This is a genomic window from Bacillus sp. 5w2, from assembly GCF_054353775.1.
The window spans coordinates 1-201,559 of the sequence record NZ_JBTIWT010000008.1; the positions used below are offsets into that span (position 1 = coordinate 1).

At 34.8% G+C, this 201,559-nt stretch carries 206 protein-coding genes, 16 pseudogenes and 3 riboswitches; of the genes and pseudogenes, 73 read left to right on the forward strand and 149 right to left on the reverse strand.

Annotated features, from left to right (window positions below; genetic code table 11):
• The 8 genes from ACXY7N_RS15085 to ACXY7N_RS15120 all read right to left on the reverse strand — a co-directional run.
• The coding region (locus ACXY7N_RS15085; RefSeq protein ID WP_488592448.1) for a SpaA isopeptide-forming pilin-related protein at nt 1-4,256 on the reverse strand (4,256 nt) is incomplete at its 3' end.
• Between the two features lie 59 nt (nt 4,257-4,315).
• Nucleotides 4,316-4,408, reverse strand: a riboswitch (cyclic di-GMP riboswitch).
• 171 nt (nt 4,409-4,579) lie between these two features.
• Nucleotides 4,580-5,116: a TetR/AcrR family transcriptional regulator gene (locus ACXY7N_RS15090; RefSeq protein WP_016088996.1), complete on the reverse strand. Its 537-nt coding sequence runs from the start codon at nt 5,114-5,116 to the stop codon at nt 4,580-4,582.
• A 340-nt stretch (nt 5,117-5,456) separates the two neighbouring features.
• Nucleotides 5,457-5,726 carry a CPCC family cysteine-rich protein gene (locus ACXY7N_RS15095; RefSeq protein ID WP_088083417.1) on the reverse strand — a complete coding sequence of 90 codons (270 nt, stop codon included), beginning with the start codon at nt 5,724-5,726 and terminating at the stop codon, nt 5,457-5,459.
• Nucleotides 5,727-5,730: 4 nt separating this feature from the next.
• Nucleotides 5,731-6,156 (reverse strand): hypothetical protein, encoded by a 426-nt coding sequence (locus ACXY7N_RS15100; protein WP_016088998.1) that lies wholly within the window; start codon nt 6,154-6,156, stop codon nt 5,731-5,733.
• A 94-nt stretch (nt 6,157-6,250) separates the two neighbouring features.
• Nucleotides 6,251-7,690 carry a PH domain-containing protein gene (locus ACXY7N_RS15105; protein ID WP_016133850.1) on the reverse strand — a complete coding sequence of 480 codons (1,440 nt, stop codon included), beginning with the start codon at nt 7,688-7,690 and terminating at the stop codon, nt 6,251-6,253.
• Nucleotides 7,683-8,159 carry a PH domain-containing protein gene (locus tag ACXY7N_RS15110; RefSeq protein WP_000371356.1) on the reverse strand — a complete coding sequence of 159 codons (477 nt, stop codon included), beginning with the start codon at nt 8,157-8,159 and terminating at the stop codon, nt 7,683-7,685. Before ACXY7N_RS15110 ends, ACXY7N_RS15105 begins: the two co-directional genes overlap by 8 nt.
• A gap of 79 nt (nt 8,160-8,238) precedes the next feature.
• Nucleotides 8,239-8,406 carry a hypothetical protein gene (locus ACXY7N_RS15115; protein ID WP_000783815.1) on the reverse strand — a complete coding sequence of 56 codons (168 nt, stop codon included), beginning with the start codon at nt 8,404-8,406 and terminating at the stop codon, nt 8,239-8,241.
• Nucleotides 8,407-8,408: 2 nt separating this feature from the next.
• Nucleotides 8,409-8,990: a TetR/AcrR family transcriptional regulator gene (locus ACXY7N_RS15120; protein WP_016089000.1), complete on the reverse strand. Its 582-nt coding sequence runs from the start codon at nt 8,988-8,990 to the stop codon at nt 8,409-8,411.
• Nucleotides 8,991-9,086: 96 nt separating this feature from the next.
• Here ACXY7N_RS15120 and ACXY7N_RS15125 point away from each other — a divergent pair, with 96 nt between their 5' ends.
• Nucleotides 9,087-9,212, forward strand: coding sequence for a hypothetical protein (locus ACXY7N_RS15125; RefSeq protein ID WP_488592449.1), 126 nt, complete (start codon nt 9,087-9,089; stop codon nt 9,210-9,212).
• Between the two features lie 56 nt (nt 9,213-9,268).
• Here the strand turns inward: ACXY7N_RS15125 and ACXY7N_RS15130 are convergent, their stop codons facing one another.
• From ACXY7N_RS15130 to ecsA, 8 genes and pseudogenes are all read right to left on the reverse strand, one after another.
• Nucleotides 9,269-9,970 (reverse strand): LutC/YkgG family protein, encoded by a 702-nt coding sequence (locus tag ACXY7N_RS15130; protein WP_016133848.1) that lies wholly within the window; start codon nt 9,968-9,970, stop codon nt 9,269-9,271.
• Complete coding sequence (locus tag ACXY7N_RS15135) at nt 9,951-11,381, reverse strand: LutB/LldF family L-lactate oxidation iron-sulfur protein (RefSeq protein ID WP_016089003.1); 1,431 nt, start codon at nt 11,379-11,381, stop codon at nt 9,951-9,953. The genes ACXY7N_RS15130 and ACXY7N_RS15135 overlap by 20 nt, the downstream gene beginning before the upstream one ends.
• 15 nt (nt 11,382-11,396) lie before the next feature.
• Nucleotides 11,397-12,122, reverse strand: a complete 726-nt coding sequence (locus tag ACXY7N_RS15140) for a (Fe-S)-binding protein (RefSeq protein WP_016089004.1) — start codon at nt 12,120-12,122, stop codon at nt 11,397-11,399.
• Between the two features lie 290 nt (nt 12,123-12,412).
• Nucleotides 12,413-12,562: a hypothetical protein gene (locus ACXY7N_RS15145; RefSeq protein WP_016089005.1), complete on the reverse strand. Its 150-nt coding sequence runs from the start codon at nt 12,560-12,562 to the stop codon at nt 12,413-12,415.
• A 123-nt stretch (nt 12,563-12,685) separates the two neighbouring features.
• Nucleotides 12,686-13,737: pseudogene (locus tag ACXY7N_RS15150) on the reverse strand (FUSC family protein).
• A gap of 399 nt (nt 13,738-14,136) precedes the next feature.
• Entirely contained in the window at nt 14,137-14,844 is a 708-nt protein-coding gene (ecsC, locus tag ACXY7N_RS15155) for an ecs operon protein EcsC (RefSeq protein WP_000634133.1), read from the reverse strand.
• Nucleotides 14,845-14,857: 13 nt separating this feature from the next.
• Nucleotides 14,858-16,069, reverse strand: a complete 1,212-nt coding sequence (gene ecsB / locus ACXY7N_RS15160) for an ABC transporter permease EcsB (RefSeq protein ID WP_098405301.1) — start codon at nt 16,067-16,069, stop codon at nt 14,858-14,860.
• Nucleotides 16,062-16,805 (reverse strand): ABC transporter ATP-binding protein EcsA, encoded by a 744-nt coding sequence (gene ecsA / locus ACXY7N_RS15165; RefSeq protein ID WP_033659641.1) that lies wholly within the window; start codon nt 16,803-16,805, stop codon nt 16,062-16,064. Before ecsA ends, ecsB begins: the two co-directional genes overlap by 8 nt.
• Nucleotides 16,806-17,363: 558 nt before the next feature.
• On the opposite strand from ecsA, the gene ACXY7N_RS15170 reads away from it, so the two are divergent.
• The 3 genes from ACXY7N_RS15170 (at nt 17,364) to ACXY7N_RS15180 (ending at nt 19,202) form a co-directional block, all read left to right on the forward strand.
• A complete protein-coding gene (locus ACXY7N_RS15170; RefSeq protein WP_001016840.1) occupies nt 17,364-17,798 on the forward strand; it encodes an HIT family protein in 435 nt (144 codons plus the stop codon).
• A gap of 185 nt (nt 17,799-17,983) precedes the next feature.
• The gene (locus ACXY7N_RS15175; RefSeq protein WP_016089010.1) at nt 17,984-18,346 is read left to right on the forward strand and encodes a YtxH domain-containing protein; all 363 of its coding nucleotides are present in this window, start codon (nt 17,984-17,986) and stop codon (nt 18,344-18,346) included.
• Nucleotides 18,347-18,644: 298 nt separating this feature from the next.
• On the forward strand, nt 18,645-19,202 hold the full coding sequence (locus tag ACXY7N_RS15180) for an HTH-type transcriptional regulator Hpr (protein WP_000834918.1): 558 nt from the start codon (nt 18,645-18,647) through the stop codon (nt 19,200-19,202).
• Nucleotides 19,203-19,207: 5 nt separating this feature from the next.
• Here ACXY7N_RS15180 and ACXY7N_RS15185 read toward each other — a convergent pair whose 3' ends face one another.
• Nucleotides 19,208-19,543 carry a DUF1878 family protein gene (locus ACXY7N_RS15185; protein ID WP_000383651.1) on the reverse strand — a complete coding sequence of 112 codons (336 nt, stop codon included), beginning with the start codon at nt 19,541-19,543 and terminating at the stop codon, nt 19,208-19,210.
• Between the two features lie 118 nt (nt 19,544-19,661).
• Between ACXY7N_RS15185 and ACXY7N_RS15190 the strand changes: the two genes are divergently transcribed.
• Entirely contained in the window at nt 19,662-19,856 is a 195-nt protein-coding gene (locus ACXY7N_RS15190; RefSeq protein ID WP_000172690.1) for a hypothetical protein, read from the forward strand.
• Between the two features lie 31 nt (nt 19,857-19,887).
• On the opposite strand, the gene ACXY7N_RS15195 is transcribed toward ACXY7N_RS15190, so the two are convergent.
• Entirely contained in the window at nt 19,888-20,001 is a 114-nt protein-coding gene (locus tag ACXY7N_RS15195) for a hypothetical protein (RefSeq protein WP_002007073.1), read from the reverse strand.
• Between the two features lie 279 nt (nt 20,002-20,280).
• On the opposite strand from ACXY7N_RS15195, the gene prsA reads away from it, so the two are divergent.
• The 3 genes and pseudogenes from prsA to ACXY7N_RS15210 form a co-directional block, all read left to right on the forward strand.
• The gene (prsA, locus tag ACXY7N_RS15200) at nt 20,281-21,144 is read left to right on the forward strand and encodes a peptidylprolyl isomerase PrsA (protein WP_000710056.1); all 864 of its coding nucleotides are present in this window, start codon (nt 20,281-20,283) and stop codon (nt 21,142-21,144) included.
• A gap of 379 nt (nt 21,145-21,523) precedes the next feature.
• Nucleotides 21,524-23,854, forward strand: a complete 2,331-nt coding sequence (helD, locus tag ACXY7N_RS15205) for an RNA polymerase recycling motor HelD (RefSeq protein WP_088083415.1) — start codon at nt 21,524-21,526, stop codon at nt 23,852-23,854.
• Between the two features lie 129 nt (nt 23,855-23,983).
• Nucleotides 23,984-24,211: pseudogene (locus ACXY7N_RS15210) on the forward strand (MarR family winged helix-turn-helix transcriptional regulator); the annotation flags it as partial.
• A gap of 50 nt (nt 24,212-24,261) precedes the next feature.
• On the opposite strand, the gene ACXY7N_RS15215 reads toward ACXY7N_RS15210, so the two are convergent.
• From ACXY7N_RS15215 to ACXY7N_RS15225, 3 genes are read right to left on the reverse strand one after another with little or no spacing between them, the layout of a single operon-like run.
• Nucleotides 24,262-25,527 carry an FtsW/RodA/SpoVE family cell cycle protein gene (locus ACXY7N_RS15215; RefSeq protein WP_488592450.1) on the reverse strand — a complete coding sequence of 422 codons (1,266 nt, stop codon included), beginning with the start codon at nt 25,525-25,527 and terminating at the stop codon, nt 24,262-24,264.
• Nucleotides 25,528-25,534: 7 nt separating this feature from the next.
• Nucleotides 25,535-25,942 (reverse strand): PadR family transcriptional regulator, encoded by a 408-nt coding sequence (locus ACXY7N_RS15220; protein ID WP_098561151.1) that lies wholly within the window; start codon nt 25,940-25,942, stop codon nt 25,535-25,537.
• A 4-nt stretch (nt 25,943-25,946) separates the two neighbouring features.
• Nucleotides 25,947-26,480, reverse strand: a complete 534-nt coding sequence (locus tag ACXY7N_RS15225) for a sigma-70 family RNA polymerase sigma factor (RefSeq protein WP_098561152.1) — start codon at nt 26,478-26,480, stop codon at nt 25,947-25,949.
• A 357-nt stretch (nt 26,481-26,837) separates the two neighbouring features.
• On the opposite strand from ACXY7N_RS15225, the gene ACXY7N_RS15230 reads away from it, so the two are divergent.
• Nucleotides 26,838-27,203, forward strand: a complete 366-nt coding sequence (locus tag ACXY7N_RS15230; protein ID WP_488592451.1) for a DUF3221 domain-containing protein — start codon at nt 26,838-26,840, stop codon at nt 27,201-27,203.
• A 252-nt stretch (nt 27,204-27,455) separates the two neighbouring features.
• Here the strand turns inward: ACXY7N_RS15230 and ACXY7N_RS15235 are convergent, their stop codons facing one another.
• Complete coding sequence (locus ACXY7N_RS15235; RefSeq protein WP_016133841.1) at nt 27,456-27,866, reverse strand: DUF2283 domain-containing protein; 411 nt, start codon at nt 27,864-27,866, stop codon at nt 27,456-27,458.
• Between the two features lie 555 nt (nt 27,867-28,421).
• Between ACXY7N_RS15235 and ACXY7N_RS15240 the strand changes: the two genes are divergently transcribed.
• A complete protein-coding gene (locus ACXY7N_RS15240) occupies nt 28,422-28,586 on the forward strand; it encodes a hypothetical protein (RefSeq protein ID WP_000561154.1) in 165 nt (54 codons plus the stop codon).
• Nucleotides 28,587-28,785: 199 nt separating this feature from the next.
• Here the strand turns inward: ACXY7N_RS15240 and glpD are convergent, their stop codons facing one another.
• The 12 genes from glpD to ACXY7N_RS15300 all read right to left on the reverse strand — a co-directional run bounded on the left by glpD (nt 28,786) and on the right by ACXY7N_RS15300 (nt 40,737).
• Nucleotides 28,786-30,468, reverse strand: coding sequence for an aerobic glycerol-3-phosphate dehydrogenase (gene glpD, locus ACXY7N_RS15245; RefSeq protein WP_016089016.1), 1,683 nt, complete (start codon nt 30,466-30,468; stop codon nt 28,786-28,788).
• Between the two features lie 133 nt (nt 30,469-30,601).
• Entirely contained in the window at nt 30,602-32,092 is a 1,491-nt protein-coding gene (gene glpK, locus ACXY7N_RS15250) for a glycerol kinase GlpK (RefSeq protein WP_016089017.1), read from the reverse strand.
• 12 nt (nt 32,093-32,104) lie between these two features.
• Complete coding sequence (gene glpF / locus ACXY7N_RS15255; protein WP_488592452.1) at nt 32,105-32,926, reverse strand: glycerol uptake facilitator protein GlpF; 822 nt, start codon at nt 32,924-32,926, stop codon at nt 32,105-32,107.
• A 228-nt stretch (nt 32,927-33,154) separates the two neighbouring features.
• Nucleotides 33,155-33,715, reverse strand: coding sequence for a glycerol uptake operon antiterminator GlpP (gene glpP / locus ACXY7N_RS15260; protein ID WP_016089019.1), 561 nt, complete (start codon nt 33,713-33,715; stop codon nt 33,155-33,157).
• Between the two features lie 88 nt (nt 33,716-33,803).
• Complete coding sequence (locus ACXY7N_RS15265) at nt 33,804-34,253, reverse strand: helix-turn-helix domain-containing protein (RefSeq protein ID WP_016136591.1); 450 nt, start codon at nt 34,251-34,253, stop codon at nt 33,804-33,806.
• A gap of 357 nt (nt 34,254-34,610) precedes the next feature.
• A complete protein-coding gene (locus ACXY7N_RS15270) occupies nt 34,611-35,462 on the reverse strand; it encodes a DUF2935 domain-containing protein (protein WP_088083412.1) in 852 nt (283 codons plus the stop codon).
• A gap of 171 nt (nt 35,463-35,633) precedes the next feature.
• Entirely contained in the window at nt 35,634-35,834 is a 201-nt protein-coding gene (locus ACXY7N_RS15275; RefSeq protein ID WP_000449230.1) for a sporulation YhaL family protein, read from the reverse strand.
• 77 nt (nt 35,835-35,911) lie between these two features.
• Nucleotides 35,912-36,787, reverse strand: coding sequence for an alpha/beta fold hydrolase (locus ACXY7N_RS15280; protein WP_033659809.1), 876 nt, complete (start codon nt 36,785-36,787; stop codon nt 35,912-35,914).
• 241 nt (nt 36,788-37,028) lie between these two features.
• Nucleotides 37,029-37,409 (reverse strand): Phr family secreted Rap phosphatase inhibitor, encoded by a 381-nt coding sequence (locus tag ACXY7N_RS15285; protein WP_098986626.1) that lies wholly within the window; start codon nt 37,407-37,409, stop codon nt 37,029-37,031.
• Nucleotides 37,409-38,503, reverse strand: a complete 1,095-nt coding sequence (locus ACXY7N_RS15290; protein ID WP_098986625.1) for a response regulator aspartate phosphatase — start codon at nt 38,501-38,503, stop codon at nt 37,409-37,411. Before ACXY7N_RS15290 ends, ACXY7N_RS15285 begins: the two co-directional genes overlap by 1 nt.
• A 256-nt stretch (nt 38,504-38,759) precedes the next feature.
• Nucleotides 38,760-39,737, reverse strand: coding sequence for a ring-cleaving dioxygenase (locus ACXY7N_RS15295; RefSeq protein WP_001072550.1), 978 nt, complete (start codon nt 39,735-39,737; stop codon nt 38,760-38,762).
• A 55-nt stretch (nt 39,738-39,792) separates the two neighbouring features.
• The gene (locus tag ACXY7N_RS15300; RefSeq protein ID WP_016133836.1) at nt 39,793-40,737 is read right to left on the reverse strand and encodes a ring-cleaving dioxygenase; all 945 of its coding nucleotides are present in this window, start codon (nt 40,735-40,737) and stop codon (nt 39,793-39,795) included.
• 941 nt (nt 40,738-41,678) lie between these two features.
• Between ACXY7N_RS15300 and ACXY7N_RS15305 the strand changes: the two genes are divergently transcribed.
• The gene (locus tag ACXY7N_RS15305) at nt 41,679-42,305 is read left to right on the forward strand and encodes a LysE family translocator (protein ID WP_000432978.1); all 627 of its coding nucleotides are present in this window, start codon (nt 41,679-41,681) and stop codon (nt 42,303-42,305) included.
• Between the two features lie 217 nt (nt 42,306-42,522).
• A pseudogene (locus tag ACXY7N_RS15310) lies at nt 42,523-42,803 on the forward strand (Tn3 family transposase); the annotation flags it as partial.
• Between the two features lie 213 nt (nt 42,804-43,016).
• Here ACXY7N_RS15310 and ACXY7N_RS15315 read toward each other — a convergent pair.
• The gene (locus tag ACXY7N_RS15315; RefSeq protein WP_016089025.1) at nt 43,017-43,349 is read right to left on the reverse strand and encodes a DUF1904 family protein; all 333 of its coding nucleotides are present in this window, start codon (nt 43,347-43,349) and stop codon (nt 43,017-43,019) included.
• Nucleotides 43,350-44,002: 653 nt separating this feature from the next.
• Between ACXY7N_RS15315 and ACXY7N_RS15320 the strand changes: the two genes are divergently transcribed.
• Together ACXY7N_RS15320 and ACXY7N_RS15325 are read left to right on the forward strand one after the other, a co-directional pair.
• Nucleotides 44,003-44,230 (forward strand): hypothetical protein, encoded by a 228-nt coding sequence (locus tag ACXY7N_RS15320; protein ID WP_098405296.1) that lies wholly within the window; start codon nt 44,003-44,005, stop codon nt 44,228-44,230.
• A 178-nt stretch (nt 44,231-44,408) separates the two neighbouring features.
• Nucleotides 44,409-44,795: a PH domain-containing protein gene (locus ACXY7N_RS15325; RefSeq protein WP_088083409.1), complete on the forward strand. Its 387-nt coding sequence runs from the start codon at nt 44,409-44,411 to the stop codon at nt 44,793-44,795.
• Between the two features lie 412 nt (nt 44,796-45,207).
• Here ACXY7N_RS15325 and yhaM read toward each other — a convergent pair whose 3' ends face one another.
• From yhaM to ACXY7N_RS15340, 3 genes are read right to left on the reverse strand one after another with little or no spacing between them, the layout of a single operon-like run.
• On the reverse strand, nt 45,208-46,152 hold the full coding sequence (gene yhaM, locus ACXY7N_RS15330) for a 3'-5' exoribonuclease YhaM (protein WP_000726648.1): 945 nt from the start codon (nt 46,150-46,152) through the stop codon (nt 45,208-45,210).
• 41 nt (nt 46,153-46,193) lie between these two features.
• The gene (locus ACXY7N_RS15335) at nt 46,194-49,118 is read right to left on the reverse strand and encodes an ATP-binding protein (RefSeq protein WP_088083408.1); all 2,925 of its coding nucleotides are present in this window, start codon (nt 49,116-49,118) and stop codon (nt 46,194-46,196) included.
• On the reverse strand, nt 49,115-50,356 hold the full coding sequence (locus tag ACXY7N_RS15340) for a DNA repair exonuclease (RefSeq protein WP_142291967.1): 1,242 nt from the start codon (nt 50,354-50,356) through the stop codon (nt 49,115-49,117). Before ACXY7N_RS15340 ends, ACXY7N_RS15335 begins: the two co-directional genes overlap by 4 nt.
• A 168-nt stretch (nt 50,357-50,524) precedes the next feature.
• On the opposite strand from ACXY7N_RS15340, the gene ACXY7N_RS15345 reads away from it, so the two are divergent.
• Complete coding sequence (locus ACXY7N_RS15345; RefSeq protein ID WP_000539551.1) at nt 50,525-50,710, forward strand: YhzD family protein; 186 nt, start codon at nt 50,525-50,527, stop codon at nt 50,708-50,710.
• Between the two features lie 27 nt (nt 50,711-50,737).
• Here the strand turns inward: ACXY7N_RS15345 and ACXY7N_RS15350 are convergent, their stop codons facing one another.
• Nucleotides 50,738-51,100: a hypothetical protein gene (locus tag ACXY7N_RS15350; protein ID WP_000582797.1), complete on the reverse strand. Its 363-nt coding sequence runs from the start codon at nt 51,098-51,100 to the stop codon at nt 50,738-50,740.
• Nucleotides 51,101-51,254: 154 nt separating this feature from the next.
• Here ACXY7N_RS15350 and ACXY7N_RS15355 point away from each other — a divergent pair, with 154 nt between their 5' ends.
• Nucleotides 51,255-51,395 (forward strand): YflJ family protein, encoded by a 141-nt coding sequence (locus tag ACXY7N_RS15355; protein ID WP_000273536.1) that lies wholly within the window; start codon nt 51,255-51,257, stop codon nt 51,393-51,395.
• A gap of 66 nt (nt 51,396-51,461) precedes the next feature.
• Here the strand turns inward: ACXY7N_RS15355 and ACXY7N_RS15360 are convergent, their stop codons facing one another.
• The 4 genes from ACXY7N_RS15360 to ACXY7N_RS15375 all read right to left on the reverse strand — a co-directional run bounded on the left by ACXY7N_RS15360 (nt 51,462) and on the right by ACXY7N_RS15375 (nt 54,431).
• Complete coding sequence (locus ACXY7N_RS15360) at nt 51,462-51,860, reverse strand: hypothetical protein (protein WP_016133829.1); 399 nt, start codon at nt 51,858-51,860, stop codon at nt 51,462-51,464.
• A 121-nt stretch (nt 51,861-51,981) separates the two neighbouring features.
• Entirely contained in the window at nt 51,982-52,416 is a 435-nt protein-coding gene (locus tag ACXY7N_RS15365; RefSeq protein WP_016133828.1) for a hypothetical protein, read from the reverse strand.
• Between the two features lie 163 nt (nt 52,417-52,579).
• The gene (locus ACXY7N_RS15370; RefSeq protein WP_016133827.1) at nt 52,580-53,224 is read right to left on the reverse strand and encodes a response regulator; all 645 of its coding nucleotides are present in this window, start codon (nt 53,222-53,224) and stop codon (nt 52,580-52,582) included.
• Complete coding sequence (locus ACXY7N_RS15375; RefSeq protein WP_016133826.1) at nt 53,214-54,431, reverse strand: sensor histidine kinase; 1,218 nt, start codon at nt 54,429-54,431, stop codon at nt 53,214-53,216. Before ACXY7N_RS15375 ends, ACXY7N_RS15370 begins: the two co-directional genes overlap by 11 nt.
• 192 nt (nt 54,432-54,623) lie before the next feature.
• On the opposite strand from ACXY7N_RS15375, the pseudogene ACXY7N_RS15380 reads away from it, so the two are divergent.
• From ACXY7N_RS15380 to ACXY7N_RS15395, 4 genes and pseudogenes are all read left to right on the forward strand, one after another.
• Nucleotides 54,624-54,805 (forward strand): annotated as a pseudogene (locus ACXY7N_RS15380) (hypothetical protein).
• A 343-nt stretch (nt 54,806-55,148) separates the two neighbouring features.
• Entirely contained in the window at nt 55,149-55,829 is a 681-nt protein-coding gene (locus ACXY7N_RS15385; RefSeq protein ID WP_488592453.1) for a FadR/GntR family transcriptional regulator, read from the forward strand.
• A gap of 70 nt (nt 55,830-55,899) precedes the next feature.
• On the forward strand, nt 55,900-57,090 hold the full coding sequence (locus ACXY7N_RS15390) for an MFS transporter (protein ID WP_488592454.1): 1,191 nt from the start codon (nt 55,900-55,902) through the stop codon (nt 57,088-57,090).
• 55 nt (nt 57,091-57,145) lie between these two features.
• Nucleotides 57,146-57,451: a hypothetical protein gene (locus tag ACXY7N_RS15395; protein ID WP_016133823.1), complete on the forward strand. Its 306-nt coding sequence runs from the start codon at nt 57,146-57,148 to the stop codon at nt 57,449-57,451.
• Between the two features lie 773 nt (nt 57,452-58,224).
• Here the strand turns inward: ACXY7N_RS15395 and ACXY7N_RS15400 are convergent.
• The 4 genes from ACXY7N_RS15400 to ACXY7N_RS15415 all read right to left on the reverse strand — a co-directional run bounded on the left by ACXY7N_RS15400 (nt 58,225) and on the right by ACXY7N_RS15415 (nt 59,732).
• Nucleotides 58,225-58,536, reverse strand: coding sequence for a YbjQ family protein (locus tag ACXY7N_RS15400; protein WP_000637510.1), 312 nt, complete (start codon nt 58,534-58,536; stop codon nt 58,225-58,227).
• 136 nt (nt 58,537-58,672) lie between these two features.
• Nucleotides 58,673-58,876 (reverse strand): DUF4028 family protein, encoded by a 204-nt coding sequence (locus ACXY7N_RS15405; protein WP_016089036.1) that lies wholly within the window; start codon nt 58,874-58,876, stop codon nt 58,673-58,675.
• A 148-nt stretch (nt 58,877-59,024) separates the two neighbouring features.
• Nucleotides 59,025-59,555, reverse strand: coding sequence for a general stress protein (locus ACXY7N_RS15410; RefSeq protein ID WP_016089037.1), 531 nt, complete (start codon nt 59,553-59,555; stop codon nt 59,025-59,027).
• Nucleotides 59,556-59,591: 36 nt separating this feature from the next.
• Complete coding sequence (locus ACXY7N_RS15415; protein ID WP_016089038.1) at nt 59,592-59,732, reverse strand: hypothetical protein; 141 nt, start codon at nt 59,730-59,732, stop codon at nt 59,592-59,594.
• A gap of 222 nt (nt 59,733-59,954) precedes the next feature.
• Between ACXY7N_RS15415 and ACXY7N_RS15420 the strand changes: the two genes are divergently transcribed.
• From ACXY7N_RS15420 to ACXY7N_RS15430, 3 genes are all read left to right on the forward strand, one after another.
• Nucleotides 59,955-60,206: a hypothetical protein gene (locus tag ACXY7N_RS15420; protein WP_016089039.1), complete on the forward strand. Its 252-nt coding sequence runs from the start codon at nt 59,955-59,957 to the stop codon at nt 60,204-60,206.
• Between the two features lie 206 nt (nt 60,207-60,412).
• Entirely contained in the window at nt 60,413-63,103 is a 2,691-nt protein-coding gene (locus tag ACXY7N_RS15425; RefSeq protein WP_016133822.1) for an ATP-binding protein, read from the forward strand.
• Nucleotides 63,104-63,119: 16 nt separating this feature from the next.
• Entirely contained in the window at nt 63,120-63,977 is an 858-nt protein-coding gene (locus ACXY7N_RS15430; protein WP_016133821.1) for a CheR family methyltransferase, read from the forward strand.
• Nucleotides 63,978-64,015: 38 nt separating this feature from the next.
• On the opposite strand, the gene ACXY7N_RS15435 is transcribed toward ACXY7N_RS15430, so the two are convergent.
• The 5 genes from ACXY7N_RS15435 to rsbV all read right to left on the reverse strand — a co-directional run bounded on the left by ACXY7N_RS15435 (nt 64,016) and on the right by rsbV (nt 67,410).
• Nucleotides 64,016-65,158 (reverse strand): fused response regulator/phosphatase, encoded by a 1,143-nt coding sequence (locus ACXY7N_RS15435; protein WP_074651656.1) that lies wholly within the window; start codon nt 65,156-65,158, stop codon nt 64,016-64,018.
• Between the two features lie 175 nt (nt 65,159-65,333).
• Complete coding sequence (locus tag ACXY7N_RS15440; protein ID WP_000017756.1) at nt 65,334-65,774, reverse strand: ferritin-like domain-containing protein; 441 nt, start codon at nt 65,772-65,774, stop codon at nt 65,334-65,336.
• A gap of 69 nt (nt 65,775-65,843) precedes the next feature.
• Nucleotides 65,844-66,620, reverse strand: coding sequence for an RNA polymerase sigma factor SigB (gene sigB, locus ACXY7N_RS15445; protein WP_016089043.1), 777 nt, complete (start codon nt 66,618-66,620; stop codon nt 65,844-65,846).
• On the reverse strand, nt 66,583-67,065 hold the full coding sequence (gene rsbW / locus ACXY7N_RS15450; RefSeq protein ID WP_088083404.1) for an anti-sigma B factor RsbW: 483 nt from the start codon (nt 67,063-67,065) through the stop codon (nt 66,583-66,585). Before rsbW ends, sigB begins: the two co-directional genes overlap by 38 nt.
• A 6-nt stretch (nt 67,066-67,071) precedes the next feature.
• Nucleotides 67,072-67,410, reverse strand: coding sequence for an anti sigma b factor antagonist RsbV (rsbV, locus tag ACXY7N_RS15455; protein ID WP_488592455.1), 339 nt, complete (start codon nt 67,408-67,410; stop codon nt 67,072-67,074).
• A 196-nt stretch (nt 67,411-67,606) separates the two neighbouring features.
• On the opposite strand from rsbV, the gene ACXY7N_RS15460 reads away from it, so the two are divergent.
• Entirely contained in the window at nt 67,607-67,807 is a 201-nt protein-coding gene (locus ACXY7N_RS15460) for a methyltransferase (RefSeq protein ID WP_000390991.1), read from the forward strand.
• Between the two features lie 182 nt (nt 67,808-67,989).
• Here ACXY7N_RS15460 and ACXY7N_RS15465 read toward each other — a convergent pair whose 3' ends face one another.
• From ACXY7N_RS15465 to ACXY7N_RS15475, 3 genes are all read right to left on the reverse strand, one after another.
• Entirely contained in the window at nt 67,990-68,241 is a 252-nt protein-coding gene (locus ACXY7N_RS15465; protein ID WP_000522903.1) for a GlsB/YeaQ/YmgE family stress response membrane protein, read from the reverse strand.
• Nucleotides 68,242-68,315: 74 nt separating this feature from the next.
• Nucleotides 68,316-68,516, reverse strand: coding sequence for a CsbD family protein (locus ACXY7N_RS15470; protein WP_001293463.1), 201 nt, complete (start codon nt 68,514-68,516; stop codon nt 68,316-68,318).
• Between the two features lie 35 nt (nt 68,517-68,551).
• Nucleotides 68,552-68,941 (reverse strand): YflT domain-containing protein, encoded by a 390-nt coding sequence (locus tag ACXY7N_RS15475; protein ID WP_000448813.1) that lies wholly within the window; start codon nt 68,939-68,941, stop codon nt 68,552-68,554.
• A 213-nt stretch (nt 68,942-69,154) separates the two neighbouring features.
• Here ACXY7N_RS15475 and ACXY7N_RS15480 point away from each other — a divergent pair, with 213 nt between their 5' ends.
• Entirely contained in the window at nt 69,155-69,622 is a 468-nt protein-coding gene (locus tag ACXY7N_RS15480) for a hypothetical protein (RefSeq protein WP_016133817.1), read from the forward strand.
• 78 nt (nt 69,623-69,700) lie between these two features.
• On the opposite strand, the gene ACXY7N_RS15485 is transcribed toward ACXY7N_RS15480, so the two are convergent.
• Nucleotides 69,701-70,114, reverse strand: coding sequence for a hypothetical protein (locus tag ACXY7N_RS15485; RefSeq protein ID WP_016133816.1), 414 nt, complete (start codon nt 70,112-70,114; stop codon nt 69,701-69,703).
• A 307-nt stretch (nt 70,115-70,421) separates the two neighbouring features.
• On the opposite strand from ACXY7N_RS15485, the gene ACXY7N_RS15490 reads away from it, so the two are divergent.
• Nucleotides 70,422-70,529, forward strand: a complete 108-nt coding sequence (locus tag ACXY7N_RS15490; protein ID WP_000505670.1) for a YjcZ family sporulation protein — start codon at nt 70,422-70,424, stop codon at nt 70,527-70,529.
• A 318-nt stretch (nt 70,530-70,847) separates the two neighbouring features.
• On the opposite strand, the gene ACXY7N_RS15495 is transcribed toward ACXY7N_RS15490, so the two are convergent.
• Nucleotides 70,848-71,231, reverse strand: a complete 384-nt coding sequence (locus tag ACXY7N_RS15495; RefSeq protein ID WP_454497493.1) for a hypothetical protein — start codon at nt 71,229-71,231, stop codon at nt 70,848-70,850.
• A gap of 187 nt (nt 71,232-71,418) precedes the next feature.
• Nucleotides 71,419-71,991 carry a histidine phosphatase family protein gene (locus tag ACXY7N_RS15500; protein WP_016133814.1) on the reverse strand — a complete coding sequence of 191 codons (573 nt, stop codon included), beginning with the start codon at nt 71,989-71,991 and terminating at the stop codon, nt 71,419-71,421.
• 96 nt (nt 71,992-72,087) lie between these two features.
• Here ACXY7N_RS15500 and ACXY7N_RS15505 point away from each other — a divergent pair.
• Nucleotides 72,088-72,274 (forward strand): annotated as a pseudogene (locus tag ACXY7N_RS15505) (IS4 family transposase); the annotation flags it as partial.
• A 289-nt stretch (nt 72,275-72,563) separates the two neighbouring features.
• Here the strand turns inward: ACXY7N_RS15505 and ACXY7N_RS15510 are convergent.
• The 7 genes from ACXY7N_RS15510 to ACXY7N_RS15540 form a co-directional block, all read right to left on the reverse strand.
• On the reverse strand, nt 72,564-73,472 hold the full coding sequence (locus ACXY7N_RS15510; RefSeq protein ID WP_016089052.1) for an alpha/beta fold hydrolase: 909 nt from the start codon (nt 73,470-73,472) through the stop codon (nt 72,564-72,566).
• An 870-nt stretch (nt 73,473-74,342) separates the two neighbouring features.
• Nucleotides 74,343-75,482, reverse strand: a complete 1,140-nt coding sequence (locus ACXY7N_RS15515) for an S-layer homology domain-containing protein (RefSeq protein WP_488592456.1) — start codon at nt 75,480-75,482, stop codon at nt 74,343-74,345.
• Nucleotides 75,483-75,743: 261 nt separating this feature from the next.
• Nucleotides 75,744-76,355: a DUF2812 domain-containing protein gene (locus tag ACXY7N_RS15520; protein ID WP_002108737.1), complete on the reverse strand. Its 612-nt coding sequence runs from the start codon at nt 76,353-76,355 to the stop codon at nt 75,744-75,746.
• 13 nt (nt 76,356-76,368) lie between these two features.
• Nucleotides 76,369-76,683 (reverse strand): PadR family transcriptional regulator, encoded by a 315-nt coding sequence (locus ACXY7N_RS15525; protein WP_001078066.1) that lies wholly within the window; start codon nt 76,681-76,683, stop codon nt 76,369-76,371.
• A gap of 159 nt (nt 76,684-76,842) precedes the next feature.
• Entirely contained in the window at nt 76,843-77,478 is a 636-nt protein-coding gene (locus tag ACXY7N_RS15530; protein ID WP_454497463.1) for a hypothetical protein, read from the reverse strand.
• Between the two features lie 126 nt (nt 77,479-77,604).
• Nucleotides 77,605-79,341, reverse strand: a complete 1,737-nt coding sequence (locus ACXY7N_RS15535) for an S-layer homology domain-containing protein (protein ID WP_098485956.1) — start codon at nt 79,339-79,341, stop codon at nt 77,605-77,607.
• A gap of 408 nt (nt 79,342-79,749) precedes the next feature.
• Nucleotides 79,750-80,139: a hypothetical protein gene (locus tag ACXY7N_RS15540; RefSeq protein ID WP_098485957.1), complete on the reverse strand. Its 390-nt coding sequence runs from the start codon at nt 80,137-80,139 to the stop codon at nt 79,750-79,752.
• A gap of 292 nt (nt 80,140-80,431) precedes the next feature.
• On the opposite strand from ACXY7N_RS15540, the gene ACXY7N_RS15545 reads away from it, so the two are divergent.
• On the forward strand, nt 80,432-80,989 hold the full coding sequence (locus ACXY7N_RS15545; protein ID WP_098485958.1) for a DUF4352 domain-containing protein: 558 nt from the start codon (nt 80,432-80,434) through the stop codon (nt 80,987-80,989).
• 14 nt (nt 80,990-81,003) lie between these two features.
• Here ACXY7N_RS15545 and ACXY7N_RS15550 read toward each other — a convergent pair whose 3' ends face one another.
• Nucleotides 81,004-81,510, reverse strand: coding sequence for an RrF2 family transcriptional regulator (locus ACXY7N_RS15550; RefSeq protein ID WP_002140648.1), 507 nt, complete (start codon nt 81,508-81,510; stop codon nt 81,004-81,006).
• A 264-nt stretch (nt 81,511-81,774) separates the two neighbouring features.
• Between ACXY7N_RS15550 and ACXY7N_RS15555 the strand changes: the two genes are divergently transcribed.
• Nucleotides 81,775-82,416, forward strand: coding sequence for an FMN-dependent NADH-azoreductase (locus ACXY7N_RS15555; RefSeq protein WP_016133809.1), 642 nt, complete (start codon nt 81,775-81,777; stop codon nt 82,414-82,416).
• Between the two features lie 74 nt (nt 82,417-82,490).
• Here the strand turns inward: ACXY7N_RS15555 and ACXY7N_RS15560 are convergent.
• From ACXY7N_RS15560 to ACXY7N_RS15570, 3 genes and pseudogenes are all read right to left on the reverse strand, one after another.
• A pseudogene (locus ACXY7N_RS15560) lies at nt 82,491-82,760 on the reverse strand (DAK2 domain-containing protein); the annotation flags it as partial.
• A 61-nt stretch (nt 82,761-82,821) separates the two neighbouring features.
• Nucleotides 82,822-83,778, reverse strand: coding sequence for an ATP-grasp domain-containing protein (locus tag ACXY7N_RS15565; RefSeq protein WP_116363222.1), 957 nt, complete (start codon nt 83,776-83,778; stop codon nt 82,822-82,824).
• Nucleotides 83,771-84,829, reverse strand: coding sequence for an LLM class flavin-dependent oxidoreductase (locus ACXY7N_RS15570; RefSeq protein ID WP_116363223.1), 1,059 nt, complete (start codon nt 84,827-84,829; stop codon nt 83,771-83,773). The genes ACXY7N_RS15565 and ACXY7N_RS15570 overlap by 8 nt, the downstream gene beginning before the upstream one ends.
• An 82-nt stretch (nt 84,830-84,911) precedes the next feature.
• A riboswitch (SAM riboswitch) is annotated at nt 84,912-85,018 on the reverse strand.
• Nucleotides 85,019-85,259: 241 nt separating this feature from the next.
• Here ACXY7N_RS15570 and ACXY7N_RS15575 point away from each other — a divergent pair.
• Nucleotides 85,260-85,466: a hypothetical protein gene (locus tag ACXY7N_RS15575; protein WP_016133805.1), complete on the forward strand. Its 207-nt coding sequence runs from the start codon at nt 85,260-85,262 to the stop codon at nt 85,464-85,466.
• Between the two features lie 258 nt (nt 85,467-85,724).
• Here the strand turns inward: ACXY7N_RS15575 and ACXY7N_RS15580 are convergent, their stop codons facing one another.
• The 3 genes from ACXY7N_RS15580 to ACXY7N_RS15590 all read right to left on the reverse strand — a co-directional run bounded on the left by ACXY7N_RS15580 (nt 85,725) and on the right by ACXY7N_RS15590 (nt 88,023).
• The gene (locus ACXY7N_RS15580) at nt 85,725-85,862 is read right to left on the reverse strand and encodes a Phr family secreted Rap phosphatase inhibitor (protein ID WP_000821340.1); all 138 of its coding nucleotides are present in this window, start codon (nt 85,860-85,862) and stop codon (nt 85,725-85,727) included.
• Entirely contained in the window at nt 85,859-86,968 is a 1,110-nt protein-coding gene (locus tag ACXY7N_RS15585) for a response regulator aspartate phosphatase (RefSeq protein ID WP_016133804.1), read from the reverse strand. The genes ACXY7N_RS15580 and ACXY7N_RS15585 overlap by 4 nt, the downstream gene beginning before the upstream one ends.
• Before the next feature lie 773 nt (nt 86,969-87,741).
• Nucleotides 87,742-88,023 carry an LCI fold-containing protein gene (locus ACXY7N_RS15590; protein WP_016133803.1) on the reverse strand — a complete coding sequence of 94 codons (282 nt, stop codon included), beginning with the start codon at nt 88,021-88,023 and terminating at the stop codon, nt 87,742-87,744.
• 403 nt (nt 88,024-88,426) lie between these two features.
• On the opposite strand from ACXY7N_RS15590, the gene ACXY7N_RS15595 reads away from it, so the two are divergent.
• Nucleotides 88,427-88,537: a YjcZ family sporulation protein gene (locus ACXY7N_RS15595; RefSeq protein WP_000540371.1), complete on the forward strand. Its 111-nt coding sequence runs from the start codon at nt 88,427-88,429 to the stop codon at nt 88,535-88,537.
• 474 nt (nt 88,538-89,011) lie between these two features.
• Here ACXY7N_RS15595 and ACXY7N_RS15600 read toward each other — a convergent pair whose 3' ends face one another.
• Nucleotides 89,012-89,401, reverse strand: coding sequence for a hypothetical protein (locus tag ACXY7N_RS15600; protein WP_000940658.1), 390 nt, complete (start codon nt 89,399-89,401; stop codon nt 89,012-89,014).
• 292 nt (nt 89,402-89,693) lie between these two features.
• On the opposite strand from ACXY7N_RS15600, the gene ACXY7N_RS15605 reads away from it, so the two are divergent.
• On the forward strand, nt 89,694-90,245 hold the full coding sequence (locus ACXY7N_RS15605; protein WP_016133802.1) for a DUF4352 domain-containing protein: 552 nt from the start codon (nt 89,694-89,696) through the stop codon (nt 90,243-90,245).
• A gap of 193 nt (nt 90,246-90,438) precedes the next feature.
• On the opposite strand, the gene ACXY7N_RS15610 is transcribed toward ACXY7N_RS15605, so the two are convergent.
• The gene (locus ACXY7N_RS15610) at nt 90,439-90,789 is read right to left on the reverse strand and encodes an SH3 domain-containing protein (RefSeq protein WP_016133801.1); all 351 of its coding nucleotides are present in this window, start codon (nt 90,787-90,789) and stop codon (nt 90,439-90,441) included.
• Between the two features lie 230 nt (nt 90,790-91,019).
• Entirely contained in the window at nt 91,020-92,771 is a 1,752-nt protein-coding gene (gene dhaK / locus ACXY7N_RS15615) for a dihydroxyacetone kinase subunit DhaK (protein ID WP_098485962.1), read from the reverse strand.
• A 178-nt stretch (nt 92,772-92,949) separates the two neighbouring features.
• Between dhaK and dhaS the strand changes: the two genes are divergently transcribed.
• Both dhaS and dhaQ read left to right on the forward strand, forming a co-directional pair.
• Nucleotides 92,950-93,516, forward strand: coding sequence for a dihydroxyacetone kinase transcriptional activator DhaS (dhaS, locus tag ACXY7N_RS15620; RefSeq protein ID WP_000204220.1), 567 nt, complete (start codon nt 92,950-92,952; stop codon nt 93,514-93,516).
• A gap of 19 nt (nt 93,517-93,535) precedes the next feature.
• Nucleotides 93,536-94,534 (forward strand): DhaKLM operon coactivator DhaQ, encoded by a 999-nt coding sequence (gene dhaQ, locus ACXY7N_RS15625; RefSeq protein ID WP_098485963.1) that lies wholly within the window; start codon nt 93,536-93,538, stop codon nt 94,532-94,534.
• Between the two features lie 113 nt (nt 94,535-94,647).
• On the opposite strand, the gene ACXY7N_RS15630 is transcribed toward dhaQ, so the two are convergent.
• The 3 genes from ACXY7N_RS15630 to ACXY7N_RS15640 all read right to left on the reverse strand — a co-directional run bounded on the left by ACXY7N_RS15630 (nt 94,648) and on the right by ACXY7N_RS15640 (nt 96,933).
• Nucleotides 94,648-95,301 (reverse strand): DUF2306 domain-containing protein, encoded by a 654-nt coding sequence (locus ACXY7N_RS15630; RefSeq protein ID WP_098485964.1) that lies wholly within the window; start codon nt 95,299-95,301, stop codon nt 94,648-94,650.
• A gap of 241 nt (nt 95,302-95,542) precedes the next feature.
• The gene (locus ACXY7N_RS15635; protein WP_016089063.1) at nt 95,543-96,178 is read right to left on the reverse strand and encodes a hypothetical protein; all 636 of its coding nucleotides are present in this window, start codon (nt 96,176-96,178) and stop codon (nt 95,543-95,545) included.
• Between the two features lie 125 nt (nt 96,179-96,303).
• The gene (locus ACXY7N_RS15640; protein WP_098485965.1) at nt 96,304-96,933 is read right to left on the reverse strand and encodes a VanZ family protein; all 630 of its coding nucleotides are present in this window, start codon (nt 96,931-96,933) and stop codon (nt 96,304-96,306) included.
• Nucleotides 96,934-97,213: 280 nt separating this feature from the next.
• Between ACXY7N_RS15640 and ACXY7N_RS15645 the strand changes: the two are divergent.
• The 4 genes and pseudogenes from ACXY7N_RS15645 to ACXY7N_RS15660 all read left to right on the forward strand — a co-directional run.
• Nucleotides 97,214-97,288: pseudogene (locus ACXY7N_RS15645) on the forward strand (TetR family transcriptional regulator); the annotation flags it as partial.
• 194 nt (nt 97,289-97,482) lie between these two features.
• Complete coding sequence (locus tag ACXY7N_RS15650; RefSeq protein ID WP_000433539.1) at nt 97,483-97,794, forward strand: ArsR/SmtB family transcription factor; 312 nt, start codon at nt 97,483-97,485, stop codon at nt 97,792-97,794.
• Between the two features lie 286 nt (nt 97,795-98,080).
• Nucleotides 98,081-99,256, forward strand: a complete 1,176-nt coding sequence (locus ACXY7N_RS15655) for an MFS transporter (RefSeq protein ID WP_016133794.1) — start codon at nt 98,081-98,083, stop codon at nt 99,254-99,256.
• Nucleotides 99,257-99,970: 714 nt separating this feature from the next.
• On the forward strand, nt 99,971-100,075 hold the full coding sequence (locus ACXY7N_RS15660; RefSeq protein WP_000505689.1) for a YjcZ family sporulation protein: 105 nt from the start codon (nt 99,971-99,973) through the stop codon (nt 100,073-100,075).
• A 122-nt stretch (nt 100,076-100,197) separates the two neighbouring features.
• Here the strand turns inward: ACXY7N_RS15660 and ACXY7N_RS15665 are convergent, their stop codons facing one another.
• The 6 genes from ACXY7N_RS15665 to licT form a co-directional block, all read right to left on the reverse strand.
• A complete protein-coding gene (locus ACXY7N_RS15665) occupies nt 100,198-100,569 on the reverse strand; it encodes an ATP synthase subunit I (RefSeq protein ID WP_488592457.1) in 372 nt (123 codons plus the stop codon).
• Between the two features lie 22 nt (nt 100,570-100,591).
• Nucleotides 100,592-101,176 (reverse strand): CDP-diacylglycerol--serine O-phosphatidyltransferase, encoded by a 585-nt coding sequence (gene pssA / locus ACXY7N_RS15670; protein WP_016133792.1) that lies wholly within the window; start codon nt 101,174-101,176, stop codon nt 100,592-100,594.
• Nucleotides 101,169-101,627, reverse strand: coding sequence for a MarR family winged helix-turn-helix transcriptional regulator (locus tag ACXY7N_RS15675; protein WP_098413120.1), 459 nt, complete (start codon nt 101,625-101,627; stop codon nt 101,169-101,171). Before ACXY7N_RS15675 ends, pssA begins: the two co-directional genes overlap by 8 nt.
• A gap of 159 nt (nt 101,628-101,786) precedes the next feature.
• The gene (locus tag ACXY7N_RS15680) at nt 101,787-103,226 is read right to left on the reverse strand and encodes a 6-phospho-beta-glucosidase (protein WP_016133790.1); all 1,440 of its coding nucleotides are present in this window, start codon (nt 103,224-103,226) and stop codon (nt 101,787-101,789) included.
• 94 nt (nt 103,227-103,320) lie between these two features.
• Nucleotides 103,321-105,213 carry a beta-glucoside-specific PTS transporter subunit IIABC gene (locus ACXY7N_RS15685; protein WP_488592458.1) on the reverse strand — a complete coding sequence of 631 codons (1,893 nt, stop codon included), beginning with the start codon at nt 105,211-105,213 and terminating at the stop codon, nt 103,321-103,323.
• Between the two features lie 139 nt (nt 105,214-105,352).
• Nucleotides 105,353-106,201 (reverse strand): BglG family transcription antiterminator LicT, encoded by an 849-nt coding sequence (licT, locus tag ACXY7N_RS15690; protein ID WP_016089071.1) that lies wholly within the window; start codon nt 106,199-106,201, stop codon nt 105,353-105,355.
• 557 nt (nt 106,202-106,758) lie between these two features.
• On the opposite strand from licT, the gene ACXY7N_RS15695 reads away from it, so the two are divergent.
• Both ACXY7N_RS15695 and ACXY7N_RS15700 read left to right on the forward strand, forming a co-directional pair.
• Nucleotides 106,759-107,028 (forward strand): YmzC family protein, encoded by a 270-nt coding sequence (locus ACXY7N_RS15695; protein ID WP_016089072.1) that lies wholly within the window; start codon nt 106,759-106,761, stop codon nt 107,026-107,028.
• Nucleotides 107,029-107,177: 149 nt separating this feature from the next.
• Nucleotides 107,178-107,288 carry a YjcZ family sporulation protein gene (locus ACXY7N_RS15700; protein ID WP_000505686.1) on the forward strand — a complete coding sequence of 37 codons (111 nt, stop codon included), beginning with the start codon at nt 107,178-107,180 and terminating at the stop codon, nt 107,286-107,288.
• Nucleotides 107,289-107,355: 67 nt separating this feature from the next.
• On the opposite strand, the gene ACXY7N_RS15705 is transcribed toward ACXY7N_RS15700, so the two are convergent.
• Complete coding sequence (locus ACXY7N_RS15705; protein WP_016133788.1) at nt 107,356-107,733, reverse strand: hypothetical protein; 378 nt, start codon at nt 107,731-107,733, stop codon at nt 107,356-107,358.
• Between the two features lie 232 nt (nt 107,734-107,965).
• On the opposite strand from ACXY7N_RS15705, the pseudogene ACXY7N_RS15710 reads away from it, so the two are divergent.
• Nucleotides 107,966-108,148, forward strand: a pseudogene (locus ACXY7N_RS15710) (T7SS effector LXG polymorphic toxin); the annotation flags it as partial.
• A 21-nt stretch (nt 108,149-108,169) separates the two neighbouring features.
• Complete coding sequence (locus ACXY7N_RS15715; RefSeq protein ID WP_016089074.1) at nt 108,170-108,385, forward strand: bacteriocin immunity protein; 216 nt, start codon at nt 108,170-108,172, stop codon at nt 108,383-108,385.
• A 717-nt stretch (nt 108,386-109,102) separates the two neighbouring features.
• On the opposite strand, the gene ACXY7N_RS15720 is transcribed toward ACXY7N_RS15715, so the two are convergent.
• Nucleotides 109,103-109,348: a hypothetical protein gene (locus ACXY7N_RS15720; protein ID WP_016089075.1), complete on the reverse strand. Its 246-nt coding sequence runs from the start codon at nt 109,346-109,348 to the stop codon at nt 109,103-109,105.
• 199 nt (nt 109,349-109,547) lie between these two features.
• On the opposite strand from ACXY7N_RS15720, the gene ACXY7N_RS15725 reads away from it, so the two are divergent.
• Nucleotides 109,548-109,673, forward strand: coding sequence for a YjcZ family sporulation protein (locus ACXY7N_RS15725; protein ID WP_000540377.1), 126 nt, complete (start codon nt 109,548-109,550; stop codon nt 109,671-109,673).
• Nucleotides 109,674-109,896: 223 nt separating this feature from the next.
• On the forward strand, nt 109,897-110,370 hold the full coding sequence (locus ACXY7N_RS15730) for a hypothetical protein (RefSeq protein ID WP_016089076.1): 474 nt from the start codon (nt 109,897-109,899) through the stop codon (nt 110,368-110,370).
• 63 nt (nt 110,371-110,433) lie between these two features.
• On the opposite strand, the gene ACXY7N_RS15735 is transcribed toward ACXY7N_RS15730, so the two are convergent.
• A complete protein-coding gene (locus tag ACXY7N_RS15735; protein ID WP_016089077.1) occupies nt 110,434-110,601 on the reverse strand; it encodes a hypothetical protein in 168 nt (55 codons plus the stop codon).
• A 233-nt stretch (nt 110,602-110,834) separates the two neighbouring features.
• On the opposite strand from ACXY7N_RS15735, the gene ACXY7N_RS15740 reads away from it, so the two are divergent.
• Genes ACXY7N_RS15740 through ACXY7N_RS15750 form a run of 3 tightly spaced genes read left to right on the forward strand, consistent with a single transcriptional unit; the run spans nt 110,835 to nt 112,175 of the window.
• The gene (locus tag ACXY7N_RS15740; protein ID WP_098413117.1) at nt 110,835-111,176 is read left to right on the forward strand and encodes a PadR family transcriptional regulator; all 342 of its coding nucleotides are present in this window, start codon (nt 110,835-110,837) and stop codon (nt 111,174-111,176) included.
• Entirely contained in the window at nt 111,169-111,651 is a 483-nt protein-coding gene (locus ACXY7N_RS15745) for a hypothetical protein (RefSeq protein ID WP_353811458.1), read from the forward strand. The genes ACXY7N_RS15740 and ACXY7N_RS15745 overlap by 8 nt, the downstream gene beginning before the upstream one ends.
• Nucleotides 111,648-112,175 carry a permease gene (locus ACXY7N_RS15750; protein WP_016089079.1) on the forward strand — a complete coding sequence of 176 codons (528 nt, stop codon included), beginning with the start codon at nt 111,648-111,650 and terminating at the stop codon, nt 112,173-112,175. The genes ACXY7N_RS15745 and ACXY7N_RS15750 overlap by 4 nt, the downstream gene beginning before the upstream one ends.
• Before the next feature lie 148 nt (nt 112,176-112,323).
• On the opposite strand, the gene ACXY7N_RS15755 is transcribed toward ACXY7N_RS15750, so the two are convergent.
• On the reverse strand, nt 112,324-112,479 hold the full coding sequence (locus ACXY7N_RS15755) for a hypothetical protein (RefSeq protein ID WP_016136571.1): 156 nt from the start codon (nt 112,477-112,479) through the stop codon (nt 112,324-112,326).
• Nucleotides 112,480-112,778: 299 nt separating this feature from the next.
• On the opposite strand from ACXY7N_RS15755, the gene ACXY7N_RS15760 reads away from it, so the two are divergent.
• A complete protein-coding gene (locus ACXY7N_RS15760; protein ID WP_016133783.1) occupies nt 112,779-113,666 on the forward strand; it encodes a DMT family transporter in 888 nt (295 codons plus the stop codon).
• Between the two features lie 199 nt (nt 113,667-113,865).
• On the opposite strand, the gene ACXY7N_RS15765 is transcribed toward ACXY7N_RS15760, so the two are convergent.
• Nucleotides 113,866-114,633, reverse strand: a complete 768-nt coding sequence (locus tag ACXY7N_RS15765) for a TSUP family transporter (RefSeq protein ID WP_016133782.1) — start codon at nt 114,631-114,633, stop codon at nt 113,866-113,868.
• A gap of 263 nt (nt 114,634-114,896) precedes the next feature.
• On the opposite strand from ACXY7N_RS15765, the gene ACXY7N_RS15770 reads away from it, so the two are divergent.
• The gene (locus ACXY7N_RS15770) at nt 114,897-115,682 is read left to right on the forward strand and encodes a TrmB family transcriptional regulator (RefSeq protein ID WP_016089082.1); all 786 of its coding nucleotides are present in this window, start codon (nt 114,897-114,899) and stop codon (nt 115,680-115,682) included.
• Between the two features lie 96 nt (nt 115,683-115,778).
• On the opposite strand, the gene dnaB is transcribed toward ACXY7N_RS15770, so the two are convergent.
• From dnaB to dcm, 10 genes and pseudogenes are all read right to left on the reverse strand, one after another.
• Nucleotides 115,779-117,065: a replicative DNA helicase gene (gene dnaB / locus ACXY7N_RS15775; protein WP_016133781.1), complete on the reverse strand. Its 1,287-nt coding sequence runs from the start codon at nt 117,063-117,065 to the stop codon at nt 115,779-115,781.
• Nucleotides 117,062-117,922: a DnaD domain-containing protein gene (locus ACXY7N_RS15780; RefSeq protein ID WP_016133780.1), complete on the reverse strand. Its 861-nt coding sequence runs from the start codon at nt 117,920-117,922 to the stop codon at nt 117,062-117,064. Before ACXY7N_RS15780 ends, dnaB begins: the two co-directional genes overlap by 4 nt.
• 199 nt (nt 117,923-118,121) lie before the next feature.
• Nucleotides 118,122-118,262 (reverse strand): annotated as a pseudogene (locus ACXY7N_RS15785) (nucleoside triphosphate pyrophosphohydrolase); the annotation flags it as partial.
• A 53-nt stretch (nt 118,263-118,315) separates the two neighbouring features.
• Nucleotides 118,316-119,059 carry a MerR family transcriptional regulator gene (locus ACXY7N_RS15790; RefSeq protein WP_016133778.1) on the reverse strand — a complete coding sequence of 248 codons (744 nt, stop codon included), beginning with the start codon at nt 119,057-119,059 and terminating at the stop codon, nt 118,316-118,318.
• A gap of 8 nt (nt 119,060-119,067) precedes the next feature.
• Entirely contained in the window at nt 119,068-119,319 is a 252-nt protein-coding gene (locus tag ACXY7N_RS15795; protein ID WP_016133777.1) for a hypothetical protein, read from the reverse strand.
• A 3-nt stretch (nt 119,320-119,322) separates the two neighbouring features.
• Entirely contained in the window at nt 119,323-119,661 is a 339-nt protein-coding gene (locus ACXY7N_RS15800; protein ID WP_016133776.1) for a DUF4870 domain-containing protein, read from the reverse strand.
• A gap of 622 nt (nt 119,662-120,283) precedes the next feature.
• Nucleotides 120,284-125,350, reverse strand: a complete 5,067-nt coding sequence (gene dptH, locus ACXY7N_RS15805; protein ID WP_488592459.1) for a DNA phosphorothioation-dependent restriction protein DptH — start codon at nt 125,348-125,350, stop codon at nt 120,284-120,286.
• Nucleotides 125,331-126,719 (reverse strand): DNA phosphorothioation-dependent restriction protein DptG, encoded by a 1,389-nt coding sequence (dptG, locus tag ACXY7N_RS15810; RefSeq protein ID WP_016133773.1) that lies wholly within the window; start codon nt 126,717-126,719, stop codon nt 125,331-125,333. The genes dptH and dptG overlap by 20 nt, the downstream gene beginning before the upstream one ends.
• A 3-nt stretch (nt 126,720-126,722) precedes the next feature.
• Nucleotides 126,723-129,089, reverse strand: coding sequence for a DNA phosphorothioation-dependent restriction protein DptF (gene dptF / locus ACXY7N_RS15815; protein ID WP_016133772.1), 2,367 nt, complete (start codon nt 129,087-129,089; stop codon nt 126,723-126,725).
• Between the two features lie 252 nt (nt 129,090-129,341).
• Entirely contained in the window at nt 129,342-130,625 is a 1,284-nt protein-coding gene (gene dcm, locus ACXY7N_RS15820) for a DNA (cytosine-5-)-methyltransferase (RefSeq protein ID WP_016133771.1), read from the reverse strand.
• Nucleotides 130,626-130,965: 340 nt separating this feature from the next.
• On the opposite strand from dcm, the gene ACXY7N_RS15825 reads away from it, so the two are divergent.
• Nucleotides 130,966-132,357, forward strand: a complete 1,392-nt coding sequence (locus ACXY7N_RS15825; protein ID WP_016133770.1) for a Sau3AI family type II restriction endonuclease — start codon at nt 130,966-130,968, stop codon at nt 132,355-132,357.
• A 119-nt stretch (nt 132,358-132,476) separates the two neighbouring features.
• On the opposite strand, the gene ACXY7N_RS15830 is transcribed toward ACXY7N_RS15825, so the two are convergent.
• From ACXY7N_RS15830 to ACXY7N_RS15845, 4 genes are all read right to left on the reverse strand, one after another.
• Complete coding sequence (locus ACXY7N_RS15830) at nt 132,477-133,682, reverse strand: TerD family protein (RefSeq protein ID WP_016133769.1); 1,206 nt, start codon at nt 133,680-133,682, stop codon at nt 132,477-132,479.
• Nucleotides 133,683-133,904: 222 nt separating this feature from the next.
• Nucleotides 133,905-134,882, reverse strand: a complete 978-nt coding sequence (locus ACXY7N_RS15835) for a tripartite tricarboxylate transporter substrate binding protein (RefSeq protein WP_016133768.1) — start codon at nt 134,880-134,882, stop codon at nt 133,905-133,907.
• The gene (locus tag ACXY7N_RS15840; RefSeq protein ID WP_016133767.1) at nt 134,879-135,556 is read right to left on the reverse strand and encodes a response regulator; all 678 of its coding nucleotides are present in this window, start codon (nt 135,554-135,556) and stop codon (nt 134,879-134,881) included. The genes ACXY7N_RS15835 and ACXY7N_RS15840 overlap by 4 nt, the downstream gene beginning before the upstream one ends.
• Before the next feature lie 19 nt (nt 135,557-135,575).
• Entirely contained in the window at nt 135,576-137,165 is a 1,590-nt protein-coding gene (locus ACXY7N_RS15845) for an ATP-binding protein (RefSeq protein WP_016133766.1), read from the reverse strand.
• A 224-nt stretch (nt 137,166-137,389) separates the two neighbouring features.
• Here ACXY7N_RS15845 and ACXY7N_RS15850 point away from each other — a divergent pair, with 224 nt between their 5' ends.
• Together ACXY7N_RS15850 and blaIII are read left to right on the forward strand one after the other, a co-directional pair.
• On the forward strand, nt 137,390-138,712 hold the full coding sequence (locus tag ACXY7N_RS15850) for an MFS transporter (protein WP_016133765.1): 1,323 nt from the start codon (nt 137,390-137,392) through the stop codon (nt 138,710-138,712).
• A 536-nt stretch (nt 138,713-139,248) separates the two neighbouring features.
• Nucleotides 139,249-140,196 carry a class A beta-lactamase BlaIII gene (blaIII, locus tag ACXY7N_RS15855; protein WP_016133763.1) on the forward strand — a complete coding sequence of 316 codons (948 nt, stop codon included), beginning with the start codon at nt 139,249-139,251 and terminating at the stop codon, nt 140,194-140,196.
• Nucleotides 140,197-140,365: 169 nt separating this feature from the next.
• Here the strand turns inward: blaIII and ACXY7N_RS15860 are convergent, their stop codons facing one another.
• Nucleotides 140,366-140,524, reverse strand: a complete 159-nt coding sequence (locus ACXY7N_RS15860; RefSeq protein ID WP_000548946.1) for a hypothetical protein — start codon at nt 140,522-140,524, stop codon at nt 140,366-140,368.
• Nucleotides 140,525-141,123: 599 nt separating this feature from the next.
• The gene (locus tag ACXY7N_RS15865; protein ID WP_488592460.1) at nt 141,124-141,519 is read right to left on the reverse strand and encodes an alpha-ketoglutarate permease; all 396 of its coding nucleotides are present in this window, start codon (nt 141,517-141,519) and stop codon (nt 141,124-141,126) included.
• 434 nt (nt 141,520-141,953) lie between these two features.
• Between ACXY7N_RS15865 and ACXY7N_RS15870 the strand changes: the two genes are divergently transcribed.
• Nucleotides 141,954-142,526, forward strand: coding sequence for a tyrosine-type recombinase/integrase (locus ACXY7N_RS15870; RefSeq protein ID WP_016133761.1), 573 nt, complete (start codon nt 141,954-141,956; stop codon nt 142,524-142,526).
• Nucleotides 142,527-142,609: 83 nt separating this feature from the next.
• On the opposite strand, the gene ACXY7N_RS15875 is transcribed toward ACXY7N_RS15870, so the two are convergent.
• From ACXY7N_RS15875 to ACXY7N_RS15890, 4 genes are all read right to left on the reverse strand, one after another.
• Nucleotides 142,610-142,891 (reverse strand): hypothetical protein, encoded by a 282-nt coding sequence (locus ACXY7N_RS15875; RefSeq protein WP_000242739.1) that lies wholly within the window; start codon nt 142,889-142,891, stop codon nt 142,610-142,612.
• Nucleotides 142,892-142,912: 21 nt separating this feature from the next.
• On the reverse strand, nt 142,913-143,197 hold the full coding sequence (locus ACXY7N_RS15880) for a DUF4176 domain-containing protein (RefSeq protein WP_016133760.1): 285 nt from the start codon (nt 143,195-143,197) through the stop codon (nt 142,913-142,915).
• A gap of 28 nt (nt 143,198-143,225) precedes the next feature.
• Nucleotides 143,226-143,420, reverse strand: coding sequence for a hypothetical protein (locus tag ACXY7N_RS15885; RefSeq protein WP_016133759.1), 195 nt, complete (start codon nt 143,418-143,420; stop codon nt 143,226-143,228).
• Between the two features lie 139 nt (nt 143,421-143,559).
• Complete coding sequence (locus tag ACXY7N_RS15890; RefSeq protein WP_016133758.1) at nt 143,560-143,871, reverse strand: hypothetical protein; 312 nt, start codon at nt 143,869-143,871, stop codon at nt 143,560-143,562.
• A gap of 66 nt (nt 143,872-143,937) precedes the next feature.
• On the opposite strand from ACXY7N_RS15890, the gene ACXY7N_RS15895 reads away from it, so the two are divergent.
• The 3 genes from ACXY7N_RS15895 to ACXY7N_RS15905 all read left to right on the forward strand — a co-directional run bounded on the left by ACXY7N_RS15895 (nt 143,938) and on the right by ACXY7N_RS15905 (nt 145,130).
• Nucleotides 143,938-144,207 carry a hypothetical protein gene (locus ACXY7N_RS15895; protein WP_016133757.1) on the forward strand — a complete coding sequence of 90 codons (270 nt, stop codon included), beginning with the start codon at nt 143,938-143,940 and terminating at the stop codon, nt 144,205-144,207.
• A 307-nt stretch (nt 144,208-144,514) separates the two neighbouring features.
• Nucleotides 144,515-144,853: a hypothetical protein gene (locus ACXY7N_RS15900; protein ID WP_016133756.1), complete on the forward strand. Its 339-nt coding sequence runs from the start codon at nt 144,515-144,517 to the stop codon at nt 144,851-144,853.
• Between the two features lie 127 nt (nt 144,854-144,980).
• Nucleotides 144,981-145,130 carry a hypothetical protein gene (locus tag ACXY7N_RS15905; RefSeq protein ID WP_488592461.1) on the forward strand — a complete coding sequence of 50 codons (150 nt, stop codon included), beginning with the start codon at nt 144,981-144,983 and terminating at the stop codon, nt 145,128-145,130.
• A 34-nt stretch (nt 145,131-145,164) separates the two neighbouring features.
• On the opposite strand, the gene ACXY7N_RS15910 is transcribed toward ACXY7N_RS15905, so the two are convergent.
• From ACXY7N_RS15910 to ACXY7N_RS15930, 5 genes and pseudogenes are all read right to left on the reverse strand, one after another.
• Nucleotides 145,165-145,815: a Yip1 family protein gene (locus tag ACXY7N_RS15910; RefSeq protein ID WP_016133755.1), complete on the reverse strand. Its 651-nt coding sequence runs from the start codon at nt 145,813-145,815 to the stop codon at nt 145,165-145,167.
• Between the two features lie 412 nt (nt 145,816-146,227).
• Nucleotides 146,228-146,485 (reverse strand): annotated as a pseudogene (locus ACXY7N_RS15915) (hypothetical protein); the annotation flags it as partial.
• A 509-nt stretch (nt 146,486-146,994) separates the two neighbouring features.
• Entirely contained in the window at nt 146,995-147,471 is a 477-nt protein-coding gene (locus ACXY7N_RS15920) for a small multi-drug export protein (protein ID WP_000230643.1), read from the reverse strand.
• 18 nt (nt 147,472-147,489) lie between these two features.
• A complete protein-coding gene (locus ACXY7N_RS15925; RefSeq protein ID WP_016133754.1) occupies nt 147,490-147,924 on the reverse strand; it encodes a hypothetical protein in 435 nt (144 codons plus the stop codon).
• Entirely contained in the window at nt 147,921-148,133 is a 213-nt protein-coding gene (locus ACXY7N_RS15930; RefSeq protein WP_000599740.1) for a helix-turn-helix transcriptional regulator, read from the reverse strand. Before ACXY7N_RS15930 ends, ACXY7N_RS15925 begins: the two co-directional genes overlap by 4 nt.
• Nucleotides 148,134-148,361: 228 nt before the next feature.
• Between ACXY7N_RS15930 and ACXY7N_RS15935 the strand changes: the two genes are divergently transcribed.
• The 3 genes from ACXY7N_RS15935 (at nt 148,362) to mmuM (ending at nt 152,804) form a co-directional block, all read left to right on the forward strand.
• Complete coding sequence (locus ACXY7N_RS15935; protein WP_488592462.1) at nt 148,362-149,792, forward strand: IS4 family transposase; 1,431 nt, start codon at nt 148,362-148,364, stop codon at nt 149,790-149,792.
• 459 nt (nt 149,793-150,251) lie between these two features.
• Nucleotides 150,252-150,359: riboswitch (SAM riboswitch) on the forward strand.
• Between the two features lie 83 nt (nt 150,360-150,442).
• Nucleotides 150,443-151,852 carry an S-methylmethionine permease gene (gene mmuP, locus ACXY7N_RS15940; RefSeq protein ID WP_016133752.1) on the forward strand — a complete coding sequence of 470 codons (1,410 nt, stop codon included), beginning with the start codon at nt 150,443-150,445 and terminating at the stop codon, nt 151,850-151,852.
• A complete protein-coding gene (mmuM, locus tag ACXY7N_RS15945) occupies nt 151,827-152,804 on the forward strand; it encodes a homocysteine S-methyltransferase (protein WP_016089109.1) in 978 nt (325 codons plus the stop codon). Before mmuP ends, mmuM begins: the two co-directional genes overlap by 26 nt.
• Nucleotides 152,805-153,490: 686 nt before the next feature.
• Here mmuM and ACXY7N_RS15950 read toward each other — a convergent pair.
• Complete coding sequence (locus tag ACXY7N_RS15950) at nt 153,491-154,597, reverse strand: serine hydrolase domain-containing protein (RefSeq protein ID WP_016089110.1); 1,107 nt, start codon at nt 154,595-154,597, stop codon at nt 153,491-153,493.
• 802 nt (nt 154,598-155,399) lie between these two features.
• Between ACXY7N_RS15950 and ACXY7N_RS15955 the strand changes: the two are divergent.
• Nucleotides 155,400-155,660, forward strand: a pseudogene (locus ACXY7N_RS15955) (DUF2975 domain-containing protein); the annotation flags it as partial.
• Here the strand turns inward: ACXY7N_RS15955 and ACXY7N_RS15960 are convergent.
• The 3 genes from ACXY7N_RS15960 to ACXY7N_RS15970 all read right to left on the reverse strand — a co-directional run bounded on the left by ACXY7N_RS15960 (nt 155,587) and on the right by ACXY7N_RS15970 (nt 160,911).
• Nucleotides 155,587-156,072 carry a DUF2975 domain-containing protein gene (locus ACXY7N_RS15960; RefSeq protein ID WP_016089111.1) on the reverse strand — a complete coding sequence of 162 codons (486 nt, stop codon included), beginning with the start codon at nt 156,070-156,072 and terminating at the stop codon, nt 155,587-155,589. The pseudogene ACXY7N_RS15955 and the gene ACXY7N_RS15960 overlap by 74 nt on opposite strands.
• Before the next feature lie 553 nt (nt 156,073-156,625).
• Nucleotides 156,626-158,752 carry a family 10 glycosylhydrolase gene (locus tag ACXY7N_RS15965; protein ID WP_488592463.1) on the reverse strand — a complete coding sequence of 709 codons (2,127 nt, stop codon included), beginning with the start codon at nt 158,750-158,752 and terminating at the stop codon, nt 156,626-156,628.
• Between the two features lie 1,259 nt (nt 158,753-160,011).
• Nucleotides 160,012-160,911: an exosporium leader peptide-containing protein gene (locus ACXY7N_RS15970; RefSeq protein WP_016133749.1), complete on the reverse strand. Its 900-nt coding sequence runs from the start codon at nt 160,909-160,911 to the stop codon at nt 160,012-160,014.
• A 515-nt stretch (nt 160,912-161,426) separates the two neighbouring features.
• Here ACXY7N_RS15970 and ACXY7N_RS15975 point away from each other — a divergent pair.
• On the forward strand, nt 161,427-161,615 hold the full coding sequence (locus ACXY7N_RS15975) for a DUF4177 domain-containing protein (RefSeq protein WP_016133748.1): 189 nt from the start codon (nt 161,427-161,429) through the stop codon (nt 161,613-161,615).
• 336 nt (nt 161,616-161,951) lie between these two features.
• On the opposite strand, the gene ACXY7N_RS15980 is transcribed toward ACXY7N_RS15975, so the two are convergent.
• Nucleotides 161,952-162,281: a hypothetical protein gene (locus tag ACXY7N_RS15980; RefSeq protein WP_016089116.1), complete on the reverse strand. Its 330-nt coding sequence runs from the start codon at nt 162,279-162,281 to the stop codon at nt 161,952-161,954.
• Between the two features lie 139 nt (nt 162,282-162,420).
• Here ACXY7N_RS15980 and ACXY7N_RS15985 point away from each other — a divergent pair.
• Nucleotides 162,421-162,534 (forward strand): annotated as a pseudogene (locus ACXY7N_RS15985) (transposase); the annotation flags it as partial.
• 439 nt (nt 162,535-162,973) lie between these two features.
• Here the strand turns inward: ACXY7N_RS15985 and ACXY7N_RS15990 are convergent.
• A pseudogene (locus ACXY7N_RS15990) lies at nt 162,974-163,189 on the reverse strand (DUF6198 family protein); the annotation flags it as partial.
• 111 nt (nt 163,190-163,300) lie between these two features.
• Here ACXY7N_RS15990 and ACXY7N_RS15995 point away from each other — a divergent pair.
• Both ACXY7N_RS15995 and ACXY7N_RS16000 read left to right on the forward strand, forming a co-directional pair.
• A complete protein-coding gene (locus ACXY7N_RS15995) occupies nt 163,301-163,753 on the forward strand; it encodes a MarR family winged helix-turn-helix transcriptional regulator (RefSeq protein ID WP_016089118.1) in 453 nt (150 codons plus the stop codon).
• 122 nt (nt 163,754-163,875) lie between these two features.
• On the forward strand, nt 163,876-164,319 hold the full coding sequence (locus ACXY7N_RS16000) for a GNAT family N-acetyltransferase (protein ID WP_016089119.1): 444 nt from the start codon (nt 163,876-163,878) through the stop codon (nt 164,317-164,319).
• Between the two features lie 1,101 nt (nt 164,320-165,420).
• Here ACXY7N_RS16000 and ACXY7N_RS16005 read toward each other — a convergent pair.
• The 14 genes and pseudogenes from ACXY7N_RS16005 to ACXY7N_RS16070 all read right to left on the reverse strand — a co-directional run bounded on the left by ACXY7N_RS16005 (nt 165,421) and on the right by ACXY7N_RS16070 (nt 174,319).
• The gene (locus ACXY7N_RS16005; protein ID WP_082181347.1) at nt 165,421-165,606 is read right to left on the reverse strand and encodes a hypothetical protein; all 186 of its coding nucleotides are present in this window, start codon (nt 165,604-165,606) and stop codon (nt 165,421-165,423) included.
• 21 nt (nt 165,607-165,627) lie between these two features.
• Nucleotides 165,628-165,697: pseudogene (locus ACXY7N_RS16010) on the reverse strand (ornithine cyclodeaminase); the annotation flags it as partial.
• 118 nt (nt 165,698-165,815) lie between these two features.
• Nucleotides 165,816-166,484, reverse strand: coding sequence for a hypothetical protein (locus tag ACXY7N_RS16015; protein ID WP_016133745.1), 669 nt, complete (start codon nt 166,482-166,484; stop codon nt 165,816-165,818).
• A gap of 493 nt (nt 166,485-166,977) precedes the next feature.
• Entirely contained in the window at nt 166,978-167,226 is a 249-nt protein-coding gene (locus ACXY7N_RS16020; RefSeq protein ID WP_016133744.1) for a DUF4176 domain-containing protein, read from the reverse strand.
• A gap of 260 nt (nt 167,227-167,486) precedes the next feature.
• Nucleotides 167,487-167,705, reverse strand: a complete 219-nt coding sequence (locus tag ACXY7N_RS16025) for a hypothetical protein (RefSeq protein ID WP_000856866.1) — start codon at nt 167,703-167,705, stop codon at nt 167,487-167,489.
• Between the two features lies 1 nt (nt 167,706).
• Nucleotides 167,707-168,996 (reverse strand): T7SS effector LXG polymorphic toxin, encoded by a 1,290-nt coding sequence (locus ACXY7N_RS16030; protein ID WP_016133743.1) that lies wholly within the window; start codon nt 168,994-168,996, stop codon nt 167,707-167,709.
• Nucleotides 168,993-169,355, reverse strand: coding sequence for a DUF3958 family protein (locus tag ACXY7N_RS16035; protein WP_016133742.1), 363 nt, complete (start codon nt 169,353-169,355; stop codon nt 168,993-168,995). Before ACXY7N_RS16035 ends, ACXY7N_RS16030 begins: the two co-directional genes overlap by 4 nt.
• Nucleotides 169,356-169,395: 40 nt before the next feature.
• A complete protein-coding gene (locus ACXY7N_RS16040; protein WP_016133741.1) occupies nt 169,396-169,671 on the reverse strand; it encodes a TIGR04197 family type VII secretion effector in 276 nt (91 codons plus the stop codon).
• 157 nt (nt 169,672-169,828) lie between these two features.
• Entirely contained in the window at nt 169,829-170,125 is a 297-nt protein-coding gene (locus ACXY7N_RS16045; protein ID WP_016133740.1) for a WXG100 family type VII secretion target, read from the reverse strand.
• Between the two features lie 251 nt (nt 170,126-170,376).
• On the reverse strand, nt 170,377-171,006 hold the full coding sequence (locus ACXY7N_RS16050; protein ID WP_016133739.1) for a DUF4352 domain-containing protein: 630 nt from the start codon (nt 171,004-171,006) through the stop codon (nt 170,377-170,379).
• Nucleotides 171,007-171,176: 170 nt separating this feature from the next.
• Nucleotides 171,177-171,383: pseudogene (locus ACXY7N_RS16055) on the reverse strand (GIY-YIG nuclease family protein); the annotation flags it as partial.
• A 215-nt stretch (nt 171,384-171,598) separates the two neighbouring features.
• A complete protein-coding gene (locus ACXY7N_RS16060) occupies nt 171,599-172,576 on the reverse strand; it encodes an ornithine cyclodeaminase family protein (protein ID WP_016133737.1) in 978 nt (325 codons plus the stop codon).
• Nucleotides 172,577-172,594: 18 nt separating this feature from the next.
• The gene (locus ACXY7N_RS16065; protein WP_154214391.1) at nt 172,595-173,647 is read right to left on the reverse strand and encodes a proline racemase family protein; all 1,053 of its coding nucleotides are present in this window, start codon (nt 173,645-173,647) and stop codon (nt 172,595-172,597) included.
• Nucleotides 173,648-173,863: 216 nt separating this feature from the next.
• Nucleotides 173,864-174,319: a VOC family protein gene (locus tag ACXY7N_RS16070; protein ID WP_016089127.1), complete on the reverse strand. Its 456-nt coding sequence runs from the start codon at nt 174,317-174,319 to the stop codon at nt 173,864-173,866.
• A 131-nt stretch (nt 174,320-174,450) separates the two neighbouring features.
• On the opposite strand from ACXY7N_RS16070, the pseudogene ACXY7N_RS16075 reads away from it, so the two are divergent.
• Nucleotides 174,451-174,650, forward strand: a pseudogene (locus ACXY7N_RS16075) (YflJ family protein); the annotation flags it as partial.
• A 115-nt stretch (nt 174,651-174,765) separates the two neighbouring features.
• Here the strand turns inward: ACXY7N_RS16075 and ACXY7N_RS16080 are convergent.
• The 4 genes from ACXY7N_RS16080 to ACXY7N_RS16095 form a co-directional block, all read right to left on the reverse strand.
• Nucleotides 174,766-175,719: a TRM11 family SAM-dependent methyltransferase gene (locus tag ACXY7N_RS16080; RefSeq protein ID WP_016133735.1), complete on the reverse strand. Its 954-nt coding sequence runs from the start codon at nt 175,717-175,719 to the stop codon at nt 174,766-174,768.
• A 148-nt stretch (nt 175,720-175,867) separates the two neighbouring features.
• Complete coding sequence (locus ACXY7N_RS16085) at nt 175,868-177,490, reverse strand: N-acetylmuramoyl-L-alanine amidase (protein WP_016133734.1); 1,623 nt, start codon at nt 177,488-177,490, stop codon at nt 175,868-175,870.
• Between the two features lie 182 nt (nt 177,491-177,672).
• Nucleotides 177,673-177,867: a hypothetical protein gene (locus tag ACXY7N_RS16090; protein WP_016133733.1), complete on the reverse strand. Its 195-nt coding sequence runs from the start codon at nt 177,865-177,867 to the stop codon at nt 177,673-177,675.
• Between the two features lie 68 nt (nt 177,868-177,935).
• A complete protein-coding gene (locus tag ACXY7N_RS16095; protein ID WP_016133732.1) occupies nt 177,936-178,985 on the reverse strand; it encodes a M42 family metallopeptidase in 1,050 nt (349 codons plus the stop codon).
• A gap of 126 nt (nt 178,986-179,111) precedes the next feature.
• On the opposite strand from ACXY7N_RS16095, the gene ACXY7N_RS16100 reads away from it, so the two are divergent.
• Entirely contained in the window at nt 179,112-179,291 is a 180-nt protein-coding gene (locus ACXY7N_RS16100; RefSeq protein WP_016133731.1) for a hypothetical protein, read from the forward strand.
• Nucleotides 179,292-179,312: 21 nt separating this feature from the next.
• Here ACXY7N_RS16100 and ACXY7N_RS16105 read toward each other — a convergent pair whose 3' ends face one another.
• From ACXY7N_RS16105 to ACXY7N_RS16115, 3 genes are all read right to left on the reverse strand, one after another.
• Nucleotides 179,313-179,639: a nucleoside triphosphate pyrophosphohydrolase gene (locus tag ACXY7N_RS16105; RefSeq protein WP_016089133.1), complete on the reverse strand. Its 327-nt coding sequence runs from the start codon at nt 179,637-179,639 to the stop codon at nt 179,313-179,315.
• A 17-nt stretch (nt 179,640-179,656) separates the two neighbouring features.
• Nucleotides 179,657-179,974: a hypothetical protein gene (locus ACXY7N_RS16110; RefSeq protein ID WP_016133730.1), complete on the reverse strand. Its 318-nt coding sequence runs from the start codon at nt 179,972-179,974 to the stop codon at nt 179,657-179,659.
• A 112-nt stretch (nt 179,975-180,086) separates the two neighbouring features.
• Nucleotides 180,087-180,875: an enoyl-CoA hydratase gene (locus ACXY7N_RS16115; protein ID WP_016089135.1), complete on the reverse strand. Its 789-nt coding sequence runs from the start codon at nt 180,873-180,875 to the stop codon at nt 180,087-180,089.
• A 309-nt stretch (nt 180,876-181,184) separates the two neighbouring features.
• On the opposite strand from ACXY7N_RS16115, the gene ACXY7N_RS16120 reads away from it, so the two are divergent.
• A complete protein-coding gene (locus tag ACXY7N_RS16120) occupies nt 181,185-182,564 on the forward strand; it encodes an O-antigen ligase family protein (protein WP_016133729.1) in 1,380 nt (459 codons plus the stop codon).
• Nucleotides 182,565-182,744: 180 nt separating this feature from the next.
• Here ACXY7N_RS16120 and ACXY7N_RS16125 read toward each other — a convergent pair whose 3' ends face one another.
• Together ACXY7N_RS16125 and ACXY7N_RS16130 are read right to left on the reverse strand one after the other, a co-directional pair.
• Nucleotides 182,745-185,387, reverse strand: coding sequence for an S-layer homology domain-containing protein (locus ACXY7N_RS16125; protein WP_016133728.1), 2,643 nt, complete (start codon nt 185,385-185,387; stop codon nt 182,745-182,747).
• A 541-nt stretch (nt 185,388-185,928) separates the two neighbouring features.
• Entirely contained in the window at nt 185,929-187,779 is a 1,851-nt protein-coding gene (locus tag ACXY7N_RS16130) for an S-layer homology domain-containing protein (protein WP_016133727.1), read from the reverse strand.
• A 264-nt stretch (nt 187,780-188,043) separates the two neighbouring features.
• On the opposite strand from ACXY7N_RS16130, the gene ACXY7N_RS16135 reads away from it, so the two are divergent.
• Nucleotides 188,044-189,477: a glycosyltransferase family 39 protein gene (locus ACXY7N_RS16135; protein ID WP_016089139.1), complete on the forward strand. Its 1,434-nt coding sequence runs from the start codon at nt 188,044-188,046 to the stop codon at nt 189,475-189,477.
• Between the two features lie 12 nt (nt 189,478-189,489).
• Here the strand turns inward: ACXY7N_RS16135 and csaB are convergent, their stop codons facing one another.
• A complete protein-coding gene (gene csaB, locus ACXY7N_RS16140; protein WP_016133726.1) occupies nt 189,490-190,578 on the reverse strand; it encodes a polysaccharide pyruvyl transferase CsaB in 1,089 nt (362 codons plus the stop codon).
• A 130-nt stretch (nt 190,579-190,708) separates the two neighbouring features.
• The gene (locus tag ACXY7N_RS16145) at nt 190,709-192,229 is read right to left on the reverse strand and encodes a putative polysaccharide biosynthesis protein (RefSeq protein ID WP_016089141.1); all 1,521 of its coding nucleotides are present in this window, start codon (nt 192,227-192,229) and stop codon (nt 190,709-190,711) included.
• A gap of 250 nt (nt 192,230-192,479) precedes the next feature.
• Here ACXY7N_RS16145 and secA2 point away from each other — a divergent pair, with 250 nt between their 5' ends.
• Both secA2 and ACXY7N_RS16155 read left to right on the forward strand, forming a co-directional pair.
• Nucleotides 192,480-194,843 carry an accessory Sec system translocase SecA2 gene (gene secA2, locus ACXY7N_RS16150; RefSeq protein WP_016133725.1) on the forward strand — a complete coding sequence of 788 codons (2,364 nt, stop codon included), beginning with the start codon at nt 192,480-192,482 and terminating at the stop codon, nt 194,841-194,843.
• A gap of 13 nt (nt 194,844-194,856) precedes the next feature.
• Entirely contained in the window at nt 194,857-195,735 is an 879-nt protein-coding gene (locus ACXY7N_RS16155; protein ID WP_016089143.1) for an accessory Sec system S-layer assembly protein, read from the forward strand.
• A 92-nt stretch (nt 195,736-195,827) separates the two neighbouring features.
• Here ACXY7N_RS16155 and ACXY7N_RS16160 read toward each other — a convergent pair whose 3' ends face one another.
• Both ACXY7N_RS16160 and ACXY7N_RS16165 read right to left on the reverse strand, forming a co-directional pair.
• On the reverse strand, nt 195,828-196,187 hold the full coding sequence (locus ACXY7N_RS16160) for a hypothetical protein (protein ID WP_016133724.1): 360 nt from the start codon (nt 196,185-196,187) through the stop codon (nt 195,828-195,830).
• Between the two features lie 218 nt (nt 196,188-196,405).
• Complete coding sequence (locus tag ACXY7N_RS16165; RefSeq protein WP_016133723.1) at nt 196,406-197,884, reverse strand: SulP family inorganic anion transporter; 1,479 nt, start codon at nt 197,882-197,884, stop codon at nt 196,406-196,408.
• A 336-nt stretch (nt 197,885-198,220) separates the two neighbouring features.
• On the opposite strand from ACXY7N_RS16165, the gene ACXY7N_RS16170 reads away from it, so the two are divergent.
• Nucleotides 198,221-198,685 (forward strand): hypothetical protein, encoded by a 465-nt coding sequence (locus ACXY7N_RS16170; RefSeq protein WP_016089146.1) that lies wholly within the window; start codon nt 198,221-198,223, stop codon nt 198,683-198,685.
• A gap of 124 nt (nt 198,686-198,809) precedes the next feature.
• Here ACXY7N_RS16170 and ACXY7N_RS16175 read toward each other — a convergent pair whose 3' ends face one another.
• Nucleotides 198,810-199,628 (reverse strand): MerR family DNA-binding transcriptional regulator, encoded by an 819-nt coding sequence (locus ACXY7N_RS16175; RefSeq protein WP_033659800.1) that lies wholly within the window; start codon nt 199,626-199,628, stop codon nt 198,810-198,812.
• A 110-nt stretch (nt 199,629-199,738) separates the two neighbouring features.
• Between ACXY7N_RS16175 and ACXY7N_RS16180 the strand changes: the two genes are divergently transcribed.
• The gene (locus tag ACXY7N_RS16180) at nt 199,739-200,371 is read left to right on the forward strand and encodes a GNAT family N-acetyltransferase (RefSeq protein ID WP_016133721.1); all 633 of its coding nucleotides are present in this window, start codon (nt 199,739-199,741) and stop codon (nt 200,369-200,371) included.
• A 136-nt stretch (nt 200,372-200,507) separates the two neighbouring features.
• Nucleotides 200,508-201,113 (forward strand): DedA family protein, encoded by a 606-nt coding sequence (locus ACXY7N_RS16185; protein ID WP_016133720.1) that lies wholly within the window; start codon nt 200,508-200,510, stop codon nt 201,111-201,113.
• 103 nt (nt 201,114-201,216) lie between these two features.
• On the opposite strand, the gene ACXY7N_RS16190 is transcribed toward ACXY7N_RS16185, so the two are convergent.
• The coding region (locus ACXY7N_RS16190) for an LPXTG cell wall anchor domain-containing protein (RefSeq protein ID WP_488592464.1) at nt 201,217-201,559 on the reverse strand (343 nt) is incomplete at its 5' end.

Genomic DNA, 201,559 nt, shown 5'->3' on the forward strand with positions numbered 1-201,559 from the left:
CCACTTTCTTTGTCTACTTTTATAATTTCTACTGAACCTTTATCTACTAATTCGTTCTCTACTTTTAGTGATAAAATTTCTGTCATACCTTTTGTAATTTCAAACGATACTGATTTCGCTAGTTTTTTATATCCTGGTAAGCTCTCTACCTCTACTAGCTTATATTTCCCTACTGATAAATCTGAAACGTTTGCTTTTCCTTCTTTATCTGTCGTTACTTTTGTTACTACTTTATCCTTTTCATCTTGCACTTCGAATGTTACGCCCGCTAATACTGCGCCACTTTCTTTATCCACTTTTGTAATCTCTACTGTTCCTTTATCTAACAGTTCGTTCTCTACTTTTAGTGATAAAACTTTCGTCATACCTTTTTTGATTTCAAACGATACTGGTTCTGTTAATTGTTTGTAACCTGGTAAGCTTTCTTTCTCTACTAATTTGTATTTTCCTACAGATAAATCTGCAATTGTTGCTTTTCCTTCTTTATCTGTTGTTACTGTCGTTACTACTTTTCCTTGCTCATCTTGTACTTCGAAGACTACGCCTGCTAATGCTTTTTGACTGTCTTTATCTACTTTTGTAATTTCTACGTTACCCTTATCTAACATTTCATTTTCTACTGTTAAAGCAAGAGATTTTGTCATACCTTTTTCAATTTGGAAAGTAATCGGATCTACTAATTGCTTATATCCTTTTGGTGCTTTCACTTCTACTAGCTTGTATGTGCCAACTGATAAATTAGTGACTTGTGCTTGTCCTTTTTTATCTGTCGTTATTTTAGCGACTACTTGTCCTGCTTCATCTTGAACATCAAATACTGCATCAGCTAAAGCATCTTTATTTTCTTTGTCTACTTTTTTAATTTCTACATTTCCTGTATCTACTAATTCATTTTTGACTGTTAGCTTTAATGCTGTTACTCTGCCTTTTTCAATTTCGAATGAAATTGGCTTTTCAAGTGGTTTGTATCCTGCTGGTGTTCCTACTTCCACCAACTCATACTTTCCAATAGATAACTCTGAAACGTTTGCTTTTCCTTCTTTATCTGTCGTTACTTTTCTTACTACTTTTCCTTTTGAATCACGTACTTCAAATACAACATCTTTTAATGGTGCTTTACTATCTTTATCTATTTTTATTATCTCTACATTTCCAGTATCCATCATTTCATTTTCTACTTTTAATGATAGTATCTTGGTCATGCCCTTTGTAATTTCAAATGATACTGGTTTTTCTAGCTTTTTATAACCTGGTAAACTTTCTATCTCTACTAATTCATACTTACCTACAGGTAAATCTGCAACATTTGCTTTTCCTTCTTTATCTGTCGTTACTTTTTTAACTTCGTTACCTTTTTCATCTTGGACAACGAACGTTACTCCCGCTAGCGGTGCTTTATTATCTTTGTCTATCTTTGTTATCTCTACATTCCCCGTATCTACCATTTCATTTTCTATTTTTAATGATAAGATCTCGGTCATGCCTTTTGTAATTTCAAACGATACTGGCTCTGTTAATTTCTTATAGCCTGGTAAGCTTTCTTTTTCTACTAATTTGTACTTTCCTACTGATAAATCTGCAATTGTTGCTTTTCCATCTTTATCTGTTGTTACTTCTTTTACTACTTTATCTTTTTCATCTTGTACTTCGAAGACTACACCTTTTAATGCTTTCTGGCTGTCTTTATCTATTTTTGTAATTTCTACTGAACCTTTATCTAACTGTTCATTCTCTACTTTCAATGATAGGACTTCCGTCATACCTTTTGTAATTTCAAATGATACTGGTTCTTTTAGTTTCTTATAACCTGGTAAGCTTTTCGCCTCTACTAATTTGTACTTTCCTACTGAAAGATCTGAAACGTTTGCTTTTCCTTCTTTATCTGTTGTTACTTCTTTCACTACTTTATCTTTTTCATCTCGTACTTCGAAAACTACGCCTTTTAATGCTTTCTGGCTGTCTTTATCTACTTTTGTAATTTCTACTGAACCTTTATCTAACTGTTCATTCTCTACTTTCAATGATAGGACTTTCGTCATACCTTTTGTAATTTCAAACGATACTGGCTCTGTTAGTTTCTTGTAACCTGGTAAGCTTTTCGTCTCTACTAATTTGTACTTTCCTACTGAAAGATCTGAAACGTTTGCCATTCCTTCTTTATCCGTCGTTACTTTTTTTACTACTTCACCTTTCTCATCTTGAACTTCAAATTCGACACCCGCTAATACTGAACCGTTTTCTTTGTCCACCTTTGTAATTTCTACATTACCTTTGTCTGTCATTGCATTTTTTACTGTTATTGGGAATATGCCGTCCCCTGTTACATTTACTTCGAACTCTGTTTCTTTTAATTGGTATCCTTCAGGCGCTTTCGTTTCTTTTAACATATATTTCCCTGGCGCTAACGGTTTAGAGATTGCCTTACCATCTTTATCTGTAACAATATGCTCAACTACTACACTGTCTTTTACTATATCAAACTCTGCATTTGCTAATGGTTTTTCACCATTTTCCGAATCAATTTTCTTTAATTCAATTTGACCCTTTTGCAAAGTATTTTTGACTTCAATGGCTTTTGTTTCACCAGCTTGAAGTGTAACCTCTACTGGAATTGTTGATTTTTGATATCCTTCTGGCGCTACTGTTTCATAAATTTTATACGTCCCAGGAGCTAAAGTTTGAGGTACTGAAAAGCCGTTTTCGTCCGTTATCAGTTTTGCAACAACTTCATTTGCACTATTTCGAACTTCAAATTCGGCACCTTTTAACCCCTTGTTCGGATTCTCAGAATCTATTTTATGAATCGATACTGTACCGTCTTTTGGAGCTTCAGGCGGCGTAACAGTTACTTCTTTTGATGTTAATGTTTTATCATCAAAATGTAATTCCGCTTTATTAGGAATCTTCTTATCTACGTAAGAAGATAAATCTGTATTGGCTTTAATTTTCGCCTTAATATTCAAGTTAATTACCTGGTCTTCATATGACTTATAGTCAAAATTCTCACCAAACGTAAATGTTACTTCACTTCTTTGTTTATCTATATTTAACGTTCCTTTAGAAGTAATATCTTGGCCATTTTGATCATACACTTTTGCCTCTAATACTTCTAAAACATCTTCTAAATCATCACTAATTACCATAGATGTGTATTTAGGAGGATCGTTTGGTATATGTATACCAACTTGGTATTGAATAGCTTGATCGATTTGTGTTAACTGCTGATTCTCTACAAGTTTATCTTTCTCATCAACTATATTTTTTTCAATGCTAGGTGGATTATTGTCACCTGAACCTGTTCCTCCCCCACCACTTACGAATACTTCTCCAACTTTTTCTTCAGTTACAATATTTTTACCTTCTAATTTCACAGTATTTTTATGAGGCTTTGCAGCAGGATTAGTAATCTTTGTTTTATATCTTAAAATATAACCTTTTGAACTGTCTGGAAACTCAATTGTAAATCCAGTTTTCATTGCATTAATTTTAATTTTAGATAAATCTGCTGGCTTAATATTTGTTGCTGCATAGCCATCTTCAAACACAGCCTCTTCTAATACTAAGCTATCTGTAATTAATTCATGTCCAGGTCCTAATGTGTCTGTTAATTTAAGATCTTGCATTTCTGTTCCAGTTGCATTTACATATACCGTCCAGTCTGCAATTGAAGGATCTTCCTGATTATAAGAACCCCATTTCATTAGATTATCTGTATTGGGCTGTGGCTTCGGTCTCTCTGTCGTATTATTTACACTTACTTCTTTATTTACGATTTGACCATCAACGTTAAATTCTAATGGGATTTTTTTAATACCATCATATGCTTCTAGACCAAAATAAAATTCTACGAATAAAGAACCTTTAATGTTATTCTTTCCTTCTACGTAATCACCCATAGTACATGTCAATAGACCCTTTTTCATCTCACATGTACCAACTGTTTTTCCTTCAGCATCTTTTAAAGGAAAACTCATATTCATAAGATCTTTTCTAAATTCTTTTGGCATATCAATTGTGAATTGATCACCACTTTTTATTTTTTCTTTAGCTGACCACTTCACTTCTACTTTCATGCCATCTGAGGCTTGATATGGTTCAGACGTTGTACCATCAGTACGGGAGATATTAATCTCGTCCACTGGATTTTTTATCACAGCGGCTTGAATAACTGGAGCCCACACATTTAGCACTGAAAATAATACTAGAAAAACTAATGAAACCATTGAAATATGCCTTTTAGTACTTTTCATTTGCATAATTCCCTCCTATTTTTTATATTTATATAACAAAAAAAGACCGTCCGGTTGCATCAAAAATGTGCAACCAGACGATCTTAGTAACCAATATGTATTACCGTAGACTCTAAGCTTTGCGGCCTATCCTTTCGAATAGTGTGCTAAAAATATTTTTTATTCTTTTTTTGTTTCATTTTCCTCTTAAACCAAATATTACTATACCGTCTGGACGGTTATAATTCAATACTCTATAAAATTGTTCTATTTTTCTAATAAAAAAAATAATTCACCACTACATTAAATAAGTAATGGTGAATTATTTTACATTATATAGTTTGTATATTCTATTTATATGAATTATAGATAAGAGCTTGAATTACTTTTTCTCTTAATTCGGGGCTTAATCTTCCAACCCCTAAATATTCCGAATACCATAATCCATCTGCTGCTAATCTAATAATTGTGGCACAAACTGAATCTATCTCATCATTTTCTATTTTATGTTGCAGTTGCTGAAATGATTGTTGTAACGGTTCAAGTAATTCAGGTTTTAGCATTAATGCTGCCATCATACTACTACCCAGCTCTTCTACTCTTCTCTCATTACTTAATCTTTCCTCTACAAAAGAACGTACCCACCTTCCTTTCTTCTCTAAGTCTTCCGCTACTTTATTGTGAATAGCGTCTTGATACTCCTCGGTCCCTTTGAGTATCATGCCCTCTATTAAAGCCTCTTTGTTTGAAAAGTGATACAACAATCCACCTTTACTTATCCCCGCCTCTTTTGCTACCGCTTCTAAGGTTAATTTAGCAACCCCTTTACATTGCACAATTTGAGAAGCAGCTTCTAAAATCTTTTGCCGTGTTATACTTGTACTCATTCCTTTTTAAAACCCCATTTCTACTAAATTTATATAAATACGTATCTTATTTTTAATATCGCTGAGTAATAATAAATATTTTCTTTATACAACAAAAGCTTCATTGCCTTTGAATTGTTCGTTACTTCTTCTATTAAAAATTTCCATATCATTCAATATGATAACATTAAATACACAAAGCTGACTATACATCTATACTTTGTGTTTATTCCTAATATATCCATTAGTGAAATTTACTTCCTTCTTTTTACCTTATAAGACGGCGTTACTCCTTTCATCGTTGCATAAAAAAATGTTATTACTCTTGTTACATTGAGTAATAACATTTTTTTAAAGCTATTTAACAAATTTGCTTCCAACTAGCATCCTTCACATCTTCACTAGTCGGCTTTCTAACTGATCCAACAAAACATTCCTCGCAAGCACCAAATACAATGAAATTTTTCTGTGCTTGCCTTAACGAAACTTCATTCGCTCCGCCTTCAAAGTCATGATCGTTAAACTGAACCTCATCATCTTCCCAATAACATATATTACAAATTTCATATGTACCTGGTGGTGGTTCTTCTTCTATTGTTTTATATCCGCAGCATGGACATGTATGTTTCATTTTGTCACTCCATTATCAACTTTTTCTCCCATATATTCCGACTCACAAAGAATGTAACAGCGCAAATCACAGTTATCCCCATGAAAAAATTATTAGAATCTTCATATGTAGTTGGAATCCCTACCGTTACGAAAACGATACTAAAAGCTAAAAGTAGATATAATAATAAAGATATAATATAGCTCAATTTAAATCGTAAAATGATACCTCTAAACAATAGCTCACCAAGAAGACATCCACCTAAAATAATAGGTACTCCGAAATACAATGTAAGGACTCCCATTTGCGAAGTAGATTGAATTACCTTTCCAATTATGTTCGGCGACGTCCCCTCATTAAAATTTTCTATCCTATCATATAAATCAAGTGCCGTTACTGAAATAAAAAAACTTAATATAGAAAATGAATACGGAATTAAAAATTTGCTCACTCTCATTCACCTCACTTTTTCTCTTCCCCATATATTATTCATTATTTTCACATGAAAAAATAGCCCGTCTTCTGCAAAAGACGAGCCATTCCACTTAATTCTCACTTATTCTCTTCTTATACCAATCCTGCATTCTCTCCGCATCTTCTACTCTCGTATGCTCTAATTTATACTCCGATGATGCGTTAGAGAACTTATACGTACATAAATTTGCTCGGCGCTGGAAATATGATTGTGTCTTTTCCATTGATTGGACGTGTCTTCTTCTAACAAGTCCTGTATATTTTCCCACGCTACGATATACAAGCGTGATTTGCTCTCCATTTACACTGTAACCATTTGTTTTAAATGTTGCGTACCCAAGTGTAAAGATGAGGATTGCGAGCGGTAGTAATGCCCACATGATGTAGTGCTTTTCAAAGTATATACTTATCCCAGTAAGCGGGATTGCTAGCATTGCGAAAAAGATGAAACTATCAATGAGATAGCGGCGTAATGCTGTTTTTGGTAATGAAATAATATTTGTATTCAGTTCGTATGGTAATTGTAAATGCGCGAGTAACTGTTGTACGCGATCTTTTCGAATGATAGGATGCAGCGTAACTTTTTCTTTTTCGTCACCCATTCCCTTACTTTGAATCACTTCTACTTGCACAGCACAATAGCCGAATGGCTGACGTAACATACTTTCTTTTATCGTAATACCTTGAATACGATGTAATTTTAGTACAAGCTCTTTCTTTTCAAGCAAACCTTGCGAAATGCGGACTTCGTCATTCCTTCGATTCACTGTGAAATCTCCATGTTTTAGCGCATAACCGATTGTCGATATAATCCACGAAAGGACGATCAAAATGGCTACCATGAAAATCCAGCCATATATATCATGTTCCATTACATACGACTTTACGCCATTCTCTATCCATTTTGGAATGTACTCATCTACTTGGTGGTACACGAAAAAGATTAATGAGAATAATAGTCCAAACTGACCAGATGTAACAGATGCTAATAAAATTTCTTTCCAAGTTAATTTGTATTCTGTCGCTTGTTTTTCTTCTGTAACGATTTCTTTTTCGACTACTTTTTCTGATGTATCTTCTGCTTTCACTTCTGGAGTTGGCTCATTTAGCATTGCAATAAGCTCTGTTGCCTCTTCTACTGTAATACCAGCTAAGCTAACTTCTGCATCATCGCCTCCGCCAGCTGTTTCAATCTGAATTCTCTTTAAACCGAGCATTTGATATAACACGTTAGAACTTGTGTTAATCGTTTGAACACGTTCTTTATTTAAATAGCTCTCCTTCTTCACAAAGAGCCCTTGTTTCACATGCAATACGTTATTTTCAACCCAATATGTTGTGTAATACCATTTTTCAAACGCTGAAAAGACAGTGAGTAAACCGAATCCAGCGGGAATTAAATACCAAAATGGAAACTTTCCATTTAAACTAAACATGAAAATAATGAGTGGTATAAAGTCTGTTATTTTTAATTCTAATAACATCGTGATTGGATGCTGCCTCTTATACATCCTCATCACTCACTTTCGCTAATTCTGCGATTTTCGTTTTCAACATTTCAGCTTCATACATCGTTAAGCCTGGGATGCTGTGAGAAGTTGCCGCCGTTGAAATGTGTAATTCTGCTAAGCCATATTTTCTCATAATCGGCCCTTGTTCAATCGTCACGTGTTGTACACGAATCATCGGCACTAATACGCGCTTTACGACGAAAAGACCGTGCTGAATTTCAAGCTCTTCTTCATTTAATTGATAACTGTAATAACGTTGACGTAGTTTCGGGAATAAGAAGTACGAAAATGGTGCGAACGCAACTGTTAGCCCAATCATCACATACAAAATCCACGCCCACCAATCAAACTTTATCATGAGGAAAAGGTAAGCTAAAATAACGAGGATACCAATCCCTTCTTCAATGACAGCACGAACTTTCCACACCTTGACCATGTCAGGGTGAATTTCATTCTTCAATGGATCCATGTAACCACTCCAAATCTAGTAATCTAATATATGAATACTCTCAAATTATATTTTACATAACTTTACAGGGAATTGAAATTCAATCTTCTTTCTTCTCGGGAATAAAATATCCGAACCAAAGTAGCCAAATGAAACCGATTAGCTTCATCCAACTTCCATCCGCTTGAAAAGCTTCTATCATGCCTGGAATTTTATACACTCCAATGAACCCAAGAAAACCGAGCCACCAGTTTTTTTGCATTTTCACTTTTATTCCTCCTTCATTACGTTTTTCACATTTTGAATCCAAATTTCTTTATACTTTAACTGGAATCCCATCAGCATGTAATTACTCATATTATCGATCACAAGCGCTAACGTATGAGCATTTTCTTCCGTTGCCTGTTGTGAAACAACGTCAAGTTCTACACCTTTCTTCAATAAATCGTGAAAACCATTTAAGAAATCTTCTTGTATTTCAAATAAGCGTTTCTGATACTTTTCATTTCGCGATGCAGTTACGATAAATTCATTTATAACGCGTAATATTCCTTCTTGCCCTTCATATTCAGAGAGCATATGTAAACCATCTGAAATTAACTTTTCTGTAAAGTTTTCTTTCGTATATTGTTCTTTATCGAAATAACTCACGAAATGATACCCAGAAAAAATTTCTTCAAATAAAAAATCGACTAACGCTTCTTTAGAAGAAAAATGATAATAAATAGCCGGTTTTGAAATACCTACCTCTTTCGCAATCATAGAAAGGCTCATCTTCTCAATACCGTGCTCTGCCATAAGTTTAAATGATGCCTCGACAATGTTTTGCGATGTTTGTAAATTCTTTGTCATACTGTACCTCACTTATTTTTACTTACCGGTCGGTAAGTAAATTATAAAATGAAACGAAATGATTTGCAAGTTAGTTAACGCTACGGAAGGAATTTATTGGTAAATACAGAAAAGTATAAAGTAAAAGCAACATATAACAATAAGGAGGATATTCCTATGGGACTTGGTGGTAAAGGTGGTAGTGGTGGCACTGGCGGCGGCTATAGCGGACTCGGTCTTTAACTTTCATCAGTAAGAAAAGCACTGGCTATATAAACGGCCAGTGCTTTCTATTTTCATTATTGATCATCCACAATAATATACGCTGTTCGGATTGGCCCATGTACACCTACGACAAGGTTCATTTCAATATCTGCGCTATTTGATGGACCAGAAACGAAATTCACACAAGCGGGCAGTTTTTTTCCTGATGTATTTTGGTCATGGATCATTTTTGTAGCTTGGGTTAATCTTGGCACGATCGTACTTTTAGGAACAATTGCAATGTACGACTCTGGAAGAAGGCTAACATGTCTTCCCTTTAACCCGTCATTAAATAGTACAACGGTTCCTGATTCTGCCAGGGTCATATCACTGAACGTAATGCCAAGGTCAGCAGCTTTCGCAAATGCTATGTCCTCTTCTTTATGATCCGATCCCCAAATACGAAAATGCGTTGTGCCTTCACTGTTGAAAAGTGGAGTAAGGCCGTACTCATGAAAGCGCTCATCGTTCGCATACATTGCGGATTTAATATTCCATTCTTTTAGTAAAGATTGAAATGTTTCAACTAGATTTTCCTTCGTTGTTCGCTTTACTTCTGTATGAATGACTTCGCAGTGCTCCATTAACTGTACTACAAGTTCGTCTTGCGCGAGTCCGTCAAAAACAGTCCACTGCGGGGCAAAAGACCATTTCGGCTTTTCCACTGCTTCTGGACGTTTCCTACCAAGCTTTTCTGATAATTGGAGTAAAAATTCCTCACGATTTTGGATGGCCATCATCGTTCTCCTTTACGTGTTTTTCAAACCACTTTCGAAACGGTTGTTTTTTCGGAACCGGGAAATCTCTCGCATCTGTCCAAGCTTTTAACGGCCCAATGCCACGCTCGATTTTATCACCTTTCGCAAGAGGTTTTAATGCATACGGAGCGCTCTTCGCCGCAAAAGAAAATAAGCTAGGACTCTTCACTACTTTTTCAAAACCTTTCATAGCCGCATTCCAAGCTACAGGTGATCGTTTTTCTTCTACAATGCGGCTGCGATGTTTAATTAATAAGTCGTGTAACGGGATTTTCACTGGACATGCTTCTGTACACGCACCACAAAGGCTAGAGGCATAAGGTAAATCCTTATATTCATCATATCCCCCTAAAAGCGGTGTCAACACAGCTCCAATTGGCCCTGGATAAATGGAGCCATATGCATGTCCACCAATATGCCTGTATACAGGACACACATTAATACATGCTGCGCAGCGAATACACTGTAGGACACTTTGGAATTCTGTCCCTACAATATCAGAACGACCATTATCCACAATAACTAAATGAAATTCCTCAGGTCCATCTGTCCCGCCAGGCTCCGTTAATCCTGTAATATAACTCGTTAACTTTTGTCCTACAGAACTTCGGCATAGAAGTGTTACTAAAACATCAAGCTCTTCCCATGTCGGAACAATACGCTCCATTCCCATAACTGTAATTAACGTTTTCGGAAGTGTCGTAGTAAGTCTTGCATTTCCTTCGTTTGCTACGATAGAAATTGACCCAGACTCTGCAACTGCAAAGTTACATCCAGTCACTCCTATATCCGCCGCAAAGAAATCATCTCGTAAATAGCTTCTTACAAACCTCGCCATTTCCGTAGGGTCAGATGTTCCAGTGTAATTTAACTTTGTTTTAAATATTTCACAAATATGTTCTTTATCTTTGTGAAGGCACGGAACAACAATATGTGACGGCGGATCGTGGTCGTTCACTTGTAGAATAAATTCAGCAAGATCTGTTTCTAACACTTCCGCTCCAGCTTCTTCAATTGCCTCATTCAAACTAATCTCTTCCGTTACCATCGATTTTGATTTCACAATTTTTTTCGCGTTTTTCTTTTTTACAATCTCTTTTACATATTCCCTTGCGTCTTCGGCCGTCTTTGCAAAATAAACAAAACCACCGTTTTTCTCAATATTCTCACTCAGCTCATATAAATAATAATCAAGGTTTTCTAATGTATGCTTTCGAATTTCTTCTCCTAAAGCTCGCCATTCTTCCCAATTCCCAAGACTCTCAGTCGCTTTTAATTTCTTGCCCCTAAGACCATCTTGTGCTTTCCTAACAGCCTGTCGCATAAATTGATCACCAATACCGGTTGCAGTACGTTTATGAAAGGGATCGTTCCCGATTTTCATTCCCATCTTTATTTCCCCCTCTTATTTTCGGTCTTCATTTAATACTTGAGCGATATGTTTTACATCAATTGGATAGCCATTTCGTGTTAAACGTCCTTTTATATTCATTAGGCAGCTACAATCCATCCCAATTAACAAGTCCGCACCGGTTTCCATAATATGCTTTACTTTTTCATCGACCATTTGTTCAGAGATTTCTGGCATCTTTACTGAAAATGTCCCTCCAAATCCGCAGCAATCATAATTGTGCGGTAGCGAAACTACTTCCAGTCCTTTGACACACTTTAATAATTTTTGCGGTGGTTCTTTAATTCCCATTAATCGGCTCATATGACACGATGTATGAACCGTTGCTTTTTTATGAAGCTCCGCACCTAAGTCTTCTTTCCCTAATACTTCAACGAGAAATTGTGTAAATTCATACGTTTTATTCGCAAGCTCCGTCGCTTTTTTCTTCCACTCCGCTTCACTGTCAGAAAATAAGCTAGAAAACTCGTGAACCATCATCGCGCAAGAACCCGATGGTGCCACAACATATTCTGAACTAGAAAAGACTTCAATCATATGTTTTGCAGCTGTTTTTGTTTCTTTCACGTACCCGCTATTATAGGCAGGTTGTCCGCAGCAAGTTTGGCTTTTAGGAAAATCAACTTCACAGCCTAAATCTTCAAGAATTTCGACGACATCACTTCCGACCTCTGGATAAAAAACATCTGCCACACAAGTGATAAAAATTGATACTTTCATATTTGCACCCCTACATACAATAAAATAAGCTCAAGTAACTCTATTTGTATATTATTGGTAAAAAGATAAAAAATATGAATAGAAATATGAAAAAAAGACTCTCAAATTTGAGCATAGTCATCAACTTTAAAAATGCATTGTTCTTAAAACGAAAAAAACGAGTTGAATTCACATAAATAACTGTAAAAAAATTAAAAATTTTGTTTAGGGGGTACTTAAAGACCTTAGCTTGATAGGCATGTGACGGTGCCTCATGCTCACCAAGCTAGTTAGTGTCTGTTAAGTAAACCTTATGGATTTGTATATCTCATCCATCCACTTTCAGATTGTTTCGCTTTATACTTCCCATAAGACAGAAGCTTCATTGCCGAGCGATTGGCCGCATGAAAAACCAAGTTCAGCCTCCATTCTTCCTCCATTTCACTAGGTGGTGGATTCACAAAAAAACGCCATCCTTTCTTATGATTCTACAGAAAGAATAGCGTTTTTTTCATTTTAGGGGATTTTGTTCAACTGGAAAAGATACCCGAAATATTAAAGCATCTTTGGCTAGATAACCACCTTTACACTGATTCCACCATCGCTCTACTGAATATCAAGTTCACTGCAATCACGATGACTGCACCGATAAGGGTTGCCAATACACGGTCGAACAGAATGATAAACTGGAACGGCTTGCCGGCTTCCATGATCAAAATAATGAGCGGGATCATCGTTGCAGAGTATACAAGATAATTTCGAACCTTTAGAAGAGGTCGAACACCTGCGAATAGTCCGATACTTATAACTACCCCCAAAATTGGTAGACTAGTTGCCAGAAGCAAGCTCGCAACAATCACGCCGATTACTGTACCAAGCACTCGTTGTGTCGTTTTGATTGGAAAGAGTTCTATTTTCCGCTGAGTAAGGATCGCTACGGTAATTGCAATCCAATAGAAGTGGTGCTCGGGCCAAAGTATTCGCAATCCCTCAGCTATACCTAGACATAATGCGAGCCTGATTGGGAATTGCCAACCGGATAGGTGTGAAAGAGAATTCCGCCATAGAATGATTTTTTTCGATATTGGCCCTTTCACATCTCCATCTAACGATGATTTATAACAACGGTGTACCCAGATGCCTAGCACCAAGCTGATACTGACGGTCCAAATCGCCCCTGCTAAGATTGAAAAAATTAGTTCCATCCGGTACTCCGTCTGGTCGACCATGTTGAGGATGATGATCAGGAATATGACAAAGCGTGTTGTTGCCACCGCCAAGGCACGACTATATCCGCCAATTAACGCAGCAAGGCTTACTAGCAGGATCAAGACTCCAAATGTCAGATAGCCATGTCCGAAAGAGAGAACAGCAGCAATCGCAGCGAGCACTACTGATATTAGCGCTGATGCCAACTTTTTTCCGTGATTTATAAAACTCGAACCGACTTTCACGCTACTGACTGCCAAACTGCCGACCGATGCAGCAAAACCAAGAGCGGGATAGCCTAGAACTGTGGCGAACAGAACAGAACAGGTCCGGCCATACCTATGCCGGCGGAAATGAGTTCTACTATTTCTACCTTGGCCTCCTTAGACCAAGAAAACACTTGAGCCCTGTATGTCTTTACATTCATCTATAGCACCTCTTCCGACCCAAAGAGTAGGGTATACAGTTTAATAATAGGCTCTTTCTTTAATCCATGGACATGTGGTGATACCTATGTCCACCAAGCTAATATTTTGAAGTATCCCCAAAATGAAAATTTTATCTTTCCAGAGTTATTTATAATAATTCAGCTCATTTTTTTCGATATGGGGAAATGCCAATTTCTTAAGCTGCTGGCGATGTGGCGAGACCCTACTTATAAGTAATTGATTAGAGGTGGTACAGATATTGTTATGGTTTAATAAGATTTCCGTAAATATATTATAGAAACTGCGCTCCATTCCTTCATTCGACAGGGAATAATAAATATAAAAAAGAAGGCATCCTAACTGTGGAAGTTAGGATGCCTTCTTTCTTATAAAGCAAATCAATTTCTATTAAGCAATCGCATACGATAACAATTCATCGTCACTTCTCCAAGTCTTTGCAGTAATTGATAGTTCGCATATGCACCGACTGGGGCACCGATTATTGGTACGAGCTGAAGCATTTTTGCTAAATCGATATAGTCTCGGTACTCTGTTTGGAACTTTTCCCAGTCCATATGATTTTCTTCTTCTGTATCCCACGTTTCGATTGCTTTCCATATTTCTTTTCGGTGATCGTCACTTGAAAAAGCAAGTTGAAAAACATGAAGGATAAAAAGGCGCTCCTCTTTGTTACTTGTATCAAATCCGTACAATGTTGCGGCATCGAATAAAAATTTAATTTTAATGCCGAGTAAAAGCGGAAAGTCGGCAAGGCCAAGGAGAATACCACCTGCTCCCGTCCCTGCTCCTTCTGCCGCTGCTATCTTTTTGTACTCATCCATTTTTTTACGTACTTCGTCGTCTCGTCTTTGCAGTGACCAGTTCGTCTCTTTTAATTTCGGCTTTATAAAGTTTGACCCGGCACTAATTGTTTGCACCATCATCCGAATCGTTTCTGTTAATACTTTTTGTACTTTCGCCGGAATAAGCTGTTGTACTTTCGTCTGCACTTTCTTTGAGAACCGTGTCATCATAGAAGAATCTTTCATGAATGTAGCTTTCCACTGCTCCAGCTCTTTTATAACCTTCTCTTCATATGTAATCATAGGTTCATTCCCTTCAATTTAAACGCTCAATACGTTTTGCCCCGTATTGATAAACGAAACCGATACTAAATACTATGCTTACGACTAGTAAAATTCCCGTCATCATGAAATCTTTCGTCGCAAGGGCGAATATAACTGTAAATACAACGCTGCCGATCATAAGGATCGCATTTAATAAAGTAAGAAAATCTTTCTTCTTCTCTTCTCCCCCTACCGGATACAAATCAAGCCAAATCTTCATGCGGTGATGCTTCCATAAAGTTAATAGCTGATAACCGATTAAGTATAGGAAAATAAGGCTTACGATAAATCGTCCATATAAAAACGGAATGAAGTAAAGAATAACTCCTCCAAGCGCGAGCAGGCGCACATATAAGCCAAAATAGTTACCAGATCGTAAAAACGTTCTCGTATATAAGTATAAATATGTACGCTTCTCACCAATCATCGAAAGAATGCAATCAAGCCATTTTCTACGTGCTACTCTCTCTTTTAATGCTGGTACATCAACGAACATATTCGCGATGCGGTACAGCAGCATCATTTTCTTACCTTCTTCAGAAATTAAATACTCCCAGTTTAGCGGCTTTCCCTTCACCATTTGATGCAGGATAGCGAGATATAACACCATAAGAAGAACGATTCCGCCAATAAACATAACTGAAGTACGCTCTACAAGGAAGTATACAAATAAGCCGTTTAAAATAAAACGAATGAACCAATCAGCCCTTTGTATATTTTGATCTGTTAAAAATGATTTTTCCCATGCGACGAATAAGTTCCACGCTTTTACAATGACAAACGCGATTACAATCCATATGTAAGCTGCACCTGTTTGTTTCATTTGCTGGAAGTATAACGGAGCAAGCGCTGCCGCCACGATTGCGATTATGTATAACTGAATCATAAACGTAAAGAGAAATGCCTTTGTGAAGTAAGGTTTTAACTTTTCTTCAACTGGCAGTAAGTAAACGAGATCCGCTTCTTTTAATAACGTTTGGATGGATCCCGCCGTTAATACGAGACCAAGCAACACTGCCATAACGAGCGCTGTTGGAAACGAAGGTGTTAACGTTTGTAACCATTGCTGGTAATAGTAGGCTCCTGCGCCGATGATGAATACGAAAATAAATTTCAAATGATCATTAAATACGTATTTACTATATGTACGAACTTCTTTTAGAAAGTGACGAAATCGTTCTTTCCATAATGCTGTGCTATTCATAATCTTCTTCCTTCGTTAATGCAATATAAATATCATCTAACGTTGCACCTGGCATACTAAACTGTGATTGCAGTTCAGATAATGTTCCCTTCGCTCTTACTTCGCCTTGATGCAAAATAATAAACGAATCACAATAACGCTCTGCTGTCGCTAAAATATGTGTACTCATTAAGATTCCTGCACCACTCTTTTTCATTTGATCCATCATTTGAAGTAGGGATTGAATCGCTAACGGATCAAGCCCAACGAACGGTTCGTCCACGATGTAAAGAGATGGTTCCACTAAAAACGCACTCATAATCATTACTTTTTGTTTCATCCCTTTTGAGAAATGAGATGGAAACCATTTCAAACGATTTTTCATGCGAAATTCTTGTAATAGTTGTCCTACACGTTCTTCATATTGTTTTTCATCGACACCGTACGCCATCGCCGTTAATTTCAAATGCTCTTCTAGCGTTAGCTCGTCATATAATACTGGTGTTTCTGGGATGAACGAAAAACTAGAACGGTACGCTGTCATATCATCACGAATTGTTTTCCCATTAATTGTGACAGTTCCTTTTTTCGGTTCCATTAAACCGATAATATGTTTAATCGTCGTACTTTTACCAGCTCCATTTAAACCGATTAAGCCGACAAGTTCGCCTTTATTAACAGAGAACGAAACATCTTTTAGTACAGGTCGTTTCGTATATCCTCCTGTAACATTTTCTACACGCAATAACTCGCTCATACGACACCACTTTCTTCATTAGTATTCATTCTATATTCATCTTACCAAAAATGGCGCTGTACTACATAGTATCGATGTCTTAAAAAAAATTTAAATTTGTTAGCATATATTTTTACGAAAGCGGACATCATAATTAGTGAAGAAGGAACACATTGAAAAAGCGACCACCAATTGATGAGTACAACAACATAGTGAAGTCATCATGAAATGGGGTGTCCATGTTGGACAAAGAAATTTACACATAACCAGATCATTTGTTTCATTTTAGAAACGGGGTGTCTCCGAAAGAGCATATACTGTTTTAAAAAATAAACAATTTCCTTTTATAAAGATTGCAATTCATTTCACTTGAAAATGGGGTGTCTACGGCAGAAACTTTAGCCGATTTACCGTGCATTTCTTAAATAAATGAGGTGTCTGCGAAACGTAAATTACGATAATGCTTTTTCAATCCCTCTTCAGAAAACAGGAAGCTGAGTCAGCTTCCTGTTTTTCGTGTTTGTTCTCTTATATAATTATGGTAAAATACGGCTAAGGCTATTTGAAAGGATGAGATCAATGAATCATACAGCGGATAATTGTATTTTTTGTAAAATTATTGACGGGCAAATCCCTTGCTCAAAAGTATACGAAGATGAACATGTGCTTGCATTTTTAGATATTAGTCAAGTAACAAAAGGACATACCCTTGTTATTCCAAAAGTTCACAAACAAGACATTTTTGCGTTAACGCCAGAAATCGCGTCACATATTTTTTCTGTCGTTCCGAAAATCGCAAATGCGATTAAAGCAGAGTTTAATCCAGTTGGCTTTAACCTACTTAACAATAACGGTGAAAAAGCTGGACAAACTGTGTTCCACTTCCACCTTCATTTAATTCCACGCTACGGTGAAAACGATGGTTTCGGTGCTGTTTGGAAATCACATCAAAATGAATACACAATGGAAAATTTACAAAACATCGCAAGTACAATTGCAAATAGTGTAAAATAGTGACACTATAATAAGAAGTAATACATAGCAAGCCACTTTCCTAAAGTGATTACATATTGCACGGCTTGTTTCTCCACTTAAGATGCCGGGGACTGTGCACTGCACACTTTTCTTTCCCTTGTCTTACAGATATGCATATTTTTTCACATCATGAATACGAACAAAAAATAAGGAGGTTTCCTTTTATGTCAAAAGCTAAATCCTTTATTACAGGTGTCATTTGCGGCGGAGCAGTTGCTGGATTAGCTGTTCTTTTCTCTACCCCTTCTTCTGGTAAAGCTATGCGCAGTAAGCTGAAAGAAAAAGGAACTGATATTAAAAAGACTTTAGCTGATATTACAGCTGATACAAAATTATTAAAACGTCAAATCGTTGAAACTGCTTCAGAAGGTAAAGAAGTGTTTCAAGAATTAAAAGACGATATGCACGATACGCTTTCTAACTGGAAGCAAGATATTTCTCAAAACAAACGACATATTGAACAAGAGATTTTGGACATTCAAAAATCAATTGAGAAACTGCAAGAAGCTGTTCCGGAAAAAGCGTAAACAAATTCCTTCTTAGTTTTTTGCATATAACAAATATTTTTTATATAAATTGACCTTAACACGGCATATCACATAGATATGCCGTGTTTTTATGCATTTACAATATATGTTATCACTTAACATGTATGGACAACACATGTATTCGTGACTCATAAACCGCTTCCATAGTTATGCATGATTTGTATAGAATGTCATTTTTTTAAAAAATTTTCACAATTCTCACAAAAAGACTTTATTAATTTTTATTTTACTGGCATAATAGATAGTAATGAAAAAGAATGTTAAAGTGGGTGAGTAAATGAAAAGTGGAGAAAAAGATTACTCGGTAAAAGAAGCGATGATTTTCAGCCAACGCATTGCTCAATTATCGAAAGCGTTATGGAAATGTGTAGAGAAAGATTGGCAGATGTGGATTAAGCCTTATGATTTAAACATCAATGAGCATCATATTTTAACAATCGCTTATCATTTAAAAGGGGCTTCTATTTCTGAGATTGCTAAGTTTGGAGTTATGCACGTATCAACGGCGTTTAACTTCTCGAAAAAGCTGGAAGAACGCGGCTATCTTGTATTCTCGAAAAAAGAAGATGACAAACGAAATACGTACATTGAAATTACAGACAAAGGGGAAGAATTACTACTTCGCTTAATGGAGGAGTATGATCCTGAAAATAATTCAGTGTTTAATGGGGCTCTTGCACTTCGTAATTTTTATGGGAAGTTCCCAGAAAATATCGAACTGATTGCTATCTTGCGTAATATTTACGGACAAGACTTCATCGATATTTTTGAGAAATCATTAGAAGATATTGAAGAGAACTTTACAGAATCCGATCAGAAGTTAGTTAAGAAGTAATCTATTTATTTTTTCGCAATCATGCTTAAGAATTCATTCATAAGCGGCTTAAATAAACCTTGTTTTGCTAGCGCTTCCGCAGTTTCGTGTACTTCGAGCTGATGTGGAAGCGCTTTTTCAAATTGATCTAACAGCGCATCGAACAAAAGAAGCCCTTCTGCTTTCTCCACTACATATTGCTCGTTCAGTATTTCACAAAGATTTAGTATACGTTCAATATCTTTTTTACGAGCTTTTTTCTTTATGATCAAAGAATAAAATGGACACTTTTCTTCATCAATCATTTTAAATAGTAGGTCTACGTAGTATTCAGCTTGTTCTAATCTTCTAACAACGTCCATTTTCTCCCTCACTTTCTAACACAAAGTCTTCTATTTCTGAATTTTATAACACGAACAAAATATCGTATGATACAATATATAAAGTATATGTATTTTAGCCAAAAGGAGGTCTCGCCTCATGACACTTATAACAGTTGTTTTTGTCGCATTCGCACTTCTTGTTATATTTTACACGAATTTCATGACACATACACTGTGTGAACGAAAACAAATAGCTGCGAGCCGCCAACCCGGTGTCTTTCGGGTTATTAATGTATGTATAACAATTTTATTAATTTCTAGTTATATAGAAATTATATTTCATGGAAAGTGAGGAAGGAAAGCCCTTTCCTCACTTTTTTCCTCTATAAGCAAATTATACCTACTATAACCAATAAAATAAACAGTACAAGTAATAAAATAAGTTGAGAATTCATCCCCATCCCCTCCTCTTTTCTATATATGCGGCATGCGCCCAATAGGCTACACCTTCAAAATCTGACACACACTGGTTAATTTTTCTTTATCAATATGAAATCGAGTCGAAATATGATATATTAAATTTTGTACATATTGCTTATACTATGAAATAAATGACACGCATCTTAACTTTATCCTCAGCCTCGGTAAGCCCTGTTAAGCGCGCTTTACCAACGAAAAAAGCAAAAGTATCAGTGAGACTTAATCGGGCTCTTATGAACCAAAATTCATTGGTGTGGGATAAATTAAAAATACATAATAGTAGGAGTGTTTATCGAATGAAGAAAGCTATGCTTGCCTTAGCCGCAACAAGTGTAATCGCATTATCAGCATGTGGAACATCATCATCAGACAAAATCGTTACATCTAAAGCTGGTGACATTACAAAAGACGAGTTCTACAATCAAATGAAGACACAAGCTGGTAAACAAGTATTAAACAACATGGTTATGGAAAAAGTACTTATTAAAAACTACAAAGTTGAAGACAAAGAAGTAGACAAAAAGTTCGATGAGATGAAAAAACAATACGGTGATCAATTCGATACACTATTAAAACAACAAGGTATTAAAGAAGAAACTTTAAAAACTGGTGTGCGTGCTCAATTAGCGCAGGAAAAAGCTATCGAGAAAACAATCACTGATAAAGAACTAAAAGAAAGCTACAAACCTGAAATTAAAGCAAGCCACATTCTTGTAAAAGATGAAGCGACTGCTAAAAAGGTTAAAGAAGAACTTGGACAAGGTAAATCTTTCGAAGAGTTAGCGAAACAATACTCTGAAGATACTGGTTCAAAAGAAAAAGGTGGAGACTTAGGATTCTTCGAACATGGTAAAATGGTTAAAGAATTCGAAGATGCTGCTTATAAACTGAAAAAAGATGAAGTAAGCGAACCTGTAAAAACACAATTCGGTTACCACATCATTAAAGTTACAGACATTAAAGAGCCAGAAAAATCATTTGAGCAATCAAAAGCTGACCTGAAAAAAGAGTTAGTTGCGAAGAAAGCACAAGATGGCGAATTCATGAACGATCTTATGATGAAAGAAATCAAAAAAGCTGACGTAAAAGTTGACGATAAAGATTTAAAAGATCTTTTCAAAGAGCAAAAAGCTGACGCTAAGAAAGACGAAAAGAAATAATGAATTGAAAAAAGCTTGGGCTTAGGCCCAAGCTTTTTTGTATACTCTTTTCTCTCGATAAATGAAATTATAAGGTTAATTCTCAAATAGATTAACCTTGGTCCTAAATATAGCAGTGATTTTTCAATTATATCGACTCACCAGTAAAAACTGACAGTGATTGCAATCCCCTCTTCAAAAACACAAAAAAACCTTGATCCACGTAGCACGGAACCAAGGTTTATCTTATTATCATTGATTAAATGAAAAAATTATGTTAAATTAGTACAGAAACACGTTTTCTAAAATGAAAGGAACGTATTTATCCGTATCTTAATTGTACACCAAAACACATCTTCAGTCAACCTCTATTTTTCACTTTTAAAGGAGTGCTTACCGTATGAACAAAAAACTTGATTTAGAGCAAAAAAGATTGGATACCGTAATAGAAACAATTACGGAGCAAATTGATAAACTGGAAAACGAAACTGGCAGACGCCGGGCAGAAGTAATCCATATTCGTAAACACTTCTGGGATGACGTGAAAGTGAATACTGATACTTTTGATGATTATCTTGAAACAGTTATCAACTTAAGACAACAAGCTCAGTCACTAGCTGTCACACAAATTACCCATAAGCACACCTTTAATCGACTTGCCGCATTAAGACGCATGCATAAAGCACCTTACTTCGGACGAATTGATTTCAAAGAAGAAGGAGAATCTGCTGCAGAGAAAATTTATATCGGCGTAGCTACACTTACTGATGCAAGCGGAGAAAACTTTCTTATATATGACTGGCGCGCACCCATTTCGAGTGTGTACTACGATTATCCACCAGGACCAGCCGAATATAGTACACCAGGAGGCGTAATCCACGGTAATGTGGAGAAGAAATTACAATACATTATTCAAAATGGCGAGATTGATTCTATGTTCGATACGAGCCTTACAATTGGTGATGAAATCTTGCAACAAGCGCTCGGAAAAGGTACGAACAAACACATGCAAAGCATCGTTGCTACAATTCAGCGCGAGCAAAATGAAATTATTCGTCACGATGAAGGCCGACTCCTTATCGTGCAAGGAGCTGCTGGTAGCGGTAAAACGTCAGCTGCGCTGCAACGAATCGCCTACTTACTATATAAATATCGCGAATGGTTAAAAGCAGATCAAATTATTCTCTTCTCCCCTAACTCTATGTTCAACAGCTACGTATCTAACGTATTGCCTGAACTCGGTGAAGAAAATATGCAGCAAGTTACATTCCAAGAATATTTAAACCATAGACTAAGTAAGTCATTTGACGTTGAAGATCCTTATGAGCAATTAGAATATATGTTAACTGAAACGAATAGCCCTACCTATAAAACGAGAAATGCTAGCATTCGATTTAAAGCATCTACTCAATTTTTCGAGATGATTAGAGCGTACAGACAATCCCTTGAATCTTCAGGCATGCTATTTAGAGGAATGAAATTTAGAGGAAAACTAATTGTTTCTGCAAAAGAAATTACAGAGCAATTTTATAACACTGACTCCTCCCTCCGCTTCCATAGTCGAATTGAGAAGTTAACAGATTGGCTAAATAAACAAATAGATGCACTTGAAAAGACAGAACTGAAAAAACCTTGGGTAGAAGAAGAAATTGAACTACTTAGTAAAGATGAATATCAAAAAGCTTATAAATACTTGCAGAAAAAGGGCGAGTTTGACGACAACTCCTTTCATGATTTTGAGAAAGAAACGAAAGTACTTGGACGTATGATTGTCCGCAAAAAATTGAAGCCACTTCGTAAAGGTGTTCAAACATTGCGTTTCATCAATTTCACAGGCATATATAAACAACTCTTCACAGATGCATCATGGGTTACTGGAGAAAAACCGAAAGAGTGGGATGATATTTGCTCATTAACAGTAAACATGCTCGATGAAGGAAAGCTATATTACGAGGATGCGACTCCATTTTTACTTTTAAAAGAGTTAATTGAAGGCTTCCAAACGAATAGATCGATTAAACACGTACTCGTAGACGAAGCGCAAGATTATTCGCCGTTTCAGTTCGAGTTTTTAAAACGTCTCTTCCCTGCTGCAAGAATGACGGTACTTGGGGACTTTAACCAAGCGATATTTGCCCATGCGAGTGAAGCAGTGAATTTCAATACACTTACTAGCTTATACGGACCAGATGAAACGAACGGCATCAACTTAACTCGTAGCTATCGCTCAACAAAACCAATTATTGAATTTACACGTGCCCTCGTACCAGAAGGAGAGAACATTCACGCCTTTGAACGTGACGGCGAGAAACCTACAGTGACGAAAGTATCAAATGAAAGCGAACTGCACGAACATATTACTGCCAAAGTTGCTGAACTACAAAAACAACAGCACAATACGATCGCAATTATATGTAAATCCGCTGCCGAAAGTGCCGCTGCCTATGAGGCACTTAGTAGCATTGAAGGTATTAAACTTGTGAAGAGTAGCTCAGCCGAGTATGAGCAAGGCATTGTCGTGATTCCTGCTTACTTAGCGAAGGGTATCGAATTTGACGCTGTTATTATTTACGATGCCTCTCAAGATGTGTATAGTGATGAAAGTCTACGCAGATTGTTCTACACTGCTTGTACGCGCGCGATGCATGAATTACAACTATATAGCGTTGGTGAGGTTAGTCCTTTTATACTTGGGGCTAATTCGGAGAGTTTTGAACTTATTACACCTTGATAACAATCAGGGTGTTTCTTTTTTTGTGCAGGACTTACACCTTTAAAGTAGAATATATCTTTTTTTAAAGTGACGTTATTTCCTTTTAAAAACAAGTATGAATGCTAAACTATCATAAATATAATGGCAAATCCAACTGATCGCCGAGCTACATTAATTCAACTTACTGAACGCGCGCACTCCAATATGGAGAAGGCGCTCACTTTCCAAGATAAGGTCGCAAACGATATTTTGCAAAACCTCACATTAGAGCAACGTGAACAGTTTTTTGAACTTCTATTACTATTAATAAAAGATAAGCAAATTCCAGATTCATGCGGAGAAGTTGAAAACGGAAAAAACTTGTTAAGTGTGTAAATAAAACCACCTATTCCCTAAAGAAGATAGGGAACGGATGGTTTGTTTTTTTAAGCTGATTTTCTCGCTGGAATATCTTTACGTCGATATACACTTAGTACGATTCCCATTATAAATGCATGAAATAAAGTAGGTGTTAATCCATAACTAATAAAAGGTAAGGATATAGCAGTAATCGGTAATAAACCTAAAATCATACCAACGTTATAAAGGAATTGAACTACGAAAAGAGTCATTCCTCCAATGAGAAGCAATTTACCATACCGGTCATTTATTTTATAAGATATGAACATTAACCGCGCTACAAAAAGAGAAAGAATTAAGACAAGAACCAGCGCAAGCACATATCCATAATAATAAGTTAAACTTGCAAATACAAAATCAGTATCTGGATTAGGGATGAGCTTTACATCTCCATATGTACCAAACCAACCTGCTGACGACATTACCTCTTTTAAACGTATATACATAAATCCTGCGCCCTGTGCATCACGCTCTGGATTCAAATACCCTAAAAATCTATCCAAATGATATCCTTTTACTGAGGGCCAGGAAAAAGACGCCCTTATAATCAATAAACAGATTGGTACAATTGTAATAATTAATGCCGTTTTCTTTCCTAACTTACTCCACCAAAGCATAACGAATACCATCGTGATATAAATAAAAATCACTGAAAAAGCTGCGCCAATTAAGAATAAATACAAAGAAAATAAATACAACACTACAAGATACCTAACTTTCAATCTATTGTTATTGAAAAAAGAAGCCCAAGCTAAAAAGAAGAAAGGTACCGCCATTAAACGGTCAATTGCAATAGGACCAACTTTTATTATCGGTTCTCCAAGCATCCCAGCATTCGGAAAGCAGTATAGCATTAACAAGATAAGTACCCCAATTGTATAAAACAGCCATCCAAATCTCTCTAACTTCCGATAATCAATCAGCATCATCCCTAATGCTGTTGCAATACTAAGAACAACAGATATCACCTTATCCATTAGTAAATCATTCATATATCCAAAAGCTATAACTGGCAAAAAACCTAACCCCATCGCAGCCACTAATAAACCAATTAAGAACCAATCAACCTTTGGCTTATGTAGTTTATTAAGTTCCCGGCCAAGTTTGATCGGGCTTCCCATTTGTTCCACAGCTTTATTTTCAGCAACTTCCTCACTTAACCCTTTCTCTATCCACATATTCTTCGCCTGTTTCAAGTGAAAGTCCAGTTCCGCCGCTACCAAGTCTTTCGCTTCTTTTGATTTAATATGGTTCGTAACTTCTTTTAAAAAACGCTCCCCTTTTTTGTTCAATTTTTTCTCACTCCTGTACTAAGCCTTTTAATATAAATTGTGCCTTCGTAGCATTTTTTTCTGCCTTTCGCAGCATCTTTCTTCCTTTATCATTTAGTTGATAATATTTCGCTCCTTCATGATCCCAGCTAGATTGAATAAAGCGATTCTGTTCTAGACGATGTAATACAGTGTATAGAGACCCTTCGTTGCCTTCAAATGTTTGAATCCCTCTCCCGCGCAGTAGCTGCATCAATTCATAACCTGTTTTTTCATTCATAAGAAGTTGCAACACTGCTAAAAGGATATCTTCTTCCTTTTCGGACGATTGATTGATTTTTTCGCGCACCCGCTTTCGATGCTGATCAGAAAAACTCAAGTGTTGAAACGTTGTGTTCTCCATTGATTTTCGCAAGCCTTTTAATCGATCTTCCATTTGATTATTCCTCCAATCCTTTCTTCAATAGTTCCTTCGCTTTTTTCAGTCTCGTTTTTATCGTGTTTTCCTTCACTTCTATTACCGTAGCAATCTCTTTAATTGATAATTCTTCATAATAAAATAGATAAATGACTTCTCGGTATTTTATCGGTAAATTCATTACCGCAGAAGCGAGCTCACGGTCCTCCGCATTTTGAATGACAGTTTGTTCGACACTATCATTTTGAACCCCCATATAAGCAGATTCATCCCCTGTCACGATCACCTTTTTGTTATACCAACTTTTTATATAGTCCTTACATTGATTAATCGCAATTCTCCATAACCATGTTTTCACATTCGACTTCCCTTTGTATGTATGAAGAGATTTATAACATTTCACAAATATATCTTGCGTTACATCCTCCGCAACCTCTTTATTGTTCACATATGAATACACAAGCTGCAGGACTTCTTGTCCATACTTGCTCATGATTTCATCGATAAGGAGTTCCTTATCTTCTATTTCAAACTCTTCTATCGTTAATTCATCCACAGCATTTCCTCCTTCCCATATATTAGACGACGTACTGTATGGAAAAGTTTTATAAATTTATAAAAAAATACAGATGGCAATGTCCGTACCGTTTTGTTTAACCTTTATTTCAAGTACTCTTGATTTCATAAAATCCATGTAGCCCTTTAAACTCTGCATAGGAGACAGCCACTTATTTATAAGTACTACTCCATCTCCATCTAAAGTTCAAGCTCATTTTCACTTCCACATAATATTTTTAATCGTACTTATACTATATCTCTAACTTAAATCCACTTTCTCATGGTATAACTTCATTAATCTAGTCATTCGAATGTAACGATAAAAACATGTACTATACGGAGGCCAAAACTAATAATGCCAAAGAAAAAAATCATAACTTTACTAACCACCCTAACATTAGCTTGCGGATGCACAGTAGCACTAGATTCGCCCAACCAAACTAGTACTGCTTCTCTAAAAACGGAGACTTTCACAGGATATGTTATTTCAATTGACACTGTATACATACTCGTTGCAGATACCCCTACAAAAAAGGAAGCACTTTCCTACTCCGAGGTGGAAGCAATGAAATTTATTCCAAATAAACTATTAAAACTTCCTATCGAAAAAAATAGGAATTATCAATTGGGGGATAAACTCGTTATATCTTTCGGCGCAACGACTCAATCTACACCTCCAATTGCAAATGATGCTACGATTGAAAAAATACCTAATGAATAGCAACCTTAGGAACTCTCGATTTCATCAATTACAACTCCCTTTTTAAAATAATATTTTTTTGCGAAATCATTCCCTCAGCAAATTACATATAATAAATCGAATAGTCATTACACTACATTCACCTAAAAAGCGTCTTCCTCCCAAGGCGCTCTTTCATTTTGCAATAAGGATTTTGCCTTCGTTTTCTATAGTCAATATTCCCCTCACCGCTAAATGAAAAAGAGAACTCATTTCACCGAGTCCCCCTTCTTCCTAATACTCACTTAAAGAATCTAATATCTCATGGCCATACAAAGAGGGATTCATAATATCAAAACCAATAAATTCTTCATACTTCTTATCCGCAAAATAAAATACAACATGATGAAATGCTACTTTTTGCAAATGATTTTCCTGAGAAACCCGAAATGAGTATATGTAGTTATTATCATTTGAAGTTTTCTTTATATATATTTTACTCCTATTTGTTAATCCTTTTAATTTACTTGCATTTTCTCCAAAAAACTCAATCCCAACTATACGATCAAATTGATCTATATCTAAATTCAATTTCGGATTTTCTTCCAATTCTTCAGTCGATTCAATCTCAATTTCTGAAGTAAATGGAATTACATACAGATATGCCATCTGGATTTCAGGGTCATAGGTAATTAATTTTTTCATGATACAACTCATATTGGTATCTTATTTTTTCATTAAATCTATCTTTATAAACTAAATATTAGGTTTTTTGGTTATAAAATACAAGTATAGTATTTGAAGTTCTATACATAACACAGCTGCTTTTTCTAGTTCTGCTGTGTATTTCATTTGAACGTTGTTATCAGTATCCCTATTTTTTTAATTATGTTTGTTTATTTAACAAGGAACAAATTGTAAGGAGAATTATAAGTTACTTTTTAATCATTTTTGAAAATGGCATTCCGAAAGTTGGATTAACAAAATCTGATGCTACATTCTTGATGGAACAACTTAATGAAATTAAAGAAAAGAAACGTAACTCAAATGAAAACCTTAGCTTGTAGGCACCTCACAAACAAGTTGTATATGAAAAACCACACTTTACACAATAACCAACCATTTAAAACTAGGGCTTTTCATCCATATGTCTTGTTCCCTATTTTAAAACATAATACAATTAATGCGTAACTTAATAAGCTATAACTAGTAGGTGTGGTAATCATCTCTTCCATTTTGAAAAAAGGGGGAGGTGATAAAATGATCGCGATGTTTGTAATTAAATTAGTGTACGGTATCCTAACCGGAGCTGGCGTTGTCATCGGTAGAAGATACGTCGGTCCGTGGCTAATTTCTGTATACAAAAAAGCGAGAACCACCCTGCTTCGTGGAAAAGGTAAGGGCGGTTCTCGGCTAAAACGTTAATGTAATTGTCTTATAACCGCACCTACTACCACCACAATAGCAAGTTAGGTTACACAAGGCAGAAGTTTCTCAGGCTTCTGTCTTCTTTATTTTATGCAAAATTCATACTAAATACTCTATCATCATTGTAACACATTTTATTTATTTTTAGTCAAGATGAAAACCACCTGAAGGGCTTCCCTCCAGGTGGTTCTCTATTTTATGCTAATGCAGCTGCCTGTTCTTGTTGATCTACAGGAATGACAGCGTCTGTTAATGCTTTTTCTAATTCAGCTGTGTATTTCATTTGCTCTTCTTTGCTCCAGCCTAGTTTCGCAGCCATGTAGTTGATTACTGCTTCTTTCCACTCATATACCCAGTGGATGTTGAAGAATACAGCGCCTCTGCGGCGTACGAAGAAGTCAACTGGTTTTGCTGTCATTTCATAATCCATTGCGTATACAAGTGGGATTAGAACGTCAAGCGGCATGTTGTATTCTTTCGCTTCGTCTTTATGTTTTTTCGCTAAGTCGAACAGTACGTCAACGTTAGAGCCGTAGAATTTCGCGAATTCTTCTGCTTGTGCTGTCGTTAAACCGTATTTCGTACCTTCGCCTGCTTTTTTCGCAACGAATGCTGGGAATCCGTGTGAACCATCTACATGTCCACCAGAGATTGGCATATGTTTCGTGTCGCTCTTCGGATATGCACTATGACCTTCTTTTTGTAGTAAGTTCGTTACGTAGTCTACTACCATTTCAGCCATTTTGCGGTATCCTGTTAATTTACCACCTGCGATTGTAATTAAACCAGATTCAGAAGTCCAAATTTCATCTTTACGAGAAATTTCAGATGCGTTTTTACCTTCTTCGTAAATTAACGGACGTACACCAGCCCAGCTTGACTCCACATCTTTTTCTGTAATTTTCACACTTGGGAACATGTAGTTAATCGCGTTAATGATGTATGTGCGATCTTCTGTTGTCATGTGTGGTACAGCTGCATCTTTATCATAGAACGTATCTGTTGTACCTACGTATGTTTTTCCTCCGCGAGGAATCGCGAACACCATACGTTTATCTGGTGTATCAAAGTAAATCGCTTGCCCTAATGGGAAACGTTTTTGATCAATGACTAAGTGAACACCTTTTGATAATTGAAGTACTTTCCCTTTTTTAGAGTTATCTTTTTCACGAAGTGTATCTACCCAAGGACCAGCTGCGTTTACAATTTTCTTACCGTAAACTTCGTACACTTCTCCGTCTAGTAAATCGATTACACGTACACCGCATACTTTCCCATCTTTATATAAGAAACTGTCTACTTTTGCGTAGTTAACAGCTTTCGCACCATGCTCAATTGCTTCTTTCATTACTTCAATTGTAAGACGCGCATCGTCTGTACGATATTCTACGTAGTAACCGCCACCTTTTAATCCTTCTTTTTTCACAAGAGGCTCTTTGTTTAATGTTTCTTCACGGTTAAACATCTTTCTGCGCTCGCTTCGTTTTACACCTGCTAAGAAGTCGTATACACGAAGACCAATTGATGTACTGAATGATCCGAACGTACCGCCTGTATGGAACGGAAGTAACATCCACTCTGGTGTTGTTACATGGGGACCGTTCTCATATACAATCGCACGCTCTTTCCCCACCTCTGCTACCATTTTCACTTCAAGTTGTTTTAAATAACGTAGACCACCGTGTACAAGCTTCGTTGAACGACTTGATGTACCTGCTGCAAAGTCCTGCATTTCAAACACAATTGTTGATAACCCGCGTGTTGCCCCATCTAATGCAATACCAGAACCAGTAATACCTCCACCAATTACGATCACATCTAACTCTTGTTTATTTACTCCGTTTAATACGTCTTTACGTTGTGTACTTGAAAATTTCATGGTAATTCCTCCCTTTGATAACGAAAAAAGAGACCACAAACTCCGCTATAGATTTCGCCTCTATAGCGCGTTGTGGTCTCTCCAAATCTCCTACCGAATTATTAACTTGTCACCATTATAACACTGTTTATGATTATTTGAAAGCTTTTGTTGCTTCAATTGCTTTTTTCCATCCAGCATATAGCTCTTCGCTTGTTTCCGCTTCCATCGTTGGTTCAAAGCGTTTGTCCATATGCCACTGTGATTTAATTTCATCTTGGTTTTTCCAATATCCAACCGCAAGACCAGCTAAGTATGCTGCACCTAAAGCAGTCGTTTCGTTGATCACTGGACGCTCTACAGGAACATCTAAAATATCACTTTGGAACTTCATTAAGAAGTTATTTTTAACAGCTCCGCCATCAACGCGTAATGTTTTCAGTTCAATACCTGAATCTGCTTCCATTGCGCATAATACATCTTTCGTTTGGTACGCTAAAGATTCTAGTGTTGCACGGATGAAATGCTCTTTCGTCGTACCGCGCGTTACACCAAACATAGCGCCGCGTACTTCACTATCCCAGTAAGGTGTACCTAAACCTACGAATGCTGGTACAACGTATACACCGTCCGTTGATTCAACGCGAGAAGCATATACTTCACTCTCACTTGCATCTTTAAACATGCGCATTCCGTCACGTAACCACTGAATTGCAGAACCTGCTACGAAAATACTTCCTTCTAATGCGTAGTTTACTTTACCATCTATTCCCCATGCAATTGTTGTTAATAGACCATGCTCAGAAGCTACTGCTTTTTCACCTGTGTTCATTAACATGAAGCAACCAGTTCCGTAAGTATTCTTCGCCATACCTTCAACAAAACAAGCTTGTCCAAATAATGCCGCTTGTTGGTCACCAGCTACACCTGCGATCGGTACATTTTGACCGAAGAAGTGATAGTCAATTGTTTCAGCATAAATTTCAGATGATGGACGTACTTCTGGAAGCATGCTCTTTGGTACTGTTAACATGTCTAGAAGCTCATCATCCCACTGTAAGTCATGAATGTTAAACATTAATGTACGTGATGCATTTGAGTAGTCAGTTACGTGCGCTTTACCACCAGATAGTTTCCATACAAGCCACGTATCAATTGTTCCGAATAATAGATCGCCGTTTTCTGCTTTTTCTCTTGCACCTTCAACGTTATCTAAAATCCATTTTACTTTCGTACCAGAGAAGTATGCGTCAATTAAAAGACCTGTTTTTTCGCGAACCATTTCGCTATAACCTTTTTCTTTTAACTCATCACAAATTTCAGCTGTTTGGCGAGATTGCCATACAATTGCGTTGTAAATTGGTTTTCCAGTCGTTTTATCCCACACAACCGCTGTTTCACGTTGGTTCGTAATACCGATACCAGCGATTTGTTCTGGTTTTACATCTGCTTCACTTAAGCAAGTTGCGATAACTGCTAAAATAGATCCCCAAATTTCTTGTGCGTTATGCTCTACCCAACCTGGCTTCGGAAAATGTTGTGTAAACTCTTTTTGAGCTGAATGAACAATTTCACCTTTTTTATTGAAAAGAATTGCGCGTGAGCTAGTTGTTCCTTGGTCTAATGAAAGAATATATTTTTTCATAATGGTTTCCCCCTATGCTACTTTTCTACTATTTGTGTTACTTTCACTTTTTTTACTTGTCATATAAGAGATTGCTAGTACAATCACAGTTGCGATAATCACATAAATAAGTGCTGAGTTTTGTTTTCCTTCAAATACAACTTGATGGAATAAACCTGCAAGTGATCCTCCTAAAATTGGACCAACTACTGGAATCCATGCATACTTCCAATTTGAACCGCCTTTTCCTGCAATCGGAAGGAGGAAGTGTGCAATACGCGGACCTAAATCACGAGCCGGGTTGATTGCGTATCCTGTTGTTCCACCTAATGATAAACCAATACTTACAATTAAGAAACCTACGATGAATGGATTTAAACCATCTGCAAATTTATTTGCTCCAATTGCTAATATACCAAATACTAAAACGAATGTTCCAATCATTTCACTTAAAAGGTTTGTAAATGTGTTCGGAATTGCTGGACCTGTTGCAAATACACCTAATTTTGTTCCTGGATCTTCTGTTTCTTTCCAGTGTGGTAAGTAATGTAAATATACAAGAACTGCCCCGATAATTGCCCCAATCATTTGTGCTGCGATATAACCTGGTACGTCACTCCATGGGAACGCTCCCTTAAATGCTAATCCTATCGTTAAAGCCGGATTCAAATGTGCCCCACTAATTGACCCTACTGCATACGCTGCAACTGCTACCGCTAAGCCCCAGCCCATTGTAATAACAATCCAACCAGAATCTTTCGCAAACGACTTCTTTAAACTTACACCAGCGCAAACGCCGCCACCAAGTAAGATTAACAACGCAGTCCCTACTAACTCTCCTAAAAATGCTGACATAGTATCCCTCCACAATCAATTTAAACGCTTCCAAATGTGATAGAGGTAAAATGAATGGCCATTCGTTTTTGTCAAAAGAAAAAGACCCACAGCTTTGCACGCTTCTATATAAGTTTATATAGAAACAATGAAATGTGGATCTCTACTTTTCTCCGTCACGTTTATTAACTTGTCTATAATGTTAACCTCTCATGAAAGCGGTGTCAACAGAATTTTTTCACATTTTCGTCACTTTTTTTGGTAATGTTTCCATAGTTCGCGTTTTGATGTCGTAATTGCTGTCGCACCAGCATTTAACGCTTTCTCCACATCATCAACTGTACGAATGAAACCACCTGCTAAAATTGGTAAACCAGTGCGCTCCTTCACTTCAGTAATAACATCCGTTAACGCTCCTGGAAGCACCTCTATATAATCTGGCTTCGTCTTTTCTAAAAGATTACAACTCTTCTCCATTGCACTAGAATCAATTAAAAAAATACGCTGAATTGCGACAACACCCTTTTGCTTCGCCTTCATAATTACGCTCGCCTTTGTCGAAAGTAACCCGTACGGTCTAAACTCTTGGCATAAATATTCCGTCGCATGCCCATCACTCTGCAAACCATGAATTAAATCCACATGTAAAAACACCTTTTTACAATATTGCTTCGCAAGTGATATAACACTCTTCAATTGACCGACATGAATATCTAAAATAACGATATATTCATACGAACTATGTAATAGCTTTTCCAAATCTTTAATTTGCCTCACTGCCGGCAAAATCTTCTGTTCATGAAATTCCATTCTAAATGTCCCCTTCTTTATGTCATCCTATCCTTTATAGTACACAATTTAAGTGAAAAGAACAGCTAGTGTAGGGGATTTCTTTCCTCTATCTATATATTTTCTTCAACTTATCAGAAGCCGTGCCACCTATGATCATTAATATAAGAGGTAGAAAGTTCATTACATACGGTGCGTCCGCTATAATGGTAATGCTCGCTCCGGCAAATTTATTTAACATCCATACAACGATTTTTGTAAGAAACAGAAATACTCCCAGCATGAATAGACTATCGAAAAACACCTTCCATTTTGGATATGCTAATTGCTTACTATCTTCAATTACTTTCTGCGTCAACTCTTCATCACTCCTTAGCATCTCATCAATCGTAATACCGAACAGATCGCTTAAATGAATAATAATTTCGATGCTCGGATAGTTCTTTCCCGTCTCCCATTTCGAAACAGATTGCCTACTTACATGAATTTTTTCAGCCAAATCATTTTGCGACCAATTTCGTTTCTCTCGTTCTTGTTTTAAGCGTTCACTAAAAATCATACTGTGTTTATCACCTCTCTACGTCTAGTATGGACAAATAACTGATGAAGAGTAAAGCTAGTTGTCGTTGCGTAGCCTGTGCAACTTGTGCGTTACAGCTTGTAATGGCGCTATTTCATATGCTATACGATGTAGGTTTCATATATTTTTCTTCTATAATAATTTCCCGAACAATAATACAAAGAATTAATACTAATAAAGACTAAATGAGGCATAAAAAATACGCTATCCTTTCTTATCATTCTCCAGAAAGAATAACGTAAAGTTCCATTTTCAAACCTTTTCTTCAAAAAAAAGAAGCTAACAATAAATTGTTAACTTCTCAACTGAAAGTAAAATAGTATCTTTCCTTATCTTCTAATATCTAGGTTGTGATTGAATATTTGTAAGATGAACATCAAACATATCAATGATTTCAAGAAATCTATCAGCTTCACGGAAAACATGATCTGCCAATAATGGGTGAATGATGCTCTTTATTTTGCATTGCTCAATTAAATCACGTGCTGTTTTCTTAAAATCCCGAAGAGATGCAACCGACACACGATTTTGATCTAAAAATTGATCTAAAAGAGGGACTGTTTGGGATTGTGGTTTCATTGATTCTAAGTCAATTGCTTGATACATTAATGCATCAAAATCATTGCTAAAATTCCGAGCTGTATCTACAAGCTTTCTTTCCGATGGATCAAGAAGATGACCAATAAATTTAGCATGGTCTGCCATAATCCTTAGAAAGAAAACATTTTCTTTAATAATAGCATCAGGAAGAGCATCTAATTTCCCTTCATTTAATTCCATTAAACGTTTTCTAAAATAATCTGCTTCCCTACTTGTATGATCAACTAACAGCGGAAAGTTATTTTGTCCTGGCAATTTACATGTGAGAATCAGCCCTAAAATTTTTCGTTTAAATCCCCAAATATTAGTTGCGGCTTGTTGTACTTCTGCATTAAATCTTTTTATTTGCTCAGGATCTGTTTCATTTGTATAGGAATGCGCTATTTGTTCAATATGTTCAAACAATCGATAAAATTGATTCGCCTCTTCAATTAGTTGCGTATCCTCGCATCTAAATCCAAGGCGAAGAAAAAAAGAATGCTCTTTCATAATCCTAGACCAAAAACGAATTTCATTTAATGAACGCTCAACAAACATTACAGATGTAACACCTGTATCAGGATGTAATGATGTTTCATCCCTATGCATTGTTAATCCCCCCCAGTAAATAACACGCTAGTTCCATTCTTATGAGTAGAAATATATATAAATACCATCAATAAAAGTTCATGATGAATTTCGTATACATGCTTTCCAAAAAGAAAAAGGCTACCACCTAGATGTAAAGTTCTACTAGATGGTAGCCATTCAAAATTTCTATTAAAGCAATACCGAATCCTTATCACTACTCTGATTACGTTTCTCACGCTCTTCTTCTAAGCGCTTCATATACACTTCGCCTTCTTTTTCGATAAACTCATTATCCATCTCTTGCTCTTTTTTTGAAGTATATAAAACCATGTAGCCACTTAGTACAATCCCAACAATTACAAGATACACCCACCATGGTAAAGTTTCCACTCCACTTCATTCCTTTCCTTAGACAAGCCTTATTAGTTTCACTGTATGAGGAAAGAAGTGGATTTATGCTTAAAATTTTATCGTTGTGGATTCTTCGCGAAGAACGCTTGTACATATTCCATAAACTCTATTGGTTCCTGGCGAAACGGCGCATGGTATCCTTTTTCAATAATATGGAACGTACTATTTGCAAATAGCTGATGATACAGCTCACCATTTTTCCAAGAAACGCTCTTATCGTGTCGTCCCCATATAATTAAAGTAGGCACCTTAATTTTATCAGCTTCCATCGCAATGCGGCGCTCTCTCATTTTCGTCAGCTGATCATAATGCTCTTTATCGTCGCGACTATTTTTTACTTCATCTTTATTATAATTCGTAATCTCTGTTACCGTTTGAAGATCAGTTGATAACGGCGGCACTTCATAACTTTCTTTTTGCTGGAAAGACTCTATTCCTGTAGAATCTGCCAAAATGAGATGCGTCACTGCATCCGGATATAAATACGCTAAATTGAGAGACATCTCTCCGCCCATTGAATGACCGAGCACCGCAAACTGATCGTATCCAAGCTTCTTCATTAACTTATAATATAAATTCACTTGCGCAGGAAACGAATACTGAAAATCAACTGGCTTAGAAGAACGTCCAAATCCTAAAATATCAACTGCGATAATTGTGTGATCTCGCGCAAGTTCCGGATAAATATCACTAAATCCATCAGAAGAACCACCAAACCCGTGCAGCATAAGTAAAGGTGGCTTTCCCTCACCAATTTGCTTAAAATAAATCGTCTGCCCATCAATCTGTGCCATACTCTCTTTCGTATTTATCTTCATCATAACAGTATCTTTCACTTCTCCAACCTTCGCAATCGGCTTATCAACGAAGTTACAAACGATTAACAAAACGAGCACAATACCGCTAATCATATAAAACTTAAACCGTTTCAACATTCCCGTCTCCTTTCTCTTGTTGCTATTTAAAGTTTTTACATTATTTGGTTGTTTTATGTTCTCTTTTTAACTGTAACCATACCAGTTACAATTATATTAAAAAAATATTACTCACCGCTATTACCGATGGTTATTATGTAACCATTATAGTTACATATTAAAAGTAAGTCAATTCTTTTCTCTGCATGGCCTAAAAATAGAAAAAGGGACTTCTATATTGAAGTCCCTTTCTTTGTTATTATAGTTGGCTTACTCCGCCGCCGTCACCTTTATTATTTGCTGGTGCTCCGCCATCGCCTCTGTTATCTGCTGGTGCTCCGCCTGTGTCGCCTCTAGTATAGTCTGGTTTTGCTGGTGCTCCACCATCGCCTTTATTAAAGCTAACATAGTCTGGTCTTACTGGTGCTCCACCCGTGTCTCCTCTATTGAAACTAGCATAGTCTGGTTTTGCTGGTGCTCCACCCGTGTCTCCTTTATTAAAGCTAACATAGTCCGGTCTTGCTGGTGCTCCTCCGTCACCACGATTTAAAGCCTGGCTCTGATCACCTAAACTACTTAAACCAAATGCTAAAACAGTCGTTGTTATTAATCCTGTTACTATCACACCTAATTTTTTCATTATTTCAAAGCTCCTTTTTCTAAGTATTTTTTACTCGCTTTATTACTCATATAAAAATATTCACTAGCTTTAGAATCATTTGATTCCTCATAAAATCGTATTGCTAACTTTTCAGTATATTCTTCTACACAGTCCCATAATGATTCCTTTTCAAAATATGAGATTCCTTCTAGGACCACTCTTTCTAATTCTGCTGTATTGGATTTTTTATTCAATTCTTTTAAAATCATAAAGCGATATTGAAACTCTTGATTTTTCAATTCATTACAAACTTTTAATCCTAATTCGATAAACTCATTCGCTAATTCTACTCTGTTTAGTTTGTAATTCTCTTCAGCTAAAGTAAATACTCCTTTATAATGCTTAGGTGATTTTTCAACAACTTCAGAAATATGACGAATTGATAATTCTGAAAGGTTTTGACTTCCATATAACCATCCTAAATTACTTTTCACCATTAAAATGTATCGTTCTACTTGTTGATATTGGAAAATATTTAATGCAGAATCGAAACTTTCTTCTGCTAGCGAAAATTGCTTTAAGTCTACACTACATAGCCCGTATATATTTTTACAAAGCGCTACACTTAGTTCATACCCACTATGCCTCTCAAACTCTTCTCTTGCCTTATTCACTTTATCAATTCCTAAAATTGGTTGATATGATTGATAGTAATAATAGCCAAGTCGATAATAAAACTCCGCATGCTCTACTGGATTTGTAATATTCCCTAAAATTAATTCTGCTTTCTCAAATTCTTCACTTGCAGCTTTATAATTCGTCACTAATGTTTCTTTAATCGCTTTAAAGAAATGATAATAATATGTTAAAACATTATCATCAACAATATATAAAGAATCAATTCTATCAAAGCTACTATTTGTAACACTTAGACTATCTACTAATACTTGATAACGAAATTCTAATAAAGAATAGAAAAAGGATATATTCTTTTCCTCTTTGAAATCATTAATTTTCGATTCAATCTCTTCTTTCAAAGATTTTGATTGCACAAAATCTTGCTGCAACATTACACGATACCAATCATCTAAAGAATGTTTCATTTGCTCCCTTGTTACTACATCTACTCCCATACACCCGCATCTCCTTTTCTCAAACTTACAAAATTAGGATATTTATACAATTATCAAAATTGTATAGTATCACCTCTTTTCTATGTATTGAAAAATAATTGTCAGAAAATTTATAATTTAAATGAATTATACCAAATATTTCTATTTCAAAAACTTGAGAAACATTTTTCAAAAAATTTTATAGGCCAAATCAAAAAAGCAAGCAGTTCCAGCGATTCGCTAAAACTACTTGCCCTTCTACTTATTCTCTCTACTTTTACTCTTTAATAAATTCCTTCGTGCTTCTCACTGTATCAATTGGACGAACTAATTTTTCGATTTCTTCACGTTTTGGCTCTAGGAACGGAGGTAAAGATAATTTTTCGCCCAGTGTTTCGTATGGCTCATCTCCCATAAATCCTGGGCCGTCTGTTGCAAATTCAAATAAGATTTGTGGTGCAACTCTTGCGTATAATGACTCGAAGAAGTGACGATCTACATAGCCAGATGAAGGAAGTCCAACGCTACTTATTCTCTCAATCCATTCTTCTAATACAGCGCGATCTTCTACGCGGAATGCAGCATGGTGCACTGTACCAAAACCTTGTCTTGCTTCTGGAAGAACTGTATTATGTTCTACAATGACAGAAGCACCATTTCCACCTTCGTTTACTTCAAATAAATAGAATTCTCCTTCTTGCGCAACCTCTTTAAATAATAGAACTTTTTCTAACACTTCTTTAAAGAAACTAAAGTTCGCGATTCGAATAAATACAGGTCCTAAACCAGTAATTGCATATTCTAATGGAACTGGCCCGTTTTGCCACGGTGTACCTGATTCGATCCCTTTATCTAATTCATCAGATATTAATTGATAGTGTTGATCATCGAAATCAACGAAAGAAAGAGTTTTCTTACCAAATTGCTCTTTAATGCCTGTATGCTCCACTTCAAGACGGTCAAAGCGTTTTACCCAATACTCTAATGCTGCATCAGTTGGAACACGGAATGAAGTTTTTGAAATTTCATTTGTACCGTGTACTCCTTTTGGAATACCTGGGAAGTCAAAGAATGTCATATCTGTTCCTGCACTACCTTTATCATCTGCAAAGAATAAATGATACGTTTGAATATCATCTTGGTTTACTGTTTTTTTAACTAAACGCATTCCTAAAACGTGAGTGAAAAACTCATAGTTTTTTTCTGCACTACTTGTAATCGCTGTAACGTGGTGAATTCCTTTTAATTGGTTCATTTTATATTCCTCCAATGGTTTTCATTTATATATTAAAGTGGTATTTTTTCTTTTATTACTTCTCTTCAATAGGTGCTAAATTCGCTTCAATCTCTGCTCGCTGATTTTCTAGGAACGGCGGTAAATCCAGTTTTTCTCCTAAATGTTCTACATCTCCATCAACTGTAAATCCTGGTCCATCTGTCGCAATTTCAAATAAGATTCCGTTTGATTCACGGAAATATAAGCTTTTAAAATAGAAACGGTCGATGATTCCTGAAGATTGGAAACCTCTTTGTATCACCTGTTCTTCCCAATAAGCAAGCTCTGCATCATTTTTCACACGAATTGCTAGGTGGTGAATGCTACCGCGGCCCGGCTTTTCAGTAGGACCATCTAAATATTTCACAACGATTTCTCCAAAAGCTTCTCCTTTAATGGACTGAAAAATCGCTTCTTCGTCATTTCGGCTAAACTCTGTATAACCAAACATCTCTGTAAGTGTACTCGCCATTTTATCAAGTCTACGAACTGTCATTTCCACAGAACCCATTCCTTGGATTTGATGCTTTGCAGGAACTTCTGATTTCTCCCAAGTTTCCCAGTGCTCTACTTTTTCTCCGTTTGAAACGAGTAGTACGAGACGAAGACCTTCAGCATCCTCAAATTGCAAAGCAGGACGATTTGCATATGTTGTCATTTCACTATGTTTCACATCAAATTCCTCAAATCGTGCTTTCCAGTAATGCAAGCTATCCTCTGAAGGAACAAGTAACCCAATTCGAGTAATCGCATTCGTACCACGGTATGTTTTTCCTACTAAAGGAATTTCGAAAAACGATAGCTCCGTACCTGGACTTCCGGTTTTATCTCCGTAAAATAAGTGATACATTGACGGATCATCTTGGTTTACTGTCATTTTCACACGACGTAAACCAAGTACATTTTTATAAAAGTGATTATTTTCATTTGCATTTTTCGTGACCATTGAAATGTGATGATGCCCTTTAATTTCATACATTGATAATTCCTCCGCTTCATTTTACTAGTCAAGTGATAATTAAAAAATAATATGCTTCTTAGCTTTTCAATTTATTCTCATTATATTTTTGTAAATTCATCTTAGTTTTTACTGAATAAGTTACTTCGTTTTTTAATCGAAAGCAAGTGAGTGTATGTTTTTCATATGACTCAATCGCTTTCGTTACTATCACTTTACATCTCAAGTGATAAAAAAGCAAGTAATTTATCTCAAATTCGAGATATTTTTTTGTTAAATAACATTTAGGGTGTAAAATCATTAATTTCTGGATAGCGTCACTATCAAACTAAAGACTTATAGCTCCCCATGCCCATCAAGCTAACAAGAATACACTACCCCAAAACGATAAAAATGAACTTCGTTGCTATAAAAGATAATTTTTTGTTCCGAGGGAATTATAGAATTTTATATCTTTACAATTATTTATGGGGAGTTAATTCATTTTTTCAAGAATAAGTAATTTCTTAAATAAAAGGTCACGTACCTCTTCCTTATGATAATTAATTTTTGGTGATTGATAAGAAATTTAATGAATGATTATTCGAATATGCTTTCGTAAATCTTAAATGTAGTTTTTGGATAATGTTTGGTCAAGTTGATACTAATACCCTCGATAAACGAAAGAAAATTAAGAGTATTCCGAGAAAAATCAATTAAAAAACGCTCTTAATTTATTTAATTTATTTAATTTATTTAATTGAGTTATCCTTTCATACAAAAATCTGATTATTCATGTAATTAGCATTCCATTAAAACGCTCATTTACAGAAGAACATTATTCAAGTGAAGCCCTCTATAATTCAATTACAACACCTTGAAAGTTTATGATACTATCCTGATCACACTTTTTATATTTAATGTTTTAAGGAAAAAAGCTATACTATAAGCGAAACTAAAAATCAGAAAGGAAATACCAGAACATGGAAAATTACTTGCTATTTATCCTTACAGCACTCCTTATTATAATGATGCCTGGTCCCGGTTTTGCTTTAGTTACAAAAAACACTATCTCTCATGGTAGAAATGGTGGGATAAAGACCGTCTTAGGAACGGTATCTGGAATGATGATTCATACAATAATGGCTACACTAGGACTCTCTGCTATCTTAATGAAATTTGCTATGCTATTTACATTAATAAAATATGCTGGGGCATTTTATTTAATTTATTTAGCTGTAAAGTCAATTAAAAGTGCCTTTTCTAAAAAAGAAGATATGTCAGGTTCAGTGGAAATAAACTCTAAGGATATTGGAACGGTTAAAAGTTTTAGACAAGGATTTACCACGGCAATCTTAAACCCAAAAACGGCTGTATTTTTCCTTAGTTTTCTACCCCAATTTATTGTGAGTAATCAAAGTCATTTCTTCCAATTTCTTTTGTTGGGATTCACATTTACGACTTTGACAGCAATATGGTATTTACTTTATATCTCTCTAATACGTCAATTAAGAACTTTTTTAAGAAAAGAAAAGGTGAACCGTACAATAGAGGGTATTACTGGCACAGTATTATTAGTATTTGGAGTTAGGCTATTTTTCCAAAAATAAATATGTAATAGAGAGATTTTAAAGCTTTCGGTTTTTCCAATAAATGAAGCAATATAAAAAGTATGGCTTTCAAACGGTAAAAAAGTTAACAAACGGGTGCGTTTGTGGAGTAAGCTTCAATAAAATAACCAAACTTTTTATAAAAAAGTGAATCGATTATATTAAATAAGAACATGTTTTGATTAACATGTTCTTTATATTTGCCTCTATATCATGATGGTTGTTTTTTGGCCGCGATAGTATTATTACGGAAAACGATCCAATCGAACAAGAAAAACGTATTAAATACAATGATTTAATCACCAATTCTGTAATTTTTCAAAATGTAGTAGATATCACTATAATTTTATGGCAACTAAAAAAGAAGGTTATCGCTTTTCACGCCAAGATTTAGAAAGGCTAAGTCCTTATATGACTATGCATATAAAACGCTTTGGGGATTATGTAATTGATTTGCAGAAAATCCCCCAACCAATAGAAGAAGCAATCCCTTTATAAACTCAATAGGTCAAAGTTGGAAAAAAGGAAGTCTATGACCTATTTTTACACGTATCTCGGCTGTACCCCATATTGATATAAAGGCGTTATCCTTTCCTATGATTTCTCAGAAAGAATAACGCCTTTTTCTTTTTAGGGGGTATTTTGTCTAGTTAGCTTAATAGCGACGTGGTTCTACCCCTTATAAATGTTACAAAAATCTTTCAAATAGCTCTAACTTGCACAATGCTTCCCGTTAATATAATACGCTGATTCTGTGAAAACCGTAAATACAACCTCTACTTCTGGAAGTCCAAAATCCATTATATATGTAGTAATGGCCTTGGCAAATCGATCACGAATTTCCTGTCCACGCTCGAACCATTTCACTTCAATAAGAGGAAACGCTTCTATTTCTTCTCCATTGAATACAAACGTAGAACTTGGTAGTTCCAACGTAAAATTATCCGTACCACACTCACAAATCTCTGCGAGCTCTTCTACTAATGGCTTGCTTATGTGTTTTAATTGTTCAGTAGTAATTCCACGAAACACAACATGCGGCATGTGAATCCCTCCGTTAGCTAGTTTTATATTTGCTCACATCATAGCACAATTTATTTTGCTACACTAGAATCTATTGATACATTTCAATGACATTCTTAAGAATGATCCTATGTTATTGAAGCAATACAAGTATTGTAACTATTTAAAACATGTGAGAGCTCGGTAATTGGGTAAATAAAAAATGCCTTATCATTCTCCCTGTAAGGAGGCATGAGAGGATCTCTATTAGGAAAAGGATGGTGCGCTTATATATTAAAAAAGAAAGGACACCCTAAAGTGCCTTCCTCCGACTTGATAACCACTTTAATTTTAATAACATTGGATATTATTTTACCACGTTAAGTAATATTGGTCATTGAGAAAGTCAAATACGTAGTGTTCATATATAGTGACCCCTAGGATCAAACAAGATTTAATACAGTTTTTTGGTTGATCCAAAAACAAACGAGAAATCTAAAACCGCGCCAGAATAGGAATGTATGAAAAAATGCATAGGTCCATAGAACGAAAAAAAGAGGTTCCTCCTTTTCCTTGCTGCTGATAATGAGACGTTATGTAAACATGAAATGAATACTTTATGCAATCAAAATACCTTTCATTATCTATATTCTTGATGTGGTACAATCTGGATAAAAGGTAGAAGGAGAAAGACAATGAAGGAAATTATTAAAGAGATTGTTTCCAAAAACAAAAGATACAAGGTTCAAGTGATCAAACGAAATAATGGTTTTTTCACTACAGAAGTTTTTGCTTGGTTTTTGGATTATGAATATGAGTATTGGGCTCCTATTAAACAAGGAATATCGTTAATTGATACAAAAAAACACGCTATAGCCATAGCAATGGAAGATTTAAAGGTATATTCAGGTGAGAATGATTAGTGAGTGTAGATTACTATGAAAGTCATTGTTTCTTTAAAAAACACATTAAGAATCTCGTTATTAATCAAAATTATGCAAAACAATAAGTTGTTACGTTTTCGTTTCATGATAATATAGAGATATATAGATTTCAGAAAATATCATCAATATTTTATTTTTATATAAGGAGAGACTTAATATGTTAAAACAAATTTTATTAGAAGAGAATGAAAAAGTGAAAAATCAAATTAAAGCTTATTATAAATATAGCAATTTGACTTCTCTTTCAATGTTAAGCGGTATAATTTCTAATTCTCCTGATGTATTTGGATTATTGTTATCAACAAATAAGAGAATAATTTTTTATACAGAAACAATGAAAATGAATAAAATTCTTTTTGAAATTAAACATGAAGAAATCATAGAATTTAAAGAACAGAAGCAAACTGTTGGTTTATTTAAGAAGATCCCTTCAATTGTTATTTGTCATGAAAAAGGGGAAGAAGTTTTTTCAACAATGGGAGATTTAGAAAAGTTTTCTGAATTAAAATGTTTTTTTGATGAAATTACTACGAATCACGGATAAAGCAAATATATTTACTTCCGAGAACGATAATTATGTAAATAAGCTGTCCATATGGACAGCTTATTGTATTTTTTGCTTAGCATATTTTTTCTGAAATGCTGGCGGTACTCCGATCTAGTCGAGGGAAGGCACCTTAGGGTGTCTTTTTTATATAAGGATCCCTCTCACCTTTTAACAAAAATAGATGCTAAACAAGTTTCAACTCTTATTTTTAGGCCTGTTATACAGGCTGAAGCAATTCTAAGTATCTGCCATATTAAAGTTGATATGCTCCCATTCTAGTGGTGAGATATGTTTTAATCGTTCTTCGTTAACCCCATGCGTACTTCTTAACCATTTCATTTAATTTTCAATAAAAAAAACAGCCTCGCTAAGCGTATTAACACTTAATGAGGCCATTCGATTCACACTATTAATTATGGAACGTCGGCTTATAGAACGAACGATTATCAAGAGCAAAGACACGTTCTGTGTATTCGCCTGGTTTTGTGCGTCCTAATGCGCGGTCCATCATGTTCATTTTTGCATCTAAGTTATCGATGTAATGCAGAATTTCTGCCTCTTTTACTAATGGTGGTTTTGGGCTACCCCATTCTGCTTTTCCGTGGTGAGAAAGGACGATGTGTTGAAGAATTAATACTTCTTCTGCATCGATTTGCAATTCGTCTGCAGCTTTCCCAATTTCGTTCACCATAATAGAAATGTGGCCTAGTAAATTTCCTTCTAACGTGTATGTTGTGGAAATTGGACCAGATAGTTCGATTACTTTACCAAGGTCATGTAAAATAACGCCTGCATATAGTAAGTCTTTATCTAATGATGGGTATAGAGCTGAAATAGCTTTCGCTAAATCAAGCATCGATACGACGTGATAAGCTAGTCCAGATACGAACTCGTGATGGTTCTTTGTCGCTGCTGGATATTCTAAAAATTCATTTTGATGCTTATTTAATAAATGTCTTGTTAGACGTTGAATGTTCGGGTTTCTCATTTCAAATATGTATTGCGTAATTTTCTCGACCATATCTTCTTTTTTCACTGGTGCTTTTTCTACGAAGTCTGAGATGTCCGTTACTTCATTTTCATTCGCAACTCGGATTTGTTTCACACGTAATTGAATACGTCCTTTGTAGTTTAGAATGTCACCAGCTACTTTAACGATTGTTTCCGCTACATATTGTTTCTCAACTTCTGGTGATACGTCCCATAGCTTCGCTTCAATATCTCCACTTGGATCTTGTAAGATTACTGTTAAAAACGGCTTTCCATTGCTTGCTAGACCTTTTGTCGCTGTTTTAATTAACAAGAAAACATCGACTTGTTCACCAACTTCATATTCTGCAATTTTCTTTTTCATTCGAATTCCTCCACCATATCAGTTACTTTTAGTATAGCACACTACAACTCATTTTCTTTACGCTTATGCGTTAATTTTATAATCTGTTTTTCTGTAAAATATGTTAGCAAATGTGCATGACATGTAAAGAAGATGACTTGTCTATCTTGCGCAATTTCCTTTATTAGTTCAATCGTACGATTCGTCCTTACCGCATCAAAATGCACGAAACTATCATCAATAATAAACGGATAATCATGCTCAAATGTTTTCGCTAATGCAAATCGTAACGATAAATATAACTGCTCTGCTGTCGCTTGGCTTAGTTCATGACTGTAAAAACGCATACCATCGTTACGTTCCACAATAAAAGGTTCCGCCTCTGACGGTGAAAAGATTTTACTATATCGCCCGCCTGTTAAATAGACGAAATACTCTTCTGATTTTTGTAAAATACGAGGAAGGTGTACCTCATGATAATATTGCTTCGTTTTCGTTAACACTGTCTTTGCGGCCGCATAAGCAGCCCATTTCTTCACCTGTTCACGCACTTGCGCTTTTTTCATTTCCCATTCGTGCATTAAATCACCGTACGTACTGCCTTCTTCTAAATTCGCAATTTCCATACGATGTTTCGCAATACGCTCTGTCAGTTCTTTTTCTTTTGCCAGACAGTTTTGCGCGGCTGTCATCTCTTGCTTTAATTTTTCATCATAACCGTCAGCTTCATAATGTTCAGCTAATGATAAACTCGTTAAACGTTGTTCTAAAAGATCAATTTGCGGTAATAAACGACCCACTTGTTTCTCAGCATCTTCACGTTTTTCCGCCAGTTTACCTGCCTCTAAAAACATCTCTTCATCTGTAGAATGTGCGATATGCCATAATCCATCTCTTTCTACTAATAGTTGTTTCAATTGCTCTTGCGTGAACTCGTATTCTTCTTGCCATTCCGCTAATTTCTCTTTTAGCTGCTTACAAGTTTGGCGCTTCTCTTTCTCATTTTGCATACGACTTTGTGCCTCGTGCAGCTTACTATATTCTGCGCTACCGATAACAGTTTCTAGTTTATGTTCAAATTGCGAAATCATTTCATATAATGAAGATTTTCGCGCGCCTTGCTTCTCTAATTCACGATATAATTGCTGCATTTTTTCCATACGCTCAAACGCCGGCAATATGTGTGCATACGTATAAAATTCAGGGAACATATAACGTGTTTTATATGCATGTACTTGTTCACTAATGCGGAACGTTTCTCTCTCCCATTCCTCATAGGATGAAACGACTTTATCATACGCTCGTTCCATTTGCTGCAACTTATACGACTCGCGCTCAAATAACTTCCGAATCTCTTCATCTTTTTCTAACTCATAGCGCACAGACATCGCTTCTTCACTTTGTCTCCCGCCAGCACTTTGCTGAAGGGTAAGGAGTTCTTCTTGTAATCCATTTGACGGATCCTTATATAAAACAAGAGCAAGAACAATTCCTACAAAAACAATAACACTAATAAATAAAAGCGGGCGGTAATCTATAAATAGACTCGTGAATAAAACAACTGTGTTAATAAGCAGTAACAGAAGACAAACTCTTTGCCACTGCTTTTTCTTTTGCACAGCTGCTCCTGCCTTCTCTTCATACTTACGCTTCATTCGCTCAGCGCCCATACCGATAAATGCCGCGTCTTGGAACGACTTCTCTTTCTCACTTAACGCATTTCGCTCTTCATCCGCTAACATTTGTTTCTGAATCTGTCTTGTGTTTTCTTCTTGTTCTTCTAGTTGCTCCTGCGCTACTTTAAAACGATCATCAAGCTGTACTTTTTGTGTTTCTAACTCGCGCGCCTTTTGCACTGTTTGCGTAATCAGCTCTTTCGTTGCCAAACTCATATCAAACGAAAGGACTGTTTCTTTTTCAAAAGTAGCACCAATTTGCTGCTCTAGTTCTGCCAGTTCTTCTTTTATATTCGTAATCGTTCCTGTCAAATCACGCATTTCTTGACGTGCATTTTCATAAGACATATGCTGCATACGAAGTTCTTCTACATAACTTTCTTTTTGTAAAAACGCTTCATCTATTTGAATCGATTCCATTTCCGATTGCACATTCTCTATTTTTTTATGGAGCGAATCAACTTGTAATTGGAGCGGCTCCATCTTCGCCTTAATCGCTTCATAACGCGCCATCCCGTTTACAGGAAACTGCCCATTTTCGTTTTCTAACACTTTCTCATGCGCACGCTTTTCAATAACGAGAGGCTCTAGCGCTGCTAATATTTCATAATCTTGCTTTCGCTTTTCTGCACTCTCTTTTTCCGCACGAACAGAAGCAAGTTTCTCTTCACTTTCTTTTAACTGCTCCACTTGCTTTTCATACGTGCCAATTTTCCCTTGCCACTCTTTCATCTTCTCTTCAAGCTTCTTCATCTCTTGCAGTGACACGTTAATTTCTGGTTTTCGCCCACTCGGCTTAAAACGCTGATCCATTTCTTTTTCTAACTTTTTATCGAGCTGCAATAATGCATCACTTCCGACTGCACTTGCGGAAAATAAATAATTGCCGATATCCGCTTCGCCAAGCTGATGAATGTTTTGAAGACCGTGCATATCAAAAGAAAAGACCGATTCGAATAAACTTTCATTCATTCCGCTTAATATATCGTGTAAAATCTCCTCGCCGCCCGTTTTCCCGTCTTCAAAATAAACGGTTACCTCACCAGCTGCCGTCTTTGGCAATCGTTCAAATTTCAAACGACCGTACTTCTCTGTTTGCACAGTCATCGCACCGCCATACTTGCCGCCTTCTTTCGGCTCATAACGGCGCTGTCCTCTCGTCGGAAAACCGAATAAAATACTTTTCATAAACGAGCGAATAGTCGATTTGCCCGCTTCATTTTCACCGTATAAAACAGTCAGCGACGAAAGATCCATTTCCACATTTTCTAATTTTCCGTATCCATAAATATGGAGTTTTTCAATTCTCATTTCTTATCCCTCTCTTGCTGGAATAATTGCTCTAAAATAATATTTTCTGCTTCTTTTTGAATCTCTTTCTTCTCTTCTTCTGTAAAAGATTCAATACTATTACGCGCTACAGGAGATGTCCAAATCGTGCGTAATACTCCGTCCATATTTGTGAAAGCTTCTAACTCTTTTAGCACACTACCGACGAAATGATTTTCTTCTTTCAAACGCTCGATTTCCGCAAAAGAAACCGTCTCATTTTTCCACTTCATCGCATATACGAAATCTTTTCGCTCTTCGCTAGACGCTAAAATATGAAAAATTTCTTCGACACGCTTGTCTTCACGTAAATATGGAGAAAGTGGGCCCTGCCCTGTAAATAAGACAGTTAAAAGCGTCCCTTCCTCTTCTCTTCGGCACTCATTCATCGTACTTGATATAACAGTCATAAGTTCATCAACAGTTTCAAGTCCATCAATATTCACTTCAATTTCATCCCACATAACATCCGCCGTATGGAAAAATGAACATTGCGACCCTTGTTTCGTAAGTTCAATAAGGTACGCACCCTTTTCCCCTGTCTCCTTACGATGACGTCCTTGTATATTCCCTGGATAAATCATGTACGGCTCTTCTGATAAAATCTCACGTTTATGTATATGGCCAAGAGCCCAATAATCAAACTGCTTTTCTTTCAGCTCACGAATTTGAAACGGTGCATAGCGATTATGCTCTGCATCCCCTTCAACACTTCCGTGAAGCATGCCAATATGAAAAGGCGCATCACTCATTTTCGTATACTGCGCTGTCATATTATCCGTTACCGCTTGCTGCAAATAACTAAACCCGTAAATCGAAGCTAATCGCTCACCATTTTTATAAAATGATTTCTCTTCTACATAAGGTTCTGTAAACACATGAACATTTTCTGGAAACTCAATTGCTGCCCAGCTTCCGCCTAAATGATCGTGGTTACCGTGAATAATAAAAACGGGAATATCGTACTGCGAAAGTCTCTTCATTTGCTCGCGCACAAACACTTGCGCTCTCAAACTTCTCGTCTCCGCATCATACAAATCCCCGGCTAGTAATACGAAATCAACGCGCTCTTGAATCGCTTTATCAACAATACGCTCGAACGATTCAAACGTACTTTGTTTCATTCTCTCCCAAACAGACTGTGGTACATTCATCTCCATCCCTTTAAACGGACTATCCAAATGCAAATCAGCCGCATGTATAAACTTCACTTGTTTCACAAATAACGATCCTTTCCTTTTCCGTACTTTACTACGAATAGTAAATCTAGTGTCCATAAAACTTCCCCTCTATTTTAACACGCAATGTCATATATTTCTTTGCATATTCTAGTGATTTATGCCAAAATAGTTATAAGATTCTGATTTTTATTATTGGAGGGAATTTTCATGGGAGTATACGTTCTAACAGTCTTTGAAAAAGATGGTTCGAAAGCATTAGACGAATCATTCGAGGCGGCAACTGAAAAAGAAGCGAAAGCAAAAGGTGAATCTATTTTACAAGAAAAAGGATTGTATGAAAAAACACATCGCTGCACATCTTCTGCAGGTAAGCTCGTTTTATTCCAGCGCTAAAAAAAAGAAGCGTCATCCGCTTCTTTTTCACTCTACTATATCTTCGTCACACCACGTAAACACCACATCTAGAATGCGATTACCGATACGTACGCGTTTATTCCATTTTCCTGTTTGGATCTGATGTTGCAATTCTGCTTTCATCTTTTCCGTCCAGTCGTGAATCGTTTCACTACCGTTGTACGGATATACGCTTGGAAACTCTTCCTGCAGTAGATGCAAGCTCTCTGCATCAAAATGAAAATGGAAGAAGTAGTTTGCTGTAAGCGATGGTTCTTGCAATCGTAAAAAATGATCATCAACTTGCTTTCTATTTCGATAGAAAGTAAAGATATTCACTTTACCGCTCGTAATTTGGTCAATTTGAATTTCGTGCTTCTCTATAATCACGTCTTGTCCACCTCGTTGTATACTATCTTTAGTATATATGTCTTTTGCAACAAAGTTAACCATTTTCGCGCGAAATTCATTTCCTTCATTATATTACCTGTACCTCCAAGTACAATCAGGACAAATAAAAACAAAGTTGAAGGGGAGCGATTATATGTATTTCGGAAGCAAAGGTTGGTATGTAAAAGAACTTAAAAAATTAGGTATTCGTACTTATGAAGGTAAAAAACTAGAATCGTATCGTACGCATGTGTTATCTAGTTTACTTGAGAGAATGAAGAAAGCTTCGGCTTAATAGATGTAGGAAGCGACTACGGTTGCTTCCTTTTTATTTAGTAAATAAAAAGAAAATCATCATACATTAACTTTTTAACTTTACCGTTATACTTCCTTGATAGAAACCGCCCGTTATCAACTGAATCTCTAGTACCAAATACTCTTCCAGATAATCATTTGTATATATTTTAAATTCTCCATACTTATTAACTCGTCCGCTTCCAACATACATATCACTACTTGTTATGACAATTGTTGAATGAGGTTCTGCACGGCCCAATATACGATTATTACTATAGTCCAAAGTATCCACATTTATTTTTTGATGAATATTATTAACTGAATCTCTACATTTATTTTCACACAAATTAACATTGCTTTCTTCTGCCCTCGAAAGTGCTCGATCCCTGCTAGTCTTTTCTGAAGAGAAAGCAACATTCCTCAGCCAACTAAACCTATCAAATATAGTAATAGGTAGAAACATCTATGTTAACTCCCCCATTCTTCCAATAATTCCTTCTCATTTTTATCAACTACAGTCTTTTAATGCACTGACAGCCATACGTTTTATGTTGGAATAAAAGAAAACAGCTTTGATTTCCCATTCAATTTCGCACTGTTAATTTGTACAGAACACATAGAATACTGGTTTTCACCCCAGATGTAATGACAACACTACACAAAAGAAACCATGGTCCATTAAATGTAAATCCATCTTCAAATATGTTAATAATAATTATGTTGCCAATTATTAAAAGAACCCATGAAATGGAAAACTGTTTTCCATTTTTAATATATAAAGTTTCATCCTCATAACAGACTGTAATTCCCCCACCTTGCCAAACACCAATAGCGAAAGAAAAAAGCGTAACTGCCAGTAACTCTGCTTGTAAATCCCTAGTCATTGGTTGCGGCGCCATATAAGTAATAATCCCTATCATCATGAGAAAAGTTATAATATCTATCCAGTTTAATTTTCTTTGTTTGCTTTGCAGCCAAATAAAGAAAATTAATACAGGAATTAAAAGCAAAGTTTCCATTTACTTATTCTTCTTCCTTTCCTACATTAGAAACGCCTGTAATTGTAATACAATTACAATGTTCTTAAATCTCTCATACTTTCTGAAGCATAACACGAGAAAGAAATAAAAAAATCGTACAAAAGGGCAAGCCTATAATGTACGATTGGGCATATATAATGTTTTAAAAATGAATTAACTTCCTTTCAATAGATACAGCTACTGCTTCTGACCGGGAATTAACACCTAATTTATTGTATATATTTGTTAAATACGCTTTTACCGTTCGCTCAGCTATCCCCATATCAAATGCAATTTCTTTATTCTTATATCCGCGTGCAATAGCTTTCAACACAAACAATTCTTTTTCTGTTAAGCTGTTCCCTTCAACCTTATCAGCATGTATTTCTTTCCTTTTATAGTTCACTATCTTTTCCATAATATTTGGTTGTAGTAAAATCTCACCTCGAATAGCCGCTTCTAACGTTCGAAACAAATTCTCACGATCCGTATCTTTTAGCAAATATCCTTTTGCCCCTAACTCAATTCCCTTTAACATTAATTCATCTTCATTATAAGTAGTTAATATGATAATCGGCGTATGGTTTTGTTTTTTATTCAAAGCCTCAATTGTTTCTAAACCACTCATTTTAGGCATATTCAAATCCATTAAAATGACATCAGGTTCCTTTTTCTCTATGAAAGAAAGAGCTTCTTCTCCATTTGCAGCCTCACCTATAATTTGAAATGAATCACTCGTTTCTATTATTAATTTCAGACCTTCTCTTACAACGAAATGATCATCTACAATTAATACATTATGCTTCATGGCTATCTCCTTCTTTATTTATAGGCACTTGAATATACACTTTCGTACCTTTCATCTTTTCACTCAATATATGTATTTCTCCCTTAATCAATCGAACACGCTCATTTAGACCAATTAAACCATAATGTCCAGGATTCTTACCGATATATCTAGTGTCAAAACCAATTCCATTATCTTCAACTTCAATAGTAAGTTTTTCAAGATCATCGATATATTCAACATTTAAATTTACATCTGCTGCTTGTGAATGTTTTGCGATATTCGTTAAACATTCACTAATTACATATAAACAGTGCTCTTTTACTACGCTTGAAATATACGGTGGACTTTGGATAGTGAGTCTCACATGTATGGACGTAGCTTCAGAAAAACGCTGAACCTCTTCCTTTACTGCTTCATTAAATGAATTAGTAGTATGACGCAAATCATCAATAACCAACCTTGCATCATGTAAAGTTTGTCTCGCTCTTATCATAGTTTGTTTCATGATCTCTTGAGAGCGTCCTGTATTCCCTTTTTGCATATGGGCATCTATTGCTTCCAATTGCATAATTAAACTTGCTAAACCTTGCGCTAACGTATCATGTAAATCTCTTGCCATACGCTGCCTTTCATTAGCTAATGTCAATTCTTCCACTCTCATATATGCAGACTCTAACTCTTGAATATAGCTCTGTATACGATTACGTGCATCAAATTGCTGCTTATTAATATAAGAAAAAGGAATAATAATTGCTAACACTAAAAGAAACATAGAGATAAGAATAGCTAATTTATTCACACCATAATTAATACTAATTGCAGCACAAAATATTGCATACATAAGAGTAAAAACTGCCATTACTTTAAATATATTGTTATAAACATATAAACTTTGGGCGATTAAAATAGGAGTTAATCCAACAAAAATCGCTATCGAAGCATTTGTCGCAATAAACGCAGCCAAAAACACAATGAAAAGTTGTACAAAAAAGAAGTACAACAATTGCCTATTTTTTAATGAACTCGCATACCAATGAAAAATAGTATGAATAACAATGACTATTGTAAAGAAAAAACTATCCATAGAGAAAATATTATTACGAAATTCTAAAAGTATTGAAGCTATATATACGAGTGTAATCCATAAAACAATAAACCTTCTTGGAATAAATACCGCTTCCAATACATTTTTATCCAAATCTATATTTGAATTTATTTTTTTCATATTCGACCTCCACCATTATATTATACAAGATACAGCTTACATTTTGATAAAGTGAAACTTTAATCATTGGGGCTTTTGTCCATCCCCATTAGTTATTAACCCTCACCAATTGTGCTTTTATGGACAGCCCGACTCCCACAAATAGCGGGATAAGTTACTGATTCCGCCTCATCCTCATTACCAAATATAAATATGAAATATTGCATATCGAAATGCATTGATGTTTTTGTAAGCGCTTACTATAATGGAATTATAAAGATTTATTACATCTTACTACTAAAGGAGGCAATCATATGGAAATCGCAATGGCAGTTTTAAACTTTGTAGGTGGAGTAATTCCATTAGTTCAAGAGCTTTTAAAAGCATTCATGTAAGGTTATCATTCAGCAATTATTTATAAGAATTATCATACAAATGATCTGTATATCAAAAACAAATTGATACACAGATCATTTGTGTGAGAAAACTTTATACGAGAACTATGTAACCTAGCAGAACAATAATGATACATCTATCTCAAGTTGAAAAAAGACGCTCACAAGGGCGTCTTTTTCTTATATTACTATGTATTCAGGAGAAATCGATTTTATCAAAATAGATTTTTTTATGTCTTATAAACCCTATTTTAGTATCTCGGCTTCAACTACCTAAAAAATAACATTGTCAACAGACCTTAAATTGGTTATCATAAAAACTAATATAACAGGAGATGAGCAGATGAATATGAACGAAAAGAAATCTTTTTCAAAAGTTTCTCGGCGGAAATTAGTCGATGAAGTGTTGGAACGTCTACAAGAGAAAATCTTTTCTGGCGAGTATGAAGTTGGCGATCGCCTCCCTACAGAGCCGCAATTAATGGAAGAGTTAGGAGTAGGACGTTCAACGCTGCGAGAAAGCATAAAGATATTAGTACATGCCGGCATCTTAGAAGTTCGACAAGGACAAGGTACTCGTATTGTCTCACTAAATACAACACAAGATTCATTTGAAAAACGATTGCAAGCAGCTAATATTAATCATGTGTATGAAGCAAGAAATATGTTAGATAAAGAAGTAGCTATGTTAGCGGCACAGCGCCGAAGTGAAGAGGATCTTTTATACTTAAAAGGACATTTGAATAAAAGAAAACATGCCCTTCAAGAAGGAAATTATGTAGCATACATAGATGCAGACATTCAGTTTCATCTAGCAATTGCAAAGGCGAGCAAAAACGAAGTTCTACTTGATTTGTATCAATCTTTCGTACCTGCCCTTCGCCACATTTTAAGCCAATTAATATTAAATACAGTGAACTATGAAGATAACTCTGAAATTCATGAAAAATTATTCCAAGCCATTTTAAAACAAAATGCCGAAGAGGCACGAACATCCGCCGTTCAAAATTTGGAGCTGAAATAAGCTCCTTATATATTACACTTAAACATCAGATGATATACTCAATAACATCTGATGTTTATGAGAGGAGAAAATGAAATTGAAACATCAAGGACGAACTTATTTGTATATACTAGCACTATTTTTTGTTTCCATTAATTTACGTATCGGAATTACATCTATTTCACCTTTATTAGAAACCATCCGACAAGACTTAAATATAAGCAATTTTTCCGTTAGTTTTTTAACAGCTATTCCTGTTTTTTGTATGGGGACATTCGCCTTACTGACTGGGAAGGTAATTAAAAAATATGGGGCAGAAAAAGCAATTATGGCTTGTCTTATTTTAATTGGCTTTGCTACATGTATGAGGGCTTTTACCTCTTCCATTTCCACATTATTCGCGAGCTCTTTATTTATCGGCATTGGAATTGCACTTGCAGGTCCGTTACTATCAGGTTTTATTAAAGAAAAATCCCCTACGAAAATCGGCTTAATGATTGGAATATATTCAGTAGGCATGGGAACTGGCGCTTCTTTAAGTGCAGGATTAACGATTCCTTTACAACATGTATTAAAAGACGATTGGAATATGGCACTCGCTTTTTGGGGTGTACTTACTATACTCGCTATTATATTTTGGTATCCGGTTATGAAACGAAAAAAGAATACGAGTACACAAGATAAAAAGAATAATAGCTTACCTTTAAGAAATAAAAAAGCATGGTTGTTCACAATCTTTTTCGGACTACAATCAGGAATCTTTTATTCCATTACGACTTGGCTTGCGCCGGCAAATCAAAATATGGGTGTCAGTAGCGAACAAGCTGGTACTCTTATAACTGTTTTTACAGTTGTTCAAATGATATGCAGCTTTTTAATTCCAACATTAGCGGATATTTATAAAAACCGAGCACTTTGGTTATTAGGGAGTATATGCTTTGTACTCGTAGGTTTATCGCTTATGATTTACCCACTAACTACACCATGGATCCCTACTATTTTACTAGGTATCGGGCTCGGCGGCGTATTTCCACTCGCTCTTATGCTACCGCTATATGAAACAAAAACTTCAGAAGATGCGAGTGCATGGACTGCTATGATGCAGTCAGGAGGATATATTATGGGCGGATTCATTCCTGTCCTAGCAGGAATCGCTCGTGATTATTTTAATAGTTATACGCAAGTTTTTATTATAATGACACTTTTAAGCTTCCTTTTATTCCTATTAACTTTAGTCATGAATAAAAGGAAAAGAAATGTAGAAGATCTTGTCTCCGCTTAAATTAAAAATGTTAATATATGGTATGATTTAATTAAAAACGAAAGGAGCTTCTGACATGTGGTTCATTTCGGCAATCGCGCCTGTTGTAATAGTTGGTGGAATTGTAGTATTTGTAATTAAAAGATTGGAACATAAATATAAGAACGGAAAATTAGGTAAAAAAAAATCTCAAAAAGCTCAACTGTTATTAGATAGTTTAATACCTATAGGAATGCTTGTCGGCTGTATAATCGGTTTGATTTTCGGCATGTTTTTCCCCGATTTCTCACTGCTTTCAGTTAGTTTAGGAGCTGGAATAGGCTATTTATTTGGATTTTTCGCCTATGAATTTTATAGCAAGACAGGAAACAACTTGTCCTAATCCAAAAAGAATAAGCGGGACAGTACATAATAGTCATATAAACTATGTACTGTCCTTTATTTTTGCATCAACACTATCACCTTACCTTTCACATCCTATACACCTTTTTTATTGATTTTCCTCTCCTCCCTCTCTCGTATATCCGCTTTTTTATTTTCACTAGATCTATACCCATAGTAAAGTAGCGCACATGTAATAACTGAACCTACAATGTAGCCTAAAAAACACCCTAACCAAAACAGAATGTAATCGCCTCCATTCATTATAAATTTTATGTAATATAACGCTTTACATGCTCAATCGTTTATTTCTATAAACTATACACTCTCTAAACCTATTCATACCATGATTTCTCTCCTTACCCCAAATAACAATTTTATTATTTATCATAAAGTTAACACTCTCGTTAAACATATATAAAGATTGTTGTATTTCTTACTTTTCTCCTTGAAAACAATATATACTACATTTGAAATAAGTGGGTACGTCTGCTTATTATCTAAATTCCCGTGCAATATCCCTCACGAAATGCTAGGAGCAATCCTAGCATTTTTTACAATAACGTTTTGCTTATTTTAAACATATGTACAGTATAGTTTTTTCAGCTTATCCTTTAAGCGGTTATATCATTTTAGCGAGCCAGTACATTCGCCATCATCTTATTTTTTGTACTTATAATACGCCATCAACTCTTCTTCATTTTAACTTTAATCATGAAACAAAAAAATCCCCTCAAAGCATGAACTTCAAGGGGGAGCCTGTTTTTTATTTAATTATATACGTACAGCTGTACCACTTACAGCAACCATTAACATCCCATCACGAACAACTTCATAATCTACGTCAATACCAACGATAGCGTTCGCACCTTTTTGTTTTGCAAGTTCTTTCATTTCATCCATTGCGATATCACGAGCTTCTTTTAGCTTGCTTTCATAAGAACCAGCACGACCACCGACAACATCACGAACGGAAGCGAATAAATCGCGGACAATATTTGCACCCATAATAGCTTCACCATTTACAATATCGATATACTCAATAATTTCTTTACCTTGAATTCCAGACGTTGTTGTTACAATCATGACTGACACTCTCCTATAACTTATAATTTTTGATTAGCTTTCTTATGTCTTTATTATGACATGGAACAAGCAACGAATCTATTGAATTACCTTACAGGAGTGTGACAATTTTGTAAGAATAAAACGCCTATTATGTTTAATAAAGCGCTTTAACATTTGGATACATAAATGATTCTCTATTTTCTCTCCAGTCCTTTTCTACTTCTTTGAAAGTTGGTCGTCCTAATTCTTCATTGTTTTCCTGTTTACGAAACCATCTCTTCACATACTGATCTCCATTTTTATTTTGAACTGTACAAAGGAAACTATTACTACTATCCTTTAATATTTTCACAATCACGAATAGACACCTCTCTCTTTTTCAATAACGTAATAGAACTTGATCTTTTACTATAAGCCCTTCCTCTCTTATAGTCATACGACTCCTCGGTCGCGCCAAAGTTGTAAGACCAAAAACGATATTCACTATGTTTACATTTTTCATCATTTTATTTAAAGAAATCAGAGTTATAAGCATTATGCTTATCAAATATTTTATAAATTTCTAACTTATCATCTAATTTTGCATCTACTAAAATTAATATATTTCCATCGTAAATGTATTCTTCATATTTCTTAGCGTGTTCTTCAGGGATTCCTAAGCCGATAAATGCTCCTATTAAACTTCCAGCTCCTCCGCCAATACCGGCTCCTCCAACAGCTGCTGCGATAGGTCCCGCTGCTACGATTGGACCCATCCCAGATACGGCAAGTATGCCAAGGCCGGTTAATAAACCACCGAGTCCGCCTGCTACTCCTCCTGCCACAAGCCCTGTCGCTGAAAAGATATCCGCTTTATGTGCAGTTTCATTATTTACTTTTTCACCCGATTTTTCTTCCAGATGTTCAATTTCCTTTTGATCCTTCGCAATAGCTGAAATGTTATCTTTTGCATATCCTTTTTCATTTAATTCATTAATAACGAGTGCCGCATCATCAATTGTTCTAAAAATACCTACTATTTTTCTATCTACATCCATAACTATTAACCTCCTAAAGTTTTATATATTGTATCTTTATCTTTCTTCATTTCTGTATACACTAATTTTCTTATTAACATAACCATTTACGAAAAAAGCGAATAGTAAAAGCATTACAAGCGAACTACTTAACAAGTAAATTAAATCAAACGTAATATCAATCATCATTTCATTCATGTATACTAGACTCCTTTTTATTTAAAGTAAAAGTATATTTTTATAGACTAGAAATCTTATCATTCCTCTTCAGCCAATCTCTTTGTAGTATATGTATACCCTTCGTAACCCTTTCTAAACCTAAAAAACTATAATTATATTTTTTCGTATTTATATGTTTAACATTTTTTAAAACGGGTATGTTTATATTGTTATGCTTACTATACAGAAAGGAATATTTCGATGAATGCCATTCACTCTACTACTATTTCTTATAATGAAACACCTACAATAACTCAGATTCATCATTTTTATGCTTTAATGACAACATTTCAAACGAATTTATTTATAAGTAAACACGGGACACTTACTTCTATTAAAAACTTAAGTACATTAATATCCTTTTTCCTTACTGTAAAAAAGAGAGAGCTTGTATTATTTATCTTTGAAGGAATAGATGCAAAAAAAGCTTTAAGAACACTCTTTCCTTCTTAAAAGTTTTATAATCCCCCTATTCCCTCGATTGTTACTTTTCATATATCTTTTTATATTTCAAAATGATTTCCTCTATTCAAAACGAGACCCCCTAATACAATAGGGGGATTTCTAGTTTGGCCTTACGAAAACTGATATAATATATATTACGTTTTTCATTCTTTACAATAGAAAACTTTTACTAACCTTGAAGGTAGGAATTTTTAATGAATCCGAAAGCAAAATTTAGTATTCGCTACAAAATTATGGCTGGTTACTTAGTTATCATTTTGTTCTTACTTATTTCTTTCATTATGCTAAACAATGAGATTTCTAATTTACAAAAATCTCGTAATTTTATTATTGATCACGATTTTAAAGTTCTTAATTTAACGAATCAAGTGGAGAAAGAGCTGCTAACAATTGAAAATAAAGCGAAAGGATTTATCACTTCTAATAACCCTAATTACGTTCAATCCCTTAACGCTGCGGAAAAGGATTACGAAAAACATTATCAAGATCTTTTTGCTTTATTAGAGGATAACCCCTCTCAGCAAGAAAAATTAAAACAGATTAATGAAAACATTACTAGTTGGATTAATAAAGAGATTCACCCATTCATTACGAATCACAATAGTAATAACATACAAGCAATCGACACGGCTCAAATTCAATCATTACAATCACAGCTAACTAACTTCCGTAGTGTAGAGGAGCAACTAACAAAAAAAAGAGCTGCACAATTAGATACTGAAAATAATAAATTAGAGATTTGGTTATACAGTTTATTGTTCTTACTTTCTTGTATTTCTATTATCATTTCACTCTATATTTCGAATTCCATTACAAAAACGATTAAAAATGTAATTCAAGCTATTACATCCATTTCTTCTAAAGAAAAAATTACGGAAAGAATTCATGTAAACACCCATGATGAAATAAAAGAGCTTGCTCATACAACGAACCATCTACTAGACGAAATATCTAAAAGAGAGTGGTTACAAACCGAGCTTGCAGAATTAATTTTAATGTATCAAGGTGTACCTTCTATTGAGATGTTGGGTAACAAAATTCTTAGTGGAATGATACAAAAAACGCAAATCGCTTGCGGTGCATTCTATGTACGTGAAGAAGTTGAAGAAACTGTCTACTATGTGAAAAAAGCTTCTTTCGCCGATCAAATTTCTGATATTGGAAAACAATCCATTAAAATGGGTGAAGGTTTAATTGGGCAATGTGCTTTAGAAAAACAAAGCTTTATTCTTCGAGACATACCCGAAGAGTTTCGTTACGTTACTACTGGATTATTAGAAATACGTCCCAAAAATCTACTAGTCATCCCTATTTTATTTGAAGATGAAGTTATCGCAGTAATGGAGTTAGTAAGTGTAACTGAGATTTCAGATTTACATCAAGATTTAATTCAACAAACCGTTGATAATCTAGGCTTAACAATCCATAGTATTATGGGACGTATGCGAATTCAAAATCTTTTACATGAATCACAAGCAATGACGGAAGAGTTGCAAGTTCAATCAGAAGAATTGCAAACACAAGCTGAAGAACTACAAATGCAAGCCGAAGAATTAAGAACAACGAATGAACAATTAGAGTCTAGAACTGAAGAGGCCGAGCAGAAGACAACTGACTTACAAATTGCTAAATCAGAATTAGAAGAAAAAGCAAGCGAGTTGTTACGTAGCTCAAAATACAAATCAGAATTCCTAGCAAATATGTCACATGAATTACGCACACCGTTAAATAGTATTTTACTATTATCTGAAATGTTAAGAGAAAATCATGATAATCATTTATCTGATGATGAAATTGAATTAGCAACCGTTATTCATTCATCAGGGAAAGATTTACTTACTTTAATTAATGACATACTAGATTTATCTAAAGTAGAAGCCGGAAAACTAGATGTAATTTTTGAAGCAACGAACATAAGTGACATGGCAGCAAATATGCATCAAAACTTTTTACATATAGCTGCACAAAGAAATGTCGAATTTACGATTGAAGACAGTGATACGATTCCTGATCTGTTTTATACAGATGCAAAACGGGTTGAACAAATTATTAAAAACTTATTATCCAATGCATTTAAATTCACGGAAAAAGGATCTGTCTCTTTACATTTCGATTCAATAGAAACAACCAATTTGAGTCATGATATGCAGTCTATCAGTAATGATTGGATTACAATTTCAGTAAAAGATACTGGTATTGGTATCGCTAAAAAACAGCATCAACTTATTTTCGAAGCCTTTCAACAGGCAGATGGAGCAACGATTCGAAAATATGGTGGTACAGGCTTAGGTTTATCTATTTGTAAAGAGTTTGCTAGATTATTAGGTGGTTGGATTACGTTAGAGAGTCATATAGGAGAAGGCAGTACTTTTACCGTATATATTCCTAACCTTCCAAACGGATTACATGATATACAGGTATCCAATTTAGAAGTCGCAGCAACGATAGATGACGTTATTCCTGCTGAAGTTGTCGAGGAAACTATCGTGACGCCAGAAACAAATAACGTCTTCCAAGAGAAAACTATTTTAATTGTCGATGATGATCATCGAAATATATTTGCATTACAAAATGCATTAAAAAAACAACATGCCAACATTATTACTGCACAAAACGGCATAGAGTGTTTAGACATACTAAAAAACAATACAAATATTGACCTTATTTTAATGGATATTATGATGCCGAATATGGACGGTTATGAAACGATGGAACATATCCGAATGAACTTAAGGTTACATGAAATACCTATTATCGCATTAACTGCTAAAGCAATGCCAAATGATAAAGAAAAATGTTTATCTGCTGGCGCTTCAGATTATATAAGTAAACCATTAAATTTACATCAACTCTATTCGGTAATGAGTGTATGGTTAATAAAATAAGTGAGGTTTAGTTTAAGTGGAAAATAAGTATTATAATTTTGATCCATCTGTAGATATGGATAAGCGCACGAACTTAGAAATTGAATTACTATTGGAAGCGGTATTTAAACTATCAGGATTTGATTTTCGACAATATGCTCGCACATCTATTTATAGAAGAATTTGTAATCGAATGCAGCTCTCTCATATCCCTACCATTTCAAAATTAATTGAAAAAGTAATTCATGAGGAAGGGGTTTTAGAACAGTTATTAAATGATTTCTCCATTAATGTAACTGAAATGTTCCGTAACCCTAACTTTTTTAAAGCGCTAAGAGAGCATGTGATTCCTGAATTAAAAAAGTATCCTGAAATTAGAATTTGGCACGCTGGATGCGCAACTGGTGAAGAAGTATTATCAATGTCCATCTTACTTCACGAAGAAGGATTAAGTGAAAAAGCTGTTATTTACGCAACAGATATGAATACAGATGTGTTAGAGAAAGCAAAACAAGCTATCCTTCCGTTAAATAAAATGCAAACTTATACGAAAAATTATTTACAAGCTGGTGGTACACAAGCATTTTCTAACTATTATTCAACAGATAATCGTTTCGCTTATTTTAATCCTTCTCTTTTACAAAACATTATTTTTGCGCAGCATAATTTAGTAACTGATCAATCTTTTAACGAATTTCATATTATACTTTGCCGTAACGTTTTAATTTACTTTACGAGTAAACTTCAAAACCAAGTACAGCAACTATTTTATGAAAGTTTAGGTCACAATGGATTCCTATGTTTAGGAAATAAAGAAACTCTTCGTTTTTCAGATATAATGCCGCATTATATCCAATTTAATCCTAACGAACAAATTTATCAAAAAATACAATAAAAGCGTATGAAATCCTCTGTTTGGATTTCATACGCTTTTTATTTCGCATTCGTTTGTATCATAATTAGACACATATCATCTGATTGTGCTTTCTTCTGTTCTTCCTTATAAAACCCTTCTATCTCTTCTTCTAAATCTCCCCATTTTCTTCCTGTAAAAGTGCGTAGTTTCTCTTCAGACTCAAATTCATCATTTGCAATTGCTTCAAGTACACCATCTGTAAACAATACGATTTGAGCGTTCTTCTCAAAAGGTATAACTGTCTTCTGAACTTTTATTTCATCAAAAAATCCTACCGCACAACTCCCGCGATCTAGTTCAACTACATTTGTTTCATCAACTAAAACATATCCAGAAGGATGTCCTGCATTTACATATTCAATTGTTCTATTTTCTGTATTCACTACTAAGTATATCGCTGTAAAATAATATGGAATGTTGTCATTCTCATTATGTAAAAGAGTCATATATTTATTTAAGTCTTTAATAACGAGTTCTGGATCGATTAAACATTTAATCGTTTCACGTAATACAGACGAAATAAACATACAAACTAATGAAGCAGATACACCATGTCCCATCACATCTAATAATATAATACCGTAGCGATTTTCATCGATTTTATACCAATAATACATATCTCCAGCTAGTTTAAATGAAGGTAAGTAACTTGCTTCAATTTTTATATGCTCTTCTCTTAATGGGCTACTTAATAAGTTTCTTTGTACTTGTGTAGCTAAATCTAGTTCATTTCGAAGATTTTCTTCTTGTTCTTTATGCCAATTTAATTCCGATTTCAAGCGTAATGCTACACGCATACGCGCTAACAATTCAACTTTATTTATAGGTTTCGTAATATAATCCATTGCCCCCATATCAAGAGCCTCAGCTAATTTATTCGCATCTTCTAAAGCTGTTACAAAAATAATAGGAATATCTTTAAACTTCTCCTCTTTTTGTAATCGCCTACAAACTTCAAGTCCATCAATTTCAGGCATCATGATATCTAATAAAATTAAATCTATTTCATTATGCCTGGAAGAATCTTTTCCAAAATGAATGTATTCGAAAAGCTCTTGTGCAGAATTCAGCGATACAAGATCCTGATATCCGGCTTGTTTTAAAATTTTTTCAATTACAAAGATATTAACCGGATTATCATCGACAATTAAAATGGACACAAGTTATTTCCCCTTTTCGTATTTAAAATGTAAATCTATTATCATTTTCTATTTTTCTAGTATTACATACTCAGTTATAAAATGAAAATTTCCTACTCAAACATATTTTTTATACAGAAAAAGAACAAACCCCCAGAAATGAGAGTTTGTTCTTTCACTCTATAAATTTCCACTTTTAATTTAGCACCATTGCTTTATCATTTAAAAGACGATCCAATTCTTCCATATGATTTGTTTCATCTGCAATCATATCTTCTAACTTTACAACTAACTCTGTCATATTTAATTTCGCTGCCTGTTCTTTTCTCGTTTCATAACGCTTAATTGTTTCATATTCTGATTGTCTAGCGTATTCTAACATTTCTCTAACATCTTCTACTTGTTTCACTGGTAAAGGGATTGTAGTAGGTGTACCACCTAGCGTCTTAATTTTCTCCGCTAAATATAGGGCATGTCCTTGTTCATCACTAATTTCAGATTCAAAGAAAGGTTTTAACACTTGTCTATATATACCAGAAACTGTAGCTGCATTATGGTTATACATAATAATTGCTGAGTATTCTCCTGCTAAGTCTTCATTCAATCCTTCGATTAGTTCTTTCACATCGTGTGACATTTTCATATCTCCTCCTATACTTAATAACTACCCCTTTTCTCATGTTTTAAACATAATTATTTAAAATTTTTATGTATCTAAAAACGCCGCTTGCTTCAATTTACTTATCGCTTGTCTTTTAATACGAGAAACGTGCATTTGTGAAATACCTAACCGTTCCCCTGTATCCTTTTGATTTAAATTTTCTCCAAATATATAATGAATAACACTCTTTTCTGTCTCATTTAATACGTTAAAAATATCCTCTAAAATGAGACGTCTTTCTGTCTGTTCATATCCTTGCTCTACTTCACCTACAGATTCAATTCTCGCTACCGAACTTCCATCAGATGAATTTTCTACTACATCATCTAAGGAAGATACTCGATAATTATTTTTAGCATCCATAATTTCTAGAACTTCCTCTTCTGATAGTCCTAAATGATCCGCAATCTCTATAATCTTCGGTGAACGTTGCAGGTGATCTGTTAGCTCCTCTATCGCAAGTTTAATTTTCCCGCCCAAATCTTTAATTCGCCTCGGAACATGAATGCCCCATGTTTTATCACGTAAATACTTCTTAATTTCCCCTACTATCGTAGGTATTGCAAACGGCTCAAAAGCATTTCCTATCGAATAATCATACCTTCTTATTGCGCCTAAGAGCCCTAACATCCCTACTTGTATAATATCCTCATGCATCGGCCCGCCTTTCGAATAGCGATATGCAATGGAATATACGAGATTTTTATAATGGTCAACTAACCTTTCCTGTGCTTCATCACATTGGTTTTGTTGAAATTCTGCAATTAGTTTAATAACGTCTTCTTTAGTAAGAATTGTAGGTTGAGATTGGATTTCCATCATTCTCCACCTGCTCTCTTTGTATATATTTTGTCATTAAAACTGTCATGCCCTCATCATGCATGATTTGTATATCATCCATTAACGTATTTATTAAATATAAACCTAAACCATTTTCCGGCAAGTTCTCTACTGGTTTATTAATATCATACGGACCAACTTTACTTTTTAAGGTGCTAAAATCAAAACTAACCCCATTATCCGCAACCATAATTTCTAATCGATCTTCATATAGACCAAAGACAATTGTAATCTCTCCAACGTCTTCTTTATATGCATGTTGTACAATGTTTGTACATGCTTCACTAATAGCAATTTTCATATCTTCTATATCGTCATAAGCAAAGCCCATTCGATTCGCAACACCAGCCATTGTTAAACGAATAATAGCGACATATTCTGCCTTTGCAGGAATTTTCATTTCTATCTTTTCAAATCTCTCCATCATCCCTAGTCACCTTCTTTCTACTTTTTCAAAATCGGAATTCAAATTTAATATTTCTGTTAATCCTGTAATATCAAATAATCTCTTTAACCTTTTAGATACACCAATAAACTCTAGTTTCCCATCATTTTTCTTAACTGCTTTTAATAAGGCTATAAAAACGCCTAAACCAGTACTATCCATATACTCTACCTTGTTAAAATCTACTACGATATAAACCTCTTCCTCGCTTGCAATAGGCATGATCTTATTTTTTAAATCTGATGCCGTATACGCATCAATTTCACCATTAAGTTGTACCGTATAACCTAAATCATTTTGCAAAATATTTATTGCCAAATTCATCATTTCCGCCCCCTTATCTAAAACTTCTACTATGTAATTACCCATAAAAATTAGTTTTAAACATATTTTTTAATTTTAATTATAAATAAATTTTCTACACCTTTCCCAGCTTCATGCTTAAAAAATACTAACAAATGTTTAAACCTTATAAATTTGTGTATGTATTATGTATAAACATTATTTTTAGGGGGATCTATCTATGGAAGAGCACAACTTTAAAAAGGGAGATTTCGTTCAATTTTCTTATCGACACGATCATGCTACAAAATTAATTGGTTCCATTATTAACATACTAACGAATACAATTGTAGTGGATATAGGTAATAGCGAGGATTTATCTCATATAGAACCAAGGCAGGTCGTAAGAATAAATAATTGTAAGAAAGTAACAATGGTTTAATACATAATAGAAAGTGTAATTTTCATGAGTGGGGAATTCTTTATTCCCCACTCATTCGTATGCAGATTACATAAAAAAAGCATCCAAATTATTTTAATTGGATGCTTTTTTATGTATTTTTATCAGTTCATTAACTTTATAGCTGTATATAATAAACTTAAGATTACTATTCATTATCATACTTACGCTTTCCGTAGCATTCTAGAGAAGAATGTAACGATTAAAATAAAGACGATTGCACCTAATAACGCTGGAAGAACAAAAATGCCTCCCCATTCAGGACCCCAATGACCAAATAACGCACTACCTACCCAAGATCCAATTAAACCAGCAATCACATTACCAACTATACCTAAAGGAAAGTCTTTTCCTGTAATCATTCCAGCTAACGCCCCAATAAGTCCACCTACAATACACGTAATAATAAGTCCCACAATTAGACCTCCTATATATTTTTATAATGGATTTATCAAGCTTTGGCGTTTAACCAAAGCTTGATAAACATGTATTATTCTTTGTTATCCAATCCATCACTTATCTTTTGTTTCACTTTTCCGACTTTTTCTTTTACAGTTCCCTTCGTCTTCTCCCACTTCCCTTCATTTTTTAACTCTCTATCTTCTGTAATTTCACCAATTCCTTCTTTTACTTGTCCTTTTTTCTTTTCAACTTTACCAGTAATTTGTTCTTTTAGCCCGTTCTCACTCATATTTACAATCTCCTTTTCGTAATAGATTTATAGATTTAAAGGGTATACGTGCATCTTCTTTCTTGTAACCATTCACCGACTCTTTCTAAATCCTTAACGAATAACAAGATTTTCCCTTCATCCAGCTTTTCTTCGTAGAAGTTCGCTTCTTCCTCATTAAGCCCTAACTCCTGCATCTTATTTCTTAACTGATCTCCCGTTTTTTGAAAGACATTCATAATGCTTGTACCAAGTCCTTCTTCTTTTATACCAATTGTATTCACGTCTGCATTGTCTGCGATTCTATCTGTCCTTTCTTTCTCATGTGTTAATACGTAAATATCTTTTTGGTCTATTCCTTTCTTCACTAGATCATTCGCTGCGTTCATGACCTCTTTCTCCGTAATAAATTCATATACAAAAGGTTTACTATACTTCGTTTCCATCTTTAACTTCCTCCTTTAAAATGAATTATTTGTTATATTATATGTAGTACACCCATTTTCGAAATGTTAAACATAAAATATGAAAAAAGTTATGTAAATTTTGATTTTAATAGAGAATGAACAACATAATTTACCACTTTAAAACATCTTCTCCTTACAATAACTACCTGAAATAACAGAAAATTGTTATAATTAAACATAAGGAGGGATACTATGAAAAAAATCATATCTATATGCGCTCTAACCACTCTATCGTTCACTTTAATAGGTTGTACAAGCACCTCGGCTACAGATAAAGCTTCACAAGTTAAGCAAGAACATACACAAAATACATTTCAATTAAATTCCGCTAATATTACAGACATTGGAATACTCCAAACAACAAATCATACTACTTCCAAATCTCAAACAGATAACGAAGAAATGATAAAATCTATCGTTTCAGCAGTTCAAAATGGAACACCTAAAACAATCACTTTAGATCAAAAAAAGAGAGAATCTGCACATTCTACTATTACCGTTACATATAAAGATGACTCAAAAGAAGAATTTCTTGTTTGGGTTGATAATAAGGAGCAAATTACAATTGCTAAAGATGAGAAGAAAGATAAAGTAAAAGGTGTGACGGTGAACATTAAAGATGCTAAAATGATGAAAGATTTTTTTAAAACTCTAATATAGTTGATGTTAAAACAAAAGAGCAGGATATAATCCTACTCTTTTGTTTAATCACGTCCAATAAATGGACTTTTACAAAATCTATTTAAGGTCTAATTTTGCTAAATCATGTTGTAAAACATTATTTCCTTCTTGTGGGTTAAATACGATTGCACTAAGACCAAAAACATTCGTAACAACATCTCTATCTTTTGGACGAATGATTCTTACTTCATAAGCAAAAAGTCCTGGAGGAAGAGCTGCTGAACGAAAAGTAACATATCGATTAGGTGCCAATGTTTGTGTTGAAGGGTCTACTAATGGTAACAATACCGGAGAACCCGATGACCAATCAAACATTTCAACTGTTACTCTATGAGTATCATCTGGATCAACATTCATAGCCTCAACAGTAAGAAATAATGTAGCGGAATGTCTACGTAATACACCCGTTGATAAAATTTCATTATGATGTTTACAACATTTTTCAGGAGGATAACCATAGCCATAACTCATATCAATTCCCCCCTTTCCTTTACAATTAAGGACAAGTATTCCTTATAATATATAATGCTATTATTATTTTTAGTGAAAGGTATAAAAGCGGATTTGTATCTGCATGTTTGGATATTTTATTTTTCATTTATTCGCCCTTAAAGAATCATATAGATTCTCCTGTTTTGCCTTTGAATTCCTTCTAAGAATAAATCTATTTTGAAAAGGACCTGCTCCATTTATTCGTAAAAGCATAAAGTAAATGGAATCCGTTAAAACACATGAGTGAACCTTTGTTTTCCCTCTCCTATTTAAAGGAGGAACTGTTATGGGATTTGGTGGTAGTTGTGGCGGCTGTGGCTTCGCTGGAGGATTTGCTTTATTAGTTGTATTGTTTATTCTATTAATCATCGTTGGAGCGGCTTGCTTCTGCTAAAAAACTATCGAAAAGACACTCATCTGAGTGTCTTTTCTTCATAAAAAAATCCCCCCGCAATGTGCAGAGGCCATGCCTATTAACTTAAGAATTCAGAATTACCCCAAAACGAGAAAATGAGCTTTTTTGTTACAAGTTAGCACAAAATTTCGTTCTGGAGGTTCGATAAAATTTTAGCTTGATGACAATAGGACTGAACCCCTAATACTTTATATTAATAATGACTCTTTTCATGAAACAAAACTCAGTTATCAGTCTAAACCATTTTTTAGATCTAACAATAACAAGTGTGCTTCTTTACCTTTCAGATAGTCTCTATTATTCTAATTTCTTCATTTCTTTCATCCGTTCTATATCCTTTTCTGAAGCATTTTCTATTTTATACAGTTCATAGCTACCCTTTATCTCATCTATCACTACAAATTCAACTTCATTTCGAACATAGCTTTTAGTTTTCCCCTTTTTATAACCAATAACATTATCTAATATAGTTTCTCCACTATCTTTTTTATATAAATTATAGCTAACAGGTGGACGGCCAATTACATACTTATTATCAGAAAATCCGACTATATCATCCCTCCCTAATCCTGTCGAAACACTCCAGACAAAAATAATCTGAAATATAGAATAAGCAACAATACCGCATAAGAAAAAAAATACGATTAATTTTTTTAAAATTTTTAAAGGTATCCTGCCCAAAAACATTCCCTCCCATTTCACCTCGAGATAGCAAGAACAAAACTTGAATTTTGTACGCTAAGGAACCGAATTTTTTAGATTGTTGAAATCAATCCCCCGTCAGTGCCATAAGAAAAAGAGTTACCGCAGTAACCCTATTGTTTATAATACACGTCATTGGGAGAAGCTATGGATGAATAAAGTCAATCTATGAAATTTCCCACAATCTTTTAACTCCCACCAATTCCTGTCCATTGAATTCCATCCTATATATATCTGGTTTTGATGTCTGTAGTAAAAAATTCAAATCATACTTACTGTCATAATACCCCATCATCAAAGTCATTATAGCTCCATGAGTGCCTAATACTATTTTCTGTCCTCGATAGGTGTTTAATAATTCTTTTAAGACTTTTATAGCACGTTTCTGACAGTCGACATTAGACTCTCCTCCCATTAAAGCAAAGTCGGGGTCTAAGAATGACTTTTTTATTAAAGGGAATAATTCTTTATCCGACATTCGTTCCTCTTCAGCAATAAAAATTCTTTCTTTTAAGTCCTCAAATACTAAAACTTCTTGTCCTATTTGCTTCGCTAACTGCTGAACGGTTAGAATTGAACGATCGTATGGACTTGAGATAACAACGTCGATTCCCTCATCTTGTAATGCATCTGTTATTCGTTGAACATCTAATTTTCCTTTTTCAGTTAATCCTCTTGTTTTTTCTTTTCCAAACTTTGGTGAATCCCCGTGTCTCACCATATATATAAAAGTTTTCATAATTGCCTCCATTTTTTCAGTTTTCTGTATAATCGCCCCCCTATATTAGCATATATATCCAATACAGTCTCCTTAAAAATAACAGAAAACTGCGAATTCGAAATAGACCATTATCGTAATGTAAAACAGGAGCGATTAGAGTGCCAACTATATAGAAAGATAATCACTATTTTCCTATGTTCCTCTACAATGTTTAAAATGCACCAAATTCTTTTACAAAAGAAAAAAAGAATTAAGTGAATATGAAGCGATAAGGATGATTACCACAAAACTTAACCTAGTAAAATAATATTCGAATGGAAATTCATACGTATTATGAAACGTAAAATGTTTCAACTCGAAGGAAGGCACCTTACAGTTGTCTTTTCTTTATATGTAAAAAAAGCCCACCTATTTCCGTAGGCGGGCTTTATCTTTATTACACAATAAGAAAGTATACTCTCTTTTCCCTTGAATTTTTATGTAATTATACATATTCATAAATATAGAAGAAGTAAAATATCCCAAAACTAAAAATGAGCTACATTCCCCTAAGATAAAGTTGTTATTACAGCATATCTTCCACGTTCAACTTAGTTATCATTAGCATGTTTTTCTACAAAATCAAGAATTCTAGCATTAACCTCGTTAGAGAACTCACCATTGATTGCGTGAGATGCATTTTTCCAGTTCACTATATCGATATCTTTCACATATTTTTCCCCAGTTTCAACTGCTTTTACCGAATTATGCATCGTACTTTTTTCAGCCATTAATGCAAGCACTGGAATATTGATATTTTTTAAGTCTTCTTTACTAAATAGATCAGGTGCTGGTGTTTTCAATTTATAATTACGCATACCCGACTCGATTAACTTAGCGATAGGCTCATCGTCATTTATCTCTGCTCCCCCAGAAACATAGCTTAACATCTTTTCTCTTATAAACTTAGGTACAATAGGAACGGAAGCTGGAATAGATGCTAGAATCATCTTTATGGATATTTGCGCAAATACAAAGACTGGGTCCAATAAACTAGCCGTCGCAATATGCTCAGGATTATATCTAGCCAAGTTCATTGTTGTCCACCCTCCAATGGAGACACCCACGATATGCACTTTTTCTAAACCTAATCCTTCAATTACTTCATTTAACCATTCTGCTTGTTGTTTTTGGTTTTCGATCACCTTCGTTTGCACACTCATTCCAGGTTCACCGAGTAAATCTATTGTGTAAACAGGCCTTTTCTCCCTTAACCCTTCTAAATTTGGTACCCACATTGGAGTAGATGCACCACGTCCAGGGAGTAAAAGTATTGGTTCCTTATGTTTATTTTCCTCTTTAGTAAAATAATAAGTACGAATTATGCCATATGTAGTTTCTATATCTTTCGTATCGTTAGGTTCTGGAAGAAGTGCCATTGATTCATCGTAGGCAATTTGAAAATCTTCTTTCCCTTTTTCAGATGTAAAGTGACCAATCTTATTATCATCTCTCTTCATTTGAATTCCTCCTTTCTACAAATATATGGATGAACTTTATCTATATATTCATGGGAATCATCCATTGAAGATTTAACTTCTTTAGGTCAAAACTGTCATTTGGAAAAAAGAAAAAGACACCCTAAGGTGCCTTCTTCCGACTTGAACCATCTTAATTTTAATAATATGTATTGGACTCCCATCCAACTATTATTTTACCACATTAAATTGTTTTGTTTATTGAGAAATACAATAGTTTATGTATGCCGGTCTTCTGTATTAGATATTTTTGTAATCCATACAATGATTAACAAGGGAACAAGCTATTAATTAAAGGTAAAACCACATGCTAAACCGGTATAACATACCAATAAAATTCACATTGTATATCTTATATATTACGTAGGAACCGAAAAAAAGGAATTAGTTCATAATTATGGTGAAGAAGAAGCCATAGTGGTAGTTCTAGTGAGGTTTTTACTAAATTAAGGTACGTACTTTTTCAAATTATATATACAATGAAATTAAACCAGATATAACAATCAATGGAAGAATTACTGCGAGTTTATTTTTTAGAGGGACACGTTTGTCTGGGACGCCTGGATGGATAACAAAAGCAAGTAAAACAATTGCTCCAATAATACCTAAAAGTATATGAATGATAATCATCCTCCTAAGGAATATTATTATCATTAAGTATATCACACTCAAAAATAAAAAAGGTATTAAACACCAATTAAAACTAAATATACCAAAAATAAATTGAAACTATAATAAGTGTTTTTTCCTTCCCCACTGATTATTAGCCTCCACGAATTGGGCGTTACGGTTAATAAATAGCAGGATAAAAGTAGAGAAAGTAAAAGAGGAGTGAAATTTCACTCCTCTTTTTTACTTGCGGATTTCAACACGCATTAGATCGCTACTAGAATTTTGCTTCTCTAAGCTTATCTCTATTTTAAGATTGTTTTTATTTATATCAAATGTACCTGTACGTGTATTAGAAGCCACTATGTTATCAATCTCTGTACTCAAATCTAAGTTTGGATTTATCATAGTGATCCACTTTTTCCCTAACTCTAGTAACGCCGTATTACCTTGACCTCTATCAATTACAAAATTAACAGTATAGTTATTTTCATCATCGCCCCTGACAGTGAAATTCCCATAAAATTCTGGAATCCCCTCTAATACCGGAGAGAATAAAACGACCTCTGAACCTGGACCGCCTATCGCTGCATACTTTAATTCCGCATTATATTTTGTGTTGATTTGAGTAACAAAATGTTGTGCTTCCTTAGATACAGATCTTTTCAGTACAGATGAGCTCTCCATCCAACCTTCATAATAATAAATATCATCGTCTGCTAACTCTTGCGGGATAACAGTAGGCTTTGACTCAGGCTCTTTTTCTGGTTTTTCAAATTTAATAATTGCATTGTATAAGAATTGTGCATACTGCTCACGAGTTACAATTTTGTAAGGTTCAAACTTATTATCACCCGTGCCAGCAGCAATTTTATTTTCTTGTAATGCGCTGATAGCATTTGTTGCCCAGTAATTTTTATTTACATCTTTAAAAGTGGTAGTAGATGTTGCTTTTAAATGAAAAGCATTTGTTAATACAGCAGCCAATTGTTCACGCGTTAAAATACTATCTGGACCAAATCTTCCATCGCCAAATCCACTTATAATACCAGCTTTACTAAGAGTTAAAATCTCTTTTTCAAACATATGATTTTTCACATCTGTGTAAGGATTTGGTAAGTTAGGTTCATCCGCTGGCTTCAAGTAGGCATATAACATTCTAGCTACTTGTCCGCGTGTAATACTATCACCAAAACCAAATATTCCATTTCCATAACCCGATACAATATTTTTCTCTTGCAAATCCATAATCGCTTTATAAGACCAGTGATTTTCAGGAACATCTTTAAATCCTGTTGTGTTTTCTGCTTGCACATTTGTTAGAGGCGCTAGTGTTGTTGATGCGATAACTGTCCCCGCCAAGATTAGTTGTTTAAAATTCATAATTGAATCCCCTTATCCTTAAAATAAAATGTTCATAAAGAATATTGCACACATCTTCTTCCATATTAACATATAAAAACCTTAATTTAGGTTGATTTTGGATATTTTAAGCATATTATTCCATTTGATATTGTTCGCACAATAAAAATCATAATAACTTGTTTCCAATGCGCATTCTTTCCCTTTATCCATTTTAAAAAGATACCATTTACGAACTCAAAAAATCCCCTCAAGGCGTCAGCTTTAAGGGGATTTCTTCTATCATCTTCTCTCTTCATACAACCGATTTGCTTTATACGAGCAAACAAAATACATACATGTCACAACAGGGATAAACGTCCAAAACAGTCCTCTCATTAATGCAAATGGCGTTTCAAATAAGAATGACCATAGAAATGATACGCCTTGCTTATCCCATAATCCTGGCGTCAAGTATAGTTCTTTCGGATTTACAAATGCTTCTACATTAATCGTATTATTATACATAAATAGAAATAATATCGGCAAATAACAGATCGCTAATTCTAAAAAGGTTTTAGATAGACGTTTATACTTCCCTGCTCGTGACATTTGATCTGAAAAAATGTCATCTTCACTTTCTTCATTTATCTTTTTAAAATAGTACGTACCTGACCACCGATTACCAGCTATATGCTCCCAGCCACTATCTTCAAATAATGTGCAGTAATTAATAAATTCACTTTTTCTACTAAATACTCTATGGTCTATTCTAATCGTCGCATCTTCCGGCTCTGTATATCTAAATGTATAACCAAATGTATTGCTTTCTAGTTGATAGCCTTTCCAAGCCATCTCTTCTAACCATTTTTCCTCTTTCTCAAAGTCTAAAAAGAATTTCAATCTCCACATCATCGTTTCCCCCTAACTATACGTGTAATAAACTCTTTGTAACCTCAATAATGTGTTGCATTCTCATAAAGTCTAAGTGCAATACTTCTTTCCCACGTTCCGTAATGACATACACTTTTCTTCGTTTATCTTCACTTTTCACCGATTCTATTAACCCTTGTTTTAATAAATTTTCAACCGCACCATACAATGTACCCGCTGCGATTTTCACTTGATGATTACTCAGTTCCTCCACCTTTTGCATAATTAAATAACCATGAGCTGGCTCTAATAAAGCTAAAAGAACGTAATAGGTTGTTTCCGTTAATGGTAAATTTTTATCTCTATTCATAAAGACCTCCAATGTAACGATAAATATATAGCTAAACTATATAGTTCAACTGTACAGTTTCATTTTATACAGTTAGACTGTATATGTCAAATGCAGGAATGACTTTATAACCCATAACAAAAAACGCTATCTTTTTAAAAGATAGCGTTTTTCATATTATCATTGCTTATTCTTCGCCTTCATTTGCTCTTCATAAACAAACTTTGCGGTCATAAAATCGTTAGGAAAATCTCCCAATGCCTTCTTCATCACGTTCAATTCTTCTTGTGATTTAATCTCTACTCCGTTTAAGAAATCAAATGCTTTTGATTGTTCATCCGCAACAAAGTTTTGCGTCATATAGTCATCTTGGAAGTCTTGCTTCGCTTTTTCTTTCACTTTGTTCATTGCATCTGTTTTATTTATACTTTTCACAGGATTTGCGAATGCGCCTGTAGGCTGTTCTGGTTTCGGCTCTTCTTTCGTTTCCGGCTGTGGTGCTAGTTGCTGTGGTTGCTGCTTAGGTTGTTCTTGTTGAACTGGCTGTTGTACTACTTCTTGCTCTTTTTTCGCTAATTCATCTTTTAACTTCTTAACTTGCGCATCAAGAGATTTTTTTTCAGTTTCTAATACACTCATATCACTTTTTAACTTTTGCATTTCTTCATAATGTTCATCTACTAATTTATTGTATTCTTTCTCAGTGTACATTTTTTCACTAGTTGATGTCGTTTTTCCCTTCGCAATAACTACATTAATAATTACAAGTAACACTATGATTCCTATTAACGCAGCTAAAATCTTCTTTTTGTTCATTATTAATCCTCCAAAATGTAAAATTACCAAAGTTATCATAACAGATGCAGCTATGTTCCTTTGTCATATTTTGTCGAACTAAAATAATAAAAAAGCATCTAAAACAGATGCTTTTTCTCATTCTCACTACATAAACGTAATCGTCACTAAAGAATATCCTTCTTTTGCATTATATGGCTCAGCTTTATAAGAAACACGGTTCGCCCCTTGCGGATAACCGATTTCTCCAATTACTTTTTTCACATCTTGCAATGCGCCATCCATTGATTGTTTATAAAGGATTTCGATTTTTGGTGACTTTTCGTTATAACGTTGCTGCATTTTATTTTTGAATTCATTATAGTTATTTGCGATGTATTCATTTCCTAAATAATTTAATTTTGTATCTTTTAAAATTTGCTGATATGCAGGGTTTTTCGTACTACCTGCCGCAATTTTATTTGTTAATGTACTATAATAATTTGTTGTAGCTTGCGGATAATCACTTCTGTTCCACTCATGATTTCTTGCGATTTGCTCATCTGATAAGTTGAAATAGGAATACGTTACACGGCCCTGCTCATCTGGCACTGGATCATCGAATGTTGTATCGAGGTGATACCATTTGTTTTCGATTTTCACCAAGTTCCAAGCATGAGGCTGACCGTCTCCAGTTCCTACTACAAAGTGGTTCTCAATTCCAGCTTCTTTTAATAATTGATAGGTTAATAGTGCGTAACCTTGGCAAACCGCAGAACGATTTACGAGCGCTTCATATGCTGTGTAAGCTTTATAAGACGTATCGTAAGAAATATGTTTTACGACATAATCATGAATCGCCTTCACTTTTTCATGATCATCCATTCCAACTTGCGTAATAGAAGAAACAATTGCCTTTGCTTGCTTCATTACATATTCCGTTTGTACTTTCGTTTCACGATATGTAATCTTTAACGTAAACGTATAATTTCCAGGTGATCCAGAAATGCCATATGAAACATTCGATCTATTATAATTTGTATACTCATTTTTACTTGCGACTTCTTTATAGGCGTTGAAAAGTGTCTTCATTACTTCTTCCTGATTACTATTTTTCGTTTTATATGGAAGTGTAATATTCGTTTCGTACGCATTAATACGCTTTTGCACTTCATCTTTAAATGCTGCTAATAATGTCGCATCCCCTGTATCTTGCACCGCAACTTCAGGCTTTTTATATTTCAAAGTATTATATAAAAACTGTGCATACTGTTCACGTGTTACCGTTTTAGATGGCTCAAATTTCCCTTCGCCTGTACCAGAAGCAATTCCGGTTGACTGCACTGCGCTAATAGCGTTTTCACCCCAAAAACCATTTGGAACATCATTAAATGTATGCTTTTGTTTCGCAGAAAGATGGAAAGCGTTTGTAAGAATTTGTGCCATTTCTGCGCGATTCACAGGAGCTTTCGGTCTAAAATTCCCTTTCTCATCCCCTTTAAATACCCCTGCATTCGTTAACATTAAAATTTCCTCAGGAAACATCGTAGAGTTCTGATTAATATCACCATAAGGATTATTAAACTTAGATCCGTCTTTTAATATGTAAAGAGTATTATTATTACTAAACGTTCCGCCTTGTTTATTCGGTAGCATAACTCGATACACTAAAGCAGCTACTTGCTCCCTCGTCGCAACATCTCCAAAACCAAATATTCCATTTCCATAACCAGAAATAATATTTTTACTCGCTAAATCTTTAATTGCCGGATACGACCAATGCGATGTAGGCACATCAGAAAAAACACCCGCCTCAGCAGCTCTCACATCACTGCCATTTGTATACAATAAAGCGCCACCAATAAGTGATAATGATGTAATTGATTTTAATAATTTTGTGTACATAATTCCTTCTCCCAATACGTTCTCTATTTTATATTTTGTCGAAAAATCTAAAAAAATATGACAAAACATATTATACTATTAAAATTTTTTGAAGGATATATTAAGTTTTGAAATATGCAAAAACTCATATTGTTATAAGAATTCATAGTGATATTATGTTGTTTTACTTGCGAATATATAAAGGGCTATGGTGTCTTATGTCGAAAACATCATTTATAACCAAGTTGCTTTCGGAATCGTTGACACGAAATTTCATGTTAAATGCAAATAAACAAGGAACCTATTAGTCGGTTCCTTGTTTATTTGGCTAAAACAGAATTCTTTGGAGAACCCAAATAAAAGTTAAATCAACTCCTATTTAACATTTCCCTTCAGATATATAACAGTAAAGAATACATCATCACGGTGTCAGCAAGCAAAAGTGTATTCTGCATTTCTGAAAACAGTAGATGGCAAATTGTGACCTGCTGAATCTGCTAAGAAAGAATATACAAGAACATCCTTAACATCATCTTTATTTCCACTAATGATAACATCAAGAAAATCTTCTATTTGGAATTCTGGAGTAAACAATACAATCTTAGTCGTTCTGTTTGGTTCTAAAGAAACAAAAATACGAGAAATTTCAACTAATTCATTTTGAGTTGGGAAAGAAATGTTTCGACTTCTCTTAACAGTTACCGTTACATTACTAGTATGACAGCGTGAATCATTGTTTAACATAATGTTGAGAGCAGTTGGAATAATCCCATTTTCAGAAACCGGAACTCGAAACACTCCAGTAGATTTATGAGCCATATAATCACATCCTTTCAAAATAAAATATACTTACAGTATATTAGATGCAAAAAACGTTCATTTTGATAGGGACAAATTATGTGATTAATATATTTATAATAACCCTTGGTATTACTAAGCCAATGTTTTAAAAGATTAACAAATATCGCGAGAACCAATCGAATGTATAGTAAAAGTAAAAAGAATAAGGTGTCTAAAAGGTCCCCTATTTTGAGCCAATAATGAGACATTATGTTAATCCTATATGTATAGTTGCACAAAATTGAGAAACTTAAGGAGACAGATACATTTTATGAGGAAATTATCCATATTACTTACTTTCATTCTAGTATTAGTCAGTGTTATGGCTGCTTGCACACAAGATAAAAAAGATAGTGCCATTGAAAGTGGTCCAATAGAAGAACCAACCGCAAAAAATGAAAATGAAGAAGTAATAAATTTTGAAGAAAAAGAAGATATGAGCCGCTTGGAACAAGGTATTTTATTAGTTGGTGAGAGTGTTAAGGGAGGCTATTACTTGACCGCCGTTCAAAGTGCATATTTAAATGCTAGCAATGATTCCGTCGTTGTTAATGTCTCTGTAAAAAATGTACGAGGTCAAACGATTGGACTATCAGAATTAAAATATAACTTAAAAGGTGAAAAAGACGGAAAGGCCTATGAAGGAAAAGTGCTTGATCAAAACCTTTCTGATATACAAGTTAAACCAAATGAAACGGTAGAATTGAAAATAGCTTTTGAAGTACCAGGTACCGCAGATGAATATATGTTTTATATTGAAAGCTCTTTAGATCCTCTAGGAGCACACTGGAAAATCGATAAGCTGCAATCACAAAAAAACTCTAACTAATTCGTCATGGCGATTTAGTTAGAGTTTTTTTGTTTGAAGTATTCACGAGTATCTACCCTTATCTTTTCAGGTAAAACAATATCAAGTTCTTTATCTAACCATGCAAGAGTCTTTTTACGGAGAAACTCACGCATATGTTCTTCTGCTTCAAGCATTACTAAGTTAATTGTACAAGAAGAATTGCTAGGTTCACAAGAATTACAAGCCTCATCTCGATATAGTAGACCATTCTGTACAATATTTTTACATTGAAAAATAGGTTTCGGGCCTTCGACAGCTTCTATTACATCCCAAAAAGAAATATCTCCTGGAGACTTAGCTAACCTATATCCTCCCTTTACACCTGGGACAGAACTCACAATGCCAGCTTTAGATAATTTACCGAAAACTTTTGAAAGAAATGTTTCAGAAAGTCCTTGGAACTCTGCCAAATCTTTTATTCCAACACTTTCCTTGGAAGGAGTATTAATTAAATAAACTAAGCAATGCAAGGCATATTCAACCCCAACACTATATTGCATATACAAATCACCTGCTTTTTATTTTAAGGGTTATCAAATTGTATCTTAGGACCATTTAGAATTTTAGTCAAATAAAGTGAAACTTTAATCAGTGGATGGTGTTCATCCCCCAATGATTATCAGCCCTCACCAATCGGGCTTTTAGAATAGTATGTATTTCATTTGACAAAAATAATTTCAAAGTTTATATTAAAGACTAAGTTAATCGACGATTAACTTAGTCTTTAATTAAAACGTAAAAACTTTTAAAAAGGGGAAATACAAATGAACAAAACACTTATCATAAACGCACATCCGAAAGTGGATGATACATCATCAGTCAGCATTAAGGTTTTTAACCATTTTTTAGAATCTTATACAGAATTCATTCCTAATAATGAAACGATTGAACAGATTAATTTATACGATGATGTAGTACCAATGATAGATAAAACTGTTTTAAGTGCATGGGAAAAACAAGGAACTGAACAAGAGTTAACCGGTGAAGAACAAAAAGTAACGGAGCGTATGTCCGAAATTTTACAACAATTTAAAAGTGCAAATACGTATGTTATCGTATTACCTTTGCACAACTTTAATATTCCATCAAAGTTAAAAGATTACATGGACAATATCATGATTGCACGTGAAACATTTAAATATACTGAAACTGGATCAGTGGGACTACTTAAAGATGGAAGAAGAATGCTTGTTATACAAGCAAGTGGAGGGATCTATACAAATGATGATTGGTATACAGAAGTGGAATACTCTCATAAATATTTAAAAGCAATGTTTAACTTCCTTGGTATTGAAGATTATCAAATCGTTCGTGCACAAGGAACAGCAGTACTAGATCCAAATGAAGTATTGCAAAATGCGTATAAAGAAGTTGAAGAGGCTGCTTCTAGATTGGCTAACAAATAAAAGTTTTCACTGGAAGAATGATGGGTATAAATAAAGAACCCCTCCACCTTAAGGCAGAGGGGATCTTCTCATTCCTATTTCAAACTACCCGCAATCTCCGTAAAGATAACTCCAAGCGCATGTGCACCTGCATCTGGATATCCTACGCTTCTTTCACCAACTGTACCGGCGCGGCCCATGCGAGCTACCCTTTCTTTCGTGTACTCTGCTCCTTTTTCAAAGGCAGTTTTCATATCTTCTTCGCTTGAAGCGCTAGCTAACCAAGAGTCTACACATGGAGCAAGTGCGTCAACAAGTGTTTTGTAACCAACTACCGCTCCTCTACCGAATGACCTTTCACCTATAAAATCTGCTATCTCTTCTTTTTTCCTATATTTGCACCAGAACCTTATTTTTTAATCAACATTATTTAACTGCCTCTACTTGTTTTTCTAATTCTCTTCCAAGGAATGTAGCAAGTTCAAGCATACCAAATTGATTCGCTACAGACTCTGCGTCAGAATTATAGTTTGTATTTGTATTAATATCATACGTATAAATTGTTCCATCCGCACTGCGAATAAATTCAATACCAGCAACGGTAATCTCATTTTCTTTCAAAAATTCTTTGTACTGTTCAATGATCGGCTCGTGGAAGTCCGGTATAATTTCAAATTTTGTTGACGCTTCTTTCTTACTCTCTTCTCCTACTGGGCAGAAAGCATCTTGAATCGAGCATGCATCCGCTGGACAAAGCTCGAATCCTTCTGATGTATCTACTTTAACTGCATATACAAACTGACCGCCTACAAATTCACAACGTGTAATATATGGTTCTGGCGCTTCAATATATTGCTGGATTAAAGTAATTCCATCAATAGGTTCTTCAAACGCCGGACTATCCAAATATTGCTCTAAAGCATCAATGGAATGAAATAGTTGAACGCCAAGGCCTTTCCCTGCACGATTATGCTTTGTAATGAACGGTACTTCCCCTAACTCCCTTGCTGCCTTTACTATATGATCACGTCCAACAGCACCAATTGTTTTCGGCACTTGTATACCAAAATTTCTTAATGCTGCATATTGATTCAATTTACTTACTTCAAGACGTAATGCACGAGACCCATTAAATACTGTGCGCCCATATCCCTCTAACCAAGCAAGAACTCCTTCCGTCAACTCAGGTGCATATCTATGACCTCTCGTATGTGAAGAAGCACTCATGCGGCTATAAAAAACACCTTGGGGAGGTTCTTGTTCTAACGTAATTGTTCCTTCATTTAAAAACCATTCCTCATACGGTAACTCCAGTTCTTCCAACCTTTTCACTAAATGATCCGTCCATTCCTTATTCTCATGTAATATGTAAATTTTACTCATTTGTAATCAATTCCTTTCTTTTTGCTTCAACTAATGGCATCACTTTTTCAGAAAATCGTTTCATCTCTTCAAGCTGTGGCGAAAATTGTAAAAGTAATAAAGTAACACCCACTTTTTCAAAAGCGAGTATCCTTTCTGCAATTTGTTCTGGTGTTCCAATTAAATTAGGACGTAATCCACGATTAGATACGGAATAATCATTCAGCTTCACTTGCTGTTCCAAATGCGATTTACTAATAAAGTCTTGGTAACCCGCGTAACCTAACGCATCGTCTTTCACATCCGTTATGCGTCTCCATTCCTCTACTGCCTCTTCTTCTGTATCACGACAAATGACGTAAGCCGCAAGCCCGAATGACTGCAATGGCTTCTCTGTAACTTTCTTTCTACGATTCTTCATATCTTCTATTTTCACAGATACTTCTTCCACTGTTCCACCGTGCATTACATATGCATCCGCGTGATTTACAATGACCTCTTTTCCTCGCTCACTCTCACCACCTGCATAAAGCTTAATGCCTTGTTTTTGCACAGGTTTTGGACTTAAATTTGTATGCTGAATCTCATAAAAGTTCCCTTTATAAGAAAACTCGTCTTCCTTCCAAAGCCCCTTCAAAACTGTTACAAATTCCTCTGTACGATCATATCTTTCATCGTGCGCGGTAAATACTCCGCCGTACTGTTTCGCTTCTTCTTCCCACCATGCTGAAACTACATTCAATGTAAAACGACCATTACTTAATTGATCGATATTCGCTGCCATTTTCGCTGTAACTGCTGGATTGTGGAATCCAGGTCTTACAGCTGTCATAATCTCTAATTTATCTGTCACTGCTGCAAGTGCTGCCGCAGTTGTCCACGCCTCTAAACTTGGTGCTGAAACACCTTTTATATCATTTAAATTTAATTCTGCAATAAGTGTTATTGAAAAACCTAATTGTTCTGCCGCTTGCGCTGTTTGTTTTGCATACTCAAACGTAGGCGGCATAGATTCATCATCTACATTTCGAAGCCATCCCCCAAAAATCGGTAACCAAAAACCGTACTCCACTACCTATTCCCCCTTTATCTTTTAGCCATAAAAAAAACTACTCTTATCGAAATAAGAGTAGCCTTCTTGACTAAGTGAACCGCTCTTATCTTTCAGGTGTTTTTTCACCTGCAGGATTTGGCACCTTTCGTTTAAAACGAGGTTGCCGAAGTTTCATAGGGCCCGTCCCTCCACTTCTCAAAATAAGAATTGTTTGATTTCCATTTATTATAATCATCAGAATAATAAAATTCAATCCTTTAATACTTATTTTTCCGATAAACATTAAATGATATATAAAAAAACATATTGTTATAGATAATTATAGGGGTATTATGTTGTTTTAATTGCGAATATATAAAGGGCTATGTTGTATCATGTCGAAAACATCATGTATAACCAAGTTGCTTTACTTCTATCTTAAAAATACAGCAAAAGAGGTGTTAGTAGCATGAAAAATATACGATGCGAGAATTGTGGTTCTACTACATTTAAAGAAGGAAGAGTTGGATTTGCTTATCATGCATATGTTTGTGAAGATGATTCTAGTAGGCTCTTTTCAGTGGGGAAACGTTCCAAACTATTAACTACATTTTGTTTAGAATGTGGTGAGGTGAAATCATTTAGAGTGGAGAAGCCGGAGATATTTGAAGAATAAAATACTAGAATCGAGATGTCCTTCATGTGGAAAAAAACCTAATTTTCTTGGTAGATGTGGTTGTAGTTAATACAAATACCATTCCGGTGGAGGCTCTTTTTTTAGTCAGGAATAAGTTTTTACTGCGGTACACATGAAAATAAATCAGCTGATTATAAAATAAAAAAAAACGCTCATTTGAGCGTTTCATCTATTTAATACCTAATAATTACTTTTTCTTCACTTTGATCTAATAACTCTTTATACTTTAATATTCCATCAGCCCCACGGCTCTCCATGCGTATATTGTATAACGTTTGTTGTATTAACCTTTGATTGGTCTGTTGGAGCATTTACTCCATTTAATAGTATGACCGTAATTATTAATCCAATTGAACTGCTTATGATTCTTTTCATTTTAAAGCCCCTTTCTGAAAACCTTTTTCTTTTTCTTTATATCCTAAATAGAAGTATTCACTAGATTTTATTGAATTTCCTTCTTTATGATATTTAACCGCTAATTTTTCAGCATATTCCTGGACATATTGCCATAAACCTACTTCATTAAAGAAAGAAATTCCTTTAGAAATAGCTAACTCTAATTCTTCAGCGGAAACATTCTCATTCATTCCCTTTAGAATGGTAAAATGATGTTCATATTCTTTTTGTTCTAGTTCATTACAGATTACTAAACCTTTTTCAATTAAAGAGGCTGCAAGCTTTGTTTTCCCTAACTTTAAATTCTCTCTAGCTTCCAAAAAAATCGCTCTAAAGTGATTCGGGATTTTTTGTGATACTTCTGATAAATAACGAAGTGCTAAATCAGATAGGTTTTGCTCTGCATACATAACCCCTAAGCTATGTCGAACTCGTAACATTAGCTCTTCTTCATTCTGCTTTTTCAAAATATCCAGAGACGACATAAAATAAACTTCTGCCTGTTCAAATTCATTTAGCTTTACACATGCTAAACCCAGAACATTGTCACACGCTGCGACCTTCCTACTATACCCGTACAGACCTTCAAATATATTTCTTGCTCTAGTTGCATATTGAATGACTAAAATAGGCTGGCAAACATGATAATAATAGCTGGATAGCTTAAAGTTAAATTCTGCTTTTTCAATTGGATCCTGAATATTTTCCAACAAAGATTCTGCTATTCCATAATGCTTTTCAGCCACTTTAAAATCACCGTTTACCGTAGCATGAGAAGCCTTAAAGAAATGGTAATAATATAATAAAGATTCATCTGATGGCACTTCATCTAACTTCATTTTTCTTAGATCATTCTTAGATATGTCAGATTGATGGGGATAAAACTCTGCACTTAACATTTTAAATCTAAAATCTAAAAGTGAATAAAACTCTGTATTCTTTTGATCTTCTTCCATACTATTAATTTTTGTATCAATACTTTGTTTTAATTCCTTTGCCTTAACGAAATTCTGTGAACGAATTTCTCGATACCAATCATGTAAAAGTAAAGTGATTTCTTCCTTTTTTATTACGTGTACACTCATATAGCCCCTGCTCCTTTGTCTATAGATTACTAACATAATAACAAAAATAAACCTATAAAACATTTAATTTTCTGAATATTATTGCCTCAAAAAAATTTCTCAATACATTTTCACCATTTCAACTCTTTAAACTTATAACTTTTTCTGTCCCTTATTCGTTTCTATATATAAAATAACACTTCATTATTGGTAATGATGAAATATGAAAGTCTATCCTTTCATAAGAAAGCCCCTTTTCTTTATTTCTCAATATAAGAACTTTAAGAATATGCTATTATTTTGATACAAATTCCCTTTTGTGCAATGAGATAGCAATAAAGATAAGACCCACCTATTTCCGTAGGTGGGTCTTATCTTTGTTACACAATACCAAATTATGCTCTCATTTTTTTATAAACTTTATGCAATTATACATAGTTATAATAATTACACAAAATAAATATTACATGTAGTAAAATATAAATTGTGGATACATTCTATAAAGCAGATTCTCTTGAAAGACGTAACATATCAATCATTGCAGAAGGTGTGGCGTCACTCTAATACTGATCTCAAATCTCTTGTATTTTGTAAACTAACAATCTGGTGTATATAGACGATTCTGTTTTATAGGATGTGTTTACATGTATAACAAAGGGATAATACCGATAGTTTTATATTAAATGAGCGTGGTTCAAGTCGGAGAAAGGCACCTTTAGGTGTCTTTTTTTATGGAGAATCAGTTTAAAAACTAAAAATAAAAGAACCTCAATAAATGAGGTTCAAAGAATCTACTATTTTAAATTACCTTCGTAAAAAGCAACTCCATTTTGAACATGTTTTAAATACCACGTAATCGTCCCGCCACAAACATTTTCATTAAAACTATTAGCATATACTCCATTTGAGTAATAAAGAGTTCTTTTGAATTTACCATTAGAATACTCATAAGGAATTGAGCATGTTGCTTGCTTTGGAGAGCTCACAGCTTTTTGCGTATCAGCTGAAGCTGCCCCAATTCCTCCTGTTAACACAATACCAGTTGCCAATAGCCCTACTACTAATTTCTTGAACATAATAAATCCCCCTTTAATAGTTTTTATAGCTTACAACTTAAATGTATCACTTTTGTAATTTATGTAAATATCTTGAATATGTAGAAATATTTATTTAAATTTTGGTAATATTGGAATTTTATTTTATCAAATAGAAGATAGAGGGAGTTAGAAAATTATGTAACAATGCATAATAAATCAATCGGATATTATGATATACTCACAAAGAGCTGATACAAAATTTCTTTAGATTGGAAAACTAAAGTCTTATCTACCTAACAGGAAGGCGCCTAATGGCGTCTTTTCTTTATTTTCAAAAGGACCTGCTCAATTCATTCTTTAAAACATAAGGTAAAGTGAACCCGTTAAAATCCATGGAATGAACCCTAGTTTTCCCCTCTTATCTAAAGGAGGCACTATTGTTATGGGATATGGTGGTAGTTGCGGCGAAGGCTGCGGTTTCGCTGGAGGATTTGCTTTATTAGTTGTATTATTTATTCTCTTAATCATTATCGGATGCAGTTGTTTCTGCTAAAAAACTATTAGAAAAGGTACCTATATATAGGTACCTTTTCTTTATGTGCCTTATTCATTATCTGGTTCCAAACTATTAACTACATTTTGTTTAAAATGTGGTGAGGTGAAATCATTTAGAGTGGAGAAGCCGGAGATATTTGAAGAGTAGAATAATACTAATTACATATTATAAAGATGTTTATTAATGATGGTAACATTCAAGCATTTCGCCCACCTTTAGAATTGGAATATTGAGTACTTTCATCTATAGGTGCTACTTCACTAGGAAAAATCCGTTCCTCTGTAAAGTTGCTTTCGAAATAATAGACACGAAATTTCATATAAAATGCAAATAAACAAGGAACGTATTAGTCGGTTCCTTGTTTATTTAGCTAAAGCAGACTTCTTTGGAGAACCCAAATAAAAGTTAAATCAACTCCTATTTAACTTTTCCCTTCAAATATATGACAGTAAAGAATACATCATCACGGTGTCAGCAAGCAAAAGTGTATTCTGCATTTCTAAAAACAGTAGATGGCAGATTGTGACCTACTGAATCTGCTAAGAAAGAATATACAAGAACATCCTTAACATCATCTTTATTTCCACTAATAATGACATCAAGGAAATCTTCTATTTGGAATTCTGGAGTAAACAACACAATCTTAGTTGTTCTGTTTGGTTCTAAAGAAACAAAAGTACGAGAGATTTCAACTAATTCATTTTGAGTTGGGAAAAAAGTGTTTCGACTTCTCTTAACAGTTACCGTTACATTACTAGTATGGCAGCGTGAATCATTGTTTAACATAATGTTGAGAGCAGTTGGAATAATCCCATTTTCAGAAACTGGAACTCGAAACACTCCAGTAGATTTATGAGCCATATAATCACATCCTTTCGAAATAAAATATATTTACAATATATTAGATGCAAAAAACGTTCATTTTGATAGGGACAAATTATATGATTAATATATCTATAATAACCCTCGGTATTACTAAGACAATGATTTAAAAGATTAACAAATATCGTGAGACCCAATCGAATGTATATGAAAAGTAAAAAGAATAAGGTGTCTAAAAGATTCCCTATTTCGAGCCAATAATGAGACATTATGTTAATCTTATATGTATAGTTGCACAAAATTGAAAAACTTAAGGAGACAGATCAATTTTATGAGAAAATCATTCATATTACTTACTTTAATTCTAGTATTAGTCAGTGTTACGGCTGCTTGCACACAAGATAAAAAAGATAGTGCCGTTGAAAATGGTCCAATAGAAGAACCAACCGCAAAAAATGAAAATGAAGAATTAATAAATTTTGAAGAAAAAGAAGATATGAGCCGCTTGGAACAAGGTATTTTATTAGTTGGTGAGAGTGTTAAGGGAGGCTATTACTTGACCGCCGTTCAAAGTGCATATTTAAATGATAGCAACGATTCTATAGTTGTTAATGTCTCTGTAAAAAATGTACGAGGTCAAATGATTGGACTATCAGAATTAAAATATAACTTAAAAGATGAAAAAGACGGAAAAACCTATGAAGGAAAGGTGCTTGATCAAAACCCTTCTGATATACAAGTTAAACCAAATGAAACGGTAGAATTAAAAATAGCTTTTGAAGTACCAAGTACCGCAGATGAATATATGTTTTATATTGAAAGCTCTTTAGATCCTCTAGGAGCACATTGGAAAATCGATAAGCTGCAATCACAAAAAAACTAAGTCTCAAATAAGCAAAAAGCAATGAAAAATTTGATATAGATACAAGTGAATAATATATAAACATAAAACCATCGATTTAATGAATCGTTGGTTTTTTTTCAAAAAATGCTCCATTAAAAACTAGGAGACAAAAAAGAACTAATCCCTAGAAGAGATTAGCTCAATACATCAAAAGCTATTATAGTACATAGTTTTATGAGCAAACGTTATATAATGTTGTATGGGATACATAACCTGTCATCCCTTTATATGTAACTTTCAACCACTGTTTAGAATTACTGTAATGACCTTGGACATATTCACCAGTTACCCATGTTCCAGTAATTTTCTCACCATCATTAAATGTATGTAAGACAGGTAATCCAACAGTGTAACCATTGCGCATCTTTGCACCATATACACCTACCGTACCTCCCTTTGCGCAAGCTGCTACTACAGTTTTATTTTCAGTAGTATTCGTAGCCGCGAAAGCAGAGCCGTTAAATGTAAACAAAGTAAACATAAAAGCTGTTAATAAAGTACAAATAGATAAGCGACGTAACAAAATAAATTCCCCCTTTTTTTTATAATATATTGCTTCATAAATGATCACCTTAAATATTCTAACTATTTTAAATATATTAATGTTGAGAAATATTAGTTGTAGTTTTGAAATAAGATTTCATCAAAAATATTAACAAACTCATATTTTACAGAGAGAGCACCGAAAGAAGTCTTCTACATATCAACTATAAAAAAAACCTCCACCATAAGGCAGAGGGGTTCTTCTCATTCCTATTTCAAACTACCAGCAATCTCCGTAAAGATAACTCCAAGTGCATGTGCACCTGCATCTGGATAGCCTAAACTTCTTTCGCCAACTGTACCAGCGCGGCCCATGCGAGCTACGATTTCTTTCGTATACTCTGCTCCTTTAACCGCTGCTTCTGCTCCTTTTTCAAAGGCAGTTTTCATGTCTACTTCGTTTGAAGCGCTAGCTAACCAAGAGTCTACACATGGAGCAAGTGCGTCAACAAGCGTTTTATCACCAACTACCGCTCCTCTACCGAACGATCTTTCTCCGATAGATTGTATACCTTGCAGTGCTGCTTGCAACATTTCAGCGAATTCTTTCACTGTTAACTCACGCTTCTCGCCTGCTGCTTTACTAGCTGCGCGGAATGCACCGCCCCAAATTGGACCAGAAGCGCCGCCGCAATGTTCCATAATAATCATCGAACAACCGTCAAGGAATGATCCGATCGTTACGTTTTCTTGATCTACAATCGAATGCCACTCACGTTTTAATTGCTTAAATCCTTTTGCCACACTCATTCCGAAGTCGCCATCACCTGCATGCGTGTCTAACTCACAGAACGGTACTTCATTTTTAATAATAATGTCGCTCATTTTATCAACGAGATAAATCATGTTGTTTAATGTAATGACATTATTTTCAATAACAGCGTGCTCTTCTGCTGTTTCTATTTCAAAGGAAACTTCTTTCTCTTCTACATCTTCAAGTACATTCACGTACTCTACACTTTCAACCGGTCCATCTACTTTAAACGCAGGTGTATTACACTCTTTAGATAGTAATGTTTTTAGCTCATCGTCTAATTTCATTACTGTTAAAGACATACCGGCCATATCGATACTCGTCATATAGTTGCCGACGAATACTCTATTGATTTTAATGTTTCTTGCAGCTAATTCTCTCGTAACTGCATTGTTAAATAAGTAAAGTTCTTGCAGTGGTGTTCCGCCAAAACCGTTAACTAGAAGCGCAATTTCTTCGCCATCTTTTACTCCTAAATCTTTTACAAGATCATTTGTCATACGGTTCGCTAATTCATCTGCTGACATCGTTTTTTCACGTTTAATTCCTGGTTCACCGTGAATACCTACGCCGTATTCCATTTCATCTTCCGCAAGTGTGAAAGTAGGTGATCCGCTCGCTGGAACTGTACAAGACGTTAACGCTAAACCGATTGTACGCACGTTAGCCGCTGCTTTTTCCGCTACTGCTTTCACCGTTCCTAAATCCATACCTGCTTCCGCTGCTGCGCCGGCAATTTTATGAACGAGAATAACGCCCGCAACGCCGCGGCGTCCTACTGTATACAGACTATCTTCTACCGCAATATCATCGTCCACTTTTACGTAGTCGACTTCAATTCCATCTTCCGTCGCTAAATGAGCTCCGTTTTTGAAATTCATAATATCGCCGCTGTAATTTTTAATAATTAATAACGTTCCTTTTTTACTAGCTGTCTCTTTAATCGCTTGATATACCTGAATTTGTGATGGCGAAGCAAACACATCTCCGCACACTGCCGCATCTAACATTCCTTTTCCGACTAGTCCTGCATGCGCTGGCTCATGACCACTACCACCGCCACTAATTAACGTTACTTTATTTTCGTTCATTTCTTTTTTCTTAATAACTTTATATTTTTTCAAAAGCTCAAGCTCTGGGTGAGCCATAACCATTCCGTTGCACATTTCCATTACTAATGTTTCTGGTTTGTTTATAATCTTTTTCATTGTGCTTCTCCCTCAATTCCTTTAATATATTGTGATATATTTGAAATCTTCTTCTTACTACTCATGTTAAAATGAAAGCGTTTTATAGTAAACGGACAAAATGGACAATCTGTCTAAAGACACCGCTCTCATTTGTAGGTAGGATTTTCATATTACCAACATTCTAGGGATGATTCAGATGACCTCTTCTATAATTTCTAAAAAGATAATCGCGAATTCATTGAAGTATTTAATGGAAACAGAGTCATTTCATAAAATATCAGTGAGCGATATTATGTTACACTGTCAAATGCGTAGGCAAACTTTTTATTATCATTTTAAAGATAAATTTGAACTATTAAGCTGGATTTATAGAGAAGAAACGAAAGAGAACATTATTGACTTTCTCGACTATGAAACATGGGAAAATATTTTTGATTTATTATTTGATTACTTTTACGAAAATCAAAAATTTTACCGAAATGCTTTTAAAGTCATTGAGCAAAACTCGTTTAATCACTATTTATTTGAGCATACGAAAAACTTATATATGAAGATTATTGATGAATTATCTGTGAGCTGTGGATTCAGCCTTTCTGATGAGACAAAAAATACGATTGCCTCCTTTTATAGTCACGGCTTCGTTGGAACGATAAAAGATTGGATTGAAAGTAAATGCGAAGTAGATCCGTCTATTATGTCTTCACTCATGAAAAATATGATAAACAATCAATTACTACTATTACTGGAGCAATCAGCAAAGTAATTAAAGGGTGGCAAAAGCAATGAAAAAGATTATGAATGATGTACAAAATATCGTTCAAGATATGCTGCATGGCTTTTATTTTGAACATAACGACAAAGTAAGTTACGACGTAGCAAATAACATCATTTATGTAAAAGATATCGAAAAGCTGAAGCAAAACGTTGTCATTATAAGCGGCGGTGGTAGCGGACATGAGCCTGCTGATATTGGCTATGTAGGAAAAGGAATGCTTACAGCGGCAGTAAACGGTAGCATCTTCACTCCGCCTACAGTCGAACAAATTGTAGCGGCTACTCGCCTCATGCCAAAAGAAAAAAGTATTTTATTCATCATTAAAAACTTTAAAGATGACGTTGAGAACTTCCTAGCAGCAATGCAAATCGCAAAAGAAGAAGGAAGACAAATTGAACACATCATCGTAAATGACGACGTTTCAATTGAAGATGATGCTTCTTTTAATAAAAGAAGACGCGGCGTCGCTGGCACTGTTTTCGTTCAAAAAATACTTGGTGCGGCCGCTCTTGAAGGTCATTCTTTAGAAGAACTAACAGCACTCGGCCGTTCTATCACCGAAAACTTACACACATTAGGAGTCGCCCTTTCACCTGCAAACGATCCAGTACAAGGTAAAGCTTCATTCACATTAAACGACGATGAAGTCTTTTACGGCGTCGGCATTCATGGTGAAAAAGGTTACCGTAAAGAAGCACTATCCTCTTCTGAAATATTAGCGATTGAACTGATGAACAAACTAAAAAGTATTTATCGCTGGAGAAAAGGTGACAACTTCGCCATCCTCATTAACGGACTCGGTGCAACGCCATTAATGGAACAATACATTTTCGCAAATGACATTCGCCGTTTATGTGAACTGGAAGGATTACAGATTACATTCGTAAAGGTCGGTACCCTTCTAACTTCTTTAGATATGAAAGGTGTTTCGCTCAGTTTGCTTAAGGTGGAGGATTTGGATTGGGTGAAGTGGTTGAAGGAAACTACAGAAACTGCTAGTTGGTAATACAAATAAAAATAGGATGGCTTCAATGGGCCATCCTATTTTTGTACGTAATTCAGCTATTAAAAAATTCAATTACTGAAGAATTCTGCACTCAATATTACAGCAAATTTACATTAAAAATGTAAATCCTCATTTCCCTGGTACTTTCCTTTATTAAGTCTTTTTCTTATGAATAATTCTGCAACAATTAAATTAGGTACCCACGCTAACCAAGCAATAATAGCGTAGCTAAATTCAAACCGCTCTATTCCAAATAGAACGATAAACAACGGTAGCCAAATTCTTAATGTAACTGCCGCAAAGGTTAAAGCGTAATTTCTAATCATCCACTTTCGATGTTCTTTAATTTTTTTATTCTTAACTCTATGTAATGCTTGATATGCTGATGTTAGCCAAAATACGGATAACAAACCGAAACCTAGCTTCGCTACCAATCCTCCCGTAGCATAAAAGGATAGGTACAGTCCAGAAAGGCCACCTAATAATATACCAACCATATAGATTCTCCCAACTATTCGATGACGGTTGATATTCCTTTCTCTAAATTTAGTGGATAATGTAAACGGACCAATTACTAATGCTACTATACTAGTTGTAATATGTATAAATAACATACTATACCAGAACTCACTTAATTTAGATCCATACATAAGCTTCGCTTTTACAAGTCCTGTTTGAAATCCATCCATAATAGAATATTGGACAACAATATAACTAGCTACTAAAAAAGCAAAACAAGTAAATACAAACCAAATTTTCCTGTTCAAATTTTACTGCCTCCCCATTACATTAAGGAATTAGATTATACATTACTGTTCATTCTAGGGAAAAATAGAAAAGCCTTCTTTACTGATTTATTTAACACATTGTTTTTATAAGCGGAATTAGGATGAGACTTACATTGAACGAAGAATAAAATATATGATATAAGGTCCTTCTTCATACATAAAAACCCTCAAGTATATCGTTTTATACTTGAGGGGTTACTCATTTATTCCTTCTCATTTCTCATTTTCTTAAATCAATAGCCAGCTCATCTGTAATCTGCTCAAGATGGAAAAATCTTTTTATATAATGAATATCTGACCATTTCTCTTCTCCACCAATAACAAATAATTCTTGCGCATCATACATAAATGAAAAGCTTGGATAGAAACTGTCAGCCTTTATTTCAATCTCACCAGTACGATTACTGATCATCTTACAGTCTGCTGAATAGCTTAATAACGTATAGAGAGAATCTTGTGCTGATTGGAAGAAACACTTCATAAGTGTCGTTATATCATCACTATTGGTAATGCACACTTTAAAAAAGTTCGTATCTCTTTTCTTATTCGTAAAAACTAGCTCAAAATGGAGTTTATTCTCTTCTAAAAATCCTCCCATAAGGTCTCTACACAAATAAGTTTCAAATAACATATACATAGGAAATTTGTTATGTGTACCTATAAATCCTTTAATAATTTCTTCGAATCCTGTATGCTGATTCCAATTTGTTTCCACTCCTATCATAATAGGGTGATTTATATAAATAGGATACGGTGATAACCCTTCATTTTTTAACATATACTCTCGTTTTCCATCTGTATGAAGAGCTGGTTTAGACTCTTTTAGTAAGTATTGAGATAATTGAACGCTTAACACATTTACACCTACCTATCATGTAATACATAAACTGCATCTATTAAGTTAGAAAAAGGGATGAATAATTCATATTTTACCTTGTTTAAGCGAGGAGAACTAGAATAGATCGCCATCTTATTGGTGACTTACAGGTCTCCAGGATAATAAATGAACATCGCACCTACAAATGAACAAACTAAACAAAAAACAGCCTCGTATTTTATAACTAAAGAAGAGCTCGTATCCAGCTTTTTTTCCTCTCTTTTTAATATCATTTTAAATAATGTTGTATATAATATTTTATATAATACATACCCAACAATCGCCCCGAGGGTATTCGTAAATAAATCATCAATATCTGTAATTCTATTATTTAGTAATTGATTTAACTCAATTGCCAATGAAAAAAAGAATCCTGCACATACGGTGTTTTTCATTTTTCTAAACTGCGACCAAATAGTCGGTAATAAAAAACCTAACGGCATAAACAGTACAATGTTCAAAAGATACGTAGTACTACCTGCCGTATCAAATAGAGTCAAATTAATTTGATTTACACGAATCCACGTTTCGTATCTACTTATATCCCATACAGTCGCAATTTGCGTCACCCTATACACTAACGAAAGATAGAGCAGAAAAACATATACCCATAGAAAATGCCGAATAGATATAGTTCTTTTCGCTTTAAAATACAATCCAATTTGAAACACAATACAAAACATAATAGTAAAAAAATAAGTATACAAATAACTCATCAAAACTCCTGTATGCATATGGAATCCCCTAACTTTACATTTTCATCTATTATTTTAGAACATAGTTTAAGAACCGGTACTTTGTTCATATATTTAATCTTCTACTTTGTCTTCAGATATCGGGAATATATTAAAAATAAAAAATCCCCACTCCTTCATTTTCAGTCTCCTCCTTGATGTAACTTGTTTATAGGATAGGAAAAACTTTTAAAATAAAAAGTGGGGTAAACATAAAATTTTTCTTAAATCTTCACATGCAACCTCTATAGTATTTTCATCCATACAGTATATATAATCATGTGAATCGTTTTTTCAGTTAAAACATGAAATTAAGAAATATATGCCGTACTATAATCACTCTTGCTATCAATAGAATTTAAAGAAGATGACTCCTGTTTGCATACAGAAATCATCTTTTTTAGGTTGCCTAACTTTTTTTAGAATGTCCTTTACAAAGGGTACAGATCAAGAGCACCTTATGCCTATTCAAAGGGATCAACTATACCTTCTTCCCTTAAAATCACTAAAACCCATTTACAAATCTATAAAAGTAGATATAATATCCTTATGGAACCTTTATTAATTTATAAAGCATTGTCAAATGAAACAAGATGTCAAATTTTATCCTGGTTGAAAAATCCAGAAAACCATTTCGATGAAAAACCTTATCTAGAACAAGACCTTAACTTTCAAGTTGGCGTATGTGTAGGAGATATCCAGCTTAAAACTGGCTTAGCCCAATCGGTTATTTCTAGTTATTTATTAACTATGAAAAAAGCAGGCTTACTAGAGTCTGACCGAATTGGAAAATGGACCTACTATCGTCGAAATGAAAAAACAATACGAGAGTTTTCTGAATACGTCCAAAACGAATTATAAAATGAAAGCTAATAATCAATCAGCATACTAATTGATTATTAGCTTTCACACATTCTGCTTTTTTACAGGTATCCAATAATTTTTGTATAAATTGCACTGCCTATAAAAGCAAGAAACATCGAAAGGAGAATTTTTTTAACACATCATATCTAGTTATTTAGATATCTGTTATTGTATTTCGGATTACATACTCCAGATAATATTGGCATCCAATCACGCTTATAATAATGCTTCTTTGTTAATGAATTTACTTTCAAAATACTGATACGAATGGAGAGTTTTATAAATGAAAAAAGTAAATCCTTTACTTATTCTGACACTCGCAATAGGTGTGTTCGGAATTATTACTACCGAGATGGGTATTGTCGGCGTATTACCACAAATCACTGAAAAGTTCGGAATTTCAACTACACAAGCTGGATTTTTAGTAAGTATATTCGCGCTAGTTGTTGCTATTTCTGGTCCATTTTTAATTTTGCTCGTCTCTAGTATTAATCGCAAAATAATTTTATTAACAGCAATCTTTGTTTTTGTTATTTCAAATATAATCTACGCTTATACAACACAATTTGAAATCATGCTTATTTTTCGTATTTTACCGGCAGCGCTTCATCCACTCTTCTTTTCAATCGCTCTTGTAACAGCTGCTAAACTTGTCCCTCCAGAAAAGGGCGGTCAAGCAGTTACAAAAGTTTTCATGGGAATTACTGTTGGCTTTGCTTTAGGTGTACCACTAACCTCTTACCTTGCAGACCAATTTTCACTCGAAATGGCTTTCTTATTCGGAGCATTCGTTAACACTCTTGCATTCATTGGAATACTACTGCTACTTCCTTCTATGCCTGTTAAAGAAAAAATGTCTTTCGGCAAACAAATTCGTATTCTCGGCAAACCAGGATTATGGTTAAATATTTTAACCGTCACATTCCTTTTTGCAGCCATGTTTTCCGTATACAGCTACTTCGCTGAGTACCTTGCAAAAGTAACTTCCATGAATGGATCTCTCATCAGTATCATGCTATTCATATTTGGTATAGTTATGATTTTAGGTAATCATTTATTTGGTGGTCTTCTGCAAAAAAGCATAATAAACACTGTAATATCATTCCCTATTCTATATTCTATTGTTTACATATTGGTTTATTATTTAGGTTCCTACCTTGTTCCAATGATTTTTATAGTATTCATTTGGGGAATCGTACATGCTGGTGGATTAATTGTTGGTCAAACATGGTTAATAAGTGAAGCTAAAGAAGCACCTGAATTTGGTAACAGTCTATTCGTTTCGTTCTCAAATCTCGGAATTACTTTAGGAACCACTATTGGAGGCTGGTTCATTTCAAACTTAGGTATTCACCAGCTTATTTGGAGCGGCTTTATATTCACACTACTCTCATTTCTATTAATTATAATAAAACTAAAATTTTTCAATTCTAATAGCCAGGCTTCATTATCAAGCTAGTACATTTTCAGTTCCAAATTCGATAAAAAACGTTATAAATTCTTCTTATAAGATTTTATTAACTAAAAAGTATAACGCTCAAAGCCTTTAGCCATAATTACGACTAAAGGCTTTTTTGTATATAAAGTGAAACTTTAATCAGCCCTCACCAATCGGACTTTTATGAGCAGTTGATCCCCCACCTAACTTCTTTGCTTTTGCTGAATTTTGAGGTGGGGGTCTTACTGCCCATTAAAGCGGGATAAAAATAATTCTAAAAGGAGCTAATTTTATGGAACATAATCAAAATGGAGTACATGCTTTAATTGTTTTGTTTTTAGGATTAGTGTTTTTTGTTAGTGGAATGGTTTATCATTTATGGGGTTCTTTTTAATCGTATGATTGTAATCACTCATAAATACCCTCACGTATATCGTTCCTTTATTAATTTCAACGTTTAGACAGATACATAATTCCAAAACTAAAACGTTTATTGCAATTATCGATATGGAACATTTCCCAAAACAACTTAACATGGTAAAATAATATTCGGACGGGAGTCCAATATTATTAAAATTAAGATGGTTCAAGTCGGAGGAAGGCACCTTAGGGTGTCTTTTCTTTATTTTCAAAAGGACCTGCTCAATTATTGTGTAAAAAACATAAAGTAAGTTGAATCCATTAAAATACATGAGTGACCCCTTGTTTTCCCCTCTTATTAAAGGAGGAACTATTATGGGATTTGGTGGTAGTTGTAGTAGTGGTTGTGGCGGCGGCTTTGCTTTACTAGTTGTATTGTTTATTTTATTGATCATTGTTGGAGCTTCTTGCTTCTGCTAAAAAACTATCGGAAAAGACACTCTTATATGGGTGTCTTTTCTTTGTAATAAAAAGCTTTCTATAAAGGAGGGTTTTTAGGTTTTTACATTCAAATCATCCAAATTAGTTATTTACACAGCACCTTATTCCTCCGCATCCCTCATACTGTAATACCCCAAATTAATAATAACCAAGAAATATCCACCCATAATTCCCGCAGCAAATGTCCACATGAATTCACGGTGTTCAATTTCATACATAATAATCGCGCCGAGTATTGCGGCTGCAAACCGATTCATCATGCCGAGCATCGGTGCTTTCTCTTTTTTTACGATGCTATCTCCGAACTTTTCAATACGCCTTCCTAAAATCCAGGCGCAGTACATACTCACCAAAAGGCCAATGCTTATCCCTACAAACTGGGCTGGAAAAGGTGTCACAAGCCACCCTAATAACATTACGCCTAGTAAACAATACATTTGTATGTTGAATGATCTTAATGCCATACGAATCATGTTCTGTTCCTTACCTTTCTCTTTAATTCCATCTTTCGGACTTCAAGCTTTCCGATATATCTTTTTTAAAATGGGGGAATTTGATTTTGCTTACCATTAAATAAGCGAGTACGCATGTGCCAAACGCCACGGAAACTGGATTATTCAGGAGGCATAAAATAAGGAGACACATTGCCGCAAATGGAATGGGCATGCCGATAAATGTTGGGAGTTTGCTTTGCTGCGTGTTAAATCTCGCAAGCCGCAGCATTCCGCAAATACTATAAGCAAGTGCGCATATCATCCCGATAGACTGCAAATCTTTTAACGCGACACTATAGGCAAGAATAGACGGCGCCACACCAAAGGTAACTAAATCCGCAAATGAATCTAACTCTCCGCCAATTTCCGAAACAGCATCCAGTTTCCGAGCAACTATACCATCAAACAAATCAAATACCATACCTGTAATAATGAACATGACTGCACCATACATATCTTGAACGAAAACAGAATAAATGGCCAATATCCCACAAATAAAATTAGCTATCGTCATCATATTTGGTATGTAACTCATCACACGCTTCTCCTCCTTTCTACTCATTACCTCATCTAAGTTCTTACTCATTACTATCAAGATCCTTCTGTTTTTCTTCTAATATCACTTTATTTATTTTCGTTAATGTATCCGTCATTTGTTCTAAAGCACCGATATCGATTTTAGAAAAATACTTCTCAATTAATACATCATCTAACTCAGACAACTGCTCTATATACTTACTACCGTTTGGACCAAGCGTAAGGAAATACTCACGTTTATTGTTAGGATTAACTTGTTTCGAAATCATCTTCTGTTTTTCTAATTTCGATAAAACTTGGCTAACAGCACTTTTTGATATATTAAAAGTAGTCGCAATGTGATTTGCTGTCGTGTTTTCATTTAAATTAATATGAAATAACATACTCTCTTGCTGTCCTGTAAGACCGTACTCATCTTTCAACTCCTGAAATAGTAAAATGTAGAATTCATTATAGGCTCGGTTCATTTCATTAATTACTTCTTTATACGTTCTCGTCATAGCGTTCTTCCTCCATGCTGTTATTTTGTTTTATTTAATAGTTAAGTTCACTTAACTTAACTATATTATACCGTTATCTTTGTGTAAAGGGAAATCAATTTCCATACTTTATTCACAACGAAAAAAGAAGACATCCATTAAGACGTCTCCCTTTCATACTTAAGACTCCAAGCTCCCACCATTCGTCTCAATTACTTCTTTATACCAATCGAAGCTTTTCTTCTTCGATCTGTTTAATGAACCTTTTCCTTCATTATCTTTATCAACGTATATATATCCGTAACGTTTTTTCATTTCTCCAGTAGAAGCACTTACAAGGTCAATCGGGCCCCAACTTGTGTATCCGATAATATCTACTCCGTCTTGAATTGCTTCTGACATTTCAATCATATGCTTTTCTAGGTAATCAATACGGTATTCATCGTTCACTTCGTCTTCATCATTTAATTGATCAATTGCACCGAGGCCATTTTCAACGACAAATAAAGGCTTTTGGTAACGATCGTAAAGTTGGTTCGCCGTAATGCGGAAGCCTTTCGGATCAATCGTCCATCCCCACTCTGATTTTTCAAGATACGGATTTTCAACCGAACCGAATACATTTCCGCTCGTTATGCTTTTTAATACTTCTGGATCTGTACTTGTTGCTCGGCTTGCATAGTAGCTAAATCCAATATAATCAACTGTATGTTCTTTTAAAATTACCTCGTCTTCTTTTTCCATTTCAATTGTTACATTGTTATCTGTAAAGAATCGTTTTGCGTATCCAGGATATGCTCCTCTTGCTTGTACATCAATGAAGAAGAATGATTCACGGTCTTGTTCCATCGCGCGTTGGATGTCATCTGGATTACATGTATATGGATACGTTGCACCAGCAGCAAGCATACAACCGATTTTTGCATCTGGAATGATTTCATGACACGCTTTTACAGCTAACGCACTTGCGACAAGCTGGTGATGCGCCGCTTGATACTGAATTTGTTTTTTATTATCGCCTTCTTTAAAGGCTAGACCTGCTCCCATGAAAGGTAAATGTAAAAGCATATTAATTTCGTTAAATGTCATCCAATATTTCACTTTATCTTTATATCTATTAAAAATCGTTTTTGCATACGTCTCGAAGAAGTTTACAAGCTTTCTACTTCTCCAGCTTCCATACTTTTCTACTAAATGAACAGGCACATCAAAGTGAGCCATCGTAACGACTGGTTCAATACCGTGCTTTAATAGTTCATCAAATACGTTATCATAAAACTGTAATCCTGCCTCATTTGGATTTTCATCATCACCATTTGGGAAAATACGTGTCCAAGCAATAGATACGCGTAACGCTTTAAATCCCATTTCTGCAAATAGAGCGATATCTTCTTTATAACGATGATAAAAATCAATTGCTTCGTGTGATGGGTAAAACTCCCCTTCTACCGGTGTAAAGGAATGAATATTTCCTTTCATAATGTCCCAGCGGTTTTCACCAGTTGGTAATAAATCAACCGTCGTTAATCCTTTTCCGTCTTCTACATATGCGCCTTCAACTTGATTGGCTGCAGTCGCTCCACCCCATAAAAATCCTTTAGGAAAAATCACTTTAGACATATAGAAAAACTCCTTTATATAAGAATGAACGAGGAAAGGTATTATAAGTTTTAAAGAATACCTTTCTTCGTTTGAACCTGTATGAAATGTACTACTATTTAACTCCTAACTTTAGTAAGGAATCTCCTGCTTGTATCTTTTCTACTTCTGTTTTTTTCAAGCTATATTTATCATAATTTGTAACAACAACTGGTGTTGTCACAATATAACCCGCCTTTTGAATTTCAGCTATATGAAACTCAATAAGTAATTGCCCTTTTTCTACTCTCGCTCCTTGTTCAATATGAGAAGAGAAAAATTCGCCATTTAATTTCACAGTATCCATCCCAATGTGGATTAAAATTTCAGCTCCTGAATCCGATGTAATTCCTACTGCATGATTCGTCGGGAAAAGCGCAGAAATCGTACCTGAAACTGGTGAAAACAACTTTCCTTCTGAAGGCTCAATCGCAACTCCTTCTCCTAACGCACCTGATGCAAATGCAGCATCGTCAATATTTTGAAGTGGCATAACTACACCATGGAAAGGACTAAATATTACCTCATCATCGCTTGATGCAGCAATTTTATTACTTGTTTCCTCTGTTTCTGTAGATGTTTGTTTTTTCGTAAAACCAAATAAGTAAGTCAGAATAAAACCGACTATTAAAGAAACAACCATCGAAACAATTGCTCCCCAAAATCCAGCTGTAATCCCATCTTTCGGACTAATAAATGTGGGAAGCGTAAATATGCCAAGCCCGCCTGTCATATAAGCTTGTGTACCAAATACGCCAAGTATTGCGCCGCCAATTCCTCCAGCGATACAACTCATAATAAACGGCTTTTTAAGAGGAAGTGTAATACCATAAATCGCCGGCTCTGTAACACCGAAAATACCTGAAATAAAAGCTGGAATACTTAGTGTTTTTAATTTCTTATCTTTCGTTTTCACCCAAACGCCAAGCACAGCACCAATTTGAGCAAATGAAGCAGCAAATATAAGCGCTAGTATTGGATCAATACCGTGTACTGCTAAATTGTTATAGCCAATCGGAACGACGCCCCAATGAAGGCCGAATATGACAAGCACTTGCCAGAAAGCACCGAGTAAAGCACCCGCTACTAATGGGCTTGCATGATAAACCCAAAGCGTCGCCTGTCCTAAAAACTGCCCTGCCCACGTCGCAATTGGACCAATAACGAGAAATGTAACTGGTACAACGATTAATAATGTGAAAAATGGTAATAAAAATGTTTTCACAACATCTGGAATGACTTTCTTTAAAGAATGTTCTACTTTCGCTCCAAAATAAGAAGCGAGAATAATTGGAATAACAGATGATGCATAGTTCATTAAAATAACTGGTATGCCTAAAAACGTAATATGAATGGGTGATTCAAACATCGTTCCTGCAAATAACGTATATAATGGCTCACTTGCTTTTAAACCGGATAAAGCCGGATAGACTAACGCTCCTCCAATTGCCATACAGATGAATGGTGATCCCCCGAATTTCTTACTTGCTGTATATCCAAGGAAGATTGGGAAGAAATAAAATAACGAATCGCCTACCGCATTTAATATTTGATACGTTCCTGACTGTGTACTTAACCAGCCTAACGCCACAAATAGTGCATTAAACCCTTTAATCATCCCTGTTGCAGCTAACACCCCTAAAATAGGAGTAAAAATGCTAGAAAGAATATCTATAAGACTACTCTTTTTCTTCTCACTCGCACTTTCTTCCTCTGTTTCTTGAAATCCCCCGGCAACAATAACCGCTTTATACACGTCGGATACATGGTTACCAATTACAACTTGATATTGTCCGCCGCTTTTCATAACAGTCACAATATCTTCCATGCCCTTCAGTACTTCCGTATTTGCTTTCCCCTCATCTTTTAACTGAAATCGTAAGCGAGTTATACAATGTACAACGCTATTTATGTTTTCTCTTCCCCCAACATGTTTCAGTATGTCTTTTGCCAATTGCTCATACTTCATAGTAATTTCCCCTCCCTACAATCATCCCATTTTTATAAAAGAAAAAACCTAAACTAACCATAACGGTGCGATACATACGAATCACTCCATTACAAGTCAATTTAGGTTTTGCCTGCCAAACAGTAACAATCCCGTTTATTCAATTACATAATTCATTGCGTTTTGTTACACGATGAATGTGCAACGTTACATACACTTTTTCATCTTTTGAAAGATGACTATTATGTGCTTTTTGCAAGTATGCTTCAATCTTTTCTGTACAACAATATGCCTCTTCGTACTTACTTTTTACTTGCTCGTATAAAAAATCATCATCGGCCGAGTTCAATTCCTTCTGCATTAAACGCTGAGCGAAATATCGTAAATGTGTTACAAACCGGCTATAATTAAATGAACTTTCATCTAAGTTCATCTTATAGTGGTACTTTACAACATTTAAAATATCTTGGACGATTTTCGTCATCGCTACCGTTTGTTGCATCGCCGGCTCTCCTTGCTGCGCATTCACGAAATGTAGTGCAATTGACCCTGCTTCATCTTCAGAAAGTCTAAACCCAGTCTCTTCTTCAATGATGTTCAAAGCTTGTAGACCAATTTCAAACTCTTTCTGATAGAATCTCTTAATCTCCCAAAGCAAAGTATTTTTGAGATCCATTCCTTCTTTATGCCGAGTTAAGGCGAAACTTAAGTGATCCGTTAATGTAAGATAAATATAATCACTTAAAGTCCCCGGCAAAACAGTCTTAGCAAACTGAATAATTCTCTCTGTAATCTCTAAATTTTCTACAGGAATTTCAGTAAGTAACCTAGCAAGTTTCTCTGACAATTCTCTTGTTTCTAGCACAAAGGTTTTTTCTATCTTAGATTCATCAATCGCATCGCCAACTTTTTTCTGAAATCCCAAACCTCTGCCCATAAGTACAACTTCTGTCTCATTATCCTTCATCGTACAAACAACATTGTTATTTAAGATTTTATGGATTCTCATATTGTTCCGCCTTCTTCTTCTTAAAGTCACAAAAGGTAATAAAAAAACCTAAACTGATTCCAAAAGCTACACTACACCCGTAGCCTCTAGATCAATTTAGGTTTTGCCTGCCGAACAGTAACAATCCTTTTACTTATTAACTTACCTTTATTATACACAAAGAGTAAGCGGTTGCAACGATAAATTATTGAATATTTTTTTACAAAGAAAATACTAACAATCGATCAGCTGTTGCTTACATTCATTACAAGACTAGTTATATACATCATTATATTTTACAATTACTGTAGGTAACGTATACCTTTCACTACATATATCATTCTAAATAATCAAACATAATTATCTATAAAATTCCATATAGACCCATTACTGGTTAAAATGTTATAATTTAATTACCCTACATAGTTCCTCATATCCGGAATGAGGAACTAGCGTCTTATTAAGTAATGCGCATAACTCAAATAAAAAAGACACTTGAAAGTGTCTTTTTTATTTATTTTCATAATAATTATCTCTTTTATAAACAAAATCTATTAAACAACGAAGGAGACTATTAAATGGAGAATACTGTATCGAGAGAACTACGTAACATACGTATATGCCTTATCATCTTGATCATTGTCATTGCGTTTTGGGATCGTGAGAAAACTGTAGAAATCACTGACCATGGTAGTGACCCTATCGTAAACACCAGCAATATGACCCAAGTTGGCGATAATACATTTGCCTATAAAGACGAATCTAATCAAATTAAAATATTTAAATTTAACCCAGATACAAATGAAATAAAACTAATAAAAGAATTTTATACTAACGAATATGAATGAAATACATGGGACAAAAGGCACCTCAAGGTGTCTTTTTTATTTTCAAAAGGACCTGCTCACGTTTATACGTCAAAACATAAAGTAAATGGAATCCGTTAAAAAACACGAGTGACCCTTTGTTTTCCCCTCTTATTAAAGGAGGAACTGTTATGGGATTTGGTGGTAGTTGCGGCGGAAGCTGCGGTTTTTCTGGAGGATTTGCATTATTAGTTGTGTTATTCATTTTATTAATCATCGTTGGAGCTTCTTGCTTCTGCTAAACAAACTATCGGAAAAGACACTCTTATATGGGTGTCTTTTCTTTATTTTTGCACAAAAAAAGATTATTTATATTCTATCACTAACATCGGATACTTTTTCGCCGACGGCAGACATTTCTTTTTTTAGATCTCCTATTCCCTCAAATATTTTATCATGTCTTTCCTCTTCTTTATAAAGCTTTACACATTCCTTTAGACTATCAGCTTGATATGTATCTAAATACTCCATAAATTTATCAATTATTTTAGTTTCGCAAAATAATTGAGGTAATTGTGTAGAATGAATAAGTTGATCCAACTTATGTGACATTTCTTTCTTTAGTCTTTTTTGTTTATTTAATAAAAAGCACTTGCCTATGAAATAAACATAAATCTTAGTGACTTGTTTAATAATTGGAAAAAATAAAAGAATTAATGCTATGATTACTTTAATTCCTATCAGCATAGGCCATTGACCTGTATTAGTTATAAAAAGTTCTTTTAATATAAGAGTCATAGATATAATTTATTTTATTGATATAACAATTATTTCTAAAATAACTAAAATGATTACTAGTAAGGCTCCACTTAAAAGAATATGTCTCTTTGCCCTATTATATTGCCTATTTCATTCTTCATATTCTCCTGCTAGTTGTTTACCTTTTGTTAATACTGCTCTAAGCTGTTCCTTCTCCCCAAACAAGCCCTCCATTATGTTTGCAAAAACTTCAAGTGCAGTAAAAAGAAAGACACCAGGTACAGTGACCTCAAGTTTTAACCTCGAACGAAGTTTAGGTACCCAAAAGAAGTTAATGTATAATGATGGTGCTATTGGTATTATTCCGCAAGAAGTTCGAGAAGAATTTTGGAAAAAAGGCTATAAATGATAGGAGGAATATAACATGAATAGTAAAATGACTAAAGAAGAGCTTATTAAACTTGTAGAGCAAATATGTGATCCTAAATTGCCAGATGAGTTAGGTAGTAAGTATATTGATATCTTAAAAGAGAATGTACCCCACCCAGCTCCAAGTGACTTAATCTTTTGGGATTTTAGAGACTTAACACCTGAAGAAATAGTAGAGATTGCATTGAATTACAAAGAAAGAAAAAAGTAGAATACTATGTCCGTAATAAGGTCGCTCCTTTATGGAGCCTGTTTTATTTTGTAACCAGAACATCTAATCGTTACCATGCCCCTTAAAGAAAAGACACCATAAGGTACCTTTTCTTTAAAAACTAAAAAGTATGAGAAATGGAACCTTTAGCCATAATTACGACTAAGGGCTTTTTGTATGTACATAAAAAAAGGAGCTGACTGTATGGAACATAATAAAAACGGAATGCTTGCTTTAATTGTTTTGTTTGTAGGACTAGCATTTTTTGTTATCGGCATGGTTTATCACTTATGGGGAACAGTTTAAAAACAAATAGTAATCCATTTAGAAGAAATTCAGAAGCAACATTCAGGTCTTCACCTCATTAAACACCAATAACCATTTTCCTAGTCATGTAACCCCTCCTTATGCTTGAGGGGTTTCCGCTTTAACACAATTATAAAAAAAGGCCCCATCACTGGGGCGCTCCAAAAATAATATAAGTAAATGAATTAAAAAAATAACAGACAACTAAAATATATACGATTAAAATTATATAATCTATATATATGCAATATTACATAAAAAATTTCATCATTACATGCTATACTAAAACAGGAGTCGACAATCGTTATTTTCTTCTTATTTTTAAAGCAATATGATATATACCTTCTTATCGCATTTGGATTGTACAAGCAAAAGAAGACATCATAATTGATGTCTTCTTTTCTTATATTTTTATGAATTTTTTTGCGAAGATGCTCTCCAATCACGAAAAGATGTTGGGCGTCCAGAATAAGCTCTTTGCTTTGCAGCAGCAACAGCTGATTTTTCTTCAATAGTCTTTGGTTTCTCTTCCACAATCGCTGATTTTTCTTCAAGAGTAGTCACAGCTGTTTGTATTTTTTCCAACTGCTCTTTTAAAGCTTGCTGTTCAATCTTTAAATCCGTAAGTAAGCGTAAAATCATTTCAGAATTAGCCATACAGATCCTCCTTCCCCCAATACACAGAATAAAATACAATATGTAAACGACCCAATACCGGTGACAAAATAAGGTTGTCAACTCTTATAAAATCCCAAGTATCTTTTATTTTTCAAAAGGACCTGCTCAAGTTTATCCGTAAAAACATAAAGTAAATTAAATCCATTAATTAATGGTCTTTATGGAAGGAGGAGTTAATATGGGCTATGGCGGTAGTTGTGGTGGAGGCTGTGGTTTCGGCGGCGGATTTGCTTTACTTGTTGTACTCTTTATTTTATTAATCATCGTTGGAGCTAGTTGTTGGGGCGGCGGATTCGGCTGCTAAGGGGAGGCACTCTTGAGAGTGTCTTTTTTTTTGTGTTTTTGGATGTACAGCTCCTATCTTCTGTAGAATGTGGAACAGACGGATAAGAACCTTTCGTATTTTTCCACCTAAATACGGCATCCTAATATGATTGATAATTATAAAAATTCTCCCTATTCATATGGTTAATTTTTCTATATTTGTTATAATTATTTTATATAAATAAATTGGAGGTGAAAAAATAATGATACTAATATTACCTATACTGTTATTCTTATTATTTATCCTTTATAAGATTTCTAAAATGGTTAGTAGAACCGTAGCTGTGTTAGTTGATTTTTTATTTTTAGGAGGATTCACTGCTTATTCATTACATAAACTCATATCGGTAAACATAGCAAGTGGGTATGCCGTTTATTTTTGGGATATTATATTTTTTATCCTTTCTTGTGTTCTATATTACATTGTTTTAAATTATCTAGTTATTAACTTCCCTAGAATAGCCGCATTTATTAATTACATTATTTCTTGGATTGGAACATTTTTAGTATATACAACAATCTGTATTATCTTGATAGGAAATTTACCGCAGTTATTAAATAATGAGTTTTTCAGTCAGCTCACTAATATTATTATTATTTCTATACTTGCGATCATAACATTTAATATTAGAAAAACCATGTTTGCCAATGAAGAGAGAAATGAAGAAATTTATTAGTTTATTATTAACTACATATCATAGTGTGGTAATAAAAAAGGCATACTAAGGTGCCTTTTTTATTTATTTGAATTGGATTAATCCATAACCTTCTTGTGTATTTGGAAATCCTAGTCGTTGAGAATAAACAATTAGATAGAATTTCACCAGATAAAGAAGTATTTCTATTTCTTGTTTACCTATCATTTTTATTATAAGCGCTATTGCCCCTGTTGCATGAAGTGCGGCCATAGATGTACATCCAATAACCCTCATACCAATTCTGTTGTACACTTCATTTTAAATATCCTACCCTTCCTTTATTTTAGTTTCCATTTGTGCTTTGCTCGTAGCAAGTTTTCTTACACCGTTTTCAGTACATGTAACATTACAAATTGACATAACACTTCATGCACCATATACTGTTAACAACAGTATACTGTCATTAACAGTATAAATCCTAATTCATTCTAGGAGGTCTATTCATGAAACATACAGGAAGACATACAGGTGCATTTCTTTTGTTATTTTTAGCTGAGGGGGATAACTATGGTGGGCAATTATTGCAAAAGTGCGAAGAAGAACTTCCAGTCAATCCAATCGATAGCGCCATTTTATATCGCACACTAAAAAAATTAGAAAACGAAGGTTCAATTGAATCTTACGTAAGTACAGATCATCAAGACAAACCGAGAAAGATGTACAAAATTACACCTGCTGGAAAGGAACAATTGGCAGATTTCCAAATGGATATTGAAGAAAAAATGAAGAACTTATCCTTTTTCTTAGATAAATATAAAGACTTAAAGGAATCTGATCATGATTAATGGCGTGATCCTTTACACTTTAGCCATTATTCTTACGGGGATTTCTTTTATGAAGGATCGTACGAAAACGAAAGAAGCTCTATGTAAGTCATGGAAAATGTTTCGCAATCTTCTACCCGCCATGCTTTCCATCATGCTTTTCGTTGGCTTATCGCTTTCTATATTAACACCGTCCTTCATCTCTTCTATCATTGGAGAACAGTCTGGATTGTTAGGTATTATTTATTCAGCGATACTCGGCTCCGTTGCACTTATTCCAAGCTTCGTCGTGTTCCCACTTGGTAATACGCTATTACAACACGGCGCAGGTCTACCTCAAGTTGCGGCACTCATGTCTACATTTATGTCAGTAGGAATTACAACATTGCCGATGGAACAAAAAATATTCGGACGAAGTTTTGCTTACGCACGTAATGCATCTGCATTACTCATGTCACTCCTATTCTCCTATATCATTTGGGTGGTGATGGTATGAAGGAACTAAAAAAATATCGCTTCTTTTTCATTTTATTACTGGGGCTCTTTGTCTTAACTTTTATAAATCAATCTTTAGGATGGAGCGCATTACAATTAACGGGGAATAGCATTTTAGATATGTTGTTTCTACTCCCCCCTGTCCTAGTATTTGTAGGATTACTTGATCAATGGGTGAAGAAAGAAACGCTCATGAAATATATGGGAGAAAAGTCCGGCATATATGGAATCTTATTCTCTTTATTATTAGGCGGAATTGCAGCTGGCCCTCTCTACGTTGCCTTCCCAATGGCAGCACTACTATTAAAAAAAGGCGCCAGCATTCGGTACATCGTATTTTTCTTAGGCGTTTGGACAACTGCAAAATTGCCAATTCTCGTGTATGAATTTTCTTCATTTGGCGCTACTTTTACACTTATTCATGTTGGTTTCGGTCTCGTATTTTTCTATGTAATGGGGCTTATTTTTGAAAGGTTTTATGATCAGGGACAGTTGCTTCGGTATGATGTTACGGAGGAAATGTAATCAAATTGACCATAAAATAGGAATATGATATATTTTCGGTAGAATACTATATAAGTATGACATCAAATAAAATGGCATATAATAAAAGAAGAGATGCGCTAACATCTCTTCCCTAACTGCTACCGTATAGGGTGGTAGTTATTATAAGTTATTTCTTTTTACGAAACCCACCCTTCTGCTTCCTACGGCGCGGAGTGGGTTTTTTGTTGTCCTTATCTAGAAGTTGCTTCCGCAAAAAATACGCTGAAACTTCGCGCACAGTCGCTTTCAGAAACTCTTTTACAAGATCAATCAAAAACTCCATATTATCACCTCCTTTCCTTCCGAATAGAAAGAAGGGATAACCATCCACCCTCACAATATGCAGTTGACTTTGTTTTATCAAATGATTGTAAAGATATTATGTAAACAAAACAAATGAAATTTTACATAGTAAAAAAGCCCTTCTAAACTGGGCTTTTTATATACATGCTATTACTTCCCAATTGTTATGAAAAAAAACGTCGATAAATTTCTATTTCAAATATTCAGAATTAATATTAAAATAAAAAATGGGGATAGGGGTATGGGATTTAAAATTTTATACATAACGAGGGAATAGAAATGAAACTACAATTAAAAGCGGATTTAATGCTACTACTAGTTACATTCTTTTGGGGTGCATCCATCCTACTTACAAAGCTTGGACTTGATGGCATAGAAGAATATAATTTAATCGCATTACGATTTATTATTGCCTTTCTTTTATCAGGTTTAATATTTTACAAACATTTATTCAAAGTTGATTTTAAAACTGTAAAATATGCATTTATACTGGCTTCTGTTTTATTTATCGTTTACATTTTCGCGACTTTCGGTACAAAGTATACAAGTGTTTCTAATGCTGGTTTCTTATTATGTCTCACAGTCATTTTCATTCCAATATTATCAGCTATATTTTTAAAACACATTCCTGAAAAGAAAGTTATAGTAGGAATCATTTTAACGATAATAGGAATTGGTTTATTAACATTAACGAGCGAATTCAAAATCGGTAATGGCGATATATTTTGCATACTGTCTGCCCTATTTTATGCGATCCACGTCATCATTACTGGAAGCGTAACGAAACATGTAAATTCCATTGCACTTGGAGTCATACAACTCGGTTTCGTCGGCCTATTTAGTCTTATTTTTTCATTCATTATAGAAACACCAAAGCTGCCTAGCACAACCAACTCATGGCTCATCATCTTAGCCTTAAGCATATTTTGCACCGCAGTCGCATTCATCGTGCAAGTAATTGCCCAGCAATACACGACGCCCACACATACCGGACTTATCTTTTCATTAGAACCTGTCTTTTCCGCAGGCTTTGCTTTCGTTTTCACGGGTGAAACACTTACTGGAAAAGGATACTTAGGGGCGACACTTATATTAGTAAGTGTGTTGATTGCTGAGTTGGATTTTAAGAGTTTGTTGAGGCCTAATTATAAGAAGAATATAGAGTAAACATTTCACTATGATCAATAAACATACCCTAGAAAAATATGAGTTTATATTATTTTCATGCTCTTCACTTAGATTTTCTTTTTCGATGCTATCTTCAAACAAGGTAGCATCGAAAAAATGTTAAAAGGAATTTCTCCTTAGTATCTTCTTATACTTGATGTAGTTTACATATTTGACCTTTTCTACGTTCTTTGATTACTTACTGAATAAAGTCATACAGATTTTTCGCTAACAATAAACAAGTTACTGTAATGAAAAGAGCACGAACATACCCACTTCCTTTTTTTATAGCAAATTGGGAACCAACAATCCCTCCAGCAATTTGAGCAATCCCCATTATAAAACCATACGCATAGTTTACTTGCCCTACATACATAAACATCAACAATGCCCCAACATTACTTCCTAAATTAAGAAGCTTCGCATTACCTGCTGCTTTTAAAAAATCATACCCGATAAATAAAAGAGAAAACATTAAAAACGAACCTGTTCCAGGACCTAGAAATCCATCATAAAAACCAATAGTAAAAACAAAAAAAGTAAAAATAATGACGTGTCGACCAGACAATTTCTTATGAGTGGAAATACTACCCCAATCCTTTTTGAATATCGTATAAATAGCCACCGCACCAAGCATGATCAGCATCAATGGCTTCAGTACTTCTGGGTTCATTAAATGGACGGTCCATGCCCCTATTATGGAACCTATGAAAGTGAGTGGAACTAATTTAAACGCCGATTTCAAATCAAGATTACCAGAACGATAAAACACAATATTACTAGTTGCACACCCCATTGTCGACGCTAGTTTATTCGTAGCTACTGCACTTGCTGGATTCAATCCTGTAAATAATAAAGCAGGTAAGGCAATGAGTCCACCACCACCTACAACTGAATCAATAAATGCAGCTAAAAATCCAAAAGCAATCAAAATCATTAATACGGATGGGTCTAAATAAAAATCCATGTTATTAACCTCCCCTTTAGTGACTATCAGAATAGTAACTAATAATTTGCTAAATGTAAACAGTTATTGTAACGTTGAAATATAAAGTGAAACTTTAATCAGTGGGGGGTTTTGTTCATCCCCCACTGATTATTAGTTGAACCAATCGGGCTTTTACGGGCAGTTGATCCCCCACCTAACTTCTTTGCTTCCGCTGAATTTTGAGGTGGGGGTCTTACTGCCCGTTAAAGCGGGATAAAAGCAAACATCGGAGGACGAAAAAAGTGGATTACATAGTGCAACAGCTTAAAAAAATGGGTTTTAATGAATATGAAGCTAAATCTTATGTATCTCTTGTTAAACAAGGGCCTGTCACAGCCTACCAAGTGAGTAAGGATTCGGGTGTCCCAAGAGCGCGAATTTATGAGATTTTGGGTAACCTTGTAGAAAAAGGAATTGTCATGAAGGAAGAAATAAATGACACCACTCGCTATTCACCTCTACCGGTTGAAGTCTTTTTACAAAAGGCTCAATCAGAATGGCAGTCTACTTATGAAGGAATCAGTGATTCATTAAAAAAACTAGAAACTTCCGAGGAAAAAACGGATAATCGAGTGATTACGTTAAAAGACAATAAAACAATCATTAGCTATTGTCAGGCATTAATAAAAAAAGCAGAACAACGTATTGTCATTTCAATGTGGGATGAGATGTATGAAGCGTTAGAAGAGGATCTATCTGAAGTAGCTGATAAAGTTACAATACAAGGTATTACCCTGCATGTTGAAAATCCCATCAAAAATCTAGAAGCCCATCGTATAACACCTTATACAGAAACCTTATCTACAGAACATTGGTTCATTTTATCGATAGATTCTAAAGAGATGATTTATGGACCATCACTTGAAGAGCGTAATATTGCTTTTTATACAGATGACCCCGTTCATATATACCTATTAGAGGATTATGTATGGCATGATGTTTTAGTAAATCGACTTGTCCGACGTAGCCAAGATGATTTGCAGCAATGGATTACTGCAGAGAGAAGATCTTTCTTTATGGGAAAATAAGAAACATATTGAAAGAATCAAAAAATAAAGCATAAGTTAATGAAATGGAACACTTATGCTTTATTTTATTTGCAAAGCGATACTCGATCCTTTTCACTATTTCTCCTCCACAAACCGCCCAAACTCCTTCAAAAATCGCAGTTTAAAACTACCCACAGGTCCATTCCGATGCTTCGCCACATGAATCTCCGTCATCTCTTTCTGCATCGTCTCCTTATCATAATAATCCTCTCGATACATAAGCATAATGACATCCGCATCTTGCTCAATTTGTCCCGTCTCTCTTAAATCAGATAAAAGAGGGCGCTTATCTTGACGTGACTCTACGGAACGAGACAATTGCGACAACGCTACTACACAAACATGTAATTCACGTGCTAATACCTTAAGCTTACGCGAAATCTCACTAATCTCTTGAAATCGATTGCCCTTATGCTTCGGATCGCCCGTAATAAGCTGCAAGTAATCTACAATAATTAAAATCTTTTTATCACCGTGCTTCCTCTTTAACTTACGAGTTTGCATCCAAATATCTTGCACCGTAACTCCTGCATTGTCGTAAATCTCAAGCGGCAACTCACCAATCTCCGCAAACGCCTGACTCACCTTCTCCCAGTCTTCCATTGCAAAACGATGCTTCGGATTTTTCAGTCTGCCTCCTGACACCTCGCCTACGCAAGAAGCCATTCTTTTTAACAATTGCTTACTACTCATCTCTAATGAACACAATCCAACCGCCGCTCCAGACTTCGCCGCATGCAGTCCAACATTTAGCGCAAACGCAGTCTTCCCCATAGAAGGACGCGCACCAAGAACGACAAAATCACCTTCCTGCAATCCGCACGTCATTTTATTTAGCGATATATAACCAGTCTCAATACCAGTAATCTCTTTCGCATCTTGATGAAGCTCTTCATATAAATCAACTAACGCATCCTTCAAATCAAACTCACATACACAGTCCTTTTCCTCTAACTCGCAAAGTGCCGTAATCGTCTCACCAATAATTTTCTCATTCTTCTCCGCAATAAGACGCTCTCCCATCTTGTGCCCGAGAACACCAGCCTGATACATTTTCCAGGCACCTCGAACAAGCCCCTCATAATAAGAGAAGTTGCTAGTAGTAGGCACACCATCCATTAACCCGATAAAATACTCCATTCCCCCGATTCCCTGCAAAAATTTCGGATCTATCCTAGAAGTGAACGTCACAAGATCAATCGCTTGCCCCTCTTCTTCCATTTTTCGCATTAACTGAAATATAGACTTATGCACCGGCATCGAAAAATACTGCTCCGTCAAACGGCACTCCTTAATAAGCTCTCCATCAAGTAATAGAGAACCTAACACAGTCTTCTCCGCCTCCACATTTTGAATACTCATGGCCGCCACCCGCGCTCCGCTAAAAAGCGCTGCAACTCTTCCTCAGACGGCGCACTCTTCTCCCACTCCTCACACCTCGCCAAAAACTCCTCCGTCTCCCCCGTACTAACAGACGACTCCTTCTTCCGAAACTGAGCCGTATCCGCCTCAACCTCACACACTTTCGTAAACCCTTTCCCGTGCCACCCTCTCAAAATCCCCTTCACATAAGCAACCGTCCGCTTATTATTCTCAAACGCAATTTGAAGAGCCTTTAGCACAAGCTCCTCTGACAAATCTTCCATCCACGCACTCAATTCCTCCACCGTATGCGGAGACAAACTACCAAAATGTTGCTCATAAAAAGAAAACACGCGACTTCCCGTTTCCTCCTCTACAACCTCTTCTTCCTCTGCCTCCTCACAAATCGGATCGGCATCATCCACAGCCAAATCACCTGGCATACCGAAATGCGCTAACAGCATCGGAACATTCAGCTCCTCCTCTACGCATTTCTGAAGAAACATATGTACAAACTCCTTATTCTTCACACCCTTAAGCTCACGAAACACACACTTCTCCACATTCGTATTCGTCACAGGATTATAACGAAGCCAATTTAAAACAAATAACTCCCGAGTATCCGCATCATAAAGAATCTTTCCATAATCAACAAAGCGCTGCACAAGCTTATCGACAGTCTCCCGATTATAACCCGTCTCCATCTCAGCTAACCGCTTCGGAAAAGGAAAAATCCCGCACTGCGTCGTCTTCGAACAAGTCAACAAATACACATAAAAATACCGCTCCTCCGGCGTCAAATCCAAAACAAAATCATCCTGCCAAAAATTCACCTGCACATTACGATACACCGCCATCCTAATTCCTCCCGTCTCCGTTCAAAAGTGAAAACCTCTTCATAATATATATGGGAGGATGGCAGGGTTTTTGGCGTGTTATTTCAAAATTTTTTTCGACTCCTACTACGGTGTTTGTTGGTGTTTTTGTTTTGTTATGTTTTTTCTTAGTGATTTATTACTTGGTAGGGGCTTGTAAGGGGCTTATGAGGGGTTAATTATCGGTTAGTTCTTCTTCTGTTTTTTTGCAGATTTCTTTTATGTATTCTTCTTCGGATAGGGTTCTTGTTGTGGGTGTTTTTCCGTTAGCTTTTATGATTTGTGGGATTTTGTTTCGGATTAGTTTGTTGTAGGTTGGCATGGGGTTTTCCTCCGTTTAGTTTTTTCTTCTATTATAATGGAAAAGCAGTTTAACTAGTTGTTAAACTGCTTCATTGCTTCTTTTATATAGTTTTCTTCTTCAGTTGTGAAGAGAGCTGGGAATTTGGATAGTGGAAAGCTCGATTGATTAATTATATCCTCTATATCACTTTGAGGTGTATCAAGATAATTCGTTACCTCTTCTATTAAATTGAAAAATTCTTTCAAGCTAACTTGAACGTCATGATGACCCGGATCCTTCTCTTCTTCCTTATACTTTTTTAATTTCCCTATCACATCCATAAATCGCCGATCAAATTTTTCTTTTAGTTCCTTATTATTATAAAACGCTCGAACACTCTCTTTTGAAAAATGTTCCTCTAACCATTCCTTATTTTCTTTCTCCCATATAAAAGTTTGCAAAAATGAAGAAAACAAAGCGATATCCACTTGTTCTTCCTTTTGAAACTTCTTCGTCATCTCATCCATATGCGAAAGTACCTTCGCAATTCTTTCTTGCTCTGCCAAAAGCAATTCCCTTTGAAAATGCATTTGCCTTAAAAATTCTTCCGTCTCTATATCACGCTGCAATATAATATTTTGAATTTCCCCAAGTGAAAAACCGAGATGCTTAAACGATTGAATTTGCTGTAGCACATACAAATCATCTTTCGTATATAATCGATGCCCACCCTCAGTATAATCACTTGGCTTTAATAAATTAATTTTGTCATAATAACGAAGCGTCCGCACCGTAACATCCCCAACACTTGCAAACTCACTAATCATCCACGCCATATCATCACCTACTCCGCTAACTTCTCTGTCACATACTGGAGCATATGAGAAAAACTCATCTCATTCTGCCTACAATATTGAAACAAACCTACAACAAGCAATACAAGGGGACCATTCCCTCTATAACGATTTTCATACTCATTAATACCATCATAAAAGTACTCATACTTTCTATTTCGTAAAACGATATAAATCGCAATAAACAACACTGCAATCATAATAAAAATTCGCTTTCCCCTTATCTCCACTTCTTGTTTCATCACCTATTCTCCTTCCACCGTGTACTTATCTTCTTTAAAGAACGGAATTAGAATGAAATAACGATATGGTTCATCGCGTATTACTTTCCACGCAACAATAATTACTTGAACGACCTCAAAGGCAAATACAATCCAAAACAAAACATCACTAATACGTGAACTAATATTAAATAGAAGAAAGATTAATAAATGAAAGTTGAACGCCTTTCGGCAATGATATTTGTACACCTCATTTTTCCGTGCCAATGTAATGTACATGAGTAGTGGTGAAAAGATTCCTATTGCGGCTGAGAGTAGTAACATGATGATGGTGTTTCTTTTTTCTTTTGTGGTGGTTTTCATGAGTGGTTTTGCCCCCCTTTTTGATTTGCCTTCTTTAGGTTAGGGGATGACGTTGGGGGAGGTGCAAGAAAGAAACTATAATTAGTTCTGAAAAAATAGACACAATGAAACATCTTACATACCCCACTGTGTCTATTTATCTCATAAAAACTGATTATCTATCAAAAAACATTTGAAATAAATACTCCAACCAAAATAACATACATGTAATAAATATCCCAAACACTACATTTTCATTAAATTTCTTAAAAATAGCGTTCCATTTAACAACAATATATTGATTGACAACACACCAATAGAAGAGAAACAAGATTGAAATACCAGTCAAAGGAATCATAAAATTCACCCCTTTTCCCCCTTTCATTTTTATGATTCACCTATTATATCTCCGCTAAATTAAAAGATCAACCGTATACAGGCTCTTTAAATACTAAGAATTTATCTAGTCACGAATTCCCTTCACCTTACGCTCTATGAAAATCACTTAAAAATTTTAAAAGCCTTGGCAAGGAGGACCTCCTATTATTTCTAGCTTTCAACATGATTAACAATACAAAAACCACCTCAAACAAATATACCGTCCAAAGTGGTTTTCTAAAACTTTCATATCATTATTAAATTACTACTTCAATCTATCCTGCAACGCACTAATATTAATAATAACAGGACTCCCCGACTTCAACGTACCATCCTTCTGTAACATTGGTCCAGAAGTAATACATTGGCCTTTCTTCAATGTTGCAAGTCGTTTTTCCCATTCTTTACGTACAGCTGAATCTTGCGCAAGGTTTGATGCAATAGCACTAATTTCATTTTCTGGCGGCATGAAATACACTTTTTGGCTTGAATTTTGTAGTCGTGAAATTTCATCCGTTGTAAATTGGCCTTTTAATGATTGTGTTGCATACCAACCTGACCAGCCAAATTTCCTTCCTTCAGTTAAAATTTTGGCACTTGGCGATTTCTCTCTATGATCAAGATTTTGTGCTTCATCTAATATAACTGGGAATGGTTTATTTTTATCTCCGTGGTGCAATTGATAATTCCAAATATCCCATAAGATAAATTCTGTAATCATGAGCTGTACATCTCTATTAAAACCTGTTAATTGTACAATAAACACTTTACCTTCTTGGTTCAGTATGTCTCCCCAATTATATACAGCATTATGATTAAATGGATTCTTATCAATAAATGGCTTAATTTGTGACCTTGCTGTTTTAGCTGGTCCAGAAGTATCTTCTTCTAACTCCGCTAATAAATAATTTAAATTCATATCCTCACCATATTTATCTAAACCACGCATTACCGCTTCATATATAGCGTTTTGTTGCTGGATACCTAAATCTTTATATACAGCAGAAAATACACTTTTAATTCTTTCAGCAACATCTGTATTATCTTCATCGATATAAATTCCTTCATCCAATTCTTTTTGATTTCGTCTAAATGGATTTATTGGGAATTTGTCTTTTGCTACTAGGAATTGTTCAACATTATCTTGCAGTTTCTCTTTAAATTCCGGTTCTAACTTAGAATTCTTAAATCCATCTGTATAGTCAAATATCATACTAGAAATTCCATTTTGCGCCAGTTCAAGAAGCAGACATTGAATGAAATAACTCTTACCTTGCCCTGATTTACCCGAAATTAAAATATGTCTATTTGCTAGCTCTGGATTTCCGAATTCCCAATATATTTCTTGAGTCGATCCCTCTACTGTTCCTAACAAAACACGGATGTCCTTTAATTCTTTTTCTTCTTCAGAATGAGGTACAGTTGGAACGACTTTATTGCTAGAGTTTTTTAAATCTTGATTGAAGTCATGATTCTGATTCAATAATCTATCTGGATTAATATCAGTCCCACCAGAATGGATTTTCATTTTGAGTGCCTCAATTTCTTCGACTACTCCTTCATATCCATCCTCTTCGGTTAATTCCACTAATAAAATATCTTCTTCTATTTTCATGGACCTCCATGATTGTTCCTTTTTGAATGATAAAATTGCTCCTTTTCCGATTTTATCATCCAAATGTCCACTCATTTCGTAATCATCATTTAATAATCTTTTCTTTAGTTCTTCAATTTTCTCATAAGATTTTTCTGGCCAAATGTTGTTTGTAATAAATTTCTTGGCATTTGCTAGCAATAACTGTACAAAGAAGTTTCGGAAAAACTTATGTTTAAATACATGTAAACCATCTTCACTTGTTTTAGAAAGTTGCGTATCAAATAGTCGCTTAGTAGCATTAATTTGCTCTTTTGCTTTTGCAATAGCACTGTCTTGATTTAAGCCGATTTTCACTTCCACTGGATAATAATGCACTGATAAATTATCATCTTGCATTTCTACTCCGATTAACAGTAAATCGTCACTATGTGCACCTTTTCCGCCTAGATTTTTCGCAGAAAATACACCTTCACTTTTCGTTAATTTCACCGCTCCAGCAACACGCAATATTTCTTCTAATGAGATAGGAACCCATAAAATATTCTCATGATCTAAAGCACTTAATATATACTTCACAGCTGAAATAATACTTAACTTTTCTCTTGAGAATTGTTCCTTACTTCCTATAATTCGTAGTAACCACTCACCATTTAAACTATTGAAAGCTCTAATAGCTGTATTAATTTTTTCAGGTGTCGATACAATTTCTTTTTCCGCTAAATACTGTTCAATAACCGCTCGGTATTGTCTTGCTTTATCCGTTACTGTAATTGCATCATACTGACTTGATGAAGAATATTGATCACTATAATGAATAACCAATAAATTACGTGATGAATCTTGGAAGAAATCTAAACCTACATTAGGTTCAATAAATGTTACCCAATAAGAAGATTCATATAAATGTTCTAAAACTTGTTCATCATAGGTAGATGTTCTCGTAACAATTGTTTCGTTCTTACGATAAGGGTTTGTACCATCGTTATTTAAATTACTTCCTAATTCATTCATTCCTCTAGCAGTTTGAATTAACAAATGTTCATTATTCAATACATTTTTTAATCCAAATCCTGTACGATAATCTACTTCTGTACTAATAGATGATAGAGATGATAACATTCCATTTAAAGATAATCCTGTTTCAATATCTTCCATTGTACTTTTCGCATGCTTCTCATTTGAAATCATTTTATAGAATGAAATATGAGCGTAACCATATTCTTTCGTACCAATAAGTTTATAATAGAAAACATTTTCTCGAATCAGCCTTAATACGTCTACAGCATCGAGATTCTTTGATGCTAACGATAACTCAAAGAACTCCTCGAATTTTTGAACATCATCATATATAGAAAACTTTTCAAAGGCGCTTAGTATATTACTCTCATGATATAAAGCAACCTCTACTGGTATAATTTTGGACGGCCCTTTTTTATCTACCTGCTTCTTAATAAACTGTACTAAACCTCTTACAACTTCTTTATCATTATTTATATTAATCACATTGATTCGTATCGGAGACTTAGATTCTTGTAAAAATAAGTATTGGAAATGCTCCACAAATTGTTGAAGCTTTTCTTCAACTACATTAGCTAAAAATGCATTTGATTCCCCAATCGCAACCTTATGAAGTGGTTCATAAACAATCCATTCAGGCGCTTCATTTTGAGAAACTGGACGATACAATTCATCATTCTGTCCATATATATATGGCAATAGATTGTTAGGGTGCATACGATTTAAAATATGCATCTCAATTACTTCATTTTTCATTTCATCATTAATACTTAACTGGTAGGCAACATTAAGAGGATGCAACGGTGTTAGTATAACTCTTTGTTCCTCTTCAATAACTCCCAATTTAAATAGGTTCTTTTCTTCTTCTTTTAACATTACATTTTCTTGTATATGAGCAACGCTTTCGTTAAAAGCTTTCAAGTATCTTATGGACAACTCTCTTAATTGATCATCCACAAAACAAAGACTAGGAACCGTATTATTAAATTTATAGTAATTTAATAATTCTTGGTACACCTCTCTCAATGATGGATTAATTGCTAATTCAACCTTATTTAGGCCTGATACCCCTCTAACTGCAAAAGCAATTTCATTTTCAACCCATACTCTCTCGTCTTGCAAATAATTTCGAAATCCTTCTCGTGCTGAAAATTCCCTTGCACCTTGTTTTAATTTATTTGTATCAAGGTTATATTCAAAGCTTTCTTGATGTTCTCTTTTTAATTTCCATATCCTTTCTCCTGATACTGGAACAGTCTTTGCAACCTGCTCTCTAATAAGAATAGGAATTAAAGATGTTTCAATTTGAACAGAAAATGATAAGCTATCATCATTCCATGCAGGGGAAGATTCAGAGACTTCAAAACTTCCACCTTGCCAATTTATAATCTGTGCATCTTCCTCAATAAATACTTCTTCTGGCTCATTAGAAATATCTCCAAAAATAATACATTCTTCAGCTTTATTCATAACTACATTTTTCTTATTCACATTCACTTCATAAATTGTTTGCAGAGATTGTAAAAACGCGGCTTCACATTCTACAACAGCAATATGAAACTCATATTTCGACTTAGATTGCATTTTATGTGTATATACAACTTTATGGAATGAAGTTACATTTTTCTTGTGCGCTAAACTAACAGTTAGCTTTTTCCCAGATATCCCACAAAAACCCTGTGAATTTTTATGAATATATTCCTTCTTCAACTTTTCTTCAAATTCAAAGTTCAGATTGATATTTTCTATCTGTGTAGGATTAAATACAATGATATGTCGTTTACGTCTTCCAGCCTTTGTATCAGCCTGTGCTTTCTCCCAGTACAACAAACCCTCTTTTGAATATTTTTTTGTGGATTCACTGTATTCTAGCGCACGATCTGTTGCTATCAAATTGTCATTAGACTCTTTAACAAAAACATAATCCTCTTGCTGCCAATCTTCTTTCTTTAAACGAGTAACACCCTTCTCATCAAATAATTTTTCTAATTGACTCTCTAAATGCTCATACTCGTGCATATGTTGTACTTTCTCAAAGAATGAAGCATTCTCTTCTAATCTTTTTTTCATTTGAGCTGAAGTGAATTGATTTAAATTTTCATCATAGAAAATGCCTAAATTAGAATAATCTTCTCTAGTAATCTCTTGTTTTGATAAAAAACCAAGAATTTCTTCATAATCCCAAAGAGATGGTCGCACAATTGTATCATCCAATTTTTTACGTAAATAAAATGATAGTACTTCCTTTTCATCTTTGTTTAACTTAGAAGTTTCAATTTCCTCTTTTAATGTTTTCAAAATTGATTTCACATTAAATGGCATACCTTCTTTTTGTAAATCACTGCTCCCACCCTTAATACTGTCCAGTGTCTCATGACATATACTAAGTAAAGCTGTTTTCTCCCAAACATCCTTTTGTTCACCGACTTCATTACGAAGTGTTACTAAAAAGTCCGGAGTAACATTTGCCGATGTAGTCGCAACAACTACTTTCATTTCCTCTGAAACCTTAATAGCAATCGTTTCGTATGGAGCTCCTTGCTTATGCTGATAATAAAACGCCTGCGATAAATCTTGTTCTTTTAATGTGTCATAAAATGCTTGCACTTGTTCATGATTATCAAATTGAAGGTAAAATCGCTCTCCACCTCTAAGATTTTCCGCTTGTAAATAATTTATTAGTTTATCTGAAAGATAATTATAAAATTGGTTTAACATACTGTGCATCACCGCTATCACTTTTTTTGTCTATTAAATTCAGCTTATCAAATAACTGTACAATTTCTTCTTTTGAATAACGATCGAAGAATAAACCTCTAGCCTCTAAATCTATAAATACTTGCTTCAAAGGTTTTCTTTCCTTTTTTAAACTCAATGCTGTTAGTAGCAATAACATATCTTGACTAATATTAAGCATATAACCAAGTGAACCTCGAGTTTTTAAGAAATATTTTTTCCCAACCTCTTCTATTGATAAAGAGTATCTATGTCGAGGGCCTTGCATCGTATCTTTTTCATAGGCTTCTTCTATACTACGGAATAAGGATTGTACAAGCGTATCATATTCTAATTCTAAATTTCCTTCATAAGCCCCAAGACCTAAATGTCTTCTATATTCCATAACCCAATCACAAAGCATCTCTAAAAATACTTTTTTATCCTCATCAGATAATTGCTGATATGTTTCCTTTAATTCAGGATAGCCACCTGCTTTTTCTACTCCCATTAGGAAATTTAAATGTTCTAAGCAATTAATATGTAGTAGTAAATGTCTACCTGTATCTTTAATCATTTGATAACCATGAGTATAACCTTTTCTATTCCTACTCGTAGACTCCCAGTCAAGTGTAAAATAAACTTCGTTGTTCTCACTAAAGTTCGCTTTCCCAACTTGTGAAAGCTTTAAAGTCAATTGAGTAATATATAAAAAGTAATAATAACTAAGAAACAAGTGATAATGAGTTCTAAAATAATCTTTATGTTCCGCTAAAAATTGAAAATCTTCTTTGAATAGCTTCGAGATAAATGGAATTTGATTAATATAAGGACGGCGTTCTTTTTCGTCGCTCTCCAAATGATTTAATTGTTTTAACACAAGACGTGACATTAAATCTGTTGAATCGCTTTTTCCAAAAATCTCTTCTACTGTTTCTTTTTCACCTAATAAGACGTCTAAAAGGAATCTAGCAATATCTTGTTCTCCTTTTTTATCAGCCTTATCACTTAATGGTAAATATTGAAACAAATGCAAATGAAAAATTTTAATTATATTGTCACTATCCTGCAGAAAGGTACGTAGTATTTGTTCAAATTGCGACTTATCTTGCTTTGATACATCAACAGATTTACTAATCTCTCCAATAAGTTCTTCTAGGTTAACTTCCATTTTTAACTTATTTCCGCTGACTAGACGCGTAAACTCTCCTAATACTCCCTGAAACCCTTTTGCAAATTTTGCCCGCTCTGTTCCTCGGGTAGAGAAAGGTAACAGAGGAGCTTTTTTATTTATTGTATGTTTTAATCCTAATTTTTCTGATTTAATACTCAGCGAGCTTTTTAAATCCTCTAAATTCTCTCTTACAATCATTTTTTAATCCCTTCTAAACGTAAATTCTTCAAAATCTTCGTCGTATGTTAGTTTAAACATTCCATTTTCATTAGATTGAACAAACAATAATTCTTTTTCTCTATTTCCTAATTTCATTATCTTATCCACAAATTCAACGAACTGAATACAATCTTCTTTATCCTTTTTATTCGGACGATAACCTTTTGAAAGTTTAACCATCATTTCATATAACGGATAATCAATTTCTAAATATACAGGTGCTACTTTATCTTCATTAGAAAAAGCAAGTAATATATTTAATTTAAATCGATTTAAAACCTCTGGTTCTACCCCTTTCAAATGTCCTACAAATGGCTTGATTTTAAGAGACTGTGCCACCTGAGTAGTATCATTTGAATAATCCATAAATACATAATCTGATTTCGGACGTCCGTTCCACAAGAATATCGATTCTCTCGCTAAATTATACATCTCTCTTAAATCAGATCGATTCCCCTTATTAAAGGCATATAAATATTCCATATATTTTTTATAATTTTCATCCGCAAACATTTCATTCAAAACGGGAGATAAAAAGAATGACATACGTATTAATGTTTTATTGAATACCTGTCTAGATGAATCACTTAGCTCAAAGAAAGACCCCATCTCTTCTAGCTCTTCTATCCATCCATCAAGTCCATGTAAATCCAAATGCTTTTGGAAAGTATTCTTCATATTTACTGAATTGTTTAGCTCAATTAGCATTTGGTCTACACTATTTGAACGTAAATGAATTGGATCCATTTTAGAAATAACTGCTAGTAAATTTGATTTTTCTTGACCATCAAATAATAAATTCGGCAATAAGGCTTCGGTTTTTTCCATCATACCTGCCCCCAGAAAATCTTCATTCCCATGAGAAGGTACTAAAATATCATAAATAAAATTAAGCATAGAACGTGTCGAAATAATCATCTTATGCTTAACTATTGCTTCAATTAATATACTTAAAACACCATCTCGTATTTGTTGCTGTTGCAATAACTCATAATTCACCATGAAGAATCCATTTATACCACGTTGCTTATCCTTCAAATAGGCTTGATAGAATGGATTTTTTTCTGACTCAACCACAATTCGCTTTAAAATAGATGAAAAGTAATCTGATTTTGGCCCTTCACTAGTTAATTCAAAAGGTTGATAATCACTAAAGCTAATCAAGTGGAAATTACCGCTTTGTTGATTAGTAGCAACTTCATTTGCCTCGAATATTCCTGATTCCTCAATAAATTTCGTTAAAATTTGATAGTGCTCTTTTGCATAATCTGATTCAATAAAGTTATGCAGAACTCCTAGGTTAATAGCTAAAATTAGCTTGCATCTAGAACCATCAATCTCACTGTCACTATATGGCTTTAATACTTCCGCTAATGTATCAAGGGAACTCTTTTGTGGATCAAAACTTTCCGTAGCATCATTATGCACCGAAAACTCTTCCATCAATTCAGGATATTTATTTTTGACATACGATAATAAATGTGATTTCCCATCTCCAACGCTACCACACAAGAAAATTAATTGACTTGTATTTTGCCCAGCTGCTGCTGTTAGAGCAGACATCATATCGTTCTGTATCGTTCTTTCAACATGTAAATAATCCTTAAACGAACTAAATTCATTAGGATTTTCGATAGCCTCTTGAGATGATTCTTTCAGCTTCGAGAGTTCTGCTAGTAAATAGCTCTCTCCTTCTCCTAAAATAAAATCATCATACACAAAATTGTTATCTGCTTCTTCTTCATTATCCACAGACTGTTTATCTTCAATTTCTAACCCTACTGCAATCTCAGCGTTATTTATTTCTGTTAATTCCTCAGTTTGATTTGATGTATTTTGTTTACTTGCAATCTCAATTAGCATTTTTAACTTTTCTTCTAAACTAGCAGATATCTTTTCTTCTAATTTCTCCACAATATGTACACTACTCTTCGGCTGTGGATGTTTGTATTTCGGGGCAACAAACTCATAACTCCCGTATATCTCCATAAACCACACTGCGATTTGGAATAGATTTTTATGCATTTTAAAAGCACTCTCTACTCCACTTTCAATATGTTCATGTGCCGCTTTATTTCCTAGATAACGAATTGTATCAAACGCACGTGAAATTTCCTTTGATAAAATATCTTCTCTTTCTAACTTTTGGATACGTTCTACTTGCTTTAAATATTGTACGTCGTACAGTTCATGCTCTTCCGCAATGCGTTTTGATAATAGCTCTGCAAATATTCTTCCCTTAATTAAAACCGATTGGGGATCTTGATAAAAAATATTTTCAATATCCCTACCCATCTCCGATAACTCAGGGAAGATCTCTTGTAGAAAATCAAATGTATATTTCTCCAATGATGTAACACCTCTTAATATAAAAATACGTTTCGAATATATTCCATATTATACAATATCTATAGAGGAATTGTTGGTATTAAGAAAAAGGAAATTAGTGGATTATCATTCCACAATAAAATTGATTATTCCCCTATTACCTCCTTCATTCTCAATTCAAAAAAAATAACCCAAGCCTATAACTATAGCACCCAGGTTATCCCAACACTTTATTATTTTAAATATCTCCTAAACATATGTTATATATGTTTCCTAAAATAAACTCAACTGCACAATACTATCCATCTTCTCTTCTTCTTCGTTAATCTCTAAAATCCTCTCACCCATTCGTTCCACCAAGTCAACCACTAAAGCATTACCCATACAAAAGTATCTATTTCTTTGTGGCATCCCCGTATTCGTCCAATCCATCGGGAAACCATTTAATAACTCACATTCAGCTGGCGTTAAATATCTTAGCCTTTTTGTATAAGGATCTTCAATTACATGGGAACTTCTATTACATGTTCCTTCACTTGTTAACATTGTGCGTCCAGGCTTATCTAAATCATCAGGGAAAGCCATTCCTCCCTCAGAGTAGAAATATTTATGACCTGTTGCTTTTGATACTCTTTCTTCTTTTTTAGGACCTTTAAGATACTTGAGTTCCTCAAATTCCGTTCTGCCCTTTTTGTTAACCTTATCCATTTTCAAATAATATGATTCATCTGCAGGGCCAAATTTATCATATACTTTTTGAACAACTTCACCTAAAGTCTCTGGATTTTCAGTTACCGGAACTACTTCTTCAGTATAAACTTGTCCATCCATCATTACGCCAGAATTATAGTATTCAGCTTTAAATGTATCAGAAACCTCAATAATATCGACCGGCAACCCAAATTGCCCTCTTTTTTTGTTTTCCTCAGGCGCTTCATGCACTTTAAAAATCGGAGCGAAAAATCCATTTTCACACAATATCTCTAACGGCTTCATTTTACTTTGAACAAATGTGAAATGAGATTCTTTTAAGTACGCAAAAATAAATACTCTTCGTCTTCTTTGTGAATTCCCATAATCCGCAGCGTTAATGACTCTCCATTCCACTACATATCCTGCATCTCTAAAGCTCGCCAGCATAATAGAAAAGTCACGACCTCTTTGTTTTGCTGGTGACTTCAATAATCTATCTACATTCTCTAACAAAACAAATCTTGGCTTGCGAGAATTAACTATGTTCATTATCTCCCAAAAAAGAACACCTTTTTTCCCTTGTATTCCTTTTTCATTTGATAAAGTACGTGCTACAGAATAGTCTTGGCAAGGGAAACCTCCTACTAATAAATCATGCTCAGGTATTTCCGGCCAAGCTTCCGCTATATCTCTATTTACATGTATTCCTTTATTTTCAAAGCGAGTTGCATAACAATTAAATGCATGTTGTGCTTTAGTTGAGGGTTCCCACTGGTTTCCCCAAAGAACTTCAAAGTTTTCGTTTGCTTCTAGTCCTAATCTAAAACCTCCTACTCCCGCGAAAAGTTCTACTACTTTCACCATAAATACACGAACATCCTTTCGGTATTTTATTTATCTATGCTTCATTATAATAAAAAGTGAGGAAAAGATCAACTATAACATTTCAAGAACCGTACTTTTTTGTATTTCCTTGTTTGGCTTGTACCAATTAAGAAAACTGTTCGCACTTTATCAATATTATAAAGGACATGACTCCTCTTGAATAAATTCAATATAACTATTATCTAATAATAAAAACTGCCTTTTCCCTCTTATAAATTTTACTTATATAAATTTGAAACAGCTTTTTATTATAGCATAACTTTAATATGTAATGTTTAAAATCATACAACGCAGCACTGGATACAGAAAGGAGATAATTATGGACTACACTACAATAGAAGAACTAATGAAAAAAGCACATGAAGCTGAAGGAAAAACATTTGGTGAAATCGATACAACTGACCGACTCGCAAATGCAAAATCAAAAGGTGGGCTAGGGCAAGTAATTGAGGAAAGCTTCTTTGGATATGAAGTCAATTCGAACGCAGAAGCTGATTTTAAACACCTTGGTATTGAACTAAAAGTAACTGCATTTAAACAAAATAAAAACGGTTCATTATCAGCCAAAGAACGACTAGTCTTAAATATTATCAACTATATGGAAGAAGTTTATACACACTTTGAAACATCAAGCTTTTGGAAGAAAAACGAAAAACTACTATTAATGTTCTATGAATGGGTACCTGGTGTAGACCGTAAAGATTTTCATATTACAAAAAGCCTTCTGTTCACCTATCCTGAAGCTGATTTAGAAATAATTAAACAAGACTGGGAAACCATCGTAAATAAAATTCGTGCCGGCAAAGCACATGAATTATCCGAAGGTGATACAAACTATTTAGGAGCTTGTACAAAAGGTTCCAATAAAAATTCACTTCGCTCACAACCGCATTCTGAAATTCCAGCAATGCAAAGAGCTTTTTCGTTAAAGCCTTCTTACATGACAGCACTAGTTCGCAGGTATCACCTAAACGAAGAACTAGTAAGTTTTACAACAACAAATGAACTAAAAGGAAAATCTTTAGAAGAAATCCTTTATTCAAAATTTGAAAATTACATAGGCTTAACTGATCAAGAAATCGCTCAAGAATTATCTATCGAGTACAAACCTACAACCAAGAACTTTGTTCCATTACTAGTAAGCTCTTTACTTGGTATTAAAGGAACTCGACTCGATAAAATTGAAGAATTTGCAAAAGCCAATATAGAGTTCAAAACAATTCGTTTAGAACCAAACGGAAAGCCAGAACAAAGCATGTCATTTGAAACGATTGATTTTCATCAATGGACAAACGAATCATGGGAAGAAAGCGAAATTCGAGAACGCTTCTATCAAACCAAATTTTTATTCGTAATTTTTGAATTTAACCAAACAAAAAAAGAAAACCCAAACCGTAAACTCTACTTTAAAGGCATTAAGCTTTGGAACATGCCTGTCCCTACAATAGAAAAAGAAATACGTGAACTATGGGAAGAAGTTAATAAAGTTATAAATGAAGGTATTCAAATTGAATATAAAAAACGTGGTGATAAAGAAGTTGAATTAAACAACTTACCAAAAATGACTTTCAACGGTGTTACACATATTAGACCAAAAGCCCGCAATGGTGCAGATAAAGTAACTTTACCTGATGGTCAGCACATTACAAAGCAGTGTTATTGGTTAAATAATTCGTACATTGCTCAAATTATTAACAAGATGGATAAATAACTATTCCTTCCTACTCTTTTTCATTAATAAAAGTGGATTATAGCTAGATGATATATAACTTATCCAGCTATAATCCATTTAATATACGCAAATCATTAAAATTATCTACGCCTTCATTATCATTGAAAATACTTCTGATAATCCTCTTCATTTTTAAATTCAATCGGCCCTACATCCATTCGAAACTTCCCGTTCTCGTACAACAGTGGCGAAGCTTCTGAGTGATCTTTCGAGTAACTTTCTACATGTGAAATTTTCATCTCATTTGAATTGGTGAAATCAATATGAGCAATGCACACCCAATAAGCATGGTCATTTATTTCTAATAACGGTGCTGTTACAACGCTTCCCATATGATTATCGACAACAGCTTTAGCCTTCATAGAATAGAAACTACCTATTCCATTTCCGACAGCACTATACGCAGCAAATAAAATATATTTTAAAGCTTCTGGTCGGTAAATACGGATTGTTTCTTTTCCTGGTTCTTGCGAATCACCATCCAACACAATATACGGTGCCACTTTAGATGAACCTAGATTTTTATAATAAACCTTTCCTATCTCTCCATTAGTTGTCACGTAAAAACAATATAAGTCTAGGTCTTTATTTGTTTCCCACTCTAAAGTAGCTGTTACCATTTTAGATTTTTGTATATTTATAGATTGTTTTTTCTTCAATTCAACCTTCACTGCATTAATAGTTTTTTGTACTGGAGGCGGAGTAGGAATTATTTTCTTCTCTACAGAAGGAGCAGTTTGTTTTTCATCATCTGCAATCTCTATTCCAAAACTTGTACACAATGCAGCTAACCCACCAAAATAGCCAGATCCAATAGGATTGAACTTCCATCCTCCTCCATGTCGATATAACTCTCCAACAATAATAGCACTTTCATCTGTAAATGGATGTGTGATAGGAAAATGAATAATTTCTAATCCTGATTGTGCGTTACTTATTTTCAATTGAATATGGGAAACATCTCGTAGCGCCTGTTTCTTCTCTTCAGCATTATGAATTGTAATCGAAAATACAATCTTTTGTACCTCATCTTTTATATGCGTAAAATCTATTGAAAACCTTTGTTTACTTCCATTTGTGATATTTTGATTTAATTGAACAGATCGACAACTAGAATATGGTTGTCCATAGAAAACGAAATCCTCTTCTTTAGTAATTTTCCCGTTAAACCCTACTAAAAAAGCTGATGCATCTGCATCCATATTCATCGGGGCATTCCAAGTTAAATCTACCAGTAATCCTTTCATCTCTGGATGATTCTTTGTAACGTCTATCTTTTGTCCCCTTACTAAAGTATGTATCATCATAATTCCCCCGTCTTACACCTTTAATATTTTTTATTCAGTTTAATTATACTCCTCTTTAGATTTCCCTTTCTATCTTAAATATGAAACCATAATAATGAATTATCATTATAAAAGGAAAAATCTATATAAAAACTTATTGAATCAACTAATCTGTATTTAAAATTCTAAATAAATATACTAAGAATGATATCAATATTTCATGAATACAGGTGGCTAAAATTACTTATCAACTCTAGCTCCACCAACCATCCCCCTATACCACCCACTACTCTCCTCCCAAAACCCACTACTCTCCCCACTCCCCTTATAAAAACTCTCCCAACCCCGCTCCCTCAAAATCCCCTTCCAACTATCACTCTCCACCATCTTCTTAATGACACTATCCCAATAAGCAACTTCTTCCTCCGTCATATCTTTCGGGCCCATAATTCCCTTCCAGTGCTGGAAGATGACGTCGATTCCTTGTTCTTTCCATGTTGGGATTTCTGGTAGTCGGTCTAGGCGTTTTGGTGCGGATACGGCTAGTATTTTTATTTTGCCGGATTTGTATTGTTTTTCGGCTTCGGATAGGGTCATGGTTGCGGCGCTGATTTGTTTGTTCGTTAGAGCGTTTATGATTTTTTCTTTGTTTTCGTAGACGAAGAATTGTAGTTCGGCAGGGTTTATGCCGAATGCTTTGCTTACTTGTATGAATGATAGGTGATCGTCGTTTCCTAGGCCGGGGGCAACGCCGATTTTGAAGTTTTTCTTGTCTTGTTTTAGTTGTTCCATTAGTTGTTTTGCGTTTTCTATATTTGATTCTTTTGATACGACAACGACTTCCCAATCTGATGCGAGTGTTGCAAGTGGTGTGAAGTCTTTATATGTTAGTTTACTGTGGCCTAGTAGGTTGTTCGTTATGAGTAAGCTTGAGTTAATCGCCAGTACGTGGCCGCCTTTTTGTTTCGTATATTTCCATCCGACGTCACCGCTACCACCAACTTTGTTTGTGACTGTGATTGGTTTTGTGAAGATTTTTTCTTCTGTCAGCGTTTTTTGCATCGCTCGTGCTGTTAAGTCCCATCCCGCTCCTTGAACGTTTGGCGCAACGATTTCTACTTCTTCTATGTTTACTGTATTCGTTTGAGATTTTTCCGAAGAACAACCAGCTATTACTCCTGTCATGATCCATATACATAGTAATAATTGTTTTTTCATAGTCCTCGTCCTATGCGATATTTTCGTTCTGGACGTCCGATAATGCCGTATGTGTACTCTACTGTGCATTCGTTTGTCGCTACTAAGTATTCTAAATATCTTCTTGCGGTTGTTCTGGAGGCACCCATTTGTTCTCCCATTTCTTCTATTGTAATGCCCTCTTCAAATCCTTTTATAATTCCTTTCACTTTTTGCAGTGTTAACGGATCCACACCTGTAGGTAAGTTTTTTATGTCTTGTGTTTGCGAAATGCCGAAGAAATTATCTATGAGTGTTTGATTTACTTCACTGTTACGATGTAATAATTGCTTCTTTCTTTTATAGTCTTCAATTGTGCGAACAAATTTTTCTAACGTGACTGGTTTTATAAGGTAGTTACTTACGCCGTTTCGAATTGCTTTTTCTAGCATATAGTTTTCATTCGCCGCCGTAACCATAATGACGTCAACATTTGGAAAGTCAGCATGAATTTGTGGCAATAAGTCGGTTCCGATTCCATCTGGTAAATAGTTATCTAATAGAAGCAAGTCGATTTCTTTCTTTTGTAGTAGTTCCATCGTTTCTTTCGCGTTCAATGCTTTTCCGATTACTTTTACGTCCTTTATTTTTGATAAAAACTCCTCTTGAATTTGCGCGACGCGGAAATCATCTTCTGCAATTGCAACCTTCAACATATGCCCATCCCCCTGTTTGTCATGTACTTTCTCTCAATGTTTTTGGAAGGTAAATTGTAAAAATAGCTCCCCCATTTTTCTCGTTTTGAATTTCAATCGTTCCTTCTAGTAGATCTACCATTTCTTTCACGTTTGCTAGTCCGTAACCACGATTGTTTCCTTTCGTTGAAAATCCTTTTTGAAAAATGGTCGTTATTTTTTCTGCCGGTATCCCGATCCCGCTATCTATCACTTCAAACACAATATCGTGCCCAATATCGGTAACAAAGAAAGAAACACTCTTCTCCTCTTGTGTACTCACCGCATCAAACGCATTGTCGATTATGTTTCCAAGTATCGTAATAAGGTGCGAAACTTTTATATGGTCTGGTAACGGATGAAGCGCACTATCTCCTTCAATATGAAAATCAATTTTCTTCTCAGACGCTGTTCCGATTTTTCCTAATAAAATAGCTTGTACTTTCGCATCATGAATTTGATGGAATAAAATATGGTTTTGACTTTGATGAATGTTAGATTCGTGTTGGATAAATTCAATCGCTTCTTTGTAATGTCCTAACTGGAGTAATCCTGATAGGACGAAAAGTTTATTTGTAAATTCATGTGTTTGAGCGCGTAAATCCTCAGAATACTTTCTTACCTCAGATATCGTATTCACTAAGTTTTTCAGTTCTGTTTTATCTCTAAAACTACATACAACGCCTACCGTATTATTATTTTCAAGTATCGGTGTCCTATTTAAAATAAACACTTTATCTTGAAACGCGATTTCTTGATCATTTTCTAGCACTCTTTCCATATTAAATTCCGGCAAAACTTTTGAAATGTGCTGCTGCATATAATCACCATTTACATGCAGCATTTCTTCTGCCGACGTATTCATCATCGTAATAAAACCATTTTGATCGATGGCTATAATCCCTTCTTTTATAGAAAGTAGTATCGCGCTTCGTTCCCGGTATAACGCTGCAATTTCATTCGGCTCTAAACCGAGTGTATCTTTACGAATGCTACGTGCTAAAAGAATGCCACCAACAATTCCGGCTAGTAATACAGCTAAGGAAAAGAGTATAATGTCTTTCGTTCTGCTCAGTATGTTAGATTCGATACCTTTTATTGAAAACTCTACTGTCACAACACCTACGACTTGATCGTAGTCTCCGTTATGAACAATAATGGGTGCCTTTGCCATTAAAGCCGGACCACTTTCCCCATTGCCTTCGAGCGTATAATAGCCACCAAAAGTAAGTGCTTCATAGTTATATGGATTGTTACTCTTTGTGCCAATTAACTCCGAATTAGAATGAGAATACATAACCCCTAAGCGATCTTCTATAATGACATAATCTGCACCAGCTTGCTCACGAACTTGTTCCGCAATGGATTGAATGGTACTTTTATGCTCGTTATTTTGAAAAGCATCTTTTATAGCAGGCATAAAAGAAAGCGACTTCGCTGTTTGCAGTGCTAGCTGCTCCACTTGTCGCTTCGTATCAACGGACTGAATGTACACAAATATTCCCGCTAATAGAAGAACGACAAATAAAATTAACGTAATAATTAAGCTTACTATTTTCGTTTGTAATGACACTTTGCGTGATTTCTTCATGCTTCATATCCTTTGATAAAATATTCTAAACTATCAATCTCCTTTTTCTATTATTATGACAAAACTAATAATGAAGCAACTATTAAAACTCTCCATGTACATAAAGTACAAAAAGAATAAAATTGTCACAATATTGAGATTTTATTCTATAGACAGTACAATTCAACTACAATAAAAACGCTTTCATATTTAACTTTTATTTCTAAGCAAGAGGAGGAATTATTATGGCTCAAGCAAACTCAAAACGAGTCGCCGGCAATATTTTCAAAGGTTCTGTCGGCAATTTAATTGAATGGTATGACTGGTACGTTTACTCTGCTTTCGCTGTTTATTTTTCAGCTGAGTTCTTTCCTAAAGGCGATCCAACGAGTCAGTTACTGAACACTGCGGCTATTTTCGCAGTTGGGTTTTTAATGCGCCCTATCGGAAGTTTATTAATGGGACGCTATGCCGATCGGCACGGACGCCGGGCAGCGTTAACACTTTCGATTACAGTTATGGCCGGTGGTTCTTTAATTATCGCCTGTACACCTAGTTACGAAAGCATCGGGATTATGGCACCAATTATATTAGTTCTTGCTCGTTTACTTCAAGGGTTATCACTTGGCGGAGAATACGGAACTTCCGCAACGTATTTATCTGAAATGGCTAGTAGTGGTCGCCGCGGTTTTTATTCAAGCTTCCAATATGTAACGCTCGTTGCTGGACAAATGGTTGCGTTAGGTGTTCAAATTGTTCTTCAGCAATTACTAAGCGAACCAGATATGAAATCTTGGGGCTGGCGCATTCCATTCATTATTGGAGCGATGGGCGCAGTAGCTGTATTATGGCTTCGCCGCACGATGGATGAATCGGAGCAGTTCTCAAACATAAAATCGCAAAAACGAGAAAGCGCAGGAACTGTTCGCGCTCTTATGAAACACCCGAAAGCAGTATTAACAGTAGTCGGTCTAACACTAGGAGGAACTGTTGCATTTTATACGTACACAACATATTTACAAAAGTTCATGGTAAACACAGTCGGTCTCCCGAAAGAAGTTGTAAGCTGGATTAACTTTGTCGCACTACTTATTTTCGTCGTACTTCAGCCAATTGCAGGGCTACTTTCCGATAAAATCGGACGCCGCCCACTATTAATGGCATTCGGTATTCTCGGAACGTTACTAACAGCACCGATCTTCTTCTTTATGGAAAAAACGACAGAACCAATGGTAGCATTCTTACTCATGATGGTCGGCCTCATTATCGTTACTGGTTACACTTCCATTAACGCAATTGTAAAAGCAGAACTCTTCCCAACTGAAATTCGCGCACTAGGCGTAGGTTTACCGTATGCACTAACTGTTGCGATATTTGGCGGAACAGCCGAGTTCATCGCATTATGGCTAAAAAGTATCGGAATGGAATCACTATTCTATTTTTACGTAGCTGGATGTATCGCAATAAGCTTTATTACGTATTGGCGTATGGATGAGTCATCGAAAACTTCGCAGATTGAGGCAGAGCTTAATGGTGGAGATAAACTAGCTAATAATAAATCTAGTTAAAATTACGTATGCTATGTTCTTCGTTTAACTAAACTCAATTTGCTTTATCTAAAAAAGCATAATTCATTCATATATAATTTAAAAACCTCTACTTATATGTAGAGGTTTTTGTATGACGAAAAAACACGTAGTTCCATTGTTATTTTACAAATCCCAATTTCTTCCTCATCTTAAAGTGGAACAAATTTATTACTTAGAGTGTCTAATAAGTGTATTTCTAATATTAGTTGTCCAGATTGGATACAACATATCCCGTTTGACATCTATTTTTATGTATTATAAAAAAATGAAAGGACTTATTATTCCCAAAAGCAAAAAATATGTATTGTAATACTTTCACAGGTGAACCATTACAAGTAGAAACAAAAAAGAAACAGCCCAAACCGTGACTTATCAATCATATAAACGTTTTGGATGTAATTTAACCTGTGAAAATTTAGCTGCAGTAGTATTGTTACCCTATGCCATCTTTAATTGCATTGGTATTTAGAATACCTAGACAAAATCCATATATTCTTGAAAGAGGTTGAAAATTTATGTTCGTTTTAAACAAGTTCTTTAACATTTTACATTACAAAAAGATTGTGCCTGTAGTATTACTTTCATGTGTATCACTTATAGGATGTTCCAATAGTAACACTCAATCTGAACCACCTAAACAAACGAATCAAGCTAATCAAATTAAACAAGAAAATACAGGTAACCAATCTTTCGCTAAACTTGAAAAAGAATATGATGCTAAGCTTGGTATTTATGCACTGGACACAGGTACGAATCAAACTATTGCTTATCATTCAGATGATCGTTTTGCGTTTGCATCTACATCTAAATCATTAGCTGTGGGCGCTCTTTTACGCAAGAACTCATTAGAAGCTCTTGATCAAAGGATTACGTATACTCATGAAGATCTTTCTAATTATAATCCAATTACTGAAAAGCATGTTGATACAGGAATGACGTTAAAAGAACTCGCAGATGCTTCTGTTCGATATAGTGACAGCACAGCACATAATTTGATTCTTAAACAGTTAGGAGGTCCCTCTGAATTTGAAAAAATCTTGAGAGAAATGGGAGATACTGTTACTACTTCAGAACGATTTGAACCTGAATTAAATGAAGTGCATCCAGGAGAAACACATGATACCAGTACACCAGAAGCAATAGCTAAGACACTTCAATCATTTACATTAGGAACTGCACTTCCAATAGAAAAACGTGAACTATTAGTAGATTGGATGAAGAGAAATACAACTGGAGATAAATTGATTCGTGCTGGCGTACCAAAAGGATGGGAAGTAGCTGATAAAACAGGCGCGGGATCTTACGGAACAAGAAATGATATCGCAATTATTTGGCCACCAAATAAAAATCCGATTGTTCTTGCTATACTTTCTAATCATGATAAAGAAGATGCTGAATACGATGATAAACTTATTGCAGACGCAACCAAAGTCGTGTTAAATACCTTAAAAGCTACGGAATAAAGGATAATAGGTTAAAAGTTTTCTATTTTGGCGGGTGTTTTCTCTAGTAGGAGTTGTACCGTATTTTCATCAACTAAAAATTTAATAGTGTCTCAAAAACGAAATTTGGTGCTCCCCCTAAAGCATCTGGACTATAATAGCCAATTAAAAAATGCAAACAAAACGACCCTTAATCAGTCGTTTTGTTTGCATTTCCTTTTTCTAAAACCACAGAAAAGATAAGTACTATAGTTAACAGCATAATAAACCTTACTTCACTTCCGTCACTTACAAAAAATGAATACAAAGTATAAATTAAAATTAATATTCCATAAATAATTTTGTGCAATGTACTCCCTCCTTTTTGCCGTATATATTTTAGTATAAAAATTTGATTCAAGTCCTATATCCAAATGAAAATAAAAATCACCTGTGATATACACAAAGTACTTTTCTCTTGTTTATTTATCTATTTCACTATATTTATCTATTTTCTTTTTATAACTCAAACTTCTTCGAATCCTACTTTTCTAGAATTTGCTACAATTCATTTTGTTCATATGGAATATGCTTATCTGTCTGTACATCTTCAACATTTGCTCCACCTGCTAATAATCTCCTGTACATAAAAGAGTGCCCTGTTAATACTGTTTTAATCATTTTGTATTGCCCTCCTTTTGTTTGATTACTTGTATCATAAAATAAGTATCTGAAGTTGATATGTAGTCTATCTAGAGTGTATGTAAATTTAGAAAATCTCTAATAAAATGTTTGTATTGTAACGTTACCACCAAAACTATTGCCCTAAACACCATGATTTGAAGAGATAGGCCCCCACGTTCTAGTCTCAATTCCTCCTACAGTTCTATATTCAGTAGAACTAGTTAATTCCTATAATATAAAAAGAGCACCACTTTTTGGATGCTCCTCGTTATAACTATATATTATTTAATTTCCTTCTTTTGCTGGTACCATTTTTCCTTCTTGAGAATCCGTACCCTCTGTTCTTTCAACAGTTTTTGCATGCTCTGGTTTTTCAGGGGCTCCCATTTCAAATCCAGGTTGAGAATCTGTACCTTCTTTTGTTGGTACCATTTTTCCTTTTTGAGAACCTGTACCCTCTGTTCTTTCAACAGTTTTTGCGTTTCCTTTAGGAGTTGCTGGCACTGCATCTTTAGGTAAATCAAAGTTTTGTGAGAAAGACGTTGTTCCATCTGCACTCTGTGTAATTACTTGATTTGAACTATTTTCATTTGACTTTAAATTGTCCATTTTCGCATCATCTGCACCTCCCGCTACTAATCCTGTACTTAAAAGTGCTCCTGCTAATAATGTTTTAAACATCTTTCATTACCTCCTGTTTATTTATAATATTCATCAAAAAAGTATCTAGAGTTAATGTTTTAGTCATTATCTTTATCTACTTGCTTTTTGATTACATTTAGCATAAGACAAGAATCTATAGTTGATATGGACTGTATCTGGAGATTATGTAAAGAAAAATGGATGATCCATTGTATATCCTAATGGATGCTTAGACAAGATTGAAACTTTATATGAGTTTGAACAATTGAGTTCCCCTTTGTTTTTGGGTGTGAGGTTTTTAGCTGGAGTGGAGTGAGGGACTAACCTTTTCTAATATAAAAGCAAACTTTTTATTATTAGTTTACATTCATTTCCCCTTAAATATTGACTTCTCAACAATTCCCTTTGATATCCTCAATTTATATAACAAAAGTATACATTCAAAACACTGTAAATAAAGTGGTCGAAAATCCATGGACAAAACACCACATCTCATTGATGTCCAACCCATCCGTAGTAAAGAACAGATCGAAGATATGAAATGTTCCCTAAAACGCCACTGTTCAAAACGAGATTATATTTTATTTCTAATTGGAATCAATACAGGATTGCGTATTAGCGATCTACTCCAAATCGAAACACAAACTATATTAAAGTTAAAACGAAAAAAGAGAAAAGAATTCAAGATCAAAGAGGGAAAAACGAAGAAAGAACGTATGATTAACCTTACTTCTATTTTTGACGAAGTATACTCTTATAGCCAAATACTAGAAAGTACCTGGTTATTCCCTTCTCGAAAAGGAGATCAACCCATTAGTAAGATCCAGGCTTATCGACAATTGCAAAAAGCCGGAGATTTTGCAATTGTAGAGTCCATTGGTACCCACACCATGCGAAAAACCTTCGGCTATTGGTTCTATAAACAAACAAAAGATGTTGCTATGTTACAAGAAATTCTTAACCATAGCACACCACACATCACCCTGAAATATATTGGAATTAATAAAGAAGAAAAAGATAATATTCTTGATACATTTCAAATTTAATTTACTTAAAATTACTATTTCAATCATCATAAAAAAGACCTTTTATTTTAAAATAAAAGGTCTTTTTTATAAACATATATGTATTAAGATTTATATTTTTTTACTGTACAAGGAATAGTTACAATGTACAAATCTATAGCATAGATTGTAACCCAGATACCTTTACCTTCAGCTTCTAACTTTTTATCTAGTTGAGACAAATGCTCTGAAACTTTTCTTTTTCCCCATCTTCTAGGAAACCATTGAAAAACCTTAGGAACATTATATTTTTTATTATACCAAGTATTCAATCTCCAAAAAATGAAAAAAACCAAAACAATAATTATGATACGAAAAATATCAGAATATGAAATTCCTAAAACCATATTATATTTTCTCCATTTCCACTAAAACTCAGATAATTTACTTCTTAATTCTAATTCATCCTCTGTTTCGAAACCCTTAAATAATAAATGAATTATTTGATTATGATTAAAAAACACATTATATTCTTTTGATAAATTACCATGAGGATATGGACAAGAAACATAATCCCATAATTTATTATCAGCTTGTTGTTGCTTTCTTCCATAAATCATAAGAGGTTGATTAATTTCTTCTATAAGAACTACAGAACCAATTGGTAATAATTCGCCTCCAATTGGTAATTTTGGTATATGTATATTTCCCATACAAAACTCCGCCTAAATAAACTAATCATTATTTTAAAAATAAAGATGTAATTTTATAAAAAATAAAAAAGGCTAATGGCATCACTATTCCAAAAATTAGAGATAATATCATTTTCTCTTTAAAAGTAGCATCTGCTCCAAACCAAAGAGCTAATAAACTAGAAGGAACAGCAATAAGACCGAAAATAATTAAAAGCTTTTTAAACACCTGCAATGAAAGCAAAAAACTTCCCCCCTTATAAATTATAACATCCTAACCCTTTTCTCTACTTTTCTACTCCAAGTTTTATTCCTAAACCAATACCAAGACCAACACTGAATTCATTTTTCAATCCAAATTTGGCCTCTCCACCTATACTACCCTAAGCTACATCCCCACCAACAACTAATTTCCAATCAGTAAAAGGCAACTCTAGTTTAACTTCTCCCTCAACCTTAGCTAAATCAGCCTTTGCACCAAAACCATAATAACCATCTTTAGCGAAAACACTAGCCTCAGCATCTCCCAATTTAACATGTAATGTTCCAGAATCATGATCTACACCAATGTCATTAAAAGTACCAGCAATCTTTGCTTCTCCACCTATACCTCCACCAAATTGAGCTTTAACTTCAGCCCTTAACAACTGTTCATGAATTGTAAAATCTCCTGCTTTAAAACCAGCATCTATCAATGCACCTTTTGCTTCTCCACCAATTTTATCAGTGGAAATGAAAACCTTCCATCTTCAGATAGGGCGATGACAATTATTGAAAATGAAGCAACTCTAAAAGGTATCGCGAACGAACTGAGAAGTTATAATCCAAGTGAAGAATATAATGAAGTGCAAGCAAAAGTGGAAGAAGTACCACCAAAAATAGACAAATTTATAGACTTACTAACAGAAGGTTTATTAAGCGAAGACCCTGCTAAAGTTCGCCAAGCTAGTGAAACGTTTGATTTTATAATAAAAACAATGAATCAAGCAGCTGAAATGTTACTTGAAGTGGACAAAAATAAACAAAAATAACGTGAAAATTACATATATCTCGTAATCAAACAACCTCAAAATCTCTAACCATGCTCAATGTTTTTGAAACATATCAACTAAAACTTAATTTCCCTCTCCATATGATACACAGAGTGGAAAATAGAAAGTTGATTCATGGTAGCATTATATATATCAAATATATGGAGCTTACTAGGTATGAAAAATTCCGAGGCATTAAAGGTAATAGAAACTAGCAACCTAAAAGAAATCCCTCTAAAATGATTGTTATATATGATCAAAAATGTAGAATGGGATTAAAGATAAAAAACACTTTTAGGAGGTTATCATGACATTTGATGAATTGAAAAAAAACAAACCAACAGCCTCATGGGTTGAGTATGATGAAGATGGGGAATTTTTCACTGAAGAAAATATAAGTGCAACAAATAAGGTTCTTGACACTTACATTAACCATTTACAGCAATTAGGTGAGAATCCAACCGAAGTCGAAGTAATGCAAGTTGTTAAAGAGGTAGTTATTAAAATAAATGAACTAAATATCGAACATGACCATTTTATCGAAACAATGGAAAGAGAAGATCTCTATGGATTTATCGATACAGCAGCACGAATAGCTGGCTTAGAATCCGAAGAAGATATAACAGAAGAATGGCGGGAATGGTAACAAAGGCTGCATTTACTCCTCCATAAAAATTTGTCCCTTATTCTCCAATTGGAAAATAAGGGACAAACAAAGACAATCTACCCAGCTCCCCTAAGGTTTTAATGGTTTAATATTTTGATTTTCAAGTTTGCCTTCACAAATTCCTGTTAACACCGATAATAAAAAAACAGGCCGTAAAACGGGCGATCAATTTGATCATAAAGGTTATACGCTTCGCCAAGTGGAACATCCGAATCATGTGGTTGTTCATCCTGTAACACTTACTAACAGCAAGTAGAAAACGTTTGGATAAATAAGAAGCAAATAAATTATTAAAGGGTTGTAACCCCTACTATAAGAAATACTATTATTACCAAAGGAAGAATAATAATCATAAAGGACACTATTATTGTTAATAATGCTTTCCATGCTGAAAATTGGTGTGCTTCTCCTAAACATTTTAAGGAAATAATGATTGTCCAAATTCCAATAACTATATCAATTATGGCAAAAATAAGAAACACAATCGTTAAAGTTATGCTACTCTCCATTTTCGGTGTCTCACTCGTAAAGTTTTCTATCCCAAACAAGAAAAATGAAGGCACCCAAACTAATATAAGAGAATAAACGTAAGGGATATAAGAATAGGCAACTGAGTAACGTGTTTTTTCAAAGGTACCTTGTCCACCAAGTTTTTTTGCCACCCAATTAAATAACGCTGGTAGCAAAAAATAATAAATTAAGAAAGCAACGAAGGTACCGAATATAACTATTGAGATTAGTGAAAATGGACTACTTATTGAATCCGCCATATTTTTAGAAGATGCTCGATCTAAAGTCTGTACGAATGAGCCTAATAAAATGAGTAAAAACACATTCTTAGGTTTGGATATAAAAATTTCTTTCATTGTATCACGTGGTTTTGTCCAAATGGAGAACCAAGGATTAAGTGCACGTTTAAATTGATTTTCTGGAGTTTCCATATAAAAAACATTCCCCTTTCTTAAAACATATTAAATATAAATCCCTAATTATCCCAGTTGTGTACATAGAAATATTAAAGCATAAATAGTCGATTATTTAAATATAAATATTCAATCATTTAATTTCATCTGAAACTTAGGGGGAGTGCTTCTTAGCAATTACCTCTATATTGTCTTGCATTTTTAACTATGGGCTGAGTAGTTACTTTCATTTTTGAGTACCTCACATTCTTTAATACATTGGATAAACAGTTATAATTTTATCATTAATAAGAACAAATCTAATTTCCATTCCTTCAGATGTTTTACCAGAATATGACCTTCTACTTATACATCTTTTATTGCTATAAGTCTCGTGAATGGCTTCCATAAGAAGAATGCGATTATATACTTGAAATGCAACAAATTCTCTTTAAAAGCCTATACGTATTTTCCCTCCATCTTCTATATGCTTCCTTAAATAATAATACCTATGAAGTTCCATAATGAAACAAAATAAACGAAAGCATGGAGTATACACACATTAATACAATTGCTACCGTCTTTTGTGTTGCAAAACCAAGACTGATATTAGCAACGAATTGACCCAACCCTATAAAAGCCACTACTCCGAAACCAGAGTTTTTTTCGATGACTTTGATTTTTTGATTGGTTCCTGAAGTTTTTTTAACTGAAATAACATCAAGAACTTGCAGATTTACAATATTAAATATCTATCAATATGATTTATTCTATTGATAGATATTTAATTAATTTTACACTTCAGCTAAGGCTTACAAGTATCTCGTATGGCTTATCTCAAAATCCTTATCGATGTTAAAGTTATTCATTTTTAAGACTAGAAACAAATTAATATTGTAAATTCACATTTTAGGGGTACTACCCCATGCCCATCAACCTAAGGAAAGCAAATACCCCAAAACGAGAAAATTGACATTTCCAGATGAAAATGTACAATTTTTTTGTTTTGGGGATGCTTCAAAATATTAGTTTGATAGCAATGTGTCTCTATCCATATAGGTTCGTGAATTACGGTACTATGACCATATCGTACAGCTAGTTGAGTGTTCAAATGTTTTTGGTCAAAGCTTTTGTCCTAATATCATATGAACTCACTTCATCACTCCATAATTTTTAGGTAGTGAACGATTTTAGATTACCTAAAATCATTATGATATCCTAAATAATATTTAAAAAGCTAAGCCCATACATCGCAGCAACTGTAAAAATGACTGTCCATACTGCTAGACTGACCGTCATCCAACTTATGACGTGTGTCCGGTTAGATCCAAATGTTAAAGCTAATACGGCTGCAATATCAGTTCCTACGAGAATTGGAGCTAGAAGAGCCAAACCTGGAATACCATATCGATCCCATATTTTTCTTGATCGGGTTTCTTTTTTAGAAGGTGTTGTTATACCTTTTTTTTGTTTTCTTGCTGCTTGCCATTTTGCATACTGTTTAAAGAAAAAACCGAGTAATAGAACCAAGATAAGATTTCCTGCAAATGCTGTTACTCCTACTGCAAATGGTTGTAATCCCCATGCGATACCAAGTGGTACAACAATTGATACATCCATCCATGGGGCAAATGCTAAAAGAAATAACACTACATATTGCCATAATGCCCCCGCATTTTGAGCCCACTCCACCATATTGTTTCATCCCCTTTTTTAAATACGATTTAAAATAAAAATAGTGGTTAACCAATAGACAATATATTGACCTGCACCTAGTAAACCAATGCACAATAATGGAACAAAATTATGTTGAGAAAAGAGAAAGCAAATCCCTGCCGTTACTGGAAGCGCAACGCTATAGTAAATATACACATTTCGGCAAGCCTTATAGGTTACCCACTGCTGTCCTTCATCTATTTCACGAAATTCGGATGGTATAAAACCAAATAGCCTAATCTTATCATGAGGATTCTTTCGGTTATAAATCCTTGTGAGAATGAGCCATAAAAAAGTAACCGTCACTAAAATCCCGAAACATAACTTAGCTAAAATGACTTGTGTATTCATAAGAGAAAATAGTAAAAATGCAATAATCAACACAAATATACTGGCCCCTATAAGTGGAGATCTTAAAACCTGTTTTATCATAATCGTTCCTCTCCCTTTAAATAAAAAACCTCTTCTACGGTAACTTGAAATACAGCAGCTAATTTTAACGCCATAGTGACAGATGGAGAATAATCACCTTTTTCTATTAATCCAATTGTCTGCCTTGTGACCCCAATTGCATCGGCCAAGTCTTGCTGAGTCCATCTAAATCGTGCTCGTAATTCTCTAACTCTGTTTTCTAGTATCATAATTCCCCTTTCCTCATTTACAATTACTGTAATTGTAAATGATTACTAACAAAATGTAAACAATCATTTGCATTATGTAATGAATAATTGCTAAACACGACATAAATTACCCTTATGTTAAAAAGGGAGTCCACCCCATCGCTATCAAGATACCAAAACAAAATACCCCATAAAATGAAAAAATACGCTATTCTTTCTGTAGAATCATAGGAAAGGATGGCGTTTTTTATGTCTGTTTCTGTGTCTGACGAATTACAACTATTTGCTCAAGAGATTCAAAGTTTTTTATCTCCAAATACCTTACGGGATCTTGCTAGAGATGTTGTTTTTGTACAACGAACCAGTAAGTACCAAGCAAAAGATTTAGTCGCTTTATGTGTATGGGTGAGCCAAAATGTAGCTATGACTTCTTTAACTCAGTTATCTAGCTGTTTAGAAGCATCAACAGCAGTGCTTATCAGTCCTGAAGGACTGAATCAACGATTTAATAAGGCGGCCGTCCAACTTTTACAACACATACTAGCTGAACTACTAAACCAAAAACTGATCTCATCTATGCCGATTTCTTCTCCATATACTTCTGTTTTCAAGCGTATTCGTATTTTAGATTCAACTGCATTTCAACTCCCGGATGTATTTTCATCGGTTTATCCAGGTGCAGGAGGATGCAGCCATACAGCTGGGATAAAAATTCAACTTGAGTATGATTTGTTAAGTGGACAGTTCCTACATATTCATACAGGTCCAGGTAAACAACATGATCGCACTTACGGCTCTCTGTGTGCCCCAACTGTGACAGCGAATGATTTATGTATCCGAGATTTAGGTTATTTTCATTTAAAAGACCTTCAATATATACAAGATAACGAGGCCTACTATATCTCTCGTATCAAGTCAAATACACGTATTTATCAAAAAAATCCTAACCCTGATTATTTTCAAGATGGAAGAATTAAGAAAGGTACAGAGTATATACAGATAGATATGGAGACGTTAATGAACTCCCTTCAACCAGGACAAACATGTGAAATAGCTGATGCTTATGTAGGAATGATTGATAAAGTGCCAGCTCGTGTAATTGTTCATCGATTAACAAAACAACAGCAACAAAAACGATTACAAGATCAAGCTGTAAGAGAAAAAAAGAAAGGAATGAAGTATTCTCCTCGTAGTAAACGACTCAGTGGTATCAATGTATATATGACAAACACCCCTACAGATATTGTCCCGATGGGACAGGTACATGACTGGTATTCTTTGCGTTGGCAAATCGAAATTTTATTTAAAACGTGGAAGTCATTCTTTCAAATTCATCATTGTAAAAAGATAAAACCAGAACGATTGGAGTGCCATTTATATGGTCAGTTGATTGCCATTCTACTCTGTTCTTCTATCATGTTTCAAATGCGCCAATTGCTCCTCATGAAGAAAAAACGAGAGCTTAGTGAGTATAAAGCCATATATATGATTAAAGACTATTTTCTTCTTCTATTCCAAACTATACAAAAAAACACTCAAGAGCTATCAAAGGTGTTACTTCGCCTGTTCAATCTCCTACAGCAAAACGGGCGGAAATCTCATCGATATGAGAAAAAAACGGTCTTTGATATATTAGGTGTCGTTTACAATTGTACCATGCCTGATAATCAAGCCGCTTAATTCAAAAAAGTGAAACCCGTTAGGGTTTATTTCGTATGCAAATCTTTCAATCACCCACACTTGCCCTTTAGAAAAAAGAAACAATCTCGCCTAAAATTGACTTTGCATAAGCTTAGCTTGATAGCGATGGGGTACTACCCCACATCCATCAACTTAACGTATATTTTTTATACAAAATGCGGTCTTTCCACGTAGTTTTTTTATTATCTTTTATAGATGTTATAAAAGTAGGCACATCAAATAAACCCTGACGGGTTTCAAATTTTGAGGAAGTGCTTGTGAACCGTATCATAAATAAATGAGGTTTTGTATGTTCGATTTTTAAATAATACCCAAGAAGGAGTGGGTTGCAGTTATAGTAATACTCTATTTTTTGTATTTCTATAATAGACAATTTTTTTAAAAAACAGAATTATCTTGACAGTTATTGAATGGATTGATAAGGTTATAAAAAAATATTTCTTATCCAGAGAGGTGGAGGGACTGGCCTTATGAAACCTCAGCAACAGGTCTGCTTAAGTAGACACTGTGCTAATTCCAGCGGGTGAAAATCCTGATAGATGAGAGCTTCCGTTTTTATTTGTCAGTAGCGCCCTCTTTTTTAGAGTGCGTTTTTGTTTTTTCTGGATAGTAACTAAAGGAGAGTAGAAATGGAGAACAAAAATGGGCAAGGATTTCAAAGGAAAATGCAAGCACGTCATTTAGTCATGCTATCACTTGGTGGCGTGATTGGAACTGGCTTATTCTTAAGCCCAGGTTACACTATTCAACAAGTTGGCCCATTTGGAACAATTCTATCCTATCTGATTGGTGCGCTAGTGGTTTATCTAGTTATGCTATGTTTAGGAGAGCTTTCCGTACATATGCCTGAAACGGGCGCATTTCATAGTTATGCAGTTAAATACATTGGACCGGGTACAGGGTATACAGTAGCCTGGTTGTATTGGTTAACTTGGACTGTTGCTTTAGGTTCTGAATTTACAGCCGCAGGATTACTTATGAAGCGATGGTTTCCATCGATTAATGTTTGGGTATGGAGTGCTCTTTTTGCCATTTTGATCTTTGTATTAAATGTCCTGACTGTTAAATTTTTCGCCGAATCCGAATTTTGGTTTTCATCGATAAAGGTTATAGCTATTGTGATTTTTATTGTTTTAGGAGTAGCGGCAATGCTAGGGTTTCTTCCGATGACTCATTCAAAAGCAGCACCATTCTTTTCTAATTATACAAGTGGAGGTTTATTTCCCCATGGTGCTACGGCCATTATAATGACCATGCTTGCGGTTAATTTTTCTTTTTCGGGAACAGAATTAATAGGCATTGCAGCTGGAGAAACAGCGAACCCGGAAAAAATGATACCGAAGGCCATTCGAACTACTCTGTGGAGATTGATCATCTTTTTTGTAGGAACGATTGTTGTTTTATCTGCGTTATTGCCTATTTCCGATGCAGGGGTATTAGAGAGCCCTTTTGTTGCAGTACTAGAACGAATTGGGGTGCCATATTCAGCTGACATAATGAATTTCGTTATCTTAACAGCCATTTTATCTGCGGCAAACTCAGGCCTTTATGCCTCTTCTAGAATGCTTTGGTCGCTTGCTAATAAGAATACGATATCCCCGATTTTTGGAAAAATGACGAAGCAAGGTGTTCCAATCAACGCCGTCATTTTCAGCATGGTGGGTGGAGCTTTGGCTTTGCTCTCGAGTATTGTGGCACCAGATACTGTCTATATCGTACTTGTTTCCATTTCCGGTCTAGCAGTAGTTGTAGTTTGGATGAGTATTAGTGCTTCCCAGTTCCTATTTCGCAGACAATTTTTGAAAGAAGGAAATTCTGAAAAGGACTTGATTTATCGCACACCACTATATCCATTAGTACCAATTGCTTCTTTTATCCTTTGTCTGGCATCGTGTATTGGAATTGCATTCGATCCAACACAGAGAATTGCCTTATATTGCGGCATACCGTTTATTTTGTTTTGCTATGGAAGTTATTATCTAACAAAAAATCTAAAAAAGAGGGGCGTAGATTATGTCGAACAAAATCAACCCAATTGATGATATTTTATCCCAACATTCCATTATGCTTCTTGACGGAGCATTAGCTACAGAATTGGAGGCGCATGGATGTAATTTGGACGATCCCCTTTGGTCGGCAAGTGTGTTACTAGAAAATCCGGAACTAATTTATCAGGTTCATTCAGACTATTTTCGTGCTGGAGCGGACTGTGCCATAACAGCAAGCTATCAAGCTACTATTAGTGGGTTTTCCACGCGTGGAATACAAGAACAGGAAGCTTTGGAATTAATTAAGAAAACGGTGTTACTTGCAAGAAGGGCAAGAGATGATTTTTGGAAGGAAAATAAGCAAACGAATAGGCCTAAACCATTGGTTGTTGCATCAGTTGGGCCGTACGGGGCTTACCTTGCAGATGGTTCAGAGTATGTAGGCAACTATGGTGTGACAGATAAAACATTAGCAGACTTTCACCGTTCGAGAATGTCTGCGTTAATCGAAGCAGGTGCAGATCTATTGGCATTTGAAACGATCCCTTCCCTGCAAGAAGCAAGAGTATTAGATACATTATTGCGTGAGTTTCCAGAAACATATGCGTGGCTTTCCTTTTCGCTAAAAAATGAGAAAGAGATTAGTGAAGGTATGAAACTCGTGGAGTGTGCACGAGCTTTTGAGAAAAGTGAACAAATTGTAGCGATAGGCATCAATTGTGCGCCAGTAACCGTTGTGACTGGTGCAATCCAAGAGTTGAGGGCAAACACCAAAAAACCGATTATTGTTTATCCAAACTCTGGTGAAACTTATAATCCAGAAACAAAAACATGGCATGATCATGAACAATGTAACGCGTTGGATATTCAATCTGAAGAATGGTACCAAGCAGGTGCACGTTTAATAGGTGGATGCTGCAGAACGACACCTTATCACATTGAGGGGATATCGAACAAGTGGCGTTCTTCCGAGTTTTTCTATTCGAACGAAGCAAAACAGTAATGTAATGGATGATAATCTATCTTTGTGTGTATTTTCATGATTTAGCTTGTTCAGGAATCTACAGTTACGTCTAGTGGCACAAAATGTCTTTTCAGAGACACAAATGTGGATGGTAGCCTCGGGAATCCAGTGGACTTTTGGGTACCTTAGGTATGGAAAGGAATCAGGGAAAATAAAAACCGCTAGTTTAATAGATATGGTAAATAACATGCTGAATTTTTTAATGAAGATGTAGTTGATCCAATTGAAGGTGAAGGGGACCATTTATTCGTAATTAAAGTTAACGAAGAGATTAATTTAGTTATTCAAAAAATAGTTCAATAACTATATGAAAATTTGTTGTGGTAAAAATCCTTGTTGTAGTAGTAAATATGGTCATATTGTTGTAAAAAAGGATAGATGTAAACAGGTATACTCTCCTATGCATCTATCCTTTCCTTTTTACCTTATAAAATGTGTGACATTATATTCAATCGTATAAATATAGGATTTCATTACTATTTCCTTGACTTTTAATAAAACGATAGTGTTTATTTGGTATGCGTATTATTAAGAGTATTCTTCTATTTTAGGAATGCTTTACCCCACAAAATGAAAGTACACTTTGTTTCCATTCTTAAGTTGATGGATGTGTGGCTGTACCCCTATAAAAACTATGACAAAATTTATCCGGGTTTCCTTTTTGCCTACTTGCTAAATTCAGCAAGTAAAATATTTTTAAAAGGATCAGGACTATCAGCTTTAAGGCTGTTCAAATTGACGGACAATGTATGATTGCCTCCTAGTGTGCCCCCAGCAAAAGTTAAAAATCCAAGAATGGTTCCTCCATGCCCCCATATCGATACACCGTTTGAAAGCTTCATTTTGAAAATTCCAAGCCCGGAATCGCCAAGTTCATCTATTCCTGTATGGACTGTTGTAAGCATTTGCTTTAGTTGCTGTTCTTTCAGTAATTTACCCCCAAGTAAATAAGAGAAGAATTTGTTTAAATCATCAGCTGTAGAAATCATATCTCCGGCCGAGCTCCCCATACTTGGGTTATAATAAGTAACATCTTTTGGCTCACTTGCTCCGTCTAATTGGATATATCCACGGGCATGCTTGGTTCCTGGAATGACGCTTGAATTTCCAGGTAAGAATGTATTCGCTAATTCAAGTGGTTCAATAATTCGATTTTCAATCTCTTCCGCATAGCTGTCCCCAGTTACTTTTTCAATAAGAATTCCTAGTAATACATATCCTGTATTTGAATACGACCAGCTCTTTCCTGGAGCAAAATCTGGAGGCATGGATATTCCCATCTTTACTAATCCTTCAGCAGTATAAGATTTTTTTGTATCCATCATATTAAAATCCTTTGAACTTGTGTAATTAGCGATACCACTTGTGTGGTTCAATAATTGCCGGATAGTAATCTGTTTATCATCATATCCATTTCCTTGAATGACACCAGGTAACCATTTTTCAATAGAATCGTCTAGATTTAGGTGTTTTTCTCCTGCTAATTGAAGTACAACTGTTGCAGTGAACGTCTTTGTCACGCTGCCGATGCGAAAGCGGAAATCTGTTTCCATTGGTTTCTTGGTTTTCAGGTCCGCTACCCCGGCCGCATAACTCCACGTTTTCCCATCCTCGGAAGTTTTAGCAAGTACCCCCGGGATTCCAAATTTTAAGATATCACGCATTGCTTGTTTGACAGAATTACGATCTCGTTGAGTGCTTGTGTGTGACGAACTAGATACATTTTCAGTGGGCTCTGCTTTTACAAATGTAATTTGACTACGTGTTTTCATAAGGCATTCCTCTCCTCTATTCATATTGTATGAGTGGTTGCTTGTTGTTTCGTATTAATTACACAGCTATCATCTCCATCAATGACAAAAGGACAACATGGAATTTGTAATTATCTTCATAATGATTATTTTTGTCCTAACAAACGGTAAATCCCTCTTTTTTTACAAGTATGTTAACCCCAGAAATTACTTCTTTTCCTAACAACACTCTTATTCATTGTAGTAGTAAGATTATTTTTTTAATATTGAATTGTCTTACATTTTGCTTACGCGCTTGTAATATTTCTGAAAATACAGTTTATAATATTCGGAGCAATAATTCTTTTTTGGGGAAGATAGCAAAGAGGGATTTTTCATATGAACTTTACTATACTGAACTAGATTTCCGTATAGTTTTTATTTTCAACTCATTATTTTTTTACCAAACACGTATAAAAATCCAAAGTGAACTACTGGGTAAAAGTTTACTTTGGATTTTTGGAATTATTTATGGTCAAACTCTCAATATAGATATAATTGTTAAATGAGTTTTGTATATGGAAATTCAACTTTTAATACAATATTATAAATAATAAGATAGTTTTTAACATTTTTCTCCTTGGGAAAAAGATAAGATCCTACTCTCCGATCTTATCTTTTTTATTTATTAATTTGTAATACAAAAAAGAGAACCCTTATACTAAGGATTCTGCAACAGGAAATAACAAAATATAAATTCTAATGTATTTATTTTTTAAAACAAGGTTTAATAAATAAGAATTTCATATATTTTTAGCTTTTTCTTTTTTAAAACACATACCCCCTAAAGAATATAAAATTCTGTGCCATCACGATCAGTACCTTGTACCTGCTAGGTATGCCACTCTACTATCTCATGGCGGAAAGAGTTGACCCTCCAGGTATCATACCGATCGGATTGGTCATTATTTTCGCCTCTTGTTTCATAAAAAGTATCTCGTTAATTAAGTTAATTAAATTTTACCGAAACGTTAATCATTTTTTGGTTTTAATTCTAGGATGTTTTTTATTGGCTTTTGAAGTGCGTCCACAATGGCTACGATGATACATGTTGCTAAAATACCCATTAGACTTAGTGATATAGGACCTGCTGGGTCGTCTCCTGTAATTTTAGAAATCACCTTTAAGCTTATTATCATTAACACAATGAAGAAAATGGCTGTAAAAGCACATCTTTTTATAACCTTCAAAGATTCAAGAGATAACTCGGAGAAAGCGTTGTTCCTTTCGATATAGGTTAATAGTTTATATACTTGATACAGCGTAAAAGAAAATGTAATACAGATTCCATACGCACATACTAAAAGGGGATATAGCGAGTAATCCCCACCTGGATGTGCTTTTACATCTCTAATGGTTAACACAGGCATCCAATAAATACACAAAGTAAGCACTGCAATTCCAGCCAGAAAAATAATTACCTTTAAGAAAGTGGTTGAACCACGTTTACCATTCATTTAAAACACCTCACTTATTTAATGACAACGTGATTTTACCACGTGATTTATCGTTTAGCAATAAATTATTATTGTTTTTTATTTATTATTATTGTTAACAATTACCTGTTTTTATTTTAAACAAAGATAAAAAGCATTCCTCATTACAAGGAAATGCTCTATAACTTTAAACTATTAAATTTATAACTTCTTGTGGGGTAGCACGCCATGCCCATCAAGCTAAGATTTTGAGACATCTCCATTACGAGAAATTTACTTTTTCACAGTTATTTATGAGAATTTGACTCATTTTTTTCGTTTTGGAGCACAATCAATTTTTTAAGTTGATGGCAATGTGGCAGTACCCCAATTGTGGATTTGTAACAAAAAAGAATCCTTGTTCATCAAGGATTCTTTAACAAAAATTTATAAATTGTTTATACAATATTATTAGCACTTACTTTATTACACTTTTAATATCAATAATTACTGAGGAGAATGATTGTAATAAAATTCCAATCACACCTTCCGGTGAAGAACCTTTTTTATTCAAAATATATTTGGCGTTAAAATGTTAACGTAATTCCTTATTTATCGTTCTCGCCATCATAGTCGCAAACTGTTCTCGTGTTAACGGATCCCCTGGTCCGAACATTCCATTGCCATATCCAACCGCAATACCATTTTTGGCTAATGATTGAATGTACGGATGTGCCCAATAATCTTTTGGAACATCTGAAAATTCTTCGCTGTGTGTCCCATTTAAATTATAGTTACGAGTTAAAATAGTTGCCATTTCAGCACGGGTTAACACGCCATTTGGATCGAAATATTTTTGGCCGCTGTCGTTTACTTTGCCTGTAACAATACCTAATTCAACTGCTTTTGCAATTTCTTTGTACCCATAAGTACTAGGATTTACGTCGATAAAATTAGGATTGGATACATTAGATACATCTTTAATACCTTTTTCGTTCAAAATCATAAAAATAGCTTGTAAACGAGTGAGTCTGTCTTCTGGTTTGAATGTCCCGTCTGGGAAACCTGAAATAATTTTCTTTTCAGCTAGAAAATTAATATAAGTCAAAGCCCAGTGGTTAGTAGATACATCTTTAAATTGCGTTTTTGGTTCAGGTTCAGGTTCAGGTTCAGGCGTAGAAGCCGGAACTAGGTCACTTTCGTTATGAAGGCGGTCTACTGCTGAAACTGCGTATGTGTAGTCACTACTATTCGTTACTGCCTTGTCTACATATGATAGTACCTTTGAACCGTTGTTACGAATTGTTGTGACAATCACAGATGAGTTGTTTCCGTCGATTAGTTGTCCTCTGTTAAAACGATAGATAACGAAATAGGCCGCGTCATTACCAGCATTGTTATTCCATGAGATTGTTGCACCGTTAGAGCCGTCTGTCACAGAATGTATAGAAGGCTTACTTGGCGCAGAGTTATCTAACCAGGGCATAGTTGGAATTAATGCTGGGTATTTGTACGCATTTGCTCGTAATTGATCTTTGATACCTAATATATTTGTCTTTAAATTGCGGTAACTAAAGAACATACTTCCTTTTACATTTTGAAGTGTTGAGTTAAGAGCCAATTGATTGTTTGTCTCAGCCGGGTTCTCCCAGGCCTTGTCCGAATCGTTATTAATCTTGTAAGCAGCTTGTCCAATGTATAGGTGTATGTTCTTTCCTTGTGCTTCGTTGTTCCACCATTTTGTTATTACGTCATAGTTTGCGGCATTATAGCCTATGCTCCAATAAACTTGAGGTGTTAAATAGTCCACCCATTCTTTATGCACCCATAATCTTGAGTCAGCATAGATGTTGTCGTAAGCGGATAAGCCATTTGTCTCGGAACCTTGTGTGTCATTATGTTTGTTTCTCCAAATACCGAATGGGCTAATTCCGAATTTCACGTGAGATTTTGTTTGTTTAATACTTGTTGATAAATCGCGAACAAGTGTGTTGACATTCTCACGTCTCCAATCGTCTTTATTTTCACCTTTCCCGTATGTTTCGTAAGTTGTTTCATCCTTGAAATTTTCCGCATCTGCGTATGGATAGAAATAATCATCCATATGAATCGCGTCTACATCATAGTTTTGGACAATTTCGAGAGTGCTATTTTTAATATAGTCTCGAACAGCTGGGATGCCAGGGTTATAGAGCAGTTGCTTGCCGTGTTTAACAACCCAATCAGGATGTTGTTTAGCTGGGTGATTTACAGCTAGTTTGTTTACATCTTGGTGACTTGTTGTAATGCGATATGGGTTCAACCATGCGTGGAATTCTAGGTTGCGCTTATGCGCTTCTTCTACCATAAATGCTAGTGGGTCATAGCCTGGGTCTTTTCCTTGTGTACCTGTTAAATACTCCGACCATGGGCTATATTTTGATGGGTAAAATGCATCACCAGTTGGCCTTACTTGTACAACAACAGCATTCATCCCCATTGATTTAACATCATCTAAGATGTTAATAAACTGTTTCTTTTGTTCATCAGCGCTTGCACCTTTCACTGGCCAATCGATATTGAACACAGTTGAAATCCAAACGGCACGTAGTTCACGTTTTTTATTTATGGCTTGTTGTTCTGATGCTTCTACGCTAGAAGCAGATATGATAAGTGCCAGAAACAAAATGGGAATGAGTAGACTCTGAACGCGCCCCCTACTTATTACTTTTTTTATAAACATATTTATTTCCTTTCTCTCTTTGCGATATAACAATTAGTAGATTTTTTGTTTCCTAGAATCAAAAGGTTATATATTCCAAATGATATTATAACATTTTATATGTTTTCCGTCACAATTCCCTCATTTGGTACCTCTACTAAGCCAGGAGAAAACCTTTCTAAAATTCCATCCCCCTATTAATTCATCATCTTCAAATACAAAATATTTCACACTTACCACTCCTTAATTAATAATTTTTTGCTCTTGATGTATTACTTCTTGCAAAAAATATTATTTAGTCCACTAAGTAAAAGTGCCAAGCCCTGGAATAGATAAAATATAATTTGATTTACACAAACAAATAAACCTATTGCAAATACAATCATCAAAAATCCAGCCTCTTTCCATGCACCCTTAGCGTTTAGAAAGCCAAAGAATCCTAAAATAGGGGTCACTATACATGCCCATCAAGCTAAGAAAAGCAAATACACCAAAACGAGAAAATTTGCATTTTCAGGTCGAAATATACATTTTTTGAGTTTTGGGTGCCACTTGGTGAGCATAGGATACCAGAAAAAACGCATTAAGATCAGTATTTATATACTATTTCGTGTAATACAAAAGGAATTGGTTCATTATTAACCAAAGTGTATGTTAACTAAATGAATTCATTCATATACAGTACTACAAGATACATAATTATAACATTATATAAAGATAGTTAATTATAATCCATTTAAGAAACTAGTAAAATTAAGGAGAAACATTGTATGGGGAAAAAGTATTGTTCTTTGGAGATTTTGGAATTGACGATACAATAGCTATCATAACATGGGAAAATAATATTCGGATGGGAGTCCAATACATATTATTAAAATTAAGATGGTTCAAGTCGCAGGAAGGCACCTTTGGTTGTCTTTTTTTACGGCAATATATTAATATTTTCTTTTTACAATTGATAAGAAATTTTACATTTTGTAACGATATCTAATGGGCTTTTGAGCAGTACGATGGACGTCAACAAGATTGTAGTTCCATTGTACTTGAAAACGCTAGATATACTATTATTTGATTTCATCATAAAAGAAAGCATTTCCAAAACAAAGAAGTGAAATTTCACCAAAAACAAGAAGAGTGCCGATTGGCTCTCTTCTTATTTTTACTTAATCTATTAATATAATATCGTTCCAGCAGTATATAAAAATGACCCTTAAGCAAACTTTCCATTTTGGTTTGAAGCAAATTCTACAAAGATTTCCTGACCTCTTGATAGAAATGAACTACGTCGCAGTAGGAGTTATATCCACAGCTGTAATTTTACAAGTTGAAATAGCAAACCTAACGGTTGTAGTTGGGTTTATAGGTAATGTACCTAGTACTATACCTAGTCCTGTTTGTTCCACGTTAAAATCTGCTGCAATAGAACCATTACTTGCTAAAAGACTTACTGTAGATCCAATAAATGCATCCAATAATTGTCTAATTGGTCGTTCACGACATTCACACTCACATCCTACATCGACAGGTGGAAGTAATGTTATAGGTGGTCCTGGCGGTAAAAAACCTACCCCTGTTACATCAGAAATATTGACCACGAAGGTTGCGGTGCCGTCTGTAACTGTAACTAAAAAATCATTCACAGACGTGATAGTAAATAAAAAGAAAAGTGGTGGCGTGTTGGGCGTATCTGCAATTGTGCCAAGAATCACAGTCTGTCCAATAAGTTGTTGTAAAACGTTCTGCATAGGGAAAACACAGCAATCACAAAGACAGCCTTCAGTTGCTCCTGTGGGACCTGTTGAGCCGGTTACTCCAGTCGGACCTGTTTCTCCCGTTGGGCCGGTTGGGCCGGTTACTCCAGTCGGACCTGCTTCTCCCGTTGGACCGGTTGGGCCGGTTGCTCCAGTTACACCTGTTTCTCCCGTTGGACCGGTTGGGCCGGTTGCTCCAGTTACACCTGTTTCTCCCGTTGGACCGGCTGGGCCGGTTGCTCCAGTTACACCTGTTTCTCCCGTTGGACCGGTTGGGCCTGTCGCTCCTGTTACACCTGTTAATCCAGTAGGGCCTGTTGGACCAGTGGGTCCTGTAGGCAAAGTAAACGGCGGAATAGGTGGTAATGTAGGACCCAGTAAATTCGGATCAAACGCTGCTCCACTCAAAAACTCATTTTTTCCATTCATGTACACCCCTCCTTACAATGCTTGTATTTATCATAATTATTAAATGCTAATTACTAGATAAATGATCTTCACATAAGCGGAAGCTCTCTTTTTTTATTTTCATTCGACAAAATAATATTTGGATGGGAGTCCAATATATATTATTAAAATTAAAGTGGTTCAAGTCAGAGAAAGGCACCTTAGGTTGTTTTTTCTTTATGCATTAAAAAGGTATCGACAGCATTCCATAGAAAAAACAAGCTAAGAGTATGCAAGATTTTATACAGTTTTTCGGCTCATTCAGTAACAAACGAGAGCCATAAAACCGCACCAGAATAGGAATGTATAAAAAGATGCATAGAATCATAGAAAAAGACAAAGGCGTATCCCTTGTGAGAGTAAGGGGACAACTTTGTCTTTTCTACCGATAATTTGATGCTTTATGTTAACCAAACGTGTATAGAGTATACAGTCAAAAAAGTACAATACATCGCTCCTTCCAAATGGTACAATTAGGAAAAAAAGGGGGAGAGAATATGTATGATTACAAGTTTGTGAAAGTCGAAATTGATGGATGGAAAGGGCAACCCAAAGAAGATTATAAGCGTATTATTATCGAACATGCTGAGGATGGTTGGGAATTTGTTCAAGCCCTTACTCTAACAACCTCAGGATACACGACTTCTTTGGAGATTATCTTCAAACGAACCAAAGAACTTCTTTAAAGAACGAAAGAGGTTTGCCTTAAATAACATACAAAAAGAACTGAAATATTTTGGGATCTAATTGTTCTCGATTTAACTTATAAGACAAATAAGCTAATATTAATCAACTTCCAATAACGTTATATTATGTGAACACTAAAGTCCTCCAGTTAAACAATCTGGAGGACTTTTAATAGTTTTCTAAATACGTTGAATCCCGATAATGATGCGTTATGTTATCTGAGCATGTATAGAATATACAGTTAACTAAAAATAAAAAGTTTACATTTGAAAATGAACAATAAAAACAGTAGTGTATAAAATCACTACTGTTTTTTATTGTTTCTTGCAAGTAAATTATTTAAATTCTTGTCTATATAATTTAAACGAATAAATAGCTCCAACGAAGAATACAAAGGCTTCAAATAATATAAAGATTTGACGGAAATTCTCGATATCTTTACCAACTAAAGAAATAAATATGCAATTCATTAGAATTTGAGTAGTAAACATACAAGAAATAATTTTAAAATAAATAGGATTTGTTCTTGCATCTGGTTTACCAATTTTTTTGTAAATAATAATAAGTGCAATTACTGAACCCAAAAATAGAAGTGCTGTAAGTCCTACAACGATATTAAAATTGCCTGTACTTTCTAACATCCATTTATTTAATAGATCAATCATTATTATCTTCCTTTCCTACATAAGAGAATATTTCGTTCTTCTTTTTCACTATAATAAAAAAAGAAAAAGGAAAACATCGAACTTTCTTACAAACATTCGTGTATTCTTACAGTTTTGTCATTTTGTAAATGTATTCATCGCCTTTTCTTTCACCATTTTCTTTGGAAAACATAGTGAATTACGAGAAAGAGCGCTACAAGATCAACTTCCAAGAAGTAGTGCACTAAACCTCATAATTAATGCAATTAGTATGTAGAATACTATTTATTTAAGTGAAGCAATAAAAGCTTTGAAGAAAAAAGAACATTTTGATGGTGCTACCCCATCACCATCAAGCTAAGAAAAGCAAATACCCCCAAAACGAGAAAATTGGCATCTCCAGGTGAAAATGTTCAATTTTCTCGTTTTGGGGTGTTATAAAATTTTTAAGTTGATGGGCATGGGATCACCAAAACTTTACGTTTAGACACAATTTAGACACAGATTAACCGATTCCCTGTACGTTAAGGAACCGGTTATAAGTATAGTCGTTCTTGCTGCACTAACTTGCTTCTTCATGAAATAAGAACCACAAAAACCATCCTATTTTGAATGGTTTTTATCTGTATCAGAATGTGATGTTGTACTAGGGTGTGTAAATACACGGTCTAATACTTTTTCAGTCACTGGCATAAAGTAGTTCAATATCAGCCCCCCGAAACTTCAGGTCTTTGTCTTTTTAAACATGAATTACAACCAATCAATAGGATAGCTAGAATGATTTCCCAACTTCCTACCGTTAGCTCCACGTTTTGGGATAGTCCCACCAAAAGTGCATCAAAAGGTGAAGTTCCAAGATCTGATTGTATTGTAAAAGAAATACCAAGGGTTAATATTAAAATTCCTACTACATAAAAAACATATTGCACTTTACCCACCCTCTTTATCATTTGTTGCAAATACAACGAAAATACGTTACGTTTAATAGATAGACTTTTCATTGTATTCGCAACAAAAAATATCTATTAAGGGAGTTAATTATGAAAGAAATTCTTCGTGAAATTGGAATGATTGCAAGGGCTTTGGATTCGATAAGTAATATTGAATTTAAAGAATTTGACCTTACAAAAGGGCAATATTTGTACCTTGTCCGAATATGTGAAAATCCAGGAATTATTCAAGAAAAGGTAGCTGAGATGATAAAAGTTGACCGAACAACAGCAGCTCGTGCTATAAAAAAACTAGAAATAAATGGATTTATTAATAAGAAAGATGATGAACATAACCAAAAAATTAAAAAGCTTTTTCCAACAGTGAAAGGCAAAAATGTTTATCCTTTTATAAAAAGAGAAAATGATCATTCCAATAAGGTTGCATTAGAGGGATTTTCTGAACTGGAAGTAGAGATTATTTTTAATCTTCTTCAAAAACTGAGAAAAAATGTAGAAGTTGATTGGGAATTTGTTAAAAAAGGAAACAAAAGAAATTATTGATTATATAAAAGGGAGCTAAAACACTTCATCATTATTTTTGTTGCAAATGCAATAAAGTTAGGTTAGATTTAATACATGCATTTTTTATTGCAAATGCAACAAAAAACAAGAGGTGAAATTTAATGAGTTGGAAATTAAAAAAATTTGACGAGTTAACAAATACTGAGCTATACAATCTTTTAAAAGAAAGAACCTCCGTTTTTGTGGTTGAACAAAATTGCCCTTATCTAGAAGTTGATGGTAATGATTCTTTTTCTTATCATCTTTTTAAAGAAGACAATGGAGAAATCATTGCCTATTTAAGGATTGTTCCTGCAGGTGTTACCTATCAAGAGATATCTATTGGAAGAGTCTTTGTAAAGAAAGAATACAGGGGCCAAAGAATTGCAGAGAAACTTATAAAAAAAGGGCTAGATTTTATTCAAAACGAATTAAAAGAAACAACTGTTAAAATTCAAGCCCAAGATTATTTAAAAAAATTCTACAGTTCCTTTGGTTTTCAAGCTATATCGGAAACATATTTAGAAGATAATATTCCTCACGTCGATATGCTTTTACAAAGGTAAAACAACTCTTCATTATCGGCAGTGGGATTCCCCTTGGAAATAATAAAATCTTCAATTCTTTCACTTCATTAATGTGAAGCAGAGTATTTTATATCTAAAATCTAATGACTAGAAATAAGTAACTAAAGATGAGGATATTCCATCTAATATGTACTCAAGTAATGTTTGGGAAAGATGTTGGCAGGATGCATTAGGTATTAGTAAATCATATTTTAATCAAATAAAATCGTATCTTAAGAAAGGGGATTACTGGGGAGCATTGGGAATGCTTTCATTGCTTGGGCTACCATATAAGCCTGCGATGTTATTTGCTTTTGCAGTAACTTGCGGGCCAGCTCCAGCTTATATTGCACCTAACCCTCATGAATAATAAGCCTGATATCTTATAAGTAAATGAACTAAAATTAGAATCTTTTATCTTTTTAAACAAGTATTTCTGTTAAATATGAAAATATTAAGTATATTCTGTTGAAAAAAAGTAGATTTGAAGTAAGTTAAACTTTCATATGATATGCTTATTCTATACTAACTAATTTTCAGGTGAGGAGTTGATCGGTTATTACTAGTATAGAGAATATATATAATGTTTCTGTATTCTTAATGCTTTTATCTACTTTTTGTTTTTATCTGTATTTACGAAAAATAAAAAGAGAAAGAAAGCTCACTGGTTTCGAATTTACAATGTATATCATAACACAAGTTAGTTACATTCTTTGGGGAATCTATATTATATATATAAATTTCGCATAATTTCCAAGTCATTACTATATTACGTGGACTCTTATTTCATTTACAGGATAAAGAGCCATATAATGTGCAAAAGCTTTCTTATTAAAATCTATACTTTTTTTCATATTAATTAAACCACCCCGCTACTGTTCCAATCGGTAAAAGTTTCATAGCTATTTATTCTACTTTTTTTTAAATTTATCCATAATATTATGAGCAACTATATTCCATAGTAAAGAAAGTACGGTGACAAAAAGTACAGCTAAAGAAAAATAAATCCTATCCTTCCATGTATCATGTATACTCATGCCCAGTATAATCATTATTAACGCACCAACACATATAACTATTTTTGAAAATTTTCGCATTCTATTATCTCGCTTCCTTCTCAAACTTAAATGAAAATCCCCCGCCATAACCGTTAGGTGAGGTTGCGGAAAAACCTGATTCTTCACCTGCATGGAATCTATAACCATACCCGCCTATTATAATCTCACCTTTCATACATAATGAGCAAAATATATATTGGTTAATTTCACCAAATTTATTATATTTCATTATTACGGACTTTTAAATATTTTATCTTGCTTTACAAGATTTTATGCAAAAAAGACCACCAAAAGGCAGTCTCAAAACTCAATCCTATTCCCCATCCTTCCTTTATCTAAATGTAATTCTATATTCATGATGTTGCTTCTCCCTTTTCCGCAGTCTTTACTGACTATAGGAGAACCACGATTATATACTTAAAATTCAATACAGACTCTTTAAATGGTTTCATGTGTTCTACCTCCACCTTCTATATGCTTCCTTAAATAATAATACCTATGAAGTTCCATAATGAAATGAAACAACATAAACGAAAGCATGGAGTATACACACATTAATACAATTGCTACCATCTTTTGTGTTGCAAAACCAAGACTGATATTAGCAATGAGTTGACCCAATCCTACAAAAGCCAATACTCCGAAACCAGAGTTTTTTTTCGATGACTTTGATTTTTTGATTGGTTCCTGAAGTTTTTTTATATGATTTTTATAATAATAATTCAAAGCAAACATATACAAACCTACTGAAAAAACAAAATAGAGTGGCGTTTGTAATCCTAACATTCCATATGCAAACTTTTGGGTTATAACTAATAATCCTACTGAACATACGATGCCAAATACCCCACGAAATAGAGTGTATTGTAATTGCCGTTTCCGAGGATTTATAACAATCCATATTGCCCATAAATTTAAAAAAGCAACTGGTGGAACTATTATATACATGTATAGTGGTTGAAAAGGATTCGCAAACGCAGGCAAAAGCACAAATATATCTGCTATCCCAATGACAAGAGTAATTATAGTCGATCTTATATCATTTACAGCATAAAGAGCCATATAATATTCAAAAACTTTTTTATTAAAATCTGTATTTTTTTTCATGTTAATTAAACCACCCCGCTACCGTTGACTAAGCTTTTTTCGAATCTGTTTTCACCATATCCTTAATACTTTCATCTTCAACATCACCATGTAAATCAACATCCCATTTTACATCTTTTTTGAAATATCATTCCCTTCTCGAAAAGAAGATCAACCCATTAATACGATCTAGGCTTATCAAAAATCTCAAAAAGCCGGAGATTTTGCCGATATGTCCAAGTTTAGCAGATTACTTGCAAGCATTTCGCACCAAAACCACCTTAAATCAGTATGCCACAATTATCATAAAACAAGTTAAACAGCAACGTAATCAAAAGTTATTCGAAGCATCTAGAGCAGCATATGAAATTGACAGAAAGGCAGATATTTAGATAGAAAAGAATTTTTTTCATAAAAAAGACATGCTAAATTATAGCATGTCATCTTTTAAAGATTTCTACCAAGACGTTTAAAGTATTCTTACTAAAAGGATATTTATAAACAAAAGCTTTATTTATATTTCTAATAACTTTTCACGTAAAACTAATTCTTCATCTGTCATGTATCCTTTATGCATTTCTTCTGTGATTTTATCGTAGTTAAAACACAACACATTCTCATTACCTATAAATCCAATAGGGTAAAGAACACCTACATAATCAAATTCACGTTTATCTTCTGAAATAGCCATTCTTCCAATAATCATAACGCTTTGTTCCATATCTTCTAGCTTAACTACTGTTCCAATTGGTAATAGTTTCATTGATACTTTTGCCTCCTAAATATTAAATAAATTTCGAGAATTATAAATCTACTATTTTTTCTTATTGTCTATACGTTTATAGATATACTCTACTGTAAAGTATGCAATAACATTGCAAATTAGCAGCAAACCTATAAGTAAAATTTTATCTTCTAACCGTATAGTAGAAGAAGCCCCAATTAACAACATAAACATAATACATACAGTAAAAGTCAGAATTCTATTTATTGTACGCATATCTTAATTACTCCAGTCTTATATTAATCCCGTTTTTTTGTAAATTTATCATAAAATTTCTCTTGCGCCCACCGTCCAAATTTTAAAAAACATATTAAACCTGCTCCCAAAAGAATGAGAACGATAGTTCCTAACAACTTTTCCCACCAATTGTTGGATGGAGTAATCATTAACCCTATAATAGATACGGATATTACGACATAAACTAAAATATATAATGGTTTATACGATGGTGTTTTCATATCATTTTTTCTCCTCAGGTTTTTCAAATTTAAAACTACTTCCCACAGTAAACCCCTCTAAAACAGGAACTGTTATACCAGTTTCTTTTCCAACGCTACCTTTCAAACCTATTGCGCCCAATCCCAAATCACCTTTAATTTTTAGATCTGTATCTCCAATAATTGGCAACCAATCTGGAAAATGTAGCATACTTACTTCTACTTCATACTTAAGTGTAGAAGCTTCCGATGCTGCTTTTAAGGAGTAATCGTCAATACCTGCTACAACTTCTCCTGAAAAAATTTTTTGAGTAACTGTAACCTCTCTATCTTTTAATTGTATAATACCTAAAGGTGTCATGAAAGGAATTGTGGATTTAAATTTGTATGAGTTATCTAAAATACCTGTTTCCCCTTTTAAGCCGATAACTTTACTAGCAAATACATCTTCTTTTAAACTCTTCCAATCATATGGTATATTCACATCCAATTTACCAGCTATAGCCTTTGTTGAAAGCTCATCAATATATCGTTCCTTAGTAAGCTTATCACCATTAGAGAAGCTGCTCTTTTTTTCCATTATAGACCCTTCAGCCTCAAATCCAATTCGCTTTCCTTCTTTACCCTTTACTGATCCCTCCATGAACTTAGCATCTTCGTCTCGTGAATTTTTCTTATCTGCTTCAAGAGTTTTCTTCTCTGTAATTGTCTGAATAGGCGCTATCCAATCCATATTCAACCCTTGTGTACTAAATGTACCACTTGCAGGACTAAACCCTTTTCCACTTTGAACTTCAGCAAGACCAATAGCAATACTATATGCTAGTTGAAGTGCTGTATCATAATTACTACTAGAAGTATAATTAAATTCATATAGATGCTCTAGTTTTTCTTCAAGTTTTTTTCTCATCTCAACTAAAACAGCCACAAGTGCATCTATTCCAGGCATTGGTGTAACGGCATTCATCATTTCTATACTTGCAATCGATTGATTAATTTCTTGAATTTGTTCTCGTATTTCTTGCTCAATGACATCTGTTGAAGCTACCTGTGATTGAAATTGACTTGGAAAGGCATTATTCTGACGAATTAGTTCTTCACATAAGTAAATAATACCTTGCGCTAAAGGACGAAAGGTTTGTACAAAAAATGATTTTGCACTACTATATGTTTGTCCTTGTAAAACAGTATCAACTGCAAAAGCATCAATCGACTGAATCGCTTGTTCCATGCCTTGAATAGTAGCGGCACATACAGCATTCATACTTTGAGTTTGGTTTTGTACTTCTCCCAAATACATATTTAAACTCATGAATTGGTCTCCTTTACTAATTTTTGTTTCTCATAAGAAAAATCATTTTCTAAATCCCTAAGATCTCGTTTCTCTTTAAACAATGTTTCTTTTTGGTTTTCCAATTCGAATGTAAGTTTTCGCTCAATGTGTTGTGCTTCTTGACGCATATTCATAAAAAAATAAGATAATTCTTTATCACGATGCCAAGTTTCTAAAATTCGATTAAATAAACGATTACTTCTATTTTTCCATTCATAAAAATTTCGTTCCACATGTTCCTGAGTTTGAATTGCAAATTGATTTCGGACCTGTTCTTCAAATACACTTCGTAACTTTTGATTTACTTGATTAATTTGTTTTTCAATATCTTGACTCATCATATTCCTCCTACTATTTTACTTTACGTAGGTTGTCACATTAGCGAAAAGTATTGTGAAGTTCGTTATCCATTCTCTCAAATTCTTTAGCTACCGAATGAATATTATCAACCGCTTGTTGAAAAGCAGCGGAAAATTGTTTCGTCAAGTCTAAAACTTGCTGATTTGCTTCTTGTGATTTGAAATTAACAGACAACGTTGTACGCGTCGCCTTTGTTATAGGACGATTTGTTGCACTTTGAATCCTATCAGAGGCTAATCCCATTTTCGTAGCAATTTGCGTTGCTTTTTGTAAATTACTTTGAAATTGTCCCATTCTTTCAAATCCTTTCTATAAATTTTCCAAATGCATTAAAGAAATCTCATTATATATATCCCTATCAATATCACTCGCTGGGCATGCAATCAAATGAGCCATACAATATAAGCTGTATGGCTCATTTGAAATGCTTGTTATATAGAATAAAGCGTTTTTAATTCAAACCGAAATTACGTGATAATTCTTCATCATGAGAAGCAACAGCCTCTGCAGTTTTATTAAGCTGCATATTAATTTCTTGTAATAACTGTGCGAAGTTTTGTACTTTTGGCTTTAATTGATTGAACTGTTGATCAAAACCTTCGAAAGCACGACCTTCCCATTCTCCTCTTAATTCATTTTGTAAGTTTTGTAATTGACTTAAAATGTCCTCAATTTGATTTGCACCTTGTCCATATTGAGTCGCTTTTGATTTAAGCTCCTCTGGTGACATACGAATTTGTCCAGCCATTTTCATTTCCCCTTTAATACATAATGAGTAAAATATAAATTGGTTAATTTTACTAAATGCAATTACAATATTTTATTATGAATTTTTAAACATTTTATCTTTCTATTGAATATTAGAATATTAATATTCAATTTTTCTTGCTTCACAAAATTCCATGAAAAAAACACCACCAAAAAGCAGTCCCTCAAACAGAAATTTTATGTTAACTTGTAACAAAAAAAGAGGAGCCATCTCCTCTTAATAAATAGACACTATTTAATTTGTTCCTTATACTCATGGTTAACGAGTACATACCATTTTCCTGTATCAAATTTTTCTTTATTAATCACGTAAACTTTATTTTCTCTCTTTACATCCCCTGGTTTTAATTCCTTAGTAATAGTAGAGGTCTCGCCTTTTTCAACCCCATAACTACTAGCTGCCCACACATCACTTTGGTAAGCATTATCATTTTCATCCACTAAATCCACTGATGGTAAAGCGGCTAATTTCATCGATTCGTTTGTGATATTTTTCCCTTCTACTTCTACCACAATAAAGACATGTCCATTTTCAGGTTCTTGGAATCCGATGCTTTCTTTACCAACCTTATCTCTTTCTACAACTCTTTTTACAGTTACATCAAATTTAGGTGTATGAAAATCCTTGTTTACAGCATACTCTTTTTCTTTTACTTTTGATTTCTCTTTTGTTTGTTCTGTATTTTTCTGCTTTGCATTCTCTTTCGTTTTCACCTCATCAATTGTTTGCACTTTTTTTTCTTCTTGTTTAGAATTGGTTTCTTTAGATTCTGAAGAAGTTTTGTCGGATGTATTGCCGCAACCAGATAAATTGAATACTAAAGCGCCACCTAAAATACATGTAGTAAATTTTTTCAACATCTCTTTTTATCCCCCAATAACACGATATATAAATTCCTTACTTATCGTAGCAAAAAATACAATCTTAAATTGTTGCATCTTGTCGAATGATTAAGAATAATCAATTGTTTTTATTGCATATAAAAAAACATGATCTTGATGTAGTACCAAGATCATGTTTTACGTTGATGTTATTTATAAAATACTTTATCCACATTATACTTCGCTTGGAATTCGTTAATCATATATGTTTCGTAAATTTCTCTTTCCATCGGATCTTCTACAATACATACATCAATACGATACACTTCATCATGATGATTTTTAATACGTTGTCTTACTTTACGTGCTTTCCCAACAAAAAGAAGTTCGTCATTCAAATTATAGTTAAAAAATAAGGAGAATTATATGATAGGAGTTGCAAATATAAACAGTCGCTGACCATTAGTCTACAACCAACCCCCACACTCCCCAAAAATATATCAACGATTATCCAATTATATCGACGTTTCGACACAACATATCGACTTATCGACAAATCCCGCAAAAGTTAGCGCCAAAACCACCAACCAATCCCACAACCGTATCAAACACCCCACCAAAAGGCAGTCCCTCAAAACTCAATCCTATTCCCTATCCCACGCTCTACCGCTTTCTCATACAAATACTTCGCAACGATAATATCTACTACAGCCAAACCAACTGATTTGAAAATAGTAATCTCTTCATCGTTTTCCCTACCAGCTTTTTCCCCGCTTATAATTTGACCAAGCTCTGCGTGGATGTCGCTTGCTTTGAATAAACCTTCTTGTATCGGAACTTGAAGATCCCCTGTTTCTTCTAGTGCTGCTTCTTTTGATTCGACTACTACTTTGTTTGCGCCCACGATGGCGCGAGATGGTAGTTCTTGCATGTTCGGTTTGAATGAGCCGACGGCGTTTACGTGGACGCCTTTTTGTAGTTTTTTTGAGAAGACTGGTGTGGATGCATTCGTAGTTGTGACGATGATGTCTGCTTCGCTTATTGCTTCATTTGCATTTGTTTTAACATAAGCCGGTTTACCAAACTTCTCCTGTATATATTGCGCAAATGCATATGCTTTTTCTTCTGTTCGATTGTATAAAATGACCTTTTCAATATCTCTCACCGCAAATACAGCTTCAGCGATTCCTTTCGCCTGTTCACCAGTGCCGATAATACATAAAGTTTTTGCGTTATGACGAGCTAAATGTTTTGTCGCTACTCCTGATAGGGCGCCTGTTCGAATCATCGTTAAGTAGGATCCTTCTAAAAGTGCGAGCGGTTCTCCCGTTTGAAAGTCAGATAGCATAACAATCCCGTTTATCGTTTTCTTTCCTATCTTTTTGTTCTCAGGGACTACTGTTACTACTTTTAAACCGATTGCCTCAAGTCCTTCCGCTACTGAAGGCATAATCAATGCCGTATTTTGCTCGTTCGCAAATGGTAAGGAACCTCGTATTGGCGTGATTGTTCTTTCTGCGGAAAATTCTTTTAAAGCAAGCGCCGCGTATGCAATGACTTCGTTCATATTTACTAAGTTTCTTTGTTCGTTCGCGCTTATGACTAACATATTTATTCACCCCTCTTCTTATCCTAACAAAAATCCCCGATTCAAATCATCTCTCGGGTCTACAACGAACTGATGAAATCCTGTAATAAATGCATACCCCGTTACTTTCGGAACGACAGCTTCATATGTATCTACCGCTGTTACCGACAATACTTCTCCCTCAAATTTCCCGTCAGTAATGCATTCATGGACGAAAATTTCTCCCTTTTGTAAAACATCTTTTTCAAAAAGGGTTGCGATTCTTGCGGAAGTTCCTGTGCCACAAGGAGAACGGTCCACTTGCCCGTCAGCAAAGATCGTTACATTTCGTAAAGTTGCACCTTCTTCTTTCGGTTCATCTGAGAAAATAACGCCGTATATTCCTTTTAGCCCTTCTTCAAGTGGATGCTTTACTTCCATTTTGCTCTCAATGTAGTGCTTAATTTTACCGCCCCACGTTTGAATAGCAGCTAAGTCTTTAAAATCGACCTTCAAACCAAATTCTTTACTATCCACAACAGCGTAGAATGCTCCGCCAAACGCGATATCTACTTGAAATTCATAGTTATCTATTTTAATAGGAACGTCTTTTTTGTATACAAATGAAGGGACATTCTCAAATGATACGGACTCTACTTCGCTACCGTTATATTTTGCGTACGCAATCACTTCCCCAGCAGGGCTATCAATGATGAACTTTTGTTTCTCACCTGTCACTTCAAACATACCAGTTTCAATTCCGACTGTAATAACAGCAATAATGCCATGACCACACATCGTACTCCAACCTTCATTGTGCATAAATAACACACCAAAATCAGCGTGAGCACTTGCTGGCGGTGTAATAATACAACCGTACATACCGTGATGTCCCCTCGGCTCATACATAAGAATTTCGCGAAGATGATCCAAATGTTCCATGCAGTATGCGCGTCTTTCCAGCTGCGTTTCTCCTTTTATGTCTGGCACGCCGCCCGTAATAATTCGAAGCGGTTCCCCAGCTACGTGCGCATCAATTGTCGTGTATATTTTACTAACCTTCATTTCTATCTCTCCCCTATATGTTGATACTATTTCCTTTGCAAATATCATGCCAACGCATAGGGTATAGATTTGTATACATTGTTTAAAAAAGCATACACTACTGTCTACTTTTTTATACAGTAGACAGTCGGTGAGTATTAACCCCTAGTCCCGTACTCACCAAATCCAAAACAAAAAACCCCGAAAACTCAGGGTGTGATGCCGCATAGGCGAGGTTATAGTTCCTTTTAAAATAGATTTGCGGGATTTGAGCCAAAATCAAATTCAATTCGGCAATTTTTCCCACTCACTTAAATACATGACATCTTGTTTTACGTTTTTCTTTTCAGGAAGTAAACATAGAAATTCTAAAGAATTACCGTCAGGATCATAAAAATAAAGATTTGCAGTAGGTGTCCAAGTCTGGACCATAGGCTCTGAAGGTTCAAGACCAAAAGCGGCCCTTGGGTTTATTCCTTTATTAAGAAGCCATTCTCTTGCATGAATGATTTCTTCATAGTTAACCTTGAATGCAAAGTGACTTGTATGGAATGCGTCTTCTGATACCTCCCAAATACCCAGCATTTGTTCCTTTTTATTATCTTTATCAAACCAAAAGAATGCTACACGGCGTTCTTCAATTGTAAGAGCATGAAATAATCCAAGTTTAGTATAAAACTCCTTTGCCACTTCTAAATTTTTTGTTTTAACATGTGTTTCATATAAAGTACCTGGAAACAAAGCATATTCCCCCTTTATATTTTTAGAAATTCTTACTATAAAACCTATTTTTATAAACTAAAAATAGAAGTGATATCATATTCTTCTTACATGTTTTTCAAATTTGTAGCACTAATGCTGAATAAAATAGAAAATTCTCTCCCCCCGCCACATATACTGTTCAAAAGCAAAAGGAAGTGATCCAATGTACTACGGAACAAAAGGCTGGTACGTAGCTGAATTAAAAAAATTAGGCGTGCGCTATCATGAAGGACGAAAATTAGAAAGTTACCGCGGACACGTCTTACGTAATTTACTAACTGCAGAACAGGAGAAGACAAAAAAAGAGTAATCTGTTATCGAGTGCTTCTCGGCATTTATCAGCGATTCAACAATTCCCTCCATTCCACCAACCAATCCCACATTCATACAAAGCAAAAAAAAGTCACCCAAACGGGTGACCTTTCTTATTCACAAACAAGAATTTGTCTAGTAAATGATCCTTTTCTTGTAACACAGCGATCGGTAATTTCGAATCCTGCTTCATGGATCATGTCGTCCATTGTTTCCATCGTAACAACGACTACCTTTTTAGCGATGCGGCGCGCACTTGAAAGAATGGAGAACTGGTCTTCTGGTGTGGCATGCGTAAATAAGTCATACGGCATATCGATAATGGCAACGTCGTAGTTCTCCGTAATTTCTTCGATTGGACCTTTTGTTACTGTTCCTTCAAACCCGAAATGTGCGATATTTTTTCTCGTTCCAAGAACTACAAGTGGATTAATATCTCTACCAACGATGTTAATCCCCATAGAAAGTGCTTCTACTACTACTGTTCCAATACCGCAGCACGGATCAATCGCTCGTACTCCATCTGGATTTGGTACAGCAATATTTGCAACTGATCTCGCAACACGTGTGCTAAGAGATGTCGAATAACTATGCGGTTTTTTTATGTGATGATACCAAACTGGCTCACTTTCTACATAGTGTCCGAAGTACCAGCGTCCTCCAAGAGGAACAATCCCGAATACACGCTCTGGATTACGAACATCCGCTTCTCCTTCAATATGCATACCGAGGTCGCGTTCAATGAGACGTCTTTCCCCATATTCAATTTTATTTTCTTTCCCAAGGTCATTGATTTTAACGAAGATAACTTTAAATGACGCCCCCGCCAAATCAATTTGTTCCACTTGTTTTAGAATACTGTCTAAGTCGTCTCCTTCATACATAACCTCAACGCGCTCTTTCATAAACGCACTTCTACTCGGATCAATTTTGACATCACTTTTCAAAATATTAACGTGAGACTCCATTCCAAAGAACGAGCGCATTTCCAAGTAACATAAAGCACGCTCCTCCTCACGAAACGCATACGTATATATACATGCAGGTGTTTTACTATGATTACTCAATCTATTATCATCCTTTATCGTTTAAAATTATTATGATTACAATTATTCGAATATCTTTTCACGTAAAATTAAATGATATCACATGCCAGAAATAAAGAGAAACGTTAATAAATAAAAGAGACTGCCATTGGCAATCTCTTTTTATTTATTAACGGAAAGAAGATACGCTATTACCCTTTGCTTCGTAATAATCTAAAATACCTTGATAAATCGCTTCGGCTGCATCTTGTCTCTGTTTTGGTGTAGCAATTTTATCTGCATCACTTTTATTATCTACAAATGCTAATTCTGTTAATACAGCTGGCATTGTATTTTCTCTAGTTACGTATAAGTCCTGATGTCTCACACCACGATCTTTTGTTCCAAGTGCTGCTACAAGACGGTCTTGAATTTTTTGTGCTAATAAAATACTGTCTTGTACATGTGGATTCGTTGCTCTTGGCGCTGCTGACTTATAATATAATGTTTCTGTACCTTGTCCATTTTTCTTTTCAGAACCATTAGCATGGATACTTACAAAAATATCTCCATTATTTTTTTGAGCAAACTCTACACGTTTCTTTAATGAATCAGGACCACTTGTTCCTGGGCGTGTATCATCTGTACGAGTGAACATCACAGTAAATGGTGCCTTTTGCTCAAATATTTTCTGTAATCGTAATGATACGTCTAATACTGTTTCGCTTTCTTTCTCATAATAACCAGGATTGCCCGAGTCAATTCCACCGTGACCTGGATCAATAATAATCGCTTTACCTTCTAGGAAGTTATCTTGCTTCGCTGGATTTAATTGATTTTTATCAACCCATTGGAAGCCACTATTTGTACGGATACGAATCCAACTATCTTTTTCTTCAATAACTACTACTTTTTGCGCTTCACGTTTCGCTAGCACTTTAGAAGAATGTGACGCTTCTGCATATGTTGTAAATCCTTCATTAATAACTTCTGTTTTTTCTTTTAAAGGTGTCCATTTCTCACCTTTGCTCGTTACAATTTTAATCCATCCATCTCGCTCTTCTTTTACTACAACTTTTTGTGGCTCATGTTGCATGTCAGTGATTCCTGATGATAAAGATGGTTGGTGATATGTAATGAACTTACGATCTATATACATTTCCTTCGTTGTTTCTTCTGGTTTGCTAGTATTATCATTATTTTTCTTTAGCTTGTCCGCTTTATACGTCATTTGCGCTGCTTGCTCACGTGGTATAGACAGATCCGGGCTCCAAATTGTCTTCCCAGTACCAGCAGAAATCTCTAACGCTACTAAAATATTTGCTGCTTCTTTACCGAAATGACCTTCTAAATCAGTAAATGGATTCGTGATTGGGGCTGGTACTAAACCTTTTAATTTATAAGCCTTAACAAGCATAGAAGCCATTTCAGCACGCGTTACTTTTCCATCAGGATCAAATACGCCTGCTCCTCGGCCTGCAATGATATTTTCTTTTTCAATTGCTGCAATATACTGAGTTGCCCAATGATTTTTTGAATCATGAAAAGATGGTTTCCCAGCTGGATCCACTTTTAATCCAATTGCTTTCGCTATAATTGTCGCTGCTTCCGCACGTGTTAAAAGACCTTTTGGAGCAAACGTATCACTTGTCATACCGCTAATGACATCTCGCTCTACTAAATAGTAAATTGCGTCTTTTGCAAATGAGTCGTCTCGAACATCTGAAAACTTCTTCGTTTCTGCTAAACTACTAACTGGATAAGCTAGTAAACTTGCTGCTAACATACCAGCAGCTATTGCCTTGTACTTCATAAAAATTAAATCTCCTCTCGAAATCTCACGTTATATAATTCTCTTAATCAAACTAATATTAAAAATATTAATTGGAAAATAACTCCTATAATAGTTTATAACATTCTATCACTGTAGTAAATACGTTTCCCGCTCATATTATTAAAGATGAATATATAAGGAACAATAAATATAAATGAAATTCAAAAAAGAGATTCGTTATTCATTAAACGAATCGCCCTTTCTATACTACCTAAAGTTTTCTTCGACATATGTCTTACCTTAATATTCTCTACCTTATTTACTTCCTTTTCCCCTGAAATTTCTTTAGCACTTTCTGTAGAACATCCACTTAACGCTAAACTTACTACGATACCACCCATCAATAGTTTCTTCATATTTATCCCCAAATAAAAAGCTGATTAAAAACAACATTTTCAATCAGCCCTTTCTATTTTCTATGAAATTATCCTTCAATTAAATGAGACATTACATATGCATATACTAACGCTTCTGTATGTGCAATCGAACTTTCATGTGTACGCTCAAATGCATGAGAAGAATCAATACCCGCTCCAATTAATGCATGTTTCACATCAAATCCAGCGTGAATCGCAGCTGATGCATCCGATCCATAGTACGGATAAATATCTACTTTATATTCAATATGATTCGTTTTCGCAAGCTCTACTAAATGTTTACGCAGTGCATAATGATACGGACCGCTAGAGTCTTTTGCACAAATAGATACTGTATATTCGTCAGATGCTTGTCCATCACCTAACGCCCCCATATCAACTGCTAAATATTCAACCGTTTCTTCTGGAATGTTAGAGTTACCACCGTACCCAATCTCTTCATTATTAGAAATTAAGAAATGAGTTGTATATGGTAATGTTACGTTTTCGTCTTGTAATCTTTTAATTAATTTTAATAGAATCGCAACACTTACTTTGTCATCTAAATGACGTGATTTTATGTATCCACTGTCTGTAATTTGAACGCGCGGATCGAATGAAACGAAGTCTCCTACTTCAATTCCTAATTCACGTACTTCATCAGCTGAAAAGACACGCTCATCAATACGAACCTCAATATTTTTCTCATCACGTTTCGCTTCACCTGCATCTTTATATACATGCACAGATGTTTGATGCATTAAAATCGTTCCTGTATACGTCTTACCGCTTGATGTTTCAATTTCGCAATATTCCCCTTCTACAGAGTTCCAGCGAAATCCACCAATCATAGAAAGACTCAGACGACCGTCAGACTTAATTTCTTTCACCATCGCACCTAACGTATCAACGTGTGCCGTTAATAAACGGTGCTGTGCATCATTTTTACCTTTTACCGTTAAAATGAGAGCCCCTTTATTGTTACGCTTCGTTTCTACGTTCCACTCACTTACATAGTTTTCAATAAAACGAATGATTTTCTCTGTATTTCCAGACGGACTCGGAATAGAGACAAGCTCCTTAATAAGTTCCATCGTTTCTTTCGTATGATGTGCCATTGTCGTTTCCTCCTCATTTTCTCTATTATTTAGTATACCGAATTTACTATAAATCCTCTACTCATATAGCTTAATTTTCTAAATTGCGGTAAAATTCTTTTTAGTATACAAAAGGAGGTATAAAATATGAATATATCAAAAAAAAATATATACACTGCACTCATTTGGTTTCTAGCACCCTTACTTTGTTTACAAGTTTCTTATGCAGTTCACACTACTACTTCTATTACAATTGGCTGGATATTAACAGCTATCTTCTTCATTATTAGTTTATTTGCAACAAAAAAGCATAGCGTTACTCACTAACGCCATACTTTCCCTACGAAACTATTCTTCTGAAACATCTAATAAATAAATGCCTCTTTCAAACCCACCGCGCTCTATTTCTTTTCGCTTACGAAGACGTTCTACATCTTCAATTGTTGCACCTTCTGCACGCGCTAATGAGATGATCACTTCCAGTGCATCCGCAAGAGAATCTAGCGCATGTTCACGCTCTTTCATAGAAGCAAATTCACGAATTTCTTCTGTTCCAATTTTCGCTAAAGCTTGTATGTATGCTTGTCCTGTTAAATTTTGTGCTGTATATGTTTTTCCAGACATTAAAATCTTCTCTGGAACACGATCTCTTACTAACTTGTTATATGCTGACATCATTTATCCTCCTATGTTTAATAACATCCGAGCTCTGCTGTATAGAAAAACCACTTCTTCGTCACACACGCACTAAGCATATCAATTCCTGATCCATGTGCTCTTACATGCGGAAAGAAATAGTGCTCTGATTCTTCTTCCTTACCATATAAAGTTTGGTACGCAGCTGGAATTGCTTCTTTTTTCACATCTTTTTCTTTCGTCACCCCGCCAGAAAACGCAACGCTTGGATGTCCTTCAAAAAACAAAGCAGTTCGCACCGCCATAGATGGTGTACTATGCAAAGCATAATATGCTATTACAATCATGCCGATAACACCGATAATTTTCTTCATATATTACTCCTTAAAAAAAGTGCTAACACAATTATACTAAAATGTGTTAGCACTTTCTCCCCTTTACTCTAAATTAGCCGGCAGTAAAACTACCACTAATTAAAATTTCATTTTATTCTCCTTTAAATGCTGGCAAACGCTTTTCTAAAAATGCAGCAATACCTTCTTTATGGTCCGCTGTTTGTCTCATCGCATATTGCCCGCGTTTTTCAAGCTGCAGCGTTTGTTCTAAATTAGAGCGATTTACTTCACATAAAATTTGCTTCGTTTGAATCATTGCTTTAATCGGCTTTTGTGACCATTCACTAATTTTTTGCTTCACAGCCGTTTGGAAATCCTCGCTGATTACTTCATCAATTAAACCGATATCAAGCGCTTCCGTTGCTGATAATTTCTTTCCTTCCCAAATAATCTGCTTCGTCATGTTTTCACCGACGCGCTTTTGAAGGAAGAAATGGCCGCCACCATCTGGAATTAAAGCGATTCCAATAAAGTTCATCGCAATAATTGATGAAATATCCGCCATTACATAGTCAGCTGTTAATGCAATACTTAATCCAAGACCAGCAGTTGGTCCATGAATAGCACTAATCACAAGCTTCGGCATCGTATATAAAGTCACGACAACTTCAGAAATGGTATTCATAATACCATCAAACTTGCTTTCATCATTACTTGAAAGCATCGATTTAATATCTCCGCCCGCAGAAAAACCACGGCCGTTCCCGCATAACACAACAATATGTGCAGAACTCTCCGCTACTTCTTTCAGTTTTTGTAATAGCTCTTTTAACGTTGGCTCATCTAATGCATTTAACACTTCTGGGCGATTGACCATAACCGTTGCAACGCGCCCTTCATATTTCACAACGACAGATTCTGTTTTACTTGTTACTTCCATTATATATCCCCCTCTTTTCTACATAAAGATTATACTTATATAATTATAGAAAGAAGGTGAAAAACCCTTCTTTTTTCTTAATTTTCTGTCTAATAATCTCGTAATTTGTATATGACCTTGTATAAAACATACAATTCCGTTGAAAAATATAGAAATTAAAGTCGGTTTATCCATACTTTTCATCTATTTACCATTACAATGAAATGGTGTATTCTTAAGTTTGATATAAAAAATTAAATATAGAAATTCTTTTTCCTTCCTATTAATATAGAGGTTTTGAAATAAAGGAATGAAGAAATGGAGGAACATATGGTTACTAAGTTAAAACAGACGGCTAATTCCTTCCCGCATTTCCTACTGCTATTCATTGTGTTTCAACCAATTTTAGATTTATTAACATCTTTTTCAATCTATGTATTACACATGAGTGCAACAGTCGGAATCGTAGTCCGTTTCGCCTTTATGCTTCTTGCATTAGGTTATCTACTTCTTCATCATAAACAACAAGGCGCGAAAAAGTATATTCTTTATTTATGTCTATTTGGCATCGTACTCGCAATCGGCCTTGTGAATAATTTAATGGTCAAATCTCCAGTTTCATTTGGAGAAGAAGTGAAATTTATTTTGAAAAGTGTATATCCAATTGTACTACTGTTTGGATATATTATCGCACTAAAAGAATTAAAAAATAACGAATATGCGTTTCATAAAATCATTACGTACTTCTTATATGCAACGTTAATTTTAAGTATTTCAATCATCGCAGCTATGGCAACTGGTACAGATTTCCCAAGCTATCCAAACTCAAAGATCGGTTCAAGAGGATGGTTCTTTGCTGGAAATGATTTAAGTTCCATTTTCGCCATTATGTTCCCAATCGTTGTCTTATACTCGGTTCATAAAACAACTTCTTTCTCAAAAGCGTATTACTGGATTCCAACTGTACTTGCGATGTATGCAAGCATTATGATTGGAACAAAAGTAGGCTATGGTGCCATCGTTATTACACTAGGTATCGCCCTTTTCTTCCTATTCATTGAATATATGATTCATCGTAAAAAAGAAGGAAAAGGATTCACATATCTTGTAAATACAATTGTTGCTGCTGTCGTATTAGGAGGGTTACTCGTACTTACACCGCAAACTCCTATCGCAAAAAACATGACCATCCATTTACAAATATATGAATACAAAAAATCAGTACAAGAAGAAAAAGACCGAAAAGAAGGAAAAGTAGTTGAAGAAGAAGAACATAAACAAGGCGAACTAACAGACTCTGAAGTGAAAAGTTTAATTTACAGTGATCGCGACAAATTTTTAAAAGTATATAAACAATACTATAAAGAAGCACCACTGTCTCAAAAACTATTTGGAATGGGCTACGCTGGTAACTATACAACAAAAATGAAGTTAGTCGAAATGGATTTTTACGACATATTCTTCGCATTTGGTATTGTCGGATTCCTTATGTACTTACTACCGCTTCTTTATTTCGGTATAAAAATATTCATTCGCATCATCACAAACTTCAAGAAGCTATTTAGCGTAAAACATATGCTACTAACTAGCACACTCGTCCTATCGCTCGGAATCGGCTTTATGTCCGGCCACGTATTAACAGCACCAGCCGTAAGTATATTCTTTACTGTCATACTTGCTTATATGGTTGTTGATTTGGAAATTGAATAACATTGAAATGCCATGCCCCTATTTTAAGGGCATGGCATTTTTTATACTTGCTATGTTTACTTCTTGCAACAATCAAACAGCATAAGTCCCATGCTCGCACATAACTGAATCATAGAAAAAAACCCTTGCAGGAAATTTCCTGCAAGGGTTTTTCGTCAATAACAGATATACTATCTATTATTATTTTTGAACAATAGCAGTTGATGCAGTTACGTTACCAAGTGATAACTTGTTACCTGCAGCATCTGTAATGTTGATTTCTTGGTTATATGCACCTTTTGGTACTACACTAATTGTTGCAGCTTGAGCAACGTTTAGCTCTTTTTCAGTTGTTAAGTAAACAACGTTTTTCTCTTTTTCGCCGCCATGCTTAATACCTTTAACTGCTGTATTGTTGCCATTTACAACAACTTTTAAGTCATTGATAAATTGAGCGTCATCTGCAGCGAACTCTTTAACGTTCTCATCAAATGTAACTTTGATTGTATTTGAAACTTCAGCTTCATTCGTAGCTTTCACATAAACAGCGCTTGCTAATTTTGGAGCTGTGTTATCAGCGAATTTGATTAAGCTTTCAACTGGAGCTTTTGTTTGAGCGTTAGCTACTACTTTGCTTCCAGAAGCAGTTAATACGTTTGTGCTAATTGTAAATTTAGCATCTTGAGCTTTTGCAAAATAATTTTTAGGTAAAGAAATCTTAACGATTTGTTTGCTACCAACGAACTCTGCAGTTGTACCTGCTGGTAATGCTTTACCGTCAATTTTGTAGTTCTCTACATCTTTCGCGTTACCGCTCATGTCTTGACCGTAATTTACAGTGATTACATCGCCTTCGATTGAAATAATGTCAGCATTTTTTTCTACTACAGGTGTTACGATACCTGTTGTAGAAACAGTTGTATTAAATGCAACGTTGCTATTAGTGTTTACAGAGTAAGAAGCTAAGTTCTCATCTTTTGCAAAGTTAACAGCACCAGCTTTTACTTCTACTGTGTATGGCTCATCTTTTGCTGCTGAAGCAAGTTTAATGTTTAATACATCGCCAACAGCTGTGATTTCAGATGTTACAACTACGCCATCTTTGTCACGTACTACGATTTGGTTTTTATTATTTACAGCAATTTTACCGTTGAATTTAACTAGTAAGTTATTACCTTCAATTTTGTTTAAGCTATCAGTAGATACTTTTGGTGTAGCAGTATCTTCAGTTAAAGAAACACTCATATCAACTGGTTTACCAAGTAAGTTTACTGTATCTTTGAAGTTTTTAAGGTTAACACTTAAATCAACGTTCTTTTCGCTACCTGCATATAATGGGTTACGAGCTCCCTTTTCATCTTCTTTAACAGAAACGATGTATGAAGTTGCATCTTGTGGATCAATTGTAAATTGTACTACACCGTTGCCGCCTACAGTATCATATGCTGCTGTTGGGAACGTGTAGTTACCTTTTTTCACAGTTACTTCAGGGTGTTGGCTTAATGGCTCTGAGAATGTAACTTTGAAAGTACGGTTGTTAATAGCTTTAACTTCTTTCACTTCTGGTGCTGTTGTATCAGAAGATACAGTGTATTTTGTTGTTAAGATTGATGCTTTATTAGCATTTACGCGTAATGTATCTTCAGCATCGTATACAACTACTTCATGATCGCCTTTTGCGAAGATTCCATTATTATCAATTGCAGAAGTTGTTAAAGTGTATACACCTGGTGTTTTACTTGCAACTTTTGCACCTTCGATTTTAACGCCGTCAATTTTAACGTCAGCATTTTCTTTTACTGGTTTGTTGAATGTTAACTCAACTGTTTTACCAATAACGCGTGCACCTAATAATTCTGGAGCTTTTGAATCAGAGAATGTTTTTTCTGAATCAAGGTATTTTTCTACAGGTTTTAAGTCAGCACCTAATACGCCTGTAGTTGAATGTACTGCATATTTGTCAGAGTTAGCAAATGCTTTCTCAGTTTTTAATTTGAACGTTACGCTCTTACCATCTTTTGAAAGAATACCTTTTTTACCAGCTTCACCTTCAAAATCAGCAGCTGTTAAATCAGCACCATTTTGTTTGAAAATGTAGTTAGCTTCGTTAACCGCAGATTTTTCATTTACTGGGTTTGTGAATGTAACTTTAATTTCTTGCGCGTTGATTGCACTTACAGATTCAACTTTAGCTTCTGTTTTTACTTCTGGGTGATAGTTCATAGCATTGTAGATGAACTGTGCAGCTTGCTCACGAGTTACAACACCATTTGGATTAAATTTGCCTTCACCTTCACCAGCTACGATACCTAAACTTGCAAGAGCTTCAATTGAAGATTTTGCAGTTGCCCAAGGTAAACCTTCGATGTCATTGAAAGATTTTTTGTTGTTTTCATCAGCTTTGAAACCGTATGCGTTAACAAGAAGCTGTGCCATTTGTGCACGAGTTAATTTCTCGTCTGGACCGAATTTATTGTCGCCTAAACCAGCCATGATTTTGTTAGCTTCAGCAGCTGCGATGAATTTAGCATAAATGCTGCTTTCTGGTACATCTGTGAATGGAGTTTTCGTTGAACCAGCTTCAATGCCTTTCGCTTTTACCATGAAAGTAGCTACTTGAGCACGAGTTACATCGTTACCAAATCCGAATAGGCCATCACCAATACCTACGATAATACCTTTTGCAGCCATAGAGTTGATCGCATCTGCAGACCAATGTCCTTTAGGAACATCTTTAAATGCACTCTCTTCTGCTGCTGTAGCAACTGGAGCTACTACGCCAGCCACCATTGCAGCTGTCATTGTACCAGCCATTAATTTGTTAAAAGACTTATTTTTTGCCATTGATTTATTTTCCTCCTTGAGAAATATAATACTAGCTTTAGAAATATGTATTTGAAAAACTAGTGATTTACTAAATTCATATATTAATCTACAAACACTTTTTGGAGAATAGTAATTTATTAGCCATAATAAATACTATCTTTTTCCAAAAAGTTAAACCATGTATATAATACGTCATAATTCTTTTTTTTAAAAGATTTTTTTATCGCATAATTCGACAAATTTACAATATTTGTCGAATTATATATTTATCAACTTTTCTAATATGTAAACGTATATACATCGCTTGTATTTAATATACAAATAGCATTATAGCACATAATATAAATGAAATGACAATTTATACTTTTTAAAATTATCGACACTCTTCGACAAGAATACGCTTTATTTTTGTTATTTTGTCGAATTATTTGTTATAAATTTCTATAAAGTGGGATTATTTTCATATAAATGTTATTAAATAACATCCAGTACGCTCATTCATTTTTTTCGAAAAACAAAAAGACTGATCCTCTAAGTGACCAGTCCTTTTGTTTTTTCTTTATTGGTGTTTTACGTACTCTATATTTTCTTTTGCCACATACGCTTCATTTACAGCAGGGTCATCAGAAATGATTTTAACCCACGCTTGTCCATTTATTGTTTCTTCGCCTGTAATCGTAACAACTTTATTTGCCGTTAAGTTATACAGTCGTTCATTCGACGTACGAGGATCCTTTTTCACTTCTACCTTATTCGTTACACGTGCAAGCTTATATTTGTTGTACTCTTTTTTACCTAAGTACGAATCAAAACGGAACATATGCCCTGCTACTTTTTTACCCCAGTTTGCATCAGATGCATATTTCATATTTAAACCGCCAGCTTTATCACCTGTATATGTTGCCGTATAGCGCCAATGCCCTGGATTTAAATATCCTTCACTCATATATACTTTTGCAGCATGTTCAATACAATCTTCTTTTGAATTAAATGATAGACCGTTACCAAATGGACTATTATCTGTTGCATTTAAGCCAAATAAATTATTTTTTTCTCGTGCAAGCCTACTTGTCCCAAAATCACTCTCATGAGCTGCTAATGAATATAGGAATAATGCATTTACATTATACTTGCTTTCTACTTCTTTAAATTTCGCACCTAAACCGATTAATGGAGAATCTGCTTTAACTGATTTTATATAACTATCTAATTGTTCTGCCGTGTACTCTGTTTTAGAACGTAATGATACGTAATTAAAATATTGATAGAACGTTTCATTTCCGAATGTTTTTCCATCTACACTATACATTGATTGCCCTTGTTTCATGAACGAAGGGGCTGCACCAAATCTATATTCTGTATATCCAGGTGAGCTTGTATTATACGTGAAATATCTGTGATATAAATATCCATCTGGTTTTACGTAATAAGATGACTTCTTCATTTCATTTTCAGGAATTAAAGTGACTTCATTTTTTTGCACATAACCTGTTAAATCAGAGAGTTGTACTTTCACACGATCTTCTCCAACTTCTAACACTTTAAGTTCCGTTCCATACTGAATGTACGTATATACTGTTTTTAAATTATCACCGTAAACATTAATTGTATCTCCAGAAATTTGCTTCGCCGCTGCAAAGCCATCTTTAATCCATACGTATTCATTTTCATACTTCACTGCATTCATGCCTTTATTTTGTGCAGCTGTAACAGCTTCTTTATATGTAGTGTAACGCTCTACTACTTTTCCTGCATCATTTAACAACACATAATTCTTTGTTTCTATTGGAGTTTCCCCACCGTTGTTACCAATTTTACCAAGCATTAAGTTCAGCATCGCCGAAGCCATACCTCTTGTCGCTGATAAGTGTGGTCTAAACGTATTATCTTCTGGATAGCCTTTAATAATACCCGTTGCTACCATAACTTGTACATGTTCTTTATAGTTAATACGATTCGTATCAGCAAATGTAAGCGGGCTTACATTTACGTTAACCTTTTTATAATCTAGTGCCTGCTTTACCATTACGGCCATTTCTTCACGTGTAATCACATCATTTGGTGCAAAAGTCTCAGGACTACGCCCTTTAATAATTCCCGCTCCGAACGCTCTACTTACACCGTCATATAATCCGTATGCTTTTGGCACATCATTAAAATTCGAATCTGCTTGTGGAAGTTGCAGGGCTTTCGCTACTAATGTAGCAAACTCTGCTCTCGTTATCTCTTTGTCAGGTGAATACACATTATTTCCATATCCTGACATGATCCCTTTATTAATAAGAGTACGCATATGCTGCTCAAATAGATGACCTGTAATATCATCACTCGCCGCATAACTTGAAATAGGAGTTAAAAACAATGACCCCGTTAACGCAACTGCTGTAATACCTTTTGAAAATTTCTTCACGGTTATGTAATCCTCCTCGTAATCTACGAATTTATCATTCCAACACCGATTATATACTAATTATATAAACATGATAAACAAAAATTAACATACAGTCTTTTTAAAATGAATATTTTATTATATTAAAATATTTATATACCCTATTAATTGCCCTATGCTCCCCATTCCTTTTACAACCGTAAAATCCTTTATGATATAATGACGTAGTTATTTCTGTTTATATAGAAATAACTACAAAGATATTACATACGACGGAGGATCATTATGCCTAGATTATATGCATTTGCATTTAAATCACTGCAAATATTAACATTGTTATTTTTTGCAATGACTCTTATATACTCATTGCAATTTTTAATAACTGAACCGAAGTACGATCATCCCTATTTCCTTATAGTGGCACTTATAGTCGTTCTAATCGGTATTATATTCATGTCTATCATCGTGAATCGGTTTTTCACTCAAACACAATTTATCATCTTTATTTGTCTACTAGCGTTCACACTTCGTCTTGCATGGGTGTTAACAGTTCAAACAAATGTCGTACAAGATTTCGAACAAATGTATAACGGAGCCGTTGATGCAGCAAATAACAATTTCTCATTCGCGGACAAAGCATATTTTACTACTTGGGTATATCAATTAGGCTTTACAATGTACCAAGCTGGTGTCATCAAATTGTTTGGTGAAGGTGTACTAGCGATTAAACTATTAAACATACTGTACTGTACTGGCATTACATACTTTATATATCGCATAGCTACGCATCTATTTAATGAATTTAGCGGTAGAGTTGCCGCACTTATTTTCGCAACGTACATTCCTAACATTATGATGACTTCTGTACTAACAAATCAGCATCTCGCAACATTTCTATTCTACGGTGGTTTTTATCTTCTCGTAAAAAAAGGAATCTCGCATTCATATGCATGGATATTTGTTAGTATTCTTATTGCATTTGGCGATATTATGAGACCGATTGGTATTGTTATTTTACTAGCTCTCATTCTTTTCTTACTTATCACTCATATAATTGGTGATAAGAAACTGAATAAAAAAATGGTTATATCAAAGCTAATTGGCATGATTGGCATTTATTATATCGTGCATTTCATCTTTAGCTATACATTAATCGCTACAGGGGTTACACAATATCCATTGTCTAGTCGAGACCCTTATTGGAAATTTGTAGTCGGATTCAATCCTGAAACAACAGGTGGATTTTCTTTCCCTGACCATAAACTTGTTTTTCAATATCCGATTGGCGAGGAACGTTTCGAAATTGAAAAACAGCTCATTAAAGAAAGAACTGCCGATAAAGGACAACTATTATTGTTATTCAAAGATAAATTTAAAATTATGTGGGGAGATTATGACGCAGCCATTTATTGGGGATTAGAAGGACATCCAAGACCCGAATTATCAAGATTACTGTGGACGTTAGAAAAATTATGTTATGTAAGCATTTGTATATTCGCTTGCATAGCTTCTATCAAAACGATAAAAGAACAACGAAATAAAACGTTACTGTTCTTCTCATTATTAATTTTAGGGTACGTAGGCGTGCACTTCTTCATTGAAATTCAATCGCGCTATCGCTACTTTATCATCCCGACGTTTATGATCATACAAGGTTACGGTGTCTATCTCATTACACAATATATAAAAGAAAGATTCCAACGTAAAGAAATACACTAACAAAAAAACACTCTACTTTTTCTGTAGAGTGTTTTTTTCTATATGATAAATAATTTTCTTAGCCGCTTGTTCTCCTTGCAGTTGCAGCTCATCTACTCTTCTTTGCAGAGATTGCTGTATCTCTTCATGCTGCGTCACTTGCTTCTTCGCAATTTTATATAAATCGTCTGCACTCCAGTCTCCATCCACACTCCCTATAACCGGTTGATTCACTTGTCTTAAAAATGAATCGATTTTTGGATCGTATGAAATTCCAACCATCGGTGTTTTCGCGACAGCCGAAAAAATAAGAGCGTGAAGACGCATACCAATTAAAAGGGTACATTCTGATAAAATAGATATTTTCTCATCAATATCCATTTTATATGGAAGCATATACGTCTCTTCTCCCATTAAATCCACTACGTCACGCGAAGCATTTTGATCAAACGGACCATGCATCGGGACGAATAAAATTTGGTACCCTTCTTGCTTTAATTTTTTTAAAGCAATCGCTAACTTTTTTATATAATCTTCTTTTGCATTCCAGTGACGCACACTCACTGCAATTATTTTCCCATGCAGAGCATGTTTTTGTAGCCAATCTGATTGTTTTTTTTGTTTCCATGTTAAAACTGGATCTGGAACAAGTTCAATATCCCTTTTCATGCCAAGTTCTTTTAAGTATAAAAATGAATCCTCATCGCGAACTGATATATATGCAGCTTTCGACAAATGCCATTTCACTAATAGTCGATTATGCCTTTTTGTAATCGGACCTATTCCTTGTGAATAAATGTAATACGGTTTTTTTAACATACGAGCAAACCCCATAATACCCGTATAGTATAAAATACTTTTTATACTCGTTTTATCTTGGAGGAGGCTCCCTCCGCCACTAATAAGCCCGTCACTTTTTTTTATTGCATCATAAACCGATTTGATACTCCAACGATCCACCGCTTCTACTCCGTACATTTTCCTTGTATAGTCAGGATCATTTGACAGCACAACGAGTTCAATATTCGGATTCTCTTTATGTAACGATTCAATAATCGATTGTAGAATAGCTTCGTCTCCAACGTTATAAAAACCATAATATCCTGATAAAACTAACCGCACTCTTAATCTCCTCCAACATTTGGTAACCAATCGTTTCACATGTCATAACTGGCACCAACTCCTTACCTAAAAAAGCATCATCACAATAAACCCGTCCGAATTCCAATCCTTACATTTCGTAGTTCTATATTTATTTTTTCAAAAATGGTATTTGTTTTTTTGATATCCAGTTTAATCTCAAAGCACATACCGCATACAAAATTATTGCAATAGCAAGTGCTACGCCACTATATAATAACGCAATCATTCTTGAAGATGTAACATCTATCATAGTAGATAGTTCATATAGTCCTAATCCTAAAATACAAGATACACCTATTACAATAAAAAATCTCCCTATATGAACAGAATAGGAAAGATATTTTCGAATGTACAGATGATTTATGATACAGATTAACACATATATAATCAATGTACTATACGCCGCACCATCTATGCCAAACTTTTTTGTTAATACTATGTTTAAGAAACATTTCACAAAACTTGCGCCAATAACAATCCACGCAGCTTGGGCAGAGCGGTTAATTCCTTGTAAAACTCCTATTGATAATACCATAACTGATGTGAAATACGAACTACCAATCATAACAGCTAACATACTGCTTCCTTTCGCATCTGTAAACAATCCCACATTTAACGGAACCGTTAATGCCATTAACCATATCGTTAATGGCGCTGTTAACACATGCATAAGTGAGTTCGTATTTTGAACTGTCGCTTTTGCTAAATTCATATCTTTTTTTGCTAGTGCAGACGTTAATAATGGTATTAATGGAAATACAATTGCACTGGCGAAAACAACAATTAATTGTGTAAATGCCGAACCGCGGCTATATATACCAAATTGCGCTTGAATTTCGGCCGACGATCCTTGCAGCACGTGCGGCACTGTTAGCGAATCCACCAAATTTAAAAGCGGCATGGATAAAGCTCCAATAGCAATCGGAATAGATACTTGCAATATTTTCTTTCCATCTTTTTTCAAATCTTGTAGTGAATACGAGTTGCTCTTATATTGATATGAACTTTTATTGTATGTCATACGTAAATATATAAGCGAACTTATTACCCCAAGAAAAGATCCAACCATTGCCCCACTAGTAATGATAGCACTACTTTTATTCCAATATACTAATATATAAGCGATGATTAACATAAAAAATACTCGTACAAATTGCTCAATGACTTGTGATATCCCCGTCGGTTTCATATCACCGAATCCTTGAAAATACCCACGATAAACCGCCATATATGGTGCAACGAGTAACGCTAATGACGTAACCAGTAAGGGCGCCCTCGTTTCTTGTCCACCAAGCATACTTGCAATTTCAGTAGAAAATAACACGATTACTAAACACCCGAATATTCCAAATGCTATCCCTATAATCGATGCTGATTTAAATAATTTCGCAATTTCTTTATGCTTATTTTTTTCATTCAATTCTGCAATCAATTTTGAAATTGCCAATGGGACACCAGCTACTGATAAGGTAAGGGCAATCATATATACAGGAAACACGAGGCGAAAAATACCAAGCACTTCATCTCCTGCAATATTTTGTAACGGAATTTGAAAGAAACTTCCAAGCAATTTCGACAAAAAAGTTGTAATTGTTAAAATTGCTGCACCTTTTACAAACTTCTTATTCATGTTCCTTCTCTTTTCTTTTATACATATATTCTCAAACGAATTATTACTAAATATAGAGACTGGTTTTATCTCATTAAATTATCATACCAAATTTCTTATATATTGAATACTTTCTTTTTTATAGCAAAATGAAAGTATTCTTACTCAAAAAACGAGTTCACTCAAACTTCCTACCACTTTCCATTTCTACTTTTTTCTAGTATAACTATACTATAATGTATCTATTGTCAGTAAGAGGAGTGTTACAAGAATGCTGAATTCGGTCAAGAAGTTGTTGGGAGATTCACAAAAAAGAAAGATTAAAAATTATGAACAACTTGTGAATGATATTAATCAATTAGAATCTGTAATGGAAACATTATCAGATGATGAATTACGCCAAAAAACTGTCACTTTCCGAAACATGTTACAAAATGGAAAAACAGTTGACGATATAAAAGTAGAAGCATTTGCTGTCGTTCGAGAGGCGGCAAAACGAGTACTTGGTCTTCGTCACTACGACGTTCAGTTAATCGGTGGCCTTGTGTTACTAGAAGGAAACATCGCTGAAATGCCTACAGGAGAAGGAAAAACTCTCGTTTCTTCTTTACCTACTTACGTACGTGCTCTTGAGAAAAAAGGCGTTCACGTTATTACAGTAAATGATTATTTAGCAAAGCGTGATAAGGAATTGATTGGACAAGTTCATGAATTTCTTGGATTAACAGTTGGATTAAATATGGCACAAATGGAATCTATCGATAAAAAAAACGCTTATGAAGCTGATATTACATACGGAATTGGTACTGAGTTTGGTTTCGATTATCTTCGTGATAACATGGCATCATCTAAGGCGCAACAAGTACAGCGCCCCTATCACTTTGCAATTATAGATGAGATTGACAGTGTTTTAATTGATGAGGCTAAAACTCCACTTATTATCGCTGGGAAAAAGTCAAGCAGTTCCGATTTCCACCATTTATGTGCAAAAGTAATGAAATCATTCCAAGACACTTTGCACTACACTTATGATGCGGAAACAAAAGCATGTAATTTTACAGAAGATGGAATTACAAAAATTGAAGAGTTATTTGATATCGATAACTTATATGATCTAGAGCACCAAACTTTATATCATTATATGATTCAAGCATTACGTGCACACGTAGCTTTCCAACTAGACGTTGATTATATTGTCGAAGACGAAAAAATTATGCTTGTTGATATTTTCACAGGACGTATTATGGATGGCCGCTCTTTAAGTGACGGATTGCATCAGGCACTTGAAGCGAAAGAAGGCTTACCGATTACAGATGAGAATCAAACGCAAGCATCTATTACTATTCAAAACTTCTTCCGCATGTATCCAGCCTTATCTGGTATGACAGGTACAGCAAAAACAGAGGAAAAAGAATTTAACCGCGTATACAATATGGAAGTTATCTCAATTCCAACGAATCGTCCTATACTTCGTGAAGATAAAAAAGACGTCGTATATGTAACAGCCGACGCTAAATATAAAGCTGTCTGTGCAGAAGTAATAAATATACATAAAAAAGAACGTCCTATTTTAATTGGTACGATGTCCATCCTTCAATCTGAAACAGTTGCACGTTATTTAGATGAAGCTAATTTAACTTATCAACTATTAAATGCCAAAAGCGCTGAGCAAGAAGCTGATTTAATTGCATTAGCTGGGAAAAAAGGAAAAATTACAATTGCTACAAACATGGCCGGACGCGGAACAGATATTTTATTAGAAAAAGGCGTCCATGAGCTTGGCGGTTTACATGTAATCGGAACAGAAAGACATGAATCTCGCCGCGTTGATAATCAATTAAAAGGGCGAGCTGGTCGACAAGGTGACCCTGGAAGTTCTCAATTCTTCCTTTCATTAGAAGATGAAATGATGCAACGCTACGCAGGTGAAGATATAGAGAAGCTAAAAAAACCACTTAAAACTGATGAAAACGGTTTAATTTTAAACACTAAAATTTATGATTTAATTAACCGTACACAATTAATTTGTGAGGGTAGTCATTTTTCAATGCGTGAATACAACTTGAAATTAGATGATGTCATAAACGACCAACGAAATGTAGTTTATAAACTTCGTAATAACCTTTTAAACGAAGAAGTAAATATGATAGAGATTGTCATTCCAATGATCAAAAATACACTAACTGTTATTGCTAAAGATCATTTATTAGAAGGCATGCTTCCTGAAGAATGGGATTTCACTAGACTAGTAGAAGATTTAAAAGAAGTTTTATCTACCGAAGAAATTCCAGCATTATCCGCTAATAACGTTCATTCTGCTGAGGACTTACAAGAGCTATTAAAAGATACTCTTACAAGTTATATAGAGCGTGTTAACGACTTAGAAAGTAATGAAGATGCACAAGAAGTATTACGTCAAATTAGCTTGCACTTCCTTGATTCTGGTTGGACAAACCATTTAAGTGCAATGCAGCATTTAAAAGAAGGTATTGGCTTAAGACAATACCAACAAGAGGACCCAGCACGCCTTTATCAAAAAGAAGGTTTTGAAATCTTTTTACACACATTTAGCCATTTTGAAAAAGAGGTTGCTTTATATTTAGCAAAATATATAACTGTCCCACAAAATATATAATGAGGTGAATTGCATGCTATCATTTTTAAAGAAGGCAAGAAAAAAAGGTAGAGACTCTGTAATTTCGAGTTCTCAATTATTAGGAAGCGAAGAAAACAGCAATAATACAAAAAACGTAAAACCTAACTTATACTTCCATCCTTCTTGGAATGAGGTTTCTCAAGAACAGAAGTATATTTATCAATTTTTACATAAATCTTTGCCTACCTTACAAGAAAATCAAATTTCGCTAGCCGGAATTGAAAGTAAAAAACATGAAAATGCTTATTATATTACTACATTCATTCGTAGTAGTGTAAAGCATCCAATTCAATTTGAAACTCTTACTCTATCTTTATTAAATAAAAATGGAGAAACATGTGCACGCCAAGCATTTGATTTATCACACTTAGAAGAAATCCCATCAAATGTAAATATGCCTTGGACTTTCGTCTTTGAAGAAAATTCAATTACGGAAGCAACCCTATCACCTGAAGACTGGCAACTAGTATTTGAATTAAAAGGAAAACATTCATTAGATTTAGATCCTATATGGCAAGAAAAGCTACCTGAAAGTGCAATAATGAAATTACAAGAAATTGTTGCTAACTTAAATCCACCTGCAGAAGATGAAATTAACTTCCGAGGGCTAAACGCAGTTGTAGAAGAAAACGGAGATTTGAACGCAACTATTTTAATTCGTAATGGCTATAATCAAAATATAACCCTTGAGCAACTTCCATTGCATATTTCAGATCGCTCTGAATCTACCGTTGCGGAAAAAACATTTGCATTAAAAGACTTTCAAATTAAGGCCAATTCTACGAAGCCTTGGACCTTTACATTCCCTGCTGATTCAGTATCAAAAGAACCAATCGATTTATCTAAGTGGAAAGCGTTTATCCCGCAATAACCTTCATTACTCGCTAAGTGAGTAATCAAAAACACGTCGTATTCTTTTATGAATACGACGTGTTTTCCTATGTAAACTATTATGTAATTCAATTAAATGCGTTCAATATAATACGCTGCTTCCAACTTACAAAAATCATCTATATTGTTTACTTCATGATCTTTTAAAATTTTCAATTGCTCTTCAGTCGGCTCTTCATTAATAAGCTCGTTAATTTTTTCATTCACTTTTACTGCTAACGCTTGATGGAAATCTGGATGTTCTTTCAACTTGTCATCTACTTTATTAATCCAAGTTGATTTTGTATATAAATATTGTTTCCACTGTTCAACAAATTGTTGTATGTCAAACTTTTCTTCGTTCCATTCAATTTCCTTCATATACTTCTCAAAAGAAGCAACGATTGAACGTGTAATCCCGACTTTTACTCCATGTGGTAACTGTTTGTACATCAAATATTCCCTCCAGCTTAAAGCGATTTCTTTTCAGCGTAAAGAAATCTTAAAATTCTTACACTTATTACGATAGCATACTGCTAATCTAAAATGTTACTATACTGCTAAGTGTGGCAATTGTCAACAGACGTATAACATCCAGATATTCAAATTCAATACATACATATGCGAATAATCAGAAACCCTCACACTTTATCACGTGAGGGTTCTTATCTCTAACTTATTTTGGCCTTTAAGAATTGTAATTGTTCCCTTTGCTCATCACTTGCCATCGTCACGATTATTTGTTCAATACTCGGATGCAATTGTTCAAGTGTCACACTCGCACCTACTTTACCCGACTGCTCAACAAAGTTCAACAATCCCATAGCTCCTGATACATCCATATAACGCACATCTTTCATACGTAAAACGACCGGAGACTTTACGTCTTGTAGAGTATAAAAAACACGATCCACTGTTAGGAATGAAAGTGGGCCTTTAATTTTATACGTCGCTTCCTTTTCTTTTACAATAGAAGCTTTACGTTCTTTACATTTCACCATGTATATAATGAACGAAAGAATAATACCGAACGCAACAGCGATCATTAAATCAAACTTCACTGTGACAACCATCGTTACGAGCATAACAATGACATCACCTTTTGGTGCTACATGCATTTTCTTCATACTTTCCCAATCAAACATGCCAATACCAGTTAAAATTAAAATACCTGATAATACAGCAAGTGGAATGTATTGTACGACTGATCCAAGTCCCATAATGAAAATAAATAATATAATACTATGCATACTTGCTGAAAGCGCCGTTTTACCACCACTTCTTATATTAACGATAGACCGTACAGTCGCTCCTGCCCCTGCTAATCCGCCAAACAATCCGCTCACCATATTACCAATACCTTGTCCGACCAGTTCTTTATTACTTTTATGACGTGTACCCGTCACATTATCCATTACGACCGATGTTAACAACGAGTCAATCGATCCTAATAAAGCAATACTAAGCGCTGGTAAAATAAGTTCTGCGATGCCTGTTCCACTTAAAGATGGAATATGAAGCGTCGGCATTGCTTCTGGAATCGTTCCAATCTTTTCAATCACCTTATTTAATGACAGGTTTCCGATAACCGGTAACTTCACTGTAAGCCCCTCTAACGCCGAAGAAAATAAAGGAAGCATAGCTGTCACACCAACTAATGCAACTAAACTAGATGGAATGGCCTTAATCCACTTTCCAGAAACAATCATCACAATAATCGTTAATACTACGAGTAGAAAACTATTTTGCACATGCTTCACTTCACCTAAAATAATAATTAATGCAATCCCGTTCATAAATCCTGAAACGACAGGATACGGAATGTACCTCACGTAAGAACCAAGCTTACATACACCGAATAAAATTTGGAACAGTCCGGCCATCATAAAGGCTATAAAACTCGCCTCTAATCCGTGCGTCGCAATAACTCCTGTTGCGATAACCGTAATCGGCCCCGTTGGCCCGGTAACCTGACCCGGTGTACCACCAAACAACGCCGCAAATAAACCTGCAAAAATCGCACCATACAATCCGACTAATGCTCCCTCAGACGTTCCCGTTGCAGCAATACCAAATGCAATGGCCAGTGGCAACGCAACGATCGCAACCGTAAAACCTGCTAAACATTCCTTTGCTATTTTTTGAAACATAAAAAAACCACCTTCGTATAAAGTGAAACTTTAATCAGTGGAGTTTTGTTCCTCCCCACTGATTATTAGTTGAGCCAATCGGGCTTTTACAGGCAGTTGATCTCCCACCTAACTTCCTCGCATTCACCGAAATTTGAGGTGGGAGTTTTACTGCCCGTTAATGCGGGATAAAGTCCATTTTCCATTGTACACCTAAAAAGATACATTCGTTAGTCCACTTTTTACAGTATCGTGACGTAAACGCATTCAATTTCAAGCTACCCCCCATCTTTGGAAACCATTATAACTATGCTATAATAGATAAATTAAATCTTTTATTATATATTTGGAGGCACTATGCTAACTTTTGAAGAAAAATTATCGATTATTGAATCTTTCCCTGAATTAGAAAGAAAAAACGTATCATTAAAACGCGTGAACTTTCACTTTGAAGAAAGTCGTTTAGATAAAAAGAACGTTGTTTATCACTTACATCCAAATGGAAACGGCTTTGTATATGCAAGTGGTATTAAAGGTTACAAAACGGATGATAAAGGTATGGTTAACATCCGCGAATTTTCAGCAGATGAATTACGCTCAGTAATCGAGCAATCAATTGAATTACTTTCACAAGAAGAAATAGTAATTCCTGCAGAACCTGCGAAAGAAGAAGAATGGCATAATGAAGACGGTCATATCCTTACTCTTATCTCAGAAGATGATATGTGGAACGTGTACGCTGGTGTAAACTTAGACGGTACATTCAACTCTTATCCAGAAGCTGCGGAATACCTTGATGAAGAAGGATTTTCACGTAAATAATACGATCCAATGAGGCCATCCCATTTTTTGGGATGGCCTCTCTTATTAATAAGTAGGCAACCCAGTTAAGTCGATGTATTTAGAGTTAGGCTTTTTGGATAGTCCCACTCCTAAATTTATGGCATCAAAATTTCTTATTTTCACTATCCCCTATAAAAATTTGAATTTGACAACTGTATGTCTCCGTATTAAAAATATCACTAACTAACTCCACTTCAATAAAACTCTCTACTTCTATATTAGTTTCTTTTATATATTTAATCATAGTATTTCTACGTTCCTCTTCATTCTCTTTACTATACGCTAACGTTATATATTTCCCGCCTGGTAATACTTTTATATTTTGCATCTCTTCCATATGTACATCATCTCGTATTTTATTAAAAACATACTTCGGTTCTACATTCCAATTTTCATTTACATTGTAGAGAATCCCCATCTCCATTGTCATTTTCTCTTCATAATCTTGCACGATTTTCTCTAAATCGGAATAATACAGTAACTCCTGTAAACTCCCTACTTCTTTACAAGGCGCAACAACTACATAACGCTGTTCAAAAAATTCAATAGAGATTTCATCATTCTTTAATATTTCCTGTGAACTCACTACTTTCGTATGTAAGTCATCAATCGTTTCCATTACCTCTTCCATTTTCTTTATATGCTCTTCCGCTTCTTCTCTTTTCACTTGTAAAAATCGCAGCAATTTATCCGTATTACATTCCTTAAAAATCTCTTGGAGCTCTACTATGCTGGTGTTCAACTCCCTACAGCTTTTTATAATATCAATGTGAATAAATTGATCTATAGAATAATATCTATACCCCGTTGATTCATCAACATGTTTTGGAATAAGAATCCCCATCTTATGATAGTATCTTAGCGCTTTTATCGTAATATCCTTTATTTTTGCAACTTCTCCAATAGAAAATAATTTTTTCATTTGCATCTCTTCCCTTATATTTTTTTCGTATGCAACCATTGACTCTCCCCTAAGAGGAGACCTTACTATTTATAATAAGTCATTTACATTGATAAAGGGAGTATACAATTATGAACACAGTAAAATATAGAAATCTTGTTAAAGAAGACTATGAGCCTATAAAACATTTAATTGGTGAAGCATTTGGGTTTAACAAATTCATTGCCGATAAAAAATTTTTAAACTCAATATTAAACTTTTATCTACACAGTTGTATTTTAGAAAGTTCCTTCAGTAAAGTAGCTGAAAAAGATAATAAAGTGATCGGTGTCATTTTAGGCGATTCTGAAAAAGATAAAAACCGTTTAAAGAGATTCCATAATACCGTTAGCTTTGCCTTTCATACGCTAAAGCTATTCATAACGAATAAAGAGAATAGAGAATTTTTAAAAGCATTTATACAAGTACAAAAAACCTATAAAGAACTCATTCAAGGAAAAGAAGATCAATTTCAAGGCTGTATACAATTATTTATCGTATCCGAAGAATCGAGAGGTCTTGGAGTTGGGAAGTCTTTACTAAGTCATTTATTCCAATACATGAAAAAAGAAGATGTAACATCTTTATATTTATATACAGATAATGAATGCAACTATGAATTTTATGACAGACAAAACTTCCAGCGCATACAAGAAAAAGCAGTTAATTTTGGACCAAAAGAAGAAGATTTCAACGTATTTTTGTACCGCTATAACTTTAACTAATCGTAATATATACACTTCAGCGCTCTTTGCTAATTAGCAAAGAGCTATATTAAGTATGATTAAATAAAAAACTTCCGCTATTATTCGTTCAAGTCAATTCAAATAGACGGAACTCACTTTAAAAGGAGCGCACAACATGGAATGGATTCACGAGTTATTTCAGCAATATGGATATTATGTAGTACTTGTCGGTTTACTTTTAGAATATATTGCGCTTCCGTTTCCAGGAGAGCCTACATTAGCCTATGCAGGATTTTTATCACACCAAGGTGATTTGAACCTACCAATTTTAATTATGTTATCTTTTATTGGGACAAGTGTAGGTATGACATTCCAATACTTTTTAGGAAATAAACTAGGCATGCCCTTCATTCAGAAGTACGGAAAATATGTATTTTTAACACAAAAAAAAATTGATGTAACAAAAATGTGGTTCGATACATACGGCTACTTTCTAATCTTTATCGCCTTTTTCATCCCAGGCGTCCGTCATTTCACAGGATACTTTGCAGGAATTATTAACTTACCATTTCGCCGTTTTGCGATGACAATTTATTCAGGGGCTCTATTTTGGGTATCATTCTTCTTGATCGGCGGTTATTGGTTAGGTGAAAATTTAGAAGAGATCTTCCAAATACTTGGACAACACATATGGCAAATTCTCTTCGGTATGATTATCATTACACTAATCACTCGATTTCGTAAAAATATAAAGCATATGATTTTAAAGCGTATCAATTAAAACAATAAAATTCAGCTTAACTACGTACGAAAATAAAAAAGCGAAGACTATAGTCTCCGCTTTTTTTACATACATTTTGTTTCCGAACGAACTCTCATATTCATTAGTTTTTCTGACGTCTAAACAACATCGCTCCGAAAAGTAATAAGAACATACCTGCCATAACAGAAGTAGCTTCTGTTGATACTCCACCTGTTTGAGGAAGAAGTTTTGTTTTCTTATTATTTTCTTCACTTGATGATACCTCAGACTTATTTTGTACTTTACTCTGTACCTCTTGCTTGTTTTGTACTTCTACTTTTTCTTGTACACTTTGTTTGTTTAATACTTCTGGGCTTTCTTCTTTTATTTTTTCTATTGTTTCTTCTTTAGTTTGTTCTTCTTTCGGTGTTACATGCATTTCCGGTTTTTCTGTTGCCTCTGGATTCTCTAGCTCTTTCGGCTCT

Bases quoted from the DNA above. Each gene is read 5' to 3' on its own strand.
- ACXY7N_RS15090 (WP_016088996.1), bottom strand. From the start codon at position 5,116: ATGAGTACAAGTATAACACGGCAAAAGATTTTAGAAGCTGCTTCTCAA.
- ACXY7N_RS15095 (WP_088083417.1), bottom strand. From the start codon at position 5,726: ATGAAACATACATGTCCATGCTGCGGATATAAAACAATAGAAGAAGAA.
- ACXY7N_RS15105 (WP_016133850.1), bottom strand. From the start codon at position 7,690: ATGTATAAGAGGCAGCATCCAATCACGATGTTATTAGAATTAAAAATA.
- ACXY7N_RS15110 (WP_000371356.1), bottom strand. From the start codon at position 8,159: ATGGATCCATTGAAGAATGAAATTCACCCTGACATGGTCAAGGTGTGG.
- ACXY7N_RS15120 (WP_016089000.1), bottom strand. From the start codon at position 8,990: ATGACAAAGAATTTACAAACATCGCAAAACATTGTCGAGGCATCATTT.
- ACXY7N_RS15130 (WP_016133848.1), bottom strand. From the start codon at position 9,970: ATGGCCATCCAAAATCGTGAGGAATTTTTACTCCAATTATCAGAAAAG.
- ACXY7N_RS15135 (WP_016089003.1), bottom strand. From the start codon at position 11,381: ATGGGAATGAAAATCGGGAACGATCCCTTTCATAAACGTACTGCAACC.
- ACXY7N_RS15140 (WP_016089004.1), bottom strand. From the start codon at position 12,122: ATGAAAGTATCAATTTTTATCACTTGTGTGGCAGATGTTTTTTATCCA.
- ecsC (WP_000634133.1), bottom strand. From the start codon at position 14,844: ATGATTACATATGAAGAGAAGGTTATAAAAGAGCTGGAGCAGTGGAAA.
- ecsB (WP_098405301.1), bottom strand. From the start codon at position 16,069: ATGAATAGCACAGCATTATGGAAAGAACGATTTCGTCACTTTCTAAAA.
- ecsA (WP_033659641.1), bottom strand. From the start codon at position 16,805: ATGAGCGAGTTATTGCGTGTAGAAAATGTTACAGGAGGATATACGAAA.
- ACXY7N_RS15170 (WP_001016840.1), top strand. From the start codon at position 17,364: ATGAATCATACAGCGGATAATTGTATTTTTTGTAAAATTATTGACGGG.
- ACXY7N_RS15175 (WP_016089010.1), top strand. From the start codon at position 17,984: ATGTCAAAAGCTAAATCCTTTATTACAGGTGTCATTTGCGGCGGAGCA.
- ACXY7N_RS15180 (WP_000834918.1), top strand. From the start codon at position 18,645: ATGAAAAGTGGAGAAAAAGATTACTCGGTAAAAGAAGCGATGATTTTC.
- ACXY7N_RS15185 (WP_000383651.1), bottom strand. From the start codon at position 19,543: ATGGACGTTGTTAGAAGATTAGAACAAGCTGAATACTACGTAGACCTA.
- ACXY7N_RS15190 (WP_000172690.1), top strand. From the start codon at position 19,662: ATGACACTTATAACAGTTGTTTTTGTCGCATTCGCACTTCTTGTTATA.
- prsA (WP_000710056.1), top strand. From the start codon at position 20,281: ATGAAGAAAGCTATGCTTGCCTTAGCCGCAACAAGTGTAATCGCATTA.
- helD (WP_088083415.1), top strand. From the start codon at position 21,524: ATGAACAAAAAACTTGATTTAGAGCAAAAAAGATTGGATACCGTAATA.
- ACXY7N_RS15220 (WP_098561151.1), bottom strand. From the start codon at position 25,942: ATGGAAGATCGATTAAAAGGCTTGCGAAAATCAATGGAGAACACAACG.
- ACXY7N_RS15230 (WP_488592451.1), top strand. From the start codon at position 26,838: ATGCCAAAGAAAAAAATCATAACTTTACTAACCACCCTAACATTAGCT.
- ACXY7N_RS15235 (WP_016133841.1), bottom strand. From the start codon at position 27,866: ATGAAAAAATTAATTACCTATGACCCTGAAATCCAGATGGCATATCTG.
- ACXY7N_RS15240 (WP_000561154.1), top strand. From the start codon at position 28,422: ATGATCGCGATGTTTGTAATTAAATTAGTGTACGGTATCCTAACCGGA.
- glpD (WP_016089016.1), bottom strand. From the start codon at position 30,468: ATGAAATTTTCAAGTACACAACGTAAAGACGTATTAAACGGAGTAAAT.
- glpK (WP_016089017.1), bottom strand. From the start codon at position 32,092: ATGAAAAAATATATTCTTTCATTAGACCAAGGAACAACTAGCTCACGC.
- glpF (WP_488592452.1), bottom strand. From the start codon at position 32,926: ATGTCAGCATTTTTAGGAGAGTTAGTAGGGACTGCGTTGTTAATCTTA.
- glpP (WP_016089019.1), bottom strand. From the start codon at position 33,715: ATGGAATTTCATGAACAGAAGATTTTGCCGGCAGTGAGGCAAATTAAA.
- ACXY7N_RS15265 (WP_016136591.1), bottom strand. From the start codon at position 34,253: ATGATTTTTAGTGAACGCTTAAAACAAGAACGAGAGAAACGAAATTGG.
- ACXY7N_RS15270 (WP_088083412.1), bottom strand. From the start codon at position 35,462: ATGCATAGGGATGAAACATCATTACATCCTGATACAGGTGTTACATCT.
- ACXY7N_RS15285 (WP_098986626.1), bottom strand. From the start codon at position 37,409: ATGAAAAAATTAGGTGTGATAGTAACAGGATTAATAACAACGACTGTT.
- ACXY7N_RS15290 (WP_098986625.1), bottom strand. From the start codon at position 38,503: ATGGGAGTAGATGTAGTAACAAGGGAGCAAATGAAACATTCTTTAGAT.
- ACXY7N_RS15295 (WP_001072550.1), bottom strand. From the start codon at position 39,737: ATGAACCAATTAAAAGGAATTCACCACGTTACAGCGATTACAAGTAGT.
- ACXY7N_RS15300 (WP_016133836.1), bottom strand. From the start codon at position 40,737: ATGTATGAAATTAAAGGGCATCATCACATTTCAATGGTCACGAAAAAT.
- ACXY7N_RS15305 (WP_000432978.1), top strand. From the start codon at position 41,679: ATGGAAAATTACTTGCTATTTATCCTTACAGCACTCCTTATTATAATG.
- ACXY7N_RS15315 (WP_016089025.1), bottom strand. From the start codon at position 43,349: ATGCCGCATGTTGTGTTTCGTGGAATTACTACTGAACAATTAAAACAC.
- ACXY7N_RS15320 (WP_098405296.1), top strand. From the start codon at position 44,003: ATGAAGGAAATTATTAAAGAGATTGTTTCCAAAAACAAAAGATACAAG.
- ACXY7N_RS15325 (WP_088083409.1), top strand. From the start codon at position 44,409: ATGTTAAAACAAATTTTATTAGAAGAGAATGAAAAAGTGAAAAATCAA.
- yhaM (WP_000726648.1), bottom strand. From the start codon at position 46,152: ATGAAAAAGAAAATTGCAGAATATGAAGTTGGTGAACAAGTCGATGTT.
- ACXY7N_RS15335 (WP_088083408.1), bottom strand. From the start codon at position 49,118: ATGAGAATTGAAAAACTCCATATTTATGGATACGGAAAATTAGAAAAT.
- ACXY7N_RS15345 (WP_000539551.1), top strand. From the start codon at position 50,525: ATGGGAGTATACGTTCTAACAGTCTTTGAAAAAGATGGTTCGAAAGCA.
- ACXY7N_RS15355 (WP_000273536.1), top strand. From the start codon at position 51,255: ATGTATTTCGGAAGCAAAGGTTGGTATGTAAAAGAACTTAAAAAATTA.
- ACXY7N_RS15360 (WP_016133829.1), bottom strand. From the start codon at position 51,860: ATGTTTCTACCTATTACTATATTTGATAGGTTTAGTTGGCTGAGGAAT.
- ACXY7N_RS15365 (WP_016133828.1), bottom strand. From the start codon at position 52,416: ATGGAAACTTTGCTTTTAATTCCTGTATTAATTTTCTTTATTTGGCTG.
- ACXY7N_RS15370 (WP_016133827.1), bottom strand. From the start codon at position 53,224: ATGAAGCATAATGTATTAATTGTAGATGATCATTTCGTTGTAAGAGAA.
- ACXY7N_RS15375 (WP_016133826.1), bottom strand. From the start codon at position 54,431: ATGAAAAAAATAAATTCAAATATAGATTTGGATAAAAATGTATTGGAA.
- ACXY7N_RS15385 (WP_488592453.1), top strand. From the start codon at position 55,149: ATGAATATGAACGAAAAGAAATCTTTTTCAAAAGTTTCTCGGCGGAAA.
- ACXY7N_RS15390 (WP_488592454.1), top strand. From the start codon at position 55,900: ATGAAATTGAAACATCAAGGACGAACTTATTTGTATATACTAGCACTA.
- ACXY7N_RS15395 (WP_016133823.1), top strand. From the start codon at position 57,146: ATGTGGTTCATTTCGGCAATCGCGCCTGTTGTAATAGTTGGTGGAATT.
- ACXY7N_RS15400 (WP_000637510.1), bottom strand. From the start codon at position 58,536: ATGATTGTAACAACAACGTCTGGAATTCAAGGTAAAGAAATTATTGAG.
- ACXY7N_RS15410 (WP_016089037.1), bottom strand. From the start codon at position 59,555: ATGGATGTAGATAGAAAAATAGTAGGTATTTTTAGAACAATTGATGAT.
- ACXY7N_RS15415 (WP_016089038.1), bottom strand. From the start codon at position 59,732: ATGAATGAAATGATGATTGATATTACGTTTGATTTAATTTACTTGTTA.
- ACXY7N_RS15420 (WP_016089039.1), top strand. From the start codon at position 59,955: ATGAATGCCATTCACTCTACTACTATTTCTTATAATGAAACACCTACA.
- ACXY7N_RS15425 (WP_016133822.1), top strand. From the start codon at position 60,413: ATGAATCCGAAAGCAAAATTTAGTATTCGCTACAAAATTATGGCTGGT.
- ACXY7N_RS15440 (WP_000017756.1), bottom strand. From the start codon at position 65,774: ATGTCACACGATGTGAAAGAACTAATCGAAGGATTGAATGAAGACTTA.
- sigB (WP_016089043.1), bottom strand. From the start codon at position 66,620: ATGATGGAAATCCAATCTCAACCTACAATTCTTACTAAAGAAGACGTT.
- rsbW (WP_088083404.1), bottom strand. From the start codon at position 67,065: ATGATGGAGAGATTTGAAAAGATAGAAATGAAAATTCCTGCAAAGGCA.
- rsbV (WP_488592455.1), bottom strand. From the start codon at position 67,410: ATGATGAATTTGGCAATAAATATTTTGCAAAATGATTTAGGTTATACG.
- ACXY7N_RS15460 (WP_000390991.1), top strand. From the start codon at position 67,607: ATGGAAGAGCACAACTTTAAAAAGGGAGATTTCGTTCAATTTTCTTAT.
- ACXY7N_RS15470 (WP_001293463.1), bottom strand. From the start codon at position 68,516: ATGAGTGAGAACGGGCTAAAAGAACAAATTACTGGTAAAGTTGAAAAG.
- ACXY7N_RS15475 (WP_000448813.1), bottom strand. From the start codon at position 68,941: ATGGAAACGAAGTATAGTAAACCTTTTGTATATGAATTTATTACGGAG.
- ACXY7N_RS15480 (WP_016133817.1), top strand. From the start codon at position 69,155: ATGAAAAAAATCATATCTATATGCGCTCTAACCACTCTATCGTTCACT.
- ACXY7N_RS15485 (WP_016133816.1), bottom strand. From the start codon at position 70,114: ATGAGTTATGGCTATGGTTATCCTCCTGAAAAATGTTGTAAACATCAT.
- ACXY7N_RS15490 (WP_000505670.1), top strand. From the start codon at position 70,422: ATGGGATTTGGTGGTAGTTGTGGCGGCTGTGGCTTCGCTGGAGGATTT.
- ACXY7N_RS15500 (WP_016133814.1), bottom strand. From the start codon at position 71,991: ATGAAAACTTTTATATATATGGTGAGACACGGGGATTCACCAAAGTTT.
- ACXY7N_RS15510 (WP_016089052.1), bottom strand. From the start codon at position 73,472: ATGAAGAGAGATGATAATAAGATTGGTCACTTTACATCTGAAAAAGGG.
- ACXY7N_RS15515 (WP_488592456.1), bottom strand. From the start codon at position 75,482: ATGAATTTTAAACAACTAATCTTGGCGGGGACAGTTATCGCATCAACA.
- ACXY7N_RS15520 (WP_002108737.1), bottom strand. From the start codon at position 76,355: ATGATGTGGAGATTGAAATTCTTTTTAGACTTTGAGAAAGAGGAAAAA.
- ACXY7N_RS15525 (WP_001078066.1), bottom strand. From the start codon at position 76,683: ATGAATAGAGATAAAAATTTACCATTAACGGAAACAACCTATTACGTT.
- ACXY7N_RS15530 (WP_454497463.1), bottom strand. From the start codon at position 77,478: ATGAACAAAAAGAAGATTTTAGCTGCGTTAATAGGAATCATAGTGTTA.
- ACXY7N_RS15535 (WP_098485956.1), bottom strand. From the start codon at position 79,341: ATGTACACAAAATTATTAAAATCAATTACATCATTATCACTTATTGGT.
- ACXY7N_RS15540 (WP_098485957.1), bottom strand. From the start codon at position 80,139: ATGGCTCATAAATCTACTGGAGTGTTTCGAGTTCCGGTTTCTGAAAAT.
- ACXY7N_RS15545 (WP_098485958.1), top strand. From the start codon at position 80,432: ATGAGGAAATTATCCATATTACTTACTTTCATTCTAGTATTAGTCAGT.
- ACXY7N_RS15550 (WP_002140648.1), bottom strand. From the start codon at position 81,510: ATGCAATATAGTGTTGGGGTTGAATATGCCTTGCATTGCTTAGTTTAT.
- ACXY7N_RS15555 (WP_016133809.1), top strand. From the start codon at position 81,775: ATGAACAAAACACTTATCATAAACGCACATCCGAAAGTGGATGATACA.
- ACXY7N_RS15565 (WP_116363222.1), bottom strand. From the start codon at position 83,778: ATGAGTAAAATTTACATATTACATGAGAATAAGGAATGGACGGATCAT.
- ACXY7N_RS15575 (WP_016133805.1), top strand. From the start codon at position 85,260: ATGAAAAATATACGATGCGAGAATTGTGGTTCTACTACATTTAAAGAA.
- ACXY7N_RS15580 (WP_000821340.1), bottom strand. From the start codon at position 85,862: ATGAAAAGAATCATAAGCAGTTCAATTGGATTAATAATTACGGTCATA.
- ACXY7N_RS15585 (WP_016133804.1), bottom strand. From the start codon at position 86,968: ATGAGTGTACACGTAATAAAAAAGGAAGAAATCACTTTACTTTTACAT.
- ACXY7N_RS15590 (WP_016133803.1), bottom strand. From the start codon at position 88,023: ATGTTCAAGAAATTAGTAGTAGGGCTATTGGCAACTGGTATTGTGTTA.
- ACXY7N_RS15595 (WP_000540371.1), top strand. From the start codon at position 88,427: ATGGGATATGGTGGTAGTTGCGGCGAAGGCTGCGGTTTCGCTGGAGGA.
- ACXY7N_RS15600 (WP_000940658.1), bottom strand. From the start codon at position 89,401: ATGGCTCATAAATCTACTGGAGTGTTTCGAGTTCCAGTTTCTGAAAAT.
- ACXY7N_RS15605 (WP_016133802.1), top strand. From the start codon at position 89,694: ATGAGAAAATCATTCATATTACTTACTTTAATTCTAGTATTAGTCAGT.
- dhaK (WP_098485962.1), bottom strand. From the start codon at position 92,771: ATGAAAAAGATTATAAACAAACCAGAAACATTAGTAATGGAAATGTGC.
- dhaS (WP_000204220.1), top strand. From the start codon at position 92,950: ATGACCTCTTCTATAATTTCTAAAAAGATAATCGCGAATTCATTGAAG.
- dhaQ (WP_098485963.1), top strand. From the start codon at position 93,536: ATGAAAAAGATTATGAATGATGTACAAAATATCGTTCAAGATATGCTG.
- ACXY7N_RS15640 (WP_098485965.1), bottom strand. From the start codon at position 96,933: ATGCATACAGGAGTTTTGATGAGTTATTTGTATACTTATTTTTTTACT.
- ACXY7N_RS15650 (WP_000433539.1), top strand. From the start codon at position 97,483: ATGGAACCTTTATTAATTTATAAAGCATTGTCAAATGAAACAAGATGT.
- ACXY7N_RS15655 (WP_016133794.1), top strand. From the start codon at position 98,081: ATGAAAAAAGTAAATCCTTTACTTATTCTGACACTCGCAATAGGTGTG.
- ACXY7N_RS15660 (WP_000505689.1), top strand. From the start codon at position 99,971: ATGGGATTTGGTGGTAGTTGTAGTAGTGGTTGTGGCGGCGGCTTTGCT.
- ACXY7N_RS15665 (WP_488592457.1), bottom strand. From the start codon at position 100,569: ATGATTCGTATGGCATTAAGATCATTCAACATACAAATGTATTGTTTA.
- pssA (WP_016133792.1), bottom strand. From the start codon at position 101,176: ATGAGTAAGAACTTAGATGAGGTAATGAGTAGAAAGGAGGAGAAGCGT.
- ACXY7N_RS15675 (WP_098413120.1), bottom strand. From the start codon at position 101,627: ATGACGAGAACGTATAAAGAAGTAATTAATGAAATGAACCGAGCCTAT.
- ACXY7N_RS15680 (WP_016133790.1), bottom strand. From the start codon at position 103,226: ATGTCTAAAGTGATTTTTCCTAAAGGATTTTTATGGGGTGGAGCGACT.
- ACXY7N_RS15685 (WP_488592458.1), bottom strand. From the start codon at position 105,213: ATGAAGTATGAGCAATTGGCAAAAGACATACTGAAACATGTTGGGGGA.
- licT (WP_016089071.1), bottom strand. From the start codon at position 106,201: ATGAGAATCCATAAAATCTTAAATAACAATGTTGTTTGTACGATGAAG.
- ACXY7N_RS15695 (WP_016089072.1), top strand. From the start codon at position 106,759: ATGGAGAATACTGTATCGAGAGAACTACGTAACATACGTATATGCCTT.
- ACXY7N_RS15700 (WP_000505686.1), top strand. From the start codon at position 107,178: ATGGGATTTGGTGGTAGTTGCGGCGGAAGCTGCGGTTTTTCTGGAGGA.
- ACXY7N_RS15705 (WP_016133788.1), bottom strand. From the start codon at position 107,733: ATGCTGATAGGAATTAAAGTAATCATAGCATTAATTCTTTTATTTTTT.
- ACXY7N_RS15715 (WP_016089074.1), top strand. From the start codon at position 108,170: ATGAATAGTAAAATGACTAAAGAAGAGCTTATTAAACTTGTAGAGCAA.
- ACXY7N_RS15720 (WP_016089075.1), bottom strand. From the start codon at position 109,348: ATGGCTAATTCTGAAATGATTTTACGCTTACTTACGGATTTAAAGATT.
- ACXY7N_RS15725 (WP_000540377.1), top strand. From the start codon at position 109,548: ATGGGCTATGGCGGTAGTTGTGGTGGAGGCTGTGGTTTCGGCGGCGGA.
- ACXY7N_RS15730 (WP_016089076.1), top strand. From the start codon at position 109,897: ATGATACTAATATTACCTATACTGTTATTCTTATTATTTATCCTTTAT.
- ACXY7N_RS15735 (WP_016089077.1), bottom strand. From the start codon at position 110,601: ATGGCCGCACTTCATGCAACAGGGGCAATAGCGCTTATAATAAAAATG.
- ACXY7N_RS15740 (WP_098413117.1), top strand. From the start codon at position 110,835: ATGAAACATACAGGAAGACATACAGGTGCATTTCTTTTGTTATTTTTA.
- ACXY7N_RS15745 (WP_353811458.1), top strand. From the start codon at position 111,169: ATGATTAATGGCGTGATCCTTTACACTTTAGCCATTATTCTTACGGGG.
- ACXY7N_RS15750 (WP_016089079.1), top strand. From the start codon at position 111,648: ATGAAGGAACTAAAAAAATATCGCTTCTTTTTCATTTTATTACTGGGG.
- ACXY7N_RS15755 (WP_016136571.1), bottom strand. From the start codon at position 112,479: ATGGAGTTTTTGATTGATCTTGTAAAAGAGTTTCTGAAAGCGACTGTG.
- ACXY7N_RS15760 (WP_016133783.1), top strand. From the start codon at position 112,779: ATGAAACTACAATTAAAAGCGGATTTAATGCTACTACTAGTTACATTC.
- ACXY7N_RS15765 (WP_016133782.1), bottom strand. From the start codon at position 114,633: ATGGATTTTTATTTAGACCCATCCGTATTAATGATTTTGATTGCTTTT.
- dnaB (WP_016133781.1), bottom strand. From the start codon at position 117,065: ATGAGTATTCAAAATGTGGAGGCGGAGAAGACTGTGTTAGGTTCTCTA.
- ACXY7N_RS15780 (WP_016133780.1), bottom strand. From the start codon at position 117,922: ATGGCGGTGTATCGTAATGTGCAGGTGAATTTTTGGCAGGATGATTTT.
- ACXY7N_RS15790 (WP_016133778.1), bottom strand. From the start codon at position 119,059: ATGGCGTGGATGATTAGTGAGTTTGCAAGTGTTGGGGATGTTACGGTG.
- ACXY7N_RS15795 (WP_016133777.1), bottom strand. From the start codon at position 119,319: ATGAAACAAGAAGTGGAGATAAGGGGAAAGCGAATTTTTATTATGATT.
- ACXY7N_RS15800 (WP_016133776.1), bottom strand. From the start codon at position 119,661: ATGAAAACCACCACAAAAGAAAAAAGAAACACCATCATCATGTTACTA.
- dptH (WP_488592459.1), bottom strand. From the start codon at position 125,350: ATGTTAAACCAATTTTATAATTATCTTTCAGATAAACTAATAAATTAT.
- dptG (WP_016133773.1), bottom strand. From the start codon at position 126,719: ATGATTGTAAGAGAGAATTTAGAGGATTTAAAAAGCTCGCTGAGTATT.
- dcm (WP_016133771.1), bottom strand. From the start codon at position 130,625: ATGGTGAAAGTAGTAGAACTTTTCGCGGGAGTAGGAGGTTTTAGATTA.
- ACXY7N_RS15825 (WP_016133770.1), top strand. From the start codon at position 130,966: ATGGACTACACTACAATAGAAGAACTAATGAAAAAAGCACATGAAGCT.
- ACXY7N_RS15830 (WP_016133769.1), bottom strand. From the start codon at position 133,682: ATGATACATACTTTAGTAAGGGGACAAAAGATAGACGTTACAAAGAAT.
- ACXY7N_RS15835 (WP_016133768.1), bottom strand. From the start codon at position 134,882: ATGAAAAAACAATTATTACTATGTATATGGATCATGACAGGAGTAATA.
- ACXY7N_RS15840 (WP_016133767.1), bottom strand. From the start codon at position 135,556: ATGTTGAAGGTTGCAATTGCAGAAGATGATTTCCGCGTCGCGCAAATT.
- ACXY7N_RS15845 (WP_016133766.1), bottom strand. From the start codon at position 137,165: ATGAAGAAATCACGCAAAGTGTCATTACAAACGAAAATAGTAAGCTTA.
- ACXY7N_RS15850 (WP_016133765.1), top strand. From the start codon at position 137,390: ATGGCTCAAGCAAACTCAAAACGAGTCGCCGGCAATATTTTCAAAGGT.
- blaIII (WP_016133763.1), top strand. From the start codon at position 139,249: ATGTTCGTTTTAAACAAGTTCTTTAACATTTTACATTACAAAAAGATT.
- ACXY7N_RS15865 (WP_488592460.1), bottom strand. From the start codon at position 141,519: ATGTTTAAAACATTATTAGCAGGAGCACTTTTAAGTACAGGATTAGTA.
- ACXY7N_RS15870 (WP_016133761.1), top strand. From the start codon at position 141,954: ATGGACAAAACACCACATCTCATTGATGTCCAACCCATCCGTAGTAAA.
- ACXY7N_RS15875 (WP_000242739.1), bottom strand. From the start codon at position 142,891: ATGGTTTTAGGAATTTCATATTCTGATATTTTTCGTATCATAATTATT.
- ACXY7N_RS15880 (WP_016133760.1), bottom strand. From the start codon at position 143,197: ATGGGAAATATACATATACCAAAATTACCAATTGGAGGCGAATTATTA.
- ACXY7N_RS15895 (WP_016133757.1), top strand. From the start codon at position 143,938: ATGACAATTATTGAAAATGAAGCAACTCTAAAAGGTATCGCGAACGAA.
- ACXY7N_RS15900 (WP_016133756.1), top strand. From the start codon at position 144,515: ATGACATTTGATGAATTGAAAAAAAACAAACCAACAGCCTCATGGGTT.
- ACXY7N_RS15910 (WP_016133755.1), bottom strand. From the start codon at position 145,815: ATGGAAACTCCAGAAAATCAATTTAAACGTGCACTTAATCCTTGGTTC.
- ACXY7N_RS15920 (WP_000230643.1), bottom strand. From the start codon at position 147,471: ATGGTGGAGTGGGCTCAAAATGCGGGGGCATTATGGCAATATGTAGTG.
- ACXY7N_RS15925 (WP_016133754.1), bottom strand. From the start codon at position 147,924: ATGATAAAACAGGTTTTAAGATCTCCACTTATAGGGGCCAGTATATTT.
- ACXY7N_RS15930 (WP_000599740.1), bottom strand. From the start codon at position 148,133: ATGATACTAGAAAACAGAGTTAGAGAATTACGAGCACGATTTAGATGG.
- ACXY7N_RS15935 (WP_488592462.1), top strand. From the start codon at position 148,362: ATGTCTGTTTCTGTGTCTGACGAATTACAACTATTTGCTCAAGAGATT.
- mmuP (WP_016133752.1), top strand. From the start codon at position 150,443: ATGGAGAACAAAAATGGGCAAGGATTTCAAAGGAAAATGCAAGCACGT.
- mmuM (WP_016089109.1), top strand. From the start codon at position 151,827: ATGTCGAACAAAATCAACCCAATTGATGATATTTTATCCCAACATTCC.
- ACXY7N_RS15950 (WP_016089110.1), bottom strand. From the start codon at position 154,597: ATGAAAACACGTAGTCAAATTACATTTGTAAAAGCAGAGCCCACTGAA.
- ACXY7N_RS15960 (WP_016089111.1), bottom strand. From the start codon at position 156,072: ATGAATGGTAAACGTGGTTCAACCACTTTCTTAAAGGTAATTATTTTT.
- ACXY7N_RS15965 (WP_488592463.1), bottom strand. From the start codon at position 158,752: ATGTTTATAAAAAAAGTAATAAGTAGGGGGCGCGTTCAGAGTCTACTC.
- ACXY7N_RS15970 (WP_016133749.1), bottom strand. From the start codon at position 160,911: ATGAATGGAAAAAATGAGTTTTTGAGTGGAGCAGCGTTTGATCCGAAT.
- ACXY7N_RS15975 (WP_016133748.1), top strand. From the start codon at position 161,427: ATGTATGATTACAAGTTTGTGAAAGTCGAAATTGATGGATGGAAAGGG.
- ACXY7N_RS15980 (WP_016089116.1), bottom strand. From the start codon at position 162,281: ATGATTGATCTATTAAATAAATGGATGTTAGAAAGTACAGGCAATTTT.
- ACXY7N_RS15995 (WP_016089118.1), top strand. From the start codon at position 163,301: ATGAAAGAAATTCTTCGTGAAATTGGAATGATTGCAAGGGCTTTGGAT.
- ACXY7N_RS16000 (WP_016089119.1), top strand. From the start codon at position 163,876: ATGAGTTGGAAATTAAAAAAATTTGACGAGTTAACAAATACTGAGCTA.
- ACXY7N_RS16005 (WP_082181347.1), bottom strand. From the start codon at position 165,606: ATGAAATATAATAAATTTGGTGAAATTAACCAATATATATTTTGCTCA.
- ACXY7N_RS16015 (WP_016133745.1), bottom strand. From the start codon at position 166,484: ATGAAAAAAAATACAGATTTTAATAAAAAAGTTTTTGAATATTATATG.
- ACXY7N_RS16020 (WP_016133744.1), bottom strand. From the start codon at position 167,226: ATGAAACTATTACCAATTGGAACAGTAGTTAAGCTAGAAGATATGGAA.
- ACXY7N_RS16025 (WP_000856866.1), bottom strand. From the start codon at position 167,705: ATGAAAACACCATCGTATAAACCATTATATATTTTAGTTTATGTCGTA.
- ACXY7N_RS16030 (WP_016133743.1), bottom strand. From the start codon at position 168,996: ATGAGTTTAAATATGTATTTGGGAGAAGTACAAAACCAAACTCAAAGT.
- ACXY7N_RS16035 (WP_016133742.1), bottom strand. From the start codon at position 169,355: ATGAGTCAAGATATTGAAAAACAAATTAATCAAGTAAATCAAAAGTTA.
- ACXY7N_RS16040 (WP_016133741.1), bottom strand. From the start codon at position 169,671: ATGGGACAATTTCAAAGTAATTTACAAAAAGCAACGCAAATTGCTACG.
- ACXY7N_RS16045 (WP_016133740.1), bottom strand. From the start codon at position 170,125: ATGGCTGGACAAATTCGTATGTCACCAGAGGAGCTTAAATCAAAAGCG.
- ACXY7N_RS16050 (WP_016133739.1), bottom strand. From the start codon at position 171,006: ATGTTGAAAAAATTTACTACATGTATTTTAGGTGGCGCTTTAGTATTC.
- ACXY7N_RS16060 (WP_016133737.1), bottom strand. From the start codon at position 172,576: ATGTTAGTCATAAGCGCGAACGAACAAAGAAACTTAGTAAATATGAAC.
- ACXY7N_RS16065 (WP_154214391.1), bottom strand. From the start codon at position 173,647: ATGATATTTGCAAAGGAAATAGTATCAACATATAGGGGAGAGATAGAA.
- ACXY7N_RS16085 (WP_016133734.1), bottom strand. From the start codon at position 177,490: ATGAAGTACAAGGCAATAGCTGCTGGTATGTTAGCAGCAAGTTTACTA.
- ACXY7N_RS16090 (WP_016133733.1), bottom strand. From the start codon at position 177,867: ATGAAGAAACTATTGATGGGTGGTATCGTAGTAAGTTTAGCGTTAAGT.
- ACXY7N_RS16095 (WP_016133732.1), bottom strand. From the start codon at position 178,985: ATGGCACATCATACGAAAGAAACGATGGAACTTATTAAGGAGCTTGTC.
- ACXY7N_RS16100 (WP_016133731.1), top strand. From the start codon at position 179,112: ATGAATATATCAAAAAAAAATATATACACTGCACTCATTTGGTTTCTA.
- ACXY7N_RS16105 (WP_016089133.1), bottom strand. From the start codon at position 179,639: ATGTCAGCATATAACAAGTTAGTAAGAGATCGTGTTCCAGAGAAGATT.
- ACXY7N_RS16110 (WP_016133730.1), bottom strand. From the start codon at position 179,974: ATGAAGAAAATTATCGGTGTTATCGGCATGATTGTAATAGCATATTAT.
- ACXY7N_RS16115 (WP_016089135.1), bottom strand. From the start codon at position 180,875: ATGGAAGTAACAAGTAAAACAGAATCTGTCGTTGTGAAATATGAAGGG.
- ACXY7N_RS16120 (WP_016133729.1), top strand. From the start codon at position 181,185: ATGGTTACTAAGTTAAAACAGACGGCTAATTCCTTCCCGCATTTCCTA.
- ACXY7N_RS16125 (WP_016133728.1), bottom strand. From the start codon at position 185,387: ATGGCAAAAAATAAGTCTTTTAACAAATTAATGGCTGGTACAATGACA.
- ACXY7N_RS16135 (WP_016089139.1), top strand. From the start codon at position 188,044: ATGCCTAGATTATATGCATTTGCATTTAAATCACTGCAAATATTAACA.
- ACXY7N_RS16145 (WP_016089141.1), bottom strand. From the start codon at position 192,229: ATGAATAAGAAGTTTGTAAAAGGTGCAGCAATTTTAACAATTACAACT.
- secA2 (WP_016133725.1), top strand. From the start codon at position 192,480: ATGCTGAATTCGGTCAAGAAGTTGTTGGGAGATTCACAAAAAAGAAAG.
- ACXY7N_RS16155 (WP_016089143.1), top strand. From the start codon at position 194,857: ATGCTATCATTTTTAAAGAAGGCAAGAAAAAAAGGTAGAGACTCTGTA.
- ACXY7N_RS16160 (WP_016133724.1), bottom strand. From the start codon at position 196,187: ATGTACAAACAGTTACCACATGGAGTAAAAGTCGGGATTACACGTTCA.
- ACXY7N_RS16165 (WP_016133723.1), bottom strand. From the start codon at position 197,884: ATGTTTCAAAAAATAGCAAAGGAATGTTTAGCAGGTTTTACGGTTGCG.
- ACXY7N_RS16170 (WP_016089146.1), top strand. From the start codon at position 198,221: ATGCTAACTTTTGAAGAAAAATTATCGATTATTGAATCTTTCCCTGAA.
- ACXY7N_RS16175 (WP_033659800.1), bottom strand. From the start codon at position 199,628: ATGAAAAAATTATTTTCTATTGGAGAAGTTGCAAAAATAAAGGATATT.
- ACXY7N_RS16180 (WP_016133721.1), top strand. From the start codon at position 199,739: ATGAACACAGTAAAATATAGAAATCTTGTTAAAGAAGACTATGAGCCT.
- ACXY7N_RS16185 (WP_016133720.1), top strand. From the start codon at position 200,508: ATGGAATGGATTCACGAGTTATTTCAGCAATATGGATATTATGTAGTA.